Annotated in this window: 205 protein-coding genes, 2 tRNA genes, 1 other RNA gene and 2 pseudogenes (2 of these 210 only partly in view); 116 read left to right on the top strand and 94 right to left on the bottom strand. The window is 70.5% G+C overall.

The window, feature by feature from the left end:
* The 3 genes from pdxH to VIL67_RS13060 all read left to right on the top strand — a co-directional run.
* On the top strand, positions 1–75 hold the 3' portion of the coding sequence (gene pdxH, locus VIL67_RS13070; RefSeq protein ID WP_332049338.1) for a pyridoxamine 5'-phosphate oxidase. The gene continues 591 nt to the left of window position 1, outside the view; the window shows 75 of its 666 coding nt (coding positions 592–666); the start codon falls outside the window, past its left edge; it ends in the stop codon at positions 73–75.
* On the top strand, positions 72–1,577 hold the full coding sequence (locus VIL67_RS13065) for a bifunctional aminoglycoside phosphotransferase/ATP-binding protein (RefSeq protein WP_332049337.1): 1,506 nt from the start codon (positions 72–74) through the stop codon (positions 1,575–1,577). The genes pdxH and VIL67_RS13065 overlap by 4 nt, the downstream gene beginning before the upstream one ends.
* A gap of 77 nt (positions 1,578–1,654) precedes the next feature.
* Positions 1,655–3,301, top strand: a complete 1,647-nt coding sequence (locus VIL67_RS13060; protein ID WP_332049336.1) for a long-chain-fatty-acid--CoA ligase — start codon at positions 1,655–1,657, stop codon at positions 3,299–3,301.
* Between the two features lie 26 nt (positions 3,302–3,327).
* Here VIL67_RS13060 and VIL67_RS13055 read toward each other — a convergent pair whose 3' ends face one another.
* Positions 3,328–4,224 (bottom strand): MBL fold metallo-hydrolase, encoded by an 897-nt coding sequence (locus tag VIL67_RS13055; RefSeq protein ID WP_332049335.1) that lies wholly within the window; start codon positions 4,222–4,224, stop codon positions 3,328–3,330.
* Positions 4,221–4,628, bottom strand: coding sequence for a protein tyrosine phosphatase family protein (locus VIL67_RS13050; RefSeq protein ID WP_332049334.1), 408 nt, complete (start codon positions 4,626–4,628; stop codon positions 4,221–4,223). The genes VIL67_RS13055 and VIL67_RS13050 overlap by 4 nt, the downstream gene beginning before the upstream one ends.
* A 110-nt stretch (positions 4,629–4,738) precedes the next feature.
* On the opposite strand from VIL67_RS13050, the gene oppB reads away from it, so the two are divergent.
* Together oppB and VIL67_RS13040 are read left to right on the top strand one after the other, a co-directional pair.
* The gene (gene oppB / locus VIL67_RS13045; protein WP_332049333.1) at positions 4,739–5,662 is read left to right on the top strand and encodes an oligopeptide ABC transporter permease OppB; all 924 of its coding nucleotides are present in this window, start codon (positions 4,739–4,741) and stop codon (positions 5,660–5,662) included.
* Entirely contained in the window at positions 5,659–6,567 is a 909-nt protein-coding gene (locus tag VIL67_RS13040) for an ABC transporter permease (RefSeq protein WP_332049332.1), read from the top strand. Before oppB ends, VIL67_RS13040 begins: the two co-directional genes overlap by 4 nt.
* A gap of 34 nt (positions 6,568–6,601) precedes the next feature.
* On the opposite strand, the gene VIL67_RS13035 is transcribed toward VIL67_RS13040, so the two are convergent.
* The gene (locus VIL67_RS13035) at positions 6,602–7,141 is read right to left on the bottom strand and encodes a hypothetical protein (RefSeq protein WP_332049331.1); all 540 of its coding nucleotides are present in this window, start codon (positions 7,139–7,141) and stop codon (positions 6,602–6,604) included.
* A 266-nt stretch (positions 7,142–7,407) separates the two neighbouring features.
* Between VIL67_RS13035 and VIL67_RS13030 the strand changes: the two genes are divergently transcribed.
* The 4 genes from VIL67_RS13030 (at position 7,408) to VIL67_RS13015 (ending at position 16,626) form a co-directional block, all read left to right on the top strand.
* On the top strand, positions 7,408–10,443 hold the full coding sequence (locus tag VIL67_RS13030; RefSeq protein WP_332049330.1) for a TonB-dependent receptor domain-containing protein: 3,036 nt from the start codon (positions 7,408–7,410) through the stop codon (positions 10,441–10,443).
* A gap of 294 nt (positions 10,444–10,737) precedes the next feature.
* The gene (locus tag VIL67_RS13025; RefSeq protein ID WP_332049329.1) at positions 10,738–13,761 is read left to right on the top strand and encodes a TonB-dependent receptor plug domain-containing protein; all 3,024 of its coding nucleotides are present in this window, start codon (positions 10,738–10,740) and stop codon (positions 13,759–13,761) included.
* Between the two features lie 151 nt (positions 13,762–13,912).
* The gene (locus VIL67_RS13020; RefSeq protein WP_332049328.1) at positions 13,913–15,607 is read left to right on the top strand and encodes a tetratricopeptide repeat-containing sulfotransferase family protein; all 1,695 of its coding nucleotides are present in this window, start codon (positions 13,913–13,915) and stop codon (positions 15,605–15,607) included.
* On the top strand, positions 15,604–16,626 hold the full coding sequence (locus VIL67_RS13015; protein ID WP_332049327.1) for an aspartyl protease family protein: 1,023 nt from the start codon (positions 15,604–15,606) through the stop codon (positions 16,624–16,626). The genes VIL67_RS13020 and VIL67_RS13015 overlap by 4 nt, the downstream gene beginning before the upstream one ends.
* Here VIL67_RS13015 and sppA read toward each other — a convergent pair.
* From sppA to VIL67_RS12995, 4 genes are all read right to left on the bottom strand, one after another.
* Positions 16,623–18,395 carry a signal peptide peptidase SppA gene (sppA, locus tag VIL67_RS13010; protein WP_332049326.1) on the bottom strand — a complete coding sequence of 591 codons (1,773 nt, stop codon included), beginning with the start codon at positions 18,393–18,395 and terminating at the stop codon, positions 16,623–16,625. The genes VIL67_RS13015 and sppA overlap by 4 nt on opposite strands.
* A 162-nt stretch (positions 18,396–18,557) precedes the next feature.
* On the bottom strand, positions 18,558–19,016 hold the full coding sequence (locus tag VIL67_RS13005; protein ID WP_332049325.1) for a hypothetical protein: 459 nt from the start codon (positions 19,014–19,016) through the stop codon (positions 18,558–18,560).
* A 79-nt stretch (positions 19,017–19,095) separates the two neighbouring features.
* Positions 19,096–19,722 (bottom strand): hypothetical protein, encoded by a 627-nt coding sequence (locus VIL67_RS13000; protein WP_332049324.1) that lies wholly within the window; start codon positions 19,720–19,722, stop codon positions 19,096–19,098.
* Positions 19,723–20,109: 387 nt separating this feature from the next.
* A tRNA-Pro gene (locus VIL67_RS12995) sits at positions 20,110–20,186 on the bottom strand.
* 144 nt (positions 20,187–20,330) lie between these two features.
* Between VIL67_RS12995 and VIL67_RS12990 the strand changes: the two genes are divergently transcribed.
* Both VIL67_RS12990 and VIL67_RS12985 read left to right on the top strand, forming a co-directional pair.
* Positions 20,331–20,404, top strand: a tRNA-Gln gene (locus tag VIL67_RS12990).
* 208 nt (positions 20,405–20,612) lie between these two features.
* On the top strand, positions 20,613–21,071 hold the full coding sequence (locus tag VIL67_RS12985) for a helix-turn-helix domain-containing protein (RefSeq protein ID WP_332049323.1): 459 nt from the start codon (positions 20,613–20,615) through the stop codon (positions 21,069–21,071).
* 567 nt (positions 21,072–21,638) lie between these two features.
* Here the strand turns inward: VIL67_RS12985 and ahpF are convergent.
* The 4 genes from ahpF to VIL67_RS12965 form a co-directional block, all read right to left on the bottom strand.
* Complete coding sequence (gene ahpF / locus VIL67_RS12980) at positions 21,639–23,246, bottom strand: alkyl hydroperoxide reductase subunit F (protein WP_332049322.1); 1,608 nt, start codon at positions 23,244–23,246, stop codon at positions 21,639–21,641.
* 79 nt (positions 23,247–23,325) lie between these two features.
* On the bottom strand, positions 23,326–23,889 hold the full coding sequence (gene ahpC, locus VIL67_RS12975; RefSeq protein WP_332049321.1) for an alkyl hydroperoxide reductase subunit C: 564 nt from the start codon (positions 23,887–23,889) through the stop codon (positions 23,326–23,328).
* Between the two features lie 151 nt (positions 23,890–24,040).
* Entirely contained in the window at positions 24,041–24,586 is a 546-nt protein-coding gene (locus VIL67_RS12970; RefSeq protein ID WP_332049320.1) for a GNAT family N-acetyltransferase, read from the bottom strand.
* Complete coding sequence (locus tag VIL67_RS12965) at positions 24,583–26,682, bottom strand: S9 family peptidase (protein ID WP_332049319.1); 2,100 nt, start codon at positions 26,680–26,682, stop codon at positions 24,583–24,585. The genes VIL67_RS12970 and VIL67_RS12965 overlap by 4 nt, the downstream gene beginning before the upstream one ends.
* A gap of 195 nt (positions 26,683–26,877) precedes the next feature.
* On the opposite strand from VIL67_RS12965, the gene VIL67_RS12960 reads away from it, so the two are divergent.
* Positions 26,878–27,699 (top strand): trypsin-like serine peptidase, encoded by an 822-nt coding sequence (locus VIL67_RS12960; RefSeq protein ID WP_332049318.1) that lies wholly within the window; start codon positions 26,878–26,880, stop codon positions 27,697–27,699.
* 89 nt (positions 27,700–27,788) lie between these two features.
* Here VIL67_RS12960 and VIL67_RS12955 read toward each other — a convergent pair whose 3' ends face one another.
* Positions 27,789–28,238 (bottom strand): MaoC family dehydratase, encoded by a 450-nt coding sequence (locus VIL67_RS12955; RefSeq protein WP_332049317.1) that lies wholly within the window; start codon positions 28,236–28,238, stop codon positions 27,789–27,791.
* Positions 28,239–28,336: 98 nt separating this feature from the next.
* Here VIL67_RS12955 and VIL67_RS12950 point away from each other — a divergent pair, with 98 nt between their 5' ends.
* Positions 28,337–28,786, top strand: coding sequence for a GNAT family N-acetyltransferase (locus VIL67_RS12950; RefSeq protein WP_332049316.1), 450 nt, complete (start codon positions 28,337–28,339; stop codon positions 28,784–28,786).
* Positions 28,787–28,948: 162 nt separating this feature from the next.
* Here the strand turns inward: VIL67_RS12950 and VIL67_RS12945 are convergent, their stop codons facing one another.
* Complete coding sequence (locus VIL67_RS12945; RefSeq protein ID WP_332049315.1) at positions 28,949–30,487, bottom strand: acyl-CoA synthetase; 1,539 nt, start codon at positions 30,485–30,487, stop codon at positions 28,949–28,951.
* Between the two features lie 122 nt (positions 30,488–30,609).
* On the opposite strand from VIL67_RS12945, the gene VIL67_RS12940 reads away from it, so the two are divergent.
* The 5 genes from VIL67_RS12940 to VIL67_RS12920 all read left to right on the top strand — a co-directional run bounded on the left by VIL67_RS12940 (position 30,610) and on the right by VIL67_RS12920 (position 33,891).
* Positions 30,610–31,494, top strand: a complete 885-nt coding sequence (locus tag VIL67_RS12940; protein WP_332049314.1) for a crotonase/enoyl-CoA hydratase family protein — start codon at positions 30,610–30,612, stop codon at positions 31,492–31,494.
* 307 nt (positions 31,495–31,801) lie between these two features.
* Entirely contained in the window at positions 31,802–32,221 is a 420-nt protein-coding gene (locus tag VIL67_RS12935; RefSeq protein WP_332049313.1) for a Ros/MucR family transcriptional regulator, read from the top strand.
* Positions 32,222–32,417: 196 nt separating this feature from the next.
* Positions 32,418–32,903 carry a motility/cell cycle regulatory protein MopJ gene (gene mopJ, locus VIL67_RS12930; protein ID WP_332049312.1) on the top strand — a complete coding sequence of 162 codons (486 nt, stop codon included), beginning with the start codon at positions 32,418–32,420 and terminating at the stop codon, positions 32,901–32,903.
* Between the two features lie 102 nt (positions 32,904–33,005).
* Positions 33,006–33,365, top strand: coding sequence for an ArsR/SmtB family transcription factor (locus tag VIL67_RS12925; protein ID WP_332049311.1), 360 nt, complete (start codon positions 33,006–33,008; stop codon positions 33,363–33,365).
* Positions 33,358–33,891 (top strand): SRPBCC family protein, encoded by a 534-nt coding sequence (locus VIL67_RS12920; RefSeq protein ID WP_332049310.1) that lies wholly within the window; start codon positions 33,358–33,360, stop codon positions 33,889–33,891. Before VIL67_RS12925 ends, VIL67_RS12920 begins: the two co-directional genes overlap by 8 nt.
* 54 nt (positions 33,892–33,945) lie before the next feature.
* Here the strand turns inward: VIL67_RS12920 and VIL67_RS12915 are convergent, their stop codons facing one another.
* Entirely contained in the window at positions 33,946–34,371 is a 426-nt protein-coding gene (locus VIL67_RS12915; protein ID WP_332049309.1) for a SufE family protein, read from the bottom strand.
* 129 nt (positions 34,372–34,500) lie between these two features.
* On the opposite strand from VIL67_RS12915, the gene VIL67_RS12910 reads away from it, so the two are divergent.
* The 3 genes from VIL67_RS12910 (at position 34,501) to VIL67_RS12900 (ending at position 35,844) form a co-directional block, all read left to right on the top strand.
* A complete protein-coding gene (locus tag VIL67_RS12910; RefSeq protein WP_332049308.1) occupies positions 34,501–34,836 on the top strand; it encodes a hypothetical protein in 336 nt (111 codons plus the stop codon).
* Between the two features lie 62 nt (positions 34,837–34,898).
* The gene (locus VIL67_RS12905; protein WP_332049307.1) at positions 34,899–35,333 is read left to right on the top strand and encodes a DUF2147 domain-containing protein; all 435 of its coding nucleotides are present in this window, start codon (positions 34,899–34,901) and stop codon (positions 35,331–35,333) included.
* A 130-nt stretch (positions 35,334–35,463) separates the two neighbouring features.
* On the top strand, positions 35,464–35,844 hold the full coding sequence (locus tag VIL67_RS12900) for a glycine zipper 2TM domain-containing protein (protein WP_332049306.1): 381 nt from the start codon (positions 35,464–35,466) through the stop codon (positions 35,842–35,844).
* 55 nt (positions 35,845–35,899) lie between these two features.
* On the opposite strand, the gene VIL67_RS12895 is transcribed toward VIL67_RS12900, so the two are convergent.
* Entirely contained in the window at positions 35,900–36,670 is a 771-nt protein-coding gene (locus VIL67_RS12895) for a sensor histidine kinase (RefSeq protein ID WP_332049305.1), read from the bottom strand.
* 142 nt (positions 36,671–36,812) lie between these two features.
* Here VIL67_RS12895 and VIL67_RS12890 point away from each other — a divergent pair, with 142 nt between their 5' ends.
* On the top strand, positions 36,813–38,495 hold the full coding sequence (locus VIL67_RS12890; RefSeq protein ID WP_332049304.1) for a sensor histidine kinase: 1,683 nt from the start codon (positions 36,813–36,815) through the stop codon (positions 38,493–38,495).
* Here the strand turns inward: VIL67_RS12890 and VIL67_RS12885 are convergent.
* A complete protein-coding gene (locus VIL67_RS12885) occupies positions 38,434–39,342 on the bottom strand; it encodes a hypothetical protein (protein WP_332049303.1) in 909 nt (302 codons plus the stop codon). The genes VIL67_RS12890 and VIL67_RS12885 overlap by 62 nt on opposite strands.
* A 195-nt stretch (positions 39,343–39,537) precedes the next feature.
* On the opposite strand from VIL67_RS12885, the gene VIL67_RS12880 reads away from it, so the two are divergent.
* Both VIL67_RS12880 and VIL67_RS12875 read left to right on the top strand, forming a co-directional pair.
* Positions 39,538–39,870 (top strand): DUF1491 family protein, encoded by a 333-nt coding sequence (locus VIL67_RS12880; protein WP_332049302.1) that lies wholly within the window; start codon positions 39,538–39,540, stop codon positions 39,868–39,870.
* A 37-nt stretch (positions 39,871–39,907) separates the two neighbouring features.
* Positions 39,908–40,951, top strand: a complete 1,044-nt coding sequence (locus VIL67_RS12875) for an ATP-dependent DNA ligase (protein WP_332049301.1) — start codon at positions 39,908–39,910, stop codon at positions 40,949–40,951.
* Between the two features lie 118 nt (positions 40,952–41,069).
* Here VIL67_RS12875 and VIL67_RS12870 read toward each other — a convergent pair whose 3' ends face one another.
* Complete coding sequence (locus VIL67_RS12870) at positions 41,070–41,234, bottom strand: hypothetical protein (RefSeq protein WP_332049300.1); 165 nt, start codon at positions 41,232–41,234, stop codon at positions 41,070–41,072.
* A gap of 387 nt (positions 41,235–41,621) precedes the next feature.
* On the opposite strand from VIL67_RS12870, the gene VIL67_RS12865 reads away from it, so the two are divergent.
* Positions 41,622–43,223 carry a peptide chain release factor 3 gene (locus VIL67_RS12865; RefSeq protein WP_332049299.1) on the top strand — a complete coding sequence of 534 codons (1,602 nt, stop codon included), beginning with the start codon at positions 41,622–41,624 and terminating at the stop codon, positions 43,221–43,223.
* 317 nt (positions 43,224–43,540) lie between these two features.
* Here VIL67_RS12865 and VIL67_RS12860 read toward each other — a convergent pair whose 3' ends face one another.
* Positions 43,541–44,854 (bottom strand): MFS transporter, encoded by a 1,314-nt coding sequence (locus VIL67_RS12860; RefSeq protein ID WP_332049298.1) that lies wholly within the window; start codon positions 44,852–44,854, stop codon positions 43,541–43,543.
* A gap of 223 nt (positions 44,855–45,077) precedes the next feature.
* Between VIL67_RS12860 and VIL67_RS12855 the strand changes: the two genes are divergently transcribed.
* From VIL67_RS12855 to VIL67_RS12830, 6 genes are all read left to right on the top strand, one after another.
* Positions 45,078–45,248: a hypothetical protein gene (locus VIL67_RS12855; RefSeq protein ID WP_332049297.1), complete on the top strand. Its 171-nt coding sequence runs from the start codon at positions 45,078–45,080 to the stop codon at positions 45,246–45,248.
* Positions 45,249–45,327: 79 nt separating this feature from the next.
* Complete coding sequence (locus tag VIL67_RS12850) at positions 45,328–46,182, top strand: TolB family protein (RefSeq protein ID WP_332049296.1); 855 nt, start codon at positions 45,328–45,330, stop codon at positions 46,180–46,182.
* A 90-nt stretch (positions 46,183–46,272) separates the two neighbouring features.
* Entirely contained in the window at positions 46,273–46,887 is a 615-nt protein-coding gene (locus VIL67_RS12845; protein WP_332049295.1) for a hypothetical protein, read from the top strand.
* 405 nt (positions 46,888–47,292) lie between these two features.
* Complete coding sequence (locus VIL67_RS12840) at positions 47,293–48,675, top strand: hypothetical protein (protein ID WP_332049294.1); 1,383 nt, start codon at positions 47,293–47,295, stop codon at positions 48,673–48,675.
* 62 nt (positions 48,676–48,737) lie between these two features.
* Positions 48,738–49,076 (top strand): hypothetical protein, encoded by a 339-nt coding sequence (locus tag VIL67_RS12835; protein WP_332049293.1) that lies wholly within the window; start codon positions 48,738–48,740, stop codon positions 49,074–49,076.
* A 55-nt stretch (positions 49,077–49,131) separates the two neighbouring features.
* On the top strand, positions 49,132–49,812 hold the full coding sequence (locus VIL67_RS12830; protein WP_332049292.1) for an energy transducer TonB: 681 nt from the start codon (positions 49,132–49,134) through the stop codon (positions 49,810–49,812).
* Here the strand turns inward: VIL67_RS12830 and VIL67_RS12825 are convergent.
* The 4 genes from VIL67_RS12825 to VIL67_RS12810 all read right to left on the bottom strand — a co-directional run bounded on the left by VIL67_RS12825 (position 49,809) and on the right by VIL67_RS12810 (position 54,589).
* On the bottom strand, positions 49,809–50,567 hold the full coding sequence (locus VIL67_RS12825) for an ABC transporter permease (RefSeq protein ID WP_332049471.1): 759 nt from the start codon (positions 50,565–50,567) through the stop codon (positions 49,809–49,811). The genes VIL67_RS12830 and VIL67_RS12825 overlap by 4 nt on opposite strands.
* Before the next feature lie 5 nt (positions 50,568–50,572).
* Positions 50,573–51,313 carry an ABC transporter ATP-binding protein gene (locus tag VIL67_RS12820; protein ID WP_332049291.1) on the bottom strand — a complete coding sequence of 247 codons (741 nt, stop codon included), beginning with the start codon at positions 51,311–51,313 and terminating at the stop codon, positions 50,573–50,575.
* On the bottom strand, positions 51,310–52,314 hold the full coding sequence (locus tag VIL67_RS12815; protein WP_332049290.1) for an ABC transporter substrate-binding protein: 1,005 nt from the start codon (positions 52,312–52,314) through the stop codon (positions 51,310–51,312). The genes VIL67_RS12820 and VIL67_RS12815 overlap by 4 nt, the downstream gene beginning before the upstream one ends.
* A gap of 463 nt (positions 52,315–52,777) precedes the next feature.
* Positions 52,778–54,589: an ABC-F family ATP-binding cassette domain-containing protein gene (locus tag VIL67_RS12810; RefSeq protein ID WP_332049289.1), complete on the bottom strand. Its 1,812-nt coding sequence runs from the start codon at positions 54,587–54,589 to the stop codon at positions 52,778–52,780.
* Between the two features lie 84 nt (positions 54,590–54,673).
* Between VIL67_RS12810 and VIL67_RS12805 the strand changes: the two genes are divergently transcribed.
* From VIL67_RS12805 to VIL67_RS12740, 14 genes are all read left to right on the top strand, one after another.
* The gene (locus tag VIL67_RS12805; RefSeq protein WP_332049288.1) at positions 54,674–55,138 is read left to right on the top strand and encodes a YcgN family cysteine cluster protein; all 465 of its coding nucleotides are present in this window, start codon (positions 54,674–54,676) and stop codon (positions 55,136–55,138) included.
* 60 nt (positions 55,139–55,198) lie between these two features.
* Complete coding sequence (locus VIL67_RS12800; RefSeq protein WP_332049287.1) at positions 55,199–56,434, top strand: alpha/beta fold hydrolase; 1,236 nt, start codon at positions 55,199–55,201, stop codon at positions 56,432–56,434.
* Positions 56,435–56,542: 108 nt separating this feature from the next.
* Positions 56,543–57,502 (top strand): DnaJ C-terminal domain-containing protein, encoded by a 960-nt coding sequence (locus VIL67_RS12795; protein ID WP_332049470.1) that lies wholly within the window; start codon positions 56,543–56,545, stop codon positions 57,500–57,502.
* Positions 57,503–57,574: 72 nt separating this feature from the next.
* Positions 57,575–57,859: a PepSY domain-containing protein gene (locus VIL67_RS12790; RefSeq protein WP_332049286.1), complete on the top strand. Its 285-nt coding sequence runs from the start codon at positions 57,575–57,577 to the stop codon at positions 57,857–57,859.
* 31 nt (positions 57,860–57,890) lie between these two features.
* Positions 57,891–58,580, top strand: coding sequence for a response regulator transcription factor (locus VIL67_RS12785; protein ID WP_332049285.1), 690 nt, complete (start codon positions 57,891–57,893; stop codon positions 58,578–58,580).
* A gap of 16 nt (positions 58,581–58,596) precedes the next feature.
* The gene (locus tag VIL67_RS12780; protein WP_332049469.1) at positions 58,597–59,973 is read left to right on the top strand and encodes an ATP-binding protein; all 1,377 of its coding nucleotides are present in this window, start codon (positions 58,597–58,599) and stop codon (positions 59,971–59,973) included.
* A gap of 100 nt (positions 59,974–60,073) precedes the next feature.
* A complete protein-coding gene (locus VIL67_RS12775; RefSeq protein WP_332049284.1) occupies positions 60,074–61,447 on the top strand; it encodes a hypothetical protein in 1,374 nt (457 codons plus the stop codon).
* 44 nt (positions 61,448–61,491) lie between these two features.
* The gene (gene ccmI, locus VIL67_RS12770; protein WP_332049283.1) at positions 61,492–62,568 is read left to right on the top strand and encodes a c-type cytochrome biogenesis protein CcmI; all 1,077 of its coding nucleotides are present in this window, start codon (positions 61,492–61,494) and stop codon (positions 62,566–62,568) included.
* Positions 62,565–63,071 carry a cytochrome c maturation protein CcmE gene (gene ccmE / locus VIL67_RS12765; RefSeq protein ID WP_332049282.1) on the top strand — a complete coding sequence of 169 codons (507 nt, stop codon included), beginning with the start codon at positions 62,565–62,567 and terminating at the stop codon, positions 63,069–63,071. Before ccmI ends, ccmE begins: the two co-directional genes overlap by 4 nt.
* A complete protein-coding gene (locus VIL67_RS12760; RefSeq protein WP_332049281.1) occupies positions 63,068–65,041 on the top strand; it encodes a heme lyase CcmF/NrfE family subunit in 1,974 nt (657 codons plus the stop codon). The genes ccmE and VIL67_RS12760 overlap by 4 nt, the downstream gene beginning before the upstream one ends.
* Complete coding sequence (locus VIL67_RS12755; RefSeq protein ID WP_332049280.1) at positions 65,038–65,490, top strand: cytochrome c-type biogenesis protein; 453 nt, start codon at positions 65,038–65,040, stop codon at positions 65,488–65,490. Before VIL67_RS12760 ends, VIL67_RS12755 begins: the two co-directional genes overlap by 4 nt.
* 144 nt (positions 65,491–65,634) lie before the next feature.
* A complete protein-coding gene (locus VIL67_RS12750) occupies positions 65,635–67,194 on the top strand; it encodes a Do family serine endopeptidase (RefSeq protein ID WP_332049279.1) in 1,560 nt (519 codons plus the stop codon).
* Between the two features lie 28 nt (positions 67,195–67,222).
* Positions 67,223–67,894, top strand: coding sequence for a response regulator transcription factor (locus VIL67_RS12745; protein WP_332049278.1), 672 nt, complete (start codon positions 67,223–67,225; stop codon positions 67,892–67,894).
* 154 nt (positions 67,895–68,048) lie between these two features.
* Positions 68,049–69,449 (top strand): sensor histidine kinase, encoded by a 1,401-nt coding sequence (locus VIL67_RS12740; RefSeq protein ID WP_332049277.1) that lies wholly within the window; start codon positions 68,049–68,051, stop codon positions 69,447–69,449.
* On the opposite strand, the gene VIL67_RS12735 is transcribed toward VIL67_RS12740, so the two are convergent.
* Positions 69,446–69,898 (bottom strand): DoxX family protein, encoded by a 453-nt coding sequence (locus VIL67_RS12735; protein WP_332049276.1) that lies wholly within the window; start codon positions 69,896–69,898, stop codon positions 69,446–69,448. The two genes, VIL67_RS12740 and VIL67_RS12735, sit on opposite strands and share 4 nt — an antisense overlap.
* Positions 69,899–69,962: 64 nt before the next feature.
* Between VIL67_RS12735 and VIL67_RS12730 the strand changes: the two genes are divergently transcribed.
* Positions 69,963–72,848 (top strand): bifunctional [glutamine synthetase] adenylyltransferase/[glutamine synthetase]-adenylyl-L-tyrosine phosphorylase, encoded by a 2,886-nt coding sequence (locus tag VIL67_RS12730; RefSeq protein ID WP_332049275.1) that lies wholly within the window; start codon positions 69,963–69,965, stop codon positions 72,846–72,848.
* A 172-nt stretch (positions 72,849–73,020) separates the two neighbouring features.
* Here the strand turns inward: VIL67_RS12730 and VIL67_RS12725 are convergent.
* Positions 73,021–74,850, bottom strand: a pseudogene (locus VIL67_RS12725) (PAS domain-containing sensor histidine kinase); the annotation flags it as partial.
* 136 nt (positions 74,851–74,986) lie between these two features.
* A complete protein-coding gene (gene pepN / locus VIL67_RS12720) occupies positions 74,987–77,611 on the bottom strand; it encodes an aminopeptidase N (protein WP_332049273.1) in 2,625 nt (874 codons plus the stop codon).
* Between the two features lie 155 nt (positions 77,612–77,766).
* On the opposite strand from pepN, the gene VIL67_RS12715 reads away from it, so the two are divergent.
* The 3 genes from VIL67_RS12715 to VIL67_RS12705 all read left to right on the top strand — a co-directional run bounded on the left by VIL67_RS12715 (position 77,767) and on the right by VIL67_RS12705 (position 80,904).
* Positions 77,767–78,414: an OmpW/AlkL family protein gene (locus VIL67_RS12715; protein ID WP_332049272.1), complete on the top strand. Its 648-nt coding sequence runs from the start codon at positions 77,767–77,769 to the stop codon at positions 78,412–78,414.
* Positions 78,415–78,554: 140 nt separating this feature from the next.
* Positions 78,555–79,670 (top strand): acyl-CoA dehydrogenase family protein, encoded by a 1,116-nt coding sequence (locus VIL67_RS12710; protein WP_332049271.1) that lies wholly within the window; start codon positions 78,555–78,557, stop codon positions 79,668–79,670.
* Positions 79,671–79,683: 13 nt separating this feature from the next.
* A complete protein-coding gene (locus VIL67_RS12705; RefSeq protein WP_332049270.1) occupies positions 79,684–80,904 on the top strand; it encodes an acyl-CoA dehydrogenase family protein in 1,221 nt (406 codons plus the stop codon).
* Positions 80,905–80,908: 4 nt separating this feature from the next.
* Here VIL67_RS12705 and VIL67_RS12700 read toward each other — a convergent pair whose 3' ends face one another.
* Entirely contained in the window at positions 80,909–82,126 is a 1,218-nt protein-coding gene (locus VIL67_RS12700; RefSeq protein WP_332049269.1) for a glycosyltransferase, read from the bottom strand.
* 240 nt (positions 82,127–82,366) lie between these two features.
* Positions 82,367–83,956 (bottom strand): amidase, encoded by a 1,590-nt coding sequence (locus VIL67_RS12695; RefSeq protein ID WP_332049268.1) that lies wholly within the window; start codon positions 83,954–83,956, stop codon positions 82,367–82,369.
* 96 nt (positions 83,957–84,052) lie between these two features.
* Here VIL67_RS12695 and VIL67_RS12690 point away from each other — a divergent pair, with 96 nt between their 5' ends.
* The gene (locus VIL67_RS12690; protein ID WP_332049267.1) at positions 84,053–85,744 is read left to right on the top strand and encodes a sensor histidine kinase; all 1,692 of its coding nucleotides are present in this window, start codon (positions 84,053–84,055) and stop codon (positions 85,742–85,744) included.
* A gap of 41 nt (positions 85,745–85,785) precedes the next feature.
* Here the strand turns inward: VIL67_RS12690 and VIL67_RS12685 are convergent, their stop codons facing one another.
* On the bottom strand, positions 85,786–87,258 hold the full coding sequence (locus VIL67_RS12685) for a L,D-transpeptidase family protein (RefSeq protein WP_332049266.1): 1,473 nt from the start codon (positions 87,256–87,258) through the stop codon (positions 85,786–85,788).
* A 41-nt stretch (positions 87,259–87,299) separates the two neighbouring features.
* Positions 87,300–89,240: a S9 family peptidase gene (locus VIL67_RS12680; protein ID WP_332049265.1), complete on the bottom strand. Its 1,941-nt coding sequence runs from the start codon at positions 89,238–89,240 to the stop codon at positions 87,300–87,302.
* Positions 89,241–89,379: 139 nt separating this feature from the next.
* On the opposite strand from VIL67_RS12680, the gene VIL67_RS12675 reads away from it, so the two are divergent.
* Positions 89,380–91,719: a membrane-bound PQQ-dependent dehydrogenase, glucose/quinate/shikimate family gene (locus VIL67_RS12675; RefSeq protein WP_332049264.1), complete on the top strand. Its 2,340-nt coding sequence runs from the start codon at positions 89,380–89,382 to the stop codon at positions 91,717–91,719.
* Between the two features lie 56 nt (positions 91,720–91,775).
* Here the strand turns inward: VIL67_RS12675 and VIL67_RS12670 are convergent, their stop codons facing one another.
* The 4 genes from VIL67_RS12670 to VIL67_RS12655 all read right to left on the bottom strand — a co-directional run bounded on the left by VIL67_RS12670 (position 91,776) and on the right by VIL67_RS12655 (position 94,354).
* The gene (locus tag VIL67_RS12670) at positions 91,776–91,958 is read right to left on the bottom strand and encodes a CsbD family protein (RefSeq protein ID WP_332049263.1); all 183 of its coding nucleotides are present in this window, start codon (positions 91,956–91,958) and stop codon (positions 91,776–91,778) included.
* Between the two features lie 169 nt (positions 91,959–92,127).
* Complete coding sequence (locus VIL67_RS12665) at positions 92,128–93,159, bottom strand: glycine zipper 2TM domain-containing protein (RefSeq protein WP_332049262.1); 1,032 nt, start codon at positions 93,157–93,159, stop codon at positions 92,128–92,130.
* A gap of 302 nt (positions 93,160–93,461) precedes the next feature.
* Positions 93,462–93,656, bottom strand: coding sequence for a hypothetical protein (locus VIL67_RS12660; protein ID WP_332049261.1), 195 nt, complete (start codon positions 93,654–93,656; stop codon positions 93,462–93,464).
* A 113-nt stretch (positions 93,657–93,769) separates the two neighbouring features.
* Positions 93,770–94,354, bottom strand: coding sequence for a TetR/AcrR family transcriptional regulator (locus tag VIL67_RS12655; protein WP_332049260.1), 585 nt, complete (start codon positions 94,352–94,354; stop codon positions 93,770–93,772).
* Positions 94,355–94,450: 96 nt separating this feature from the next.
* Between VIL67_RS12655 and VIL67_RS12650 the strand changes: the two genes are divergently transcribed.
* From VIL67_RS12650 to VIL67_RS12610, 9 genes are all read left to right on the top strand, one after another.
* On the top strand, positions 94,451–94,789 hold the full coding sequence (locus VIL67_RS12650; RefSeq protein WP_332049259.1) for a DUF8200 family protein: 339 nt from the start codon (positions 94,451–94,453) through the stop codon (positions 94,787–94,789).
* A 280-nt stretch (positions 94,790–95,069) separates the two neighbouring features.
* Positions 95,070–96,737, top strand: a complete 1,668-nt coding sequence (gene ettA, locus VIL67_RS12645) for an energy-dependent translational throttle protein EttA (RefSeq protein WP_332049258.1) — start codon at positions 95,070–95,072, stop codon at positions 96,735–96,737.
* A gap of 120 nt (positions 96,738–96,857) precedes the next feature.
* Complete coding sequence (locus VIL67_RS12640; protein WP_332049257.1) at positions 96,858–98,348, top strand: calcium-binding protein; 1,491 nt, start codon at positions 96,858–96,860, stop codon at positions 98,346–98,348.
* Between the two features lie 40 nt (positions 98,349–98,388).
* Positions 98,389–99,360, top strand: a complete 972-nt coding sequence (locus VIL67_RS12635; RefSeq protein WP_332049256.1) for an ArsR/SmtB family transcription factor — start codon at positions 98,389–98,391, stop codon at positions 99,358–99,360.
* On the top strand, positions 99,357–100,277 hold the full coding sequence (gene metF, locus VIL67_RS12630) for a methylenetetrahydrofolate reductase [NAD(P)H] (protein ID WP_332049255.1): 921 nt from the start codon (positions 99,357–99,359) through the stop codon (positions 100,275–100,277). Before VIL67_RS12635 ends, metF begins: the two co-directional genes overlap by 4 nt.
* The gene (locus tag VIL67_RS12625; protein WP_332049254.1) at positions 100,274–101,338 is read left to right on the top strand and encodes a homocysteine S-methyltransferase family protein; all 1,065 of its coding nucleotides are present in this window, start codon (positions 100,274–100,276) and stop codon (positions 101,336–101,338) included. Before metF ends, VIL67_RS12625 begins: the two co-directional genes overlap by 4 nt.
* Positions 101,335–102,003, top strand: coding sequence for a gamma-glutamyl-gamma-aminobutyrate hydrolase family protein (locus VIL67_RS12620; RefSeq protein WP_332049253.1), 669 nt, complete (start codon positions 101,335–101,337; stop codon positions 102,001–102,003). Before VIL67_RS12625 ends, VIL67_RS12620 begins: the two co-directional genes overlap by 4 nt.
* A gap of 12 nt (positions 102,004–102,015) precedes the next feature.
* Positions 102,016–104,667: a methionine synthase gene (gene metH / locus VIL67_RS12615; protein ID WP_332049252.1), complete on the top strand. Its 2,652-nt coding sequence runs from the start codon at positions 102,016–102,018 to the stop codon at positions 104,665–104,667.
* Between the two features lie 155 nt (positions 104,668–104,822).
* A complete protein-coding gene (locus tag VIL67_RS12610) occupies positions 104,823–105,758 on the top strand; it encodes a cyclase family protein (protein ID WP_332049251.1) in 936 nt (311 codons plus the stop codon).
* Between the two features lie 390 nt (positions 105,759–106,148).
* Here the strand turns inward: VIL67_RS12610 and VIL67_RS12605 are convergent, their stop codons facing one another.
* Positions 106,149–106,745, bottom strand: a complete 597-nt coding sequence (locus VIL67_RS12605; protein ID WP_332049250.1) for a TetR/AcrR family transcriptional regulator — start codon at positions 106,743–106,745, stop codon at positions 106,149–106,151.
* A gap of 99 nt (positions 106,746–106,844) precedes the next feature.
* On the opposite strand from VIL67_RS12605, the gene VIL67_RS12600 reads away from it, so the two are divergent.
* The 4 genes from VIL67_RS12600 (at position 106,845) to katG (ending at position 113,386) form a co-directional block, all read left to right on the top strand.
* The gene (locus tag VIL67_RS12600; RefSeq protein WP_332049249.1) at positions 106,845–108,278 is read left to right on the top strand and encodes an efflux transporter outer membrane subunit; all 1,434 of its coding nucleotides are present in this window, start codon (positions 106,845–106,847) and stop codon (positions 108,276–108,278) included.
* Between the two features lie 33 nt (positions 108,279–108,311).
* On the top strand, positions 108,312–109,433 hold the full coding sequence (locus VIL67_RS12595; RefSeq protein ID WP_332049248.1) for an HlyD family secretion protein: 1,122 nt from the start codon (positions 108,312–108,314) through the stop codon (positions 109,431–109,433).
* Positions 109,434–109,443: 10 nt separating this feature from the next.
* Positions 109,444–110,997 (top strand): DHA2 family efflux MFS transporter permease subunit, encoded by a 1,554-nt coding sequence (locus tag VIL67_RS12590; RefSeq protein WP_332049247.1) that lies wholly within the window; start codon positions 109,444–109,446, stop codon positions 110,995–110,997.
* Between the two features lie 145 nt (positions 110,998–111,142).
* Positions 111,143–113,386, top strand: coding sequence for a catalase/peroxidase HPI (gene katG / locus VIL67_RS12585; protein ID WP_332049246.1), 2,244 nt, complete (start codon positions 111,143–111,145; stop codon positions 113,384–113,386).
* A 45-nt stretch (positions 113,387–113,431) separates the two neighbouring features.
* Here the strand turns inward: katG and VIL67_RS12580 are convergent, their stop codons facing one another.
* Positions 113,432–113,821 carry a VOC family protein gene (locus VIL67_RS12580; protein ID WP_332049245.1) on the bottom strand — a complete coding sequence of 130 codons (390 nt, stop codon included), beginning with the start codon at positions 113,819–113,821 and terminating at the stop codon, positions 113,432–113,434.
* Positions 113,822–113,833: 12 nt separating this feature from the next.
* Entirely contained in the window at positions 113,834–114,406 is a 573-nt protein-coding gene (locus VIL67_RS12575) for a TetR/AcrR family transcriptional regulator (protein WP_332049244.1), read from the bottom strand.
* A 136-nt stretch (positions 114,407–114,542) separates the two neighbouring features.
* On the opposite strand from VIL67_RS12575, the gene VIL67_RS12570 reads away from it, so the two are divergent.
* Both VIL67_RS12570 and VIL67_RS12565 read left to right on the top strand, forming a co-directional pair.
* Positions 114,543–116,003, top strand: coding sequence for an amidohydrolase (locus VIL67_RS12570; protein ID WP_332049243.1), 1,461 nt, complete (start codon positions 114,543–114,545; stop codon positions 116,001–116,003).
* Positions 116,004–116,445: 442 nt separating this feature from the next.
* Positions 116,446–117,057: a hemerythrin domain-containing protein gene (locus VIL67_RS12565; RefSeq protein WP_332049242.1), complete on the top strand. Its 612-nt coding sequence runs from the start codon at positions 116,446–116,448 to the stop codon at positions 117,055–117,057.
* A gap of 36 nt (positions 117,058–117,093) precedes the next feature.
* Here the strand turns inward: VIL67_RS12565 and VIL67_RS12560 are convergent, their stop codons facing one another.
* Together VIL67_RS12560 and VIL67_RS12555 are read right to left on the bottom strand one after the other, a co-directional pair.
* Positions 117,094–117,441 (bottom strand): DUF6152 family protein, encoded by a 348-nt coding sequence (locus tag VIL67_RS12560; RefSeq protein WP_332049241.1) that lies wholly within the window; start codon positions 117,439–117,441, stop codon positions 117,094–117,096.
* Positions 117,442–117,957: 516 nt separating this feature from the next.
* On the bottom strand, positions 117,958–118,515 hold the full coding sequence (locus VIL67_RS12555) for a porin family protein (protein ID WP_332049240.1): 558 nt from the start codon (positions 118,513–118,515) through the stop codon (positions 117,958–117,960).
* Between the two features lie 568 nt (positions 118,516–119,083).
* Here VIL67_RS12555 and VIL67_RS12550 point away from each other — a divergent pair.
* Both VIL67_RS12550 and VIL67_RS12545 read left to right on the top strand, forming a co-directional pair.
* On the top strand, positions 119,084–120,793 hold the full coding sequence (locus VIL67_RS12550) for a M10 family metallopeptidase (RefSeq protein WP_332049239.1): 1,710 nt from the start codon (positions 119,084–119,086) through the stop codon (positions 120,791–120,793).
* A 130-nt stretch (positions 120,794–120,923) separates the two neighbouring features.
* Positions 120,924–121,217, top strand: a complete 294-nt coding sequence (locus VIL67_RS12545) for a hypothetical protein (RefSeq protein WP_332049238.1) — start codon at positions 120,924–120,926, stop codon at positions 121,215–121,217.
* Here the strand turns inward: VIL67_RS12545 and VIL67_RS12540 are convergent.
* Complete coding sequence (locus VIL67_RS12540; protein ID WP_332049237.1) at positions 121,214–121,990, bottom strand: hypothetical protein; 777 nt, start codon at positions 121,988–121,990, stop codon at positions 121,214–121,216. The two genes, VIL67_RS12545 and VIL67_RS12540, sit on opposite strands and share 4 nt — an antisense overlap.
* 164 nt (positions 121,991–122,154) lie before the next feature.
* Here VIL67_RS12540 and VIL67_RS12535 point away from each other — a divergent pair, with 164 nt between their 5' ends.
* The 6 genes from VIL67_RS12535 to VIL67_RS12510 all read left to right on the top strand — a co-directional run bounded on the left by VIL67_RS12535 (position 122,155) and on the right by VIL67_RS12510 (position 125,970).
* Positions 122,155–122,916, top strand: coding sequence for a class I SAM-dependent methyltransferase (locus tag VIL67_RS12535; protein ID WP_332049236.1), 762 nt, complete (start codon positions 122,155–122,157; stop codon positions 122,914–122,916).
* A gap of 36 nt (positions 122,917–122,952) precedes the next feature.
* Positions 122,953–123,450 (top strand): MOSC domain-containing protein, encoded by a 498-nt coding sequence (locus tag VIL67_RS12530; RefSeq protein WP_332049235.1) that lies wholly within the window; start codon positions 122,953–122,955, stop codon positions 123,448–123,450.
* 78 nt (positions 123,451–123,528) lie between these two features.
* Positions 123,529–124,611: an NADH:flavin oxidoreductase gene (locus tag VIL67_RS12525; protein WP_332049234.1), complete on the top strand. Its 1,083-nt coding sequence runs from the start codon at positions 123,529–123,531 to the stop codon at positions 124,609–124,611.
* 309 nt (positions 124,612–124,920) lie between these two features.
* Positions 124,921–125,244, top strand: a complete 324-nt coding sequence (locus VIL67_RS12520; protein WP_332049233.1) for a UrcA family protein — start codon at positions 124,921–124,923, stop codon at positions 125,242–125,244.
* 174 nt (positions 125,245–125,418) lie between these two features.
* Positions 125,419–125,658, top strand: a complete 240-nt coding sequence (locus VIL67_RS12515) for a DUF3297 family protein (RefSeq protein WP_332049232.1) — start codon at positions 125,419–125,421, stop codon at positions 125,656–125,658.
* 102 nt (positions 125,659–125,760) lie between these two features.
* On the top strand, positions 125,761–125,970 hold the full coding sequence (locus tag VIL67_RS12510) for a hypothetical protein (protein ID WP_332049231.1): 210 nt from the start codon (positions 125,761–125,763) through the stop codon (positions 125,968–125,970).
* A 59-nt stretch (positions 125,971–126,029) separates the two neighbouring features.
* Here the strand turns inward: VIL67_RS12510 and VIL67_RS12505 are convergent, their stop codons facing one another.
* The 3 genes from VIL67_RS12505 to VIL67_RS12495 all read right to left on the bottom strand — a co-directional run bounded on the left by VIL67_RS12505 (position 126,030) and on the right by VIL67_RS12495 (position 128,165).
* Positions 126,030–126,854 carry a YsnF/AvaK domain-containing protein gene (locus tag VIL67_RS12505; protein WP_332049230.1) on the bottom strand — a complete coding sequence of 275 codons (825 nt, stop codon included), beginning with the start codon at positions 126,852–126,854 and terminating at the stop codon, positions 126,030–126,032.
* Positions 126,851–127,237, bottom strand: coding sequence for a YsnF/AvaK domain-containing protein (locus tag VIL67_RS12500; protein ID WP_332049229.1), 387 nt, complete (start codon positions 127,235–127,237; stop codon positions 126,851–126,853). The genes VIL67_RS12505 and VIL67_RS12500 overlap by 4 nt, the downstream gene beginning before the upstream one ends.
* A gap of 229 nt (positions 127,238–127,466) precedes the next feature.
* Complete coding sequence (locus VIL67_RS12495; RefSeq protein WP_332049228.1) at positions 127,467–128,165, bottom strand: pirin family protein; 699 nt, start codon at positions 128,163–128,165, stop codon at positions 127,467–127,469.
* Positions 128,166–128,354: 189 nt separating this feature from the next.
* On the opposite strand from VIL67_RS12495, the gene VIL67_RS12490 reads away from it, so the two are divergent.
* The 4 genes from VIL67_RS12490 (at position 128,355) to VIL67_RS12475 (ending at position 131,177) form a co-directional block, all read left to right on the top strand.
* A complete protein-coding gene (locus VIL67_RS12490; protein ID WP_332049227.1) occupies positions 128,355–128,975 on the top strand; it encodes a hypothetical protein in 621 nt (206 codons plus the stop codon).
* 104 nt (positions 128,976–129,079) lie between these two features.
* On the top strand, positions 129,080–129,724 hold the full coding sequence (locus VIL67_RS12485) for a beta/gamma crystallin-related protein (protein WP_332049226.1): 645 nt from the start codon (positions 129,080–129,082) through the stop codon (positions 129,722–129,724).
* 323 nt (positions 129,725–130,047) lie between these two features.
* Positions 130,048–130,887, top strand: coding sequence for a peptidylprolyl isomerase (locus tag VIL67_RS12480; protein ID WP_332049225.1), 840 nt, complete (start codon positions 130,048–130,050; stop codon positions 130,885–130,887).
* Positions 130,888–130,985: 98 nt separating this feature from the next.
* The gene (locus VIL67_RS12475; RefSeq protein ID WP_332049224.1) at positions 130,986–131,177 is read left to right on the top strand and encodes a hypothetical protein; all 192 of its coding nucleotides are present in this window, start codon (positions 130,986–130,988) and stop codon (positions 131,175–131,177) included.
* Here VIL67_RS12475 and VIL67_RS12470 read toward each other — a convergent pair.
* From VIL67_RS12470 to VIL67_RS12460, 3 genes are all read right to left on the bottom strand, one after another.
* Positions 131,174–131,458, bottom strand: coding sequence for a hypothetical protein (locus VIL67_RS12470; protein WP_332049223.1), 285 nt, complete (start codon positions 131,456–131,458; stop codon positions 131,174–131,176). The two genes, VIL67_RS12475 and VIL67_RS12470, sit on opposite strands and share 4 nt — an antisense overlap.
* 69 nt (positions 131,459–131,527) lie before the next feature.
* Positions 131,528–131,725: a hypothetical protein gene (locus VIL67_RS12465; protein ID WP_332049222.1), complete on the bottom strand. Its 198-nt coding sequence runs from the start codon at positions 131,723–131,725 to the stop codon at positions 131,528–131,530.
* 71 nt (positions 131,726–131,796) lie between these two features.
* A complete protein-coding gene (locus VIL67_RS12460) occupies positions 131,797–131,955 on the bottom strand; it encodes a hypothetical protein (RefSeq protein ID WP_332049221.1) in 159 nt (52 codons plus the stop codon).
* A 127-nt stretch (positions 131,956–132,082) separates the two neighbouring features.
* Here VIL67_RS12460 and VIL67_RS12455 point away from each other — a divergent pair, with 127 nt between their 5' ends.
* The 6 genes from VIL67_RS12455 (at position 132,083) to VIL67_RS12430 (ending at position 137,996) form a co-directional block, all read left to right on the top strand.
* Positions 132,083–132,793, top strand: coding sequence for a Crp/Fnr family transcriptional regulator (locus VIL67_RS12455; RefSeq protein WP_332049220.1), 711 nt, complete (start codon positions 132,083–132,085; stop codon positions 132,791–132,793).
* A 76-nt stretch (positions 132,794–132,869) separates the two neighbouring features.
* On the top strand, positions 132,870–133,412 hold the full coding sequence (locus VIL67_RS12450) for a hypothetical protein (RefSeq protein ID WP_332049219.1): 543 nt from the start codon (positions 132,870–132,872) through the stop codon (positions 133,410–133,412).
* A gap of 13 nt (positions 133,413–133,425) precedes the next feature.
* Positions 133,426–134,601 carry a zinc-dependent alcohol dehydrogenase gene (locus VIL67_RS12445; protein WP_332049218.1) on the top strand — a complete coding sequence of 392 codons (1,176 nt, stop codon included), beginning with the start codon at positions 133,426–133,428 and terminating at the stop codon, positions 134,599–134,601.
* Between the two features lie 77 nt (positions 134,602–134,678).
* The gene (locus tag VIL67_RS12440) at positions 134,679–135,953 is read left to right on the top strand and encodes a dicarboxylate/amino acid:cation symporter (protein ID WP_332049217.1); all 1,275 of its coding nucleotides are present in this window, start codon (positions 134,679–134,681) and stop codon (positions 135,951–135,953) included.
* Between the two features lie 60 nt (positions 135,954–136,013).
* A complete protein-coding gene (locus VIL67_RS12435; protein ID WP_332049216.1) occupies positions 136,014–136,793 on the top strand; it encodes an acyl-CoA thioesterase domain-containing protein in 780 nt (259 codons plus the stop codon).
* Between the two features lie 42 nt (positions 136,794–136,835).
* Positions 136,836–137,996 (top strand): pyridoxal phosphate-dependent aminotransferase, encoded by a 1,161-nt coding sequence (locus VIL67_RS12430; RefSeq protein WP_332049215.1) that lies wholly within the window; start codon positions 136,836–136,838, stop codon positions 137,994–137,996.
* Here VIL67_RS12430 and VIL67_RS12425 read toward each other — a convergent pair.
* The gene (locus VIL67_RS12425) at positions 137,981–138,256 is read right to left on the bottom strand and encodes a DUF1294 domain-containing protein (protein ID WP_332049214.1); all 276 of its coding nucleotides are present in this window, start codon (positions 138,254–138,256) and stop codon (positions 137,981–137,983) included. The genes VIL67_RS12430 and VIL67_RS12425 overlap by 16 nt on opposite strands.
* Before the next feature lie 124 nt (positions 138,257–138,380).
* On the opposite strand from VIL67_RS12425, the gene VIL67_RS12420 reads away from it, so the two are divergent.
* Positions 138,381–139,214, top strand: a complete 834-nt coding sequence (locus VIL67_RS12420; protein ID WP_332049213.1) for an MBL fold metallo-hydrolase — start codon at positions 138,381–138,383, stop codon at positions 139,212–139,214.
* 96 nt (positions 139,215–139,310) lie between these two features.
* On the opposite strand, the gene VIL67_RS12415 is transcribed toward VIL67_RS12420, so the two are convergent.
* Together VIL67_RS12415 and VIL67_RS12410 are read right to left on the bottom strand one after the other, a co-directional pair.
* On the bottom strand, positions 139,311–139,922 hold the full coding sequence (locus tag VIL67_RS12415) for a hypothetical protein (RefSeq protein ID WP_332049212.1): 612 nt from the start codon (positions 139,920–139,922) through the stop codon (positions 139,311–139,313).
* A 23-nt stretch (positions 139,923–139,945) separates the two neighbouring features.
* Complete coding sequence (locus VIL67_RS12410) at positions 139,946–143,608, bottom strand: hydantoinase B/oxoprolinase family protein (protein ID WP_332049211.1); 3,663 nt, start codon at positions 143,606–143,608, stop codon at positions 139,946–139,948.
* A gap of 62 nt (positions 143,609–143,670) precedes the next feature.
* Here VIL67_RS12410 and VIL67_RS12405 point away from each other — a divergent pair, with 62 nt between their 5' ends.
* From VIL67_RS12405 to VIL67_RS12370, 8 genes are all read left to right on the top strand, one after another.
* A complete protein-coding gene (locus tag VIL67_RS12405; RefSeq protein WP_332049210.1) occupies positions 143,671–144,366 on the top strand; it encodes a TerB family tellurite resistance protein in 696 nt (231 codons plus the stop codon).
* A gap of 101 nt (positions 144,367–144,467) precedes the next feature.
* Positions 144,468–144,758 carry a hypothetical protein gene (locus tag VIL67_RS12400; protein WP_332049209.1) on the top strand — a complete coding sequence of 97 codons (291 nt, stop codon included), beginning with the start codon at positions 144,468–144,470 and terminating at the stop codon, positions 144,756–144,758.
* A gap of 202 nt (positions 144,759–144,960) precedes the next feature.
* Positions 144,961–145,254 carry a putative quinol monooxygenase gene (locus tag VIL67_RS12395; RefSeq protein ID WP_332049208.1) on the top strand — a complete coding sequence of 98 codons (294 nt, stop codon included), beginning with the start codon at positions 144,961–144,963 and terminating at the stop codon, positions 145,252–145,254.
* 7 nt (positions 145,255–145,261) lie between these two features.
* The gene (locus tag VIL67_RS12390; protein WP_332049207.1) at positions 145,262–146,485 is read left to right on the top strand and encodes an acyl-CoA dehydrogenase family protein; all 1,224 of its coding nucleotides are present in this window, start codon (positions 145,262–145,264) and stop codon (positions 146,483–146,485) included.
* An 83-nt stretch (positions 146,486–146,568) separates the two neighbouring features.
* Positions 146,569–148,161, top strand: coding sequence for a M10 family metallopeptidase (locus VIL67_RS12385; protein ID WP_332049206.1), 1,593 nt, complete (start codon positions 146,569–146,571; stop codon positions 148,159–148,161).
* 70 nt (positions 148,162–148,231) lie between these two features.
* Positions 148,232–149,836, top strand: a complete 1,605-nt coding sequence (locus VIL67_RS12380; protein ID WP_332049205.1) for a M10 family metallopeptidase — start codon at positions 148,232–148,234, stop codon at positions 149,834–149,836.
* A 105-nt stretch (positions 149,837–149,941) separates the two neighbouring features.
* Positions 149,942–152,803, top strand: a complete 2,862-nt coding sequence (locus VIL67_RS12375) for a type I secretion C-terminal target domain-containing protein (RefSeq protein WP_332049204.1) — start codon at positions 149,942–149,944, stop codon at positions 152,801–152,803.
* 79 nt (positions 152,804–152,882) lie between these two features.
* The gene (locus VIL67_RS12370; protein WP_332049203.1) at positions 152,883–153,359 is read left to right on the top strand and encodes a hypothetical protein; all 477 of its coding nucleotides are present in this window, start codon (positions 152,883–152,885) and stop codon (positions 153,357–153,359) included.
* Between the two features lie 13 nt (positions 153,360–153,372).
* Here the strand turns inward: VIL67_RS12370 and VIL67_RS12365 are convergent, their stop codons facing one another.
* On the bottom strand, positions 153,373–154,650 hold the full coding sequence (locus VIL67_RS12365; RefSeq protein ID WP_332049202.1) for a cytochrome P450: 1,278 nt from the start codon (positions 154,648–154,650) through the stop codon (positions 153,373–153,375).
* Positions 154,651–154,784: 134 nt separating this feature from the next.
* On the opposite strand from VIL67_RS12365, the gene VIL67_RS12360 reads away from it, so the two are divergent.
* Positions 154,785–155,255 (top strand): GFA family protein, encoded by a 471-nt coding sequence (locus VIL67_RS12360; protein WP_332049201.1) that lies wholly within the window; start codon positions 154,785–154,787, stop codon positions 155,253–155,255.
* Between the two features lie 37 nt (positions 155,256–155,292).
* Here the strand turns inward: VIL67_RS12360 and VIL67_RS12355 are convergent, their stop codons facing one another.
* The 4 genes from VIL67_RS12355 to VIL67_RS12340 all read right to left on the bottom strand — a co-directional run bounded on the left by VIL67_RS12355 (position 155,293) and on the right by VIL67_RS12340 (position 158,026).
* The gene (locus tag VIL67_RS12355; RefSeq protein WP_332049200.1) at positions 155,293–156,204 is read right to left on the bottom strand and encodes an SMP-30/gluconolactonase/LRE family protein; all 912 of its coding nucleotides are present in this window, start codon (positions 156,202–156,204) and stop codon (positions 155,293–155,295) included.
* A 26-nt stretch (positions 156,205–156,230) separates the two neighbouring features.
* The gene (locus VIL67_RS12350; RefSeq protein ID WP_332049199.1) at positions 156,231–156,749 is read right to left on the bottom strand and encodes a dihydrofolate reductase; all 519 of its coding nucleotides are present in this window, start codon (positions 156,747–156,749) and stop codon (positions 156,231–156,233) included.
* A 96-nt stretch (positions 156,750–156,845) separates the two neighbouring features.
* Positions 156,846–157,181 carry a nucleoside triphosphate pyrophosphohydrolase family protein gene (locus VIL67_RS12345; RefSeq protein ID WP_332049198.1) on the bottom strand — a complete coding sequence of 112 codons (336 nt, stop codon included), beginning with the start codon at positions 157,179–157,181 and terminating at the stop codon, positions 156,846–156,848.
* Positions 157,181–158,026, bottom strand: a complete 846-nt coding sequence (locus tag VIL67_RS12340; RefSeq protein WP_332049197.1) for a thymidylate synthase — start codon at positions 158,024–158,026, stop codon at positions 157,181–157,183. The genes VIL67_RS12345 and VIL67_RS12340 overlap by 1 nt, the downstream gene beginning before the upstream one ends.
* A 182-nt stretch (positions 158,027–158,208) precedes the next feature.
* Here VIL67_RS12340 and VIL67_RS12335 point away from each other — a divergent pair, with 182 nt between their 5' ends.
* Positions 158,209–158,457, top strand: a complete 249-nt coding sequence (locus VIL67_RS12335; protein WP_332049196.1) for a hypothetical protein — start codon at positions 158,209–158,211, stop codon at positions 158,455–158,457.
* A gap of 78 nt (positions 158,458–158,535) precedes the next feature.
* Here the strand turns inward: VIL67_RS12335 and VIL67_RS12330 are convergent, their stop codons facing one another.
* On the bottom strand, positions 158,536–159,078 hold the full coding sequence (locus VIL67_RS12330; protein WP_332049195.1) for a DUF924 family protein: 543 nt from the start codon (positions 159,076–159,078) through the stop codon (positions 158,536–158,538).
* 133 nt (positions 159,079–159,211) lie between these two features.
* On the opposite strand from VIL67_RS12330, the gene VIL67_RS12325 reads away from it, so the two are divergent.
* Positions 159,212–160,144, top strand: coding sequence for an RcnB family protein (locus VIL67_RS12325; RefSeq protein WP_332049194.1), 933 nt, complete (start codon positions 159,212–159,214; stop codon positions 160,142–160,144).
* 19 nt (positions 160,145–160,163) lie between these two features.
* Here the strand turns inward: VIL67_RS12325 and VIL67_RS12320 are convergent, their stop codons facing one another.
* On the bottom strand, positions 160,164–160,634 hold the full coding sequence (locus tag VIL67_RS12320; protein WP_332049193.1) for a 5' nucleotidase, NT5C type: 471 nt from the start codon (positions 160,632–160,634) through the stop codon (positions 160,164–160,166).
* Between the two features lie 41 nt (positions 160,635–160,675).
* Positions 160,676–161,155 (bottom strand): Fur family transcriptional regulator, encoded by a 480-nt coding sequence (locus VIL67_RS12315; RefSeq protein ID WP_414696209.1) that lies wholly within the window; start codon positions 161,153–161,155, stop codon positions 160,676–160,678.
* A gap of 120 nt (positions 161,156–161,275) precedes the next feature.
* On the opposite strand from VIL67_RS12315, the gene VIL67_RS12310 reads away from it, so the two are divergent.
* Positions 161,276–163,333: a TonB-dependent receptor gene (locus VIL67_RS12310; protein WP_332049191.1), complete on the top strand. Its 2,058-nt coding sequence runs from the start codon at positions 161,276–161,278 to the stop codon at positions 163,331–163,333.
* Between the two features lie 62 nt (positions 163,334–163,395).
* On the opposite strand, the gene VIL67_RS12305 is transcribed toward VIL67_RS12310, so the two are convergent.
* The 3 genes from VIL67_RS12305 to VIL67_RS12295 all read right to left on the bottom strand — a co-directional run bounded on the left by VIL67_RS12305 (position 163,396) and on the right by VIL67_RS12295 (position 166,381).
* A complete protein-coding gene (locus VIL67_RS12305) occupies positions 163,396–164,478 on the bottom strand; it encodes a DUF4167 domain-containing protein (protein WP_332049190.1) in 1,083 nt (360 codons plus the stop codon).
* Positions 164,479–164,723: 245 nt separating this feature from the next.
* Entirely contained in the window at positions 164,724–165,593 is an 870-nt protein-coding gene (gene prmC / locus VIL67_RS12300) for a peptide chain release factor N(5)-glutamine methyltransferase (protein ID WP_332049189.1), read from the bottom strand.
* The gene (locus VIL67_RS12295; protein ID WP_332049188.1) at positions 165,584–166,381 is read right to left on the bottom strand and encodes an MOSC domain-containing protein; all 798 of its coding nucleotides are present in this window, start codon (positions 166,379–166,381) and stop codon (positions 165,584–165,586) included. The genes prmC and VIL67_RS12295 overlap by 10 nt, the downstream gene beginning before the upstream one ends.
* A gap of 98 nt (positions 166,382–166,479) precedes the next feature.
* On the opposite strand from VIL67_RS12295, the gene VIL67_RS12290 reads away from it, so the two are divergent.
* The gene (locus tag VIL67_RS12290; protein WP_332049187.1) at positions 166,480–167,733 is read left to right on the top strand and encodes a YihY/virulence factor BrkB family protein; all 1,254 of its coding nucleotides are present in this window, start codon (positions 166,480–166,482) and stop codon (positions 167,731–167,733) included.
* On the opposite strand, the gene prfA is transcribed toward VIL67_RS12290, so the two are convergent.
* Positions 167,730–168,803, bottom strand: coding sequence for a peptide chain release factor 1 (gene prfA, locus VIL67_RS12285; protein WP_332049186.1), 1,074 nt, complete (start codon positions 168,801–168,803; stop codon positions 167,730–167,732). The two genes, VIL67_RS12290 and prfA, sit on opposite strands and share 4 nt — an antisense overlap.
* A 128-nt stretch (positions 168,804–168,931) precedes the next feature.
* On the opposite strand from prfA, the gene VIL67_RS12280 reads away from it, so the two are divergent.
* Positions 168,932–169,237, top strand: a complete 306-nt coding sequence (locus VIL67_RS12280) for a hypothetical protein (protein ID WP_332049185.1) — start codon at positions 168,932–168,934, stop codon at positions 169,235–169,237.
* 68 nt (positions 169,238–169,305) lie between these two features.
* Here the strand turns inward: VIL67_RS12280 and VIL67_RS12275 are convergent, their stop codons facing one another.
* From VIL67_RS12275 to ptsP, 4 genes are all read right to left on the bottom strand, one after another.
* On the bottom strand, positions 169,306–169,602 hold the full coding sequence (locus VIL67_RS12275) for a hypothetical protein (protein ID WP_332049184.1): 297 nt from the start codon (positions 169,600–169,602) through the stop codon (positions 169,306–169,308).
* Positions 169,603–169,712: 110 nt separating this feature from the next.
* Positions 169,713–170,855, bottom strand: a complete 1,143-nt coding sequence (gene ispG / locus VIL67_RS12270) for a flavodoxin-dependent (E)-4-hydroxy-3-methylbut-2-enyl-diphosphate synthase (protein WP_332049183.1) — start codon at positions 170,853–170,855, stop codon at positions 169,713–169,715.
* A 51-nt stretch (positions 170,856–170,906) separates the two neighbouring features.
* Positions 170,907–171,899, bottom strand: a complete 993-nt coding sequence (locus tag VIL67_RS12265) for a helix-turn-helix domain-containing protein (RefSeq protein ID WP_332049182.1) — start codon at positions 171,897–171,899, stop codon at positions 170,907–170,909.
* A 150-nt stretch (positions 171,900–172,049) separates the two neighbouring features.
* Positions 172,050–174,314 carry a phosphoenolpyruvate--protein phosphotransferase gene (ptsP, locus tag VIL67_RS12260; protein ID WP_332049181.1) on the bottom strand — a complete coding sequence of 755 codons (2,265 nt, stop codon included), beginning with the start codon at positions 174,312–174,314 and terminating at the stop codon, positions 172,050–172,052.
* A gap of 230 nt (positions 174,315–174,544) precedes the next feature.
* On the opposite strand from ptsP, the gene VIL67_RS12255 reads away from it, so the two are divergent.
* On the top strand, positions 174,545–176,272 hold the full coding sequence (locus tag VIL67_RS12255; RefSeq protein ID WP_332049180.1) for an alpha/beta hydrolase: 1,728 nt from the start codon (positions 174,545–174,547) through the stop codon (positions 176,270–176,272).
* Between the two features lie 77 nt (positions 176,273–176,349).
* Positions 176,350–177,762: an MFS transporter gene (locus VIL67_RS12250; protein WP_332049179.1), complete on the top strand. Its 1,413-nt coding sequence runs from the start codon at positions 176,350–176,352 to the stop codon at positions 177,760–177,762.
* On the opposite strand, the gene VIL67_RS12245 is transcribed toward VIL67_RS12250, so the two are convergent.
* Entirely contained in the window at positions 177,731–178,294 is a 564-nt protein-coding gene (locus tag VIL67_RS12245) for a GNAT family N-acetyltransferase (RefSeq protein WP_332049178.1), read from the bottom strand. The genes VIL67_RS12250 and VIL67_RS12245 overlap by 32 nt on opposite strands.
* Positions 178,295–178,309: 15 nt before the next feature.
* The gene (locus tag VIL67_RS12240) at positions 178,310–179,560 is read right to left on the bottom strand and encodes an aspartate kinase (RefSeq protein WP_332049177.1); all 1,251 of its coding nucleotides are present in this window, start codon (positions 179,558–179,560) and stop codon (positions 178,310–178,312) included.
* 109 nt (positions 179,561–179,669) lie between these two features.
* On the opposite strand from VIL67_RS12240, the gene ubiG reads away from it, so the two are divergent.
* The 5 genes from ubiG to VIL67_RS12215 all read left to right on the top strand — a co-directional run bounded on the left by ubiG (position 179,670) and on the right by VIL67_RS12215 (position 184,397).
* Complete coding sequence (gene ubiG / locus VIL67_RS12235; RefSeq protein WP_332049176.1) at positions 179,670–180,428, top strand: bifunctional 2-polyprenyl-6-hydroxyphenol methylase/3-demethylubiquinol 3-O-methyltransferase UbiG; 759 nt, start codon at positions 179,670–179,672, stop codon at positions 180,426–180,428.
* Positions 180,429–180,467: 39 nt separating this feature from the next.
* Positions 180,468–181,271, top strand: a complete 804-nt coding sequence (locus VIL67_RS12230) for an FkbM family methyltransferase (RefSeq protein WP_332049175.1) — start codon at positions 180,468–180,470, stop codon at positions 181,269–181,271.
* On the top strand, positions 181,268–181,708 hold the full coding sequence (locus tag VIL67_RS12225; protein ID WP_332049174.1) for a thiol-disulfide oxidoreductase DCC family protein: 441 nt from the start codon (positions 181,268–181,270) through the stop codon (positions 181,706–181,708). The genes VIL67_RS12230 and VIL67_RS12225 overlap by 4 nt, the downstream gene beginning before the upstream one ends.
* Positions 181,705–183,372, top strand: coding sequence for a DUF4166 domain-containing protein (locus VIL67_RS12220; protein ID WP_332049173.1), 1,668 nt, complete (start codon positions 181,705–181,707; stop codon positions 183,370–183,372). Before VIL67_RS12225 ends, VIL67_RS12220 begins: the two co-directional genes overlap by 4 nt.
* A gap of 77 nt (positions 183,373–183,449) precedes the next feature.
* Positions 183,450–184,397, top strand: coding sequence for an alpha/beta fold hydrolase (locus VIL67_RS12215; RefSeq protein ID WP_332049172.1), 948 nt, complete (start codon positions 183,450–183,452; stop codon positions 184,395–184,397).
* A 3-nt stretch (positions 184,398–184,400) separates the two neighbouring features.
* Here VIL67_RS12215 and chrA read toward each other — a convergent pair whose 3' ends face one another.
* Entirely contained in the window at positions 184,401–185,624 is a 1,224-nt protein-coding gene (chrA, locus tag VIL67_RS12210) for a chromate efflux transporter (protein WP_332049171.1), read from the bottom strand.
* 139 nt (positions 185,625–185,763) lie between these two features.
* Between chrA and VIL67_RS12205 the strand changes: the two genes are divergently transcribed.
* Positions 185,764–186,849, top strand: coding sequence for a Zn-dependent alcohol dehydrogenase (locus tag VIL67_RS12205; protein ID WP_332049170.1), 1,086 nt, complete (start codon positions 185,764–185,766; stop codon positions 186,847–186,849).
* A gap of 242 nt (positions 186,850–187,091) precedes the next feature.
* Positions 187,092–190,442 carry a TonB-dependent receptor domain-containing protein gene (locus VIL67_RS12200; protein ID WP_332049169.1) on the top strand — a complete coding sequence of 1,117 codons (3,351 nt, stop codon included), beginning with the start codon at positions 187,092–187,094 and terminating at the stop codon, positions 190,440–190,442.
* A gap of 21 nt (positions 190,443–190,463) precedes the next feature.
* Here the strand turns inward: VIL67_RS12200 and VIL67_RS12195 are convergent, their stop codons facing one another.
* The 4 genes from VIL67_RS12195 to ctrA form a co-directional block, all read right to left on the bottom strand.
* A complete protein-coding gene (locus VIL67_RS12195) occupies positions 190,464–191,810 on the bottom strand; it encodes a M23 family metallopeptidase (protein ID WP_332049168.1) in 1,347 nt (448 codons plus the stop codon).
* A gap of 134 nt (positions 191,811–191,944) precedes the next feature.
* Positions 191,945–192,295: an arsenate reductase (glutaredoxin) gene (gene arsC / locus VIL67_RS12190; RefSeq protein WP_332049167.1), complete on the bottom strand. Its 351-nt coding sequence runs from the start codon at positions 192,293–192,295 to the stop codon at positions 191,945–191,947.
* Between the two features lie 31 nt (positions 192,296–192,326).
* Positions 192,327–194,750: a M20/M25/M40 family metallo-hydrolase gene (locus VIL67_RS12185; protein WP_332049166.1), complete on the bottom strand. Its 2,424-nt coding sequence runs from the start codon at positions 194,748–194,750 to the stop codon at positions 192,327–192,329.
* A 111-nt stretch (positions 194,751–194,861) separates the two neighbouring features.
* The gene (gene ctrA / locus VIL67_RS12180; protein WP_332049165.1) at positions 194,862–195,557 is read right to left on the bottom strand and encodes a response regulator transcription factor CtrA; all 696 of its coding nucleotides are present in this window, start codon (positions 195,555–195,557) and stop codon (positions 194,862–194,864) included.
* Between the two features lie 461 nt (positions 195,558–196,018).
* On the opposite strand from ctrA, the gene fliI reads away from it, so the two are divergent.
* Together fliI and VIL67_RS12170 are read left to right on the top strand one after the other, a co-directional pair.
* Entirely contained in the window at positions 196,019–197,350 is a 1,332-nt protein-coding gene (gene fliI / locus VIL67_RS12175) for a flagellar protein export ATPase FliI (RefSeq protein WP_332049164.1), read from the top strand.
* Positions 197,350–197,754, top strand: a complete 405-nt coding sequence (locus tag VIL67_RS12170) for a flagellar export protein FliJ (RefSeq protein WP_332049163.1) — start codon at positions 197,350–197,352, stop codon at positions 197,752–197,754. Before fliI ends, VIL67_RS12170 begins: the two co-directional genes overlap by 1 nt.
* Positions 197,755–197,758: 4 nt before the next feature.
* Here the strand turns inward: VIL67_RS12170 and VIL67_RS12165 are convergent, their stop codons facing one another.
* From VIL67_RS12165 to ssrA, 12 genes are all read right to left on the bottom strand, one after another.
* Positions 197,759–198,130: a DUF4282 domain-containing protein gene (locus VIL67_RS12165; protein ID WP_332049162.1), complete on the bottom strand. Its 372-nt coding sequence runs from the start codon at positions 198,128–198,130 to the stop codon at positions 197,759–197,761.
* Positions 198,131–198,245: 115 nt separating this feature from the next.
* Complete coding sequence (gene flhA / locus VIL67_RS12160; protein ID WP_332049161.1) at positions 198,246–200,339, bottom strand: flagellar biosynthesis protein FlhA; 2,094 nt, start codon at positions 200,337–200,339, stop codon at positions 198,246–198,248.
* A 59-nt stretch (positions 200,340–200,398) separates the two neighbouring features.
* Positions 200,399–201,766: a sigma-54-dependent transcriptional regulator FlbD gene (gene flbD / locus VIL67_RS12155; protein WP_332049160.1), complete on the bottom strand. Its 1,368-nt coding sequence runs from the start codon at positions 201,764–201,766 to the stop codon at positions 200,399–200,401.
* Positions 201,767–201,796: 30 nt separating this feature from the next.
* Positions 201,797–202,132, bottom strand: a complete 336-nt coding sequence (gene fliN / locus VIL67_RS12150) for a flagellar motor switch protein FliN (protein WP_332049159.1) — start codon at positions 202,130–202,132, stop codon at positions 201,797–201,799.
* Between the two features lie 16 nt (positions 202,133–202,148).
* The gene (locus VIL67_RS12145) at positions 202,149–202,787 is read right to left on the bottom strand and encodes a FliH/SctL family protein (protein ID WP_332049158.1); all 639 of its coding nucleotides are present in this window, start codon (positions 202,785–202,787) and stop codon (positions 202,149–202,151) included.
* Positions 202,787–203,809, bottom strand: a complete 1,023-nt coding sequence (fliG, locus tag VIL67_RS12140) for a flagellar motor switch protein FliG (RefSeq protein ID WP_332049157.1) — start codon at positions 203,807–203,809, stop codon at positions 202,787–202,789. Before fliG ends, VIL67_RS12145 begins: the two co-directional genes overlap by 1 nt.
* A complete protein-coding gene (gene fliF / locus VIL67_RS12135) occupies positions 203,809–205,446 on the bottom strand; it encodes a flagellar basal-body MS-ring/collar protein FliF (protein ID WP_332049156.1) in 1,638 nt (545 codons plus the stop codon). Before fliF ends, fliG begins: the two co-directional genes overlap by 1 nt.
* A 220-nt stretch (positions 205,447–205,666) precedes the next feature.
* Entirely contained in the window at positions 205,667–207,865 is a 2,199-nt protein-coding gene (locus VIL67_RS12130) for a serine hydrolase domain-containing protein (RefSeq protein WP_332049155.1), read from the bottom strand.
* Positions 207,866–207,944: 79 nt separating this feature from the next.
* Positions 207,945–208,721, bottom strand: a complete 777-nt coding sequence (locus VIL67_RS12125; protein WP_332049154.1) for a C13 family peptidase — start codon at positions 208,719–208,721, stop codon at positions 207,945–207,947.
* Positions 208,718–209,182: a PaaI family thioesterase gene (locus VIL67_RS12120; protein WP_332049153.1), complete on the bottom strand. Its 465-nt coding sequence runs from the start codon at positions 209,180–209,182 to the stop codon at positions 208,718–208,720. Before VIL67_RS12120 ends, VIL67_RS12125 begins: the two co-directional genes overlap by 4 nt.
* A gap of 7 nt (positions 209,183–209,189) precedes the next feature.
* Complete coding sequence (locus VIL67_RS12115; protein WP_332049152.1) at positions 209,190–209,690, bottom strand: SspB family protein; 501 nt, start codon at positions 209,688–209,690, stop codon at positions 209,190–209,192.
* Positions 209,691–209,862: 172 nt separating this feature from the next.
* Positions 209,863–210,226: a transfer-messenger RNA gene (gene ssrA, locus VIL67_RS12110) on the bottom strand.
* Between the two features lie 140 nt (positions 210,227–210,366).
* On the opposite strand from ssrA, the gene VIL67_RS12105 reads away from it, so the two are divergent.
* Positions 210,367–210,954: an inner membrane-spanning protein YciB gene (locus VIL67_RS12105; protein ID WP_332049151.1), complete on the top strand. Its 588-nt coding sequence runs from the start codon at positions 210,367–210,369 to the stop codon at positions 210,952–210,954.
* Here VIL67_RS12105 and VIL67_RS12100 read toward each other — a convergent pair.
* The 4 genes from VIL67_RS12100 to VIL67_RS12085 all read right to left on the bottom strand — a co-directional run bounded on the left by VIL67_RS12100 (position 210,905) and on the right by VIL67_RS12085 (position 213,266).
* Complete coding sequence (locus VIL67_RS12100) at positions 210,905–211,144, bottom strand: hypothetical protein (protein ID WP_332049150.1); 240 nt, start codon at positions 211,142–211,144, stop codon at positions 210,905–210,907. The two genes, VIL67_RS12105 and VIL67_RS12100, sit on opposite strands and share 50 nt — an antisense overlap.
* Entirely contained in the window at positions 211,141–212,022 is an 882-nt protein-coding gene (locus tag VIL67_RS12095) for a hypothetical protein (protein ID WP_332049149.1), read from the bottom strand. The genes VIL67_RS12100 and VIL67_RS12095 overlap by 4 nt, the downstream gene beginning before the upstream one ends.
* Positions 212,023–212,094: 72 nt before the next feature.
* Positions 212,095–212,643 (bottom strand): acetolactate synthase small subunit, encoded by a 549-nt coding sequence (gene ilvN, locus VIL67_RS12090; RefSeq protein WP_332049148.1) that lies wholly within the window; start codon positions 212,641–212,643, stop codon positions 212,095–212,097.
* 32 nt (positions 212,644–212,675) lie between these two features.
* Positions 212,676–213,266, bottom strand: coding sequence for a DUF4262 domain-containing protein (locus VIL67_RS12085; RefSeq protein ID WP_332049147.1), 591 nt, complete (start codon positions 213,264–213,266; stop codon positions 212,676–212,678).
* A 7-nt stretch (positions 213,267–213,273) separates the two neighbouring features.
* Here VIL67_RS12085 and VIL67_RS12080 point away from each other — a divergent pair, with 7 nt between their 5' ends.
* Both VIL67_RS12080 and VIL67_RS12075 read left to right on the top strand, forming a co-directional pair.
* The gene (locus VIL67_RS12080; protein ID WP_332049146.1) at positions 213,274–213,588 is read left to right on the top strand and encodes a DUF6665 family protein; all 315 of its coding nucleotides are present in this window, start codon (positions 213,274–213,276) and stop codon (positions 213,586–213,588) included.
* Between the two features lie 86 nt (positions 213,589–213,674).
* Positions 213,675–214,001 carry a DUF6665 family protein gene (locus tag VIL67_RS12075; RefSeq protein ID WP_332049145.1) on the top strand — a complete coding sequence of 109 codons (327 nt, stop codon included), beginning with the start codon at positions 213,675–213,677 and terminating at the stop codon, positions 213,999–214,001.
* Between the two features lies 1 nt (position 214,002).
* Here VIL67_RS12075 and VIL67_RS12070 read toward each other — a convergent pair whose 3' ends face one another.
* The gene (locus VIL67_RS12070; protein ID WP_332049144.1) at positions 214,003–214,623 is read right to left on the bottom strand and encodes a hypothetical protein; all 621 of its coding nucleotides are present in this window, start codon (positions 214,621–214,623) and stop codon (positions 214,003–214,005) included.
* Positions 214,624–214,753: 130 nt separating this feature from the next.
* Entirely contained in the window at positions 214,754–215,224 is a 471-nt protein-coding gene (gene ybaK / locus VIL67_RS12065) for a Cys-tRNA(Pro) deacylase (protein ID WP_332049143.1), read from the bottom strand.
* 121 nt (positions 215,225–215,345) lie between these two features.
* Here ybaK and VIL67_RS12060 point away from each other — a divergent pair, with 121 nt between their 5' ends.
* Entirely contained in the window at positions 215,346–216,587 is a 1,242-nt protein-coding gene (locus tag VIL67_RS12060) for a S41 family peptidase (RefSeq protein ID WP_332049142.1), read from the top strand.
* Between the two features lie 4 nt (positions 216,588–216,591).
* On the opposite strand, the gene VIL67_RS12055 is transcribed toward VIL67_RS12060, so the two are convergent.
* On the bottom strand, positions 216,592–218,382 hold the full coding sequence (locus VIL67_RS12055) for an acetolactate synthase 3 large subunit (RefSeq protein ID WP_332049141.1): 1,791 nt from the start codon (positions 218,380–218,382) through the stop codon (positions 216,592–216,594).
* A 173-nt stretch (positions 218,383–218,555) separates the two neighbouring features.
* Positions 218,556–219,488, bottom strand: coding sequence for a tRNA (adenosine(37)-N6)-dimethylallyltransferase MiaA (gene miaA / locus VIL67_RS12050; protein ID WP_332049140.1), 933 nt, complete (start codon positions 219,486–219,488; stop codon positions 218,556–218,558).
* 118 nt (positions 219,489–219,606) lie between these two features.
* Between miaA and serB the strand changes: the two are divergent.
* Both serB and VIL67_RS12040 read left to right on the top strand, forming a co-directional pair.
* Positions 219,607–220,374: pseudogene (serB, locus tag VIL67_RS12045) on the top strand (phosphoserine phosphatase SerB); the annotation flags it as partial.
* 4 nt (positions 220,375–220,378) lie between these two features.
* A complete protein-coding gene (locus VIL67_RS12040; RefSeq protein WP_332049139.1) occupies positions 220,379–221,044 on the top strand; it encodes an HAD family hydrolase in 666 nt (221 codons plus the stop codon).
* Here VIL67_RS12040 and VIL67_RS12035 read toward each other — a convergent pair.
* The 3 genes from VIL67_RS12035 to hflC form a co-directional block, all read right to left on the bottom strand.
* On the bottom strand, positions 221,041–221,379 hold the full coding sequence (locus tag VIL67_RS12035; RefSeq protein WP_332049138.1) for a UrcA family protein: 339 nt from the start codon (positions 221,377–221,379) through the stop codon (positions 221,041–221,043). The genes VIL67_RS12040 and VIL67_RS12035 overlap by 4 nt on opposite strands.
* A gap of 61 nt (positions 221,380–221,440) precedes the next feature.
* Positions 221,441–222,004, bottom strand: a complete 564-nt coding sequence (locus VIL67_RS12030) for a GNAT family N-acetyltransferase (protein ID WP_332049137.1) — start codon at positions 222,002–222,004, stop codon at positions 221,441–221,443.
* Positions 222,001–222,642 carry the 3' portion of a protease modulator HflC gene (gene hflC / locus VIL67_RS12025; RefSeq protein ID WP_332049136.1) on the bottom strand. 258 nt of this gene lie beyond the right edge of the window, so only the last 642 of its 900 coding nucleotides appear in the window; its start codon lies off the right edge, out of view — the gene reads right to left on this strand; it ends in the stop codon at positions 222,001–222,003. The genes VIL67_RS12030 and hflC overlap by 4 nt, the downstream gene beginning before the upstream one ends.

Genomic DNA, 222,642 nt, shown 5'->3' with positions numbered 1-222,642 from the left:
CCGTTCCGCCTGCACGAGCGGCTGGTCTTCGCCCGCGCCGGCGACGGCTGGACGACCCGCAGGCTCTATCCTTGAGCACGCCCGCCGCGCCCGGCGGCGCCGAGGCCGAGGCCGAGGTCACGGCCTGGCTCGCCGCCCGCACCCGCCCACCGATCGAGACCGCCATCTCGCGCGTCTTCCTGGGCGACGACGTGGCCTACAAGCTCAAGCGGCACGTTAGCCTGGGCTACGTGGAGTTCGGCACGCCCGAGCGCCGGCTGTGGGCGCTGGAGCGCGAGCTCAGCTTCAATCAGCGCACCTGCGACATCTACCGCCGGCTGATCCCCATCACCCGCGCCGCCGCCGGCGGGCTGGAATGGGAAGGGCCCGGCGAGGTGGTGGACTACGCGCTGGAGATGCGCCGGTTCGACGACCGGGCGGTGCTCGCCAGCGCACCCGAGGCGCTGGACGGCGACATGGCCGAGGCGCTCGGCCGCACCGTGGCGGGCTTCCACAAGTCTGCGCCCCTGAAGCCGCAGGGCGGGCTGACGGCGCTGGCCTTCACCATCGGCTCCAACGCCCAGTTGCTGCGCGAACTCGCGCCCGAGCTCGGCCGGGACCTCGTCGAAGACCTCGTCGCCCGCACCGAGGCCGAGCTGGAGCGCCAGGCCGCGCTGCTCGCGCACCGCAGCGCCGCCGGCTTCGCGCGGCAGTGCCACGGCGACCTGCACCTCGGAAACATCCTGGTGGAGCAGGGCCGGCCGGTGGTCTTCGACTGCATCGAGTTCAACGACCTCCTGTCCGATCTCGACGTGCAGTACGACCTGGCCTTCCTGCTGATGGACCTGGAGTTCCGCGGCCGCCGCGACGCCGCGGTGCGCGTCCTGTCGGCCTACCTCGACGAAGCCGCCCGCAGCTTCCCGCCGGAGCTCTGGGATGGGCTGGCCGCCCTGCCGCTGATGCTCTCGGTCCGCGCGGGCGTGCGCGCTCACGTCTCCGCCCACAGCGCCGACGTCGCCACGGCGCGCCGCTACGTGGAAGCCGGCGTCGCCCACCTCTCGCCCGCACCGCCGACGCTGGTGGCGGTCGGCGGGCTCTCAGGCTCGGGCAAGTCCACCTTCGCCCGAGCGGTCGCCCCGCACATCGGCGCCTCGCCCGGCGCGGTCGTCCTGCGCACCGACGAGATCCGCAAGCGGCTGCTCGGCGTGCCGCCGACCCACGCCCTCAGCCGCGACCACTACACCCCCAGCTCCCAGGGGCAGACCTACGACGCCATGATCCGCGACGCGCGCGCCCTGCTGGGCGCCGGGCGCGCCGTGGTGCTCGACGCCACCTTCCTGGACGCGGGCCTGCGCCGGCGTGTGGAGCAGCTGGCGCGGGACGCCGGCGTGGCGTTCGAGGGCGTCTGGCTGGACGCCCCGCCGGACGTGCTCGAGCGTCGGGTCGCCGGCCGAACGGGGGACGCATCGGACGCCGACCTTGCGGTTCTGCGTGGTCAGCTCGCCCGCCTGGGCGAGATCGCGGCCGACTGGCCGGCGGTGGATGTCTCTGGCCCGACGGAGGCGGCCGCGGCCGCCTGGCTGGCGCGGCGCGGCTGACGAGACCGTTTGCGTCCAAGCCCTTGGGGTTCTAGCGTAATCACAACTAAACAAGCGTCAGTTGGGAGGATGTGCGGATGTTGGGCCTGATGCAGGACTGGCCGCTCACGGTCGACAAGATCCTGGACCACGCCAAGGCCTGGCACGGCGAGACCGAGGTGGTCAGCCGCTCGGTGGAAGGCCCGATCGTCCGCACGACCTACGCGGCCATCCACGAGCGGGCCAAGCGGCTGTCCAACGCCCTGAAGGGCCTCGGCGTCCAGCCCGGCGACCGGGTGGCGACCCTGGCCTGGAACACCGGCCGCCACGTGGAGGCCTGGTACGGCATCATGGGCATCGGGGCGGTGTGCCACACGCTCAACCCGCGCCTGTTCGAGGACCAGCTCTGCTACATCATCAACCACGCCGAGGATAAGGTCCTCTTCACCGACCTCACCTTCGTGCCGGTGCTGCTGAAGAACCGCGAGCGCATGCCGACGGTGAAGCAGGTGGTGGTCATGACCGACCGCGAGGGCATGAAGGGCGTCGACTATCCGGGCGCCCTCTGCTTCGAGGACCTGGTGGAGCAGAACTCGCCGGACGTGGCCTGGGGCGGCTTCGACGAGAACACCGCCGCCGGCCTCTGCTACACCTCGGGAACGACGGGAAACCCGAAGGGCGTGCTCTACTCGCACCGCTCCAACTTCCTGCACACCCTGGTGACCATGGGCTCGGACGTGCTGGGGATCAGCGCGCGCGACGTGATCCTGCCCGTGGTGCCGATGTTCCACGCCAACGCCTGGGGCATCGCCTTCTCCGCGCCCGCCGTGGGCGCCAAGCTGGTCATGCCGGGCCAGAAGCTGGACGGCGCCTCGGTGCACGAGCTGATCGAGAGCGAGGGCGTCACCTTCTCCGCGGCCGTGCCCACCGTGTGGCAGATGCTGCTCACCCACCTGCGGGAAACCAAGGGCCGGCTCACCACCCTGAAGCGCGTGGTCATCGGCGGCTCGGCCGTCCCCGAGGCCATCGTCCGCGGCTTCCGCGACGAGTTCGGCGTCGACGTGACCCACGCCTGGGGCATGACCGAGACCTCGCCGCTCGGTACCCAGGCGACGCCGAACGCCCGCATCGACCGCCTGGACGCCGAAGAGCAGCTGCGCTTCAAGCTGAAGCAGGGCCGCGCGCCCCTCGGCATCGAGATGAAGCTGGTGGACGACGCCAACCAGCGGCTGCCGCACGACGGGTCCACCTTCGGCAAGCTGAAGGTGAAGGGGCCCTTCGTGGTGGGCGAGTACTTCAAGGGCGACGGCGGCGACATCCTGGACGAGGAAGGCTTCTTCGACACCGGCGACGTGGCCACGATCGACGCCGACGGCTTCATGCAGATCACCGACCGCGCCAAGGACGTGATCAAGTCCGGCGGCGAGTGGATCAGCTCGATCGAGATCGAGAACATCGCCGTCGGCCACCCGAAGGCCCTGCTCTGCGCCGTGATCGGCGCGGCGCACCCCAAGTGGGACGAGCGGCCGGTGCTGCTGGTGAAGCTCAAGGACGGGGAGACCGCCACCAAGGAGGAGTTCCTTGCTCACCTCGAGGGCAAGATCGCCAAGTGGTGGACGCCGGACGACGTGGTCTTCGTCGACGACATCCCGCTGGGCGCCACCGGCAAGATCGACAAGAAGCTGATCCGCCAGCGCATGGAAGGCTATGTCCTGCCGACCGCCAAGGAGAAGGCGACCGCCTAGGTCTCCCTCTCCCGCCGGGCAAGGCGCTAGCTCGCGAGCCGGTAGGTGCTGTCCGGCCCCGGCTCGCCGTCGCTGGCCAGCACGCCCTGCCGAACCAGGTGGATCATCGCCGCGAGCATGGAGCGCGCGGCGGCCGGGTGCAGCCGGGCGTCCACGTCGGCGTAGAGCCTGGGCACCAGGTCGCGGATTCGCGCAGGCCCCGACGCCAGGGCGCGGGTGATCTGGTCCATCCGCTCCTGCCGGTGCGCGAGGTAGGCGTCGATGAACGGCCGGACCGCGGTCACGGGGGCGCCGTGCGTCGGCCACAGGGTGGAGAACCCCCGCTCGCGGATCAGCCTGAGGCTCTCGAGATAGGCGCTCATGTCCCCGTCTGGCGGGGTGATCACCGTGGTCGACCAGCCCATGATGTGGTCGCCGCAGAACAGGGCGTTCTCTTCGGGCAGGGCGTAGCAGAGGTGGTTCGACGTGTGGCCGGGCGTGGGTATGGCCTCGAGCGTCCAGCCCGGCCCGCCGATCTGGCCGCCGCCGCAAAGGCTGACGTCTGGCGCGAAGCCCGCGTCGTGGCCGGCCTCCATCTTCACCTCGCCGTCGTCCTCGTCGGGCCCCGCCACGGCGCAGCCGTAGATCTTCGCCCCCGTCCTCTCCTGCAGCGGGCGGGCGAGGGGAGAGTGGTCCGAGTGATGGTGGGTGATGACGATGTGGGTCACCCGCTCCCCGGAGGTGGCGGCTAGGATCGCCTCCAGGTGCGCCGGGTCGTCCGGCCCCGGGTCGATCACCGCCACCTCGTCCTGGCCGACGATGTAGGTGCCGGTGCCCACGAAGGTGAACGGCCCCGGATTGTTGGCGATCACCCGTCGGATCAGCGGGCTGACGCGGTCGCAGCGGCCGTATTCGAACTGGATATCGCGGACGTAGGGGATCATCCCAGCACGCCGGAGAGGTCGTAGCCGGCCTCGCGCCCCAGCGCCTTCAACTCGTCGCGGCCGCGGGCGCCGGTGGTCGCCTCGCTGATCGCCCAGGTGACGATCGAGCGCGTGCCCGAGCGGCAGAAGGCCAGCACCGGCTTGTCCGCGTCCGCCAGCACACGCGCCGTGGTCTCCACCTGCTCGGGGGTCGGCGAGCCGCGCACGGGCAGGTGCAGGTAGGCCAGGCCCTCCGCCTGGGCCGCCGCCTCGATCTCGTGGCCGGACGGCTGGCCGGGCTCCTCGTTGTCGGGGCGGTTGTTGATGATGGTCCTGAAGCCGAGGCGCGCCGCCTCAGCCACGTCCTCGACGGTGATCTGCGGCGCCACGGAGAGATCTTCGGTGACGCGTCGGATGTCGGCCATGGCTCACGCTTCTTGGGGCTGCTGTGGGGTTCGTTGACATCATCGGGGGCCGGTGAAACTTTCGCAACGCCCGCCCTCGGAAGGCTCGTCGCGCAAGGCCCCATCACCAGATGCTCCGCTTCATTGGTCGGCGCCTGCTCGTGGCGATCCCGACCCTCTTCCTGGTGGTCACCGTCGCCTTCTTCATGATGCGGGCCGCGCCGGGCAGCCCCTTCGACAGCGACCGCAAGCTCTCGCCCGAGATCGAGGCCAACGTCCTGGCCAAGTTCGGCATGAACAAGCCGCTGCACGCGCAGTACGCCGATTACCTGGCGGGAGTCGCCCGCGGCGACCTGGGACCGTCGCTGAAATACCGTGACAAGTCGGTGCTCGACATCCTGAAGGAGAACTACAAGCCTTCCCTGAGGCTCGGCCTTTCCGCCATCCTGATCGCCGCGGTGCTGGGTGTCGGCCTGGGGGTGCTGGCGGCGCTGCGCCAGAATCGCGGCGTCGACTACGGCGTCATGACGGTGGCGATCCTTGGCGTCTGCGTCCCCACCTTCGTCACCGCCCCGCTGCTGGTGCTGCTGTTCGCCTCCACGCTTGGCTGGCTGCCGAGCGGCGGCTGGAACGACGGGGCCCTGATCAACATGGTCCTGCCGGTGGTGGTGCTGGCCCTGCCCCAGGTGGCGATCATCTCGCGCCTGACCCGTGCGGGCATGGTGGAGGTGCTGCACTCCAACTACATCCGCACCGCCCGGGCGAAGGGGCTGCCGGAAAGCCGGATCGTTTCGCGCCACGCGCTGCGCGCCGCCATCCTGCCGCTGGTCAGCTATCTTGGGCCGGCCTGCGCGGGCCTGATCACCGGCTCCCTGGTGGTGGAGAAGATCTTCAACCTGCCCGGGCTGGGGAAGTTCTTCGTGATGAGCGCCCTGCAGCGCGACTACACCGTGGTTATGGGCATGGTCATCTTCTACGCCGCCCTGATCCTGATCCTGAACCTGCTGGCGGACCTGCTCTACGCCGCCCTTGACCCGCGTGTGAGGCTGGCATGAGCTCGGTGCTGGTTCCGGGCTCCCGCAAGGGCGCCGAGACCATGGAGCGCGCCGCCGTCAGAGGCCGCAGCCTGTGGGACGATGCGCGGCGTCGGCTGCTCCGTAACCGCGCAGCCGTGGCCGGCATGGCGGTCCTGGGCCTGCTGGTGCTCGCCGCCCTCGTCGGGCCCTACCTCACGGCGTGGCCCTACGACCAGGTGAACAAAGACGACGTCTGGCTGCCGCCCCTGCAGGGCGGCCACCTGCTGGGCACGGACGCGCTCGGACGGGACCTGCTAGCCCGGCTGCTGATCGGGCTGCGGGTCTCCCTAGCCATCGGGCTGGTGGCCACCGCCGTCTCCCTGCTCATCGGGGTGGCCTGGGGCGCGGTGGCGGGCTTCGTGGGCGGCCGGCTGGACGAGACCATGATGCGGGTCGTCGACGTGCTCTACTCGCTGCCCTTCATCTTCTTCGTGATCCTGCTGATGGTCACGTTCGGCTCGAACATCATCCTGATCTTCGTGGCCATCGGGGCCGTGGAGTGGCTGACCATGAGCCGCATCGTGCGCGGCCAGACCCTGACCCTGAAGCACAAGGAGTTCGTGGAGGCGGCCCGCGCCGCCGGCCTCTCCCAGGGCGCAATCATCGCCCGCCACATCGTGCCCAACCTGCTGGGGCCGGTGGTGGTCTATGTGACGCTGACCATCCCCGCGGTGATCCTGGCCGAGAGCTTCCTGTCGTTCTTAGGGCTCGGCGTGCAGCCGCCGATGGCCTCGCTCGGCACCCTGATCGCCAACGGCGCGCAGGACATGGAGCTCGCGCCCTGGCTGCTGGTCTTCCCGTCCGTGGTGATGGTCGTCACCCTGATGAGCTTCAACTTCATCGGCGACGGCCTGCGCGACGCCATCGACCCCAAGGACCGGTAGAAACCAGCCGCTCCCGCGAGCGGGAGAGGGGCCGCTACTCCTGCCGCTTGGCGCGGAACGCCCGCTGGTTCTTCACGCTCATCAGGTAGCTGCCCAGCGACGCCCGCTTGATCCGCACCGGATCGCCCGGCTTGGGAGAGAACGGCACTTCGTTGGCGTCGATCTGCGCCCAGACGGCCCCGCCCTCCAGCTCCACCACCCACTTGCCGGCATTGTTCATCCGAGCCGCCACGACCTTGCCGGTCATGGTCTCCACGTCCTCGGCCTTCTCGCCACGCTCGAAGAGATTGAGGGAAGGCATGCTGAAGCCGAAGGCCTGGCGGCGGACTTCGCGGGCCTGCTCCCGATCAACCACCACCACATCGCCCTTGGCCTCGGCCGTCTCCAGCGCCTCGGCGGCGGCGTCGTAGCAGGCCAGGCGCTGGCCGCTGTCGGCCACCTTGCGGCAGTCGCTCAGCTTCTGGAGCGCGGTCGCCCGCTGAGCCTTGGTCTGGGCGGCGGCCGGCCCCGCGCCCGCGGCGAACGCCAGGAGAACGGCGGCGGCCATGGCGGTCCGCGTCGCGAGATTGGTCATGGCCTGCGCCCCTGTCTGCTCGAAGCCGCGCATTCAACCCGCGCCGGCCCCTGGCCGCAACCTCGCCTCGCATAGCGGGGGCCGCCGAACGCCGCTGCATGAGGCAAGGCGCCGCACGGGTGGCGAGGGCCGAAAGTGTGACGTCCATGTGACATACGCTGTTACGGCAGGCCGGGCGGGTGCTCCAGGATTTGACGCGAAGTCCGCCAGTTCTCCTTCGTCGCGCCGAACCTGATCCCAGGTCCGTTCAAGCGTAGGCGTACAAGATGAAAGTTCGGAGGCAGTATCTGCTGGCCTCGTCGATGTTGATCGGCGTTATGTCAGCTGCCGCAGCGGCTCCCGTTGCTGCCCAGGAAGTCGGTGTCGAGGAAATCGTCGTTACGGGATCGCGGATCGCCCGCCCGAATCTTGACGCGCCGACGCCCGTTTCCGTGATCGACACGCGCACCATCGAAGCCACCGGCGCGGTGAACACCGGCGACATCATCCGTCAGCTGCCGGCCGCGGGCGTGTCGTCCATCACGCCGACCAACTCGGGCTTCCAGACCGCCGCCAACGGCATCACCACCGTCGACCTGCGCAACCTCGGCGAGGACCGCACCCTGGTGCTGGTCAACGGCCGCCGCTTCGTCGCGGGCCTCGTCGGCACCCAGGTGGTGGACTTCAACACCATCCCGACCGAGCTGGTGGACCGCATCGACGTGGTCACCGGCGGCGCGTCGGCGACCTACGGCTCGGACGCGCTCGCGGGCGTGGTGAACATCATCACCAAGCGCAACATCGACGGCCTGATCGTCAGCGGCCAGTACGGCCTCTCCGAGCGCGGCGACGACGAGCGCATCAAGCTGTCGATCACCGGCGGCAAGGAATTCCACGACGGCAAGGGCTCGTTCCTGGCGTCGCTGGGCTACCAGGAGATCGGCTCGATCTGGGCCAAGGACCGGGCGGACCAGGGCCTCGCCTCCGACGCGGTGGACGACTACGACGGCGATCCGGCCAACTACCACCTGATCCACAGCCAGACGGCCGGCCTGTTCTCGTCCTACACCCCGGGCGGCGTGTTCGAGATCCCCCGCGGCGCGGGCGGCTCCAACCTGCTGCGCGTGGTGACCCCCACCGGCCTCGTCCCCTACTCGGGCGCGACCCACGGCTACAACCGCCAGGCCGCGCGCCTGCTGCAGGTGCCGCTGGAGCAGGCCAACTTCGCCGGCTACCTGAACTACGAGTTCAACCCCTCGGCCAAGTTCTTCGCCGAGCTGAACTATGTGAAGTCCAAGCTCACCTCGCAGATCGAGCCCACCCCGCTGGCGTCCGACCAGGTCTACGGCGACTTCGCCTCCTGCGCCGACGGGATCTGCGCCAACGGCATTCCGATCACCTCGGCGATCGTGCCGGAATCGGTGCGCGCCGCCGCTCGCGCCGCGGCGCCGGGCGTCTCCGACCAGAATCTGGTGGTCGGCTTCCGCCGCCGCCTGAACGAGGTCGGCTTCCGCGGCAACGACATCGACCGCGACACCTTCCGGGTGGTCACCGGCTTCACCGGCGACATCGGCGCGGGCCACTCCTACGAGCTCAGCATCAACTATGGCCGCACCGAGGACTCCCAGCAGTCGTCGGGCGACGTGGACGCGGCCCGGTTCCGCCAGGCGCTCGACGCCGTGGTGCTGAACGGCCAGATCGTCTGCCGCGACCCGGCCGCCCGCGCCGCCGGCTGCGTGCCCCTGAACCCGTTCGGGGAGGGCGCCATCTCGGCCCAGGCCGCTGACTACGTGCGCGTGCCCACCTCGCGCGACGCCTTCGTCGAGCAGCTGGTGGTGTCGGGCTTCCTTCGCGGCGAGCTGTTCGAGCTGCCGGCCGGCCCTGTCGGCTATGCGGCGGGCGCCGAGTACCGTCGCGAACGGTCGCATGACGTCCCCGACCTACTGACCCAGCTCGGCCAGACCTCGGGCAACGCCACGCCCGCCACCCGCGGCAAGTTCGACGTGGCCGAGGCCTACGGCGAGCTGCGCGTGCCGCTGCTGGCCGACCTGCCGTTCGTCCAGGCGCTCGACCTGAACCTGGCGGCCCGCTACTCGAACTACTCGACCGTCGGCGACACCTACTCCTACGCCGCCTCGCTCGAGTATCAGCCGGTCTCCTGGCTGAAGTTCCGGTCGCAGTACGCCAAGGCCACCCGCGCGCCGAACATCTCCGAGCTCTTCTCGCCGGCGTCGCAGGACTTCCCGGGCGTGAACGACCCCTGCGCCGGCGTCACCCGCACGGCCGGCGGCCAGGCGGCGTTCTTCAACACGCGCACCAACATCTCCGACCCCGGCGCGGTGCTGGCCAGCGGCGTGAACGCCTCGACCGTCGGCGGCGCGGTGGCCACGGCCTGCCTCGCCGACCCGGCGGTGGCGGCGCGCGTGGCGCGGGACGGCGGCTTCGCCCTGACCCAGACGGAGCAGCAGGGGGTCACCGGCTTCGACGGCGGCAACCCGAACCTGGATCCCGAGGAGAGCGATAGCTTCACCGTGGGCGTGCTGCTCAACCCCAGGGGGATGGGCCTGCTCGACAACTTCTCCCTGTCGGTCGACTACTACGTCATCAAGATCAAGGACCGGATCACCACGATCAGCGAGGACCGCCTGCTGACCGGCTGCTACGGCCCGATCGGCTTCAACGCCTCGAACCCGTTCTGCTCGGCCCTCGGCCGCTTCGGCTCGGGCCCGCAGGTGGGCGCCCTCGACTTCGTGAATCAGGTCTACGACAACTTCGCCGAGACCGACACGCGGGGCTGGGACGTCCAGGCCAGCTACCGTCAGAACCTCGACGAGCTCGGTTTCCTCGATCGCCTCTACGGCGGCGAAAAGGGCGTGCTCACGGCCAGTGTCGCGTACGGCAACCTCGAGAAGCTCACCACCACCCCCTACGAGGGCGCCGACCCTGCCGACCTGATCCGCGACGCCGGCACAGTGGGCTCGCCGACCAACGAGTGGACGCTGGGGCTGATCTACCAGCGCGGCCCGGTCCAGCTCGCCTGGACGGCGCAGTACATCGGCGACGTGGTCATCACCAAGGACGTGAACGACTTCTATTACAACGTCCCGCTGGAGGCGAAGACCTTCCACAACGCCCAGGTCCGCTGGGACGTGACCAAGACGGCCAACGTTTACTTCGGCGTCGACAACATCTTCGACGAATACCAGTTCGTCGGCGGGACCTCGGGCCTGGTGCCCGGCCAGACGACCGGCTGGACCACCTATCCCGACGTCTACGACGCCGTCGGCCGTCGCTACTACGCGGGCGTGCGCGTCCGATTCTAAGCGAGGCGCGGGGCGGCGGCTGCCGCCGCCCCGCGATCTGCGCAAGGGTCGTGCGGCCCGTTCCCGCTCATCCGGTTTTCAGAGGTCGAAAAATGCCCGCTTTGGGGCAGCTGCGACAATCTGTGACCAGAATGCGACAGGTCGGCGCCGACCTCTTCTTAGCTCCGTAATGTTCGTTGACCCCCGGTTGGATACGCTCGTAACTCCGCCGTAACCGGACGCGACTTCGTTTCCGGGACCGAACCTTGTTGGGGAGCGGGTCTGCTACTGGCGGACCGCTGGAGGATGTAGACCTTGAAAATCAGAACCGTGCGGGAGCGCCTGCTGGCGTCTTCCATGATCTGCGGTGCGGCCGTGCTCGGCCTCTCCGCCACCCAGGCGGCGGCTCAGGAGGGTGAAGTCTCCGAAATCGTCGTCACCGGCACCCGGATCCCGTCTCCGAACCTGGAGAGCGTCAGCCCGGTCACCGCGATCGGCTCGGCCGAGATCAAGGCCCAGGGCGTCACCCGGGTCGAAGACATGGTCAACAGCCTGCCGCAAGCCTTCGCGGCCCAGGGCGCGGCCCTCTCCAACGGCTCCACCGGCACCGCCACCGTCAACCTCCGTGGCCTGGGCGCCACCCGCACCATGGTGCTGGTCGACGGTCGCCGCCTGATGCCGGGCACCCCCAACACCACCGGCGGTTCGCTGGCCCCCGACCTGAACTTCATCCCGACCGCCATGGTGGAGCGGGTTGACGTGCTGACCGGCGGCGCCTCGGCCGTGTACGGCGCCGACGCCGTCGCCGGCGTCGTCAACTTCATCATGCAGAAGAACTTCGAGGGTGTGCGCATCGACACCCAGTACGGGTTCTACCAGCACAAGAACGACAACCCGGTGGCGGACGTGATCCGCGCCGCGGCCGGCAACGCCGCCAGCCCCGAGTTCTTCGCCCTCCCCGACGAGGACGTGATCGACGGCGAAAGCTCGGAAGTCACCCTGATCCTCGGCGTCAACGCGCCGGACGGCCGCGGCAACATCACCGCCTACGCCGGCTACCGCCACTTCGAGCCGATCCTGCAGGGCAACCGCGACTTCTCGTCGTGCACGCTCAACTCGGGCGACACCTTCTCGGCCGCCGGCTGCGGCGGCTCGGGCACGGCCTTCCCGGCCCGCTTCGGCAGCTTCGTGGTCGACATCACCGGCCCGGGCAACACCTTCCGCCCGCGCGTCGCCAGCCGCGACGTCTACAACTTCGGCCCGCTGAACTACTACCAGCGTCCCGACGACCGCTATGTCCTGGGCGCGTTCTCGCACTACCAGCTGACCGACTGGGCTGAAGCCTACGCCGACGTCATGTTCATGGACGACTCGTCCACGTACCAGATCGCGCCGGGCGGCATCTTCGCCGGCTCGTTCTCCGTGAACTGCGCCAACCCGTTCCTGTCGGCCCAGCAGGCGGCCCTGCTGACCGCCACGGCGGCCTCGGGCGGCGGCACCTGCGCCACCAACCCGGCGGGCACCTTCACCGGCACCATCGCGCGCCGGAACGTCGAAGGCGGCGGCCGTCAGGGCAACACCGAGCACATCCAGTACCGCTACGTCGTCGGCATCCGCGGCGACCTGAACGACAACTGGAACTACGACGCCTACCTGCAATACGGCCGGGTGAAGTTCACCCAGGTGCAGACCGGCTTCTTCCGGACCGGCGCCATCCAGAACGCCCTGAACGTCGTCAACGTGAACGGCACGCCGACCTGCGCCTCCGTGGTCGCCGGTACGGACACTGCCTGCGTGCCCTACAACATCTTCCAGCTCGGCGGCGTGACGCAGGAAGCGCTCGACTACCTGGAAACCCCGTCCACCCAGATGGGTAACCTGTACGAGCGCATCGCCAACATCTCGTTCGGCGGCAACCTGACCGACTACGGCCTGAAGAGCCCGTGGGCGGAAGACGGCGTCGGCGTCTCCTTCGGTGCGGAATACCGCCGCGAGACCCTCGACTTCGCCGCCGACTTCGTGTCGTCGTCGGGTTCGCTGAACGGCGCCGGCGGCGCCTCGCCGCCGGTCAACGGCAGCTTCGACGTCTACGACCTGTACGCCGAAGCCCGCGTCCCGCTGATGCAGGACATGCCGTTCGCCCGCTCGCTGACGTTCGAGACCGCCTACCGCTTCTCGGACTACTCCTCGATCGGCACCACCCACACCTACAAGTTCGCGGGTGACTGGGAGCCGATCGAAGACCTGCGCATCCGCGCCAGCTACCAGCGCGCGGTGCGTGCGCCGCACGTGCTCGAGCTGTTCAGCCCGCAGAACGTGATCCTCGACGGCACGCAGGACCCCTGCGCCGGCCTGACCGCCGGCGATCCGCTGGTGGCCCGCTGCGCCCAGGCCTTCGGCCTGACCACGGCCCAGGTCCTGGCGATCGAAGAGAACTCCGCCAACCAGTACAACGGCCTGACGGGCGGTAACCCGAACCTGGATCCGGAAAAGTCCGACACCTACTCGCTGGGCTTCGTGTACCAGCCGTCGTACCTGCCGGGCCTGAACCTGTCGGTCGACTGGTTCGACATCAAGGTGAAGGACTACATCAGCGGCATCGGCGCCGACCTGATCATCAACAACTGCATCGACACGCTGGATCCGTTCTACTGCGGCCTGGTCAACCGGGACGCGCAGGGCTCGCTCTACCTGTCGCCGCAGGGCTACATCGTCGACACCACCCTCAACACGGGTTCGCTGCGCACCAGCGGCGTCGACATCAACCTCGGCTACCGCACCGACCTCGACCGGTTCGGCCTGACCGACATGGGCGGCCTGTCGCTGTCCTTCGTCGGCACCTGGCTGGACAAGCTCGAGATCCAGTCGCTGCCGGACTCCGAGGCCTTCGACTGCACCGGGCTCTACGGCACGATCTGCTCGGTCTCGGGCGGCCTGTCCTCCCCGAACCCGGAATGGCGCCACAAGGCCCGCGTGACCTGGAACACTCCGTTCGCCTACGGCGACTGGATCAACAGCGTCGGCCTCTCGGTGCAATGGCGCCACTTCGACAGCGTCACGCTGGACGCCTATTCGGACCAGCCGGGCCTCAACAACCCGGACCTGCAGGCCGCGACGGATCGCAAGCTCGCCTCGCGCGACTACTTCGACCTGACGGCCACCTGGACCATGAAGGACACGGTCAACTTCCGCCTCGGCGTGAACAACGTGTTCGACAAGGATCCGCCGCTGAACGGTTCGTCGAACTGCCCGACCGGGCCCTGCAACGGCAACACCTGGCCGCAAGTGTACGACACCTTCGGCCGGTACATCTTCCTGGGCCTGACCGCCGACTTCTAGTCGACGGTCTCTTCCAGAGAGAACGATCTGGGGGCGGCGGAGCAATCCGCCGCCCCTTTTTCGCGCCTGTTGTTCGGCCCTGCGAAAGCCGGGCTGAACCGCGGCGCTGGCGCTGCTACGATGCGGTCCGGTTTTGCACGGGGTGGCGGCGTTGAGCGGCGGTTGGAAGGTAGGCCAGGTCCAGGTGAAGGTCGGCGGACTGGCCATGCCCAGGGTCGCCCCGTCCATGGCCGAGGCCGAGCGCGAGCGCGCTGATCTCGCGGCCATCCAGCAGGCTCTGCAGGGCCGCGACCTCGACCGCGCCGCCGAACTCGCTCAGGCCGCCCACAGCCGCGGCATGGAGCACCCCCTGGTGCTCAACCTCACCGCCCTGAAGCTCGAGAAGGAGGAGCGGTTCGGCGAAGCGCTGAAGGTCCTCCAGCGCGCCGTCGAGATCGCGCCCGCCGACTTCGCCGCCCGCAACGCCCTGGGCCTGTGCCTGCACCGGCTCGAGCGCCCCGCCGAGGCCCTCGAGCAGTTCGACAAGGTCCTGGAGGACCAACCCGACTTCGGCGGCGCGCACGCCTCCCGCGGCGCGGCGCTGGAATCCCTCGGCCGGCTGATCGAGGCGGAGGCCGCCTACCGCCGCGCGCTCGAGCTCCAGCCCGACAACCTCGGCGCCGTCGCCGGCCTCGCCAACCTCGCAAGCCGCCGGGGCGCCCATGCCGAGGCCCGCCCCCTGGCCGAGCGGGTGCTGGCCGCCGTCCCCGACTATCCCGACGCCGTGATGGCCCTGGCCGCCGCCGACCTGGCGGAGGGCGCGCACGCGCGCGCCGCCGCTCGCCTGGAGACGCTCGCCGCCGATCCCCGCGCCACCGCCGTCCAGCGCGCCCTGGCCAAGGGGCTGCTGGGCGACGTGCGCGACGCCCAGGGCCTGGTGGCCGACGCCTTCGCCGCCTACCAGGCCTGCAACAGCGACCTGGCGCGCGCCTACGCCCCACGCTTCGCCGGCGCCGACGCGCTGACGTTCGCCCGCGCCATGCTGCAGACGCTGGAGACCGCCGGCCCCGAGACCTGGCCTGCGCCGGCGCCCACCGCCTCGGCGGCGCGGCGCCATGTGTTCCTGCTGGGCTTCCCGCGCTCCGGGACCACGCTCCTGGAGCAGGTCCTGGCCAGCCATCCCGATGTCGAGGCGCTGGAAGAGCGCGAGACCCTCGCCGACGCGAGCCGCGCCTTCCTGGCCGAGCCGACCGGCGTGGCCCGCCTGGCGAGCGCCTCGGACGGCGAGCTGGACGACCTGCGCGCCGCCTATTGGTCGCGCGTCGCCGCCGAAGGCGCCCAGCCGGCGGGCAAGGTGTTCGTGGACAAGCATCCCCTGAACACCTTCCGCCTGCCGCTCATCGCCCGGCTGTTCCCGGACGCGGTGATCCTGCTCGCCCGGCGCGACCCGCGCGACGTGGTGCTGGCCGCCTGGCGGCGCCGCTTCGTGATGAGCGGCTCGGCCTACCAGCTGCTCACCCTGCCAGGGACCGCCGGCTACTACGATGCCGCCATGCGCATCGCCGAGCGCTTCGCCCCCAGCCTCGGCGAGCGGCTGCACGTGGTCCGCCACGAATCCCTCGTTGAGGACTTCGACAGCGTCGTGCCGCAGGTCTGCGCCGCCATCGGCCTGACCTTCACCCCGGCCATGCGCGCCTTTTCGGACCGCACCCGCGACCGTGGCATCGCCACCCCCACGGGCGCCCAGCTGGCCGGCGGCCTGTCGGCCGAGGGGCTCGGCGCCTGGCGGCGTTACGCCGAGCCGCTCGGTTCTGTCCTGCCCGTTCTCGCCCCGTGGGTCGAACGCTTCGGCTACGCGCCCGAATGAGCCCGCCCGCGCCGCCCGCGTGGACCCGCCGCGGCCTCGCCGCGGCCGTGGGCCCGGGATTGCTCGCGGCCTGCGCGTCGCTGCCGCGGGCCGAGCCGCCCGTCGTCTCCATCAACCTGCTCGACGCCGAGCCGCCGCCCGGGCCGCCGGACGCCACCCTCCTGGAGACCGCGTTCGACGAGGCGCGGCGCATGACGGTGCCGGTCTACATCGACCGCAAGGGCCCGTACGCCTTCGTGGTCGACACCGGGGCCAACCGGACCGTGGTCTCACGCGAGCTGGCCGGCGCCTGCAGCCTGCCCTCGGCCGGCCAGGCGGCGGTGCACGGCATCGCTGGCGTCGAGCCCGCCGACCTCGCCCGCGTGGGGCGGCTGCGCGTCGGCTCGGTGATGTCGGCCGGCCTGGACCTGCCGGTCCTGCCGCGCACCCGGCTGGGCGCCGATGGCCTGCTGGGCGTGGACGTGTTCAAGAACCGCCGGGTCCGGATGGACTTCGGCCAGAACCGCTTCGAGATCAGCCCATCCGGCAAGGGCGTGGAGATCGGCAAGCGCACCGACACCCGGATCCGCGACGTCGCCGGCCCGGTCACCGTGCCGGCCCAGCACCGCTTCGGCCAGCTGGTGATCCTCGACGCCGAGGTGGGCGGGGTGAAGGTCAGCGCCTTCATCGACTCCGGATCGCAGGTGACCGTCGGCAACCGCGCGCTCCGCGAGGCGGCCGTCCGCGCCCGCCCCGAGCTCGCCGTTCGCCTGGCGCCTGTGCCGCTGATCAGCGCCACCGGCCAGACGGCCCGCGGCGAGTTCGCGCCGCTCCCCGTGGTTCGCCTCGGCGGCCTGGCCATCCACCAGGTGATGGGGGTCTTCGCCGACCTGCACATCTTCGACCTGTGGCGGCTGGCCGACCGTCCGGCCCTGCTGGTGGGCGTGGACGTGCTGCGCCACTTCGACGACGTCACCCTCGACTTCGGCCGTAAGCAGGTGGTCTTCCGCCCCCGGCCGCCGACCCGCCGCCTGCGCTAGAAGCCCGGGGTCGGCGCCAGGACCATGGCGCCCTGCTCGCGCAGCCGCTGGGCGGCGATCTGGTCCATCACCCGCTCGGCGCGCGGATCGCCGAAGATCCACGCCGCCGCCGCCAGCGTCCGCACCGAGCTCGCCTGGACGCCCAGCAATCGCTCAAGCGCCTCGAACGGCGAGGCCATGGGCCCGACCCGCTTCAGCGTCGGTTCGCCCTCGATCTTCGCCAGACGCCGGGCCCGCTCCACCGCCTGGTAGAACCCGCCGAGCTCGTCCACCAGCCCCAGCTGTCGGGCCTGGGCGCCGGTCCACACGCGCCCGCGCGCGATCTCGCGCACCCGCTCGGGGGGCAGCTTCCGGCCGGCGGCCACGCGGGCGATGAAGTTGTCGTATATTCGGTCCATCCAGCCGGCGAAGGCGGCGCGTTCCTCGGGGGTGAAGTCGCGGCCCACGCCGAAGGCCCCGGCGTAGGGGCTGCCGACCTCCAGCTGGCGCACGTCCACGCCATAGCGGGCCAGCGCCTCGCCCACCGCGAACTTGCCGCCGAACACCCCGATGGAACCCGTGAGGGTGGAGGGCTGCGCGACGATCGACGAGGCCTCCGAGGCCACCCAGTAGCCGCCGGACGCCGCATAGGTGCCCATCGACACGACCACCGGCTTGCCGGCCGCCTTGGCCGCCCGGATCTGCGAGAGGATCTGCTCCGAGGCGGTGTCGGAGCCGCCGGGCGAGTTCACCCGGAAGACGATCGCCTTGACGTCCTTGGCCTTGATCGCCGCCTGGAAGGCCTCGGCCACATCGTCCGAATAGATCGCGCCCCCGCCGCTGAACGGATTGCCGCCGCCGGCTCGGCCGGTGACGATGGCGCCGTCCCCCTCGATCACGGCGATGGCGTCGGCCGCGCCGCGCCGGTCCCGCCGCCCATGGCCATAGTCGTCGAAGTCCACAAGCTCGGCGCCTTGGCCGGCGCGCTGCAGGAGCGCCTGCTGCGCCTCGCGCACCTGGCCCAGCCGGTCCACCAGGCGCAGACGCTGGGCGTCCTCGGCCAGGTAGGGCCCGGACTCGAGCGTCCGGCGCAGGGCGGCGGCCTCCTGCTTGCGGTCGGCCGCCGCGGCCACGATGCCGCTCTCGTACACCGAGGTCATCCACGACAGCTGCGCCTCGCGGTGCGCGGGCGTGTAGTCCTCATGGAGGAAGCCGTTGACCGCGTTCTTGTACTCCTGCCGCTGCTCGAAGTTGGGCGACACGCCGTAGCGGTCGAACAGCCGCTTCAGGAAGATGTCCTCGCTGGCCACGCCCGTTGCCTGGAACGAGGCGCCGGGCTGCATCCACAGCTCGCTGGCCGCCGCGCCCAGCATGTAGGTCGAGGTGATCACGCCCGAGGGGTAGAGCCCCTGGCTGTGGGCGATCACCGGCTTGCCCGAGGCGCGGAAGTGCTTCAGCGCCAGCCGGATCTCGTCGGCGGCCGCGGGCGCGATCCCGCCCTCGGGCAGGCGCACCAGCACGCCCTTCACCCGGTCGTCCTCGGCCGCCCGACGCAGCCCCTCGATCACCGACATCACCGACTGGGAACGCCGCCCGATACCGGCGAAGGGGTTCTGCGGGGTCTGGTCGGTCAGCGGGTCGCGCAGATCGAGCTCCAGCACCGTGCGCGACGGCACCGGGGCGGGGCCCGCGGCGCTGGCCGCCATGGCCACCAGCACGATGGGCACGCCGATGAGGAAGATCATCAGGCCCGCGAACACGCCGGCCGCCGTGATCAGGAACTGCTTCATGGACCGCGATTGAACCTCGGGACGCCGCCGCCGCCGGGGAGGGGCCGCCGCGACCGCCTGTGGCATGGAATCCGACCTGCGGGAAGGGCCGCGGAATCAGGCTCCCGACGCGATGCCCCGCGCGGCGATCGTTCATTCCCCAGCAGTGTCGCCAAGCCGAGCTCAGTAGCCCTCGAAGGTGTCTGCGCCGATGATCTCACAGATTTCGGCGACCGAGCGCGCCTTGCGGACCCGCTCCAGCAACGCGGCGAATTCAGCCTCGTCTCCACTGAACCCCGTGTAATCGCTTCGGAAGGTCTCCAGCGACTCCAGGGTTCGCTGCTGGACCTCGGCGAGCGTGAGCTTCGGTAGGGGTTCGAGCTCGTGCTCGATGCGCGATTGGGTGGGACCGAAACCCGGTAGCAGGGACAACAGCGACCCGGCTCTGCCGGTTCGGCGAGTGGAAAGAACACGCCAGCGCCGCCCGTCGGCGTCGATGAGCTCCATGCCCTGCTGCATGTTCTCGCGCAGGGTTCGCGGCCCGCACTTTGTCAGTCGGTCGAGATCCGGAAATCCCCAGTTCTCCCGGTCTGGGGTGAACCCCAAGACCGGGAACCGGAAGCCTGCCTCCTGCGTCTTCATCGGCATCCCCGCCCAAGAACGAACCGGCAACATAGCGGAGCGCGGGCCTTCAAGAAAGACAGCAGCGCTGTTCCGAGTTTCAACGTGCCTGGCGCGGCTCCGCACCGGCGAGATTCTCCCACGCATCCGCAACGTAGCCCGCCATCGCCGTTGGCACGGCTTTCTGCCAGTCCGTTGTCCCGTACCAGACGCGTCGCACGGGATCGTACCTCGGCTTGCCGTTCCAGCTGCCGGTCAGCCGACGATGTTGTTCCTTCGGCAACGTCTTCAGGAAGGCATAGTGGTTGCGGGGATCCTGCGCGGTTCGGCTCTTACCCTTTAGCGGGATGGTGTGGTGGATTTCCTCACCTTTGCCGGCGAGCCCAGCCTTCCGGATCTGCTTGGCGGCCGCGTTCGCCGTGACAGACCCGTCTTTAAGCACCCCGATCCCCTTCGATGCCGCTCGGACTCCGTTGACGAGGGCCCCTGATGGCAGCGCCTCACCGACTGCCATCGCGGCGTTGAAGGCTGCGCCGCCGTAATTTCGATCCTGGAGGTCGGCCGCCGCTTCCCAGGCCGGACCCACAACGGGAATGAACGATTGGGCTAGGCTCGGCCGCTGGATCCTAGGCCCGTTCTGGAATCGCCTCAGGCCCTGTTCCGCCATCTCCAGAGGTGATCGGAAGCCGCGATCTTCCGCTTGCCGTTGAGCTCTGATCTTCGCCATGTCCCTGTCGTACAGTTCGCCGGCAGGGTCCGGCACGCTCCGCGGCTCGCCGCGAGGCATCCTTGCCATCCTCGATCTCCATGGGATGAAGCGCCGCGCAAGCGGCTACCGCCGGGCGGCCACGCCGCCCAGGTTCCAGCATTCAGACTTCTGTCGGGTCTTGGCGCAGGCCTTGTCCGGTTTGGGTGGCGGCACGCTGATCCGAGGACGTCACAATTGCACATCGCTCGGATGGAGTCAAGAACAAACGGGGAACATAGGCGGCCGATCGGCCCTGCCGCGTCGCGCTCTAATCGCCCGCGCCGCGGACCACAGCGAGCCATACCTTTTGGCGGGGCGCGACTTACGCTTGAGAACGAGGGGGGGCCGCGCAGGCGCGGGAGAAGATGGTCGGAGTGGCAGGATTCGAACCTGCGACCCCCGCGTCCCGAACGCGGTGCTCTACCAGACTGAGCCACACTCCGACTTGGAGGCCGGCCTTATAGGGGAGTGTTCGGAGCCCCGCAAGCGGCTCGCAAAACGATCGCCAACGGGGCGTTGCATCGCGCAAGGTCCTGCGCTATCTCACCGCCTCTCGCGAGGGGGACACCCCTCTGCGCCGTTCCTGCTGGGGAATGGTGTAATGGTAACACTGCGGTTTTTGGTACCGTCATTCTAGGTTCGAGTCCTAGTTCCCCAGCCACTTCCTCCACTTCCTCCACTTCCTTCCTCGGAGCGGGCCCGGCGCCTGCGCACGCAAGGCGGACGCTTGCGCGGCCGGTCGCTCGATCGCGGCAGCCTAGGTAGTTTTACGTAATGGCGGAGCTTCGCCGCATGGGCGAAGCAGCGGCGTGGTGGCTTGGCCTTGGGGCCGGCCGCCGGTTCGCCAATCCCGAGCCCAAGGGGTCGCCATGTCCGTCGTCAATCTCCCGCCCCAAGCCGTCACGTCCCAGCGCGGTGCGGCCGGCTTCTCGGATCCCGAGGCCCACCCGGTGGACCGCCACGTCGGCCTGCGGGTGCGCCTGCGCCGCAAGGCGCTGGGGCTGAGCCAGGACAGGCTGGCGGAGGCGCTGGGCCTGACCTTCCAGCAGGTCCAGAAGTACGAGCGCGGCGCCAACCGGATCAGCGCATCGAAGCTGTGGGAGATCGCCCGCGTGCTGAAGACGCCGATCAGCTGGTTCTACGAGGGCCTGCCGGAAGAGGGCGTCGAGACGGCGCCCATGGCCAGCGCCGGCTTCCTGGTCAGCAACGACGGCCTCGAGCTGGCGCGCAGCTTTCCGCTGATCCGCGACGCCCGGACCCGCCGCCGCATCGTCGAGCTGGTTCGCACCCTGGCCGAGCCCGAGGTCGAGCTGCGCACCGTGGCCTGACCCCATTCTGGGTTCTTTAGGTAGTTTCCCGTAGTCGCCCCAGACGCGAAGCAGGCGCAGACTCATCCTATGACTTCCGGGATGCAGACCCTCGCCAGACCCGCCCCTGTGCCGTCGGCGCTCGCCTTGGCCGACGCCGCGTGGCGCGAGCGGCTGCGCACGCGGTTGGCCAGTATCGCCGCGGCCAGTCCGCAGGCGCCCGGCTCGCGCGGCTGAGGTTTCGCTCAGGACGATCGGTGCGATTCAGCCGGCAAGGCTTCGATCAGGACCGCGTTCACCTCCGCCCTCCGGCCTTGAGGGAAGGGTCCTTAAGTTCACGGTAGCCAGTTTGCTCCGGCGTCTGGGCGGCTCAAGGACGAGCGCGCAGCGCTCGCCGCCGCGCGGCGCGCCCGCAGGGCGCGTCCTTGACCCGCCCAGACGCCGGAGCTCCAATCTGCCGTGGACCTTAAGGGCGCGCAGCATCGGAGCGATGCTGTCGCTGGCGGCGAGCGGCCGTCCAACGAAAAGCCGCCGCAGGTCGCCCCGCGGCGGCTTCGTCGTCTGCCGCTGGCCCCAGGCCCGCCCGGCTCAGGCGGCGGCTTGCCCCAGGTCGGCGGGCTCAGTCCCCTCCGCCGGGTTGGGCTGGCGGATCAGGTAGTCGAAGGCCGACAGCGACGCCTTCGAGCCCTCGCCCATGGCGATGACAATCTGCTTGTACGGCGTCGTGGTGGCGTCGCCGGCGGCGAACACGCCGGGCACGCTGGTGGCGCCGCGGTAGTCGGTCTCGATCTCGCCGCGCGGGGTCAGGGCCACCGCGCCCTTCAGCCACTCGGTGTTGGGCACCAGGCCGATCTGCACGAACACGCCCTCCAGGTCGACGCGGTGCGTCTCGTCGGAGTTGCGGTCCCTGTAGGTCAGGCCGTTCACCTTCTCGCCGTCGCCGTGAACCTCGGTGGTCAAGGCCGAGGTGATCACCCGCACGTTGGGCAGGCTGGCGAGCTTGCGCTGCAGCACCGCGTCGGCGCGCAGCTGGCCGTCGAACTCGATCAGGGTCACGTGCGCCACGATGCCGGCCAGGTCGATGGCCGCCTCGACGCCGGAATTGCCGCCGCCGATCACCGCCACGCGCTTGCCCTTGAACAAGGGGCCGTCGCAGTGCGGGCAGTAGGCCACGCCCTTGTTGCGGTACTCGTCCTCGCCCGGGACACCCATCTGCCGCCAGCGGGCGCCGGTGGCCAGGATCACGGTCCGGGACTTCAGGCTTGCGCCGTTCTCCAGCTGCACCTCCACGAGCCCGCCGGGCGCCGACGCCGGGACCAGCTTGACGGCCCGCTGCAGGTTCATCACGTCGACGTCGTAGTCCTTGACGTGCTGCTCGAGGCCGGAGGCCAGCTTCGGCCCTTCGGTGTGCGGCACCGAGATGAAGTTCTCGATGGCCATGGTGTCCAGGACCTGGCCGCCGAAGCGCTCGGCCGCCAGACCCGTGCGGATGCCCTTGCGCGCGGCGTAGATGGCCGCCGCGGCGCCGGCCGGGCCGCCGCCCACCACCAGCACGTCGAAGGCGTCCTTGGCCTTGATCTTCTCGGCCGCCCGGGCCGCCGCGCCGGTGTCCAGCTTGGCCAGGATCTGGCCGATCTCCATGCGGCCCTGGGCGAAGGGCTCGCCGTTCAGCAGCACCGTCGGCACGGCCATGACCTTGCGGTCCTCGACCTCCTGCTGGAACAGCGCCCCGTCGATCGCCACGTGGCGGATGCGCGGGTTCAGCGTGCTCATGGTGTTCAGCGCCTGCACCACGTCGGGGCAGTTCTGGCACGAGAGCGAGAAATAGGTTTCGAACACGAAATCGCCGTCCAGCGCCTTCACGTGTTCGACGACGTCGGCCTCCACCTTGGGCGGGTGGCCGCCCACGTGCAGCAGGGCCAGCACGAGCGAGGTGAATTCATGGCCCAGCGGCAGGCCGGCGAATCGGACCGAGACCGCAGGGTCGTCCTTGCGGACGATGGCGAACGAGGGCCGGCGCGCATCATCGTCGGCGCGGCGCACGCTCACCTTGTCGGATTGGGCGGCGATGTCCTCCAGGAGCTCCATCAGCTCCCGGGACTTGGGCCCGTCGTCCAGCGACGCGGCCAGCTCGATCGGCTGGCGGAGGTTCTCGAGGTAGGCCTTCAACTGGGCCTTGAGCGAGGCGTCCAACATGCGGGGCTCCGGGGGAGGATTACGCTACAGGGTGGCCGGCGCCGCCGCGTCGGGCGGCGCCGGAACCGGTCGTGCAGGCTTAGATCTTGCCGACGAGGTCGAGCGAGGGGGCGAGGGTCTTCTCGCCTTCTTCCCACTTCGCCGGGCAGACTTCGCCCGGGTGGTTGCGCACGTACTGCGCGGCCTTGACCTTGCGGAGCAGCTCGGCGGCGTTGCGGCCGATGCCCTCGGCGGTGATCTCCATGAACTGGATCACGCCGTCCGGGTCGACCAGGAAGGTGCCGCGATCGGCCAGGCCCTGGCCCTCGCGCATCACTTCGAAGTTGGTGGTCACCACGCCGGAGGGATCGCCGATCATGGTGTACTTGATCTTGCCGATGGCCGGCGAGGTGTCGGCCCAGGCCTTGTGCGAGAAGTGCGTGTCGGTGGAGACCGAATAGATCTCGACGCCCAGCTTCTGGAACTCGGCGTAGTTGTCGGCCAGGTCTTCCAGCTCGGTCGGGCAGACGAAGGTGAAGTCCGCCGGATAGAAGAAGACCACCGACCACTTGCCCTTCAGGTCGGCGTCGCTGACGGAGAGGAACTTGCCTTCCTTGTAAGCCTGCGCCGTGAACGGCTTCACCGTGGTGTTGATCAGAGACATCGTGCACTCCCGATTGAGGTTCGCCCGATTTAGTCGCTCGGTCGTGATAAGCAAAATTGATTTTGCCATGACCAACCCATAGACGGGCTCTATAGGCTCGGCCGTAGTCTCGCACAGGCGGGCGGCGGGAGTCCCGGCCGGCGCCGCGGCGTCAGCCGCCGCCGAGCGCCAGGCCGGGGATGTCGGGCAGGGTGTCGGCGCCGCCGTTCAGCGGCTTCTGCATCATCACGATGTCCACCCAGCGGCCGTGCTTGAAGCCGACGTTGCGGACCACGCCCGCGTCGGCGAAGCCGAGCGCCCGGTGAAGGCCGATGGAGGCGGTGTTGCCGCTGTCGCCGATCACCGCCACCACCTGGCGCAGGCCCATGGCCGTGCAGTGGTCGAGCACCGCCGCCAGCGCTGCACGTCCGACGCCGCGGCCGATCGCGTCGGGCGCCACGTAGACGCTGTCCTCGACGGTGAACCGGTAGCCGGGGCGCGGGCGGAACGGGCCCGCATAGGCATAGCCCAGCACCCTCTTCCCCAGTTCCGCTACCAGGAACGGCAGGCCATAGCCTTGGATATCGCGCCGCTTGGCCTCCATCCAGGCGACGCCCGGCGGCTCCAGCTCGAAGGTGCCGAAGCCGGTCAGGACGTGATGATCGTAGATCGCCGCCAGGGCTTCGGCGTCGGCCTCGGTGGCGGCGCGGATGATCATGCCTTCGTCCAGCCCTCGTCGATCGCCCAGATCGCGAAAGCGTAGTCCAGGGCGATCTCCTTCAGGAAGTCGAACCTGCCCGAGGCGCCGCCGTGGCCCGCCTCCATGTTGATCTTGAGCAGGATCGGGGCGGCGCCGGTCTGGTTCTCGCGCAGCTTCGCCACCCACTTGGCCGGCTCCCAGTAGGTCACCCGCGGGTCCGAGAGGCCGCCGGTCGCCAGGATCGGCGGATAGGCCTTGGGCTCCACCCGGTCATAGGGGCTGTAGCCCGCGATCCGGTCGTAGGCCTCTGCATCCTCGATCGGGTTGCCCCACTCGGGCCACTCCGGCGGCGTCAGCGGCAGGCTGGTGTCGCTCATGGTGTTCAGCACGTCGACGAAGGGCACCGCGGCGATGATCGCGCCCCACAGGTCGGGCCGCAGGTTCGCCACCGCGCCCATCAGCATCCCGCCGGCCGAGCCTCCGTAGGCCGCGATCTTCCCCGTCGCGCCGTAGCCCTCGGCGATCAGGTGCTCGGCGCAGGCGATGAAGTCGGTGAAGGTGTTGGTCTTCTTCTCGCGCCGGCCGTCCAGGAACCAGCCCCAGCCCTTGTCCGAGCCGCCGCGGATATGCGCCGTAGCCCAGATCCACCCCCGGTCCACCAGGCTCAGGTTGCGGATCGAGAAGCTGGGCTCCATGGCGTGGCCGTAGGAGCCGTAGCCGTAAAGCAGCACCGGCGCCGAGCCGTCCAGCGGCGTGTCCTTCAGCATCAGGACCGTGACCGGCACCTGCTCCCCGTCGGGCGCGGGGGCGTAGAGCCGCCGGGCCACGTACTTCGACGCATCGTGGCCGGACGGGATCTCCTGGGTCTTGCGCAGCGTCCGCTCCCGCGTGGCCATGTCGTAGTCGAACCACTGCCTGGGCGTGGTCGGCGACTGGTAGACGAAGCGGGTCAGCGTGGTGTCGTACTCAAGGCCGCCCTCCAGGTTCAGGGCGTAGGCTTCTTCGTCGAAGGCCACCTCGTGCTCGTCCCCGGCGCGCGTGGTCACCACCAGCCGGTCCAGCGCGTTCACCCGCTCGGCCCGCACCAGATGCCCCGCGTAGGCCGCGAAGCCCGTGATGTACCGCCCGGGCTGGTGGGCGATCCAGTCGCGCCAGGTGGCCTTGGCGGGAACGCCGGCCACGGAGACGCAGAGCTTGAAGTCCACCGCGCCGTCAGCGTTGGTGCGGATCACCCAGCGGTCGGTCCAGTGGTCCAGGCTGTACTTGACGCCGACCTGCCGCGGCTCGGTGATCACCGGGCGGGCGGTGGGGTCGCTGGCCGGGATCATCAGGATCTCGGTGGTCTCCTGGTTTCCCACGTGGATCAGGATGAAGCTGTCGTCGCTCGCCGTCCCGACGCCCAGGAACATGCCCTCGTCGGCTTCTTCGTAGACCAGCACGTCCTCGCCGCCCCAATCCTTGCCGGGCCGGGCGGGGCGTCGGAAGACCTTGGACGGCCGGGCGTTCTCGTCGCGCCAGATCCAGAACAGCCACTGGCTGTCCGGCGAGAAGGCGAAGTCGCCATAGGCGCTCTCGATGGGCGTCCCGAGCGTCTCGCCGGTCGCCAGGTCCTTCACGTGGATCTGGAAGTATTCCGAGCCCTGCTCGTCCACGGCCCAGGCGTAGAGCGTGTGGTCCGGCGAGTGGCTGGCGGCGCCCACCTGGTAGTAGGCCTTGCCCTTGGCCTGGGCCTGCTCGTCCAGCAGGACCTCTTCCGGCCCGCCGCTCCGCGGCCGGCGGGCGTGCACCGGATGCTCCGCGCCCAGCTCGTAGCGGGCGTAGTATTCCCAGGGGCCGTCGGGCGCCGGGACCGAGCTGTCGTCCTCCTTGATCCGGCCCTTCATCTCGGCGAACAGCTCGGCCTGCAGCGCCTCGGTGCCGGCCAGCATGGCCTTGGTGTAGGCGTTCTCGGCCTCCAGGTGCTCGCGCACGTCGGCGCGCAGCGCCTTCGGGTCGCGCAGCACCTGCTGCCAGTTGTCGTCCTTCATCCAGGCGTAGTCGTCCGTGCGGACGCGGCCCAGCTGCTCGATACGGTGCGGCGCCTTGCGGGCCTTCGGCGGGGAGGGGAGGCTCATGGGCGCTAGATGCGCCGCCGCGCAGGGCGGCTCAAGCTTCACCGCAGCGTGACGCGCGTCACTAGGGCGCAACGCTGCCGTTCGTTCTCGTCTTGTTGCCGTCCGGCTTGTCTCATTAACTAAGCGTGCATCGAGATCGCGCACAAAGACGCGACGGGGCTATCGAGTTCAACGTTTACAAGTCGGGGATCCCCCATGCCTTTGGATCTCTCTGTCGAGCTGATCCACGCGACTGTTCAGCTGGAGCAACCGCTCGGCGACGGCACGCGCACGGTCGGCACCGGGTTCCTGATCTCGGAGCGCGCGCCCGACGGCCAGCCGCGCACCGTGCTGGTCACCGCCAACCACGTCTTCCAGAAGATGCCAAGCGGGAACGCCCGCATCGGCTACCGCATCGCCAACGCCGACGGCTCGTGGAGCTACTCGCCCCAGTCGCTGAAGATCCGCGACGCCCGGGGCCAGCCGCTGTGGACCGCCCACCCCAGCCGCGACGTGGCCGCCATCTCCATCACCGCCCCGCCCGAGTTCGCCAAGGCGGCGATCCCGGCCGACTACCTGGCGGCTGACGACACCTTCTCCAAGTTCCAGGTGGGCGCCGGCGACGAGATGATGGCGCTGGGCTTCCCGCGCGGCCTGGCGGCCAACCAGGCCGGCTTCCCGATCCTGCGCTCGGGCCGGGTGGCCTCCTTCCCGGTGGCCCCGGCCAAGATCTTCCCGACCTTCCTGCTCGACTTCTCGGTCTTCCCGGGCAACTCGGGCGGCCCGGTGTTCATGAGCGACAACTCGCGGCGGCGCGCGGGCGCCGACGGCGAGGCCAAGTTCATCGCCGGCCTGCTCACCCAGCAGGTCGAGCTGAACAACGAGCGCCTCGAGATCGGCATCGTCACTCACGCCAAGTACATCCGCGAGACCCTGGCCCTGGTCAGCAACCCGGCCGCGCCGGTGACCATGGCCGTCGGCGAACGCACCGCCGGCGCCCGCGCCGCCTCCGCGGAAGAGGCGGTCGCGCGCGACTGATCGGCGGACGCGCGTCCTCTAGCGCTGGGCAATAAAAAGGGCGGCCGCTGGGCCGCCCTTTCCATGTCTTTGCTGGGGCCCCGAAAGGGTCAGCCGCCGTAGACCACGCTGATCGTCTCGGCGATGCAGGCGGGCTTGTCCTCGCCTTCGATCTCGATCGTGCACTCGTTCTTGATCTGCATGCCGCCGGCCTTGGGCTCGGCGCCGATCAGCTTCTGGCGCAGGCGCACGCGCTTGCCGACGCGCACCATGTTGGTGAAGCGCACCTTGTCCGAGCCGTAGTTGATGCCGCGGGTCACGCCCTTGATCGGCAGCAGGCCGGCCGACAGGAACGGGATCAGCGACAGGGTCAGGTAGCCGTGGGCGATCGGGCCGCCGATCTCGCGGGTGGCGCGCTCCACGTCCACGTGGATCCACTGGTGGTCGCCGGTGGCCTCGGCGAACTGGTTCACCCGCTCCTGGGTGATCTGCACCCAGTCCGAGACGCCCACTTCCTGGCCGACCAGGCCGGGCAGGTCCTTGAATTCCACGGCGTTCATGTGCTCGCTCCCTCGAGATTTGGCTTGGGTCGCCTTCGTCCTAACATCTGTTGGGGTGCGGGCAAGCGCCCAGGGCGCAGCTCTGACGCGGGGGAAGCATGCGGATCCGGCCGGCCGGGATGGACGAGCTTCCGGCGCTGAGCGCGCTCGCCCTCCGGGCCAAGGCGTCCTGGGGCTATCCGCCCGCCTTCCTCGAGGCCTGCCGCGACGAGCTCACCCTGACGCCCGAGAAGGTCGCCGGCTGGGACATCTGGGTGGCCGAACTCGACGGCCGGCCGGCCGGCATGATCGCGCTGCGGATGGCCGGCCTGGACGCCGAGCTCGAGGACTTTTTCGTGGAGCCCGAGCTGCAGGCCCGCGGTGTCGGCTCCGCCCTGATGTCGACGTTCCTGGACGCCGCCCGCGCCCGCGGCGCCATCGCCGTCGCCCTGGACGCCGACCCTCACGCCGAGCCGATCTACGCCCGCTTCGGCTTCACCACCGTCGGGCGCAGCCCCTCCGGCTCCATCCCCGGCCGCTGGCTCCCCCGGATGCGCATGCGCCTCTGATCCCCTCTCCCGCCTGGCGGGAGAGGGCTAGGGTGAGGGCGGCTCATCGCGCGGCCATGCGCCGCCGTTGGACCCGTGCGCCCGGAGCCAACGCCTCACCACGTCAGACGATGGCGCCGCCCTCACCCCGACCCTCTCCCGCCCTGCGGGAGAGGGAGAGGCTCACACGATCCGCGAGCCTTCCTTGCCCCAGTACTGGTCGCGGATCAGGCGCTTGTAGAGCTTGCCCGTGGGGTGCCTGGGCAGCTCGGCCATGAAGTCCAGCACGCGCGGGGCTTTCACGTGGCTGAGGTTCTGGCGGGCGTAGGCCATCAGCTCGGCGCGCAGGTTCTCGCCGGCCTCGGCCCAGTCCATCGGCTGGATCACCGCCACCACCTTCTCGCCCATCTCCTCGTCCGGCGCGCCGACCACCGCGGCGTCCGCCACCTTGGGGTGGCCGATCAGCAGGTTCTCGATCTCCTGCGGATAGATGTTCACCCCGCCCGAGATGATCATGAAGCTCTTGCGGTCGGTGAGGTAGAGGTAGCCCTCCTCATCCATCCAGCCCACGTCGCCGAGCGTGGTCCAGCCGTACTTGTTGGTGCCCTCGGCCACCTTCTCAGGGGCGTTGTGGTAGCTGAGCGGCGGGCCGTTGGCGAAGTGCACCACGCCCTCGGTCCGCGGCGGCAGCGGCTCGCCGTCCTCGTCGCAGATTCGCAGCTCGCCCAGCACCGCGCGGCCCACCGAGCCCTTGTGGGTCAGCCACTCGTCCGACTTGATGAAGCAGAAGCCGTTCCCCTCGGTGCCGGCGTAGTACTCGTAGATCACCGGGCCCCACCAGGCGATCATCTGCTCCTTCACCGGCACGGGGCAGGGGGCGGCGGCATGCACCGCCGACTTCATCGAGCTCACGTCGTACTTCTTCCGCACCTCCTCCGGCAGCTTCAGCATCCGGACGAAGTGGGTGGGCACGAACTGGCCGACGTCGACCTTGTGCGCCTCGATCAGCGCCAGCGCCTGCTCGGGATCGAACTTCTCCATCACGATCACCGTGCCGCCCAGCTTCTGCACGCTCATGCACCATCGCAGCGGGGCGGCGTGATAGAGCGGCGCCGGCGAGATGTAGGTGCAGCCCGGCGTGAAGCCGAACAGCCCCTGGGCCATCATCACCAGCGCATTGGGCTCGTCGATCGCCGCCCCGGTCAGCGCCGGCTTGATGCCTTTCGGCCGGCCCGTCGTGCCCGACGAATAGAGCATGTCCGAGCCAGCCGTCTCGTCGGCGATCGGCGTGGTGGGGAAGGGCGCGCGCGCCGCCTCGAAGCTCTCGTACGGGGGCCGGGCCTCGCCGACCATGTAGAGCTTCACGCCGGGCAGCACCTTGGGCAGTTCGTCGATCACGGGGCCGACGCCGGCGGAGGTGATCAGCACCTGCGCCCCGCAGTCCCCGACGATGTACTCCACCTCGCCCGCCGTCAGCTTCGACGAGATGCAGGTGTAGTAGAGGCCGCTCCGCTGCGCCGCCCAGGCGATCTCGAAGTAGCGGGCGTTGTTGTCCATGAAGATGGCGATCACGTCGCCGGCCTTGAGCCCCAGCGAGCGGAACAGGTGCGCGCCTTGGTTCGAGCGCTCGTCCAGCTGGCGGTAGGTCACGGTCTCGCCAGAGCCCGCCATGATGTAGGCGGCCCGGTCGGGCTGGGTCTTGGCGTGGGTCGCCGGATGCATTGGTTTCACTCCCGCGCCGCCTGGCGACGGCGGCCGACTTATCTCTGTTGGCCGGCATTCGGACGGCTTGACCTACCGTCCGTCAACCCGTCCGAACTGGCTCCAAACAGGAGGAGCTTCCCATGTCCGCGCCGACTTTCGAGACCATCCAGTACGCCGTGGAGGACGGTGTCGCGACCGTCACCCTGAACCGGCCGGAGAAGCTCAACGCCTTCAACACCCAGATGATGAAGGACCTGATCAAGGTGTTCGACGTCACCGACGCTGACGACGCCGTGCGCGCCGTCATCGTCACCGGGGCGGGCCGCGCCTTCTGCGCCGGGGCGGACCTGTCCGCCGGCGCCCAGACCTTCGACTACGAGGCCCAGGGCGGCCAGGCCCTGGCCGAGCGCCAGCGCGACGGGGTGCAGCGCGACGGCGGAGGCCTGCTCACCCTGCGGATCTTCGACAGCCTCAAGCCGGTGATCAGCGCCTGCAACGGGGCCGCCGTCGGCGTGGGCGTCACCATGCAGCTGGCCATGGACATCCGGCTGGCCTCCACTGAGGCGCGCTATGGCCTGGTCTTCGCCCGCCGCGGCCTCAACCCGGAAGCCGCCTCGTCCTGGTTCCTGCCTAGGCTGGTGGGCGTCCAGACCGCGCTGGAGTGGTGCTACACCGGCCGCATATTCCCGGCGCAGGAGGCGCACGAGAAGGGCCTCGTCCGCTCGCTGCACGCCCCCGACGACCTGCTGCCCGCGGCCCGCGCCATCGCCCGCGAGATCGCCGACAACACCGCCCCGGTCTCGGTGGCCATCACCCGCCAGCTGATCTGGCGGATGGCGGGCGCCGGCCATCCCATGGAGGCCCACATGGCCGACAGCCGCGGCATCCAGGCCCGCGGCCGCTCGGGCGACGCGCGGGAAGGGGTCACCTCCTTCCTCGAGAAACGCCCGCCCAACTATCCGGACAAGGTCTCCTCCGACCTGCCCGACATCTGGCCCCACTGGCAGGCGCCGACCTTCCGATAGGAGTTCGGGCCGATGATGACCTTTGCTGCACTGCAGTTGAGCCGGGGCGGTCCGCGGATGAATTCACACCGGTGCGACTGATTCGCGACCGGCCCCCGATCATAGGTAGACGGGGCCGGTCTTACTCTCCCGGATTGCGAGCAGCAGAATGACCGCTGGGATTTATCTCAACTTCTGACCGCGTTCGCTCAAATTGAGTTCTTCTAACTTGCTTGTCCTGTGCGTGAGTTCCATATAAGGGCTGCGCTACTGATCTTATGGATCGCTTCGGCGCCGTTCATCGGCGCGCTTCTACGGAACGACAAGAATGGACGAGAAGTCGGAAGTCATCGAGATGACGGCGGATATCGTTTCCGCCTACGTCGGCAACAATAGCGTCGCCGCGGGCGACCTGCCGGCCCTGATCCAGAGCGTTCACCGCGCCCTGGCTGGCGTCTCGTCGGGCACGGAGACGGTGGAAGCCGCGCCGAAGGAGCCGGCCGTGCCGGTCCGCCGCTCGATCACCCCGGACTACCTCGTGTGCCTGGAGGACGGCCGCAAGTTCAAGTCGCTGAAGCGGCACCTGCGCACCAAGTACAACATGAGCCCCGAGGAATACCGCGCGAAGTGGAGCCTGCCGAAGGACTATCCGATGGTGGCCCCCAACTACGCCAAGGCGCGTTCGGACCTGGCCAAGCAGATGGGCCTGGGTCAGGGCGGCCGTCAGGCCCCGCGCAAGAAGCGCTAGGCTCGCGCGGGCCTGCCAGCCCGGACAAAAAACATCGTTGCACAGGGCGCCCGCCGGCTTCGGCGGGCGTTTCTGTTTTGCGCTCGCGTGACAGGCGAAATCTGCGGCTTCGCCATGATTTTGACTTGCCGCCGATTCGCGCATCAGGCGATAAGTGATTCGTCGCGATTCCAAGGGGTTGTTAAGGAATCTGAACATGGCGGCGCAGATCGGAGCCCCCGCAGCGGCGGCCCGGGCGCATGAGGAGCTGATACGCTACTGGGCCCAGCTTCGGCGGGGACAGAGCCTTCCTGGCCGCCACGACATCCACCCCGCCGGCTTCAAGCGCCTGCTGCCCACCGTCAGCCTGATCGACGTCCTGCACGATCCTCTGGACTACCGCATCCGCCTGGCCGGCACCGACCTCTACGGGGTGTATGGCCGCGAGATCACCGGCCGGATGATCTCCGAAGTCTATGCCTCCGGCGCCGCCGATTACTGGCGGACCGAGCTCGGCGAGGTGGTTCGCCAGCGCCGACCGGCCGTGGGCGTCCACAACCTCGCCTGGCGCGGCGCCTCCCACCTGTCGATCCTGTGGCTGCGCCTGCCGCTGGCCTCGAACGGCGCCGACGTGGACATGATCCTGGGCTACGACGCCGTGGTCGGCATGGCCCAGCTCTCTTCCGGCATCCGCGCCGCCTGAGCGCCTTCCTCTCTTCACCGTTGCGGCGGCGGCGGCGGGCGGCGGCGGCTTCGTTCAACCGGACGGTTGACAATGCCCCTGGCGCGGATAATCCTCAACCAGATGGTTGAACAAGACCCGGCCCGGCTCGACGCCATCTTCCACGCGCTCGGCGACGCGACCCGCCGCCAGATGCTCCACAGCCTGGCGGCCGGCGAGCGCAGCGTCGGCGAACTGGCCGCGCCCCATGCCATGTCGCTCGCCGCGGCCTCCAAGCACATCAAGGCCCTCGAGAGGGCCGGCCTGGTCCGGCGGGAGGTCCGCGGCCGCACCCATGTCTGCCGCCTCGAGGCCCGGCCGCTGGCCGGCGCCCACGGCTGGCTCGACTTCTACCGGCGGTTCTGGTCGAGCCGCCTCGACGTCCTGGAGGCCCTGCTTGTGGCCGAGGACGAAGCCCAGAAAGGGAGCCCCACAGATGACTGACTTCGGCTTTTCGCCCGGCCCGGGCGTGGTGCGCTTCGAGCGCCTGCTGCCTGGCCCGATCGAACGGGTCTGGGCCTATCTTACCGAGAGCGACAAGCGCGCCCGCTGGTTCGCCGGCGGCGAGTTGGAGCTGCGGCCGGGGGGCCACGCCGAAATCAACTTCCGCCATGCCCAGCTCTCCGACGTGGCCGATCCGGCCCCGGAGAAGTACGCCGAGATGAACGCCACGGGTTTCCAGTCCACCGGCACGATCCGCGAGGTGGATCCGCCGCGGCGCCTCAGCTTCGACTGGCACGAGACCCACGGGCCGGCGACCCTGGTCACCTTTGAGCTCAGCCAGGAAGGCGACAAGGTCCGCCTGGTCCTGATCCACTCCGACCTGCCCAGCCGAGAGTTGATGGTCGACGTCTCCGGCGGCTGGCACAGCCACCTGGCCCAGCTGGAGGACGAACTCGCCGGCCGCCCCCGCGGCCCCTTCTGGGCCCGCCACCAGGAGCTCGAGGGCGTGTACGAGAGCCGCCTCTGACCTTCCTTTCCCCTGAAGTGGGAGATGGGGGCCGCGCTCCAAGCCGAAGTTGGATCAGGCCGCTTTCGCCAGCTCCGCGTCCCGCCGGATCCGCGCCACCATTGAGGCCAGGCCGTTGGACCGCTGGGAGGAGAGCGCATTCGAAAGCCCCAGGCGATCGAAGGCGGCCTTGGTGTCGAAACCGAGGATCTCGTCCGGCGCGCGGCCGGAGAACAGTCGCAGCACCACGGCGATCAGCCCGCGCACGATGTGGGCGTCGGAGTCGCCGCGGAACCGCAGCGTGCCGTCGGCCTGGGGCTCGGTGACCAGCCACACCTGGCTCGCGCAGCCGCGCACCTTGTTGGCCTCGGACCGCTCCGCATCCGTCAGGGGGGCGAGCTCGCGCCCGAGCTCGATCACGTAGCGATAGCGCTCCTCCCAGTCGCCGAGCACCTCGAACTCGTCGGAAAGGTCGTTCAGGTACTGGTCAATGCTGGGCATGGCTGGCGCCACTTAGGCGCCGCCCCTGCGCTTGGCAACCGCCCGTCCCGCGCCGCGAGCTTGACGGCGAACAACGTCGAGCGGCCCGGCGTGGGGCACCGTGGCTCGATCACCCTCCGGAGTTCCCCCATGAAGACCCTCCTCGCCGCGGCCGCGGCCCTGGCCCTCGTCTCTGCCCCTGCCTTCGCCCAGGACGGGCACGCGCATCACCATACGACCAGCAAGGCGGCCGCGGACTCGGGTTTGGACATGTCGAAGATGACGCCCGAGCAGATGCGGAAGCACTGCGCCGATCTCGCCGACGGCAAGACCCAGGGCCAGCAGGCCCACCACCACCACCACCAGGCCGCCCCCGCCTCGGACGCGGCGCCCGCGGCCGCCAAGCCGGGCGAGGCCGAGATGAAGGCCATGCACGAGGCGTGCGCCGCCGCCATGAAGGCGACGAAGAAGACCACCGGCGACTGAGCCGCAGCACTCCCCCCGGACCGGTCCTTGACATGGCCGGCCCGGCGGGCTCGCAATCGCGCATGGACTCACGGACGGCCCTGCGCCCCCTGTTGCTGCTCGCCGCCCTCACGGGCCTGGTCTCCGCATCCTCGGCCGTGGCGGCCGAGCCCGGCGTCTTCGGCGTCTGGCGCAATCCCAAGGGCAGCGTGCACCTGGAGGTCCGGCCGTGCGGCGCGTCGGCCTGCGGCTACGTCATCTGGGCCTCGGACGCGGCGCAGGAGGACGCCCGCCGCGGCAGCGGCAAGCCGCTGGTCGGCCAGCAGCTGCTGCAGGACTTCCATCCGGACGGCGGCGGCTGGCGCGGCAAGGTCTACGTCCCCGACATGGACCGCACCTTCTCCGGCTCCGCCCGCCTGCTTGACCCCGGCCGCCTGGAAGCCCGCGGCTGCCTGCTCGGCCGGGTTCTCTGCAAGCGCCAGGTCTGGACACGCCTGGAAGGCGGCGCCGCCGACTAGCGCACCCGGCGAACCTGTCGCTCCGATGAACGGCGGGCTCCGATCGGGTTCAGGCGCGGGGGCCTAAACCTCTGTCCAACATCGCCGGAAAGCCCGGGTCCGGGCGCCGGCCAGGCAGAGGAGCTGATCCATGACCAAGACGATCACCAAGGCTGCGGTGGCCCTGACGGCGGCCGGCGCGCTGGCCCTTCCCGCCACCCAGGCGGCGGCGGGCACGTCCAAGACCGAGAGCGCCCTGATCGGCGCGGTGCTCGGCGGTGTGGCCGGGGCCGCGGTCGGCAACGGCAAGACCCAGTCCGTGGCCATCGGCGCCGCCGCCGGCGCGGCCCTGGGCTATGCGGCCGACAAGAGCAACGACCGCAAGACCTATCGCAGCAGCCGCTACTACCGCCAGGCGCAGCCCTACTACGGCCAGCGCTATCCGACCTACAGCCGCGGCTACTACGCCGCCCCGTCCAGCCGCTACGGCTACGCCTACGACCGCTACGGCAACGCCTACCGCCGCTACTAGGCTGGCCAAAGGGGGGAGGGCCCGGGCCCTCTCCCCGATGTCCCGTGGCCGGGCCTCACCCCGCCGGCAGCTGCACCCGGGCGGTCAGGCCCTGGCCCTTCGCGGAGATCAGCTTCAGCTTTCCGCCCATGGCCTGGCAGTTGAGGTCGCAGATGGCGAGGCCCAGGCCTGCCCCGTGGCCGCGCCGCGTCAGCGCGTTCTCGCCCTGCTCGAACGGCTTCACCAGCCTGGGCAGGTCGGCGGGGTCGACGCCTTCGCCGTCGTCCTCGATGACGATCTCCACGTTGGCTCCGTGGCGTTCGACCCGCACTCGCACCTCGCCGCCCTCGGGCGTGAAGGCCACGGCGTTCTGCAGCAGGTTGCCGACCACCGTGCGCAGGGCCTTGGGGTCGGCGTGGATCAGGATCTCCTCGGCCGTGCGGTCCACCACCAGGCGCACGTCGCGGGCGGCGAGATCCTCCTTCACCTGGCCGGTGACGTCTTCCAGCGCGCACTCCAGCGGCTCGGCGCGCGCGTTCAGCTCGGCGGCGCCGCTCTCCAGGCGAGCGATCTCCAGCACCTGGTTGACCAGCTTCAGCAGCTTGGTCCCGCTGCCGCGGATGATCTCGGCGTATTCGCGGTACTGGGGCGCGCCCATCGGCCCGTAGAGTTCCGACGCCAGGATCTCGGAGAAGCCGAGGATCGAGTTCAGCGGGGTGCGCAGCTCGTGGCTGACCATCCGCAGGAAGGACCGCTTCTGATCCTCGAACGCCTGGTCGCGGCGCGCCTGCTGCGCGCCCGGCGTGCGGTCGATCGGGGTGATCGCCTGGTAGGCCGGCTGGGGCATGTCTCGCCTTCGGAGGACGTTCTGTCCGGATGAGCCGCAAGCGTGGCCGATCGCGCTTACGATTTCGTTTCGCCCCGCGACGTCGCGCACAAGGCGAGCGGCCTTACGCGGACTCGCTTCGGCCGCTAGGTTGGGGCCGGACATGCCCTATCGGCGTTACAGCTCGCGCAAGACGCGCCGCCTCGCCGGCGGCTTCGCCCTGGCCTGGCACCTGGCCTGGGCCGGCGTCGTGCTGGCCGCCGCAGCCGTCCTGGCCGGCCTTGGCCGCCTGGGGCCGGGGGCCGAGTTCGCCGCCCTCTGCGTCGGGGCGGTGCCGGCCCTGGTGGGCGCGGGCCTGGCGCTTTCCGGCGCCAAGGGCGGCCGGGTGGTGGCCATCCTCGTCTGGACCCTGGCGGGGGCGGTCGCCTGCCAGATGACCGGCGGCCTGGCCGGCCCGCTCGCCGCCTGGTGCCTGGCGCCGCTCGCCGCCGCCGCCGCCTTCCGCCGGCCGACCCTGCTGTCGCTGGGCGCCGCCGGCGCGGTCGCCGCAGCCGCCCTGGCCGCCGTGGGGACCCTGCTCCTGCCGCTGCCGGCGCCGCCGCCCGCCCTCGAGCCCTGGCTTGGCCTGCTGTCCCTGGTCACGGTGGCCGTGGGCGCCGGCGCGGGCCTCGTCTCCCTGCAGGGCGTGGCCAGCCATGAGGCCGCCGTGCGCGACGACCTCGAGATGGGCCTGCGCGAGATCCTCGAGAACCAGCCGCAGCTGCTGATGCGCGTCTATCCCGGCGGCCGGGTGCTGGAGGCCTTCGGCCAGGCGCCCATCGGCCTGGAGCCGCGCGGCGTCGTCGGACGCAAGCTCGGCGACATGGTCGCCCCAGATCACCGCGCCGCCGTCGAGGAGGCCCTGCAACGCGCCGTGCAGGAGGGCTCCGCCGAAGTCGCGTTTGCGCCGATCCACGACCCGCAGGGCTGGTGCGAGCTGTCCCTGCGCCGCATGAGCTCCATCCGCCTGGTGGGCGCCCTGCGCGACGCCCGCGCCCAGCGGGCCCGCGAGACCGCCCTCGACCAGGCCCGCGCCTCGGCCGAGAGCCAGAACGCCGGCAAGAGCCGCTTCCTGGCCAACATGAGCCACGAGCTGCGCACGCCGCTCAACGCCATCATGGGCTTCTCCGACATCATGAAGCAGCGGCTGTTCGGCCCCATGCCGGACCGCTACGTGGAATACGCCGAGCTGGTGCACGAGAGCGGCGCCCACCTGCTGGAGCTGATCAACGACATCCTCGACATGTCGAAGATCGAGGCCGAGCGCTTCGAGCTGGCCCGCGAGGCCTTCGACGCCCGCGACGCCGTCACCTCGGTCCTGCGCTTGATGCGCGGCCAGGCCGACCGCGCCGGCGTCACCTTGCGCGGCGTCATCCCGGCCGAGCCGCTGGAGGCCGACGCCGACCGCCGGGCTCTGAAGCAGATCGCGCTGAACCTGGTCTCCAATGCGCTGAAGTTCACGCCTCAGGGCGGGGCGGTGACCGTCACCGTCCAGGGCGCCGGCGAGATGCTGGAGATCGTCGTCAGCGACACCGGCGTCGGCATCGCGCCCCAGGACCTGGAGCGGCTGGGCCGGCCCTTCGAACAGGCCGGCGACGCGGGTCAGAAGGCGGCGGGCGCCGGTCTCGGCCTTTCGCTGGTGCGCGCCTTCGCCCGCCTGCACGGCGGCGAGATGACCATCGAGAGCGTGCTGGGCGAGGGCACCACCGTGGCGGTCCGCATGCCGGTTCTGCTGCCGCCCGAGGTCAGCGCCCTTGGCTCGGCAGGCTCCGCAGCGCCACCTGCGCCGGCCGTGTCGGGGCGTTAGGCGGCTTCGCCTGCAGGAAGGCGCGGCCGGCGGCGAAGTCGCCCACCTCGATATAGGCCCGCCGCGAGCCGCCGCTGAACAGGAACTCGATGATCACTGCCTCGCGCGGATCCAGCGCGGCCAGGTGCTTGATCGCCTGCGCCGGGAAGCGGAAGGCCCAGCCTGACTTGGCGTCGACGGGCAGCAGGTCCTGGCCGGCCGGGCTGCGCGCCTCGGCCATCCAGCTCTTCTGGGCCGCGGCCGGCGGCACCCGCCTGGCCAGCGGCAAGGCCAGGGTCGGTCCGCCGAAGTAGCGGTCGAGGTAGGGGCCCCAGGTCCGGTAGGTGTCGCGCGCCACCAGCCGCGCCGCATAGGGCTCGGCCCCATCGGCGAACCGCGCCACCGCCATCAGCGCCGAGGCGTCGTCCGCCCCGGCCAATCCGAAGTCCAGCCGGTCGCGCCCGAAGCGGGCGTCCTGCACCAGGCGCCAGCGCACCTTGCGCGAGGCGAACCGGTCGGCCCGCCAGGTGGCGAAGTCCCCGGGGTAGGAGAGCCGGCTCATCCGCGCATAGCCGTCGAAAGCGTCGCGCACCCGCTGGGCCGACGTCGCCACCTCGGGCGAGCGGCAGTCGGCGCGCGCGGCGCGGGCGCGGGCGTTGTGCTCGGCGGTCTTCAGCACCTGCGGCGACACCCCGGCGCGCAGCGCCGAGCCCCGCGCCTGGGCGGCGCCGGCGGCGAGCGCCTGCGACACCTCGGGCGCGAACAGGCCGCAGCGGCCGTCCGCCGCCATCATGGCCGCACGCTCCGCGAACAGGTCCACCGGCTGGGCGCACGCCAGCCCCGGCGCCGCGAAGAAGCCCGCGGCCATCAACCCCATCCACCGAGACGCCGGCCGCGCTTTTCCGCGCGTGTCCGTCATGCGTCTTTCGTTGTTGTCTCGTCAGCCTTGCCGGCCGTTGACCAAGGTTTAGTCCCCACGCCTTGCGGTTGCGTTGAGGAACGTCCTTAAGCGACGCGGTTAACGGGGTGACACGCACGGGCGGCTCGCCCATGACTGGCCGCCATGCTGCTTTCCACCGACATCTGGGTCAGCGCCCTGATCCGCCGGGCCGAGCTCGGCGGGGCCTTCGCCGTGGTGGTCCGCAAGGGGGACGCCCGGGCCGGCGCGGTGCTGGTCAAGGTGCTGAACCGCTCGGACCGCACCGCCCGCCTCTACGCCGAGGCCACCCGCATGGACGGCGAGCGCGTCTGGATGCAGCCCCAGCCCTCCGACCAGGAGCCGGACCTCGACCGCTACATCGAACGCGCCGCCCGCATCGACCCCGACATCTGGGTGGTCGAGATCGAGGACCGCGACGGCCGCCACTTCCTCACCGAGCCCGTGGAAAAGGCGTGAGCGGAACACACCGCCCGGCGCGAAGTTAGCGCTGCCGATGCCCGCGCTCGCCGACCTGCCCGTGCCCCTCGACCTGGCCACCATGGAAGCCAAGCTGGTGGACGAGATCCCCCGCGAGGCGGGCTGGCGCTTCGAGCCCAAGTGGGACGGCTTCCGCTGCCTGGCGTTCCGCTCCGGCGACGAGGTGGAGCTGCACGCCAAGTCCGGCAAGCCTCTCGGCCGCTACTTCCCCGAGGTGCTGGACATGCTCCGCGCCCTGCCGGTGGACCGCTTCGTCATCGACGGCGAGCTGCTGATCGAGACCGGCGGGCGGCTGGACTTCGACGCCCTGCAGCTGCGCCTGCACCCCGCCGAGAGCCGCATTAAGAAGCTCGCCGCCCAGACGCCCGCCACCTACGTCCTCTTCGACTGCGTGGCCGACGACGCCGGCCGCAGCCTGGTGGGGGCGCCCTACGTCGAGCGCCGCGCCGCCCTGGAAGCCCTGTTCGCCCGCTTCGGCGCCCAGCCCCGGATGCGCCTGTCCCCCGGGACCACCGAGCCGGACCAGGCCTGCGACTGGCTGATGCAGGCCGGGGGCGGCCTCGACGGCGTGGTCGCCAAGCGCCTCGACGGTCCCTACGTGCCCGGCGAGCGCGCCATGCTGAAGATCAAGCGCATGCGCACCGCCGACTGCGTGGTCGGCGGCTTTCGCTACGCCCAGAACTCCAGGCAGGTCGGCTCCCTGCTGCTCGGCCTCTACGACGCCCAGGGCCGGCTGAACCACGTGGGCTTCACCTCCACCATCAGCAACGCCGAGCGCCCCGAGCTCACCCGCCGCCTCGAGGCCCTGGCGCCTGGCCCCGGCTTCACCGGCTCCGCGCCCGGCGGCCCCAGCCGCTGGTCCAACGAGCGCTCCACGGAATGGACCCCGCTGCGCCACGAGCTGGTGGTCGAGGTCCGCTACGACCACATGACCGGCGGCCGCTTCCGCCACGGGACCAAGCTCCTGCGCTGGCGCCCCGACAAGGCCCCATCCCAGTGCGGCTACGACCAGCTGGGCGCCCCCGGCGTCGCCGAACTCGACTTCCTGGGCGGCTATTGAACCACCGCTCACCCCGGCGAAAGCCGGGGCCCAAGCCGAGTCCCTGCAGAGGGCGCCGCCGCATGCAGCCCGCACCTCAGCTTGGGTCCCGGCTTTCGCCGGGATGAGCGGATGGGATTTACACCAACTGCAGCCGCGCGATCTCGTCCCACACGGCCCGCTTCTCCGCCTCCAGCTGCAGGAGCCGCCGGGCGTCGGGCGTGCGGCTGGCGCGCTCGGCGCGGATCTCGGCGTCCAACGCTCGGCGCTTGGATTGCAGGCGATAGATCTGGATGTGCGGCATGGCGATCCTCTGAGTGAGGGGTGCGCCCGACACCGGGATCCGTCATTGGGGGGAGAGGTGACGGACCCACACGGCATCGAGCGCACCCGATGCGGTCCGACATCACGATCGTGGGGGGAACGATCGCCAGAGGGGCCCGGCCCGCTTCCATAAGCTGGTGGCCCACCGTGGCGCTTTCAAGGCTGACGGGTCCACGAACCGCACGGACGCCGGCGAAGCCGGCTTTCCCCTCCCATCCGCTTGGCGCTGGAGCCGCCGGTCTGCGCGTTCGTGTGGTTCGTGTGGTTCCTGGACACCCAGCGGCTCTGCCGCGCCACCCCTCAGGACGGGACGTGCGACGCCCGCGCCGTTTGCGAAACCGCCCCCGACCCGCTACCTGCCGCCCCCATGAGCACCTCTCCCGCCGCGGAGGCCGCCCGCCGGCGCACCTTTGCGATCATCTCCCACCCCGACGCCGGCAAGACCACGCTCACCGAGAACCTGCTGCTGGCCGGCGGCGCCATCCGCGCGGCGGGCCAGGTCCGCGCCCGCGGCGAGAACCGCCGCACCCGGTCCGACTGGATGAAGATCGAGCGCGAGCGGGGGATCTCCGTCTCCGCCTCGGTGATGACGTTCGACCACCAGGGGAAGATGTTCAACCTGCTGGACACCCCCGGCCACGAGGACTTCTCGGAAGACACCTACCGCACGCTCACCGCAGCCGACGCCGCGGTCATGGTGCTGGACGCCGCCAAGGGCATCGAGCCGCAGACGCTCAAGCTGTTCGAGGTGTGCCGCCTGCGCGACATCCCCATCGTCACCTTCATCAACAAGATGGACCGCGAGGCCCAGGACCCCTTCGCCCTGCTGGACGAGATCGGCTCGAAGCTGGCCCTCGATCCCGCCCCGCTCTACTGGCCGGCGGGCTCCGGCGGCCGCTTCAAGGGGATGCTCGACCTCCGCCGCGAGCAGTTCATCCCCTTCGCCAAGAAGGGCGCCGACGGGGTCGACGAGGGCCACCCCGAGCCGGTCTCCCTGAAGGGCAACTCGCTGGCCGCCTACCTGGACGAGGCCGAGCAGGCCGAGGTGGAGGAGGGCGCCGAGCTGGTGCAGGGCGCCTCCAAGCCGTTCGACCCGCAGTCCTTCCTGGAAGGCCACATGACGCCGGTCTTCTTCGGCTCGGCGCTGCGCCACTTCGGCGTCGACCAGCTGCTGGAAGGCCTCGGCGACTACGCCCCGCCGCCCAAGGGCGTGCCCGCCACCAAGGGCGGCGACCCCTTCGAGGTCCAGCCCGGCGACAAGGAGGTCACTGGCTTCATCTTCAAGGTCCAGGCCAACATGGACCCCAACCACCGCGACCGCATCGCCTTCCTGCGCCTCACCTCGGGCCGCTTCAGCCGCGGCATGAAGCTGAAGGTCCAGAACACCGGCAAGCAGCTCAGCGTGAACGCGCCGGTGATGTTCTTCGCCTCCGACCGCGAACTGGCCGAGGAGGCCTTCGCCGGCGACGTCATCGGCATCCCCAACCACGGCGTCCTGCGGGTCGGCGACAGCCTGTCCGAGACCGGGACCCTGCGCTTCGCCGGCCTGCCCAACTTCGCCCCCGAAATCCTGCAGCGCGTGCGCGTCAAGGATCCGCTGAAGGCCAAGCACCTGGCCAAGGCGCTCACCGGGCTTGCGGAGGAGGGCGTCACCCAGCTCTTCCGCCCCAACATCGGGGCCGACTTCATCGTCGGCGCCGTGGGCCAGCTGCAGTTCGAGGTCATGGCCGACCGTTTGGCCAACGAGTACCAGCTGGAGGTGATCTTCGAGCCGAGCCCCTACGCCGAGGCCCGCTGGCTGGGCGCCGACCGCGCCGAGCTCGAGGACTTCGCCAATAAGCACAAGACCCAGATGGCCGCCGACATCGACGACCAGCCGGTCTTCCTCGCCAAGTCCGCCTGGGAGATCGGCTACGTGGCCGAGCGCTACCCGAAGGTCCGCTTCGAACGCTCCAAGGAGCGGGCCTAGCCAGCCTCTCCCTCTCCCGCTCGCGGGAGAGGGCAGGGTGAGGGCGGCGCCCAGCCCCGGATCTCCCCGCTGTTGGACCCGTGCGCACCGATCCACCGGGAGCTCCCGGGCGGCGCGCCTCCGCCGCCCTTACCCCAGCCCTCTCCCTCTCCCGCTCGCGGGAGAGGGTAGGGTGAGGGCGGCGCCGAGCCCCGGATCTCCCCGCTGTTGGACCCGTGCGCACGGATCCAACGGGAGCTCCCGGGCGGCGCGCGCCTCCGCCGCCCTCACCCCAGCCCTCTCCCACGCCGCTGGCGTGGGAGAGGGAGCATTCAGCCTTACCCCGCCCCCGCCCCCGCATACGCCGCCGACAGCTGCCGGTAAGCCCGGGACCGGAACGCCACCAGGGTCGCGACCACCCCCACCACCCCCGACAGCGTGAACACCAGGGCGATGCCGCGCTCCGGCCCACGGCCGAACCAGTCGCCGATGGCGTCGGCCCCGGCGCCGGTGGTCATCAGCGGGATGAACACGAACTGGGTCAGCGGCCCCATCAGGAAGGCGGTCAGCGGCGAGGCCGCCTGTTCCACCGACTGGGCGAACCCGAACACCCGACCCTGCCGCTCGAACGGCACGACCTTCTGCAGCGTCGTGTGCTCCGCCGCTTCCGCATAGGGCCCCAGCAGCATCCAGACGAAGCAGCCGGCGGCCAGCATCACCACCGACGACTGCAGGGTGAAGACGCAGCACGCCGCCCAGCTCACCAGGTTCACCAGCAGCAGGGTGCGCAGCGGGTTCTTCCCCAGTCCCGTGCGCGCGATCACCACCCCGCTCAGGATGAAGGCGGTGGAGATGAACCCCCACAAGAGCCCCCACTGCTGCACCTTCATCAGGGACAGGCCATAGGCGTCCATCAGGGCCATGAAGACGCCGCCCAGGAAGTTGTTGAAGGCGGCGAAGAGGATCAGCGCGAACAGGCCCGGCACGCCCGCGACCACCGCGATCGTGCCCTTGAGGTCCACGCGCTTGGGTTGGCGGACGCCGTCCTTGCCCGCCCCGCCTGGCGCGGGCTCCCCCACCTTCACGAACAGCAGGTGCAGGAAGGCCAGCGCCGTAAACCCGAGGGCGAAGCCAAGCGTCGCCCCCATCCCGCCCCAGGCCACCAGGAAGCCGCTGATCACCGAGGTGGTCAGGAAGCCCACGCCCGTGACCATCCCCACCAGCCCATTGGCCTTGTCCCGCCGATCTTCCGGGACGAGCAGGGTGACCAGCGTGGGCAGGGCGATGCTGCGCAGGTTGCCGGCGATCATCCCCAGCATGACCACCAGGATGAACAGCCACAGCCACGGCTGGGAAAGGTCGCGCAGCGCCGCCCCGGGCGTGAGCAGCACGATCGTCATCGACACCGCATAGAGGGCGAACGAGGCCGCGCTGGAGCCCAGCATCACGGTCTTCTTGCGGTGGTGGTCCACCAGGCTGCCGAACCAGATCGCCAGCCCCGCCGTCAGCACCAGGTAGACGCCCGAGATCATGCCGGTGGCGAACACCGAGCGGGTCTCCAGGTAGACCCAGAAGGTCAACGCGAACCACACGGTGAAGTTGGTGATGTTGGCGACCAGGTTGTTGGCCAGCAGCTGGTGGAACGGGCTCATCGCAGACGGGCTCTGACGCGCGGCCCCGCCGCGCCGGATCTCATCGCGCACCGGGTTAGCACCAAAGCGGCGCAAAATCCCGCGGCCGCCGCCGCTCCGGGGCTTCCGGCGGCTTCGAAGCCGCCGGTTCCATCTGGCAAAAGATAAATAGTCTCAATGGCCTGGCTTGCGGTTCAACCTCGGTTCGTCAATCTCTCTTCGGGGCCGGAGACGGACGCATTCTATGGAAACCGCAGCGGAGCTGAGAGCACGGGCCGATGCGCTGCGCCGCCTGGCCGTGCAGGTCAGCCTGCGGCCGGACAAGGCGCGCCTGATCGCCATGGCCGCCGAGCTGGAGGCGAGCGCCGAGCGCATGGCCATGCAGGAGCCCCGCACCTGGAAGCCGGGCGGCTGAGCTCAGGCGCCCGGCCCGCCGATCGGGGATGAGGGAACCGTAACTTGTCCCCGCCGGGCGTCGGCGGGTACTCGCGGGCATGTCTTCCACGCTCCTGCTGGCCCAGCTCGCCTCCGCCGCCGTCCTCATGGCGCCGGGTGAGATCTCCACCCCCCGCAACGACTACAACTACACCTCCACGCGTTCAGGCGACGTCGCGGTCTTCGCCCGTTCGGACGCAGACTTCGCCCGCGCGAAGATCCTGGTCCGCCGCGGCCAGGCGGCGCCGGAGCTGATCGGCTTTTCGGACCCGCGCCACAGCGACTCCGATCCGCAGTTGACGCCCGACGGGCGGACGCTCTGGTTCGTCTCCGACCGCCCGGCCCCGGGGGGCGGCCCCCGTCCGGGGCTCGACATCTGGCGCGCCGAGCGGAGCGCGGACGGCTGGGCTGCGCCCCAGCCCGTCGCCCGCGCCAACAGCCCCGGCGTGGAGCTCGGGCCGGAGGTCCACGCCGGCGTGCTGACCTTCAACTCGAGCCGCCGGGGTGGCCCGGGCGGCCTCGACATCTGGTCCATGCCGCTGGAGGGGGAGGCTGCGCCGACGCCGCTTCCCGCGCCGATCAACTCGCGCTTCAACGAGGGCGACTTCACCCTCAGCCCGGATGGCCGCGTGGCCCTGTTCTGGAGCGACCGGCCCGGCGGCGCCGGCGGCGGCGACATCTGGCTCAGCGTGCGGGCCGGCGAGGGGTGGGGCGATCCGGTGAACCTCGGCCCGGCCGTCAACGGCCCGGGTCTCGACTTCACCCCCTCGTTCAGCGCCGACGCCAAGACCCTCTACTTCGCCAGCATGCGCGGGGAGGGGCCGGCGGCGCTCGCCGACCTTTATTCGGTCAGGGTCGCCGACGTTCCCGCCCTGGCCGAGGCGCTGACCGACGGGATCCGCTCACGCAAGTAGGGCCCATTGGAAGCGCTCGCGCCAGCCTCGGCTCGGGAGGCGCAAAGCTGGCGCTTGACATCTGAGCATTCTTGTGTTCTCCTTTTGTTCATGTCGCCGCCCGATCCCGCAGAGCCGCTGAACGCCGCCGACACGCGGCAGGGGCGCATGCTGGCCGAGCTGGCCGCCATGGGGATGGAGCTCGCTCGCGACCTGCAGCAGCGCGCTCTGGCCGCGGAGACGACGGAGGAGGCGACGCGCCTCGCCCAGTCGTTCCACCAGATCTCCCCGGGGCTGCGGCAGACGCTCGCCCTGGACATGAAGCTGATCCGCTTCGCCCGTGACCTGTCCCGGGAGCGGGCCGCCGAGGCCGAGCAGAAGACGCGCCGCGAGGCCGACGCCCGGCGGGAGGCCGTCCGTTACCGCCAGGCCGAGATCGGGGCGCAGATCACCCCGCTCATCTGGCAGGAGGCCGACCGCGAGGAGGTGGAGCGCGACGCAGCCACCGAGGCGGCCGTCGAAGAGGCCGCCGAACAGCTGCAGGCCCGCTTCGACCGCTGGGTGGCCGACGCCGCCATCCGTCCCGACTTCCTCGAGGCCGATCTCGACGACCTGATCGTCGAAGCCGCCGCCGCCCTCGGCTGGGACACCGCCCGCGTCTGGGGCGATCCCGATCCCCCGGGGGAGGGCGCAGATCCCGAAGACCCGCCCTCGGACTCCGGCTGACCTCGCCATCCGCTCTTCCCGGCGAAAGCCGGGACCCAAGCTGACTAGGCCCGACGCGGCGGCCGATCGAACCCCCACGCGCACCAAGATCACGGCAGAACGCGAGCCTCCTGGCGGTCTCGCCGCCACAACCATGCCCGCTCGCACGCGGGACGCGTTGAGCGGAGAAGGCCGGCCTTCCCGTTAGATCCCAGAACACCGCCGTCCCATTCCAGGACAGGCGCGAACAGGCTTGCCCGGAACACATCAACAACACGCGCTTTTACTTGTGGATGGTAGGCTTTCGTTAACCATACTCAGCGCGTTAATGACTTGTTAAACCCTTCGGCTCCGGCTTTGCTCATGTCCTTCAGGGCAGGCGCTGCCCGTCTCATGGCGGGACGCCCCGCCGGCTGGAGGGACGCCATGTTCGAGCTGGGACGCGAGCTGAAGCGGCTGTTCGGGGCCGAGTCCGCGCACCTGCCGAAGGACGGCATCACCGGCGGCGACGCCGCCCTGCTCGAACTCCTCGACATGAAGCTGCTGCGCGACGAAGGCCGCTCGGCCGACGTGGCCGCCGGACGGGTGGGCGCCCGCGACGCCGCCCAGCGCCGGCTGGAAGCCGCCGTCGTCTGGCGCGAGGTGGCGCGTCGCTCCGGCGACTCCGCCGCCCTGCGCAAGGCGGCCGCCACCGCCGAGATGGCCGCCGACGCCTTCGACCAGAAGAAGAAGCCCGACGCCTGGGCGCGCGCCCGCGCCGAGCAGGGCTTTTGCGCCCTCACCGGGGCCGAGCTGTTCGGCGATCCCGGCCTCGACGCCGCCGCCGAGGTGGCGTTCCGGGAGGCTCGCGCTGCGGCGCGCGGCGGCCTCTCCGCGCCGCTGGCCGACATCGGCCTGGCGGCTGTCCAGGGCCGCCAGCTGCTGGCCATGGGCGACGCCTCTGATGCTCAGCGGGTGGCCGACCGGTTCGCCGCCCCGATCGCCGCGCTCGACGCCCTCACCCGCCGGGTGGTCGCCGCCCGGGGGCTCGCCGCCGAGGCGCGCCTGCTCCGCGCCGACCTGATGTGCGGCTTCGGCGTGCGCCTGAAGGACGAGGTGCTGCTGAAGGTGGCCGTCGACGACGCCGCCTGCGCGGCGCGCCGCCTCGACCCGGCCTACGAGCCCCTGACCTGGGCCCGCGCCGAAGCCCTCCGCGGCCAGGCGCTCACCCTGTGGGGCGAATGCCTGGGCGACCTCGACGCCATCTCGGCCGGCGCGACCGCCCTGGCGTCCGCCCTCGACGAGCTCTCGCGCGACCACAGCCCGCTCGACTGGGCCCGCGCCCAGCTGGCGCTCGCCCAGACCCTTCAGGCGCTCGGCGAGGCCTCGGCCGACGAGCGGGCCTTCGAGCAGGCGGTCACCTGCTACGACCGCGCCGCCCTCGTGCTGAAGGACGCCGTCACCCTGCCGCTGCGCGGCCAGGCCGCTGGCGCGCGCGCCGTCTGCCTGGCCCGCTCCGCCGAGCTCACCGGCGACCTGGCCGTCCTCGACGCCGCCGAAGCGGCCATGAAGATCGAACTCGCCGCCGCCCGGCCGGGCCGCGACCCGGTGGGCTGGGCGCTGGCGCAGCTCAACCTCGCCCGGCTCTACGAGGCGCGCCTCGACATCACCCGCCGCGACAGGGGCGAGCGGGCCGCCGCCGTCACCGCCCTGGACGCCGCGCTCGAGGTGTTCTCCGAGCACGGCCTGCGCTCGCTAGCCGTGGCCGCCCAGGAGGCCCTGGACCGGGTCCGCGCCGGCGGCTCGCGGGAGCCGCGCACCGCGGTCTGAGGCGCCTTCCCGCCGGCGCAATCACCTGCCAAGGTTGTGCTCCGCACCCGGAGGACCACCGAATGCGCAGACCTGCCCTGGCCACGCTCGCCGCCCTGGCCAGGCTGCCCACCCTGGAGACCCTGCGCGCCGTCTTCCCGCAGGACACCCAGGCCTCGGGGACCGTCCGCGTCCTGCTGGCCTGCCGGGTGCAGCAGGGCGGCTCGGTCTCCGACTGCCGGGTGGAGCGCGAGGAGCCGGCCGGCAAGGGCTACGGCGCCGCGGACCTGAAGGTGACCCCCGAGGTTCGCCTCGACACCTGGACCGTCGAGGGCTTCCCCACCGTCGGCGGGGTGGTGAAGATCCCCATCCGCTTCGAGCTCGGCGCCCCGGCCGCGCCGGCGCCCAAGCCCGCCGGATAACGCGGGCTTCTCAGCCTTGGCCGACCGGTGCAATCTGGCGGCGGGAGGATACGCCATGACCGTGAAGCTTCTCGTCGCCGTCGCCGGGGTGACCCTCGCCGCCGCGGGCGCCGCCGCGGCCCAGACGCCGGTCGCCAGCTGGGCGAAGACCCCCACCGCGCAGGACGTCGCCGCCGCCTATCCCGCCAAGGCGAAGGCCGCCGGGGTCGGCGGCCAGGTGATGCTCAGCTGCACGCTGAACCGCGCGCTCTCGCCACGCGACTGCGTCGTGACCCGCGAGCAGCCCTCGGGCTACGGCTTCGGCAACGCCGCGCGCCGCCTCGCCGAGGGCCTCGTGGCCGCCCCGGGCGGCGCCCTGTTGAAGGGCGTCGAGGTGGAGGTGCCGGTCGCCTTCCCCGCCGAGCTCGCCAGCGGCGCCGCACCCGTGGTCCGCAACCCCAGCTACGCCGCCATCCCCAGCGCCGCCGACTTCCAGGTGACCTTCCCGAAGACCGAGAACGGGGTGAACAGCGTCCGCGTCGCCCTGGTCTGCACGGCGGCCGCCGGCGGGGCGCTGGCGGACTGCGCCGTCGACCGCGAGGAGCCGGCGGGCATGGGCTACGGCCAGGCCGCCCTGGCGCTGGCGCCCAAGTTCCGGGTCGCGGCCTGGTCCAACGACGGCCAGCCCACCTGGGGCGCCAAGGTCCGCGTGCCGATCCGCTACGAGCTGAAGCCGGTCGACCAGGCCGCCCGCTAGCGGCCCCGCCACCATCGCAGGCCGGCCCGCTCCGCGGCCTCCAGCACCGCGTACAGCGCCGCTCCCATCAGGCCGAGGAGGACGAGGGCGGCGAACATGCGCGGCGTCTGCAGCTTGAAGCTCGCGTCCATGATCCGCCAGGCCAGTCCCTGGACCTTGCCGGACCCGGCCACGAACTCCGCCACCACCGCCCCCACGATGGCCAGGCCCGCGGCCACCTTGTGGCCCTGCAGCAGGTAGGGGACGGCCGAGGGGATCTGCAGCCGCGCCAGGCGCTGGAGCCGGCTCGCGCCATAGAGGTCGAAGAGGCGGGAGAGATCCGGGTCGGCCGACTTCAGCCCGGCGATCGCCCCCGAATAGATCGGGAAGAAGGCCACCACCACGGCCAGGGCGACCACCGCCCGCCCCGGATGGTCGGTTCCGGCCCAGATGTTGACGATGGGGGCGATGGCCACCACCGGCGTCACCTGCAGGATCACCGCCAGCGGCTGGACCGCACGTTCGAGCAGCCGGCTCAGCGCCACCGTCACGGCCAGCAGCTGCGCGAGCGCGCTGGCGATCAGCAGGGCCGCCAGGGCGTTCCAGAGCGTGTAGCCGGCGGCCTTCAGCAGGCTGCCCGTGTCGCCCGCCAGCGCCTTGGCCACCGCCGACGGGGGCGGCAGGAAGTAGCTCGGCACCGCCAGCACCCGGCAGGCGATCTCCCACGCCGCCAGCAGCAGGCCGATCAGCGCCAACGGGGCCAGGACGTCGGCCAGCCGCCTCACGCCGCCATCCCCTCGGCGAGCAGGCTGGAGACGGCCTCGGCCGTCTCGCGGAATGCCGCGGTCGTTCGGAAGCCGGGCGGCCGGGGCAGGGGGCCGGCCACGGCGGCCTCGCCCGCCGCGCGGCCGGGGCCGCGCGTCATCACCACCACGCGGCTGGCCATGTAGGCGGCCTCCTCCACGTTATGGGTGACGAAGACGATGGCCGGCTTGGACTGGGCCCACAGCGCCAGCACGTCGTCGGCGAGCGCCCGGCGGGTGATCTCGTCGAGGGCCGCGAACGGCTCGTCCAGCAGCAGCAGCCTTGGCTCGGTGACCAGAGCGCGGGCCAGCGACACCCGCATGGCCATGCCGCCCGACAGCTGCGCCGGCCGCGCGTCGGCAGCGCCGGCCAGGCCGACCCGCGCCAGCGCGGCCTCGGCTCGGGCGGCGGCCTCCGCCTTGCGGACACCCGCGAGCTCCAGGGGCAGGGCGGTGTTGGCCCGGGCGCTCAGCCAGGGCGCCAGGGTGGGAGCCTGGAACACCACCGCGGTCTCCCCACGCCCCGGCGCCCGCAACACCTCGCCCCGTGTGGGGCCCTCGAGGCCGGCGAGCAGCCGCAGCGCCGTTGACTTGCCGCAGCCCGACGGGCCGACCAGCGCCACGATCTCACCCTGGCCGACGGTCAGGTCGAACGGCCCCAAAGCACGTCCGCGCCCGGCGTACTCGACCTCCACCTTCCTGAGCGCGGCGACGCTCACTTGGGCAGGAACTGGAGGGTGTAGGCCCGCTTCGGGTCGAGGCTCTTCGGATAGACGCCCTGGCTGCTCGCCACATCGAAGAAGGCCTGCCAGCGCGCGTCGGTCATCGCCCCCGTGGGCAGGTTCTCGTCGCCCGCCACGATGCGATAGCTCTTCAGCTTGGCCCGCGCCTGGTCCAGCACGTCCTGGGTCATCTCGGGGTTGTCCTTGCGGATCAGGGCATCGGCGGCCGAGGCGTCGCCGTTGAGATAGTCGTTCCAGCCCTTGGCCGAGGCCTCTACGAAGGCGCGCACGGCGTCCGGGTTCTTGGCGATCAGGCTGTCGGGCGCCAGCACCATGGTGGCGTAGCCGGGGTAACCCTCGTCGGCGAGCAGGAAGACCTTCGGCTTCAGCCCGGCGGCCTTCTCGATGGTGTAGGGTTCGGAGGTGACGTAGCCCTGCTGGACCACGCGCTTGTCGGCCAGGAAGGGCGCCGAGTTGAAGGTGTACTTGCGCACCTGGTCGTCGGTGAACCCGTACTTCGCCTTCAGCCAGACCCAGAAGGCGGTCACCGAAGCGTCGGAGAGCAGGATCGGCCGCCCCTTCAGGTCGGCGATGGAGTTCACCGCCGGATCGGGGTGGGCGATCAGCACCTGCGGGTCCTTCTGCATGTAGGCCGCCACGGCCTTCACCGGCACGCCCTCCTGGGCGAGGTTCATTACGATGAAGCTGTTGGAGCCCATGCCCATCTCGACCGCGCCGGAGGCCAGCAGCTGAGGCACGTTCACCCCTGGCCCGCCCTGCACGATCTGCACGTCGAGACCGCGCCTGGCGTACTCGCCGGACGCCAGCGCCTGGTAGAAGCCGCCGTGCTCGGCCTGGGCGCGCCAATCCGTGGCGAAGCGGATCACCGTCCGCTGCGGCTGGCTCCCCCCCGTCGCGGCCGCGTCCTCCTTCTGGCCTGGCGAGCAGGCGGCGAGCAGCGCGGCGAAGGCGACGGCGAGCAGGCGCAGAGACTTCATGGCGATCCCCCGATCAGGCGAGGGAAACCTAGCGGATGGCGGCCCAAGGCCAAGCCCCAATAGCAAGAGGGCGGCGCTCCGGTTTCCCGGGGCGTCGCCCTCCTTTTCCAGATCCGTTGGGGGATCTGCGCCGTAAGGTCGTCGCGATGTCCGTTCGCGGGTCGCCCCGCTGGTTTCGATCGCTTCGTCGCCGGTTCCATCTGCGGGTCCCGGGTCGCCCCGGTTCCGTGCGTCTGGAAGAAGCTTCCTGCTCGTTTGAGCTTCCCGGTCGCCCGTTCCGCTCCGCGCCGCAGCTCCTCTCGACAACTTGACGGTGCGCCCGAACCGGCTATGAGGCAAGCGCTCCCGAGCGCCGCCTTGCGGGCCCGGCGTCACTCTGCTGTGAAGAAACTGTTAACAACCTGCGGGTCGGCGGCCGATCCGTGAGCGTCTTCAGCAGCTTCAAGATATCCACAGGAAACCGCTAGCGGCCGGCCTCCAGCGCCTCGCGCCGCTCCTCCAGCGTCAGCCACTCCTCCTCGGCCGCCGCCAGCTGGGCGCGCGCCGCGTCCAAGGCCCGCGAGTAGCGATCGTAGGCCGAGGGGTCCTTGGCGTAGAGGTCGGGGTCCGAGAGGCCCTTCTCCAGCACCCCGATCTTCTTCGGCAGGTCGTGGATCAGCGCGTCCAGCTCGGCCAGCCGGCGCTGCTCCTTGAACGACAGCTTGGCGGGCGCCGAGGCGCTCGCCGCCGGCTTCGGCTTGCTTGCAGCCCTGGCCGGCGCAGGCTCGTCCTGGCGTGCGAAGAAGCCGGGGTTCTGGGCGATGAAGTCCTGCCAGCCGCCCGGCGTCTCCACCGCCCGGCCCGTGCCGTCGAGGCCGATGGTCGAGGTCGCCAGCCGGTCGATGAAGTCGCGGTCGTGGCTGACCAGCACCAGGGTCCCCTCGTAGTCGGCCAGCAGGTCCTCCAGCAGGTCGAGGGTGTCCATGTCCAGGTCGTTGGTCGGTTCGTCCAGGACCAGCACGTTCGACGGCTGGGCCAGCGCCCGCGCCAGCAATAGTCGGTTCCGCTCGCCGCCGGACAGGCTGCGCACGGGCTGGCGAAGCTGCCCCTCACGGAACAGGAAGTCCTTGGCGTAGCCCGCGTAGTGCATGGGCCGGCCGCGGACCATCACCTGGTCGCCCCCGTTCGGCGTCAGCACGTCCTTCAGCGTCATCTCGGGCTTCAGCGCCGCCCGCGACTGGTCGATGTAGGCGACCTCCAGGTTGGTCCCGAGCTTCACCTCGCCGCTGTCGGGAGCCAGCTCGCCCAGCAGCAGCTTGACCAGCGTCGTCTTGCCCGCACCGTTGGGACCGACGATGGCCGCCCGGTCGCCGCGGATGATCCGCGTGGAGAACGGCTTCAGCACCACCCGCTCGCCGAACGCCTTGGAGATGCCCTTGGCCTCGGCCACCCGCTGGCCCGACACGCCGGCCGTGGCGAGCCCCATGTTCAGCTCGCCACGTTGATCCTTGAGCCACTGGCTCTTGGCCGCCCGCATGTCGTTGAGGCGTCGCAGCCGCCCTTCGTTGCGTGTGCGGCGGGCGGTCACCCCGCGCGCCAGCCAATGCATCTCCTTCTTGATCGTCACCTCGAGCCGGCGGGCCTCCTCGGCCTCCTGCGCCTCGATCTTCTCCGCCCAGCCGTCGAACCCCGCAAAGCCCTCGTCCAGCCGCCGCACCTGCCGGTGCTCCAGCCAGAAGCAGCGCTTGGTCGTCCGCTCCAGGAAGGCGCGGTCGTGGCTGATGATCAGCACGGCGGCCCGGCTGGCGGCCAGCTCCGCCTCCAGCGTCTCGATCGCCAGGATGTCCAGGTGGTTGGTGGGCTCGTCCAGCAACAGGACGTCGGCGTCCTCGGCGAAGGCCCGCGCCAGGGCGGCGCGCCGGATCTCGCCGCCCGACAGGCCCGTCGATGGCTTGGCAGGATCGAGGCCGAAGGTCTGCAGGGCGGCCTCGGCGCGGTGCGGCTCGGCGCCGCCGCCCGTAGCGTGGTCCAGCAGCGTGGCGCCTTCGATCTGCGGCTCCTGCGGCACGAAGGCGATGCGCGTGCCGGGCGTGATGGTCCGCTCGCCGCTGTCGGCGTCGATCTCGCCGGCGATGACCCTCAGCAGGGTCGACTTGCCCGCGCCATTGCGTCCCACGAGGCAGGCGCGGACGCGCGGCTCCAGGCCGATGTCGACGCCGTCGAACAGCATCACGGGGCCGTCGGCGAGCCGGACGTCCTTCAGGGCCAGGATGGGCGCTCTCATGGGGGCGCTCAAATAGAGGCTCGCCGCCCCGACGGGAAGCCGCGCGATCGGACGCGGGGGCTTGGGGCGCGGGCCGGAAGCGACTAGATGCGCCCGATGTCGCGTGAACCCTTCTGGCGCCGCAAGAGCCTCGAGCAGATGACCGTGGCGGAGTGGGAGAGCCTCTGCGACGGCTGCGGCCTGTGCTGCCTGGTGCGCTTCGAGGACGAGGACACCGGCGAGATCATCCCAACGCGGGTCCACTGCAAGCTGTTCGACGCGAACCGTTGCGCCTGCTCCGACTACCCCAACCGCCGCCGCCATGTGCCGGACTGCATCAAGCTTACGCCGCACAACATCGAGGCCCTGGAGTGGATGCCCAAGAGCTGCGCCTACCGCCGCATTCATGAGGGGCGCGACCTTGCCGACTGGCATCCGCTGATTACCGGGGACCCCGAAAGCGTGCACCGCGCCGGCGTGTCCGTCCGCGGCCAGACTGTCAGCGAGGCGGCCCTGGCGGACCCCGAGGACGCCCTAGACTTCGCCGCCCCGGACCTCCTGGAGGAACGCGGCCGCGACTAGGCCGGCCGGAACCTAAGCCGTTTCCGAAGGTTCCAGCCCCTTGGTGGTCGGAGACCCGGGATGATGCTGCTTTCGCTCTACCAGCGCGTCGCCGCGCTGCTTTCGCTTGCGATCCTCGCGATCGGAGCTGGGTTCATCTGGTCGTGGTTCCGGCTGCGCGACATCCTCGCGGACTATCCCGATCAACTGATGGACAGCCAGGACTGGCGGCTCTGGGCGGGGGGGCTGCTGATCGCGTGGGCGCTGCTCGGCCGCATCCCCGTCAGCCTGCTGCTCGGCGAGCCCGGCGACGACGGAGACCGACTGCGCCGCCTGCCCGGCGAAATGGTGGAGACCCAGGACGGGGCGCGGCTGCACGTGGAGCGCACTGGCCCCGTCGACGCCCCGGTGCTGATCTTCGTGCATGGCTGGGGCCTGGAGGCCGGGGTCTGGTGGGAGGCGCGGCAGATGCTCTCCGACCGCTATCAGGTGGTGACCTACGACCTGGCCGGCCTCGGCAAGTCCAAGCCCTATCGTGACCGCCGCTACAGCCTCGACCGGTTCGCCGACGACCTGATGACGCTGGTCTCTGAGGCATGTCCCCGCAAGGTGGTCCTCGTCGGCCATTCCATCGGCGGCATGACCGTGCAGACCTTTTGCCGCCGCTACCCGGAGACCCTGGGTCGGCAGGTTGTGGGCGTGGTTCTCGAAAACACCACTCACACGGATCCCCTGCTGACCACCGCGCTCGGTGAAGGGCTGCAGTCGCTGGAGCCGATCATCAAGCCGTTGACGAAGCTCGATATCCCGCTCCAGCCGCTCGCCTGGCTCATGAACTGGCAGAGTTATCTCTCCGGCGCGACGCACCTGGCGATGCGCTTCGGCGGCTTCGGAACCACGCCGACCAAGGCCCAGCTGGAGCAGGTGGCGCGGGCGGTCACTCGCAACGCCCCGGCTGTCCAGGCGCGGGGCAACCTGGCGATGATGGACTGGGACGTGACCGCCGACCTGCCGGAGATGCGCATCCCAGCGCTGGTGTTCCTCGGCGGCGCCGACCTGGTGACGGTCGCCCAGGCCGGCGAGACGATCGTGCGCCGCATGCCGCAGGCCCGGCCCGTGCACGTCAGGGACGCCGGCCACCTCGGCCCGCTCGAGCTGGCGCACGAGTACAACACCGCCATCGCCCGCTTCGCCGACGAAGTCTTCACCCGCGGCGCGCGCTCGGCGGACAGCGTGCAGGGGCGGGAGCCCTACAAGCCGCAAGCCGGCGAAAACGCCCTCAGCTTCCCCGCGGTGCCTGGCACATGGCCCGGCTGACGACCCACAGGTCTGTGATAATTTTATCACATCGTCCCTTGCGTGCATCCGGCGGCGGACCAATCTACAAGCCGGAGGTCTTGGGACATGTGGGCAGAGGCTGAGGATTTGGCGCGCGACCCCTATCAGGAACTGGGCGTCTCCCGCTCGGCGAGCGCGGACGAGATCCGCAAGGCGTTCCGCAAACTCGCCAAGGAAAACCATCCCGATACTAACCCGGGGAACAAGACGGCCGAGGAGCGCTTCAAGCGCGTCAGCGCCGCGTTCGACATCCTGGGCGACCCGGACAAAAAGAAGAAGTTCGACGCCGGCGAGATCGACGCCGACGGGCGCGAGACGGCGCGCGGCTTCGGCGGCCACAATCCGTGGGGCGGGAGCCCCGGCGGCGGCAACCCTTGGGCGGAGGGCGGCTTCCAGCGGCGCAGCGGTCCCTACCAGAGCGAGAGCTTCGAGGGCGTCGACCTGGGCGACATCCTGGGCGAGATGTTCGGCGGCGGCCGCGCCGGCCGGGGCGGCGCCGGCGGCGGCTTCGGGGGGTTCTCCCAGCGCGGCGCCGATGTGCGCGCCAAGCTGGAGGTCGACCTGCTGGACGCCATCCGGGGCGGCAAGCGGCGGATCGCCTTTTCCGATGGGCGCACCGTCGACGTGACCATCCCCAGGGGCGCCCAGGACGGCCAGACGCTCAGGCTGAAGGGGCAGGGGGCGCCGGGCCGCTCCGGCCATGGCGACGCCTTCATCGAGCTGAAGATCCTGCCGCACCCGGTGTTCCGCCGTGAGGGCGAGGTGCTGGTCGTGGACGTGCCGGTCACGGTCTACGACGCCGTTCTCGGCGGGAAGGTGGAGACCCCGACCCCCGACGGTCCGGTGTCGCTGACGGTGCCCAAGGGCGCAAACACCGGGTCGCGCCTGCGGCTGAAGGGCCGCGGGCTTGTCGACGCTCAGGGCCGCCGCGGCGACCTGTTCGCCCGGCTTGTGGTCACCCTGCCGGACACCGTCGACCCGGAGCTCGAGCAGATCGCCGAGAGCTGGCGGCAGAAGCGGCCCTACGCGCCCAAGCGCCGGACGTGACAGGGCGCCGCAGGCGGGACATAAACCCCCTATTCAGGCCCGGTTCAGTCGCGGCCGGATAGATCTAGGGCCATGAAACGCTTTCTCGTCATCGCCGCCCTGCTGGGAGCCGCCGCCGCGCCGCTGGCGTCGCAAGCCCAGCCCGTGCGCCTGCAGCAAGTGCAGGCCGGGCGCCCGGTGCCGCTGTCGCGCGTTCTGGACATGATCAGCCAGCAGATTCCGGGGCGGCACCTGAACACCACCATGGGCGACGCCGACGGCCGCCCGGCCTATTTCGTCCAGTGGCAGACGCCCGACGGCCGCGTCGTCGTCATCGTTGTGGACGCTCAGAGCGGCCGGATCATCGGGCGGCAGTAGCCCTCAGGGACTGAAGGAAGGGACGCGAAGCGTGCGCATCCTGCTAGTTGAAGACGACCCGGATCTGTCGCGCCAGCTGAAGCTGGCGCTGGCGGACGCCGGCTATGCGGTGGACCACGCTCCGGATGGCGAGGAAGCCCAGTTCCTGGGCGAGACCGAGCCCTACGACGCCATCATCCTCGATCTTGGCCTGCCCAAGGTCGACGGGGTGTCGGTGCTGGAGCGCTGGCGGCGCGAGAACATGGCCACGCCGGTGCTGATCCTCACCGCCCGGGGCGCCTGGAGCGAGAAGGTCGCCGGGTTCGACGCAGGCGCCGACGACTACCTGACCAAGCCCTTCCATACCGAGGAGCTGCTGGCCCGGCTGCGGGCTCTGCTGCGGCGCTCGGCGGGCCACGCGACGCCGAACCTGTCCTGCGGCGGCCTGCGTCTCGATCCGCGCGCGGCGCGCGCCAGCGTCAATGGCGAGCCCCTGCGCCTGACCTCGCTCGAGTATCGCCTGCTGCACTATCTGATGATGCACCAGGGCCGGGTTATCAGCCGAACGGAGCTGGTCGAGCACCTCTACGACCAGGATTTCGACCGCGACTCGAACACCATCGAAGTGTTCATCGGGCGGGTTCGCAAGAAGATCGGCGCCGACCGCATCGAAACCGTCCGCGGCCTCGGCTACCGGCTGACGTGCCCGCCGGAAGAGGTGGGCCAGGCCGCCACCACGTGACCCTCGCCCGGTGAAGATGCCCGGTGCGCTCGGCCGCCCGTCGCTGGCGCGGCGGCTGGTGCTGCTGGCCTTCGGTTGGAGCCTGGCCGCGCTGGTCATCTCCGCCGTGGTCCTCGCCCTGCTGTTCCGCCAAGCCGCGGAGCGTCGCGTGGACCAGACCCTCAGCGAACTCATCGACAACCTGCTGTCCAACTCCACCGTCGAGGCGGGCGAGGTCTTCGCGCCGGCGCTCACCGACGAGCGTGCATTGCGGGCCTACTCCGGCCGTTACTGGACCATCGCCGCGCCGACGCCAGAGGGGCGGGTGCGGCCGCTGGTGCGCTCCTACTCACTGTTCGATTCCGAGCTGCCCACGCCAGCGGACCTCGTGTCGAGGCTGAAGGCGAACCCCGCCGAGCCCATCGCTTACGACACGCGTGGGCCGCTCGAGGAGCCGATCCGGGCCCGCGCGCGGTACGCCGTCCTGCAGGGTGTGCCGGTGATCTTTCTGGCGGCCGAGGACCGCACCTCCATCGATCGCAGCGTGCTCAACTTCGCCGCCTGGACGGCCGGCGCCTTCGCCCTGTTGGGCGCCGGCCTGGTGGCCGCCATCATCATCCAGGTGCGCGTCGGCCTGCGCCCCGTCTTCGAGCTGCAGCACGAGGTGGCGGCGGTCCGCCGCGGCAAGGCCGAGCGGCTGCAGGGCGCCTATCCCTCCGAACTCGTTCCTCTGGCCGATGAGCTGAACGCGCTCCTGGCCCATAACCAGGAGGTCGTCGAGCGGCAGCGCACCCACGTCGGCAATCTGGCGCACGCCCTGAAGACGCCGATCTCCGTCATGCTGACCGAGGCCGGCCAGCGTCCGGGGCCGCTGGCGGAGGTGGTCAGCCGCCAGGCCGAGACCATGCGTCAGCAGGTGGACCACCACCTGCGGCGCGCTCGCGCCGCCGCCCGAACGCAGGGCCAGGGGGAGCGCACGCCCGTGGCCGAGGTGCTGGACGAGCTCTCCCGAACCCTGGAGCGGATCTTCCGCGAGAAGGGCGTCGCCATCGACTGGGACGCTCCGGACGAACTCATGTTCCTCGGCGAACGGCAGGACCTACTGGAGATCGCCGGCAACGCCATGGAGAACGCCTGCAAGTGGGGACGCAGCCGCGTGCGGGTGCGGGCGGCCGCCACCGGGGCCGAGCGTTTCCGCCTGACCGTGGAAGACGATGGCCCGGGCCTGCCGCCTGAGCGCCGCGCCGAGGTGGTGCGCCGCGGCGCCCGGCTGGACGAGAACGCCCCAGGCTCGGGGCTGGGGCTGTCGATCATCGATGAGCTCGGCCGCGCCTACGGCGGGACCTTGAAGCTGGGGGATTCGCCCATGGGCGGGCTGCGGGTCGAGATCGACCTCCCGCAGGCCGAGGCCTGACCGCCGGCCGTCGGTCAACGTCCCTAACTTCGGAAAACCTTAACCGGCTCAGCGGCATGGTCCGCGTGTGCGGGCGCATGTCCGCTCTGTGGAGCCGCGTATGGTCGCGCTGTCCGAGCGCAAGATCGCCCTCGTGAGGAGCCTCGTGGCCGCCGCCCCCGACAAGGTGGTGGGCGGGCTGCAGGCGGCGCTGGCCGATCACATGGGCGACTCTCCCCTGAGTGGAGTGCGGCGGCTGGTGGAGGCGGAGGCCGCCGAGCGGCGGCTGCGCAACATGGTCCTCATGCCCATCGTGCCGCTGTGCGTGGGCAACGGCGGCGACCGCCAGGGCCTGAACTTTCCGGCCATCACCCTGGGCTACCTCTGGAAGGGGCTGAAGGCGGTGGACCCCGACGGGGTGCGCGCCGCGTCCGCCGCTCTCTATGACTATCGCCCCGGCGAGAGCTCCACCGCGCCGTTCGATGAGCTTCTCCGGCGCGCCGCCGACGCAGTGCGGGGGGGCGAGCCGCGCGAGTTCTTCCTGGTCCGCACGTTGTGCGAACAGTCGCGCCCGGGCGCCGGGGCCGCCTTTCAGATGTGCCTGGACCTGGCCCCGGTGGTGCGCCGGGCCGCCTACCGCCTGGCCGAGTGGACAGCTCACTTCGGCGACGACACCACCGCCGGCGCACGCCTGGCCTATCGCGACGCCTGTGCGGTGGCCGACGACGCCGGCCCGACCTTCTTCGAGATGCTCGCGGCCCACCTGCCGCACCCGTGGATGGTGCTGCGGATCATCTCGGCGGTGATGGACAAGCCCAACGAACGCTATCTGTCGCAGAGCGAGCTCGGCGGGTTCGCCGAGCGGGTGATGGACGACATCGACGTCGCCCTGCGGGGCATCCAGCACATCAACGTGGATGGCGGCGAGGCCGCTGCGCGCGAGGCCGCCGCGCAGGTGGAGCGCGTCACCCTTCAGGTCGCCGAGATCGAGAGCTGCATCACCATTCAGCGCGACGCAGGCTGGGGACAGCGTCTTTTCAAACAGAAGAACGCGCTCGCCGCGGTGGTCGAAGGGCGAATCCGGGAGGCCGAGAAGTACGCCGCCCTCGCGCTTCCGATGCAGCCGGCGAGGCTGCGGCGCATCCGCCGGATGATCCCGCGCCACACGCTGCCGCCGGACCCCCGGTATGTGAGTCGCGCCCTCACCCTCTTCCACTTCGTGCGGGAGATCCGCTCGAGCGCCAACTACGGAGGCTTCGCCTCGGCGCGTAGCCGGATGCTCGAGAAGGTCGGCGACATGCTCGACCACTACGTCGAGGAGACCCTCGACCTGTTGAAGCACCGCGACTGCGAAAACGAGGAGATCGCCCGCCAGCACCTCGCGGTGGTCGTCGAGTTCAGCCGGCTGGTCCGCGACGACAAGGCCGCCGACCTCGTCCGCCGCCGCGCCGCCGCCGTCGACGCCTACCAGCCGCCGATGGCCGCAGGGGGCTGATCGCCCTCTCGCGCTGACCGACGCTTTCGGCTAAACGGCGCCCCATGATCGCGTTCTGGGCGGTCGCCGGCGTCCTGTCCGCCGCCGCGGCCGGCCTCATCCTCCTCCGCGCCGCGAAGGCCGCCTCGCAGGGTGAGGCGCCCGACCCGACCCCCATCCTCTACCGCCGGCAGCTCGCCGAGATCGACGACCTGGCTGAGCGCGGCCTGATCGCGGAGCCTGAGCGCCGCACGGCCCACGCCGAGGCTGCGCGGCGCCTGCTGTCCGCGGCCGAGCAGCCCGGTCAGGCCTGGCGCCCCGACGCGGGCTCCCGCACCGGCGTGCTGGTCGCCGCCGTTCTCGCGCCCGCCCTGGCGCTCGGCCTCTATCTCGGCCTCGGCTCCCCGGGCCTGCCGGACCAGCCCTTCGCCCAGCGCTTGGAGACTTGGCGAAAGAGCGAGCTCACCAGCCTGCAACCGGCCGAGATCGCCGCCGTGCTGAACCGGGTGGCCCGCGAGCGCCCGAACGACCCGGAGCTCTATCGCTTCCTGGCCATGGTGGAGTCGGCCGCCAACAACCCGCCCGCCGCCGTGCGCGCCCTGCGCCGCGCCACCGCCGTGGCGCCTGAACGCGCCGATCTCTGGGTGCTGCTGGGGGAGGCCTACGCCACCCAGGCCGGCGAGGTCGACGAGGACGCGGCCCGCGCCTTCGGCGAGGCGCTGAAGCGCGACCCGAGGCTGATCGAGCCGCGCTTCTACTTGGCTCGCCAGAAGATCCTCTCGGGCGACCGGCAGGGCGGGCTCGCCGAATGGCGCGGCCTGCTGGCCGAGGTCCCGGCCGGGGACCCACGCGCCGAGGTGCTGAAGCGGGCGATCGCCGAGGCCGAGGCGCTGCCGGCGCAGCCCTCCGTCGCCGGCGATCAGATGGCGGCCATCCAGGGGATGGTCCAGGGCTTGGCCGAACGGCTGAAGACCGCCCCCGACGATCCCGAGGGCTGGGTGCGCCTGGTCCGCGCCTACGCCGTGCTCGGCGAGGCCGCAAAGCGCGACGCCACGCTGTCGCAGGCCCGTGCGCGCTACGCGGACAATCCCCAAATCCTGAGTCAGCTCGCGCAGGCCGCGCGGGCGGAGCCGATGCGATGAGCCTGCTGCCGAAGTCCCCCAAGGCGCGCCGCCGCCTGACCCTGATCGCCGCCATCGCGCCCGTGCTGGCGCTGGCCGCCGGCCTGACCTTGTGGGGCCTGCGGGACTCCATCTCGTTCTTCTACACCCCCTCCCAGGCTGACGCGGCCAAGCCGCCGCCGGGGCGCTCGATCCAGCTCGGCGGCCTGGTGGCCGCGGGCTCGGTGGTGAAGCATGCCGACGGGCGCGTGGAGTTCACCGTCCAGGATCAGGCCGCGGTCGATCGCGTCGTCTTCCAGGGCGATCTGCCGGACCTGTTCCGCGAAGGCCAGGGTGTGGTCGCCGTGGGCGCCTTCCGTGAGGATGGCGTCTTCGAGGCGAAGCGTGTGCTCGCCAAGCATGACGAGCGCTACATGCCGCGCGAGGTCTCCAAGGCGCTGAAGGAGCAGGGCGAGTGGTACGGCGAGGGCGACAAGCCCATGCACGACCAGCCGCCGGTGGCGCCGCAGAGCCGCGCCCTATGATCGCAGAGGTCGGCGCGTTCGCGCTCATCCTGGCGCTCGCCGTCTCGGTCGCCCAGGCGGCCCTTTCGGCCGTCGCACGGGTCCGCCGCTCGCCGGTCCTGGCGGCGGCTGGAGAGGCCTCGGCCCTGGTCGCCTTCCTGGGCGTGCTGGTCGCCTTCGCGGCCCTGATGCACGCCTTCGTCACCTCGGACTTCTCGGTGGCCAACGTGGCCGCCAACTCGCATAGCGACAAGCCGCTGCTGTACCGGGTGGCGGGAACCTGGGGCAGCCACGAGGGCTCGATGCTGCTGTGGTGCCTGGCGCTCACCGGCTATGGGGCCGCCGCGGCCCTGGTGGGCCGCAGCCTGCCGGCCGGCCTGCGGGCGCTGACCATCTCGACGCAGGGCGTGCTGGGGGTGGTGTTCCTCGCCTACACCGTCTTCGCCTCCAACCCGTTGGCTCGCCTGAGCCCGGCCCCGGTGGAGGGTCGCTCGCTCAACCCGCTGCTGCAGGACCCGGCGCTCGCCTTCCACCCGCCGTTCCTCTACGCGGGCTACGTCGGCATGTCGGTGGTCTTCTCGCTGGGCATCGCCGCCCTGATCGAGGGGCGCGTGGACGCCGCCTGGGCGCGCTGGGTGCGGCCCTGGACGCTGGCCGCCTGGAGCATGCTGACGGTCGGCATCACCCTCGGCGCCTTTTGGGCCTACTACGAGCTCGGCTGGGGCGGCTGGTGGTTCTGGGACCCGGTGGAGAACGCCTCCTTCATGCCATGGCTGGTGGCCGCGGCCCTGCTGCACTCGGCCATTGTCACCGAGAAGCGCGGGGCGCTGCCCGGCTGGACGGTGTTCCTGGCCCTGGCCTCGTTCTCGTTCTCCATGCTGGGCGCCTTCCTGGTGCGCTCGGGCGTGCTGACCTCGGTGCACGCCTTCGCGGTCGACCCGACACGCGGCGTGCTGCTGCTGATGATCTTGGGGCTAAGCGCCGGCGCCGGCTTCGGGCTCTTCGCCTGGCGCGCCCCCAGCCTGGCGCAGGGCGGCGTGTTCGCCCCGATCAGCCGCGAGAGCGCCCTGGTGCTCAACAACATCCTGCTGGCGGCGGCGACCGCCACCGTCCTGCTGGGCACCCTGTTCCCGCTGATCCGCGAGGCGGCCACGGGCGAGGCGATCTCGGTGGGGCCGCCCTACTTCAACCTGACCTTCACCCCGCTGATGACCGCCTTGCTGATCCTGCTGCCGGCGGGGCCGCTGCTCGCCTGGAAGCGCGGCGACGCCCGCGGCGCGGTCCAGCGGCTATGGGCCGCCGCCCTGATCGCGGTGGCCGCCGGACTGCTCACCCTGTTCCTGGTCAGCCCCAAGCACGCCTGGGGTGTCGCCGGCGTGGCGCTCGGAGCCTGGCTGATCGTGGGCGCGCTCGCCGAGATCCTCGAGCGGGTCCGCGCGTTCCGGGCGCCCGCTGCCGAGAGCCTGCGTCGGCTGACCGGCCTGCCGCGGGGCGCCTGGGGCATGACGCTGGCGCACCTCGGCCTCGGCGTGTTCGTGCTGGGCGCCGTTTTCGAGACCAGCTGGAAGGTTGAGGCCGCCGAAACCCTCCCCCTGGGCGGCGCGCTCGACGCTGGCGCGTACCACGTGGTCCTGCAGGACATCCAGGCGGTGCAGGGCCCCAACTACGAGGCCGAACGGGCGCAGCTGGCGGTCACCCGCAACGGGCGGCCGATCTGCGCGCCATCGCCGGAGCGGCGCTTCTATCCGGCCGGCGGCCAGACCACCTCGGAAGTCGGCATCTGCTACCAGGGCATGAGCCACGTCTATGTGGTGCTGGGCGAGCGCCGGGCCGGACAGGACGGGCCGGTCTGGCTGGTCCGCGCCTACTGGAACCCCTGGGCCACCCTGATCTTCATCGGTCCCACCATCATGGCTCTGGGCGGCCTTGTCTCGCTGTCGGACCGTCGCCTTCGGCTGGGGATCGGCCGCCGCAAGGAGCAGCCTGCATGAGGCTTCGCGCCGCGCTCGCCCTTCTGGCCGCCGTCTTCTGCATGGCCGCCGCCTCCGACCCGGCCGAGCGGCTGCCGGATCCGGCGCAGGAGGCCCGCGCCCGCGAGATCTTCAAGGACGTGCGCTGCCTGGTCTGCCAGAACGAGTCGATCGACGACAGCGACGCCGAGCTCGCCCAGGACCTGCGCAAGCTGGTCCGCGAGCAGGTGGCCGCCGGCCGCAGCGAGAGCCAGATCAAGCAGTACCTGACCGACCGCTATGGCGAGTTCGTCCTGCTCACCCCCGCCTTCTCGGCGGGCAATCTGGCGCTCTGGCTGGTCCCGTTCCTGATCGTCCTGGCGGGGGCCGCCTTGCTGTTCGCCCGGCTCCGGAACCGAACGCCGGACGCGGAGCTTTCGGAGGACGAGGCGGAGCGGCTGCGCCGGTTGGCGGACGGCGAAACACACTGACACGATGACGCCAAATATCCGACGCGAAGCCGCGCGCAGGGTGACCTAAACGTAACTTGAGAGACGTTGCACTCTCGTGCATCGAACCTAGGTGTTTTCGGGTGGGGGCGGATCTCGCGGCCCCGCGCAGGGAATAGAAGGCTTATGACCTCGAAGAAGACCGGTTACCTCCTGGGCGCCGTGGCCGGCGCCGGCGTGATGGCGGCGGCGGTGGCGGGCGCAGGCATGCGCCTTCCGACCGCCCAGGCCGACGAGGCGCAGCTGATCCGCGCCTCCACGGCCCCGATCTTCGCGCCCCCGCCGGGCGCGCCCATGTCCTATGCCGACATCTTCGAGCGCGTGTCGCCGGCCGTGGTCTCGATCAACGTCACCAGCCGCGCGGACCCCAACCTGCTGCGCCGCGCCATTCCGGGCCTGCCGTTCCTGCTGCCGCAGCCCGATGGCGACGATGGGGACGATCCCACCGCCCCGCCGCAGGGTGGCCAGACCGAGCGCGGCCAGCCCCGGCTACCCAGCCAGCAGTCCTCCGGCTCCGGCTTCTTCATCTCCCGCGACGGCTACATCGTCACGAACAACCACGTGGTCGAGAACGCCGAGCGCATCACGGTCGTCATGAAGGACGAGACCGAGCTCGAGGCCGAGATCGTCGGCCGCGACGAAGGCACCGACTTGGCCGTGCTGAAGGTGAAGGGCCGCAGCGGGCCCTTCCCGTTCGTCGACTTCGAGGACTCCGCCAAGCCGCGGGTCGGCGACTGGGTCATCGCGGTGGGCAACCCCTTCGGCCTCGGAGGCACCGCCACGGCCGGCATCATCTCGGCCTACGGCCGTGACATCGGCGAGACCTTCGTCGACTACATCCAGATCGACGCCCCCATCAATCGGGGCAACTCGGGCGGCCCGACCTTCGACATCTACGGCCGCGTCATCGGCGTGAACACGGCGATCTTCTCGCCGTCCGGCGGCTCGGTGGGCATCGGCTTCGCCATCCCGGCCGACGTCGCCAAGACTGTCACCCAGCAACTGATCCGCGGCGGCCGGATCGAGCGCGGCTACATCGGCGCCTCCATCCAGAACTTCACCCGCGAGATGGCCGAAGCCCAGGGCATGGGCGACCAGCGCGGCGCGATCGTTGGTGACCTGGTCGCCGGCGGCCCGTCGCAGCGGGCTGGCCTGATGGTCGGCGACGTGGTGGTCTCGGTGAACGGCCAGCCGGTGAAGACCTCGTCCGAGCTGACCCGCCGCGTGGCCCAGGCCCGCCCGGGCGACGCCCTGCGGCTGGAGGTGATCCGCGACGGCCGCCGTCGCACGGTCGAGGTTCGCTCCGGCGTCCGTCCGTCGGAACGCGAGCTGGCGTCCAATGACAACACGCCAGGCGGCCGTGCGCCGGCCGCGCCCGCGGCTCCCTCGGCCCCGGTGATCGGCCTGTCGCTGGCCCCGCTGGACGACGCCTCGCGCCGCCAGCTCAGCGTGCCGGCCGACGTGCGTGGCGCTCTGGTGACCAGCGTCGACCAGGCCTCCGACGCGGCCGAGAAGGGCCTGCGCCGCGGGGACCTGATCACCCGCGCCGGCGACCGCCCGATCAACAGCGCCGCGGATCTGGCCGCCGTGGTGGAGGCCGCAAAGCGTTCCAACCGCACCAGCGTGCTGGTGGGCGTCTACCGCAACGGCCGCACCTCCTTCCTGCCGCTGAAGGTTTCAGGCTAGGGTCCGGTTCTCGCGGGGGCGGAGAATCATGCGGATCCTGATCGTCGAAGACGACCTCGAAGCGGCCGAAGCCATGGAGCGCGGCCTCAGCGAGGCTGGCTACAGTTGCGTCCGCGCGGCGGACGGCGAGGAGGGTCTCGCCGCCGCCCGCGACGGCGAATTCGACGTGATGATCGTCGACCGCATGATGCCGAGGATGGACGGCGTCACCCTGATCACCACCCTGCGGCGGGAGGGCGACCAGACCCCCGTCCTGTTCCTCTCGGCGCTCGGCGAGGTGGGCGACCGCGTGGCCGGGCTGCAGGCGGGGGGCGACGATTATCTGGTGAAGCCCTATGCCTTCGCCGAGCTGATCGCCCGGGTCGAGGCGCTGGCCCGCCGGCGCGAAACCGGGTCGGTGCAGACCCTGCTGCGCGTGGGCGAGCTGGAGATGGACCTCATCGCCCGCACGGTGCATCGCCAGGGCAAGGAGATCGACCTCCAGCCCCGCGAGTTCCAGCTCCTGGAATTCATGATGCGCCACGCCGGGCAGTCGGTGACCCGCACCATGCTCCTGGAGAAGGTCTGGGAATATCACTTCGACCCTCAGACCAACGTCATCGACGTGCACATCAGCCGCCTGCGTTCCAAGATCGACAAGGGCTTCGACCGGCCGATGCTGCAGACCGTCCGCGGGGCGGGTTACCGCCTGGATGCCTGATTTGCCTCCCACGCGCAGCGGGGGAGGGGGACCGCCCGCCGCAGAGCGGGTGGTGGAGGGGGCGAGCACGGGCTCCGCGCCTGCCGCCGCCCCTTCCACCATCGGCTCTTCGGCCGATGGTCCCCCTTCCCCGTAAACGGGGAAGGCTCGAGTCATGCGCCTGCCGCGCATCTTCCGGACCACGCCGTTCCGGCTGACGCTGCTGTTCCTGGCGCTGTTCGCCAGCGCCGCCTTCGCCTTCCTGGCCTACATCTATGTGGCGACGGCCGGCGAGGCCGCGCGCCGCACCGACCAGGAGATCACCCGCGAGATGCGCTCGCTGGTGGCCGCCTACGATCGGGCCGGCATCGCCGCCGTCAACCAGGCCACCATCGAGCGGGCCGCCGCCGAGCGGCCGTTCCTCTACCTCCTGATGACCCGCGACGGGAGGACCATCTCGGGCTCGATCGAGGAGAGCCCCGTGGAGGAGTTCGACGGCGACCCCACCTGGACCACCTTCCAGATCACCGATGAGGACGAACAGGGGCGGCTGGTCCGCAACCCGGCCCGCGGCCTGCAGCAGCGGCTCAGCGGGGGTGAGATCCTGTTCGTCGGCGCCGACGTGGGCGAGGACGAGGCCTATGTCCTGAAGATCATCAACGCGCTCTGGGGCGCCGGCGCCCTCGTGGTGATGCTGGGCCTGGCCGGCGGCGTGTTGGTCAGCCGGAACGTCAGCCGCAGCATGGCGGGACTGACCGAGGTGGTGGACGCGGTGCGCAACGGCGACCTCGCCGCCCGCGCGCGGGTCCGCGGCACCCGCGACGAGTTCGACGAACTGGCCATCGGCCTCAACGAGATGCTGGACCGGCTGGAACGCTCCATGGCCGGCCACAAGCACGCCGGCGACGCCATCGCCCACGACCTGCGCTCCCCGCTCACGCGCCTGCGCGCCCGCCTGGAGGCCGCCTACATCGATGTCGAGGCCGGCAAGGGCGACGCCGAGGAGGCGCTGGCGCAGGCGCTCACCGACACGGACGGCGTGCTGAAGACCTTCGGCGCCGTGCTCTCCATCGCGCGCCTGCAGGCCGCGGGCTCCGCCCCTGACCCGGTGCTTTTCGACCCGGCGGACCTCGCCGCAGACATCGCCGAGCTCTACGAGCCGCTGTGCGAGGACAAGGAGATCGACTTCGCCGCGGAGTTCGCCAAGGATCTGCAGGTGCGCGGAAACCGCGAATTCCTGGCCCAGGCCCTGGCCAACATCCTCGACAACGCCATCAAGTACACGCCGTCCGGCGGCGCCATCATGCTGCGCGTTCGCCGCCGCTCGTCGGGCGAGGTGGAGTTCTCGGTGACGGACACGGGACCCGGCGTGCCGGAGGCCGACCGCGAACGTGTGGTCCAGCGCTTCGTGCGCCTCGAGAACAGCCGCAACGAGCCGGGCGCCGGCCTCGGGCTCTCGCTCGTCGCCGCGGTGGCCGAGGCGCATGGCGGGCGGCTGGAGCTCGCTGAGGGCCCCGGGCAGGTGGGCGAGATGGGGCCTGGGTTGCGCGTCGCCCTGGTGCTGCCGAGAGCCTAGTCAGCCCGCGCCAGGCCGCCGCGCCGCGGCCGGAACAGCAGCCGGTCCGCAGAGAGGGCGCCGGCGCCGTGCGTGGCCAGGTAGAGCCCGATCAGCACCAGGCACATGGACGGGAACGCCGCCCGCCAGCCGCCGTGGTGGTCGACCATGACGATCGCGACAATGAAGTTCACCGCGCAGAGCAGGCCCGCCCAGCGTGTCAGCAGGCCCAGGACGAAGCAGACCCCCACCGCGAACTGGACCCACACGTCGAAGGGCGCGAGAAGGTGGGGCCACGGGAACCCGAACTTGTCCAGGAAGGTCGTGAACGCCTGCATGTGCTCCGCGCTCGTGATGTTGTCCCACACCCCGAACACCAGGAACGCGCCCACCCCGGCCCGCAGCGCCAGGAGGGCGGCGTCCGCCCCGCGCGCCAGCGGCCGCAGAGTGATCAGGTCCGCCGCCGTCATCCGCCACGTCTCCATCCCCGGCCATGCTCATAGTGCGCAGCTCGGCCTTGGAGCCGCCAGTTAAATGGCCGTAATCGCCGAACGCCTCGTGGCCTGCGGCCCGGTCCTGGACGCGCGCGCCACCGCGCGAGCCCGCGAGATCATCGAAGGCCGCTGGACCGCGCCCGCACTGGACCAGGCCTGGCCGGCGCTGGCCCCGGTGTTCGGCGCCTCCTCCTACCTGGCGAGCCTGGCCCGCCGCGATCCCGAGATGCTGGGCCGCATCCTGGAATCCGACGCCGAGAGTCGGCTCGCCGACGTGCTGGCCCGCACGGCCGCCGCGGCGGCGCTCCACGCCGAGGCCGCGGCCGTCGAGCTCCGCAAGCTGAAGGCCGAGCTGCACCTGTTGACGGCCCTTTGTGACCTGGGGGGCCTGTGGGAGCTGGACCAGGTGACCGGCGCGCTCACCCGGTTTGCGGACGCCGCTGTCGCCGCCGCCCTGGCCGTTGCGGCGCGCGGCGAAGTCGCCGCCGGCCGGCTGGCGCAGCTTGGGACCGGAGACGAGGGGCCTGTCCCCGGCTGGTTCTGCATCGCCATGGGCAAGCAGGGCGCCTACGAGCTGAACTATTCCAGCGATATCGACGTCTCGGTCTTCTTCGACCCTGACCGGCTGCCGGTCGGCGAGGGAGTCGAGCCTCAGGCCTTTGCGGTGCGCCTGACCCACCGCCTCTCCGAGCTGATGCAGGCCAAGACCGGCGACGGCTATGTCTTCCGCATGGACCTCCGGCTGCGCCCGGACCCGTCTTCGACGCCGCCCGCCGTGCCGATCCCCGCGGCGCTGGAGTACTACGAGACCGTGGGCCAGAACTGGGAGCGGGCCGCCTTCATCAAGGCGCGGCCCTGCGCCGGCGACGTGCCCGCCGCCCGCGCCTTCCTGGCCGAGCTGCAGCCCTTCGTGTGGCGCCGCAATCTCGACTTCGCGGCCATCGCCGACATCCATTCCATCAAGCGCCAGATCCACGCCCACAAGGTAGACGAGCGGGTCTCGGCCAAGGGCGTCGACCTCAAGCTCGGCCGGGGCGGGATCCGCGAGATCGAGTTCTACGTCCAGACCCAGCAGCTGATCCTCGGCGGCCGCAATCCCGAGCTGCGCAGCAACCGCACCCTCGATGCGCTGGCCGCGCTTCGGGACGCCGGCCACGTGGAGCCCGACGCCTGCGCCGAGCTCACCGCGGCCTATCGGCAGCTGCGGGCTGTGGAGCACCGCATCCAGATGCTGGAGGACGAGCAGACCCACCGCCTCCCGGAGAGCGACAACGAGCGCAAGCGCGTGGCCGCCCTGGCCGGCTACCCGGCGCTGCGCAGCTTCGACGCGGCCATCACGCGCACGCTCAAGACCGTGAACGGCCGCTACGCCGAGCTCTTCCCCGAGGAGGAGCCGTTGTCGTCGCGGTTCGGCAGCCTGGTCTTCACAGGTGTCGATGACGACCCCGAGACGCTCGCCACCCTTGCGCGAATGGGATTCTCCAGCCCGGCCCGGGTGTCGCAGACCATTCGCAGCTGGCACCACGGCCGGATCCCGGCGACCCGCACCGAGCGGGGCCGCGAGCTCTTCACCCGCCTCGCGCCGCGGCTGCTCGACGCCTTCCAGGCCACCGGCGCGCCGGATGTCGCCTTCAACCGCTTCGCCGACTTCTTCGCCCGACTGTCGTCCGGCGTGCAGCTGCAGTCCCTGTTCCTGGCCCAGCCGCGCCTCTTCGAGCTGGTGGTGCAGGTCATGGCCTTCGCCCCGCGGCTGGCCAGCACCCTGTCGCGGCGGCCGGCGGCCATCGACGCCATGCTGGACTCGGACTTCTTCGCCCCCATCGACATCTCGGAGGATCGGGCGGTGATGCAGGCCGCCGTCGCCCGGGCCGAGGGCTTCGAGGCGGCCATGGACGCCGTGCGGCGGGCGCACCGCGAGCAGGCCTTCCGGGTCGGCGTCCAGGTGATGAGCGGCGCCGCCACGGCCGAGGTGGCCGGCAAGGCCTTCGCCGATCTCGCCGACGTCTGCATCGAGGCTCTGGCGCCGGCGGCGCTCGGCGAGACCGAGCGGCTGGGCGGCGCCTTTGAGGGTGACGTGGCCGTCGTGGCGCTCGGCAAGTGCGGCTCGCGCGAGATGAGCGCGGGCTCCGACCTCGATCTCATGACCCTCTACCGCGCCGGCGATCCCGCGGCGATCTCCGCAACCAAGGGCTGGGACGCGTCCACCTTCTATGGCCGCTTCACCCAGCGGCTGATCGCGGCTCTGTCCAGCCAGACGGCGGAGGGCGGCCTCTATGAGGTGGACATGCAGTTGCGGCCGTCCGGCACCAAGGGGCCGGTGGCGGTGAGTTGCACCGCGTTCGACGCCTATTACCAGGGCGAGGCCGAGACGTGGGAGCTGCTGGCGCTCACCCGCGCCAGGGTCGTCTGGGCCACGTCCGAGGCCTTCGCCCGGCAGGCCTGCGAGGCCGTCGAGACGGCGCTCCGGCGCCCGCGTGACCGCCGCCGCACCGCCGCCGACGTCCGGGAGATGCGTGACCTCCTCGAGCGCGAGCGGCCGCCGAAGGGCGACTGGGACCTGAAGCTCACGCCGGGCGGCCTCGTGGACGTCGAGTTCGCCGCCCAGTTCCTCCAGCTCACCCACGCCGCGGAAGGGGGGCCGCTGAAGCCCAACACCGCCGAGGCGCTCGCAGCCTTTCGCGAGGCCCGGCTGGCGCCCGCGGGCCCCGTTGCGGCGTTGGAGGACGCCTGGCGCCTGCAGCAGAACCTGACCCAGATGCTGAAGGTGGCGCTGGAGGAAAACGGCGATCCTGCGCTTGAACCCAAGCCGTTCCAGGCCCTCCTCGCTCGGGCCGGGGAGGCGCGCACCCTGAAGACCCTCTTCGCCAAACTTTCGTCATCCCGCGTGGCGGCGCGGAAAGCCTACGACATCATCGTGCAACCCTGACGGCGGAGAAGGCGCCCAGGCGACGTCCGGACGGGAGCGAGCCTCACTTTGCATCCAGGACGGGGTGCTGTCGGGCGATGAACTGAAGCGCGGCGAGCACCGCCGCGGCGGTCATCACCGTCACCGGGGCAGAAGCCCGCCTGAGCCGTCCCCCAGCTGCGGAGCGGGCGCGTCAGGCCGCGGCGTGCGCCTTGGCGGTTTCGGCCGCGGTCTGCCGCACCGGCAGCAGGAAGCTGGCTTCGGTGCCCTGACCGGGTGCGCTCTGCAGGTCCAGCAGGCCGCCGTGCATCTCCACGAGGGCCTTGGTGAGGGCGAGGCCGAGGCCTGTGCCCTGCTGCGTCTTGGAGTGCTGGCTCTCAATCTGCTCGAACGGCCGGGCCAGCCGGGCCAGGTCGTCCCGGGCGATGCCGATGCCGGTGTCCTGCACGGCCACTCGCACCCGCTCGCCCAGGTGCTCGGCCCGCAGCTCGGCCCGGATGGTGATCCGCCCGCCTCGGGGCGTGAACTTGATGGCGTTGGACAGCAGGTTGAGCAGCACCTGCTTCACGGCGCGGTAGTCCGCCTCCACCTCGGGAAGGCTCGGGAACTCCACCTCGAGCTTCAGCCCGGCCGTCTCGGCGCGATTGCGCACCAGGCGCGCCGCGTCCTCGGCGACCTCCTCGAGCGACACGGGCTCGAAGCGCATGGTCATCTTGCCCGCCTCGATCTTCGACATGTCCAGGATGTCGTTGATCAGGGCCAGCAGGTGCTGACCGGAGTGCAGGATGTCGCGCGAGTACTCCTTGTAGCGACGGTCGCCCAGCGGGCCGTACATCTCGCCCAGCATGATCTCGGAGAAGCCGTTGATGGCGTTGAGCGGGGTCCTGAGCTCGTGGGACATGTTGGCCAGGAACTCGCTCTTGGCCTTGTTGGCGCTCTCGGCGCGGACCTTCTCAACCTCGTACTTGCGGGCCAGCTCCGACAGCTCCGACTGGCTGGCCTCGAGGTTGGCCACCGCCTTGCGCAGCGCCTCCTCGTTGCGCCGCCTGGCCTCCTCCTGCGCCTTCAGCGCGGTGATGTCGGCGGCGGTCACCACCAGTCCGCCCTCGGCCGTGGATCGCTCCGAGATCTGCACCCAGCGGCCGTCCACGAGCTCGGCTTCCCGGACCCCGCGCGCCCCGCCGGGCGCCGCGAAGTCCTGGCGGACCGCCAGCTGGGCGAACCGGTCCACCTGTTCGCGCTGCACGCCCGGCTTCAGCAGCTGCGGATCGAGCCGGAAGTAGTTGCGGTAGTTCTTGTTGCACATCAGGAGCCGGCCGTGCCGGTCCCACAGGACGAAGGCCTCCGAGACGCTCTCGATCGCATCGCGCAGGCGGCTCTCGGCGGTCTGAGCCCTAGCCTGGGCCAGCCGCTCTTCCGTGACGTCCAGGGCCACGCCGATGATGCGGGCGAAGCCGCCCTCCGGGGCGTCGCCGAAGCCTTGGCCGCGGGCGTCGATCCACACAGGGCGGCCGCCGATCGGGGAGGGGACCTGGAACGAGACGTCGAAGCCCCCGTAGACCGCGGCGTTGGCCAGCGCGTCGCGCAGTCCGTCGCGGTGCCCCGGCGCCACGCGGTCCAGAACCTGCTGGCCGTCCACCACGCCGCCGCGCCAGCCGAATAGGGCGCCGGTGACGTCGGACATGAAGATCCGGTCCGAGGTGAGGTCCCACTCCCAGATGCCGCAGCGTGCGGCTTCCACGGCCAGGCGGAAGCGATGCTCAGAGGTGGTATAGGCCGCGTGCGCCTCTTCCACCCGCCGCCACTCGAACAGCAGCAGCAGGCCGAGCGCGAACGCCGTGGCGAGGGGCGCGGCCAGCCAGACCATCTGCTCCTGGGCCGACTGCGGCCCGGCGTTGATCCGTCCCACAGCGACGGCCGTGTAGACCGCCAGCAGCAGCAGGGTGGCGAGGATCGCGATGCGCGCGAAGCTGTAGCTCGGCCGGCGGGGCTGCTCGGACGCGTCCTCGCCGCGCGCGTCCACAGGCGCTTCAGCCGCGTGCTTGCCTCCGCGCCTGGCCAACGCCTGCCGCTCCCCCCAGACCTAAGTCCTCGCTCAGCAGGCGAGTCTAGGGTGCGTCGGCCCGCTCGTCACCCGTTCGGAGCGCGGCGTTTGCGCCTCAGGCCTCCTCGCCCAGCGCCCGGCTGACCAGTTCGAACACATTCTTCGACAGGCCCTGGGTCTGCAGGATGCGCTGCAGCTCGGCCTTCATCAGGGCGCCCAGTCCGGGGGTGTAGCGCCGCCAGCCGCCCAAGGGGTCGACGAGCCTCGCGGCCGTCATCGGGTTGTAGCCGTCCACCGCGATGATCTGGTCGGCCAGGAACCGATAGCCGGCGCCGCTGGGGTCGTGGAACCGCGCAGGGTTGAAGTTGGCGAACGTCGAGACGAGCGCGCGCAGGCGGTTGGGGTTCTTGGCGTCGAAGGCAGGGTGGGCGGTCAGCCCCATGACCCGGCCCAGCACGCTGTCCGCCGGATCCCGCGCCTGAACGGCGAACCACTTGTCGATCACCAGCGGCTCCGCCTTCCAGCGCTCGTAGAAGTCCTCCAGCGCCGCCTCGTAGGCCTGCCCGCCGATCAGCATCAGGGCCGACAGGCCGCCGATGGCGTCGGTCATGTTGCGGGCGGCGCGATAGTGCCCGTCGGCGATGTCGGCGATGTCGGAGCGCGGGTTGGCGGCCATCAGATCCAGCGCCGCGTTGCGCAACGCCCGCCGCCCGGCCCCCGCTGCGTCTGGCGAGAACTCGCCCAGGTCCTGCAGGCCCGTGTGCAGATGCCGCAACTCCGTGGTCAGGTGCAGCGCCAGCCGCAGCCGCAGGGCGTCGCGCGCCTCGTGGATGGCGGCGGGGTCGGCGGGTTGCATGGCCAGGGCCAGGTCCGACTCGGACGGCAGCGCCAGCAGCAGGGCCTTGAACGCCGGGTCCGAAGCCTGGTCCGCCAGGGCGCGGCCGACGGCCTCCGCATAGCGCTCCTCGTTAACCTCGTCGGCGCGGCCGTCCGCGCGCGACAGGATCAGCCCGCGGGCCAGCTCCTGGCCGGCTTCCCAGCGGTTGAACAGGCCCGGGTCGGCCGCCAGCTGGACATAGCGGTCCTTCGGCGGCGCGTCGGTGGTCAGCACCACAGGCGCCGAAAAGCCACGCAGGGCCGAAACCACGGGACGGGACTCGACCCCCGTGAGGGTCACCGTGGCCTGCGCCTGGTCCAGGACCACCACCGTCTCGTCCACGGCGTGGCCGTCGCGCTCGAAGGCCAGGGTCCGGCCTTCGTGGTCGAGCAGGCCGATGGTGACCGGGATCGGCAGCGGGCGCTTTGTCGGCTGTCCCGGCGTCGGCGGGGTCTCCTGCGCCAGCTCCAGCGAGAGGGTGCGGGCCTGCTCGTCATAGCGGGTCTTCAGCGACACTCGCGGGGTGCCGGCCTGCTCGTACCAGGCGAAGAAGTCGCTGAGGTCTCGGTCCGAAGCCTCGGCGAAGCAGTCGATGAAGGCCTCGACCGTAGTCGCGTGGCCGTCCCACCGCTCGAAGTAGAGGTCCATGCCCTTCCGAAACGCCTCGGCCCCGATCAGGGTCTTCAGCATCCGGATCACCTCCGAGCCCTTCTCGTAGATGGTGGCCGTGTAGAAGTTGTCGATCTTCAGGTAGCTCGATGGCCGAACAGGGTGGGCGAGCGGCCCCTGGTCCTCAGCGAATTGGCGGGCGCGCAGCGCCTTAACGTCCTTGATCCGCTGCACGGCGTGGCCGCGCATGTCGCCCGAGAAGCTCTGGTCGCGGAAGACCGTGAGACCCTCCTTGAGGCAGAGCTGGAACCAGTCGCGGCAGGTGATCCGGTCGCCGGTCCAGTTGTGGAAGTACTCGTGCGCCACGACGCTTTCGATGCGCTCGAAGTCCATGTCGGTGGCGGTCGCGGGGTCGGCCAACAGGAGCGAGGAGTTGAAGATGTTCAGCCCCTTGTTCTCCATCGCCCCGAAGTTGAAGTCGCGGACGGCGACGATCATGAACAGGTCGAGGTCGTACTCGCGCCCGAACGCCTCCTCATCCCACTTCATCGACCGCTTCAGGGCGTCCATGGCGTAGGCGGCGCGCGGCGCCATGCCGGGGTCCACATAGATGCGCAGGTCGACCGTCCGGCCGCTCATGGTCACGAGCTTGTCTTCCAGGACGTCCAACTCGCCAGCGACGAGGGCGAAGAGGTAGCTCGGCTTCGGGAAGGGATCGTTCCAGACGGCAAAATGGCGGCCGCCCGGCAGATCGCCGGCCTCGACCAAGTTGCCATTCGACAGCAGGTGCTGGAACTTGCGGTCCGCCTCGATCCGCACCGTGAACCGGCTCAGCACGTCCGGCCGGTCGGGCCAGAAGGTGATGGTGCGGAAGCCCTCCGCCTCGCACTGGGTGCAGAACCGGCCGCCGGACATGTAGAGGCCGGACAGCGCCTTGTTGTTTTCCGGGTCGATCTCGACCTCGGTCTCCAGCACGAACTGGGCTGGCGCGTCCGGGATGGTCAGGAACTCGTCGTCGATCGTCCGCTCGGTGTCGGACAGCGTCCGTCCGTCGATCGCGACCGAGATCGGCTTGAGCCGCTCGCCGTTGAACCGCAGGGGCTCGGCATGCTCGCCGTTGCGTCGGACCTGAAGGCGCGCCTTCACGCGAGTGGTGTTGGGCTGCAGGTCGAAAGCCAGGTGGACCTCGTCCACGAGGTAGGCCGGCGGGGCGTAGTCGGACAGCCGGATCGGCTGCGGGGTTTCGGTGCGCATGCTACGGATTTAGACCGCCCGCGTCGCCCTCGCCACCCACAGACGCCGACTCTCTGCACGAGGAAGGATCGTCCAGCCTTGAGCAACATCAAGGCGACGCTTGCTTGAAGGGCGCATCTCCCGGGCGCGGCCATGCCGCCAAGCAGGGGATAGACATGAAAACCATCCAACTGGTCCTCGCCGCCGGCGCGGCGCTCGCCATGGCCGGCGCCGCCCAGGCTCAGGACTTCCAGCCGAAGGCCGCTGGGACCGTCATGCTGAACGTGCGCGTGACCGACGTGGCGCCGGACGCCGGGGACCCGATCACCACCCTCGCGGGCGCCGCCACGGGCCTGAAGGCCGACGTAGACGACAGCGTGATGCCGACCATCGGGCTCAGCTACTTCCTGACGGACAACATCGCCGTCGAGGTGATCGCCGGCTCCACCAAGCACACCGTGCGCGCCAAGGGCGCAGGCGCCGACATCAAGGTGAAGGAGACCTGGGTTCTGCCTCCGACGGTAGCGCTGCAGTACCACTTCGCTCCGGCCGCCAAGGTCAGCCCCTATGTGGGTGCGGGCGTGAACTACATGTTCTTCTACGCCGACAAGGACTTCAACGGCTTCGGACTCGACATCGACGACGGCTTCGGCGTCGCCCTGCAGGCTGGCGCCGACGTTGCGATCCAGGGTCCGTGGAGCGCCAATGTGGACGTGAAGAAGATCTTCTTCGAAACCGAAGCCAAGGACCGCTTCAACGGCGTGAAGTCCAAGGTCAGCCTCGACCCCTGGGTGGTCTCCGCCGGCGTGGGCTACAAGTTCTAGGGCGCCACGGCCGCCGGGATCGCGATGCGATCCCGGCAGGCCTCGGCCTTCCGCGAGGTCACACTTTTCAGCCTGCCGCTCGCGCGTAATGGTGGTGCGCGAGGAAACGAGAACGCCGGTCCACGGCGGGATGGCAGGGCATGAATTTCGACTTCTCCGACGATCAGAAGTTCCTGAAGTCCGAGGCGCGCAAGTTCCTCGACGCCAACAGCTCGCCCGCGCAGGTGCGCAAGGTGCTGGACGACGCGGCGCGCCCCTACGATGAAGCGCTTTGGAACGCCGTGGCCAAACAGGGCTGGCTGGGCGCCGCCATCCCGGAGGAGCACGGCGGCCTGGGCCTTGGCCACCTCGAGCTCTGCGTGATCGCCGAAGAGCTGGGCCGGGCGGTGGCGCCGATCCCCTTCGCCTCCACCGTCTACTTCCTCGGCGAGGCCGTCATGCTGGCGGGTGACGAGGCGCAGAAGGCCGAGATCCTGCCGAAGATCGCCGGCGGCGAGGTGATCGGCGCGCTCGCCACCTCGGAAGGCCCCGGCCCGGTCACGGCGGCTTCGCTGCAAGCCAGCGTGATCGGCGGCAAGCTCAGCGGGACCAAGCTGCCGGTCACAGACGGCGACATCGCCACCCTTGCGCTAGTGCTGGCGAAGGAGAACGGCCAGCCGGGCCTCTACCTGGTCGACCTCACCGGCGAGGGCGTGACGCGCGAGGCCGTCTCGACCATCGACCCGACGCGCGACGCCGCGCGCCTCACGTTCCAGGGCGCCCCCGCCCGCCGCCTGGGCGCTGCCGGCGAGGGCTTCGCCCTGCTCGAGCAGGTGATGGACCGGGCCGCCGTGCTGCTGGCCTTCGAGCAGACCGGCGGGGCCGACAAGTGCCTGGAGATGGCCAAGGCCTATGCGCTGGAGCGCTACGCCTTTGGACGGGTGATCGCCTCCTACCAGGCCATCAAACACAAGCTCGCCGACATGTACGTGAAGAACGAGCTGGCGCGCTCCAACGCCTACTATGGGGCCTGGGCGCTCAACACCAACGCTCCCGAGCTGCCGGTGGCCGCCAGCGCCGCCCGCATCGCCGCCTCAGAGGCCTACTGGTTCGCCGCCAAGGAGAACATCCAGACGCACGGCGGAATCGGCTTCACCTGGGAGGTGGACGCCCACCTCTACTATCGCCGGTCGCGGCAGCTGGGCCTCGTGGCGGGCGCGCCGCGGGTCTGGAAGGAACGGTTGGTCAGCCAGCTTGAGCGGCGCAACGCGGCCTGAGGGAGGACGGATCATGGACTTCAACGACACCCCCGAGGAAGCCGCCTACCGCGCCCAGGTGCGGGAATGGCTCGAGGCGAACGCCCCGAAGGAGCCCCTCGATCTCAGCGACATGGAGGGCGGCGGCTCGCTCGCCGCCTCGAAGGCCTGGCAGGCCAAGAAGGCCGCCGCCGGCTATGCGCAGATCACCTGGCCTAGGGAATGGGGCGGCCCGGGCGGCACGCCGATCCAGCAGGTGATCTTCAGCCAGGAAGAGGCGAAGTATCCGATCCCCCCGAACCCGTTCCAGATCGGGCTCGGCATGTGCGTCCCCACGGTCATGACCTTCGCCGATGAGGAGACCAAGAAGCGCTTCGTCGGTCCGGCCCTGCGCGGCGAGGAGATCTGGTGCCAGCTGTTCAGTGAGCCCTCCGGCGGCTCGGACGTGGCCGCCGCCCGCACCCGCGCAGTGCGGGACGGTGACGAATGGGTGATTTCCGGCCAAAAGGTGTGGACGACCGGGGCCCAGATCTCTGACTTCGGCATCGTCATCACCCGCACCAACCCGGATGCGCCCAAGCATAAGGGCATGACCATGTTCTGGGTGGACATGAAGGACCCCGGTATCGAGGTCCGGCCGATCCACCAGATGTCCGGCGGCTCGGGCTTCAACGAGGTGTTCTTCACCGACGTTCGGGTTAAGGACAGTCAGCGGCTGGGGGCCGTGGATGACGGCTGGCGCGTCAGCCTGGTCACCCTGATGAACGAACGCCTCGCCGTCGGCGGAGCGACCGGGGCCCAGTGGAACCAGTTCCTGGAGGCGGCTCGCAGCGTGCCGGGCATGAACGGGGCGCCCGCCCTCAAGGACCAGTCGGTGCGCGAGAAGCTGGCCGACTGGTACGTCCAGGCCGAGGGGCTGAAGCACACCCGCAACCGCACGATCACCGCCCTCTCGAAGGGGCAGACGCCCGGGCCGGAGAGCTCCATCGGCAAGGTGGTGAGCGCCATGCAGATGCAGGAGCTGGCGCACACCGCCATCGAGATGCTCGATCAGTACGGGATCATCAACGATCCCGAGCTGGCCCCGCTGCGGGGCGCCTTCCACGCCTCGTGGCTGACGGCGCCGGGCCTGCGGATCGCCGGCGGCACCGACGAGATCCTGAAGAACATCATCGCCGAGCGCGTGCTTGGGCTGCCCGGAGACATCCGGGTGGACAAGGACGTGCCCTTCAAGGACATGCCCACCGGGCGCTAGGTCGTCAGGCCGTCAGCGCCAGCGCCGGCTGCCGGAGGTTCTCGCCCAGCAGGCGCGTGTAGAGGCGGGTCAGGCCCTCGAAGGTGGTGTCCCAGCCGTGGCGCATCTCGACGCGGCGGCGGGCGGCGCGGGAGACGGCGTTCAGGTCGCGGGAGAACAGCGCCTCGATGGCTTCGGCGAGGCCCGCCGGCTCCACGTTGCGGGCCCGCTGGCCCACCGTCTCGTCGATGAGCTCGGACACGCCGCCCTTGCTGGGGCCGACAACGGGGACGCCCGCCGCCATCGCCTCCAGCACAACCAGGCCGAAGATCTCGTTCTCGTTGGCGTGCAGGCAGGCGTCGCACGAGGCGATCATGCCGGCGAGCTTCGCCGGGTCGCGTTCGTAATCGAGACAGATCACATGGGGCGAATAGCCCACGTCCTTGCCGGCCCCGATCAGCAGCAGCTTGTAGGGCGCGCCCAGGCGCTCCACGGCCGCCACCATGGAGTCGATGTTCTTCTCCCGCGCCGGCCGGCCCGCGAAGACCAGCAGCCGGGTGTCGCCTGGCAGGCCGAGCCGCTTCAGCAGCTTGCCGCGATCGCCGCGCGAGGGGTGGAAGAGCTCGGTGTCCACGCCCAACTGCTGGACGCTCATCCGCTCGACGCCGGCCTCCATCAGCCGGTTGGCCATGTGCTGGCTAGGCGCCACCACGTGGTCGAAGCGCTGGTAGGCCTGGGCCCAGAAGTTGAACGTCGGCGCCTCCGCCCACTCCCCGAAGTGCAGCGCCGCCAGGGTCGCGGCGTCCGTGTGGCAGAAGCCCACCACGGGAACGCCCAGCGCCTCGCCGGCCTCCAGCGCCGCATGGCCCGGGACGAACACGTCCCCCGCCTCGATGATGTCCGGCTGGAGCATCCGGATCACCGTCTCCCACTTGGTCAGGCTCGCCGGCATGCGGTAGCCGTCGCCGAACGGCAGGCGCGTGGCGGCGATGGTCACCAGGCCGTCGCTCTCGGCCCGCGTCCGCGCGCCCGGCACCACCAGGGTGTGCCGCATGTCGGGCCGCCGCTTCTCCAGCCAGGCGCGCTTCGCCAGGAGGTAGCGTTTCACCCCGCCCGACTTGGGCGCGTACATCATCGTGGTGTCGATGAGATGGAAGCCCGCGGCCTCGCCGGGGAGGGCCGGCGTTTCACCCGGCTCCAGTCGAATCGAGTTTTCAGGCTGAGGCGCGACAACGTCGAACATTCGGCGTGTCCTCTGTCTCTCGATGACGCTCGATGCTGATCCAACGACCGGGGCGGCGGATCGATCCCCACGCAGAAGTTCGGCGACCCTGCGCTTCCTCAGCCGCCGAGCCGGCGCTTTTGAGTTCTTGTCCAGCGTTCCTGCCCTTGGCCATTTGCGGTTTTGACGGACGCGAAGCGCGGACGCGTCACGCTGAAGCTCGGTTCACATTGGGGCGAAAACCGCCCGGCGCAAGGGCGCTCAGCGCGGATCGTAGGCCCGCGCCACCTCCGGCCGCGCCGCCACCGAGGGCAGGAACTGCGGCGGACGCCGCGCCTGGGTCTTAAGCTCGAAGGCGTGGCCCAGCGACAGCAGGCGCGCCTCCGACCAGGCGGGGCCCAGGAACGAGATCCCCACCGGCAGGCCCTGGACGTCGCCCATCGGCACGGTCAGGTGCGGGTAGCCCGACACCGCCGGCAGGGTGGAGGGGGAGCCGAAGAAGCGCGAGCCGTTCACCGGATCGACGATCGACGCCGGCCCGCCGCTCGGCGACACCAGGGCTACGACGTTCGCCCCCCGCATGAGCTTGTCGAGGGTGGCGGCCGCCAGCGTTTTGGCGTCCGCTCGCTTCTTGCGGTAGCCCGCGTCGGTGAGCGGCGGGGCCTTGGCGGACTGTTCGAAGATCTCCTGGCCGAACAGCGGGGTCTCCCGCCGATCGGCCGCGTTGAAGGCGATCAGCGCGTCCAGCGTACGGGTTTTCACCTGCGGCGGCGTGCTGGCGAGGTAGGCGTTCAGCGCCGCCTTGAACTCGGCCCGCAGGGTGTCGCCCTCGGCCGAGCCCACCTGCTCCAGCACCTCATTCTCCGGACCCTTGACGTCCACCAGGATGGCGCCGGCGTCGCGCATGGCCTGCAGCGCCTTGTCATAGACCTTATCGGTTTCCGGATGACGACCCGCCAGGTTGCGCAGGACGCCGATCCGCGCGCCGCGCAGGGCGTCGGGGTGCAACGCGGCCAGGTAGTCCGCGCGGTGGCGGTCGGCGTCGCGCGTGGCGGGGTCCTTGGGGTCCGTGCCGGCGATGACGCTCAGCACCGCGGCGGCGTCGGCCACCGTGCGCGTCATTGGGCCGGCGGTGTCCTGCTCCGGCGAGATGGGAACGATGAAGCTGCGCGACACCAGCCCCACCGTCGGCTTGAGGCCCACGACCCCATTCATCGCCGCCGGGCATGTCACCGAGCCGTCCGTCTCCGTGCCGACGGCGATCGCCGTGAGGCCCGCCGCCACCGCGGCGGCCGACCCCGACGACGAGCCGCACGCCGTGCGGTCGAGGCCGTAGGGGTTGCGCACCAGCCCGCCCATGGCGCTCCAGCCGCTGATCGAGCGGGTGGAGCGGAAGTTGGCCCACTCCGACAGATTGGTCTTGCCGAGGATCACCGCCCCGGCGTCGGTGAGCCGCTTGACGATCGGCGCGTCGCGCAGGGTGACGTTGTCCACCAGCGCCAGGGATCCCGCGGTGGTCGCCGTGCCGTCGGCGCTCTCGATGTTGTCCTTGATCAGCACCGGCACGCCGTGCAGCGGCCCGCGCTCGCGACCGGCGCGGCGCTCCTGGTCCAGGCGCCGGGCGTCGGCAAGCGCGCGAGGGTTGATGGTCAGCACGCTGTTCAGCTTCGGGCCCGCCTTGTCGATCTCGGCGATCCGATCGAGCGACAGCCGCGCCAGGGTCTCGGCGGTGATCGCGCCGCTTCGCATCGCTGCCTGCTGCTCCGCCGCCGACGAATAGGGCGTCAACGGCTGTGCGTGCGCGGCGCCGGCGAGCGCCGCGGCCCCGGCGAAGGTTGCGAACTTGAGCATGCGGTAAGCCCCCGGAACTGAGGCTGCCAACCTAGCGGGGCGGGTGGGGCGGGCGGAAGAGCCAACCGCGCCGGGGCGCGCCGGCTAGGCGCCTGCTTGCGCAGAGCGATCTCGGCGAAGCCGGAAAAGCTCGGCATCACTTACCACCTGGGTCACGCGGCGCTGAGCTACGAGCGGCTGCCGGCGCCGCTCAAGGCGCTGGTCGATCAGCTCTGGGCGGTGCACTCCAACTCTACGACGACGCCGCCGCCAAGCCGGAAGACCTGCCTACAGGATGCCCACGCGGCTGGCGCGGAGGCGGAAGGCCTCATATCTTCCCGCCCCTGCATCTCGGAGAGGCGTGTGGCGGAAGAGGAGGGGCGGGGAGACACCGTCCGCGGCATCTCGGCGGAGCTACGCCAGCTGTTCGAGCGTGCGCCGGGGCTCGCCGTCGTGCTGCGCGGGCCGGACCACGTGTTCGAGTACGCCAACCCGGGCTACCTGCAGCTGATGGGCTGGCGTGACTTGGAAGGCCTGCCCCTGCGCGAGGCGGTCCCCGAGCTGGCGGGCCAGGGGTTCCTGGAGCTGCTCGACGAGGTTTATCGCACAGGTCGTCCGTATGAGGGCCGCGCGATCCCTATCCTGCTGCCCTCCGCCCCCGGAGCTCCGCTGGAAGAGGGCTACTTCGACTTCGTCTACCAGCCGATCGTCGGCCCCTCCGGCGAGGTGGAGGGTATCTTCGCCCAAGGCTCCGACATCACCGAGCGCGTCCGGGCGCAGGAACGGCTCCGCGCCAGCGAGGCGAGGTTCGCCGACATCTTCACCCAGGCGACGGTCGGCATCGCCCAGACCGACCTGACCGGGCGCTTCGTCCTCGTGAACGACCGCCAGTGCGAAATCCTCGGCCGCACGCGGGAGGACCTGATGAGCCGCACCATGCAGGAGGTCACCCATCCGGATGACCTGCCCGGCAACAAGCTGCTCTTCCAGAAGCTGATCGAGACCGGCGAGCCCTTCGTCATTGAGAAGCGCTACGTCCAGCCTGACGGCCGGCACGTCTGGGTCAGCAACAACGTGGCCCTGCAGCGGGATGGGGAGGGGCGGCCCCAGTACGTCACGGCGGTGGTCGTGGACATCACCGAGGCGAAGCTGGCGGCGGCCCGGCAGAGGCTGCTCATCAACGAACTCAATCACCGCGTGAAGAACACCCTGGCCACGGTTCAGTCCCTGGCCGCCCAGACCCTGCGCACCGGAGATCCCAAGGCCAACCAGGCCGCCTTCGTGGAACGGCTGATGGCGCTTTCCCGCGCTCACGACGTTCTGACCCAGGAACAATGGTCCGGGGCGGACCTTGCCGCGGTGCTGGAAGCGGCGCTGAAGCCCTTCGGAGGCGAGCAACTGGAGCGGTTCAGGGTGTCAGGCCCGGCGGTGCGGCTGGCGCCGACCCAGGCCCTCGCGTTCTCGATGGCCTTCCACGAACTGGCCACCAATGCGGTGAAGTACGGCGCCCTCAGCGGCGCCGCCGGACTTGTGGCGATCACCTGGTCGGTCGAACCTGGCGGGGGCGCCGCGCCGGACAGGCTGCTGCTGACCTGGCGAGAGTCGGGCGGGCCGCCGGTTTCGCCACCCGCTCGGGAGGGTTTTGGCTCGCGCCTCCTGAAGGGGCTCGCCCAGGAGCTCGGCGGCTCGGTGCGATCCCTCTATGCGGCCGGCGGCGTGACCTGGACGATCGAGGGGCGGCCCTCGGCCACGGTCACGGACGGGCCGCCCGGGTCGATCGCTCCCGGCCTCGCGGGAGGCGCGGCCTAGCGGCGGTCGCCGCCGGGCGCAGAGCGTCGCACCCGGTCTCCTCAGCCGCCTCGCCGACCTGCCGGCGCCGCGGCGATCTGCTTCGCCATTTGTGCGTCCATCACCCGCAGCAGCTCGGCGTCCCAGCCGTAGACGTCGGGCCGGAAGGCGATGCGGCCATTCTCCGGGAAGGCCGTCAGGTACATCAGGCGCACCGGCACCTTCTTGGCCAGCTTGACGGTGGTCGTCTCGCCCGACGCGAGCACCTGGTCGAAGCGCTCGGCCGACCAGCCCTGCTCGCGCGAGATCAGCATCCGGGCGAAGGGCACCGCCTGCTCCAGCCGTACGCAGCCATGGCTCACTGCGCGACGGGCCTGGTTGAAGGCGGCCTTGGCGGGGGTGTCGTGCAGGTAGACGGCGTAGGGATTGTCGAAGTCGAACTTCACCAGGCCAAGAGCGCTCTCCGGTCCGGGCTGCTGGACCAGGCGACCTTCCTTCTGGACGAAGTTGTTGGCCGCAAAGTAGCCGGGATTGGCCGCTTCCTTGGGATAGAGCTCCTCCTGGGCGATGCCGTCCGGCACGTTCCAGGGCGGGTTGATGACGATGGAGTCCACGGCCGAGGCGAGGATCGGGGTCTCGTCCCCGGGCTTGCCTGACGCGGAGCGCATGGCGACTTTCACCTGCCCGTCCTCGATGTAGGTCATCACGCTGGCGGCGGTGTTGACGTCGATGCGGGTGGCGGGCTGGTCCCTCGGCAGCCAGCGCAGGCGCTCGAGGTTGGCGCGGATCTGGGCGGCGCGGGCCAGGGCGGGGACGTTCAGCTCGGCGTGGGTGGCCTTGTCGATCTGGCCAGTGGCCGGCAGGCCGTGGGCCGCCTGGAAGCGGCCGACAGCGGCGGCCAGGGCGGCGTCGTAGGTCCCGCTGGGCTGCACGTCCTTCAGCTCGGGATCTTCCGCGGCGAGGCGCTGGTGCAGGGCGGCGACGCCGGGGCCGGACGCGCCGGGCGCCAGGCGCTCGGGCACGGCGGGCCAGCCGCCGTCGGCGGCCAGCTGCAGGTAGCGCGCGTAGGCCGCCTGGAGCGTCTTGTACTGCGGGTTGGCGGGGGGCAGGGCGTCGAGCCACTCGCGCAGCTCGCCCTTCTGCAGGGCGGCCGCGAGGTCGGCCTCAGCGTCGTACTCAGCCGGGCGCAGGCCCCAGTCCTTGCGGAGCGCCGACTTTGGCACGCCAAGGCCGTGCTGCGCGCGGGCGTAGGCCACGAGGGCGGCGCGCAGCCGCTGGTCGCGAGCAGCACCCTCGGCGTCCTTCAGCTGGTCGGCGCCGAAGGCGTCCTTGGGAAAGCCGTGGGCGGGGGCGGCGGCGAGGACCTCGACGGCGTAATCCGCGTCGCGGGCGCTGATCTGGCCGTTCCCGCCGCCGCGGTCGCAGGCGGTGACCAGCAGGGCCGCGAAGGCCGAGAGGATCAGGGAAAGGAGGGGGACTCGCCGAAAGCCGGCGGCCGGGGAGGGCGGCCGCACGGCCGGGAACGCGATGCTCATACGGAAACGAACGCGGCCGTGCGGTTTTGGTGCCGCCTAAGTCATTGGACGCCGAGCACCTTTCTCAGGAACACCACCTCGGTGGCCCGCACGGCCTCCTGGTTGGCCTTCTTCTGGATGCCGTGGCCCTCGTCCTTGGCGACCACGTACCAGACCTCGGTGCCCTGCGCCCTGAGCTTGGCCACCATCTGTTCGGACTCGCTCTTGGGCACGCGCGGGTCGTTGGCGCCTTGGAAGACCATCATCGGCTTCTTCATGCGGTCGCTCATCCGGATCGGGGCGATGCGGTCGAAGACCTTGCGCATGGCCGGGACCCGTTCGTCGCCGTACTCGGCCCGGCGCAGGTCGCGCCGGTAGCCCTCGGTGTTCTGCAGGAAGGTGACCCAGTCGGAGATGCCGTAGAGGTCGATCGCCCCGGCGATCCGGTCGTTGTAGTGGCCGGCGACCGCCAGGACCATGTAGCCGCCGTAGGACTGGCCCACCACGGCCACCCGGCTCGCGTCGAGGTCGGGCTGCTTCGCCACCCAGTCCAGCAGCGCGCCGATGTCCTTGACCGAGTCCTCGCGCTTCTCGGCGTTGTCGAGGTTCAGGTAGGTCTTGCCGTAGCCGGACGAGCCGCGGACGTTGGGGATGATCACCGCCGCCCCCAGCTCCTTCACCCAGGACTGCCGCCGCGCGCTGAAATAGGGCTGCTCCTGGCCCTCCGGACCGCCGTGGATCTGGATGATCACCGGCAGCTTCCCGCTCTTGCCCTGCGGGCGATAGATGAAGGCCGGGATCGTCCGCTTGTCGAACGTCGGGTAGCGGAACAGCGTCGGCTCGACGAGGGTCTTGCGGTCGATGCCGCCGAGTTCGCTCTCCGTCCAGCGGGTGAGCTGGCCCGACGCCTGGTCCCAGGTCCAGACGTCGTCGGAGGCGGTGGAGGTGGACAGCGACAGGCCGAGCTGCCGGCCGTCCGGCGAGAATTTCATGCCGGTGAGCACGCCCATCGGCAGCTTCGGCCCCGGCAGCTCGCGGCCGGTGGCGATGTCGCGCAGGACCACCTTGTTGTAGCCCTCCTCGTTGACCGCATAGGCGAGGGTCCTGCCGTCGGCGGCCACGTCGAGGCGCTCGGCGCCCCACTTGGCGCCGGGCTCCAGGTCACGCACGGCGCCGGTGGCGAGGTCGAACACCACCGGGCGGGCGACCTCGGCGCCGTCGTCCGACAGCGCCACGACGGCGGCCCCGCCGAGCGCGAAGGCGGCGTCGGCGTAGCCGATGCGGCGGCCCGTCGGCCCCACCGGCGTCAGCTGGCCGCTGGCCACGTCCAGCATGAACAGCTCCACGTGGGACTGGGCGTTGTAGCGCTGGGCCAGGATGCGCCGGCCGTCCGGCGCGATGGCCAGCGGCGACATGGCGCCCTTGCCCTCGTGCACGACGCGCCGGCCGCCCGGGTTTGCGGGGTCGGCCAGCACGATGTCGTAGTTGGGATCGCCCGGGGTCACCTGGCTCCAGGCGACCAGCCGGCCGTCCTTGGAGAAGACGAAATTCTGGTTGCGGGTGTTGGGGGCGGTGAGCTGGACCTCGCCGCCGTCGAGGTCGCGGATATAGGCCTGGTAGTACTCGGCCCCGCCCACGTCGCGGGGATAGAGGTAGCGGGACGACCCCGGCAGCACCTTGGCTTCGTTGACCGGCTCTTCGAAGAAGGTGAGCTGGGTGCGCGCGCCACCCGGGCGGGCGACCCGGTGGATCTGGGTGGTGTTGCCGAAGCGCGTGGCGATCAGGATCGAGCCGTCCGGCAGCCAGTCCTCAAAGGCGGCGCCCCGGGCGTTGTAGTACGGCGCCAGCCGCGCCTGCAGGTCCGGCGGGGTCTGCGGCACGCCGTTGTAGACGATGTTCCCCACCTCGCGGACGGCCGGCGCGGACGCGGGCGCCTGGGCCGGCGCGGCGGTGGCGAGGGAAAGCGCCAGGGCGGACCCCAGCAGGACGGCGCGCGACAGCATCGGTGATGGCCCCCAGCAGAAAGGAGCCGCGACCGAAGCGCGGGCCGCGCCCGCCGTCAACGGACCACGGTTGAACGCCGGTTTGCGGCCGCGCGTGGAGCGTGCAGACTGCGCCGCAAAATACGAGGGGGGAGACGAGATGGCCGAGGAACGGACGCGCCGCGGCGCGGGCTGGTGGGCTGCGCTGATCGGCAGCCTGTTCGTGGCGGTGGTCGGCGCGGCGCTGAGCGCCGGGGGCGTGCAGCTCGTGATGCTGGGGGGCTCGCCCTACTATCTGCTGGCCGGGATCGGCGTGCTGGCGGCCGGCGTGCTGCTGGCCCTGCGCCGCGCCGTCGGCGGGGCGGTTTATGGGGCGGTGCTGCTGGCGACCCTGGGCTGGGCGCTGTGGGAGAGCGGCTTCGTCTTCTGGCCCCTGCTGCCCCGGCTGTTCGCCCCGGCGGTCCTCGGTGTGATCGTCCTGCTGGTTCTGCTGAGCTTCGCCCGCCATCGGCGGAAACTGCCCATGGGGCTGACCGCGGCTGGCGTCGTTCTGGCGCTGGGCGTGCTGGGCGCCTCGATCCCCGGCGCTTACAGCCAGGGTCAGGCGAGGGCGGCCGCGCCGGTCAGGGCCGCTGGGGCGGCCGCCGTTCCGGGTGACTGGCGCTACTACGGCCGCGACGCGGGCGGGCAGCGCTATGCGCCCGTGGGCCAGATCAACGCCGGCAACGTCGCCCGGCTGCAGGTGGCCTGGACCGTGCGGACCGGCGAGAAGGCCCGGCGCGGCTCGGAAGACCAGAACACCCCGGTGCAGGTGGGCGACACGGTCTACCTCTGCACCCCGACCAACGTGGTCATCGCCGTCGACGCCGACACCGGCGCGCAGAAGTGGCGGCACGATCCGAAGGTGCGCCCCGGCTTCTGGAACCGCTGCAGGGGCGTCGGCTACTACGAGACCGCGGCGGGCAAGGCCGCCCAGCCCGGAGCGGCCTTGCCCGCCTGCGCGCGCCGGATCATCTCCACCACGATCGACGCCCGGATGTTCGCCCTGGACGCGGCCACCGGCCAGCGCTGCGCCGGCTTCGGCCAGGACGGCGTGGTCGACCTGAAGCAGGGCATGGGGGAGGTGAAGCGCGGCTTTTACTTCCAGACTTCGACGCCAACGGTCGCGCGCGACCGGGTGATCATCGGCGGCTGGGTGATGGACAACCGCGAGCTGGGCGAGCCGTCGGGCGTCGTCCGCGCCTTCTCGGCCGAGACCGGCGAGTTGGTGTGGGCTTGGGACCTCGGCAACCCCGCGATCACCAAGCTGCCGCCGGAAGGGCAGACCTATACGCGCGGCACGCCCAACGTCTGGTCGACGCCCGCCTTCGACGAAGCGCTGGGGCTGGTCTACCTGCCCACCGGCAACGCCACGCCCGACTACTGGGGCTCGCACCGCTCCGCGGCGTCGGAGAAGTACGCCTCGTCGGTGGTGGCGGTGGACCTGGAGACCGGCCGCGACCGCTGGGCGTTCCAGACCGTCCATCACGACGTCTGGGACTACGACGTGCCGGCCCAGCCGATGCTGATCGACCTGCCGCAGGGCCCGGCGGTGGTGGTGCTCACCAAGCGCGGCCAGGTGTTCGTGCTCGACCGCCGTACCGGGGCGCCCCTCGTCCCGGTCACCGAGCGCCCGGTCCCGCAGGGCGCGCCGAAGGGCGAGTGGGTGTCCCCGACCCAGCCCTATTCCGCGATCCCGGCCGTCGGGACCGGGCGGCTGAAGGAGTCCATGATGTGGGGGGCGACCCCGCTCGACCAGCTCGCCTGCCGGATCAGCTTCAGGAAGCTACGCTACGATGGCGACTTCACGCCGCCGGGGCCGGAGGGCCGGCCCAGCCTGCAGCACCCCGGCAACGCCGGCGGGATGAACTGGGGTTCGGGCGCCTGGGATCCGCAGCGCGGCCTGCTGATCGTCCCCGACATCCGGATGCCGCAAAGCGTCTACCTGAAGCCGGTGAAGGGGAACACGGGCCTGCTCTCGCCCGAGCGGCCGCCGCAGAGCCGCAACGCGGTGCTCTACAAGGCCGAGAACGACCGGCTGATCGGGCCCCTGGTGATCCCCTGCCTGCAGCCGCCGAACGGGGTGCTGAACGCCATCGACCTGGTGAACAGGCAGATCGTCTGGCAGGTCCCCATGGGCAGCGCCGAGACCAGCGGACCCTTCGGTACGAAGTCCGGCCTGCCGATCCCGCTGGGCACCTTCGGCGTCGGGGGGCCGGTGGCCACCGCCGGCGGCGTCACCTTCCATGCCGCCACCACCGACCCCTACCTGCGCGCCTACGACACGGGCACCGGCAAGGTGCTCTGGCAGGCGAAGTTGCCGGTGGGCGCCGGGGGCACGCCCATGACCTATGTCTCGCCGAGGAGCGGGCGGCAGTATGTGGTGGTCTCGGCCGGCGGCGCGCGGACCAGTCGCGAGAAGGGCGACTACGTCGTGGCCTACGCCCTGCCGAGATCCTGACGCAGAAAGGGCCGCGCCTGGCGGCGCGGCCCTCGTCCGTCTGCGATGGGAACCGCTTAGTGCTTGAGCACGTCGCGGGCGGCTTCCTTCAGGTTGCCGACGCCCTTCTGGACCTTGCCGGCGGCCTGATCGGTGTGGCCTTCGGCTTCCAGGCGCTCGTCCCCGGTGATCTTGCCGGCGGCTTCCTTGATCTGGCCCTTGGCGTCCTTGCCGGCGCCCTTCATCTCGTCACGGTGCATGGGATGTTCCTTTCAGCGTGTCGCGTTGGCAGTCATAAGCGGAAGGAGAGGGGCCGGTTCCTAAGGCGGAGCTAGGGCGGCGTGCGGCCGCGCCCAACAAAGCAGCGCGCCACCCGCCGGATCGCGTCGCCCCCGCCTTGCGCGGGGACTTCGCTCGAAGCCCCAGCGGCTACCGTCCGTAGGGCCGGTTGCGCTCGCCGCGATCACCGCGCACGTCCTCGCGGATGTTGGCGCTCAGCGTGTCCAGCCTCGCATTGATGGTCGCCTGAGCGGCAGGGCCGAGGACGCCGCGGCGGTTCCTCAGCGAACGTTCCTCCCGCTCGATCGCGGCCAGGGTGCGCATCGCGTGCTGGCCTTCCGCGCGGCTCAGCCGGCCATTCTCGATGTTGCGGCTGATCCGCTGCGCCAGGTCGGCTTGGCGGTCGTCGATGCTTCGGCCGCCCTCGGCCGCATAGTCCGCGCGCTGTTGCTGCGCGTCCGTCGGGATCCAGCGTCCGCGGGTGTCGTAGTACCCTCGCGCTTCGCCGCGCACCCAGCGGCCGTTCGCATAGTAGCCAGGCTGAGGATCGGCGACCCAGACGCCGTTCGCGTCGCGCCGTCCGCTCGCCTGCCCCGACAGCCACTGTCCGTCGGCATTGTAGCGACCCGTCGAGGGGCCTTCGATCCAGCGGCCCGAGCGATCGTAGTGCCCGGGCGCCGCAGCGGCCACCCAGCGCCCGTCTTGCGTGTAGTAGCCGCTCGCCGAGGCCGGAACCCAGCGTCCGGCGCTGTCATAGTAGCCGGCGGCCGAAGCGTCGGAGGCGACCTGAACCCAGCGCCCGTCCCGGTCATAGTGGCCGCGGGGAGCGCCCTCGACCCAAGCGCCGTTGCGGTCGAAGTAGCCGGCGGCGTCGCTCGAGGCGACGGTGTTGGCGTGCCACAGGCCGTTGTTGTCGTAGTAGCCATAGGCCCGAGAGCAATCGGGCTTTCCCTTCGTCACCTGGTTTCCGAGCAGGGCGCCGGCGATGCCGCCGATGACCGCCCCCTCGGTGCGGTCGCCGCGGCCCGCGACGGCGCTGCCAGCCAATGCGCCCAGCCCCGCGCCCGCCACCGTTCCGGCGACGCGGCCGTTCTGGCGCTGTTCGCAGGTCTGCTGCGCGACGGCAAGGCTGGGGATCAGGGCCGCGGCGCAGACGCCGGCGACCAGGGTTTGAATTCTCATGAGATCGACTCCTGGGGATGAGGCGTACCCATCCCGACGCGTGGAGCCTACGCTGATGCAGAAAATAAGCCAGCTATATATAAATATAACGAAATGGAACCTAAGACGGGTCCAGTGTTGTGATCGCCGGAGGACCGCATCACGAAAGTGGACCGGAAGCGGAATTCCTCAGGATCTGTCGGCAGCATGTTTCACAAACTTCTTTGCGGGCTGATCGAGATCTGGAATCTGGCCACAAATACCTGAAGGGATCTAGCGCTCAACGATCGTACCCGCCGCCGGTGGGCCACGCCGGCTGGTCGTCAGATGTAGCGGAGCGGCCGGGCCATCCCCGCCTCCACGACCCCCTGAGACGCTTCCCAGGTGTGCACCTGCTGGCAGCTGGTGCAGCGGAACGAGCGTGTTCCCGTCATGGTCTCGATGATCACGCTCGCGGTGCGGTGTCCGGTGGGGACCAGGGTCAGCGAGGTGGGGCAGGTCGTCAGGATGCGCGGCATGTGAAGCTAAGCGTCGCCAAGCGCATTGGTTGCGTGCGCGGCGCGCAACGCCGCCCGCGGCGCCTGCACATCCGACGGGGACGCGCGGGCCGCAGCGGCCGAGGTGGACCGCCCTAGCCCTCGCTCCGGTCCAGCAGGGCGTGGAAGGCGGCGCGGGCGGAGCGGCGGGCGTCGGGGTCGCCCATCAGGCGCTTGGCCTCGGAATGGCCGAGCAGGTAGCTCTTCATCTGGAAGTAGGCGGCGGCGGCCTCGGCCTCGGCCATGGGCGGCTGGCGCATGGCCTGGAACTCCCGCATCAGCGTGCGTCGCCAGCGCTCCATCCCGCGCTGCAGGGCGTCGCGAAGCGGCCCCGGTTGGTCGTCCAGCTCCACCGACAGCGCCATGATCGGGCAGCCGTGGGCCGCGCACTCCGTCTCGGTCCAGTCCAGCCAGCGATCGAAGATCGCCTGCAGCCGCGGGCGGCCGTGCGGCAGGTCCTGGACGGGCCGCCAGACATACTCGGTGAACTGCTCCTGCGCGCGCTCGATCACCGCGAGCTGCATCGCTTCCTTCGACTCGAAGTGCTTGAAGAGCCCGCTCTTGGACAGGCCGACCGCCTCGGCCAGGTCGCCCAGGCTCGCGGCGATCAGGCCCCGCTGGGCCACCTGGCGCGTCGCCTCGTCGAGGATCCGCACGCGCGTCGCATCGCCCTTACGCACCGGCCAAGCCTCCCTGCTTGACAATAAGTGACCGATCGTGCTCTTTCGAGCTTAGCGACCGGTCGTGCTCTTTTCCCTATCGGAAGGATCACGAGAATGCAAAAGTTCAGTGTGTTGGGGGCGATCGCCGCGATGGCGACGATGGCCTCGGGGGCGGCCTACGCCCAGTCCGCCTCATCCGAAGCGCGCCTGACGAGCCCCGTTACGGCGCCGCAGGAAGCCGTCATCGCGGGCGTCGCCTGGCGCTGCGAGGGCGACGCGTGCCTGGGCGCCGGCCACAAGGCCAACGTCGATGGCCTGGTGCGCGAGTGCAAGAAGGTGGTGGCCGTGGTCGGCCCGGTGGCGAGCTACAAGAGCCGCGGCCGCGACCTCACCATCGGCCAGCTGCGCGCCTGCAACAAGGCGGCCGTGCAGATCCAGACTGCGCGGAACTGAGGCCCTGCTCCCCTCTCCCCGCCTGCGGGGAGAGGGTGGGGTGAGGGGCGGCTCGTGCGGCGGTGATCCGCCGATGCCGGCTCGAGGGCCCTCGGGCCCGTATCCGGCGCAGCAGAGAGGGCCAGCCGGCCCTCACCCTGCCCTCTCCCTCCCACTTCGTGTGGGGGAGAGGAGATCGGCCGCAGGCGCTCCGCCCGCCCCGCCGTTGCGCCGGCGCCGCCGCGCCGCTATCTGCTCGCGCGACTTCCCTTGAATTCGAACGAGCGAGCGCGGACGCCCAATGGCGCAGCAATACATTTTCCAGATGCAGGGCCTCACCAAGGCCTATCCCGGCGGCAAGAAGGTCTTCGAGAACATCTGGCTGTCCTTCTACTCGGACGCCAAGATCGGCGTGGTGGGGGTGAACGGCTCCGGTAAGTCGACCCTGCTGAAGATCATGGCCGGGATCGACAAGGAGTTCTCCGGCGAGGCCAAGGCCGCCGACGGCGTGAAGATGGGCTACCTGGAGCAGGAGCCCCACCTCGACGAGGCGCTGAACGTCCGCGGCAACGTCATCGCCTGGTGCGAAGAGAAGAAGATCTTCGACCGCTACAACGACATCGCGGCCAAGCTCGGCGAGGACTATTCCGACGAGCTGATGGAGGAGATGACCGCCCTCCAGGAGAAGATCGACGCCCACGACCTGTGGGACATCGACAGCAAGATCGACATGGCCATGGACGCCCTGCGCTGCCCGCCGGACGACTGGCCGGTGGACAAGCTTTCGGGGGGCGAGAAGCGCCGCGTGGCGCTGGCCCGCCTGCTGCTCAGCAAGCCCGACATGCTGCTGCTCGACGAGCCGACCAACCACCTCGACGCCGAAAGTGTCGCCTGGCTGCAGCACCACCTTGAGGCCTTCCCGGGCTGCGTGATCCTCGTCACCCACGACCGCTACTTCCTCGACCAGGTGACCAAGTGGACCCTGGAGCTCGACCGCGGCAAGGGCATCCCCTACGAGGGCAACTACTCCGGCTGGCTGGAGCAGAAGACCAAGCGCATCGTCCAGGAGCAGTCCGAGAGCGAGGCCCGCCAGCGCGCCATGACCCGCGAGCTGGAGTGGGTGCGCTCGGGCGCCAAGGCCCGGCAGGCCAAGTCCAAGGCCCGCCTGGCGCGCTACGAGGAGATGGTCCGCGAGCAGGAGAACGCCCGCCAGGCGCAGTCCTTCGCCGCCATCCAGATCCCGCCCGGCCCGCGCCTGGGCAATGTGGTGCTGGAGGCCGAGAACCTCTCCAAGGCCTATGGCGACAAGGTCCTGTTCAAGGACCTGTCCTTCAAGCTGCCGCCCAACGGCATCGTCGGCGTGATCGGCCCGAACGGCGCCGGGAAGTCGACCCTGTTCAAGATCATCACCGGCCAGGAGAAGCCCGACAGCGGGACCTTCCGCGTCGGGGAGACGGTGAAGCTGTCCTACGTGGACCAGAGCCGCGACGCCTTGGATCCCAGCAAGAACGTCTGGGAGGAGATCTCCGGCGGGCTCGACATCCTCACGGTCAACAAGCGCGACATCAACACCCGCTCCTACGTGGGCTCGTTCAACTTCCGCGGCGGCGACCAGCAGAAGAAGGTGGGCCTGCTGTCGGGCGGGGAGCGCAACCGCGTCCACCTGGCCAAGACCCTGACCACAGGCGGCAACCTGATCCTGCTCGACGAGCCGACCAACGACCTGGACATCGAGACCCTGCAGAACCTCGAGGAGGCGCTGGAAGAGTTCGCCGGCTGCGCCGTGGTCATCAGCCACGACCGCTGGTTCCTGGACCGGCTGGCCACCCACATCCTGGCCTTCGAGGGCGACAGCCACGTGGAATGGTTCGAGGGCAACTTCGAAGCCTACGAGGAGGACAAGAAGCGCCGCCTCGGCACCGAAAGCCTGATCCCCCACCGCATCAAGTTCCAGAAGTTCGCACGGTAGGCGGAGGAGTCGTCCTGCGGGGCGGCGGCCAGGTGGTGATGGCGAACGTGCAGCTGTCCACATTGACGGCGGGGTGGCTGTTCGGCGCCTAATCGGAGCTCCACGCGGGAGGAGCTCGCCATGGCCATCCTGGTCGCGACCCGGCAGGGCGACACCATCAGCGGCACGGCCGAGGCCGACAGCATCACCGGCAGCACCTCGCCGGACCTGATCTTCGGCGGCCAGGGCGGCGACACGATCTCGAGCGGCGGGCCGAACTTCGACATCGCCGGCCGCGACACCCTGCGGGGCGGCGGCGGGGACGATGTGATCCTGACCCGCGCCGTCGGCGCTCAGGCGTTCGGCGACAACGGCAGCGACACCCTCACCCACGGCGGCAGCGACGACTCCGCCCTGCTGGAGGGCGGGCCGGGGGACGACGTCGTCGACGGCGGCCTGGCCGAGACCGGCTGGGCGTTCGCGGGCTACCTGACCGCGGCCGCCGGGGTGCAGGTGAGCCTGGCGATCACGGGCCCCCAGGCGGTGGGGGGCGGCCACGGGGCCGACACCCTGCGCCGACTCAACGGCGTGGTGGGGTCCCCCTACGCCGACACCCTGACGGGCGGCGCCAGCGACAACATCCTCACCCGGGCGGTGGTGCTGATCGGCGGCGGCGGGGACGACCGGCTGACCACCGACAGCCGCGGCGGCACGCTGAGCGGCGGGGCCGGCGACGACCTGCTGGTGGGGGGCTCCGGCGGAGACCTGGTCTCCTACGGCCCGAGCTTCCAGCTCGCCTTGGTCGGCGCCCCTGCCGGGGGGGCGGCCGGGCCGGTGCGGGCCAGTCTGGCGGTGGGAGGACCGCAGACGGTGGGCGGCGGCGAGGGGGTGGACACCCTGATCGGGATCGAGGGTCTCGAGGGCAGCGCCTTCGCCGACTGGCTGACGGGCGATGACCGGTCCAACACCCTGCTGGGCGGGGCGGGGGACGACCTCGTGGAGGGCGCCGGCGGCGAGGACCTGGTGTTCGGCGACGACGGGGCGGACACGCTGGACGGCGGGGCGGGGGACGACAACCTGGGCGGCTGGAACGGCGACGATGTGCTGCGCGGCGGCGACGGCGCGGACTCGCTGGGCGGAGCGCAGGGCAACGACCTCCTGGACGGCGGGGCGGGGAATGACCTGCTCTACAGCGCGAACGGCGCCGACACGCTGGAGGGCGGCGCCGGGGACGACGAACTGCACGGCGTCACGGACGCCGACGTGCTGCAGGGCAACGGCGGGCGCGACCTGCTGTTCGGGGAGGACGGGGCCGATGTGGTCCGCGGAGGTCAGGGCGACGACAGCGTCGCCGGAGGCGCCGGCGCCGACTGGCTGGCGGGGGACCGCGGCGAGGACACACTGTCCGGCGGCCAGGGGGCCGACGTCTTCCACACCTTCGCCGGCGCGGAGGTCGATCGCGTGGTCGACTTCAACCCCGCCGAGGGCGACCGTGTGCAGCTGCTGGCCGGCGCGGCCTTCGGCGTCCAGCAGGTCGGCGGCGACGTCGTGGTCACCGCGGGCGACGCGCAGCTGATGCTCGCCGGTGTCCAGCTCTCCACCCTGCCGCCGGGGTGGATCTTCGGCGCTTGATGAGTTGACATAAACACATAAAGATATCTTTATATGGCCTATGAAGCTCTCGGCGGGCCAGGCTGTTGACGTGCTCCGCGCGGCGGGTGAGCCGACGCGCCTGCGCATCCTGGCGCTGCTCGCCCGCGAGGAGCTGGCGGTGCTCGAGCTTTGCCGCGTGCTGGACCAGAGCCAGCCGCGGGTCTCGCGGCACCTGAAGCTGCTGGCCGAGGCCGGCCTCGTCGAGCGGTTTCCCGACGGCGCCTGGGTGTTCTACCGGCTGACGGGCGGCGGGCAAGCCGGCGAGCTGGCGGCCGAGCTGCTGGGGCGCATCGATCCCGCGGACCCGGTGCTGGCGCGCGACGCCGAGCGGCTGTCGGCGGTGCGCGCGGAGCGGGCGGACGCGGCGTCGGAATACTTCGCCCGCAACGCCGCGCGCTGGGACGAAATCCGCTCGCTCTACGTCTCGGACACCGCCGTCGAGGCGGCGATCCTGTCGGCGGCGGGCGAGGGCCCTTTCCGGCGGCTCGTGGACCTCGGATCGGGCACCGGGCGCATGCTCACCCTGCTCGCCCCCCACGCGGAACAGGCGCTCGGCCTCGATCTTTCGCAGCAGATGCTGAACATCGCCCGCAACCATGTGGCCGAGGCGGGGCTCGACCGGTGCGAGCTGCGCCACGGGGACATCTTCGACACCCGCCTGCCGGACGCCAGCGCCGACCTGGTGGTGGTCCACCAGGTGCTGCATTACCTCGCCGACCCGGCCGCGGCGGTGCGGGAGGCCGCCCGCATCGTGGCCGACGGCGGCAAGCTGCTGATCGTCGATTTCGCGCCGCACAACCTGGAGTTCCTCCGCGAGCAGCATCAACACCGCAGGTTGGGATTCTCCGACGCCGAGATCGCCCGCTGGTGCGGCCAAGAGGGCCTCGCCCATGTTGACGTCGAAGCCCTCCCGCCCGCCCAGGCCGGCGGGCTGACCGTGAAGATCTGGGCCGCCATGCGCGCCCGCCAGCCTCAGAGGAACGCCGCATGACCGCGCTCGGACCCATCGCCCGCGCCGGCGTCGGCGGCCGCGCCCGCCCGAACGTCTCCTTCGAGTTCTCCCCGCCGAAGACGCCGGAAGCCGAGGAGAGCCTGTGGGAGGCGATCCGCCGGCTCGAGCCGCTGAACCCGTCGTTCGTCTCGGTCACGTACGGCGCTGGCGGCTCGACCCGCGACCGGACCCACCGCACCGTCCTGCGCATGCTGCAGGAGACGACCCTGAAGCCCGCGGCGCACCTGACTTGCGTCGAGGCCAGCCGGGCGGAGGTAGACGAGGTGATCCGCGACTACTGGGCCGCCGGCATCCGCCACATCGTCGCCCTGCGCGGCGATCCGCCCGGCCAGATCGGCGGGGCCTACACGCCGCGCGCCGACGGCTACCGCAACGCCACGGAGCTGACGGCGGGCATCCGCGCGATCGGCGACTTCGAGGTCAGCGTCGGCCTCTACCCGCAGGTGCATCCGGAGAGCAGCGGCATCGACCACGACATAGACGTGCTGAAGGCCAAGGTGGACGCCGGGGCGACGCGGGCGATCACCCAGTTCTTCTTCGATATCGACGGCTTCCTGAGGTTCATGGAGCGCGTCCGTAAGGCGGGCGTGAACATTCCCATCTCGCCCGGGATCATGCCCGTGACCAACTACAAGGGCATGAAGAAGATGGCCGGCCCGATCGGCATCGAGCTGCCGCAGTGGTTGGCGAACCTGTTCGAGGGGCTGGACAAGGACCCGGAGACCCGGCGTCTGATCGCCGCCTCCGTGGCGACGGAGATGTGCGCCAGGCTCGCCGAAGAAGGCTTTTCCGACTTCCACTTCTACACGCTCAACCGCGCCGAGCTGACCTACGCCATCTGCCGGGTCCTGGGCGTGCGCGAGACCGACCCCGAGCCGAAGGAGGCCGCGGCATGACCCGGCAGGAACGCATCGCCGCGCTGAAGGCGGCCGCCCGCGAGCGGGTGCTGATCCTCGACGGCTCCTGGGGCGTGATGATCCAGAAGCGCGGCCTGGACGAGGCGGACTACCGCGGCGACCGGTTCCGAGATGCGCCGGGCCAGTTGAAGGGCAACAACGACCTGCTCTGCATCACCCGGCCGGACATCATCGCCGACCTGCACGGCCAGTACTTCGCGGCCGGAGCCGACATCTCGGAGACCAACACCTTCTCGGCCACCTCCATCGGGCAGGCGGAATACGGGATGGAGGCCGCGGTTCGCGACATCAACCTGGAAGGGGCGAAGATCGCCCGCCGCGTGGCCGACGAGTGGACCGCGAAGGAGCCGCACAAGCCGCGGTTCGTGGCTGGCTCCATCGGCCCGCTGCCTGTGATGCTGTCGATGTCGTCCGACGTGAACGATCCCGGCGCCCGGAAGGTGACGTTCGAGCAGGTCCACGCCGCCTATTCCGAGCAGGTGCGGGCGCTGCATGAGGGCGGCGTCGACATGTTCCTCATCGAGACCATCACCGACACCCTGAACTGCAAGGCGGCGATCAAGGCCATCCTCGATCTCGAGGACGAGGGGCTGGAGCCGCTGCCGATCTGGATCTCGGGAACGATCACCGACCGCTCGGGGCGCACGCTCTCGGGCCAGACGGTGGAGGCCTTCTGGAACTCGGTGAAGCACGCGAAGCCGTTCGCGGTGGGGCTGAACTGCGCGCTCGGCGCCGAGCTGATGCGGCCGCACATCGCCGAGCTCGCACGGGTGGCCGACACCCTGGTTTCGGCCTATCCGAACGCCGGCCTGCCCAACGCCATGGGCGAGTACGACGAGACGCCGGACCAGACGGGCCACATGCTGCACGAGTGGGCCGAGCACGGCCTGGTCAACATCCTGGGCGGCTGCTGCGGGACGACGCCCGACCACATCCGCCACGTGGCCGACGAGGTGCGCGGCCTGAAGCCGCGGCAGGTTCCGGAGCGTCCGACGGCCATGCGGCTGGCGGGGCTGGAGCCCTTCGAGCTGGCGTCATGAGCCGACCGCCCCGGGTGGCGGTGCTGCTCGACGAGAACACCAGCTCGGGCGGGACGCGCTACGAGGCGGCCAAGGGCTATCTCGACGGGATCGTGCGGGTCGGCGGGGCGCCGTTCGGCGTGCCCTACGCCTCGGCGCTGGCCGGGCTGGTGGTCGACGAGTTCGACGCCCTGCTGACGGTGGGCGGGCGCTACGCCATGCCGGCGGAGTGGTACGTGGGCGAGCCGGCGCCGTCGCCGCCGTCCGACCGGCTGCCGGTGGAAGTGGCGCTGGTGGCGGGCTTCCTCGGTCGCGACAAGCCGGTGCTGGGCATCTGCGCCGGCATGCAGGTGCTGGCGGCTCTGAACGGGGCGCGGCTGACGGCGCAGGTTCCCGAGCACAACGAGCGGGGGCGGACGCATGAAGTGCGCACCGCGCCGGGATCGCAGCTGGCGGCGCTGCTGGGGGAGCGGCTGAGCGTCAACACCTTCCACAACGAGGCCATCGTGGATCCAGGCGCGACCCTGCCGGTGGCCTGGGCGGACGACGGGACGATCGAGGCGATCGAACTGCCGGGCCGGCGGTTCGCGATCGGCGTCCAGTGGCATCAGGAACTGCACGGCCCGGACCATCCGGGCGAGGCCCTCTTCCGCGGGCTCATCGACGCCTGCCGTACGGAAAGCTAAGACCCCCGACCCATGCGACCCATCTTCGTCAACGTCGGCGAGCGGACGAACGTCACCGGCTCCGCCAAATTCCGCAAGCTCGTGGCCGAGGGGAACTACCCCGAGGCGCTGAGCGTGGCGCGCCAGCAGGTGGAAGCCGGGGCGCAGGTGATCGACGTCAACATGGACGAGGGTCTGCTGGACTCGGTCGCGGCCATGCGGACGTTCCTGAACCTGATGGCCGCCGAGCCGGACATTGCCCGGGTGCCGGTGATGATCGACAGCTCGAAGTGGGAGGTGATCGAGGCGGGGCTGCAGTGCGTGCAGGGCAAGGCGATCGTCAATTCGATCAGCCTGAAGGAAGGTGAAGCCAAGTTCATCGAGCAGGCGAAGAAGTGCCTGCGCTACGGCGCCGCCGTCGTGGTGATGGCGTTCGACGAGGTGGGGCAGGCGGACACGCAGGACCGGAAGTTCGAGATCTGCCAGCGCGCCTATCGGATCCTGGTGGACCAGGTGGGCTTCCCGCCCGAGGACATCATCTTCGACCCGAACATCTTCGCCGTGGCGACTGGCATCGAGGAGCACGACAACTACGCCGTCGATTTCATCGAGGCCACGCGGCGGATCAAGGCCGAGCTGCCCCACGCGCGGGTCTCGGGCGGGGTCTCCAACGTCAGCTTCTCGTTCCGCGGCAACGAGCCCGTGCGCCGGGCGATTCACTCGGTGTTCCTCTACCACGCCATCGCGGCCGGCATGGACATGGGCATCGTCAACGCCGGCGACCTGCCGGTCTATGACGACATCGACGCCGAGCTGCGCGAGGCGGTGGAGGACGTGATTCTCAACCGCCCGCAGCGCCATCCGGAGATGTCCAACACCGAGCGGCTGGTCGAGCTCGCGCCCAAGTACAAGGGCCAGAAGGGCGAGGCCAAGGGACCCTCCCTGGCGTGGCGCGACGCGCCGGTGGCCGAGCGGCTGAAACACGCCCTGGTGCACGGGGTCACCGAGTTCATCGAGCAGGACACCGAGGAGGCCCGCCAGCAGGCCGAGCGGCCGCTGCACGTGATCGAAGGCCCCCTGATGGCCGGCATGGACGTGGTCGGCGACCTGTTCGGCTCGGGCAAGATGTTCCTGCCGCAGGTGGTGAAGTCGGCCCGGGTGATGAAGCAGGCGGTGGCCTACCTGATGCCGTTCATGGAGGCCGAGAAGGAGGGCAAGCCCCGCGAGAGCGCCGGGCGGATCCTGATGGCCACCGTGAAGGGCGACGTCCACGATATCGGCAAGAACATCGTGGGCGTGGTCCTGCAGTGCAACAACTACGAGGTCATCGACCTGGGCGTCATGGTCCCGGCGGACCGGATCCTCGACGAGGCCCAGAAGCACGACGTCCACATGATCGGCCTGTCGGGCCTGATCACGCCCTCCCTGGACGAGATGGTGTTCGTGGCGGGCGAGATGGAGCGCCGCGGCTTCACCGTGCCGCTGCTGATCGGCGGCGCCACCACCTCGAAGACCCACACCGCGGTGAAGATCGCGCCGCAGTACAAGGCCGGACCGACCACCTATGTGCTGGACGCCAGCCGGGCGGTGGGCGTGGTCTCCAACCTGCTGTCGCCCACCGAGCGCGACCGCTTCATCGCCGAGACCAAGGCGGACTATGTGAAAGTGCGCGAGCAGTATGCGCGCGGCCAGGGCTCCCGGGCGCGGGCGACGCTGGAGGAAGCGCGGGCCAATGCGTTCGCCCCCGACTGGAGCGCCTACGAGCCGCCGAAGCCTGAGTTCCTCGGCACCCGGGTGTTGGCGCCCTACGACCTGAACGAGCTTCGCCGGCACATCGACTGGACGCCGTTCTTCGCCAGCTGGGAGCTGGTGGGCCGCTATCCCCAGATCCTCGAGGACGACGTGGTCGGCAAGGCCGCCACCGACCTGTTCGAGGACGCCCAGCGGATGCTGGACCGGATCATCCAGGAGGGGCTGCTGGAGGCGCGCGGGGTGGTGGGCTTCTGGCCGGCCAACGCCGAGGGCGACGACGTGGTGCTCTACACCGACGACAGCCGCACGACGGAGCTCACCCGGCTCCACACCCTCCGCCAGCAGATGCTGAAGAGCGGCGACCAGCGCAACGTGGCCCTGGCCGACTTCGTGGCGCCGGTGGGGACGCGGCCAGACTACGTGGGCGGCTTCGCGGTGACGGCCGGCGTCGGCGAGCTGGAGCGGGCGGCGGAGTTCAAGGCGGCTGGCGACGACTATTCCGCGATCCTGTTCACGTCGCTGGCCGACCGCCTGGCCGAGGCCTTCGCCGAGGCCCTGCACAGGAAGGTGCGCACCGAGCTGTGGGGCTATGCCCCGGACGAGCCGTTCGACCTGGACGCCCTGATCGGCGAGCGGTACCGCGGCATCCGTCCTGCGCCGGGCTACCCCGCCCAGCCCGACCACACCGAGAAGGCGACGCTGTTCAAGCTGCTGGACGCCACGCCGCAGATCGGCCTGGAGCTGACCGAAAGCTTCGCCATGACCCCGCCGGCCGCGGTCTCCGGCCTCTATTTCGGCCACCCGGAGGCGCACTACTTCGGCGTCGGTCGCATCGAGCGCGACCAGGTGGAGGACTACGCCCGCCGCAAGGGCTGGGACGTGAAGACCGCCGAGCGCTGGCTCGCCCCCATCCTCAACTACGAGCCGGCCTGAGGACGCACGGCTCAGGCCTCGGCGATCGCGGGAGGAACTGGCTGTTCTGACGACTTCGGGAATAGTTCGGCCGTTGGCGCCAGATCCCCGAGCTTTCGAATGCGCTGAGGGCCGGGCCGTGACACCCTAGAACGACAAGGCCGAGGGAGAGAGAGATGCTTGGGAAGCTGATCGGAGGCGTGATCGCGGCCGTGTGCGCGGCTGGTGCGGCCCTGGCGCAGGACACCTGGTATCCATCGAAGTACGGCGCGGCCGACACCCTGGGCGCCGTGAACAACCTCTCGCCCGAGGCTGTGAAGCGGGCCGCGGGCCTAGTGAAGACCGGAAAGATCTATGCCCTGGGCATCCCCACCGGGCCCGACGCGCCGGTGTACGGCGAGCGCAAGTACACCGCCGAGGCGATCTGGAGTCCACCCGCCGGCCAGGCGCCGCTGGGCGAGAACAAGGTCACCGCGTTCGACGAGAAGGTCACCACCAGCATGGGCATCGGCACCCAGATGGACGGGCTGGCCCACCTGGGCATCGACCGCCGCCATTACAACGGCCTCAAGGCCGACGATCTGGCGAAGGAAGGCTTCAGGAAGCTGGACATCGCGGCCATCCCGCCGATCGTCACCCGTGGTGTGCTGCTCGACATGAGGAAGCACTTTGGCAAGCCGCTGGCAGCCGGTCACGCCTTCACGAAGGGGGACATCCAAGCGGTGCTGAAGGCTCAGAAGCTCACCGTCGGCAAAGGCGACGTGGTGCTGCTGCACACGGGCTGGATGGCGGACAAGCTCGCGAGCGACAGGAAGACGTTCCAGGACTCCGAGCCGGGCCTGGGCCTGGAGGCGGCCATCTGGCTGGCCGACCAGGGCGTCGTGGCCATCGGCGCCGACACCATCGCGCTGGAGGCCATACCGTTCGAGAACCCCAACCGCCCGTTTGTGGTCCATCAGACCCTGCTGGCGAAGAAGGGCGTGCACGTACTGGAGAACGTCAACGTCGGCCCCCTTGCCGCCGACGGAGTGACCGAGTTCCTGTTCGTGCTAGGCCAGCCGCGCTTCCAAGGCACGGTCCAGGTGGTGATCAACCCGGTCGCGATCCGCTAGCGGCACAAAAGCTCATCTGATCACCGCGGGCCCGCCCGCCGTCGGCCTTGTGATCTCAACAACGGCGCCGCTTTGCCGCCACCCGTCAGCTCACTGCGCTCCCGTGCGACCGTAGGTGTTGGCTTCGCGGGACCATGGAACCGCAAAGGTCCCTAGCCACCCACAGTTGACGTTCGGAGGTCCGCTTATCAGCAGTCGCGCGCAAGTCCGCTATCCGGCTCTGAGCCGATGACCGATTTCGACCGAAGCGGACACCACTCCTACGCCCCAGAGCGGACGCTCCGATGGCCGCCGGAGCTTACGGCCTTGCCGAACAGCGGCCCACCTGTTGTTCCGAGCTTCCGGGCCCGGAGCTCAGGGCGGTCGGCGTCGCTAGGCGGGAGCGAACTGTCAAGGCGCATAGGCCCGGAGGAAGGCATCCACGCCCGCAGACAGCGCCGCCTCCACGTCCGCACGATCCATGCGCGGCTCCCCATGCAGCCGCCGCTCCAACAGGTCGGATTCGATCAGAGCAAGGAAATGCGCCGCAGCGACGGCGCTGTCGGCTCGCCTGAGCCGGCCCGCGGCCATCTCGCGCTCCATGAGCATTGCCATCTGGCGGCGCTTGGGCAGGATGTACTGCGCGCGCAACTGAGCGCCGAGCGGTGAGCGTTCCGCTTCCGCGATCATCATCCGGTCGACGGCGATCACATCATCGCCCAGCCGCAGGCCCATGTACCCGCGAGCAAACGCTGTCAGCCGCTCGGGCAGATCGCCAGGACCCTCCAGCTGTTCGAAGGCGCGCTCCGCCTGATCCGCTACCGCATCGTCCAGGGCGGCGAAGAACAGTTCCTCCTTCGACTTGAAGTAGCTGTAGAGCGTCGCCTTCGAGCCGCCCAAGCGAGCCGAGATTTCCGACATGCTGGTCCGCTCGAACCCGTTCTCGCGGAACGCCGCCCACGCTGCCGAAACAATCGCTGAGCGACGCGCGTCCGTCTTCAGCCTCATGCGCTCCTCCGTTTTCTAGACTGTACAGTACAGGAATGGCTTGACGCCAGCCCCGGGTCGATTAAATAGACCGTACGGTTTGGTTATGAAGGCCCCCAGATGTCGCGTTCGATCTTTTCGGCGCCGCCGCGCGCCCTCGGCGCTCTCCTTCTGTCAACATCGGTGCTGACGGCCTGCGCCAGCGTGCCCGACCTTGGCGCACCGCCTCAGCCGAAGCCGGCGACAAGCTACCTGTCGGCTCAGATCCTCTCCGCCCCAGAGTCGGCTTGGCCGGAGGACACCTGGTGGCAGGCCTATGGCGATCCGCAGCTGACTCGACTGATCGTGGAGGCGCTCACCGGCTCGCCCGACCTTGCGGTGGCAGAGGCCCGGGTCCGGCAAGCTGAGGCGCTGGCGCAGCAGGCGGGCGCCGCGCTTGGGCCGCAGCTTCAGGCCGAGGCCTCGGTTGCGGCCGCCAAACAGAGCTACAACAACGGCGTGCCGGCCGATTTCGTGCCGCATGGGTGGAACGACAGCGGCCGCGTGGGGGCGAACCTCAGCTGGCAGCTGGACTTCTTCGGACGCAACCGCGCCTCGCTGGCGGCGGCGACCTCTCAGGCGCAGGCCGCGCGGGCCGAGGCGGCGGCGGCGCGGCTGACCCTGTCTACGGCCGTCGCAAGCGCCTATGCGGATCTCGCGCAGCTGCACGCGGACCGAGACGCCGCCGATCAGGCTGTACGGGTTCGTCGTCAGACCGAAGATCTTATCAGCCAGCGCCGCGCCCAGGGCCTCGAAAACCGGTCGGCCGAACAGAGGGCTCACGCCGCCCGGGCTGCCGCTGAGGCGGACCTCGCGGCTGTCGACGAAGCGCTGGGGCTGACCCGCAATCGCATCGCTGCGCTGACGGGCCAGGGTCCGGACCGTGGGATCGGGATCGACCGCCCGGCGCAAACCTCTGTGCGCGCCTTCGGCCTGCCTGCCAACCTGCAGGCCGACCTCGTGGGCCGCCGGCCTGACGTGACGGCGGCGCGCCTGAGAGCCGAAGCGGCCGCCAAGCGCATCAAGGTTGCGCGCGCCGATTTCTACCCGAACCTCAACCTGACAGCATTCCTGGGCGTGCAATCGCTCGGTCTCGATCTGCTCACCAAGAGCGGCTCCACGGTCGGCCAGGTCGGACCCGCGGTCAGCCTGCCGATCTTCGACTCCGGTCGGCTGCAGGGCGCCTTTCGCGGCGCACGGGCCGAGTACGACGAGGCGGTCGCGAGCTACGACCAGACCCTGGCGCGCGCCCTCAACGACGTCGCTGACGCGGCGGTCAGCGCGCGCGCTCTGGACGCTCGTCTCGCGAAGAGCCGAGAGGCGCTCGCCGCGTCCGTGGACGCCCACAAGCTGGCGCAGGATCGCTATCGCGGCGGCCTCGCCACCTACCTCGATGTGCTCAGTGCAGAAGACGCCCTGATCGCCAACCGGCGGACCGTGGCGGACCTCGAGGCCCGCGCCTTCAGCCTGGACGTCGAGCTCGTGCGCGCGCTGGGCGGCGGCTTCCACGCCTGACCTGCAGATTTTCCTCCCAAGGGACGTGAGACCATGAACAAGCCGATTTCGCAGGACGAACTGCAAGGCGCCGCTTCGACGGCGTCGCCGAGCACGAAGCCCGCCCGCACTGCGTCGCTGCGCAAGAAACTGTTCGCCGGACTGGCGGGCGCTGTCGTGCTGGTTGGCGGCGGCGCCTACGCCTACCAGACCGGAGTGGCCGCCAAGCAGGTGGAGACCGACAACGCCTACGTTGCGGCCGACGCGGCCCAGGTCACCGCGCTCGTGGGGGGACCCGTCGCGCAGGTGCGAGTTGTCGACACGCAGGCGGTGCGCAAGGGTGACGTGCTCGTGGTGCTGGACGCCACGAACGCTCACCTTGATCTGGCGGAAGCCGAGGCGGCGCTCGCGCAGACCGAGCGCAAGGTTCGGGGTTACGGCGCCAACGACCAGGCGCTCGGGGGCCAGGTGGCGGCGCGCAAGGCCGATGTGGCGCGCGCCGAAGCCGAGCTGGCTCGCGCGCGTCTCGAGCTCGACCGGCGGCAGGCGCTGGCGGGCTCCGGGGCAGTGGCCGGCGAAGAGCTGACGAGCGCGAAGACGGCGTTCAGCGCCGCCCAGGCCGCCCTGGCGCAGGCCCGGGCCAACGTGGCGGCGGCGGAGGGTTCGCGCGAGGCGAACGCCGTGCTGATTTCCGGGGTGTCGCTCGACGCCAATCCGGAAGTCGCCGCGGCTCGGGCCCGGGTCGAGCAGGCGCGGGTGAATCTCGAGCGCACAGTCATCCGGGCGCCCGTGGACGGGGTGGTCGCCCGACGCAGCGTGCAGGTTGGCCAGATGCTGCAGACCGGCGCGCCGCTGATGAGCGTCGTGCCGGTTCAGCAGGCTTATGTGAACGCAAACTTCAAGGAAGGCCAGCTGCGGCAGGTCCGCATCGGCCAGCCTGTCGAGCTGGAGAGCGATCTCTACGGCGACAAGGTCGTCTACCATGGCAAGGTCGTCGGCCTTGCCGGGGGGACAGGCTCGGCGTTCGCTGTGATCCCGGCCCAGAACGCCACCGGGAACTGGATCAAGGTGGTTCAGCGACTGCCGGTTCGCGTCGCGCTCGATCCCAAAGACCTTGCCGCTCATCCCCTGAAGGTCGGCCTCTCCATTAAGGCCACCATCCACATCCAGGACTAGGGTTCCCGCCATGACTGCCGTTGCAACGGCGGGCTCTGCGCCCGCCGATCGCACCCCCGCGACTGGAGGCGCCAGCCTTTGGGCGCTCGGGGCGCTCCTGGCCATCGCCAATTTCCTCGCGGTCCTGGACACCTCCATCGCCAACGTGTCCGTGCCGAACATCGCGGGCAGCCTTGGGGCCTCGACCAGTCAGGGCACCTGGGTGATCACCTCCTACGCCGTGGCGGAGGCCATCATGGTGCCGCTTACGGGCTGGCTCGCCATGCGCTTCGGCGGCCCGCGGGTTTTCGTCCTTTCCATCCTCGGCTTTGGGATTACCTCGGCGCTCTGCGGCCTTGCGCCGAACCTCGGTTCGCTGACCTTGTTCCGCGTCCTGCAGGGCTTCGCCGGCGGGCCTTTGATGCCCCTGTCACAGACCCTGCTGTTCCTGATTTTCCCGCCGAAACAGCGTCCAGCGGCCATGGGCCTCTGGGCCGTGACCACGCTGGTCGCGCCCATCCTGGGGCCAGTGCTCGGCGGCTACCTGTGCGACACCTTCGGCTGGCAGGCCATCTTCTGGGTGAACGTGCCGATCGCCTTTGCGGCGGCGGTTGTCCTATGGCGTGCGTTGAAGCCTTACGAAGAACGCGGCGTGGCGGCGAAGTTCGACGTCGTCGGCCTCGTCCTCCTGGTCGGCTGGGTGGGCGCACTTCAGCTGATGCTGGATCTCGGCAAGGAGCACGACTGGTTCGCCAATCCGATGATCGTCGGGCTCGCGGCTGTGGCGTTGGTCGGCTTCCTCGCCTTCCTCATCTGGGAGCTCACAGCGGAGAACCCAGTCGTGGATCTGAGGATCTTCCGCTACCGCGGATTCAGCGTGGCCATGGTGACGCTGGCCATCGCCTTCGGCGGCTTCTTCGCCACCAATGTCCTCACGCCGCTGTGGCTGCAAAACCAGATGGGCTACACGGCCACCTGGGCCGGTTATGTCACTGGTATGGTCGGGGTGCTGGCGGTCTTTGCGGCGCCGATCGCGTCCCAGCTTTCGGTCAAGGTGGACCCGCGCAAGCTGATCTTCGTCGGCGTCGCCGGCCTGGGCGTGATCACCCTGTTCCGGGGCCAGGCCACACCAGACATGACCTTCTGGCAGATCGCGATCTGGCTCTTGATCAGCGGAGCCTTCATGCCGCTGTTCTTCATGCCTTTGACCAACCTGGCGCTCGGTAGCGTTGAGCCCGAGGAGACGGCGAGCGCGTCCGGCCTGATGAACTTCATCCGGACCATGGCCGGCGCGGTGGCGGTGTCCCTCGTCAACACGACATGGGACGATGCGGCGACCCGCAACCAGGCTGAACTCGCCGGCGCGATGACGGACGCGCAGACGACGGTTGACGCGCTTTCCGCCCAGACCGGGGGGCAGGAGGGCGCCATCGCAACGCTGACTCAGATGGTTCACGGGCAGGCGGTGGCGATCGCCACCAACCAGGTCTTCCTGGCGGTGGCTTTCTTGTTCGTCGTGGCGGCGGCGCTGATCTGGCTGGCGCCCAGGCCGAAGCATGTGGCCGACACCTCCATGGCGCACTGAGCCGAACGCCGACGGCCGGCCACGCTCCATAGTCTCCCTCTATCTAATTTATCCCCAAAATCGATTTTACCTAAAGGGGCCGGGGGCGCACTGTGGGGACGGCGGCGCGGGGCGGCCCTTGCCGCGGGATGAAACGGAGGAAGAGATGGATCAGAAGGTCGACACCCCGCAGGGTTGCCCCATGGGCAAGCCGACGACTGTGCGGTCGCTCCTGGGCCGCACCAACCGCGACTGGTGGCCCGAGGCGCTTCCCCTCGACATCCTGAACCAGGGCGGCCTCTCGCCGGACCCGATGGGCGAAGACTTCGACTACGCCGAAGCCTTCAACGCCCTCGACTACGACGCGCTGAAGGCCGACCTGAAGGCGCTGATGACCGACAGCCAGCCGTGGTGGCCGGCCGACTACGGCCACTACGGCCCCTTCATGATCCGCATGGCCTGGCACGCGGCCGGCACGTACCGCACGGCCGACGGGCGCGGCGGGGCCAACAGCGGCCAGCAACGCTTCGCCCCGCTGAACAGCTGGCCGGACAACGGCAATCTGGACAAGGCGCGCCGCCTGCTGTGGCCGATCAAGCGCAAGTACGGGAAGAACATCAGCTGGGCGGACCTCTTCATCCTGGCCGGCAACGTCGCCATCGAATCCATGGGCGGGCCGGTGTTCGGCTTCGGCGGCGGCCGCAAGGACGTCTTCGAGCCCGAGCGGGACATCTACTGGGGCTCGGAGGAGCAGTTCGTCGGGCATCCCGACAACAAGACCCGCATCCTCCCCGAGGATCAGCTGGAGCTGGAGCACCCGCTGGCGGCGATCCAGATGGGCCTGATCTACGTCAATCCCGAGGGCCCGGGCGGGGTGCCGGACCCGATGCAGTCGGCGCGCGACATCAAGATCACCTTCGAGCGCATGGCGATGAACCATGAGGAGACCGTCGCGCTCACCGCCGGCGGCCACACCTTCGGCAAGGCCCACGGCGCCGGAGATCCCAGCCTGGTGGACGCGGCCCCGGAAGCCGCCGACATCTCGCTGCAGGGCTTGGGCTGGGCCAGCGCGCACGAAAGCGGCTTGGGCGAACACACCATCACCAGCGGCATCGAAGGCGCCTGGGTGAACACGCCAACGGAGTGGTCGGAGAACTATTTCCGCCTGCTGCTCGACTACGAATACGAGCTGGTCCGCAGCCCCGCCGGCGCCCAGCAATGGCAGCCGATCAACCAGAAGCCGGAGGACATGGCCCCGGCGGCGCACGATCCCACAAAGCGCGTGCCGACCATGATGACCACGGCCGACATGGCGCTGAAGGTCGATTCGGAATTCCGCGCGATCTCCGAGAAGTTCCGGAACGACCACGAGGCTTTCAAGGACGCCTTTGCCCGGGCCTGGTTCAAGCTCACCCACCGGGACATGGGCCCGAAGGTCCGCTACCTGGGACCGGAGGTTCCGGCCGAGGACCTGATCTGGCAGGACCCGGTGCCGGCGGGTTCCAAACCCTCCGACGCCGACGTCGCGGCGTTCAAGTCGAAGATCCTCGCGGCGGGCTTCAGCGTCGGCCAGCTGGTGAAGACCGCCTGGGCGTCGGCCTCGACCTACCGGCGCTCGGACCATCGCGGCGGCGCCAACGGCGCGCGGATCCGCTTCGAGCCCCAGAAGAGCTGGAAGGTGAACGAGCCGGAGGAACTGGGCCGCATCCTCGCCAAGCTCGATGAGCTGCGCGGATCGCTGTCCATGGCGGACGCCATCGTCCTGGCCGGCACGGCGGCGGTGGAAAAGGCGGCGCGTGACGCCGGCTTCGATGTGAGCGTGCCCTTCGTCGGCGGCCGTGGCGACGCCACGGAAGAGTGGACCGACGTCGAAAGCTTCGCGGTGCTGGAGCCGGTGGCCGACGGCTTCCGCAACTACCTGAAGACCAAGCACTCGGTGCGCACCGAGGAACTGCTGCTCGACCGCGCCTCGCTGCTCGGCCTGTCGGTCCCGGAGATGACGGTGCTGCTGGGCGGCCTGCGGGTGCTGGGCGCCAACTACCAGGACGCGCCCGAGGGCGTCTTCACGCAGCGCAAGGGTCAGCTGACCAACGACTTCTTCGTCAACCTGCTGGACAACGACACCTTCTGGAAGGTGATCGACACCAGCGCCGACGAGGAGTTCATCGGCTATGACCGCGGCGGCAGCCACGAGAAGTGGCGGGCGACCCGGACCGACCTGATCTTCGGGTCCAACAGCCAGCTGCGCGCCACGGCGGAGGTGTACGCCGAGCGCGGCAACGAGGAGAAGTTCGTCCGCGACTTCATCAAGGCCTGGACCAAGGTCATGAACGCCGACCGCTTCGACCTGCCGCAGAACCCGGACAGCGTCGAGCCGATCGGCATCGCCGAGCCCGCGGCCGCGCAGTAGCCGGCGGCGAGCCCGCCCGGCCTCGGAAGCACGGCGGCCGAGGCTCTAGGCCCAGGCGGCGGGCTGGAAGAGCTCGACCAGGTTGCCGGAGGGGTCCCGGGCGAGGATCTGGGCGCCGCCGGGGCCGGTGACGATGTCGTTGACGAATTCGACGCCGCGGGCGCGCAGGCGCTCGACCTCGGCGGCGAGGTCGTCGACCACCAGCTGAAACCGGTTCCAGCCGCCCGGCTCGGGCTGCCGGCCGTCGGGCATCGGACGGCCGGCGGAGCTGCCGCGGCCGCTGAGCAGCAGCCGGATCGGGCCGCGGGTCACCGCCGCGAAGGCCGGCGAGGAGGGGCCGAAGGGCTCGAAGCCCAGATGGCCGACGTACCAGTCCGCGGCCTGCGGCACGTCTGAGACCATGTAGCGGACGTTGACCTGGGCTTCCGTGGCCATGACGGATCTCCTTCAGGGGGCGAGGGTGCGGCGGAGCAGGGTGCAAAGGGCGGTGAGCACGGCCTCGCGCGGCTCGCCGGCGGCGACGGCGCGCGCCGCCTCGTCGATGGCGGCGAACAGCAGGCGGGCGGTGGGGTCGGGCTCGATCGGGCCGAAGGCGCCCGCCTCCTGGCCGGCGCGGATGACCGCCGAGAGCCGCAGGACGGCGTTGTCGGCGAGGGGCCGCCGGTCGGTGTAGTCGGAGTGGAAGAGGGCCTGACCGATACCCTGGCGGGCGGCGGCGAAGTCGATGAAGGCCGCGGCCAGCCAGTCCACGGTGGCCGGCCAGTCCACCGGCCCGTCCACCTCGGTCGGCAGCGGATAGAGGGTGTCGAACTCGGCCACCAGCCGCTCGCGAACGGTGTCGAGCAGGTCGTCCCAGCTCGGGAAGTAGAGGAAGAAGGTCCCCTTGGCGACGCCGGCCTCGCGGACCACGTCCTCGACCCGCACCTTGGGGCCATGCGCCTGCAGGAGCCGCTCCGCCGCCTCGACGATCTCCAGCCGGCGAGCCTCGGGGGCGAGGCGGCGCCTGGGGGGCTTGGGCATCACATGCACCTAAATGACCGTGGGTCATTAGTTACTGACCGGCGGTCAGTGTCAAGGGGAGGCGCGGCCTCGCCGCTTCCCGCGGCGGCGCGGGATCGGCTAGGCTGGCGAAAAGCGTATCGGTGAGGGCGTAGGCATGAGGCGATATCTGGCGGGCGTGGCGCTGGCGGCGGCGGCCGCGGCTGGGAGCGCGGGGGCCGCGGAGCTGTCGGCGCAGGAACGAGCGCAGATCACGGCGGCCGTGGACAAGGGGGCGCCCCGCATGGGCGAGGTGGCCCGGCAGATCTGGGGCTTCGCCGAGGTGGGCTACCAGGAGACCAAGAGCTCGGCGCTCTTGCAGTCCGAGCTGAAGAAGGCCGGCTTCAAGGTGGAGGCGGGGGTGGCCGGCATGCCCACCGCCTTCGTGGCGAGCTTCAAGACCGGAGAGGGGCCGGTGCTGGCCATCCTGGCCGAATTCGACGCCCTGCCGGGGCTGGCGCAGGCGGCGGAGCCGACGCGCAGGCCCGTCCCGGGGATCGCCGGCCACGCGTGCGGCCACCACATGTTCGGCGCCGCCTCGGTTCAGGCCGGGATCGCGCTCGCCCAGTGGATGAAGGCCCACGGCGTGAAGGGCGAGGTGCGGGTCTATGGGACTCCCGCCGAGGAGGGCGGCTCGGGCAAGGTCTACATGGTGCGCGCCGGCCTGTTCCAGGACGTGGACGCCACCCTGCACTGGCACCCCGGCGACGCCAACGACGCCTCGCAGACGGTCTCCCTGGCCAACGTCAGCGGCAAGTTCCGCTTCACCGGGGCCTCCGCCCACGCCTCCGGCGCGCCGTGGCGCGGCCGGTCCGCCCTGGACGCCGTCGAGGTGATGAACGTGGCGGTGAACATGCTGCGCGAGCACGTGCCCGACGGGACGCGCATCCACTATGTGATCAGCGACGGCGGCCAGGCGCCGAACGTCGTGCCGGAGAAGGCCGAGGTCTACTACTACGTCCGCCACGCCGACCCGCAGGTGGTGCGCGACGTGGTCGCCCGGGTGCAGAGGGCCGCCGAGGGGGCGGCGCTGGCCACCGAGACGAAGATGAGCTTCGAGCAGACCGGCGGCGTCTACAACATGCTGCCGAACGAGACCCTGGCGCGGGTGATGGACGGCAACCTGCGGCAGGTGGGCGGGGTGCGGTGGGACGCCCAGGAGCGCGCCTTCGCCGAGGCCATGGCCAAGCAGCTTCCGCCCTCCAAGGCGACGTTGGAGAGCGCCTCGGAGATCCAGCCGCTGCGGATCGGCGGCGACGGCGGCGGCTCGACGGATGTGGCGGACGTGAGCTGGGTGACGCCCACCGTCGGCATGCGCTCGGCGGTGTGGGTCCCAGGCACGCCGGGCCACAGCTGGCAGGCTGTGGCCGCCGGCGGGACCAGCATGGCGACCAAGGGCGGTGCGGTGGCCGCCAAGACCCTGGCGCTCACCGGCGCCCAGCTGTTCCGCGACCCGGCGTTGATCGCCCAAGCGAAGGCGGAGCTGGTCCGCAAGCGGGGCGAAGGGTTCGTCTACAAGGCCATGGTCGGCGACCGGCCGCCGCCGCTGGACTACCGCGGCAAGGCCGGCGGCGAGTAGCGGGAGCGCCTGCCCTCTCCCGCTTGCGGGAGAGGGTTGGGTGAGGGCGGCGCCGAGACGACCGTTCGCGACGGTGTTGGACCCGGAGCGAGCGGGTCCACCCGCAGCGCCACCCCCACCCGCCTGCGCCGCCCTCACCCCAGCCCTCTCCCACGCCTGCGGCGCGGGAGAGGGGAAAGACGGCGCCTTGCCCTCTCCCGCCTGCGGGAGAGGGTTGGGTGGGGGCGGCGCCGAGGCGCCGTTCGCGAGGGTGTTGGACCCGGAGCGAGCGGGGCCAACCGGAGCGCCCCCCCCAGCCGCCTGCGCCGCCCTCACCCCAGCCCTCTCCCACGCCGGCGGCGCGGGAGAGGGGGAACCGTCGGCGGTGGGCTTCGGTTAGCGGCGGTATGCCGGGCGGGATACAGAATGCCGGCCCGGGTCCTAGACCGACGGAGCGCCGAACATGTCCCTGATCGACAAGGCCCTTGGGGCCATCACCCCGCCCGAGAGCGACGAACAGCGAGCCGAGGCGACGCGCAAGGCGCGCGAGGCCTCCATGCCGGGCGACTGGCTGTCCATGGCGCTGGACCAGCACGACCAGATCCGCGCAGCGTTCGAGGCCTGCCGCATGGCCACCGACGGGCCGTCCCGCACGGCGGCGATGAAGCAGCTGGCCCTGGTGCTCAACGGCCACAGCTTGGCGGAGGAGGTCGTGCTCTACCCGGCGCTCGCCAAGGCGGGCGAAAAGCACCACACCACCCTGGCCTACACCGAGCAGACCACGGCCAAGATGCAGATGGCCGAGCTGGAACGAATCGACCCGGTCACCGACGCCGAAGGGTGGAAGGACAAGCTGGAGCACATCCGCGGCGCGGTGCTGCACCACATCTTCGAGGAAGAGGGGACCTGGTTCCTGAAGATCAAAGAAGAGTACGACAACCAGGCCTTCCTGACCCACCGCTTCCGCGAGGAGTACGAGCGCTACGCCAAGGGCGCCGAGGCCGAGACCCGGACGGCGGGAGAGCCGCGCAGCTTCCAGAGCGGCGTCAGCGAGGGACCTGCGCCGCTCCAGTAGGCGAACTCGGCGTCGGGGCCGGGGCCGTCGAGGCGGCTAGCGCAACTCGACGACCTTGCCCTGCACAGTCACGCGCTCGAGGCGCATCTCGGGCGTCCCGTCGCTGCGCGGATAGCCCTCCAGCGTGACCGGCTGCCCCGCGGCGAGCATCTCGCGGGTGAGGCCGCGAGCTTCCATGCGGGCCAGCGGCGCCAGAACCACGTTCCAGGTTCGGCCCTGCCAGGCCACCTTGGCGGTGGCGTGCGGGTTCTCCCAGGCGAGGCCAGTCAGCGGGGCGGTGACCTTCACCATCTTGTCGGCGTCGTAGGAACTCCAGCCGTGGTGAGCGAGAGCCGAGCCGCCGACGAGCGCGACGGCGGAGGCGAGGACGAAGGGGCGGATCATGACGAGCTCCGGGGTTGTCCTCACCAGAGCCTAGCACTTCGGAGGCGCGTTGCCTCTCACGCCTCGCTGGCGGGTGACCTATCCGGAATTCGGCAAGCGCGGGCGGCGGCGCAGCAGACGGCGCGGCTGGCCGCGCGGCGACGGGACCGGTCGCAGGCCGTGGTCCTGGCCTTGCGGCCGAAGCCGCCGAGAAGCGGGCGCGCCTCGACCTATACGCGCCAGGTGGGCGAGGCGATCTGTGCGCGGCTGATGCAGGGCGGGAGCGCCTGGCGGCGCCGCCGCCTATGGCTGCAGGTTCGAAGGCGACCGCTATCAGACGTGGTGCGGGACAGGCGCGGCAACCGGATCGGGTGAGTGCAGACCGCCTGTTCAGTTCCAGGCGCGCATGACGCCCCGGGCCGGAGCCCGGGGCGGGTGCGACAAGCGGCAAAGAGGGACGGAGCCGCCGGCGTACCGTATAGTCAAAATGGTCGAGCGGCCGGATGGTTCAAGCCCGTCCGGCGATTTCCCGCCCGTTCAGAACCGACGGACGAACGACACGCCCCAGACATCCACGTCCAGATCGTCGTTCCCCTCGTAGCGGGTGTACTCGGCCCGCAGGGCGTTGGCGCCGCCGAGGTGGAGCTCGGCGCCCGCGCCGGCGGCGAGCCACTCGTCCTTGTCGGAGAAGCGGGCGACGGTGGAGCCGATCCGGGCCTTGCCGTCGAACCTGGCGTGCACTGCGCCGCCACGGGCGAAGACATCGAGGCGCTCGCTCACCGGGTAGCGCGCCACGCCGAAGGCGCCGACGGCGTAGTCGAGCCCATAGGATCCACGCGCCCCTGCACCGGTGGAGAAGTGGCCATCGTCGACGCCGAGCGAGCCTTCGGCCTCGATGCCGAGGAAGCGGTTGAACTGGTAGCCGGCGCGCACGGCAAGCGCGCCTGTCCCGGCGTCGCGGGCGCCGCTGGGATCGAGGTGGCTGTAGCCGACCCCGGCGTAGACGCCGGTGCGTTCGAGATCCTGAGCGGCGGCGGCGGCGGGGACAGCCAGGGCGAGGGCGGCCCACACAGCCGCGGAGGTGAAGGTCTTCATGATGATGCTCTTTCGTTTCCTGTCATTCGGCCCGAAGCGGGGCCGGTGGGCCGCAGCCAACCGCCGCAGCCGGACTTGCAGGTGTGTGCGCCACGGCCACGCTTAAGAGGCGGCGGTGGAAAAGGCCTTGTTCCGGATCGTGAAAGGCGAGGAGCGGCGCGACCGCCCAAACGAAAGCGGCCCCGGCGGCCATCGAAGGCGCCAGGGCCGCACTCCCGTCGCGTCGGCCGGTGGGATGACGGGCCCGACGCGCGATCGGGGCGCATATGGGGGGCTGCGCGGCGGCCGCAAGCGGCGCCGTTAGCCCGCCGGGTGCGGCAGGTCGTCGGCCGGCGCGCGCCAAGCTTCTTTCGAACGTAACAGCAAGTCACAAAAATGTTTCATCCGGCGCCCGGTGACGGGACACGCGCCGCGTGTAGGCTCGGGCTCTGCTACTTTTCGGGACGGGGGAGGCAGGGGCTCCGCGAGGGCGGAGGCGTGCGCTCCCCTTGTTACCGGAAGGCGGCCGACGCGGCGGCGGCCTGGGGAGGCCGAAGCCTAACCAACATCTGACGGGGCGACACACAGCATGAGCGATATCCAGCCGTATAATCCGGAACTCTTCTCCGACTCCGACGACGCAACCCTGGATGGCCAGACGGGAACTTTCTACGGCAAGGAGATCTGGACGCCCGAGCACGCGGCCCAGTACCTGAACCGGTCAGGCACGGCCTGGGGCGTCACTGGCGTCGCGCGCGACGGCGATGCGAAGGAGATCACCTACGGGTTCTTCAACAATCAGGCCCAGCTCGAGACCAACGGCTACGTCTATGAGCTGAACGGCCAGTACTTCGGCCTGAACGAGTACTTCGGTTTCGGGGCGTTCAGCGAGGCGCAGCGCGCAGCGGCGCGGGAGGCGATCCAGTACTGGGACGACGTGGTGGCGATCTCGTTCAAGGAGACCGACGTCAACCAGGCTGACATCAACTTCGGCAATGTGATGAACCGGCCCGGAACGCAGGCCTATGCGCGGCTGCCGGCGGCGACGGTGAGTTCGAACGCCCACGTCAACGCCCAGGCCTACAATATCGTGGGCGACGTGTGGGTGACTGGCACGACCGCGTCCAACTTCCAGTTCGACGAGGGGCTCTACGGGCTCAACACCCTGGTCCACGAGTTCGGCCATTCGCTGGGCCTGTCGCACCCGGGGAACTACAACTTCGCCCCGGGGTTCGCGGTGACCTACGCCAACGGCGCCGAGTACGCCCAGGACATCCGCAACTACTCCATCATGTCGTACTGGAACCCGCGCGAAGTGGGCATCCAGGACCACGACTACCTCCGCGGGACGATCGCCTACGGGGCGACGCCCATGGTCCATGACATCCTGGCCATCCAGAAGATGTACGGCGCGGACATGACCACCCGCACCGGGGACACCACCTATGGCTTCAACTCGAACGCCGGGCGCGACGCGTTCGACTTCGTGAAGACCCCCGCGCCGGTGATGGCCATCTGGGATGCGGGCGGCAACGACACCCTCGACTGCTCGGGCTTCGCCACCAACCAGATCATCGACCTGCGCCCCGGCCACCTGTCGAGCATCGGCGGCGTCACCCTGGCCAATGCGCCCAGCCTGGAGCAGGTGAACGCCCAGCGCGCCCTCGACGGCTATCCGCCGCTCAGCCAGGCGGCCTATGACGCCCGCATGGCCAACCTGGCCGCCGACCCGAACGCCGGGCGTCTGGTGAACAACGTGGGCATCGCCTACGGCGCGACGATCGAGAACGCCGTGGGCGGCTCGGGGAACGACCTGATCCAGGGCAACGCCGCCAACAATCGGCTGCGGGGGAACGCGGGCGACGACGACCTCTACGGCGATGGCGGAACCGACGTCCTGGAGGGCGGGGCCGGCGCCGACACCCTCCGCGGCTCGGACGGCGTGGACGTGCTCATCGGCGGTGCCGGATCGGACCGGTTCGTGGCCGAGACCACCGCCACCCTGGTGCAGCTGAAGAAGGGCGAGGTCGGCCTGGACGTGATCGTCGACTTCAGCTCAGGCGACAAGCTCGACTTCAGCGGCCTGTCGGTGGACGCCAGCGACATCACGGTGCGGACCTTCGGCAACATCAACGCCGCGCAGAAGTCGCTCGGCTTCCAGCTCGCGGGGGACGTCACGGGCCTGAGCTCGGGACATGTGACGGTGGTTCTCGCCAACCTCGATGCGGACCCGGAGGCGGAGTTCGCCTTCGTGCTGATGAACATCAAGGGCGTCGGGGCGGGCGACTTCCTGTTCTAGGGCGGCGGGCGCCTGCGCGCCTTGCGCAGGCGCCGTTCGTCGCGGGGTGGACGCCGTTCGTCGAATGGCGGCGGGCAAACGTAACCGTGGGCGACTACGGTGACGCTTCGATACAGCCCGGAGACCCTGAATGACCCCGATGCTGCTTGCGCTCGCGCTGCTGGCCCAGGACCCGTCGGCGGCCGAGGCGACAAAGCCGGCGGTGGCCGCCCCGCCGGTGGCCGAGGCCGCCGCGGCGACGCCCACCAAGGCGAAGAAGGTCGGCAACGACGACGAGACGTTCTGCCGGAACGAGGCCCCGATGGGCACCCGCATCCCGAAGAAGCGCTGCTACAACAAGCAGGAGTTCAAGATGCGGCAGCTGGACGAGCGCAAGAACCTCGATCGCATCCAGGCCGACGCGCGCGCGCCGGTCATTCGCTAGTAGCGGCGCCAGGCCCAGGGCGGCGGGGCGGGGCGGTAGGCGTCCGGCTCCAGCGCCTCCTGCGCCTCGATCCAGGACCGCCGGCGCTCGGCCGCCTCAAAGGCCTGGCGCTGGGCCTCGTAGGCGGCCTGCTGGCGGCGCGCGTCCTCGGCGGCGCGGCGGTCTTCGGCCTCCTGGGCGACCCGGCGAGCCTCCAGCTCGGCGGCCTCGGCCTGGGCGCGGGCGGCCTGCAGCTCGGCGTCGGCGAGCGCCTTGCGGTGGCTCTCCTCGGCCTGGCGGCGGGCCTCGGCGGCCTGGGTCTCGCGGGCGATGTGCAGCCGCTGGGCGGCCTGGGCGCCGCAGGTCCTGAGGTCGGCGACCCCCTGCTCGGAGCCCGCAAGCGAGGCGCCCACCGGCTCGAGGCCGAGCCAGGCGATGTCGAGGACGGCCCCTTTGCGCAGGGCGGCTTCGGTCTCCGGGCTGAGGGCGATCTCGCCCACCGCCGGATCGGCGGTGCGGGTCATCAGGTTGGAGAACCGCTTCTGGTCGATGCGCAGGGCGAGGAAGGCCTGCTCAGGCAGGCTCTCCTTGGAAAAGCGCAGGGCGAGCCGTTCGCCGTCGGAGACCAGCTGCACCGGGGTGATCGCGCCGGAGCGGCCGGCGAGCTCGAGGTCCGTGCGGCAGGCCCCCTCGCCGGGGCTGATCAGCCAGGCGGCGGCGGGCAGGGCGGGGGCGGCGAGCGAAGGCGCCGCCAGGAGCGCCGCGACAGCCGATAGGGGGATGACCTTGATCAACGAAAGAACTCCTCGCTGACACGCCGAGCCACCATAGACGAGCCGCCCCCGCGCGCCGACGCTGCGAAGGGGCCGCGGGAAGCGACCAAGGGTCGCAAGGCGGATCGACAAGCCGGGCCGCGACGCGGCAGGGTCGGGTTCAACTGCAACAAGGGAGGCGTCCGATGAACGCGACGAGACGAGCTGCATCGATCCTGGCCGCGCTGGCGGTGACGGCGGCGGGCGGAGCGGCGGTGGCCGCCCAGGTCCCGGCGCATGTGGCTGCGGCCCTGGCGGACAAGGCCCGGCCCGAGGCCGACGTGAAGCGCGACGCGGCGCGCAAGCCGGGCGAGATGCTGGCCTTCGGCGAGGTGAAGCCGGGGCAGAAGGTGGTCGACCTGGTGATGGGCGGCGGCTACTTCACACGGCTGCTGTCGGCGGCGGTCGGGCCGAACGGTCGGGTCTACGCCTACCAGCCCACCGAGTTCGTGCAGTTCCAGGCGAGCTACGGCGAGAACCTGAAGAAGGTGGCGGCCGAGCGGGCCAATGTGACGCCGATCCAGGCGACCTTCGGCGAGATGGACCTGCCCGACGGGGTGGATCTGGTGTTCACCGTCCAGAATTACCACGACCTGCACCTGACCCCGTTCCCGAAGGACACGGCGCAGAAGGTCAACGCCGAGGTGTTCAAGTCGCTGAAGCCAGGCGGGGTCTACCTGATCGCCGACCACTCGGCGTCGGCCGGAGCGCCGCTGGACGTGGCCATGAGCCTGCACCGGATCGACCAGGCCATCGTGCGCCGGGAGGTGGAGGCCGCCGGCTTCCGCTACGAGGGCGAGATCCCGCTGCTGCGCGACGCCGCCGACGCGCGGACGGTGAACGTCTTCCAGCCGGCGATCCGCGGCAAGACCGACCAGTTCGTGATGAAGTTCCGCAAGCCGCGCTGAGGCGTTGAGATCTCCGCAGACCCCTGCGGAGGCCCCATGCTGTCACCCACCTCGCCGCTCGGCCGCCTGCTGGCAGGCCCACTCCGCACCGGCGAGGTGGTCTGGATCGGCGCGCGGCCCGGGCGGCGAGCGCCGATGACGCCGCTTGCCCGCGCGGTGCTGGAGCCGGGAAACGGGTTGGCTGGCGACCGCTATCACAGCCGCACGACGGGGACGCGGGCCGTGACCCTGATCGCCGCCGAGGACCTGGCGGCGATCGCCGGCTTCCTGGGCTTGGACGCCGTCGCGCCCGAGCGGCTGCGGCGCAACATCGTCACCCGCGGCGTCAACCTGCTGGCGCTGAAGGACCGGCGGTTCCGGGTCGGCGGGGTCGTGCTGCAATGGACGGGCGAGTGCCACCCCTGCTCACGTATGGAGGAGGAGCTGGGGCCGGGAGGCTACAATGCTGTGCGCGGCCACGGCGGGATCACCGCGGCGGTGCTGGAGGCCGGCGAGGCGGCGATGGGCGACGCCGTCGCGCGGCTGGAGGCCTAGTTCACGCGGCGGCGCCATTGCGGCGGCCGGGTCGGGGCTCTACGTCGGGAAGCCAGCCGCCAGGGGAGCGCCAGCCGCATGTCGTCCGTCCAAGACCTCTTCGAGCCGATCTCGTTCCAGCGCGGGCCGCAGTGGAAGAACCGCTTCATGCTGGCCCCGCTGACCAACCAGCAGAGCCATCCGAACGGCCTGCTGTCGGAGGACGAGTTCCGCTGGCTGACCATGCGGGCGCAGGGCGGGTTCGGACTGACGATGACCTGCGCGGCCCATGTGGCGGCCCAGGGGCAGGGCTTCCCAGGGCAGTTGGGGATCTTCGCGGACGACCACCTAGCGGGCCTGACCCGGCTGGCGGCCGAGATCCGACGCCATGGCAGCGTCTCTTCGGTGCAGCTGCACCATGCGGGCAACCGCAGCCCCAAGGACCTGGTGGGCGAGCCGCTCTGCCCCTCGGACGATCCCGAGACAGGGGCGCGGGCGTTCACCGGCGAGGAGGTGGAGGGGCTGGTGGAGTCCTTCGCCGCGGCGGCGGTGCGGGCCGAGCGCGCCGGCTTCGACGGGGTCGAGATCCACGGGGCCCACGGCTACGTCATCGCCCAGTTCCTCTCGCCGGAACTGAACCGCCGCGAGGACCGCTGGGGCGGCTCGGTGGAGAACCGGGCGCGGCTGCTGTTCGAGATCATCGACGCCATCCGCGCGCGCACGCGGGCGGACTTCCAGCTGGGGCTGCGGCTGTCGCCCGAGCGCTTCGGGCTGAAGCTGGCCGAGATCCGCGAGGTGACCCAGGAGGTCCTGCGGCAGGGCAAGATCGACTACCTGGACATGAGCCTCTGGGACGTGGCCAAGGAGCCGGTGGAAGAGGAGTTCAAAGGCCGCAAGCTCGCCAGCTACTTTAGCGAACTCGACCGCGGGCCGGTGAAGCTCGGCGCGGCCGGCAAGATCATGACGCCCGCCGAGGCCGCCGCCCTGCTGGCCGGCGGCTACGACTTCGCGGTGATCGGTCGGGCCGCCATCCTGCACCACGACTTCCCGGAAAAGGCCCGCGACGCGGCCTTCCAGCCGGTCGCCCGACCGGTGTCGCCGGCGCACCTCGAGGCCGAGGGCCTGTCGCCGGCCTTCGTCGACTACATGCGCAACTGGCCGGGGTTCGTGGAGGCGGCGTAGGCTGCACCGGCGCTCACGGGGCGGCTAGGGCGGGGCGAGCACCGCCGCAGCGCCCCGTTGGGCGTAGTGCGCGCGGGTCCAACGGGAGCGCGAGGGGGAAGGCCGGCGCCGCCCTCACCCTGGCCCTCTCCCGCAAGCGGGAGAGGGAAGCGGTGAAGATTAAGTGCTTGTAATATTCTGCATGAACTCTGCGTAATATTCTTAAATCTAAGTCATTACGCGCTATTCACGGGACTTACAGGAAGCGCGTCAGTATTCCTTCCTCACCGCCGGCGAGTAACCGCCGACGCCAAACCGGAGGGATTGAACATGACCCACTTCGCTTCCCGCATCGCCGGCGTCGCCACCCTGGCCCTCGCCGTCCTGCCGCTCGCCGCCATCTCCACCGCCGCCACCGCCGCCCCTGCGGCCGTCAAGGTGGCCGACATCGACCTCAACAGCCCGCACGGCAAGGCGGCCTTCGAGGCCCGCCTCGAACGCGCCGCGACCAACTTCTGCAGCGCCCAGCGCACGGGCGTCCGCCCCCTGGGCCGCGCGGCCAGCTGCCGCGAAGGCGTCCGGGAAGAGGTGGTGGCCAAGCTGCCGATGGTGCAGCAGGCCCAGCTCGCCCGAAGCACCTACGCGGCCCGCTAGCCGCCCACCGACGCCGAGCGGGGACTCTCCCCCCGGATCCTGGCCGGGCCCGCTCGCGCCAAGCCCCTCCCGATCCCAGCGGGAGGGGCTTTTTCGTGGGGGCAGGGCCCGCAGCCGCGGCGCGCGGTCGCCGACGGCTTGATCGCGCGCGCCGGCCATGCGAGGGGCGGGGGCATGAGCGACACCCCTCCCGACCGCCTCTCCACCGACCCGGAGAGCCCCTACTACGACGCCGAGATGCTCGCCCGGAACGTGGGCGTGCGCTTCAAGGGCGAGGACAAGACCAACGTCGACGAGTACTGCGTGTCGGAGGGCTGGGTGCGGCTGGCGGTCGGCAACTCCAAGGACCGGCGCGGAAAGCAGCTGACCATCAAGCTGAACGGGCCGGTGGAGCCCTACTTCCGCGAGAGCTAGCCGGTCTGCGGCGCCCTGCCGCACAACCTGCGACGGTGCGACACGACGCAACCCTTCCGAGAAGATGGGATAACCCCGTTCAGCTGGGCGGGAATAAAAGCCATGTTCGACCTGACCGTGACGGCCCGCCGGGGCCGCTGGGTCCTCACCGACGACGAAGAAGGCGAGCTGGGCGACTACGCCACGCAGGCCGAGGCCCTGGCGGCCGCCGGAGCCTTCGCCCAGGTGGACGCCGAGCCGCGCCACGTACTGATCCAGGAGAACGTCGGCGAGTGGGACGAGGCCGTCGTGGAGCCGCTGAGCTTCCACTGAGGCGGTCGCGGTAAAGCGACGGCGGTCCCCCTCCCCGAAGGGAGAGGGACGCCGGCAGCCTAGTAGCTGCGCGGGGTGGTGCGGTCGTCGGTGAGGCGGCTTTCGCCGGTGCGCCCGTCGTCGATGTCCACCTCGGTGTGGCGGACAGTGTCCTCGATGTCTTCGACGCGCTCGCCCACCTCCTTGCGAACCTGCAGCTCCTCGGTGATCACGGTCTCCTTGCCCACCACGGCTTCCTCACCGCGTTCGGAGACTTCGAAGCTGCGTTCCTCGAAGATGCCGTCGGCGGCGCCGGCGACACGCTCGTTGACCGGCCGGCGCTCGACCTCGACGTGTTCCTCGCGCAGGCGCACCTGCTCGTGCACGGGCGTCTCGCGGACGTAGGAGCGGACCCGGACGCCGCCGCGCTCGACCTCGCGCTTGCCGACGGCGAGCCGCTCCTCCGCGATCGGGATCACGCCCTCACGCTCGGCGCCCTGGACGCCGCCGGTCTCCATGGCGCCCGTCGCGCCGCCGGAGAAGGCCGACTGGCCGTTCCAGCCGCTGTCGCGCCACTGCTGCTGGCGCTGCTCGAAGTCGACGGCGCTGGAGCCCTCGAGGATTTCGCAGGCGCGGTCCACGCTGGTCTCGTCCACCTGCGCGCTCAGCAGGTAGCCGCCGCGGCTGATGCCCTCATGGTAGGCGTGCCGGTCCTCGTCCGGCATGAACATGTCCTTCAGCCCCGCCAAGAACCCGCGGTGCTCCCCGCCGCTGGACGACGAGCTCGCCTCGCTGTCCTGGCCGCTGATGGTGATGTCGCCACTGGCAAGGCCGCTGGCCACCAGCTGCTCGCGGGCCGCTTCGGCCTCGGCCCGGCTGTCGTAAAGGGCGGTGATCGTTCTCATCGATAGTCCTCGGGGTCTGGGGTTGACGTCCCAGGGACGTCCTGGCGGACGACCTCTGGCTCCAGGCGCCGGACGGTGACGGGCTGCTCCACGATGCGGGTCTCGGTGCGACGCGTCAGGCGGATCTCCTGCTGCAGCACCAGCCGCTTCTCGACCACGACGATTTCCTCGTAGATGGGGATGACGAGGGTGTCGCCTTCGGTGCGGACCTGCGGGACCTCGTCGACCTCACGGCCGATGTCGATCCGCTCGACCTGCACGTCCTCGCGAGCAAGCTCCTCGCGGACCCAGGTCTGCTCTTCGGCCACCCGGGTGCGGACGGTGACCCGTCCGGTTTCCACAACCCGCTTGTCGACGTGCAGCCGCTCGCGTGCGAGCGGCACGTTTGAGTCCGCTTTCGCTGTCACTGTTCGGTTCGCCTTTCTTGGGACGGCCAGCAAACCGAGTTCGTCAATTATTGTTCCAGGCGAGACAATGAATAGGCGATCAAGTATAAATGTACGCTACGGTCGCGCTAATACTGAACAGTGGCGCTTCAGATCTAACCTGAAGCTGCAAAGAAGAAGGGGCGCACCCGTGGGGTGCGCCCCTTCGCCGGTTGGCCGTGGCCGGTCAGGGGGCGTCGACGAGAACGACCTCGGCGTCCTCCAGGGCGGTGACCCGCAGCACCGCCTCGTCGCGGATCGCGGCGCCGTCGCGGGTGTCGAGGCGCACCCCGTTCACCTCCACCGCGCCGGCGGCCGGCACGAGATAGGCGTGGCGGCCGGGGCCGAGCGGGTACTCGGTCGTCTCGCCGGCCTTCAGCGTCGCGCCGGCGACCCGCGCATCCGTGCGGATCGGCAGGGCGTCGTCGTCGCCGGGCAGGCCCGAGGCCAGGGTGACGAACTTCCCGGCGCGCGCGCCCTTGGGGAAGGGCTTGGCGCCCCAGGTGGGCGCGCCGCCCCGGCTCTTGGGCTCGATCCAGATCTGGAAGATCCGGGTGGTTTCGGCCTCGAGGTTGTACTCGGCGTGGCGGATGCCCGAGCCTGCGCTCATCACCTGGACGTCGCCCGCCTCCGTGCGCCCCTGGTTGCCCAGGCTGTCCTGGTGCGTGATCGCCCCGTCCCGGACATAGGTGATGATCTCCATGTCGGCGTGCGGGTGGGGCGGGAAGCCGGAGCGCGGGGCGATCTCGTCGTCGTTCCAGACGCGCAGGGCGCCCCAGCCCATGTTCTTCGGGTCGTGGTAGCTCGCGAACGAGAAGTGGTGGCGGGCCTTCAGCCAGCCGTGGTCGGCGCCGCCGAGGCGGTCGAACGGTCTGCGTTCGATCATCGTCATCCCTCCGGGAGCGCCGCTCGGTTGATGTGGCGGCGCTCGTTTCGAGAGGGAAGATAGGTTTCCGGCGGGAGGGATAAAGCCAGGCCTTTGGAGAAGATTGTTTCCGGATTGGATAAGATACCGCCCGCTCAGAACCATTCACCTTCCGGCCACGTTTGCTGCGGCGTCAGCTGGAGGAACCCCATGCACAACACGATCAAGTCGCTCGCCATCGCGAGCCTGGCGCTGCCGTTCGCCGTCGCCTGCGCGAGCGATGGCAGCACCGGGCCGAGCGCGGCCGCCGGCACCGGCACCACGACGGCCGCTGCCCCCGCCTCGGGCTCGGGCGGTTCGACGACCACCGCCGGCGCGTCCACCGGCACGGGCGCGAACACCGGCGCCACCACGGGCACGAGCACGGCCACCCGCCCGTCCACCGGCGGCATCCCCTCGCTGGTGAACGTCAACCTGCAGGACGTGCTGAACGACCTGTCGGTGCGTCTGCAGATCGACCGGGCCAACGTTCCGATCAACATCCAGCTGCCGATCCAGCTGGCCGCCAACGTCTGCGGCGTCTCGGTGAACGTGCTGTCGGTGTCCACCGGCGGCCAAGCGCAATGCAAGGCCACGAGCGCGCCGCAGGAGCTGGCCCAGGTGGTGCAGCAGCAGATGGCGGCGGGCGGCTCGGTGGGCGGCGGCGCCCAGGGCGGCTCCACGGCGGCCACCGGCTCGGCGATGCCGGCGGCGGGCACCGCCACCAGCGGCGCCACCGGCACCTCGGCCAATTCCACGGGCACGACCGAAACCACCACCCAGAAGCGCTGAGGCGGCGGCGGGCAGGGCCGCCTGAACGGCGGCCCTGCTGCGCCTTCACATCCGGTTCAGCCAAGCTTGGCCATCAATGGCGCCAGGACCTGAGGAGCTGGACCATGAGCAAGACGACGACCCTGGTGCTGGCGGCCGTGGCCGCGGGCCTGCTGGCCGGCGCCGCCGAGGCGCAGCCGCGCGGCGGCCGCGGGCCGAGCGCCACCCTGTACGACCGCCCGGACTTCGGCGGCCGCAGCGTGACCCTCACCGGCCAGGTGGGAAATCTCTCTAACTATGGCTTCAACGACCGAGCGCATTCGCTGCGACTGGAAGGTCGCTGGCGGCTGTGCGAGCACGCCAACCTCGATGGGCGTTGCGTGGAGCTGACCGGCGACGTCCCGGAGCTCAACACCATGAACCTGGCCGAGCGGATCACCTCGCTGGAGCCGATCGGGCGCGGCGGCGGCGGCGGTCGGCCGGGCCGAGACGACGACGACCGGCCGGGCGGCGGCTGGGGCCCCGGCGGCGGGCGGCCCGACCGCAGCGGCGTGGAGGGCGCGCGGAACGTGTTCTTCCCGCGGCCGCAGGTGCGCGGCATGGACCTGGCGGCGGGGTCGAACGGCGCCAACGCCTTCTGCCGGCGTCAGGGGCTGGGCCCTGCGGCCCACTTCGACTCCAGCGAGCGGGCGCCGCGGGCGCTGGGGCCGGAGGGGCAGGTGACCGGGCCTTCGCCGGTGCTGCGCGACGTGCTCTGCCGAAAATGGTGAGGACGGGGGCGGCGGACGCGGAGTGGGCGTCCGCCAGCCGACCGCTGGGCGAAGCGCGGGGCCGACCCGTGCTTTCCCTCCGGCCTTCGCCGGCGCAGCGAACGGTCCTCCTCCTGAGCGGCCTCGGGAGGGAGGGGCGCTTCAATCCCATGGCGGCTAGTCTGCCTGCCGGATCAGCTTACTCAAGGACGAGCGCGCAGCGCTCGCCGCCGCGCGGCCGGCCTGCAAGGCCGGTCCTTGACCAAGCTGATCCGGCAGGCTCCGCTGCTGCCGTGGAATTGAAGCATTTCCACCTGTCGTGGACAGGCGGAGCGGGAGGGGCCGTGCTCGGGAGATCCTGTGTCATCGCCGTGGCGGTTCTTCTCTCCGGAGCCGCCCAGGCCCAGGCCCAGGCGCCCGCGCCTGCGCCCGCCGACTGGCGGCCGCTGGATCCGGACAACACCCTGGTGGTGGAGACCACCAAGGGCCGCATCGTCGTCGAGATGCGGCCGGAGTTCGCGCCGCTGGCCGTGGCGCGGGTGAAGCAGCTGGCCCGCGAGGGCGTCTATGACGGGCTGCTGTTCCATCGGGTGATCGAGGGCTTCGTCGACCAGACCGGTAACCCCAACAATCGCGACGGCGGGACCTCGCGCCATCCGGACCTGCCGCCGGAGTTCAGCTTCCGGCTGCCAGCCGAGGCGGGGGCGACTGTGGTCGCCCGGCGGTACGACGGGCAGGAGGGTTTCGTGGGCGCGACGCCGTTCGCGGCGGCCTCCGAGCGCGAGGCGGCGCGGGGGGCGGACGGGCGGCTGCGGGCCTGGGGCGCCTATTGCGCCGGCGTGGTCGGGATGGGGCGGCAGGCCGATCCGGGCACCGCGAACAGCGAGATCTTCTTCATGCGCGAGCCGGCGCGCCGGCTGGACCACGAGTACGCCGTCTGGGGCCGGGTGGTCTTTGGCCTGGAGGCGGTGCGCGCCATGGCCGTGGGGGAGCCGCCGGCCGAGCCCGACCGGATGCTGCGGGTGCGGGTCGCCGCGGACCTGCCGGCCGGTGAACGCCCGAAGCTCGAGGTGATGGACACCCGCGGGCCGGCCTTCGCCCGACGCGTGGCGGCGGCGCGCGCGGTGAAGGGGGCGGACTTCACTGTCTGCGACCTGGAGGTCCCCACGCGGCCGGCGCCCTGACCTGCGACAACTCGCCCCAGGGCGCGGCGGGTGCGCGTCCCCGTTGTGTTAACCGCCTTAGGCCTATTCCGGGGGTTGTAGCACCCGAGAGGCGTAGAGTGCAGAGTTTCGAAGTTATCGAGCAGTCGGGCGCGTGGGTCGTCCAGCAGCAGGGCGTGGAAGTGGCGCGTTTCGGCCAGCAGCAGCTGGCGCTGGACGAGGTGGCCCGGCGGTTGCGGAGCGCGCGGGTGGGCGACGGCGGCGCGGCCTTGTCGGTACGCTACGCGCCGCCGCTGCGGGCCGCCGGCTAGATCCGCATCTCGAAATAGACCGCGCCGCTGCCGGGGGTGTGGCCCAGCATGGTCAGCCGGTAGACCGTGCCGTTTTCCAGGGTCAGCTGACCCTCGCCTTCCCGGAAGGCTTCCTCGGCGATCTCCGGCGAGGCGGTGAGGGCGCCGCGCAGGCGCGCCGGGCCGAAGCGGAGCGAGCCGGGCTCGCCCTGGATCTGGTACTCGACCTGGCCCTTGAAGCCCCGGTAGCGGAGCTCCCCTTCGCCGGGGAAAACGGGAAGCTGCTTGCGGGCGTGCGCCATCGGCTCTCCTTTGAGGTGAGACAGGGAAACGCCTCAGCCGCAGGATCGATCCGGCGGAACCGCGTGAACCTAGGCGTCGCCGTGCGCGGCGGGCGCGCGGCGCAGCCGCACGACGCACATGGGACCGTCCCAGACCTCCACGGCCGGGTACTGCTTCAGCCGCTCGCGGGCGACCTCGCGCAGCCGTGTGCGGTCGGCCTCGCCGAGCTGCTCGGTGAAGCGGGTCTCGCCCGACTCGTCGAGCGCATAGAGCACGATGTGGCCCACGATCTCTCCCCGTCCGGGGGAGAGATAGGTGAGACCGCGAACGCCGTCTGCTCAACTTCCGACATAGGGCGTCAGGCCATTTCGTCCCGGGATTGTGGCGCGCGGCCGCTGCGCGCCTCGGCCGCGCAGCGGGTCAGCCGACGGGCGGATTCCTCGGCCGCCTCCGGGGTGAGGGAGACCGCCACCCCGTTCGGCCCCAGGACCACCACCTCGCCTTCCACAGCGCTCACGCCCATAGGTTCTGAATACGCTTCACTCACGTCAGCCACCGTCAGCGTCCTAAAGCGGCGGACAAACCTCCGACGCCGGCGGGACGTTCCCCCTGAAGCCAAGCCGGCCCTCGCGCGTTTGGCCGCCATGGCCTGGGACAACCACTTCCTAGACTCGCTGGCCCCGGAGCAGATCGAGCGGCTGCGGCCGCACCTGAGCGAGGTGGAGCTGGAACGGAACACCGTCCTGGACGAGGCCGGCGAGGTGATCTCCGACGTCTACCTGCCGGTGGACTGCATCCTGTCGATCGTCACGGTGATGCGCGACGGGGCCCAGGTGGAGAGCCGCACCATCGGCCGCGAGAGCGGGCACGGCCTGTTGCACGCCCTGGGCTCGCCGGTGTCGTTCGAGCGGATGGTCGTGCAGGTGAGCGGGCGGGCCTGGCGGCTGCCGCTGGAGCAGCTGCGCGAGGCGGCGATGGCGGACCGGGACCTGACCCGGTGCGTCGTCCACCACGCCCAGGCGACGATCCTGCAGGCGGCGCAGTCCACCGCCTGCAACAGCCTGCACCCGGCCGAGCAGCGCCTGGCCCGATGGCTGCTGCTGACCCAGGACCGCCTGGACTCACCGGTCCTGCCGCTGACCCAGGAGCACATGTCGATCATGCTGGGCGTGCAGCGGACGACCGTCACCGCCATCGCCTCCGAGCTGCAGGCCCGCGGACTGATCTCTTATGTGCGCGGCAAGGTGACGGTGGCCGACCGGCCGGGCCTCGAGCGCACGTCCTGCGAGTGCTACGCCGCCATCCGGCAGGGGACCGAAGCCATGCTGGGCCACCCGCGGCGACCCAAACCTTAAATTGTGAGGCCCCCGGAACATTCGGCGGCGGAAAGGCCTTCCCGGGCCGTCGGGGCTTAGACGGGAGCCTTTTCGCATGAGCGTAGCTGACACCTACAGCGCCAGAGGGACCGCGCCCGGATCGGGCTCCCCCGGCAACCACTCGCGGCTGGCCGAGCCCAGGAGCTTCGGCCTGCCGCCGCGGATGAACCTGCCCATCGGTCAGCACCGGGCGAGCCTGTTCGCCGACCGCGTGCGGGCCAAGCCGGCGGTCTTCCCGCAGCTGTCCTTCATGATCGGCCAGACGGCCGTGGGCCTGGGCATCTGGGGCACGCTGTTCCCCAATTCGGTGAAGCGGACGCTGGGCATCGACGCCTCGAAGGGGACGGTGGCCACGCTGTTCGGCGGCCGCGAGATGTGGAGCGGCGTGTCGCTGATGAGCGACCCGACCCGGTCCGAGGTGCTGTGGGCGCGGGTGGCGGGCGACATCTTCGACATCGCCGTCCTGTCGTCGCTGTCGAAGTCGGACAACCCCAAGAGCGGCAACGCCAAGGCGGCGCTGGGCCTCGTGCTGGCCGTGACCGCCCTCGACCTCGTCACCGCGGTGCGCATGAGCACCGTCAAGCGCACCTGCGACTGAGGAGCCGCGTCCCATGAAAGCGATCTGCTGGCAGGGCAAGAAGGACCTGCGCTGCGAGGAAGTCCCCGATCCGATCATCGAGGATCCGAAGGACGCCATCATCAAGATCAGCTCGACCTGCATCTGTGGCTCGGACCTGCACCTGATGAACGGCTTCGTGCCGACCATGTGCGTGGGCGACGTGCTGGGCCACGAGCCGATGGGCGAGGTGGTCGAGGTGGGTCCCGAGGCCCGCGCGCGCGGCCTGAGCGTGGGCGACCGGGTGGTGGTCCCGTTCCAGATCACCTGCGGCGAGTGCGAGCAGTGCCGGAAGGGCAACTTCTCGGTCTGCCAGGTGAGCAACCGCAACGCCGACCTGGCCAAGACCTTCTTCGGCGACACCACGGCAGGGCTGTTCGGCTATTCGCACATCACCGGCGGCTATGCCGGCGGCCAGGCCGAGTACCTGCGGGTGCCCTACGCGGCGACCACCTGCATCAAGGTGCCCAAGGCCGGCGAGGACGAGAAGTACCTGTTCCTGTCCGACATCCTGCCCACCGGCTGGCAGGCGATTGAACAGGTCGGCGTCGGCCCCGAGGACAGGGTGGCGATCTGGGGCCTGGGCCCCGTCGGCCAGATGGCGGTGCTGTCGGCGAAGGTGCTGGGCGCCAAGCGGATCATCGCCATCGACGACGTGCCCGAGCGGCTGGAGATGGCGGCCGGCCTGGGCGCCGAGCCGCTGAACCGCAAGGGGATCAACGTCATCCAGACGCTGAAGGAGATGACCGACGGCCACGGCCCCGACGTGGTGGTGGACGCTGTGGGCATCGAGGCGCACGGGCCGACCGCGGTGCTGGAGCTGATCGACAAGGTGCAGACCGCCTTCAAGCTCGAGACCGAGCGGCCGGTGGCGCTGCGCGAGGCGATCATGGCGTGCAAGGCGGCGGGCCGGGTGTCGGTGCCGGGCGTCTACGGGGGCATGAGCAACGCGATCCCCATGGGCGCCCTGATGAACAAGGGCCTGACGCTGCGCACCGGCCAGACCCACGTGCGCCGGTATGCCGACGACCTGCTGCGGCGGATCGACGAGGGCGAGATCGACCCCACCTTCGTGGTCACCCACGTGGCGCCGCTGGGCAAGGGCCCGGACCTCTACAAGATCTTCCGCGACAAGCAGGACCGCTGCATCAAGGTGGTGCTGAAGCCGTAGGCCGAAGCCCATCCCTCCCCTGAGCGGGAGGGATGGGCTAGGTTCGCCGCGCTTCGTCGCCGGGGGACCCTCGTCACATGCTGAAATCGCTGAGCGTCCGGGTGCTGATCGCGCTCGTGGCCGGGCTGGGGCTGGGCGCGGCGGCGGCGGCCTACGGCGGCGATGGCGTGCGCAGCGTGGTGACCGGCGTGGAGTCGGTGGGCACCCTCTGGCTGAACGGCCTGCGGATGACCGTGGTGCCGCTGCTGTTCTCGGTGCTGGTGGTGGGCATCGCGAGCGTCGCTGATGCGGCCGCCACCGGCCGGCTGGCGGTGAAGGCGCTGGCCTGGTTCCTGTTCTTCGTCCTGGTGGGCTGCGCCTGGACGATCGCCTTCGGCTACGGATTTTACGCCTTGTTCCCGGTGAGCGAGACCGGGGCGGCGGCGCTGAGCGCCAGCGCCCCGCCGCCGCCGCCCGAGGTGGCCGCCACGCCCAACTTCGGCGAGTTTGTAAAGTCGCTGGCCCCCACGAACCCGATCAAGGCCGCGGCGGAGGACTCCATCCTGCCGCTGGTGGTGTTCGCGGGCTTCTTCGCCTTCGCCGTGACCCGCCTGCCGGAGCGGCGCCGGATGGCGCTGACCGAGTTCTTCGACAGCATCTCGCAAGCCATGGTGGAGATCGTCCGCTGGGTGCTGTGGGCGGCCCCGATCGGGGTCTTCGCGCTGGGCCTGGGCGTGGGCCTGCGGGCGGGGGTCGGCGCCGCCGGCGTCATCGGCCACTACATCGTCGCCGTGGTGCTGGCCCAGGTGGGCATCACCCTGTTCGCCTACTTCGTGGCCGTGGTGGTGGCCCGGGTGCCGTTCTGGACCTATGCCCGGGCGCTCGCGCCGGTACAGGTGACGGCCTTCGCCACCCAGTCGTCCATCGCCTGCCTGCCGGCCATGATCGAGCAGAGCCGCGACGCCCTGAAGGTCCCGGACCGGGTGACCGGCCTGGTGCTGCCGCTGGCGGTGTCGGTGTTCAAGCTGACCAGCGCGGTGGCGAACCTCGGCGTGGCGATCTTCGTGGCCAATGTCTACGGCGTCGACCCGCAGCCGATGCAGTGGGCGGCGGCGGTGATCATCGCCGTGGCCATGAGCGTGGCCTCGGTGGGCCTGCCCGGCCAGGTGTCGTTCTTTATGAGCACCGGGCCCATCTGCCTGGCGCTGGGCCTGCCGCTGGAGCTGCTGCCGATCCTGATCGCCGTCGAGGTGATCCCGGACATCTTCCGCACGCTGGGCAACGTCACGGGCGACATGGCCGTGACCGCGATCCTGGCCACGGACCGCGAGGCCGGGGCCCCGGCGGACGAGGCGAAGCCGGCCCTGGGCTAGGCTGAGACGATCCCGCAGGGATTGCTCCGCGGCGCGAAGGTCCGGCATGGTCGCCGCCGCATGAGCAATGAACCTTTCTTTCGAATCGACGGGGAGCATTACCTCCCCACGCCCGCCTGCCGGGGACCCTGGGATCCCAACTCCCTGCACGGCCGGGTGATCATCGGCCTGCTGGGGCACGAGATCGAGCGGCTGCACGGCGACCCGGCCTTCATCCCCGCGCGGCTGACCGTGGACATGTACCGGCTGCCGGACATGTCGCCGGTGAGCGTGACCACCCGGGTGGTGCGCGAGGGGCGGCGGATCAAGGTGATCGACGCCGAGTTCATCTCGGGCGGCAAGAGCGCCGGGCGGGCCACCTGCCAGCTGCTCCGACGGACCGAGCCGACGCCGGGCACGGTCTGGAAGCCGGACAACTGGGATGCGCCGAGGCCGCCCGACATCCCGCCGCCGGAGGACCGCCGGGCCGGCATGGGCGGCATGTGGGCCATGCGGCCGATCACCGGCGCCTTCGGCACCGTCGGGCCGCGCCGCACCTGGATGAGCGAGGTCCGCGAGATGGTGGAGGGCCGGCCCTGGACGCCGTTCGGCCGCGTGGCGGTGGCGGCCGACTTCGCCAGCCCGTTCGCCAACGCCGGCGACAAGGGGCTGGAGTACATCAACTCCGACATCACGGTTTACCTGCACCGCGAGCCGGTGACCGAGTGGGTGGGCTTCGAGGTGATCAACCACGGCTCCGCCGACGGCGTGGCGATCGGCGAGTGCTTCCTCTACGACGAGCAGGGCCCGATCGGATCGGCGTCCTGCTGCGCGCTGGCCCAGGCGCGCAAGCTGGGGTGAAACCCTCTCCCTGCGGGAGAGGGGATGGGGTAGATCCGCCCCATGCATCCGCCCGTCGCGCGTCCTGAGGTCCAGGCTCTTCGCAGCTCTCAGATCCGGGCGGTGGCGAACGCCGCGCTGGGGCAGGCGGACGTGCTGCCCTTCTGGTTCGGCGAGGGGGACCTGCCCACGCCGGAGCCGATCCGGCGGGCGGCGGCGGAGGCCCTGCTGTCGGGCCGGACCTACTACACGCACAATCTCGGGCGGGCGGAGCTGCGGGACGCGCTGGCGGCCTACCTCAGCCGGCTGCACGGCCGCCCCATCGGCTCGGAGCGGCTGGCGATCACCTCCTCGGGGGTCAGCGCCCTGATGGTGGCCGCCCAGGCGGTGGTCTCGCCCGGCGACCGGGTGGTGGTCACCGGTCCCGTGTGGCCCAATGTGGCGGAGATCCCGCGCATCCTGTCGGCGCAGGTGGAGACGGTGGCCGTGGAGGCGAGCCAAGGCCGCTGGCGGCTCGACCTGGACCAGCTGATGAGCGCGCTGACGCCGGACACCCGGGCCCTGTTCCTGAACTCCCCGAACAACCCGACCGGCTGGACCCTGCCGGCGGAGGACCGGGGCACGATCCTGGCGCGCTGCCGCGAGCACGGCATCTGGCTGGTGTCCGACGACGTCTACGAGCGGCTGACTTTCGGCCGCGACCGGGCGCCCTCGTTCCTGGAGCTGGCGACGGACGAGGACCGGGTGATCAGCACCAACTCCTTTTCCAAGGCCTGGCGGATGACCGGCTGGCGGCTGGGATGGATGGTCATGCCGCCGGCCCTGGTGGACGCGGTGGGCGTGCTGCTGGAGTACAACACCTCCTGCGCGCCGGATTTCGTGCAGGCGGCGGCGGTGACGGCCCTCGAAAAAGGCGAGGCGCACGTGGCCGAGCTGCGCGACGAGCTCATCCGCGCCAAGGACCAGGTGCTGGAAGGCCTGCGGCGGATTCCCGGGGTCGACGCGCCCGAGCCGGACGGGGGGATGTACGCCTTCTTCCGCATCGCCGGCTGCACGGACTCCGTCCAGTTGGCCAAAGACCTGATCGCAGAGGCGAAGCTCGGCCTGGCGCCCGGCGTGGCGTTCGGCGACGAGGGCGAGGGCTGGCTGCGCTGGTGCTTTGCCGCGCGGCCGGAGAAGAACGCCGAGGGTCTGGCGCGGCTGGCCGCCTACATGAACCGGTAGACCGCGACGGCGCCGGCAGCCACGCACTGGCCCCAGACGATCAGGCGCAGCCAGCCGCCGAAAGGCTCCTTGCGGGTCTTGTGGCGGAACACCGGGCGAGCGAGCAGGGCGCCTGCCGACCCGCCGAGCGCGGCCACGGTCAGCAGGGTCCGCTCCGGGATGCGGCGGCGCTCCGTTACGGCGTAGTGCTTGTCCAGGCCGAAGGCGACGAAGGTCGCCACGTTGAGGGCGGCGAAATAGGCGACGGCGGCGGGCCACATGGCGGCGGTATAGCGCGCCGCTTAAGCTTCCGCTGCCATCGAGAGGCGCAGGTGGAACGCGCCCGCCAAATGACGCGCTCCGGAACGGCGCCGCTGGGCTGCGGTTACGCCGGCCGGAGGACGGATGCGGATCCATCACATCAACTGCGGGACGGATTGTCCCTTCGGCGGCGGCCTGTTCGACGGGCGAAGCGCCGGACCCTTAGGCCACCTGGTCTGCCACTGCCTGCTGATCGAGACGAACGAGGGCCTGGTGCTGGTGGACACCGGCTATGGCCTGAAGGACGTGCGCGACCCCTTCCCGAGGCTCAGCCGGCCGTTCGCGGCCATGCTCAACATCCGGCTGCGCGAGCAGGAGACGGCGATCCGCCAGGTGGAGGCGCTGGGCTATTCGCCGGCGGACGTGCGGCACATCGTGCTGACCCACCTGGACTTCGACCACGCCGGCGGGCTCGAGGACTTCCCGAACGCCACCATCCACGTGATGGCGGCGGAGCTGGAGGCCTTTCACCAGCGCACGGGCTTCGTGCCTCGAAACCGCTACCGCCCCATGCAGCTGGATGAGGTGCGCAACTGGCGGCGCTACGCGCCCGACGGCGAGGGCTGGTTCGGATTCCAGGCGGTGCGCCAGCTTGAGGGCCTGCCGCCGGAGATCCTGATGGTGCCGCTGAAGGGGCACACCTGGGGCCACGCCGGCATCGCCGTGGACACCGGCGACGGCTGGCTGCTGCACGCCGGCGACGCCTACTTCTACCGCGACGAGGTCCGTCGGCCGGACCGCAAGTGCACGCCAGGCCTCAGGCTCTACCAGAACATGATGGAGGTCGACCGGCGCTCCCGGCTGGAGAACCAGGCGCGCCTGCGCGAGCTGTCCCTGGACCAGGGGGCGGGCGTAAAGATGATCTGCGCCCACGACGTGGTGGAATACGAGGCCGCCCGCGCCGGGCGGCCTCTCTGAACACATCCGCTCATCCCGGCGAAAGCCGGGACCCATGCGGACTTCGGCTTGATCCGACCTCGGCTTGGGCCCCGGCTTCCGCCGGGGTGAGCGGAGCTATTTCGGAGCGTCCGCCGCGGCGCTGTCGGCTGCGGGCGCGGCGGCCTCGGGGGTCTCCTCCAGGGCGTTGACCTTGAAGGTCGCGCCCATGAGCTTGGCGCGTTGCTCGAGATTGCTGGCCACGCTTTCGCACTTGGCGGGAAGGGCCCAGCTCATCCACATCTGGGCGACCGTGGCCTTCTTGGTGTCGGGACCGTGGTTCCAGATGCCGCGGCCCTGGCGGACGGCGGCGGCGCCCTGCTGATTGATCGGGCGCAGGCTGGCCTTCTCGGCGGCGGTGAGCGCGGACTGGAACTCCACCAGCTTCTTGCGGCCGTAGGCCTGCTGGTCGGCGTAGACCTTCATGTCCTCGGCCAGGGTGCGACCCGGTGGACGGAAGGCGCCTTCGATGCGGCGGACTTCCGGGATGACCTCGTCGTGCAGGTCGAGGTAGCCGCGCAGGGCGCCGTAGCACCAGGCCACGAACGGGTAGTCCTCCTTGGGCGCGCCGGTGGGGTGGCCCGTCGGCGCGGCCTCGGCTGCGGCCGGCGCGGCGGGGGCGGTAGCCGCAGCGGCGGCCGACGAAGGGTCCTGCGCCAGGAGGGCGAGGGCGAGAGCGAACGCGGTCATACCGTCAGTCATCATCCTGAATTTCAGCGATTTTCGGGCGCCGCGCGACCGAACCCCCCGCCCCCCGCGGTCTCGATCTCGATGACGTCCCCTGGCTTCACTGTAACGGAGAAGCAGCCGGGAAGTTCTCTAGCCGCGCCCGTCGCCTCGATCAAACGCTGCCGCCCGGGCCGGGCGGGCGCCCCGCCGGCCAGGCCCTGGGGCGCGTGGTCTCGCCGGGAGGACAGCAGGGCGGCCTCCATGGGCGCCAGAAAACGGATGCGCCGGACGGCCCCGTCGCCCCCGCGCCGGGCGCCGTCGCCGCCCGAGCCGTGGCGGATCGCGAAACGCTCCACCCGCACCGGGAACCGCCGCTCGAGGATCTCGGGGTCGGTGAGCCGCGAGTTGGTCATGTGGGTGTGGACGGCGCTGGCCCCGTCGGCGTCTGCGGTGGCGCCCGCGCCGCCGCAGAGGGTCTCGTAGTACTGCCGCTGCTCGTCGCCGAAGGTGAAGTTGTTCATCGAGCCCTGGGCGTTGGCCATGATCCCCAGCGCGGCGTAGAGCGCGTCGACCACATGCTGGCTGGTCTCGACATTGCCGGCCACCACCGCGGCGGGTGGCCGGGGGCTCAGCATGGAGCCCTCGCGGGTGAGGATCTTCAGCGGTTCCAGGCAGCCGGCGTTCAGCGGGATGTCGTCGTCAACCAGGGTGCGGAACACATAGAGCGCCGCCGCGTCGACGATGGCCGAGGGGGCGTTGAAGTTCGAGGCGAGCTGGTCGGCGCTGGCGGTGAAGTCGAGCACCGCCTCGCCCGCGGCCGAGTCCACCGAGGTGCGCACCACGATCTCGCCGCCGCCGTCCATCGGCACGCGGGCTTCGCCGTCGGACAGCCGGCCGAGCGCCCGGCGCACCGCCTGGGCGGCGTTCTGCTGGACGAAGCCCATGTAGCGGGCCACCGCTTCGCCTCCGTGGGCGCGGATCATCTCGGCGACGGCTGCGCCGCCGGCCTGGCAGGCGGCGATCTGGGCCTTCAGGTCGGCGAGATTTCGTTCGGGCGCGCGGGCAGGGAAGGGACCGGCCGCCAGGGCCGCGCGCACCTCCGCCTCCAGGAAGCGGCCGTCGCGCATGATCGGCAGGGCGTCGAGCAGCACGCCCTCCTCGTCGATGGTCGTGGAGAACGGCGGCATGGAGCCCGGCTGCACCCCGCCCACGTCGGCGTGATGACCTCGGGCTGCGACGTAGAAGGTGGGCTGTTCGTCCTCCCGGGCCATGAACACGGGCATGACCACGGTGATGTCGGGCAAGTGGGTGCCGCCGGCGTAGGGGTTGTTCAGGGCGAAGGCGTCGCCGGGGCGCAGCTGCGGGTGGCGGTCGCGGACGGCGCGGACGCTGGCGCCCATGGAGCCCAGGTGGACGGGCATGTGCGGCGCGTTGGCCACCAGGCCGCCGTCCACGTCGAAGAGGGCGCAGGAGAAGTCGAGCCGCTCCTTGATGTTCACCGAATGCGCCGTCCGCTCGAGGGCCGCGCCCATGGCCTCGGCCACGCCCATGAAGCGCCGGTTGAACAGCTCGAGGGTGACCGGGTCGGGCTTGTCGAGGGCGATCTGCTGGCGGGCCGCAGCCGAGGTGCGGGTGAGGCGGATGAGGCCGTCGGTGTCGGCCGTGGCGCGCCAGCCCGGAAGGACCGCGATCTGGGTGTCCGGGCGGACCACCAGGGCCGGCCCGTCGATACTCGTGAGGGCCTCGGCGGGGATGACCGGGGCGTCGCGCCAGGCGCCGTGGGCGTACATCGACACCTTCTCCCCTTGCGGGAGAAGGTGGCCCGCGGAGCGGATCGGATGACGGGTCGCGCCGGACTCATCGGGCGCCGCCTCCGCCGTGAGAGTGGAGCGGGACCCCTCATCCGTCAGCCTGTGGCTAACACCTTCTCCGGCAAGGGTAGAAGGGGCGCTCACCGCCTCGGCTTCCACGGCGGCGATGAGGATGGTGCGGTCGGGCTCGACGAAGCCGAAGAGACGGTGGTGGGCCGCCTCGAACTGGGCCTTGGCGGCGGCCGGATCGTCGGCTTCGACGGGGAGCTCGGCGTCGGCGCCGTCGTAGCGCAGGCGAAGAGTGCGCCGGACGGCGCCGGCCTGGGCGCCCTGCTCGGCGAGGGCGGCGCGGGCGTCGGCTTCGACCTGATCCAGCAGGCCACGGGCTGCGGCGAGGCCGTCGTCGGAAAGCGGCTGCTCCAGACCGGCCTGGCGCAGGGCCGTGACCTCGGCCTCGCCGATGCCCCAAGCGGACAGCACCGAGCCGTAGCGGGGGCAGAGCACCTCGGTGACGCCGAGAGCTTCGGCGGTCTGGCAGGCCACCTGGCCGGCCGCGCCGCCGAACGCAGTGAGCGCGTGCTCCCGCGGATCGAAGCCGCGCTCGGTGGAGATCCGGCGCACCGCCTGGGCCATCTGCTCGACGGCCACGGCGACGAAGCCCTCGGCCGCCGCCTGGACGCTCTCGGCGCCCATGGCCCGGGCGAGCTCGGCGAGCCGGGCGCGGGCGGCGTCCGCATCGAGCGGGCGGTCGCCGGCCGGGCCGAAGACGCTGGGGAAGAACCGCGGGTCGAGCCGGCCCAGCACCAGGTTGGCGTCGGTGACGGCCGCCGGGCCGCCGCGGCCGTAGCAGGCGGGGCCGGGCACGGCGCCGGCGCTGGCGGGGCCGGCGCGCGCGCGCATGCCGTCGAAGGCCAGCACCGAGCCGCCGCCGGCCGCCACCGTCTCGACGTCCAGCATGGGCGTGCGCAGGCGGGCCCCGGCGACGCGGGCGGTGTCGCGGCGCTCCAGCCGGCCAGCGAAGCGACAGACGTCGGTGGAGGTGCCCCCCATGTCGAAGCCCAGCACCGCCTCGCGCCCGGCCTGGCGCGCCGTCCGCGCCACGCCGACCACCCCGCCCGCGGGGCCGGAGAGCACGGCGTCCCGACCGCGGAACGCCTCAGCCCGCACCAGCCCGCCGGCCGAGGTCATGAAGTAGAGCGGGGCGCCGGCCACCGCGTCCGCCACCTGGCGGACATAGGCCTGCAGGATGGGGGTCAGATAGGCGTCCGCGACGGTGGTCTCCGCTCGGGGCACGAACCGCGGCAGGGGAGAGACCTCGTGGCTGAGCGCGACGAAGGCGAAGCCCGCCTCGTGGGCGAGGGCGCCGGCGGCTCGCTCGTGCTCGGGGTTCAGATCGGCGTGCAGGAAGGCGATCGCGGCGGAGGTGTAGCCCTCCGCCACCGCGGCGCGCAGGCGCTCGGCGAGCGCCTCGCGGTCCAGCGGCGTGACGACGCCGCCATCGGCGGCAAGGCGTTCGCGCGCCTCGATGACGCCCGCATAGAGCGGCTCGGGCCCCCGGATCACCAGGGCGAACAGATCAGGGCGGGCCTGGTCGCCGATCACCAGAACGTCGGCGAAGCCTTCGGTGGTGACAAACAGGGTTCGGGCGCCGGCGCGTTCGAGCAGGGCGTTGGTAGCCACCGTGGTGCCCATCTTGATGGCCGCCACCCGGTCGGCCGGGAACGGGGCCCCGGGGGCGACGTCGAGGACGCGCCGCATGCCTTCCACAGCGGCGTCCGGGTAGGCGGGGGAGGCGGAGAGCAGCTTGGTCGAGGTCTCGAAGCCGTCGGAGGTGCGGCCGATCACGTCCGTGAAGGTGCCGCCGCGGTCGATCGAGAAACTCCACCGCCTGTCCAAAACTTCATTCTCCGAACGATTGTCACGGCGACGACATACTCTTAAGGCTTGGGCTTAACCCGATGAGCTTCTGGCGCAAAATCGCAGGGCTGGCGGTCCGCAACCTCGACGAGGCGGAATGCGCCGAATGCCCGCCCGGCCTGCCCGGCGAGGATCCCGCCTTCTCCACGGCGGTGACGGCGCTGGGCGCCAAGCTGGCCAAGGCCGACGGTGACGCCCACGCCGACGAGTTCGAGGCGTTCGCGCACGTCTTCCAGCCGGAGGACGGCAGCCAGGGCAATGTGCGGCGGCTCTACCAGCTGGCGCGCCAGACCACCCGCGGCTTCGAGAGCTACGCCCGGCGCCTGGCCAAGCGCTACCGGCATTGCCCGCAGATCCTGGAGGATGTGCTGGACGGCCTGTTCTATGTGGCGACGTCGGACGGCGCGGTCACCGCCGACGAGCTGGCCTACCTGGAACGGGTTTCGGAGCTGTTCGGCCAGAGCCCGCTGACCTTCCGCCGGATCAAGGCGACCCACCTGGGCGCCGAGCAGGGCGATCCCTATGCGGTGCTGGGCGTGGCGCACGACGCCAGCGACGCGGAGGTGCGCGCCGCCTGGAAGGCGGTGCTGTCCGAGGCCCACCCCGACCGGGCGCGTGGCCGTGGCCTGCCCAGCGAGTTCATCGAGGTGGCCGAGGCCAAGGCCGCGGCGATCAACGCGGCCTTCGACGCGATCATGCGCGAACGCCGCAGCTTCGCCTTCGAAGGCGCGGCGTAAAGCCCAAATCGGGTTGTTAACGCTCATAGATTATTGACGACGGGAACCGCGGGGCCGACATAATCGGTTTAAGCCCTCGCCCCGAGGGCACAGAGGAAGCCATGGTGAAAGCGTTCGCCGCCCGGCACGGATCCGCGCTCCGCAGTCTCGCGATGGTGGGCGGCACGCTCGCCACCGCCGCGGCGGTGGTCGTGGGCGCGGTGCTTGCGGTGTTCTTCGCCGCCACGGTGGCGGTGATCGCCATCATGGCTTCGGCGCTGCTGGCCTTCGCCGGCCTCGCCATGCGCGCGCGCCGCACCGCCCGGGCCAAGGCCCGCGCCGACGGCCTCATCGAAGCCCGCCACCTCGGCGGCCACCACTGGGTGGCCTACGGCTGGAACGAGCGTTCGTAGGCGCGGCCTCCACGCCGCTCATCCCGGCGAACGCCGGGACCCAAGCTGACTCACCATCCCATCAAAGAAGGCGCGGCCATCGCGGCGCGTCCGGTTGCGGCTTGGATCTGCCTTTCAAAGGAAAGTGGGGAGGCTAGATGAGCTTGCGGCATCTCCGGCCCGCCACTACCGTCTCGGTTCAAACAGATGTTGGGAGGACGGCATGACGGTTGGGGTGATCGCGACGCTGCGGATCCAGGAGGGCAAGGCCCAGGAGTTCGAGACCTTCTTCACCGAGCTGGCCCAGCAGGTGCGCGCCAACGAGCCGGGCAACATCGCCTACCAGCTCACCAAGAGCCGGACAGAGCCGAACACCTACAAGGTGCTGGAGCTCTACAAGGATCAGGACGCGCTCACCCACCACGGTGGAACCGATCACTTCAAGGCGGCCGGGCCGAAGTTCGCCGGGGTGCTCGGCGGCCGTCCGGAGATCGAATACCTCGACGGCGTGGGGTAGGGCGGCCATGGACCTCGACTTCACGCCTGAAGACCTCGCGTTCCGGGACGAGGTCCGCGCCTTCATCGCCGAGGCCTACGACGACGACATGCGGGCGCGCATGGCGCAGTCGAAGAACGGCCATATCGACAAGGCCGGCCAGGTCCGCTGGCTGAAGCGGCTGCACGAGAAGGGCTGGATCGCGCCCGACTGGCCGGTGGAGCACGGCGGCACGGGCTGGAGCCTGTCGCAGAAGTACATCTTCGAGATGGAGATGGCGCTGGCCGGCGCGCCCAACACCTCGAACATGGGACTGCGCATGTGCGCGCCGGTGATCATGGCCTTCGGCACGCCCGAGCAGAAGGCGCAGCACCTGCCGAAGATCCTGTCCACGGACGTGTGGTGGTGCCAGGGCTACTCCGAACCGGGGGCCGGATCGGACCTCGCCTCGCTGGCCCTGAAGGCCGAGCGGGACGGCGACCACTATATCCTGAACGGCTCGAAGACGTGGACGACGTACGCCCAGTGGGCCGACTGGATGTTCTGCCTGGTCCGGACCTCCAACGAGCCGATCCGGCAGAAGGGCATCTCCTTCCTGCTGCTCGACATGCGCACCCCCGGGATCCAGATCGTGCCGATCCCGACCCTCGACGGCCCGCCCGAGGGCGACCAGGAGATCAACCAGGTCTTCTTCGACAACGTCCGCGTGCCGGTGGCCAACCGGATCGGCGAGGAAGGCGAGGGCTGGACCTACGCCAAGTACCTGCTGCAGTTCGAGCGCGGCAACGCCTATGCGCCGGGCCTGTCGAACATGCTGAACAAGGTCAAGAAGATCGCCAGCCTGGAGCAGAACGGCCGAGGGCAGCGGATGATCGACGACCCCGACTTCCGGCGGAAGCTGGCCGAGGTCGAGATCAAGATGGGCGCGCTCAACGCCACCGAACTGCGGGTCTTCGCCGGCCGCGCCAACGGCGAGGCCATGGGGGCGGTGTCTTCCATGCTGAAGCTGGAGGGCAGCCAGATGCAGCAGGCGATGACCGAGCTGGCTCTGGAGGCGGCGGGGATCTACGCCCAGCCGTTCGTGCGCGACACCTGGGCCGAGCTGGAAGGGCGGACCAACACGCCGCGCGCGGGGCCGGACTATGCGGCCACGGTGGCCCCCATGTACTTCAATTACCGGAAGACCTCGATCTACGCCGGCTCCAACGAGATCCAGCACAACATCATGGCCAAGATGGTGCTGGGGCTCTGACCTGCAGCCTCAGGTAGCGCTCCGCCGCCGATGGTCGCAATGCGGGTGTAGCCGAGGCGAGATCGTCATCCCTGGGGAACGCCTTGCCGGTCTCGACACAGCAGATCATCGACGCGCTCTCGCACCCGCAGTCCTGGCCGGCGGGCGGGCTGACCTACAGCCTGCCTGGCGCGGGCGCGAGCTGGGGCGACTACGGCGCCGGAGACGAGCCCTCGAACCCCGACTACGGCGTGCTGAACCCCGTGCAGGTTTCGGCCTTCCGGGAGGCGATGGCGGCCTGGGACCAGCTGATCGTCCCGACCGTGACCGAGGTGGGCGACGCCGCGCCCGGCCAGATCCGCATCGCCTTCTCGGATCTGCAGGACCATCGCGCCAGCTCGCCCGACACCCATGGCTACACCTTCCTCGGCGCCGGCTCCGGCCGGGCTGGCGACATCTGGCTGGACGAGGCGCTGAAAGGCTCGAGGTTCACCCCGGGCACCGACGACGGCTGGACCCTGCTGCACGAGATCGGCCATGCGCTGGGATTGCGCCACCCGTTCGGCGACGCCGCCGCCCTGCCGGCCGAGTACGACAACCTGCGCTACACGGTCATGGCCTACGAGCCGCCAGTCGACGGCGTGCTGCTGACCGGCCGCACGAGCGCGCAGGGGGTCGGGCTGGACGCCAGCTATGTGCGGCCGAGCACGCCCATGCTGTTCGACGTGGTGGCCATCCAGGCGAAGTATGGCGCGGCCGAGGCGGCGGTCGGATCGTCTACCTACACCTTCGACGAGAGCCGGCCGATCCTGCAGACGATCTACGACACCGGCGGCGTGGACACCTTCGACTTGTCGGCGAACAGCCGTGGCTCGATCGTCGACCTGACGCCGGGCGAATTCTCGAGCATCGGCTATTGGTCGGGCTCGGCGCAGGCGGCCTACTGGGCGAGCGCTCTGGCGGCCCCTTGGTCGCTGGGCTGGCTGAACCAGCAGTTCGCCAAGGCCGAGGTCTACACCTGGAGCCGCAACGTGGCGACGGCCCCAGGCACGGTGATCGAGAACGTGATCGGCGCCGCCGGCGGCGACACCATCAACGGCAACGCGGCCGCCAACCAGGTCTTCGGCCGGGCCGGGGCGGACTCGATTTCCGGCGGGGACGGCGAGGACTATCTGCGCGGCGAAGACGGGAACGACACCGTGGCCGGTGGCGGCGCCTTCGATGACATCCACGGCAACCTCGGCGACGACGTGGCTTTCGGGGGCGAAGGCAACGACTGGGTGGTCGGCGGCAAGGATAACGACCGCCTGTCCGGCGAGGGCGGCGACGACATCGTCTACGGGAACCTCGGCGAGGACACCTGCGACGGCGGCGCGGGCGCGGACCTGGTCCGCGGCGGCCAGGCCAACGACGTGCTGTTCGGGCGTGACGGCGACGACTGGCTGTCGGGCGATCGAGGCGACGACACCATCGCCGGCGGCGGCGGCGCGGACATCTTCCACGGCTCGCAGGACGCCGGGATCGACCGTGTGCTGGACTTCAGCCTGTCCGAGGGCGACCGCGTGCAGCTCGACCCAGGCACGACCTACAGCCTCCGTCAGGCCGGCGCCGACACGATCATCGACATGGGCGGCGGCCACCAGATCGTGCTGGTCGGCGTGTCGCTGACCTCGCTGGGCGGCGCGTGGATTTTCTGACGCGGACGTTTTCGTCAGGAACCGGAAGGATTTCCCGCTAGACTGGCCGAAATTCACGGCGGGGGCCGTCATGCCAGTCACCAACCAGCAGATCATCGGCGCCCTGGCGGATTCCGCCAAGTGGCTGGGGTCGACAATCACCTACAGCATCCCGGGCTTCGGCAGCAGCTGGGCGGGCTACCCGGCCGGCGACGAGCAGGACAACGCCGGCTACGGCGTGCTGAGCAGCGCCCAGGCGATCTCCTTCCGGCAGGCGATCGTCGCCTGGGACCGGCTGATCGCTCCGAGCCTTGTGGAGACCAATGACCAGCAGAACCCCGGGGTCATCCGCGTGGCGTTCACCGACGTGGACGACTTCACCGACGGCGCAGTGGCCTATGCCTACATGCCGCCGGATTTCGGCGCGGGGCCGAGCTGGGCCGGCGACCTGTGGCTGGACGACAGCATCAAGACGCACGCCTTCCAGCCGACCGACGACGACTTCCACACCCTGATTCACGAGCTGGGTCACGCCCTTGGCCTCAAGCACCCGTTCGAAGGATCGGTCACCCTGCCGGCGGAGTACGACAACCAACGCTACACGATCATGTCCTACCACGACGCCGGAGACGCCGTCTGGAAGACGGTGCGCACGGCGGGCTCCGGCCTGGAGCAGAACGGCGCCCTGGTGATGCCGTCCACGCCGATGCTCTTCGACATCGTCGCCATCCAGTCGAAGTACGGCGCCGACGCCGCCGCCGCGGCCGGCGAGACGACCTACCGCTGGAACGAGGCGGCCCCGATCCTGGAAACGGTCTACGACACCGGCGGCTTGGACACCTTCGACCTCTCGGCGCACAGCCGCGCCTCGATCATCGACCTGACGCCCGGCGCGTTTTCGAGCATCGCCTATTGGTCGGCGCAGGCGCAGGCGCAGCACTGGGCCGGCGTTTACGGGGCGCAGAACCTGAGCTGGCTGACCCAGCAGTTCGACAAGGCCGACACCTACGTCTGGAGCCGCAACGTGGCGACGGCGAATGGCACGGTGATCGAGAACGTCATCGGGAGCGCGGGCGGGGACACCATCGGCGGCAACGCCGCCGCCAACAGCCTGTTCGGCCGACTGGGGAACGACTCCATTTCAGGCGGCGAGGGCCAGGACTATCTGCGCGGCGACGAGGGCGGCGACACCCTGGTCGGCGGAGCGGCTTTCGACGACATCAACGGCAACATGGGCGACGATCGGGCCTTTGGCGGCGAGGGCAACGACTGGGTGGTGGGCGGCCGCGACAACGACGAGCTCTTCGGCGAGGCCGGCGTCGACATCGTCTACGGCAACCTCGGCGACGACACCTGCGACGGTGGCGACGCGGCGGACACCGTGCGCGGCGGGCAGGGCGACGACGTGGTCCGCGGCGGCGCGGGCGACGACTGGCTGGCCGGGGATCGCGGCGACGACACGCTTTCGGGTGGTCTAGGCGCGGACATCTTCCACAGCCACGGGGACGCCGGCATGGACCGGATCTCCGACTTCAACCTCGCCGAGGGCGACCGCATCAACCTGCTCGCCGGTTCGACCTACGCCGTGGCCCAGTCGGGGGCCGACGTGGTGGTGAGCATCGCCGGCGGCGCGCAGGTGGTGCTGGCGGGGGTTCAGGTGTCCTCGCTGACCGGCGGCTGGCTTTTCGTCGGCTGACGGAGCTCGGCCCTAGGAACATTCGAAGATCCGGTCTGGTTTTCCGTGCGGCAGCGCAGCGCCGCATCCGCGGCGCACGGTCGTGCGCGCCCGGAGAACCGACGAATGCCCACGCCCGGCCAGGACGGCGAGCTCACCTACTTCACCAACGACGCGGCAGGGCGCCTCCAGGACCCCGCAACGGGCATCGACATGTCGGCCGACGGCCGATACGGCGTCTGGACCGCCGAAGTGAACGGTCTCCACACCGTGGTCCTCAAGGACCTGGTGCGCGGCTGGACGACGACCCTGTGGTCCGGCAACGGGCACACCTTCCACAGCGAGCTCTCCGCCAGCGGCCGCTACATGAGCTTCTTCAGCCACTCCACCGACTTGGGCGGCGGCCGCGAAACGGATGGCGAGGCTGACATCTACCTGCGTGATATCACCAACGGCAGCCTCCATCAGGTGAGCAACCTGCTCGCCTCCCCAGCCTACCTGGTGAGCGAAGCCGACGTGGCTGACAACGCGCGGACGGTTTTCAGCGCCAAGCTCGGCAGCTCATCGGCGGCCGACCAGGTCATCGTCATCGACCCCATCAGCCGCACCACCCTCTACACCTCGACGAACGCCACCGGCGGCGTCCCGAACGGCGCGTCCATACGCGCGCGAATCTCGGATGACGGCCGGTACGTGACCTTCGTCAGCTCCGCCAGCGACCTGGTCGGCGGGGACACCAACGGCGTGCGCGACGTCTTCCGCAAGGATTTGGCCACCGGGGAGTTGGCGCGCGTCTCGATGGGGCCAGGCGGCGCCGAGGCGAACGGCGCCAGCGAGTGGACCGACATCTCGGCGGACGGCCGCTACGTCGTGTTCTCTAGCGCGGCCAGCAACCTCGTCGCGGGCGACAGCAACGGCCGCGCGGACGTGTTCGTCAAGGACCTGCAGACAGGGCAACTCACCCTGGCCTCGCGCGACGGGGGCGGCTTCCAGTTCAGCGTCGACATGTGGCAGCCGAGCATCTCCGGGGACGGTCGCTTCGTGAGCTTCCAGGCAACTTCCGGCAGCAGTCTCTATGTGCGCGACCTGCAGACGGGTGAATTCTACACCTACGATCAGTACATGGGCCCGTTCTACGCCCACTTCGCCGGAAACCTGCTCACCTTCCGCGGCGATCCTGTCTCCGCTGACCTGCCGTACGGCGGCTATGCGGCGGACTTCGACCTGCGGGCGGATCCCGAGGCGAACGTAGAAACCTCCGACCCCACGTTCACTCTTCAGATCGGCAGCGAGAACGTGCTCGCAGTCGGTCGTTTCGCCCAGTCGATCACCGGCAACAATCTCGGCAACGTCCTGACCTCGAACGACTATGGCTCGACCCTGAACGGGGGCGCGGGGGCGGACACGCTGGTCGGCGGCCGCAGCCAGGACGTGCTCACCGGAGGCGCCGGCGCCGACGTGTTCAAGTTCAACGTGCTTCCTTGGGGCGCGGGTCGCGTTAGCGACTTCACGACTGGCGCGGATCGGCTGGACCTTTCGGCGATTTTCCAGGCCCACGGCTACTCCGGCTCCGATCCGGTTGCGGATGGCTGGGTCCGCTTCGAAGCGGACGGCGTCGGCGGCACGCGGGTGATGTTCGACGCCAATGGTCCTGCGAGCGGCGGGGACTATCCGTATCAGGTGACCACCCTCAGCGGGGTGGCGCACGAGGGCCTGACCTGGGCCACCGTCGGCGCCGGCCCGCCCTCGAGCGGGCCGCCACCCGCGCAGACGACGATCGCTTTTTCCACGCCGACACTGGCGCGCCCGGAGGGGCAGTCGGGGGGCGCCGCCTTCGACTTCATCGTCACCCGAACCGGGCCGACGAGCGGCACGTCGCAGGTGAACTGGACGGCGGCCGGCACGGGCGATGTTCGCGCTGACGTCTCCGATTTCGCCCACGGCGGCCAGGAGCCGCGCGGGACCCTGACGTTCGGCCCTGGGGAGACGGAAAAGGTGCTGACGGTGAACGTCTCGGGCGACACCGTCTTAGAGGGCGACGAGACCTTCACGGTCTCGTTGTCCGGGCCCACGGGCGCGATGCTCGGCGCCGCCGTCCGCGCCGTCGGGACGATCACCAATGACGATGCGCCGCCGCCGTCTACCGGCTCGGGGCAGATCTACACGTCGCCCGGCCCGGGCTCGACGCTGGCGGGCGGCAGCGGCGACGATACGCTGAACGCAAGCCAGGGGGCGGACGTGCTGACGGGCGCCGGCGGCGCCGACCGGTTCGTCTTCGCGAAGGAACCATGGGCGCCCGCGCGGATCACCGACTTCGCGCTCGGCACGGACAAGCTCGATCTCTCGGGAATGCTGCAGGCCTCGGGCTACAGCGGCTCGGATCCCATCGGCGACAAGCACCTCTGGATCATCGATGACGGCCAGAACGGCTCCAAGCTCCTCTGGGACCGCGATGCGGCGGGGCCGAGCCCGCAGTGGCCTAACTACTTCCTGCACCTGGAGAAGGTCCCCAGCGCGGGCCTCACCTGGACGCAGTTGAGCGCCAGCGGCGGCAACGGGGGCGGAGAGCCTCCGCCGCCGTCGGGTCAGCCTGGCGTGGTGCTGACCTCCAGCCGCTATGGGGACACCCTAACCGGGGGCGCTGGCGACGACACCCTGATCGCCAGCCAGACGCCGGACCGGCTGATCGGGGCGGGCGGGGCCGACCACTTCGTCTACGGCGACCTGCCGTGGAACGCGGGGCGCATCGCCGACTTCACCCCGGGAACGGATAAGCTCGACCTAAGAGGCATCTTCCAGGACGCAAGCTACACAGGCTCGAACCCGCTCGCAGACGGGACGCTCGCGTTCCGCTCCGACGGCGCCGGCTCGACACAGGTCTACTTCGACCGCGACGCGCCGAACACCGGGGACTGGCCGTTCCTAATCACCACGCTGGAGGGCGTGGCGCCGGGGCAAATCGGCCCCGACGACTGGCTGTTCCGCTAGCTTCGCCAGGATTGCGGCGAAGTAACTGGGGACGAGCCGCCCCGTCGCCTAAGACCACCTGGGCAGTGGGAGGCGGCGGATGTTCTTGGGTTTCGTTGGCGCGGCGGTCGTGGCGGCCGCGCCTTGCGCGCAGCCGGCGGCCAGGGCGCTGGACTTCTGGGTCGGCCGTTGGACGGTGACCGACGCGACGGGCGGCCAGAAGGTCGGCGACAGCGTGGTGGCGCCTGAGTGGGGCGGCTGCGCCATCCGCGAGCAGTTCACCGGTACGGACGGATTCACAGGCGGCAGCCTCAACGCCTTCGACGCGGAGCGTGGCCTCTGGCGGCAGTTTGGCGCGGGCTCGACGGGCGCAGTGCGACTGTTTGAAGGGTCGGTAGGCGCCGACGGCGCCTTGGACCTGCGCTCCGAGGGCAAGGCGCGAGATGGCTCCCCCATCCTCCTGCGCATGGTGCTGCGGAAGGAGGGTGAGAGCGTGCGGCAGACCTCGACGCTCAGCCGCGACGGCGGCGTGACCTGGCGTCCGCGTTACGACTTCCGGTACGCGCCCGCGGCGTAGGTGGTCGCCGGCCTCAGGTGCGGGTCGGGATCAGCACGGGCAGGTATTCATAGCCCTTCACAAAGGGGGAGGGGACGCGGCGCGGCGGGCCCGTGACCTCGATGCGTGGGAAGCGCTTGAGGATCTCCTCCCAGATGATCTTCAGTTGCAGCTCGGCGAGCCGGTTGCCGACGCAGCGGTGGATCCCGAAGCCGAACGACAGGTGCTGGCGAACCCGGGGCCGCTCGATCCAGTAGTCGTTCGGCCGTTCGATCACCGTCTCGTCGCGATTTCCCGAGACGTACCACATGGCCACCTTCTCGCCGGTGCGGATGGTCTTGCCGCCGAGCTCCACGTCCCGGGTCGCGGTGCGGCGCATGTAGGCGAGCGGGGTCTGCCAGCGGATCGTCTCGGACACCATGGCCGGAAGCAGGTCCGGGTTCTCGCGCAGCCGGCGGTCCTGGTCCGGGTTCTGGTGCAGGGCGAGCACCGAGCCCGTGACGGTGTTACGGGTGGTGTCGTTGCCGCCGACGATCAGCAGGATCAGGTTCCCCAGGTATTCCATGCGGTCCATGTTCCGCGTGGACTCTCCGTGGGCGAGCATGGAGATCAGGTCGGGCTTGGGCGGGGCGTTCACCCGCTCGTTCCACAGCCGCATGAAGTAGTCGACGCACTCGTAGAGTTCGGCGCGACGTTCCTGCTCGACCACCTCCGGATCGTCCGAGCTGAACAGGCCCGACTCCGGCCCGGCGGTGGCCACATCCGACCAGCGGGTCAGCTTGCGGCGGTCCTCCCACGGGAAGTCGAACAGGGTGGCGAGCGTCATGGTGGTGAGCTCGATCGAGACCTTGTCCACCCAGTCGAACTCCTCGCCGATCGGGCAGTCGTCCAGGATCGTCGCCGCCCGCTCGCGGATGATCGGCTCCAGACGGGCCAGGTTGGGTCCTGCGACGATGGGACTGACGGTCTTCCGCTGCACGTCGTGCTTGGGCGGGTCCATGGCGATGAACATCGGCAGGGTGAAGTCCTCGGCCGGATCCGGAAGGACGATGCTCGGTTCCGACGAGAAGGCCTCGTGGTCGGTGTCCACGGCCATGATGTCGTTGTAGCGCGTGACGGACCAATAGCCGCCCACGTCTTCCTCGGGTGAGACCGACCAGTGGACCGGATCCTCAGCGCGCAGCCGCTCGAAGTAGGGCCACATGGTGTCGGTGCGGAAGAGCTCGGAGTCCGCCGGATTGATCTCCTCCAGCGGCATTGCATAGGCGGCGTCGCGGGCCGCACGCTTAAGGTCGATGGCGGCGTCGTCCATGGCTGTCCTCCCCGGCGGTGCGTTGAGTGACCGCCGTTCACCCGAGCTTGCGCCCGAAGCCGGGCGAGGGGAAGGGGTGGACTTCCCTCCCGGCCATGGCCATGGTTCTGGAGCGAGAACAAAAAGGGATCGTCATGTCGGATCTGACGGGCGGTTGCGCCTGCGGAGCTGTGCGATACCGCCTGAAGAGCGCGCCGATGTTCGTCCATTGCTGCCACTGCAGCGGCTGCCAGCGGCAGGTGGGCAGCGCGTTCGCGATCAATGCCTTGATCGAGACAGATCGAATCGAGCTGCTGTCGGGCGAGCTGAAGCCGACGGGCATGCCCACCGACAGCGGCCGGCCGCACCTGGTCTACCGCTGCGGGGCCTGCGGCACGACGATCTGGTCGGACTACGGGGACCGAAAGGTGATGAGCTTCCTGCGCGCCACCACCCTGGACGACCGCGGCGCGCTTGCCCCCGACGTGCACATCTTCACCCGCTCGAAGCTGCCATGGGTCCGCCTGCCCGACGACGTCCGGGCCTTCGAGGTCTACTACGACATGGCCAAGGAATGGCCGCCAGAGAGCCTCGCCCGGCGCCGAGCCGTGCTGGGCGACGGCTGAGGCCCGCGTCCTTCCTTCCTCAAAGGGGAGGAGGCGATCAGCCGTTGAAGTTGAGCCTGAGGCCCGGGCGGGGCCAGCGGGCGCGGAACAGCTTGCCGGTGGACGAGGCGGTGATCCAGGCGGTCTGCATGTCGGGGCCGCCGAAGCAGATGTTAGTGCAGATCAGGTCCGGGAAGGCGAAGTGCTCGGTGGAGCCGTCCGGGTCGAAGGCGGTGATCCCGCCGTTGATGATGGTGGCGACGCAGACCTTGCCGGAGGCCTCCACGGCCAGGCTGTCGAGCAGCTGGTAGCCGGGCAGGTTGGCGACGATGCGGCCAGGCGCGAACCCCGGCGGCGGGGCGAGCACGCCGGGCTCGGCCACGTCGAAGGCCCACAGGCGGCCGAGCTGGGTGTCGGCGACATAGACGACGGTCTCGTCGGGGGAGAGGCCGACGCCGTTGGGGGAGATGATGTGGTCGCGCTGGCGGCTGATGTGCGAGCCGTCGGTGCGGGCGTAGTAGAGCGCCCCGAACTTGCGGCCGTCCGGCGTGGAGCAGCCGTGGTCGGTGAACCAGAACCCGCCCTGGCGGTCGAAGACCAGGTCGTTCGGGCCGATCAGCCGCTTGCCGTCGCAGCTGTCGTAGACCGTGCGCAGTTCGCCGGTGGTGAGGTCGTAGCGCTGGATCATCCCGCCGGCGTGCTCCGGCGGGGTGGGCCCTGGGATGGTCAGGCCGTCACGCTCGATCCAGACGAAGGATCCGCCGTTGTTGGTAATCCAGATGGCGCCGTCCGGGCCGATTGCGGCGCCGTTCGGGCCGCCGCCGGTCTCCACCACCGTCTCGCGTGAGCCGTCCGGCCGGATGCGGGTCAGCCGACGGCCCTGGATCTCCGTGAGGATGACCGAGCCGTCGGCCATGGCGATGGGGCCCTCGGGAAACTGCAGCCCCTCGGCGACCAGCTCGAACTCCATCTCGTCCTCCCTCTGCTTGCGGAGGACTATAGGCGCTCCAGCACTCGGAAGGTGAAGGAGAACTCGTCGGACTCTGACGCCGGGTGAGCCTCGCGCCGGACCTCGCGCCAACGGGCCTCGTCGATCGGCGGGAGGCGCACGTCGCCCTCCACCTCGGCCTCGACCTCGGTAAGGTACAGCCGCGCGGCGCGGGGCACGGCCAGGGCGAAGAGCGAGGCGCCGCCGATCACGCAGACCTCGCTGGCGCCGTCCTCCTCGGCCTGCTCGCGGGCGATCTGCACGGCTTCCGAGAAGTCCTCGCACACCACCGCGCCCTTGGCCTCGAAAGAGCCGTCCTTGGTGAGCACGATGTTGGTCCGGCCCACCAGCGGCTTCTTCGGCAGGCTTTCCCAGGTCTTGCGGCCCATGATCACCGGCTTGCCCATGGTGAGCGCGCGGAAGATGGCGAGGTCCGACTTCAGCCGCCAGGGCAGGCCGCCGTCCTTGCCGATGACGCCGTTCCGATCCCGCGCGATCGGGCCGGCGGTGAGGGTGATGCGGGACATAGGTTCGCTAAATATCGAACTCGCACGTCCCCCTCCACCGCTCATCCCGGCGAAAGCCGGGACCCAAGCGCTGCTGGGATGTGATGCGCGCGCGGGCTAGTCCAACGACTCAGCTTCGGCCCCGGCTTTCGCCGGGTGAGCGGGCTCGAGCCAGCTGAGCCACTTGCGCCGCACGGCTGCGTCGGGATCGATGCCGAAGCGGCGGCAGTAGAGCAGGAGGGTGCAGAGCACGTCGGCGGCCTCGTCGGCGCGCTGCTGCTCGCTCGCCTCGCCGCGGCCACGCGACGACAGCCGCAGGTGGACCTGGGCGAGTTCGCCGAGCTCCTCCTGAAGCTTCAGCAGGAACCAGTCGTCGTCGCGCGCGATGCCGTACTTGCCGGCGTAGATGTCCGAGATCTGCGCCGCGGCGTCGCTGATCTCGGCGAGCGTCATCAGACCGCGATCGGGGCGGCGATGGAGGGGTGGGCACGGTAGCCTTCGAGTTGGAAGTCCTCGTACTCGAAGGCGAAGAGGTCGTCCCGCTCAGCCAGGTGCATGATCGGCAGCGGCAGAGGCTCGCGGGAGAGCTGCAGGCGCGCCTGGTCCAGGTGGTTCAGGTAGAGGTGGGCATCGCCGAGCGTGTGCACGAACTCGCCGGGCTCGAGCCCCGTCACCTTGGCCACCATCAGGGTCAGAAGGGCGTAGGAGGCGATGTTGAACGGGACGCCGAGGAAGACGTCGGCCGAGCGCTGGTAGAGCTGGCAGCTCAGCTTTCCGTCCGCCACGAAGAACTGGAAGAGGCAGTGGCAGGGCGGCAGCGCCATGTCCTCCACCTCAGCCGGGTTCCAGGCCGAGACGATATGGCGGCGGCTGTTCGGGTTTGTCTTCAGGCCTTCGACCACGGCGGCGATCTGATCGATGACGCGGCCGTCGGGCGCGGACCACGAGCGCCACTGCTTGCCGTACACGGGTCCGAGCTCGCCGGTGGGGTCGGCCCACTCGTCCCAGATGGAGACGCCTCGCTCCTGCAGCCAGCGGACGTTGGTGTCGCCACGCAGGAACCACAGCAGCTCCAGGATGATCGACTTGCGGTGCAGCTTCTTGGTGGTGAGGAGGGGGAAGCCCTTGGACAGGTCGAACCGCATCTGACGTCCGAAGACGCCCAGCGTGCCGGTGCCGGTGCGGTCGCCGCGCTGCACGCCATTGGCCAGGATGTCGGCCAACAGGTCGAGGTACTGCCGCTCCGGGTGGTCGTCGGCGGCCTGGTAGCGGCTGGCGATGGAGACGTGGGCGTTCATGGCCGGGCTCTTCGGTCTTTCGAAGGTCGATGTTCGCCCCGATTCGGCCCGCCACGCGAATCGCCGTTCGTCGCGATGCACAGTCGATCCGTCGCACCCCACGCCGCGACACGAAACTTGGTGTTAAGCGCAGGCGTGTCCTAAAGCCGCGCTTCGTTCAACGAATTAGGTTCGTACAGAGAATGATCCTCCTTTCCGCCCTGGCCGCGCTGGCCATGGCCGCGGCGCCGCAGGCCGCGGTCGAGAAGACCGGCCCCGCCGCCACGGCCGCCACCCCCGCCCTGGACGCCAAGTCCGAGGTGAAGACCAAGAAGGTCTGCACAGAGTCCCCGCCGATCAGCGGCTCGCGGCTGGCCAAGCGCACCTGCCGCACGGTGAAGGTCGAGGAGAAGGCCCCGCCGGCGGCCGGCGTGAAGGCCGACCCGCAGTAAGCCGCGGCCGACACAGCCTTTCAGATCGGGCGGGAGCGGACGGCGACGTCCCTCCCGCCCTTTTCGTGTGCGACAGGCTCAGCCGGCGAAGCCGCCGTCGTCGAGGAAGGCCTGTTCCTCCGGCGTGGTGACGCGGCCGAGCGGCGGGTTGCGGTGCGGGAAACGGCCGAAGCGGGCGATGATGTCCCGGTGGATGCGCACCCATTTCAGGATTTCAGGGTCGCCGAGCTCGGCGGCGACGGCTAGGCCGAAGTCCTGGTCGGCGAGGTCCTCCGAGTGCTCGAACGGCAGGACGAAGAACTGGGCGAGCTCGGGGTCCACCTGTCGATGGAAGCCGGCCTCGCAGGCGGCGCGGGCGATCCCACGGGCCTTAGGGTCCGTGGCCCAGGCGTGAGCGGAGCCGCGGTAGAGGTTCCGCGGGAACTGGTCGAGCAGGATCAGCAGCGCGAGCGCGCCCTCGGGCATCGCCGCCCAGGCGTCGTACTCGCCGCGGGCCGCCCGGTGGTGCACCGGCTCGAACCTCAGCCGGATGGCCTCGTCGAAGGCGTGGTTCTTGGCGTACCACTTCTGGGGGCCGGCGTTGCGCCAGAAGCCGAGGATGTCGTTCGGGGTGGCCGCCACGGAGCCTCCAAGTCTGTCCGGCCCTGAGGTGGCGCATGCGGCTTCGCCGTTCAAGCCGGGTTCATGCGGCGGCGCCGATCCTGCAGCCTCGAAGGATGTCCCGGCCGCGCGCGGCCCTCGGGGGAAGACGACGATGAAGACCAAGGCTGTAGCGCTCAGCCTGCTGCTGCTGGCCGGGACCGCCGGGGCGGCGCTCTCGCAGGAGGCCGGGGATCGCGAGCCGCGCGGCCGGGTGGGGCCGAGCGACGGCGGGGCGCGAGCGGTGGGCCGCGGCGTCTATCAGCGTCCTGAGCGACCGCCGCCCGAGGCGCGACAGGCGCCGGAGGCGAGATCCGCCCCCGTGGCGCCCGGCGCGCGGGGGGCCGGGGCCGAGCGGCGGCGAGGGGGCGACGGCGAGCGTCGCGGCCGGGGCGAGCGTCCGCGCGAGGCGGACCTGCGGGTGCGTCCGGAAGGGCGCGGCGTATGGGTGGACCGCGAGGGGGATGCCGACAGCTCGGGCCTGACGGGGGCTGACCGCCAGGACCATGAGGATCGCACGGAAGCCCGCGACTGGCGCCGCTGGAACGAAGGCGACCGGGACTGGGACCGCGGCCGCGGCGATCGGCGCGACGGCGAGCGGCGCGACGGGGACCGCCGTGACGGGCATCGCCCCGACACGGACCGCCGCGATGGCGATCGACGCGATCGTGGCGGCGGCTGGGACCATCGGGACCGGGACCATCGTGACGCGGACCGACGCTGGGGTGGCGATCGCGATCGGCGCGGTCCGCCGGCGAACCACCCGCGCTGGGACCGGCGGCGCTACCCGCCCGTCTACACCAGCGGGCACCGCTATCGCGGCCATATCTGGCGGCGGCCGAGCGGCTTCTATGTCCATGCCTGGAGCCTGGGCGAGGTCCTGCCCCGGGGCTGGTACGACGAGCCCTACCGACTGATGGACTGGTGGAACTACGCCCTGCCCATGCCGCCGCCCGGCTACGACTGGGTGCGCGTCGGCTACGACGCGGTCCTCGTGGACCGCTGGAGCGGGCGGGTTCTGCAGGTGGTGCGGCTCGTCTTCTGGTGAAGTGGCGGAGAGAAGGGGCCTAGATGAACCCCTTCTCCTTCAGCTCGGCGATGGATTGCCGGGCGGTCTTGTGATGGATGAAGATCCCGCCCTCGTTCTCCCAGAGATGGCGGTGCTTGTCGCGGTCGTCGACCAGAACGTCCCCGGGGTGCCGGTGCTCGTGCTTGAGGGCGGCCGAGGTGGTGATCACCGGCACGCCCGGGAAGTGCTTCTCGGCCCAGCGCCGCTTCTGCGGCTCCGCCCAGTTCCCGCGCGGCAGGCCGGTGAGTATGATGGGGTCGCGGTGTTTCACCGCCTCGTAGAGCTCCCAGGCGTCGGGCAGCGGCTCGAGGTTCTCGAAGAAGCCCTCGGCGGTGGCGAGCTTCTGCCAGAAGCGGCCGATGCCGTGGCGCTTTTCGAAGGCGCGCGGATGCATGCCCAGGATGGCCTGCGCCCCCTTGTCGAAGTCGGCGAGCACGCCGTCGCAGTCGAGATAGATCTGTTTGCGCATGGGCAGAGGGAACGCCGGCCCGCGGATCGGGTTCGCGGGCGCTATTCCGGGCAGGCGGGGCAGCGCCCCCGGGCCTCGAGCGTGACGCTCCGCACGGCGTAGCCGGCCGCTTTCGCCGCGACCAGGGCCGGGGCCAGGTCGGGCTCGAACTCCTGGGCGGCGCCGCAGCAGTCGCAGATCAGGAAGGCCGCCATGTGCCCGTCGGCCTCCAGCCGGCAGGGGACATAAGCGTTGAGGCTTTCGATCCGATGGGCGAAGCCCAGACGCTCGAGGAACTCCAAGGCGCGGTAGACGGTGGGCGGCTTGGCGGGCTCGCCGGCCTCGCCATAGGCGGCGATCAGGTCATAGGCCTTGAGCGGGCCATCGGACTCCAGCAGCAGTTCCAGAACCCGGCGCCTCGGCGGCGTCAGTCGCTCCTGGGTGTCTGCGCAACGGCTTTCCGCGGCTCCCAAGGCGCGCTTCAGCGCCTGGCCCTTGAGGCCCGGATGGACGCCGTCCGCGTGGTGGCATGCTTCGCCCATAGGCATTCAGGTAACCCCGGCATGCCTGCGCCGCAACGGGCTTGACGACGCGTTATGTTATTTCATAACGGTGACGCTGCTGTTATTTCGTAACACCTAGTCCGCTTTCCGGAGGGGTTCATGTCGCGAGCCACCCTGCTTACCGCCGCCGCCATGACGGCGCTCTGCGCCTCCACCTCCGCGGGCGCTGACGCCGCCGAGAAGGACCTGTCCGAGGTGGTGGTCACCGCCGCCCCCTATCCCGTGTCTATCGGTTCGGCGACCACGAGCGTGAACATCCTGAAGCGCGAGGACCTGGACACCGCCCCCGTGGGCGGACTGGGCGACGTCCTGACCGGCGTTCCCGGTGTGCGCTCCACCTTCTTCGGTCCGGGCGCCAGCCGCCCGGTGATCCGCGGGCTCGCGGGCCCGCGCGTCCTGGTCCTGTCGAATGGCCTAGGGCAGGTGGACGCCAGCGCGCTGTCGCCCGACCACGCCGTGGCCACGGACCCGCAGGAGGCGGAGCGGATCGAGGTGCTGCGCGGTCCCTCCGCCCTGGCCTACGGCGGCTCGGCGATTGGGGGCGTCGTCAACGTGATCGACGACCGGATCGCCCGGGACGCGGTGGACGGGCTGAAGGGGCGAGTGCTTGCTTCGGGCTCGACGGTGGACGACGGCCGGATGGTCTCCGGTTCGTTGAAGGCCGGCGCAGGCGCCTTCGTCCTGAGCCTGGATGGCACCCGGCGCGAGACGGAGAACTACCAGGTCCCCACCTTCCCTGAATCCCGCCGCCAACTCGAAGCTGACGGCGAAGAATGGCCCGGCCCGAAGGACTCGGTGGTGGAGAACAGCGCCACGGAGCTCTCCTCCTACGGCGCCGGCCTGTCCTGGGTGGGCGAGCGAGGCTATCTCGGCTTCTCCGCCAAGCGGACCGAGACCACCTACGGCGTGCCGGGACACGAACACGAGCACGAGCACGAGCACGAACACGACCACGAACACGAGGGCGACGCGGGCGAGGCCGAAGCCGACGCCGGGGGGGTGGCCATCGAGCTTGAGCAGACCCGCTACGACCTGCGCGGCGAGCACGAGATCAACCTCGGCCCGTTCGAGAAGCTGCGCTTCGCCGGCGGCTACGCCGACTACACCCACGTAGAGCTGGAGGACGGCGCGCCCGCGACCCGCTTCTTCTCGGAAGGCTGGGAGGGCCGGCTGGAATTGGTGCAGCCGACGCGTGGCGGCTGGCAGGGAGCCGTGGGGTTCCAGGCTCTCTCACGTGACTTCGACGCCGAAGGCGAGGAGGCGCTGGTGCCAGCCACGACCACCAAGGAGTGGGGCGCCTTCGTGCTGCAGCGCTACGACCGGGATCTTTGGGGGGTGGAAGGCGGGCTGCGGGTCGATCAGAGGAAGTTGGACAGCCTGGCTGGCGAGCGGGACTTCACGAACATCTCGGGCTCCGTGGGCGCCTTCGTCCGGCCGGCAGACGCCTGGTTCCTGAGCCTGTCGGCGTCGCGCACCAGCCGCGCGCCGGCTCAGGAGGAGCTGTTTGCGCAAGGGCCTCACCCGGCCACCGGCGGCTATGAGATGGGCGACGCGACGCTCGACGCCGAAGTCTCATGGTCGCTGGACGGCACGATCCACTACGACAGCACCCGATGGACCGCCGACCTGCACCTGTTCGCGGTGCGCTATGAGGGCTTCATCGACCTGCGACCGACCGGAGAAGAGGACGAGGAGACCCACCTGCCGATCTTCCGCTACCAGCAGACGGACGCCGACTTCCACGGCTTCGAAGCGGAGGTGTCCTACCGGCTCTGGGAGGAGGGCGCGCGCAGCTTCCGGCTTGAAGGCTCGGCCGACTACGTCCGCGGGGACACCGACCTCGGCGCCCCGGCGCGCATCCCGCCGTGGTCGGCGGCGGCTCGCGGGGTGTTCGAAGGCGGCTGGTGGACGGGCCTGTTGGAGGTCCGCCGGGTAGCGAAGCAGGAGCGGGTGGCGGACTTCGAACTGCCCACTGACGGCTACACCCTGCTGAACGCGCAGCTGACCTTGCGCCCGCTCAAGGACGACGGGTTCAAGGTGTTCCTGGACGCCCGCAACCTCACGGATGAGCAGGCGCGCGAGCACGCCTCCTTCCTGAAGGACATCGCCCCGCTGCCTGGGCGGAACGTCAGGCTGGGCGTCGCCTACCGCTTCTGAGGCGATACGAAAAAAGCCCGCGGAGCGATCCGCGGGCTTTTCCTTGTCTGGGTTGAAGGGGCCTAAGCCTCTTCGGACTCGCTGCTGGTCGGCGCGCCGTCTCCGGCCTCGAAGCTGCGCGGCGCGCGGCGGCGGCGGGGCTTGCGAGCCGGCGTTTCGCCCTCGCCAGAGGCGTCCGGCCGGGGCTCGGCGCGGGCCTGCAGGAAGGCGGGCGCGTGGCTCTCGCCACCCTCGGCGTCGCGCAGAACAGGTGCGGGACGCTCGTCGGCGGCGAACGGCGCAGCCGCCTGCGGCTCGACCACCGCCAGCGGGTCGCGCTGGGCTTCGCCGCGATCGTCGCGATCCCGGCGCTCGTCACGGTCGCCGCGCGGCCGGTCGTCGCGAGGACGCTCGTCACGCGGACGCTCATCCCGGGAGCGCTCTTCACGGGGACGCTCGTCGCGCGGGCGATCGTCACGATCACGGCTGCGGCGCTCGTCGCGGTCGCGCCAGCGGTCGCGGCGGCCGCCCTCGCCACGATCGCGGTCACGGCCTTCGCCGTCGCGCGCCTCGCGGTTCTCTCCACGGTCCCGGGTGTCCCTGTCCCTGTCACGGTCGCGGCTGTCGCGGTCGTCCCGCCGGCCCTCGAACCGCTCACCGCGGTCGCGGTCACGGCCATCCCGGTCGCGCCCGTCCCGGCGGTCGTCACGGTTTCGGTCGCGGTCTCGGCCGTCGCGGTCACGACGTTCGCGAGCCTCCGCGTCCTGGGCGTCGCCGCCATTTTCGGCGGCGGCCTCGTCGGCCGCCTCGGCCTGAGCCTGGGCGCCTTCGTCCTCGAAGTCGATGTCGAAGCCCGAAGCGAACTGGTCACGCCCGAGGATCTCGCTGGCGGGCCGCTGCGGCTGCATGGCTCGCAGGAGGCGGAAATAGTGTTCAGCGTGCTGAAGGTAGTTCTCGGCGAGCACCCGGTCGCCGGCGGACGTCGCGTCCCGGGCAAGCTGCTGGTACTTTTCGAAGACGTGCTGCGCGTTGCCCCGCACCTTCACGCCGTCGGGGCCGTTCGAATCGAAGGCGCGATTGGCGTTCTGTTGCGGCTTCCCGCCCCCACCGCCGCCGCCGCCGCGATTGCGGCCGCGCTGGCGCTTCATACCCTTGAAATCTCTCATTATTTGATAACCGTTTGCTCTTCCCTGAGCGGCCCTGAGGCGGTCTCTGCGCTAGCCTTCAGCGGACGGGCGCGAGGCCCGGTTGGATTGTTGAAGACGCTTAGTTCCCCGTCTTCCGCCCGGAAGCTCTTCAGCGAGAGGCCTTTTTGAGAAGCGTCGCGCCTGCCGGAGGGTTCGCGTCCTCTTGTGAGGGCGCCTCTGCCTAGCCGGCTTTCATGGGTGGAGACGACATCTGATGTAGCGACTCAAGCGCCCGTTTCCAAGGGCTTTTTCGCACCTGCGACAACCCGGTGGCGGTCGGCCAGGTCCTTGAGGGTGCGGACGTCGGCCGCGCCCGCCGCTCCGAACAGCGCCTCGACCGGCTCCTTCTGGTCGTAGCCGATCTCGACGGCGAAGATCCCGCCGGGCTTCAGGACGCGGAGGATCTCGGGGGCGAGCTCACGGTAGGCGTCGAGCCCGTCCGGGCCGCCGTCGAGGGCCAGCCGCGGCTCCCAGTCGCGCACCTCGGGCTCAAGGGTCTCGATCACCTCGGCCGCGATGTAAGGGGGATTGGAGACCACAACGTCGAAGCTCTCGTCGCCCAGGCCGGCGGCCCAGTCGCCGCGCAGCAGGGCCACACGGCCGGCGAGGCCCAGGTGGGCGGCGTTGTCGCGCGCCACCGCCAGCGCCTCCTCCGAGACGTCGACCCCCAGGCCCTTGGCGGCGGGCCGCTCGGCGAGGATCGCGAGCAGGATGGCGCCAGATCCGACGCCCAGGTCGAGGATCGAGAAGCGCTGATGCTCTTCGGTCTGTTTCAGCACCAGGTCGACGATGGTCTCGGTGTCCGGCCGCGGCGTGAGCACGTGGCTGTTCACGTTGAGCATGATCTTCCAGAAGCCCTTGCGCCCCAGGATATGGCTCACCGGCTCGCGGCGAATGCGCCGGTCGAGGTAGTCGGACAGCCGTGCTTCCTGCTCGACGGAGAGCGCACGGTAGGGGTCCGTTACGATGTCTGTCCGGGTCGCGTCGGCGGCGGCTTCCACCAGCAGGCGGGCGTCGATGACCGGACCGGAAAGGCCGGCCGCCTCCAGGGTCTTTTTCGCGTGCGTCCAAGCCTGGACGAGGGTCAGGCCCATTCGGGCGTCTCCACCGGGGCGGCGTCCGGGGTGGTGACGGCGTCGCCGCGACTGATGCGGCCGCCGGCCGTGACCTTCAGGTAGATGCCGCAGAACATGTGGCCGTAGTTGTCGAAGAGCGCCTTGACGACGTCGAGGTCACGCTCGGCGGTGGTCGGGTGCACGTGGGTGGCGGCGCAACGGACGATCGGCTTGAAGACCTCGGCGCGCGCCCAGCCCAGCATCATCGGCCGGCCGGTCCACTCATTCTCCACCCACGGCTCCCAGCCCTCCACGTACAGGTTGGCGCGGAAGCGCAGCGGGTCGAGTTCGACGCCCATCTTCTGGGACAGGTCGCGGACGCTGGCGAGGTTGACCACCGAGACCTGTCCCTGCGGGTGATCAGTGAAGCGATGGGCCCCCGGAGCCGTGACCACCCTCAGCGGCCCGCGCAGGTCGTCGTCCGGCAACAGTTTCGACAGCCAGGCGGCGAAGGCCTGGCGGCCCGCCTCCTCGACCAAACGGCCGGAGAAGACCGGCATGCCCTCGGCCTGGGCGTGCAGCAGGCCGGTATCGTCCTCGTAGTGCGTCCGCGCCGCGGCCACGCGCGGGATCGACATCAGGACGGTGAACTTCTGCTTCGGGACGAAAGCCGGCGCGGCGGGATCGAAGCCGGAGGGGCCGTTCTCGACCGCCCAGAGTCGGTCGAACGGGAGGCCCTGGCCCGGCGCCACGTCCACGTGCGCCAGCTGCTCCGGCGTGAATCCCTTGATCGGGTGGCGGTAGAGGGCGGCGACATGTCCGGTCATGGACGCCTGTTGCCGGAACGATGGTGCGGCATCAAGGGGAACGACCGCCGCACCCCGGGGTTGAAAAAGCTCCGCTTGGACCAGGAGGACGCCCAGCGTTGGCGCGACGCGCGCGATCCGAGACCCCGCCCCGCAAAGGCGGCGGCCTGACCCGGCTGCTGCTGGGCGCCGCACCGTGGCTGGGGCTGGCGGCGATGACGGCCATGTGGGTGGACGCCAACCGGCGGCCGCCGCCGGGCCTGTCCAATCCCGAGATCGCCGCGCCCCAGCATTTCGAGGACATCGAGCCCGGGCGCGGCCGGTTGGCGGCCTGGCCGTACGAGATTCCCTGGAAGGGTTGGCGGGACATCGTCTGGCGTGTCTATCGCGAGAGCGGCAATGACCGCATCGCCTTTCTCGCCGGCGGCGTGACCTTCAACGTGCTGCTGGCGCTTGCGCCGGCCGTGGGCGTGTTCGTGTCGCTCTACGGCCTGATCTCGGACGTGGAGACGGTGAGCCGGCAACTCGACCAGCTCGCCGCCTTCGTGCCGCGCGACGTGCTCTCCATCGTGGGCGAACAGATGACCCGGCTTGCCACGCAGCGCCCGGCGGACCTGTCCATCGCCTTCGTGCTTTCTTTGCTCTTGTCGCTGTGGACCGCGAGCCTGGGCATCCGCGTGCTGGTGGACGCGCTGAACGTCACCTACGAGGAGAAGGAGCGCCGGCCTTATCTGCTGCGCATCGCGACCATATACGGCTTCACCTTCGCCGCCCTGCTGTTCATGGCGGCCGTCACCGCGGTGATGGTGGCGGCGCCCCTGGCGCTGGACGAGATCGGGGCGGGGGAGCTGCTGATCCCGCTGCGATGGCTCGCCCTCTACGGCCTCGTGGCGGGCGCCTTCGCCATCCTTTACCGCTACGGGCCGTCGCGCCGGCCCGCGCAGTGGCGATGGGTGGCGGTGGGCGCGATGTTCGCCGCAGCCGCCTGGATGGGCGGATCCCTGGGCTACAGCTGGTACGTCAACAACGTAGCCCGCTTCCAGGTCACCTACGGCTCCCTGGGCGCCATCGTGGGCTTCCTGGTGTGGATCTGGTTTTCCGTCATCGCCGTGCTTCTCGGCGCCGAGATCAACGCCGAGGTCGAGCACCAGACCGCACTCGACACGACCGTGGGCGAGGTCAAGCCCATGGGCAGCCGCGGGGCCGTGGTGGCCGACAGCGTCGGTCTGCGCTTCATCGGGGTCCGCAAGGGGGTCGGCATTCTGTGGGGCACCACCCGACGGCAGGTGAACAACCTGGTGCGGCGAGGCCCGCGTGAGCCTCCGCCGCCCTTGCCCAGCCTGCCTCCGCCGCCGCCGCGGCGACCCCGCTAGGCGAACTCGTCTTCGAGGGCGGCGAGACGGGCCGCCTGATCTTCGGCGATCAGCGGGTCGATCACGTCGTCGAGCGCCTCGCCCTCCATGATCTTGGGCAGGTTGTAGAGGGTCAGGTTGATGCGGTGATCCGTCACCCGCCCCTGAGGGTAATTGTAGGTGCGGATGCGCTCGGAGCGGTCGCCCGATCCCACCTGGCTCTTGCGGGCGTCCGCGCGGGCGGTGTCCAGGGCCTCGCGCTGCTGATCGTAGAGCTTGACCTTGAGGGCCTTCATGGCCCGCGCCCGGTTCTGGTGCTGCGACTTCTCGGAACTCGTGACCACGATGCCGGTCGGCAGGTGGGTGATGCGGACGGCGGAGTCGGTCTTGTTGACGTGCTGCCCGCCGGCTCCCGACGAGCGGTAGGTGTCGATGCGCAGGTCCTGGTCGCGGATCTCGATCTCCACGTCCTCTGGCTCGGGCAGGATGGCCACTGTGGCGGCCGAGGTGTGGATGCGGCCCTGGGCTTCGGTGGCCGGCACCCGCTGGACCCGGTGCACGCCGCTTTCGAACTTCAGCCGACCGAACACGCCGTCGCCGGTGATGGACGCGATGATCTCCTTGTAGCCGCCCATCTCACCTTCGGTGACGGAGTCGACCTCCACCCGCCAACCCCGGTTGGCGGCGTAGCGCTGGTACATGCGGAAGAGGTCGCCGGCGAACAGGGCGGCCTCGTCGCCGCCGGTGCCGGCTCGGACCTCCAGGATGGCCGAGGCGTTCTCGTCCTTGTCCTTGGGAGCCAGCAGCAGGGCGACCTCGTGTTCCAGCGCCGGCAACCGATCCTTCAGCGCCTCCAGCTCGTCCCGGGCCAGCGCCGCCATCTCGGGATCGCCGTCCGCCATGGCTTCAAGCTCGGGCAACTCTGCGCGGGCGCGTTCGAGGGCCGTCACGGCGTCGGCCACCGGCTTCAGCTCGGCGTGCTCCTTCGACAGCCGGACGATCTCGGCGCCGTCGGTCGCCGCGCCCATGCGCGCCTCGATCTCGCGAAAGCGGTCGAGCACCTGATCGAGCCTGGCCTGGGGAAGTCGCACGGGGGTCTTTGATCCGGGGCTTGCGGGGCCGCTTCTCTAGCGCCCCGCGGGCCTCATGCCAAACCGCGCGGGAACGCGGAACCCGCCTTCGGGGTTACGGCGAAGGTGACACCCATGGAGACACCCAAATGGCTACCGAACGTATGACGGAGCGCAGCGACGGCGTCATGAGCGAACGCGTCGTCGAGCGCGATGCCGGCGGCGGCACCACCTATGTGGAACGTCGCGGCTCGGGGATGGGCGGCGTGCTCATCGGCCTAGCCGTGCTCGCCCTGGTGGCGATCGTCGCCTTCTTCCTGCTGAGCCAGAGCCGCAATGACGCGATCCGCACCGATGCGGTGACCAGCGCCGCCTCGAGCGTCGCTGACAGCGCCTCGAACGCTGCGGGCGCGGTGGGCGACGCCGCCCAATCCGTGACGCCGGGCAATCAATAAGACGTCCTGAAAACGAAAAGGCCCGCCGCGGCGTCCGCGGCGGGCCTCTTCATGTCTGGCGTCGAGCCCTAGGCGCGGACGCCGGAGAGCGGCGCGTTGCCGAAGGCGCCCAGCTTCACGTTGCCGGTCATCTTGTCGCCGTCGACCTTGGCTTCGAACTCGAGGGTCATCGGCATCGGGCTCGTAATGTTCGAGCTCCAGGTGAGGGTGTCGCCGTTCACCTTGCCGGTGATCTCCTGCGAGCCCATGCGGCCTTCGGTCTTGCCAGTGAAGGTGTCGCCGCTGGTCGTGATGTTCGCGGTCACTTCCTGCGCGCCCATGGGCGTGTTGATGGTGATCTTCCAGTTGCCGTCAGCAGCGGACATGTCGTCCCTCCCAAGAAAGGTGCGCCAACTAACCGCAGGTAGAGCCCCGGCGCAAGGGTGACGCCGGCGTCAACTTTGAAGATTTTCCGGCGGCGCGGCGGGCCCGCGCCCTATTCCGCGGCGAGAGCTTCCGCCCGCTTGGCCGCGTCGATCTCGGCCGCCCGCGCCTCCACAAGCGCCACGATGTGGTCGACCATCCCCTCGTTGTCCATCTTGTGGTCCGGGCGCCCAGCCACATAGACCATGCCAGAGCCCTTGCCGCCGCCCGTGAAGCCGAGGTCGGTCATCAGGGCCTCGCCGGGGCCGTTCACGACACAGCCGATGATCGAGAGCGAGAGGGGCGTGGCGATGTGCGCCAGCCGCTGCTCGAGGGCCTCGACGGTTTTGATGACGTTGAAGCCCTGCCGCGCGCACGACGGGCAGGCGATGATGTTCACGCCCCGGTGCCGAAGGCCGAGGCTCTTGAGGATGTCGAAGCCGACCTTGACCTCCTCAACCGGATCGGCCGCCAGGCTGACCCGCAGAGTGTCGCCGATCCCGGCCCAGAGGAGGGAGCCGATGCCGATCGCCGACTTGACGGTGCCCGTCCGCAGGGCTCCCGCCTCGGTGACGCCCAGATGCAGCGGGCAGTCGATCACCTCGGCGAGCTGCTGGTAGGCCGCCACCGTCATGAAGGTGTCGGACGCCTTCACGCTAATCTTGAACTCGTGGAAGTCATTGTCCTGCAGGATGCGCGCGTGGTTGAGCGCGCTCTCGACCATCGCGTCGGGGCAGGGCTCGCCGTACTTCTCCAGAAGGTCGCGCTCCAGGCTGCCGGCGTTGACCCCGATGCGCATGGAGCAGCCGTTGTCCCGGGCCGCCTGGATCACCTCGCGCACCCGGTCGGGTGAGCCGATGTTGCCAGGATTGATGCGCAGGCAGGCGGCGCCCGCCTCGGCCGCCTCGACCCCGCGCCGGTAGTGGAAGTGGATGTCCGCCACGAGCGGGACCCGGGCGGCCTTGGCGATCGTCCGGAAGGCGGCGGTGGAGTCCTCGTCGGGGCAGGACACCCGCACGATGTCGGCGCCGGCTTCCTCCAGCTGGCGGATCTGGTCGATGGTGGCGGCCGCGTCGGCGGTCACCGTGTTGGTCATCGACTGGACGCTGATCGGCGCGTCACCGCCGACCTCGACGCTGCCCACGCGGATCTTGCGCGACGGCCGGCGCTGGATCTGGCGCCAGGGGCGAACGGCGGTGTGGTCCTGGGTGCTCATCGACGGTGAAAATAGGGGGTTTCCACCGCGAACCCAAGCGCGGCGGGAGGTTCAGCCCCCGAGCTTGCTGGCCGAGGAGAGGGCCGCGGGCAGGAAGCCGCGGGACTGGCCGGCGGCGAACACCTGGAAGGCGTAGGGATCGGAGACGTCCACCGTGAGGCCATCAACCGCCGGGATCCGGTAAGCCTCGCCCTTGCTGAGCTGGCGGGCGAAATAGACCGAGCCGTCGGCGCCACGGATGATCAAGGCGCCCGAGCGAAGCGCTTTAAGCGTCACCATGGACGGCTGGTTGGGCGCGGCGCCGTACACCTTGCCCTCAGGCTTGAAGACGGCCGGCAGCTGGGAGGTGTCCGGCGCCACGAAGTCGGCCGGGGTCACGCCGAGGATGGCGGGCGGGTCGAGGTTGCCGCGGCCGTCCGCGCCGGCTTTCGACAGGCCAGGGGTCTCGTAGAGGGCGGGCGTGGTGGACTCGACCGGGGCGGGCAGGGGGGCGCCGAGTATCGGCGTGAGGTCCTTCTGCGCCTTGAGCGCCTCGGCCACCACAGCCTCTGGCGCCAGCGGCGGCGGGGGGGCCGCGTCGATCATCGCCCGCTGGGCGATGTTCCACATGAAGATGGCGCCGACGATGACGCAGCCGCCGGCGATCAGCGCCGACAGGCGCGGGTCGCGATCATCGTGCACGCCGACGGGCGCGCGTAGCGGCTCATCGAGCACCGGCTCGTCCGCCTTGAAGCGGTAGGTGGCCTCTTCGGGGTCCAGGCCCAGGGCCGTGGCGTACGAGCGGATGTAGCCGATGGTGAACGGCCGAGAGGGCAGCTGATCCAGCCGAAGCTCCTCGATGGCGGCCAGATAGGCGCGGCGCACCCGGGTCCGCTCCGCCAGATCGTCGAGCGACAGCCCCCGGAATTCGCGCACCATGCGCAGCGCTTCGCCAATGTTCGCGCCGGAATGAAGCGTCGGAGCGTAGGTGTCGACAAGTCGAGGATCGCCGCCGGTGGCGGGCTCCAATTCGAAGTCGACGATCCGGCCAGTATCCAACGCCATGGCCCGCCCTAGCTGGGAGTGTTCGCCGCCGCGAGTTCCTCGCCGCGGAATGCGAGGCAAGGACTCACCGAAGTTCGGAAGATGAACTCCGGGTACCACGCGTGCGGGTGGCGCTCAATGCGGTGTTCGGTCACGTAGGTCCGGTTCTCCTCAGACCGCCAGGTAGATTTTGCGCGCGAGGGTTTCGATTTCGTTGCGCACGGAACCAGCTCCGCTTTTCAACAACGCAGAAACCCCGCGCCGCGCTGCCTCGCGGTCGCAGGAAAGCACCATTTGTTTCACCGGACCCACGCCCGCGGGGGGCATGGAGAGCCGCTCGAAGCCTAGCGCCACCAGGGCGAAGGCCTCCAGCGGACGACCGGCCATCTCGCCGCAGACGCTGACCGGGGTCCCGGTCTCGGCGCACGCGCGCTGGATTTGCTCCATGACGCGCAGGAAAGGCGGCGAAAGCGTGTCGAAGCGGTCGGCGACCCGCGGGTTCCCGCGGTCGGCGGCGAACATGTACTGCAGGAGATCGTTGGTGCCGACGCTGACGAAGTCGGTCATCGGCAGCAGGGCGTCCAGGTGCCAGATGACCGACGGCGCCTCGATCATCGCGCCCACGTCAAGCCGGGAGGGGCCGGGCCGGCCGCGACGGAGCGCCCAGGCGACCTCGGTGTCCACCAGCGCACGGGCGGCGCGGAACTCGTCGCAGCTGGCCACCAGAGGAAACATGATGCGCAGCGGCCGCCCGCGGGCGGCGGCGATCAGCGCCCGCAGCTGCAGGCGCAGCAGCGCCGGGCGATCCAGGCCCATGCGGATCGCGCGCCAGCCAAGCGCCGGGTTGTCCTCCCGCTCGGCCTCCAGATAGGGCAGCACCTTGTCGCCCCCGAGATCCAGGGTGCGGAAGGTCACCGGCCGGTCGCCGGCGGCGTCCATCACCCGCGAGTAGAGCGCCGCCTGGGCGTTGAAGCGCGGCATCTCCTCGGCGACCATGAACTGGAACTCGGTGCGGAACAGGCCGATGCCCTCGGCGCCGGTCTCCGCCAGGATGTCGAGGTCCACGTCCAGGCCCGCGTTCATCAGCAGCGTGACCTTGGCGCCGTCGCGGGTGAAGGCGGGGGTGTCGCGGAGCTTGGCGAACTCGGCCCGCTGCTGGCGGCGCACGTCCATCCGGGCCTGGATGGCCTTCACCACGTCGGGCCGGGGGCGCAGGTAGGCCTCGCCGGTCTCGGCGTCGACGATCACCGGGTCGCCTTCGTTGACCTTGTCGCGCAGTCCGTGCAGGCGGCCGACGCAGGGGATGTCGAGGGCGCGAGCGACGATGGCGGCATGGCTGGCGGTGGACCCTTCCTCCAGCAGCAGGCCGCGGAGCTTCTTGCGGTCGTACTCCAGGAGGTCGGCCGGGCCGAGATTCCGCGCGATTAGCACAGCGTTTTCAGGTAGTTCGCGAGCGACGTGGCCGTCGCCGGCCAGGTGGCGCAGCAGGCGGTCGTTGAGGTCCTCGAGGTCGTGCAGTCGCTCGCGCAGATAGGGGTCGCGGGCCTGGCCGAGGCGGGCGCGGTGCTCGGAGCGGACGCGCTCGACCGCCGCCTCGGCGGTGAGGCCGTTGCGGACGGCGTCCTCAAGGCTCCGGTTCCAGCCCCGGTCGTGGGCGAACATGCGGTAGGTCTCGAGCACCTCGTAGGAGGCCTCGACCAAGCCGTGCTGGCCCTCCAGCATGTCGTCGATCTGCGCCTGCAGCCCGGTGATCGCCGCCTTCAGGCGGGCCTCTTCGGCGACCACGTCGTCGGACAGCAGCTGCGAGGGCGCCACCGGCGGCTCGTGCAGAACCGCGACGCCGTAGGCCAGGCCGTCGGCGAACTTGGAGCCCTTGATCCGCTCGGGCCGGTGGGGCGCGATCTCGACGCCCTTGAGCTCTTCCTCAGCGATCAGCTCGCCGCCGGCCACCATCTCGGCCAGGACCATGGCGATGATCTGCAGGTCCTCGACCTCGTCCTCGGTGTAGACCCGCTCGGTGCGGTTCTGGACCACCAGCACGCCGATGGCGCGTCCGCCGCGCAGCAGGGGCACGCCCAGGAAGGCGTGGTACGGGTCTTCGCCGGTCTCGGGCCGGTAGGAGAAGGCCGGGTGCTCGGGGGCGTCGGCCAGGTTCAGCGGACGGCCGAGGCGCATGATCTCGCCCACCAGGCCCTCGCCCGGCTTCATGCGGGTGACGTGGACGGCGCCCGGGTCGAGGCCCTCGGTGGCGAACAGCTCGATCTCGCCGCCGGAGCGGCGCAGGTAAAGCGAGCAGACCTCGGCGACCATGGAGCGGGCGATGATCCGCACGACCATGTCCAGGCGCGCCTGCGCCGGGCCGCCGCCGGCGAGCGACTCCCTAATCTGCCGAAGCAGGCTGCGCTGACCGCGTATGGCCACCCCTGGAATCGCCATTGTGCGGCGCTCGTCCTCCCTGTCCCTGACGTGGCGTCCCCTAACAGCTTTACGTGTCCGGACGGAGACGGAAAGAGGGAGGTTGCGTCGATTGTGCGCTCGGACCGCCGTCGCCCTCCCGAGGACCCGCAGGGACGATGATCCAAGGGGGCGGCCCCGAGGAACTTTGACACCCGGCGGCGCGCGCCCCATCGTCCACCTAACGAACATCGTCTCGGGGGGAGGCGCAGATGCTGCGAACGTGGGGCTGGTTCCTGCTTGGCCTGGTGCTGATCGTGGGCGGAAGCCTGCTGGCCAGCCGAGTGCAGACGAGCGGCGGGGTCAGGGTCGAGGACGTGCGGTTCGCCGGCGACGGCGGCCTCACCCAGAGCGGCCTGCTCTATGTGCCGGCCGGGGCAACAGCGCGGGATCCCGCGCCGGCGGTGCTGGCCAGCCACGGCTACATCAACACCCGGGAGATGCAGAGCCCGTTCGCCATCGAGCTGGCGCGACGCGGCTTCGTGGTGCTCGCCATGGACATGACCGGCCACGGCTACTCGGAGGGCGCGGTCGGGCAGAACGACTTCGGCGGCCCGGCCGCCCTGCGCTACCTGCAGTCGCTGCCCTTCGTGGACCGCGCCAACATCGGGCTCGAGGGCCACTCCATGGGCGGCGGGCCGATCCTGGCGGCCGCGGTGGCGCAGCCGGACGGCTACCGCTCGATCGTGCTGGAGGGCTCGACGCCGGGGCTGCTGCGGGCCAAGGCGCCGGAGAACCCGCGCAACCTCGCGCTCGTGTTCGGCCAGTTCGACGAGTTCGCCCAGCTGATGTGGCAGGTGCCGAAGGGCTCCGAGGTGGCGCGCTCGCCGCGGCTGATGAAGCTCTTCGGCTCGCCGGCGCCCGTCGTGGAGGGCCGCGTCTATGGCTCGGTGGCCGACGGCACCGCGCGCGTGCTCTACAACCCGCCGGTCACCCATCCCTGGGAGCACTTCTCCAAGGGCGGCGTGGAGCCGGCGGTGGCTTGGTTCCAGCAGACCCTGGACGGGGAGGCCAGCGGACCGCCGGCCGGCGAGCAGATCTGGCTCTGGAAGGAGATCGGCACGGGCGTCGCCTTCGTGGGCTTCGCCTACCTGCTGCTGGGGACGTTCGAGATCCTGCTGCGGACGCCGCTGTTCGCCCGGCTCGCGACGCCTGGCCAGGCGGCGGCCGAGCGGCGGGACGGGCGCTGGTGGCTGTCCTTCGCGCTGACAGCCCTGATCCCCGCGGCGACCTTCTATCCGGCCATGAAGGTCGGGCAGGTGTTCTTCCCGATGCGGCTGTTCCCGCAGTGGATCCAGAACCAGCTGCTGGTCTGGGCGCTGGTCAACGCGCTGATCATGCTGGGCGTCGCGGCCCTGCGGAAGCGGCGGCCGGTGTTCACGACCCGCTGGCTGGCGTCGGCGGCCCTGGCGCTGGCGACGGTGGCGGTGGGGTATCTGTCGCTGGTCGTGGTCGATGCGGCGTTCAAGACGGACTACCGGTTCTGGGTTCTGGGCCTGAAGCCTCTGGCCGGTTCGGACTGGGCGATGCTGGTCCCCTACGTGGTCCTCTGGAGCCTGTTCTTCCTGGTGGCGATCCGGGCGCTGGTGAGCGACCTGGCGATCCGCGGCGACGGCTTCCTGGCCCAGGTGGTCACGGGCAAGGTCGCCATGAGCCTAGGCTTCGTGCTTCTGGTCGCCATCCAGTACGTCAGCCTGTTCGCGACCGGCGTGCTGGCCACACCGACGGAACCGCTGAACACCATCGTCGCCATCCAGTTCATCCCGCTGCTGGCGCTGGTGGGGGCGATCGGGATGTGGACCTGGCGCCGGACCGGCTCTTACGCGCCGGGCGCGCTGATCTGCGCCCTGGTGATCGGCTGGTACATCACCGGCTCGACGGCGGTGCACTGGACGCCGGACTTCCAGCCCCCGCCGCCGGGCGCGAGCCGCGCCCGCTAGGCGCGCTGCGGCTGGATTTCGTGGGCTGAGCGTTGCAAAAGCCGCTCCCCGCCGCGTGGGCGGTCGAGGAGGACGAGGTGGCGGCGCGTCGAGGCCTGGAGCCGGAGAAGAGCTGGGGCGACCTGCTGGCCGAGGGCCGGCTGCCGCGGTTCGCCCTGATCTGCCTGGGCGTCTGGCTGAACGCCGCCGACGGCCTGGTCACCGCCACCATCATGCCCAGCGTGGGCGCCGAGCTCGGCGGCTACGCCTATTTCGCCTGGGCGACCGCCGGCTTCCTGGTCGGCGCGATCCTGGCCGGCGCCAGCTCCGGGCGGCTTTCGGAGCTGTTCGGCCTGCGGCTGGCCACGGCCCTGGCCGGGGTGGTGATGACCGCAGGCTGCGTGATGAGCGCGCTCGCGCCGAGTGTGGAGGTCTTCCTCTGGGGACGGCTGGTGCAGGGGCTGGGCAGCGGCTGGATCTCCGGCTTCGCCATGGTGGCTATCGCCCTGCTGTTCCCGGAGCGGCACCTGGCGCGCGTGTTCGCCTCGGTCTCGGGCGTGTGGGGCATCGCCACAGTGCTCGGCCCGGCGCTGGGCGGCCTGCTGCTGGAGACCGGCGACTGGCGCAACGTCTTCTGGGTCTTCGCCGTGCAGGCGGCGGCGTTCAGCCTGGTGGCGCCGTTCCTGATCGGCGGCGGCGCGAAGGGGCAGGGGGGCCCAGGCATCCCCTGGCTGCAGCTTGGGGTGCTCGGCTTGGGCGTAAGCGCAATCGCGGTCGCGGACCTGCTGCCGAACACGGCCTTGTCCCTGGCGGTCATCGGGCTGGGGCTCGCGGTCCTTGGACTGGTCTTCTGGATCGATCACCGATCGCGGGTGAGGCTCCTGCCGCACCGGGCCGGCGACTGGCGCACGGTGGTGGGCTCGGGTTACGCGGCGATGTTCTGGCTGACCGCCGCCTCCATGGGCTTCGCCATCTACGGCCCGCCGATCCTGCAGGCGCTGCGGGGGATGTCGCCGCTTTGGGCGGGCTATGTGATCGGCGCGGAGTCACTGGCGTGGACGGCCACGGCGCTGGCGGTGGCGCATGTCAGCGGGGCCTGGGACGCTCGCTGGATCCGCATCGGGGCGCTTTGCCTGGTGGCGAGCCTGGTCATCCTCGCCTGGGCCATGGCCGACCAGCCGCTCGCGTGGGTGCTGGTCGGCGGCTCGCTGATGGGCGCGGCCTTCGGCCTGTCTTGGAGCTTCATGGGCCGGCGGGTGATGGCGGCGCTCAGCGAGGAGGACCGGGCGATCGGTTCGTCCGCGATCACCGCTGTGCGCCAGACGGGTGCGGCGGCGGGGGCGGCGATCTCCGGCGCCGCGGCCAACCTGGCGGGCTTCCACCACGGGCTCAGCGTGCCGAGCGCGACGGCGGCCTCTGTCTGGGTGTTCCTGGCGGTCGTTCCCCTGGCGCTGATCGGCGCCTGGGCAGCCTTTCGGCTCACCGGGGAGGCGTCAGCCGCTTCGCCATGAAGATGTCGGGCCGGCCGGCGCCGTTCGCGTCCGGGATCAGCCCGACGACCTCGTAGCCGAGCTTCTGGTAGAAGCTGAGGGCGTGGCCGCGCGCCGTGGATTGGATGCCGCCGATCTTGCGCGCGACGTCCGGGAACAGGTCGCGCCCGAAGAGGCTGGTGCCGCCGTAGTCGTCATCTGCGCCGAGGTAGAGGGTCAGGACGCCGGCCGCCGCGGCGCGCGCCTCCAAGGCCAGGGTCAGCGCGGTCCCGACGCCGCCGCGCTGCCGCCTAGGGTCCACCACCAGCGGGTGAAGCTCCCAGGCGTGGTCGTAGGTCCGGATCAGGCCGATCCAGCCGAGCACCGCCTCGCCGTCCAGTGCGGCGATCGCCTCGCGGTCCTCGTCATCGATGAAGGCCGCGACCTCGGCCTCGGCCTCGCCAGGGTCGTTGTAGGCCGCCGGCATGTGCGCGAGCGCCTCGCGCAGGATGCGGGCCGCTTCCGCCCGTTGCCCGGAGCTCAGTTCAGATAAGGGGACGAAGCGGAGCGTCATGCCCCACCCGTCCGCCTAGAGTTGGTCCAGCCCGTAGGCCGCGTGCAGGGCGCGAACCGCCAGCTCGGTGTAGGCGGCGTCGATCAGGACGCTGATCTTGATCTCGGAGGTGGAGATCACCTGGATGTTCACGCCCTTGTCGGCGAGCGCCTTGAACATCGACTTGGCGACGCCCGCATGGCTGCGCATGCCCACCCCGATCACCGAGACCTTGGCCACGTCCTCGTTCACCGCCACGTCGTCGAAGCCGATCTTCGGCTGGGCGGCGCGGACGATCTCGACCGCGCGCGCGGCGTCGCGCTTGCCGACCGTGAACTCCATGTTGGCCGTGTCCTGGGTGCGGGCATGGCTCTGGACGATCATGTCCACGTTGACGTTGGCGTCGGCCAGCGCGCCGAAGATCTCGGACGACACGCCCGGATGGTCCGGCAGGCCGAAGAGGCTGATCTTCGCCTCGTCGCGGCTGTAGGCGACGCCGCTCACGATCCGCTTTTCCACGATCTCCTCCTCGTCGCAGACGATGGTGCCCTGTCCGGGGGCTTCGCCCGGCTCGACGAAACTCGAAAGCACCCGCACCGGCACGTTGTGCGCCATGGCGAGTTCGACGCTGCGGGTCTGCAGCACCTTGGCGCCGAGCGAGGCCATCTCGAGCATCTCCTCGTAGGAGATCTTGCCGAGCTTGCGGGCCTTGGACTCGATGCGCGGGTCGGTGGTGTAGACGCCGTCCACGTCGGTGTAGATGTCGCAGCGCTCGGCCTTGAGGGCGGCGGCGATGGCCACGGCGCTGGTGTCGGAGCCGCCGCGGCCGAGGGTGGCGATGCGGCCGTCGCGGGTCACGCCCTGGAAGCCGGCGATCACCGCCACCTGGCCGTCGTCCAGGGCGGCGGCGAGCTTCTCAGGCGGGATGTCGTCGATCCGCGAGCGGCCGTGGGCGTCGTCGGCGATGATCGGGATCTGCCAGCCGAGCCAGCTCTTGGCCATCACCCCCATGTTGCGCAGCGTCATGGCCAGCAGCCCCGCGGTGACCTGTTCGCCCGAGGCGACCACCACGTCGTATTCGTCATCGGAGGAGGGCAGGTTGCCGGTCGCGGCTCCCGCGCCGTCGGTCCAGGCCACCAGCTCGTTGGTCTTGCCGGCCATGGCGGAGACCACCACGGCCACCTTGTGGCCGGCCTCCACCTCGGCGTTCACCAGCCGGGCCACGCGACGGATGCGCTCGAGGTCCGCCACCGACGTGCCGCCGAATTTCATCACCAGCCGCGACACGGTCTGCGGACCCCCCTAGGAAAAGCGCCGGCCCTTCTAGCGACGGGATTTCCGCTCCGCAACGGGCACAATCGCTTCATCCCGACGCCCCGCGGGGCTATGGAGAGGCATGGCTTCCCCCGCATCCGCCCGTTCGAGCATCGATCCTGCCGAGGTCGAGCGGTTCTCGCGCATCGCCGCCGAATGGTGGGACCCCCGGGGCAAGTTCGCGCCCCTGCACAAGTTCAATCCCGTCCGGCTGGCCTTCATCCGGGACCAGGCGCTCTATCGCTTCCAGCGGGACGGGGCGCAGCGCCGGCCGTTCGAGGGGCTGCGGCTGCTGGACATCGGCTGCGGCGGCGGCCTGCTCTCCGAGCCCATGACCCGGCTGGGCTTCGAAGTCACCGGGGTCGACGCTTCGGAGCGCAACATCGGCACGGCCAGCGCCCATGCCGCCGAGCAGGGGCTGTCGATCGACTACCGCTGCTCCACGGCCGAAGCCCTGCTGGAGGCGGGCGAGCCGCCGTTCGACGTGATCCTCAACATGGAGGTGATCGAGCACGTGGCCGATCCGGGCGACTACCTGCGCAGCTGCGCGCGCCTGCTGAAGCCCGGCGGCCTGATGATCGTCGCCACCCTGAACCGGACAGCGAAGGCGCTGGCCCTGGCGGTGATCGGCGCCGAATATGTGCTGCGCTGGCTGCCCGCCGGCACCCACGACTGGCGCAAGTTCCTGAAGCCGGATGAGATCCGCGGCTTCCTCGACGGCGAGCCGGTTATCGTCGACGGCCCGTACGGCGTCTCGTTCAACCCGATCAGCGGCCGGTGGTCGCAATCCACGGACTATGACGTGAACTACATGATGACGGTGGTGCGCGAGCCCGCTTAAGAAGGCCTCGGGCGCGGGGGCGCTCGAAGAGGGGATCGGATGGCTTCGTTCCGCGTGCTGGCTCACGCCTTCCGCGCCTGGCGGCGGAACGTCAGGTGGGCGAAGCACGAGCCCGAGACGCCCTACCTGGCCGACCTGCTGGCCGGCGCGCCCACCTGCCTGCACGTGGGCGCCAGCGACGGACGCCACACCTATGTGATGACCCAGGTGGCGCCGAAGGCCCGCATCCATGCGTTCGAGCCCAGCGCCTTCACCTTCCAGGTGCTGAAGACCTGCCTTGCCTGGCACGGCATCGCCCGGCAAGTGACGCCGGTCCACGCCGCCGTCGCCGACCAGCCCGGCGAACTCCTGCTGGTGACGCCGAAGAAGATGTCCGGCCGCATGGGCCGGGCCTACGCCTTCGTGGCCGAGCAGGCGCCCGACGGCGCGGCGCGGCCGGACCTGCAGGATCGTGGCGCGGACCTGCAGCCGACGCCGGTGGTGACGCTGGACGGCTATTGCGCCGAGCACGCCGTCGCGGCCGTGGACTTCATCCGCATGGACATCGAGGGCGCCGAGCAGCGGGCGCTGGCCGGAGCGCGCGCCATCCTCGAGCGTGACCGCCCGCACGTGCTGATCGAGATCCACCCGACCATGCTGCAGGCCCGCTTCGGCGGCTCGGCCGAGGCGGTGGTCGGCCTGTTCCGCGACCTGGGCTACCGGATGTTCGCGCTCAACGGCGACCGGCTGGAGGAGCGCACGGACGTCGTCCCCGACCTCCCCTGGAAGGACTACTTCTTCATCCACCCGAGCCGTGCGGCCCTGCTGCCGGACGGGGTGTTCAAGGCGCGGATGGCGGCGTGAACCCGGCGGCGCCCGACGTGCTCGACGGGCTCTGGGTGTTCGACGGCGTCTGCAACTTCTGCTCGGGGTCGGTGCAGCTGGCGCTGCGTCTCGACCGTCGCGGCGAGCTCCGGTTCACGCCGCTGCAGTCGCCGTTCGGCCGGGCCATCGCCGAACGTTACGGCCTGGACCTGGAGAACCCCGACAGCTTCCTGTTCTTCGATCGCGGACAGCCGCTGGACGCCTCCGACGCGGTGCTGGCGCTGGCGCGCCGCCTGGGGCCGCCGTGGAGTTGGGCGGGGCTGCTGCGCGCGATCCCGAAGCCGGCGCGCGACGCCGCCTACGGCCTGCTGGCGCGCAACCGGTACCGGCTGATGGGCAAGAAGGCCGGCTGCATGGTCCCCTCGCCGCAGGTGCGGGCGCGCTTCCTGCTCGAGCCGCCGCCGGGCTGGGCATGACCCGCCGCATCGTGCTGGTGGGCGCCACCGGCGCCTTCGGCGAACGGCTAGCGCGGCGGCTCGCCGCCTGGCCCGATGTGGAGCTGGTGCTGGCCGCCCGCGGGCGTGCGGCCCTGGAGCGGCTGCAGGCGGACATCGGCGCGGCGGCGATCGCGGTGTTCGACCGGGCGGCGCCGGACGGGCTGGCGGCGCTGCGCCCCTGGGCGGTGGTCGACGCGGCGGGCCCCTTCCAGGCCAGCGACCTGGCCCTGGCGCGCGCCGCCATCGCGGCCGGCGCCCACTACGTGGACATCGCCGACGGCCGGGACTTCGTCGCCGCCCTGCCGGCCGCGCTCGACGCGGAGGCTGCGGCCGCCGGCGTGCTGGCGGTGACGGGCGCGAGCTCCACCCCGGCGCTGTCCAACGCCGCGCTGGACACCCTCACCGCCGGCTGGCGGGCGGTGGACCGGGTGATCGTCGCCATCTCCCCGGGCGCGCGGGCGCCGCGTGGGCTGTCGGTCGTGCAGGCCATCCTCTCCTACGTGGGCCAGCCGGTACGGGTGTTCCGCGGGGCTCGCTGGACCACACAGCCGGGGTGGAGCGGCCCGCAGCGCGTGGCCTTCCCGCGCCTCGGCGACCGCTGGGCCTCGCTCTGCGAGACGCCGGACCTGGACATCATCCCGCAGCGGGCGGGCGTACGCCGCGAGGCGCTGTTCCTGGCGGGGCTGGAGCTCGCGCCGCTGCATCTGGGGCTGTGGCTGCTGAGCTGGCCCGTGCGGCTGGGGCTCGTGCGCGACCTGCGGCCGCTCGCGCCTTGGCTGCGGCGCTCGGCGGGCCTGGCGGAGCGGTTCGGCTCGGATCGCGGGGGCATGGTGGTGCTGGCGGACGGTGTCGGAGCCGACGGGGAGCCTCGCGCGGCGCGCTGGTGGCTGGCCGCCGACGCGAACGCCGGGCCGACCACACCGGTGGCGGCGGCCGCGGCGGTGCTGCGGGGCCTCAAGGACGGGCGGATCACGGCGCGCGGCGCGCGCGCCTGCGTGGGCCTCGTCTCGCTGGACGAGATCGTCGGCGAGCTTCGCGACCTGCCGATCCGCACGGGGCAGGAGAGCTGGGGGCCTGCCGAGGGGCTGTTCCCGCGCGTGCTGGGCGAGGCCTTCCACCGGCTGCCGCCGAGCGTGCGCGACGCCCATGCGGCCGGCGGAGGCGTGTTCGCAGGCCGCGGCCGGGCGCGGGGGTCTCGCCGCCTGCTCCCCACCCTCGTGCGTCGCGCGTTGGGGCTGCCGCAGCCCGGCGCCTACCCGGCCATCGAGGTGCGCATCACGGCGAGCGATGCGGGCGAGACCTGGCGGCGGCGCTTCGGGCGGGGAGGGTTCGCCTCGCACCTGGCGGCGGGGGGCGGCCTCGGCCGGTTCGAGGAACGCTTCCGTCCGCTCACCTTCCGCTTCGAGCCCGAGACCGTCAGCCAGGGCTTCCGCTGGCGGTTCGTGGGCTGGCGGCTTGGGCCGCTGTCCCTGCCGCGCGGACTTGCGCCGGAGATCCGGGCGCGGGCGTTCGAGGCGGATTGCGGCTACCGGTTCCGGGTGCTGACCGCCCATCCCCTGGCGGGCGTCCTCTTCGCCTACGCCGGCCGGTTGAGGCGGCGCCGTGACCCGCCGGACGCACCGGCCGAGGAACACGACAGCTGAGCTCCTGCGCCAGCAACCCGGCCTTGAAACGTGCGTTTGCGAACCCAGGTGACGATTATGATTTGAGGAGAGTGCGAGTGCCGCGGAAACGGCCGAAGGGTGTGCTCGCCATGGGCTGGGCCTGCATCGAATGCGCCGCGACGGGGCGCACCGAGCACGCGCCAACGTCGGCCGATTATCCGGACAGCGTGATCCGGCGCACCAGCTTCTATGCAGGCGGGGGTCACGGCTGGAAGATCTCCGCCCTCGAGACGCCCCGAGAAAGCCCCGCGCCCTGGAAGATCGTGGTGATCACCGGGGCGCCCTCCTGGGCCGAGTACTGGGCCGAGACCATGGCCGAGCTGCCGCAGGACCGGGAGATGGTGGTCGTGGACCGGCCGGGCTATGCGGCGTCGGAGCCGGCGCATGCGGTCACCGACATCCGCACCCAGGCCGAGGCGCTGGCGCCGCTGCTGCGGACCGCGCCGGGCCAGAAGCTCCTGCTGGTCGGCCAGAGCTACGGCGCGGCCATCGCCACCCTGATGGCCGACAACAACCCGGGCCGGGTGGACGGGCTGGTGCTGCTGTCCGGCTTCTTCGGCGAGACCGGGCCCACGGCCCGCTGGCTGCTCGACACCGGGGCCAAGGCCCTGAAGGTGATCCCGAAGGACCTGCGCCATGCGGTCATGGAGGCCTCCGGCCAGCGGCCGCAGCTGGTGCACGCCAAGCGGGCGCTCGAGCGGCTGAAGATCCCGGTGCACATGATCCACGGCGACAAGGACGACTTCGCGCCCATCGAGGTGGCCGAGCGGCTGGCGCGCGAGGTGAAGACGCGGCGGCCGATCAACTTCGTGCGGACCCCCGGCGCCAACCACTTCCTGAACGACGGGCCGGCCGAGCAGCTGGTTGCGGCGCTGGAGTCCTGCATTCCGCAGAAGAAGACCTGGACGTTCCGCCTGCCGAAGCTGCCGCAGCTGCGGATGCCGCGGCCGCAGGGCGGCTTTGGCCTGCCGCAGGCGGCGCCCGCCCGGCAGCAGGTGGCCTAGGGCTCAGGCGGTCCACAGGCCGGTGGCGGCGGCGAAGCCCAGCACCACCACCCAGGGCGGGACCCGGGCGACGGCCAGGAAGACGAAGGCGGCCGCCAGCAGCGCCCAGTCGCTCCAGCGCACGATGGCATGGGTCAGGGCCGGATCCCACAGGGCGGCGGCCAACAGGCCGACGACCACGGCGTTGACGCCGGCGAGCGCCCCTCGCGCGCCGGGCAGCCGGCGCAGGTCTTGCCAGAACGGCAGGACGCCCGGGACCAGCAGCAGGCTCGGCAGGAAGATGGCGACGAGGGCCACGAGCCCGCCCACCCAGCCGCCGGCCGCCACGTGCTGGGCCGCGCCCACGAAGCCGGCGAAGCTGAACAGCGGCCCCGGGACCGCCTGCGCCGCGCCGTAGCCGGCCAGGAAGGTGTCGGCGTCGAGCCAGCCGCGGCCGACGATCTCGCTTTCGAGCAGGGGCAGGACCACGTGGCCGCCGCCGAACACCAGGGCGCCGGTGCGGTAGAAGACGCTGGCCAGGCCGAGCGTCGGGCTCTGCAGCACCTGAGCCAGGAAGGGCAGGGCGGCGAGCAAGAATGCGAACAGGGCGATCGCCGCGGCCCCGCGGCGCAGGCCCCGCGCGTCGCTGGGCCTCGCCTCGAGTGGCTCGGCGGGCGGCAGGTCGCGCAGGAAGGCCGCGCCGAAGGCGGCGCCGGCGGCCAGGGCGCAGATCTGGGCCACCGGCCCGCCGCTCATCACCAGGCCAGCGGCGGCGCCGAGCGCCATCCCGGCGCGCACCGGGCCCACGGCCAGGGTGCGGGCCATGGCCACGAGCGCCTGCAGCACCACGGCGGCGGCGGCGATCTTCAGACCGTGCAGCCAGCCCTGCCCCCAGGCGTGGCCGAGCGTCGGGGCGAGCCAGGCGAAGAGGATCATCGCCGCGCCGGCCGGCAGGGTGAAGCCCAGCCAGGCGGCCAGCATGCCCGGCAGGCCGGCCCGGCGCAGGCCGATCGCCATGCCGAGCTGGCTGGACGCCGGCCCCGGCAGGAAGTGGCAGAGCGCCAGCAGGTCGGCGAACGCCGCCTCGGACAGCCAGCCGCGCTGTTCGACGAACTCGCGCCGGAAGTAGCCGATGTGGGCGACCGGCCCGCCGAAGGCGGTGAGGCCCTGGCGAAGAAAGGCGAGGAACACCTCCAGCGCCGCCGCCGGCTGCGGCTGGGTCTCGTCGATCAGGTCGCGGGCGGCCATCGAGCGCCTGTCATGGGGGGGCGCGCCGCCGCTGTCGAGGCGTTTTCCGAAAACTCCTTGGCCCGCGCATCTGAACGACGATAAGGCTTGAACGAACCGGCCGCGACGAGGGCGGCCGCCATTCAAGGGGAGATCCGCCATGAAGGCCGCCGTGCTGCGCGAAGTGGGCAAGCCGCTCTCGATCGAGGACGTGCAGATCAACAAGCCGGGTCCGCACGAGGTGCTGATCCGCACCGTGGCGGCGGGCGTCTGCCACTCTGACCTGCACTTCGTGGAGGGGTCCTATCCCCACCCGCTGCCGGCGGTGCTGGGCCACGAGAGCGCCGGCGTCGTCGAGGCGGTGGGGTCCGAGGTGCGCACGGTGAAGCCGGGCGACCACGTGATCACCTGCCTGTCGGCCTTCTGCGGCCACTGCGAGCACTGCGTGACCGGCCACCTGAGCCTGTGCGTGTCGCCCGACACCAAGCGCGGGCCCGACGAGGAGCCGCGCCTGGCCTCCCCGAAGGGGCCGATGATGCAGTACCTGAACCTGTCCTCCTTCGCCGAGCAGATGCTGATCCACGAGCACGCCTGCGTGGCCATCCGGCCGGACATGCCCCTGGACCGCGCCGCCCTGATCGGCTGCTCGGTGATGACCGGCGTGGGCGCGGTGATGCACACCTCCAACGTCCGGCCGGGCGACACCGTGGCGGTGATCGGCTGCGGCGGCGTCGGGCTGTCGGCGATCAACGGCGCCGCGATCGCCGGGGCCGGGCGGATCATCGCCATCGACATCGTGCCGGGTAAGGAGAACTACGCCCGGGCCTTCGGGGCCACCGACTTCGTCAACGCCTCGGAAGTGGATCCGGTGAAGGCGGTCATCGAGATGACCAAGGGAGGCGTGCAGCACAGCTTTGAGGCGCTAGGCCTCGCCAAGACCGCCGAGCAGTCGTTCAACATGCTGCGCCGCGGCGGCACCGCCAACATCATCGGCATGATCCCGGTGGGACAGACCATCAACCTGATGGGCGCCGCCTTCCTGGGCGAGAAGCGGATCCAGGGCTCGCTGATGGGCTCCAACCGCTTCCCGGTGGATATGCCGCGGCTGTGCGACATGTACATGGCCGGCAAGCTGAAGCTGGACGACATGATCTCGCGCCGGCTGCGGCTCGACCAGGTCAACGAGGCCTTTGACGAGATGAAGCGCGGCGAGATCGCCCGCTCGGTCATCGTCTTCGACGCCTGATCCACACTGCATCTTCGAATCGGGAACGCCCGGCGCCTGCGCCGGGCGTTCTTGTTTGCGGGCTCCGAAGACGGGGTACGACTGCGGCGAGGCGGCGACCGCACACTGATCAACGATCACCCTGAAGAACCGTGATATTTCGGCTTTGCAGTAACCGTCATTCGTGACCAAAAATGGCGTCCTGAGCGCTCCAGACATGCGCCGCAACCCAGATGGCGCAGCGGGGCGGGGGAGGGCGATCCATGTCGAACAAGCAGTATCTTTGCGCGACCACCGCGGCCGCGATCCTGGCGCTGGCCTGCGGGAGCGCGCAGGCGCAGGGCCGCGGCGAGGCGGCGTCCCGGGCGACGGACGTGGAGGAGGTGGTGGTCACCGGCTCGTTTATCGCGGGCACGCCGGAGGACTCGTCCATTCCGGTGGAGGCGGTCACCCTCGAGGAACTCCGCCAGCAGGGCACGCCGTCCAACCTCGACCTGGTGAGAACCATGAGCGAGGTGGGCAGCGTCGCCGGCGAGTCGAACCGCAGCAACCTCTTCGCGGTCGGCGCCGCCTCGATCAACCTGCGCGGCGTGGGCTCGAACCGCACGGTGGTGCTGTTCAACGGCCGGCGGCTGCCGGACCAGTATTCGTTCTCGGTCGGCCGCTTCAACAACATCAACATCGTCCCGAACGCCGCCATCGGGCGGATCGAGACGCTGAAGGACGGCGGGGCGACCACCTACGGCGCCGACGCGGTGGGCGGGGTGGTGAACTACATCACCCGCCGGAACCTCGACGGGGTGGAGGTCAACGCCAACTACCGTTTCATCAAGGACTCCAAGGGCGACTACGACGCGGACGTCAGCTGGGGGAAGGTCGGCGACAGCTGGAACGCCATGGCCATCGTGGGCTACCAGCGTCGCAACGAGCTGGACACGGCCGACCGCGACTTCGCCCTGCAGGACTATCTGCTGAACCCCACCGGCTGGAGTTCGTACGGCGCGCCGGGCGCCTACACCTTCCAGCGAGCGGGCCAGACCGCGGTGATCACGCCGGGCGCCACCGCGACCAGCGGCAACCGGTTCGCCGGCGACTACCAGATCGGCGCAAGCGGCCTGGTGCGCGATCCGGCCTGCGCGGCCCTGGGCGGCTTCGCCGGCTTCAGCTCGGCCTCAGCGCCGATCTGCTACTACCAGACCTCGCAGACCAGCAACCTGATCGAGGAACAGGAGACCTGGCAGGCCTACGCCGAGATCAATTACGAGTTCGAGCGCGGCATCCGCCTGCACCTCGAAGGCCTGTTCTACGACCTGAACGTGCCGCACATCCCGCTGGACGCCTTCACGAGCGTCCCGCAGGTCTTCCCGATCGGCAACGCCACGACGGGCGCCACCCAGAACATCGGCGGCTCGGCCTATGGCGTCGCGGGCTCCAACCCGGCGGTGCGCCAGTTCTTGTCGACCCTGCGCAACTCGGACGGAACGCTCGCCTTCGGGGACCCGGGCACGCCGGGGACCCAGGCCTTCCAGACCGTGAACGGGGGCCGCGTGGGCCTGACGAGCGGCTTCTGGCGGCCGTTCGGGGCCGCCGGGACGCCCGCGCCCGAGCTGGAGGAGCAGCAGAACCAAAACCGCATCTACCGCTTCACCGCGGAGGTGTCGGGCGACCTGCCGCAGGTTTGGGGGACGAAGCTGCGCTGGTCGGTGGCCGGAACCTTCAACCTTTCGAACTACGAGATCAAATTCAACGACATCCTCGTGGACCGGCTGCAGGCGGCGTTGAACGGGTTCGGCGGGCCGGGCTGCACCGGAACCACGCCCGGCGCGAACGGCTGCTACTATTTCAACCCGTTCTCCTCGGCGATGGCGGCGAACCAGGTGACCGGGTCCACGAACCCGCTGTTCGTGGGCACGGGCAGCTTCACCGGCTACCTGCCCGGCGCCGGGCTGCAGAACAATCCGGAGGTGGTGCGTTGGCTCTATGCGCCGCTCTACCTGAAACGTCGGGGCGAGTATTCGATCTACGACGTGCTGGTCTCCGGCGAGACCGGCCTGCGGCTGTGGGCTGAAGACGAAATCGCCGTCGCGGTGGGCTCCCAGTACCGCTATTTCCGGGAAGAGGCCGACCTGTCGTCGCTGATCGAGCGGTCGATCAACCCCTGCGCAACGCCGGGCGTGCAGGTGTGCGCCACGCGATCGGGCCCTGGCGTCTTCAGCCGTGGCTCGGGGGTCACCGGCTTCACCGACGACCAGGACCGGCGGTTCCCGGTGGCCTCGGCCTTCGCCGAGATCCAGGCGCCCGTCTTCGACAACCTGATCGTCAACCTCTCCGGCCGGTACGAGAAGTTCTTTTCCGACCGCGGCGCGCGCAACAACGACGTCTTCGTGCCCCAGGCCTCCACCAAGTGGCAGGTGACGGACTGGCTGGCCCTGCGTGGCACCGTGAGCAAGTCGTTCAGCAACATCGACCCGCCGGGGAACCGCCCTGCGATCATCACCACCGGGGCCGCCCCGGCCGAGTTCGGCGGAACTTCAGTGCTGTTCGTCAGCAACAACTACGCAAACTTCGACGTGAAGCCCGAGAAGGGGATCAACTACAACGTCGGCGCCATCCTGCAGGTCGGCGACCTCCGGGCCAACATCGACTACTACTACATCAAGGTGGACGACCTGCTGCGGGAGCAGACCACGGGCAACATCATTCCGGGCCTGGTGCAGGCGGGCCAGACCGGCATCACCGCCCTGATCAATTGCTCCAGCCCGCTGCTGTCCGAGACCCAGGACGCGCTGGGCGGGCGGCCCTTCGTGCAGCTCAACGGGCCGTGCGTGCAGGGGCAGTCGCGGATCAACAGCCCGGCCGGCGGGGGCGGCCTGGTCGGCGGCAACGTCAACTTCTTCGGCGCGTCCAACGGGCTGCGCTACCTGGTGAACTCCGGCTACCTGCAGACGGACGGCATCGACCTGACGGTGAGCTACCGGCTGCAGGACGTGCTCGGGGGCGACATCACGCTGACGGCGGACTGGTCGCACGTGCTGAGCTACGAGCAGTCCGCCTTCGTCGTGGGCGGCGTCGAAGTGGCGCCCGGCTTCGATGGCGTGGGACAGCTGAACGACAGCCCCGGCCGGACCTTCAACCCGCGGATCGCGAAGGACCGGGGGTCCTTCACGTTCAACTTCCGACGCGGCCGGCATAACCTGAACTGGCAGACGCGCTTCACCTCCTCGCTGATCAACGACGACCTCGGCGACTACCAGGAGCTGGCGCAGTACAACGCCAACATCGCCAACAGCGCGGGCGTGCTGCCCAGCGGCGCGGCCTGCGCCGACAACAACCCAAGCACGCCGCCGGTCCCGGCAGGCGCGGGCACTGGCGTCTACGGTCCGTTCTGCGCCGGCCAGAACTACACCATCGGCACCGGCCGCAAGGTGCCGTGGGCCTGGACGACCGACGTCAGCTATCAAGTGGACCTGCCCTGGGAGACGGTGGTCACCTTCACCGTCCAGAACCTGTTCGACGAGGAGCCCGGCTTCTCGCGCACCCTGCTCGGCTACGAGGCGGGGCTGAACAGCCCGGTGGGCCGCTCCCTTCGGGTCGGTGTGCGGAAGCGGTTCTAGCGACGGGGGCCGCCGCGCCGGCTAGGGCGTCAGGCGGCCCTGGGCGGCGGAGGCGTCGGCCAGCTGGCGCGTCTCCGGGCCGCGGGCCAGCAGCCCGTCGATGCGGGCCTTGTTGGCGCGGAAGCGGGCGAGCTCGGCGCCGGCAAGGACCGTGCCCTGGGGAACCTTGGCGCCCACGGGGTTCACGCGGCGGCCGTTCAGCCACACCTCATAGTGCAGGTGCGGCCCGGTGGAGAGACCGGTCGTGCCCACGTAAGCGACCACCTGGCCCTGGCGCACGCGCGCGCCCGGCCGCACGCCCTTGGCGTAGCGCGACAGGTGGGCGTAGCCGGTGGACCAGCCGCCGTTGTGGCTGATCTGCAGCCAGTTGCCGTAGCCGCCCCAGCGGCTGGCCTTGGTGACGACGCCATCGCCCGCCGCCAGGATGGGCGTGCCGCTCCCGGCGCCGAAGTCGACGCCCTGGTGGGCGCGGGCGTAGCCCAGGACCGGGTGGCGGCGCATGCCGAAGCTGGAGGTCATCCGCGCGCCGTCCACCGGCGTGCGCAGCAGGAAGCCTTTGATGTTCTTGCCGCTCTCGTCGAAGTACTGGACGTCCCCGTCGCTGCGCTCGAAGCGGTAGAAGCGCACGCCTTTCAGCTCGGCGTACTCCAGCTCGCCGGTCTGGATGGTGCGGCCGCTTTCGGTGACCTGGCGGCCGAAGACCAGCTTGAACTCGTCGCCCGCCTTGATGTCGCGCTGGAAGTCCAGCTTGTGGGCGAACAGCTTGACCACCTGGGCCGTGATGGCGGGCGTCGCCCCCAGCTTTGCAGCGCTCTCGTAGAGCGAGCCGTGGATCTCGCCGTCGGCCACCGTGGTCTCGTCGCGGATCTTTTCGTCCAGCTCGCGAAGGCGCAGGGCGCCGTCGAAGGTCCGCGAAAGGGTGAGCGTGCTGGCCGGGCCTGTGCGCATCGAAAGGCCGATCAGCCGGGCCGGGCCGCGGTCGGCTCGGGGCTTGGCGACGGCCGCATCGAAGGCGAGGCCGGCGCGGATGCGGGTGGTGTCCATCACCTGGCCAAGCGCCTCGACGGCGCGATGGGCCTCGTCCGGCGCCACGCCGGCGCGCGCCATGGCGCCTTCCAGGGTCTCGCCGGAACGGATGCGCACCTCGACGCTCTCCGGACGGTCGTAGCCCGGCTGCGCCTCGGCGCCGGTGAAGGCGGCGTGCTGCAGGGCGGCGACGGCCGTGGGGCTGAGCGGGGGCGGGGCGGCGGGTGTCGACGGTCCGTCCATGACCTTCCAGGCCACGAACAGGGCCAGGACCGTCGCGGTGCCGGCCGCAACCTGCGGCGCAACGCGGAATGACGACTGTCGCGGGTCGAACTCGTGCATCACGCCCCCGTACTAGGCGATGGACGGTTAAGGCATCGCCACGGCTAAGCCGATTTCTTGCGCCGCCCCCAGCAGGCGACGGGAAGATGACCGAAAGCAGCGCCCGCTGCGCCCGGTCGTTTTGTCACGGTCGGTCAGATCAAGCCCAGAACGAGTTCCGCAGGCCGGCACAGGGCCGCGCCCTTGGGAGTGACCACGATAGGGCGATTCACCAGGACGGGATCGAGGATCATCGCCGCGATCAGGGCGTCGTCCGAGGCGGCGGGGTCGGTGAGGCCGAGCTCGTCGGCCTTGGTGCCCTTCACGCGCAGGATCTCATGGGCGGAGGCGTCCATCTTCTGAAGCAAGGCCTGCAACTGGTCCCGGGTCCAGCCCGCCTTGAGGTACTCGACCACGGTAGGCTCGATCCCCTTCTCGCGCAGCAGGGCCAGCGTGTTGCGCGAGGTCCCGCAGGCGGGGTTGTGGTAGATCACGACGTCGCTCATGGGGCTCACCCCTTAACCAAAGCCGCGGCGATCACCAAGCCAGCCGGCGCGTGCCGGTGACGATGGTGGTGTCGGAGGTGTCGAAGGGCATCTGAGTGGCGGGGCGCGGCGGCAAGGGGGCGATGCCCGCCGGCCAGCTGTCCAGGCCGATGGAGTAGCGCAGGTCCACGCCGCCGGATGCCGAGGGGGCGAGCCGCAGCTTCAGCCCCTGGGGCGCCCCCTCCCAGCTGATCCGGGACCACTGTCCGGCGGGCAGGGTGACGGTCTGCGGCAGGCTGCCGACCTGGGTGAGCTGCACGTCGGCCTTCGGGCGCACGCGCAGCACGAAGGTGCGAGCGCCTGGCGGCGGGATAAAGCTCAGCAGGGCGGCGCCGTCGGCTTGGCGGGCGACCGCAACCTCGGGCGGCGCGATGGCTGCGGCGCGGTCCGGCGCGGCGTCATGAGGGTCGCGGAACAGCCAGTGGCGGCGGCTGGCGATCGGGCCGCCGCCGGCCAGCGCCTGTTCCACCCAGGGCGTGCGGTCCAGGAAGGCCACCCGCCACCCGCGGCCGGCGTCCTGGTCGAGGTGGTAGTAGACCTGGGTCGCCTGGGGGTGGCGCTCGGTCCAGGGCGTGTTCAGGCGCACGGCGACGAGCAGGACGAGCCCGAGCCCCATGGCCAGGGGGCCGACCAGCCGGGCGGGCGGCGCGCCCTCGACCGACTGGCCCAGCGGCCAGACCAGGATGGCGGCGAGCCAGACGGGGATCGCCAGCAGCTCGGGCATGTCGAGGCCGAGGAACAGGATGTGGGCCGTGCCGGCGATCCAGGCGAGGCCCAGCGCCGCCAGCAGCGCCAGAAGCGCGTAGGCCGCCAGGCCCCGCCGCACCGCCATGGCGGTGGCGGCCGCGCCCAAGCCGGCCAGGAGCAGCGGCCAGGCCAAGGCGTAGGCCGTGGCGGGGGCGAGGGCCTGCGCCAGGACCGCGGCGGCGAGGCTTGCGGCCAGCACGCCGCTCCAGGCCGCCGGACGGCTGACGGGCCGCCCGTAGCTGATGGCGGCGGCCAGGGCCGCGGCGAGCCCAAGAGCCAGGCCCGCGAGATCGAAGCCGCCGAATAGAGAGCTGCCGACGCCGGCGGCCAGGGGGATCAGCGCGATATTCCGCCGGCCGCGCGCCAGCTCGCAGGCCGACCACAACAGAAAGCCGAGGGCGAGCAGGACAGCCGCCGCTTCCCAGCGGCTGACCTGAGCCAGCAGGATCCGCTGCTCCATGAAGCCGAAGCCGGCGCCCGTGGCGCGCCTGGCGAAATGCAGCACCGCGGCCGCGCCGAGAACGGTCGAGAGCGTGGCCCCGGCGCCGCGGGCGACGTCAACCAGCGAGAAGGGCTCAAGCCGCCTCGCCCGCACGAAGCCGAGCGCGATCAGCGCTGCGGCCGTGGCGAGCACCAGCCAGCCGCCCCAGGTGGGGTAGGCCACGATGATGTCGCCAAACAGCTGGCTGTAGACCGCACTGGGCGCGGGGGCGGGAAGGGCGGGATCGAAGGCCGCGGCCCGGCTGGTGGCGAGCACCTGATCGCCGAGGTCCTGCAGCGTGCCGCGGTCCATGTTCGCCGCGGTCGCGGTGGGCGAGTGGTAGTCGAACTGCCGGCCGACGAAGGCGTAATTCAGGCCGGGAACCTTGGCCGCGTTTGAGATGGTCAGGTCCGTGTCGTTCGGCATCAGCTCGTACACGAAGACCGACAGCGACGAGGACGAGGGGCGCTGCGCCGTCCGCTGCAGCAGGCGTATGAGCTCGCCGTTGTCGCGGCTGGTCTGGAACATCTGCACGCGGCCGGCCATGCCGCGGCTTTCCATGTTGAGGAGGAGGCCAATACGGCGGGCCTGCGGATCGCGGGCGAAGAAGGCGCGCGCGCCCAGCAGGCCGCTTTCCTCGCCATCGGTGAACACCACCATGACGTCGCGCACCGGCTGGCCCGCGCTGCGGATGGCGCGGACGATCTCCAGTGCGGCGGCGACGCCCGCGGCGTCGTCCGCGGCGCCTGGGGAGTCGGGCGTGCTGTCATAGTGGGCCATCAGCGCCACGGCCGGCAGGCTGCGGTCGCGGCCCGGCAAGACGCCAATGATGTTCTCGACGGTCCCTCCGACGATCGACGGGGGATACGCCGACGGCGTTTCGGTCCCTGGGCTCCCGCCGGCCGACGGCGGGGGCGGGCGGACGTAGAGCGCGTCATCACGCCGGACCTGGGGCGACAGGCCAAGGCCCGCCATGCGCCCGACGAGGTGGTCGCGGACCCGCGTGTTGGCCGGGCTGCCCATGGGGTGCGGCTCGCGGGCGATCGCCGTCACGTCGGCCATGGCGCGGTGGGCGGAGAAGTCTACGGCGGCGGCGGTCGCGGGCTTCGGCTCGGGCGGGCGTTCGTTCAACCAGGCCAGCAGCGCTGCGGCGATGAGCGCGGAGAGCAGCGCCAGAACCCGTCCCATGCCGTCCTCCCAGGCGGTCGTTGAGGTGACGCTAGCGGTGGGCGGCGCAAATGAAAACGCCCGCCGGCGGACCGGCGGGCGTCCCCGCTCTCCTCGATGATCGGGCCGCCTTTACGCGGCGGCCACGGCCTCCTGCGGGTCGCGCAGCACGTAGCCACGGCCCCAGACGGTCTCGATGTGGTGCTTGCCGTCGGCGGCGGCCGCCAGCTTCTTGCGCAGCTTGCAGATGAAGACGTCGATGATCTTCAGCTCGGGCTCGTCCATGCCGCCGTAAAGGTGGTTCAGGAACATCTCCTTGGTCAGGGTCGTGCCCTTGCGCAGGGAGAGAAGCTCCAGCATCTGGTATTCCTTGCCCGTCAGGTGGACGCGGATGCCGTTCACTTCCACGGTCTTGGCGTCCAGGTTGACGGTGATGTCGCCGGTCTTGATCACCGACTGGGCGTGGCCCTTGGAGCGGCGGACCACGGCGTGGATGCGGGCGACCAACTCGTCCTTGTGGAACGGCTTGGTCATGTAGTCGTCGGCGCCGCCGGAGAAGGTCTTCACCTTCGTGTCGATCTCGGCCGTGCCCGACAGGATCATGATCGGCGTGTTGATCTTGCCGACGCGCAGCGTGCGCAGCACGTCCATTCCGCTCATGTCGGGCAGATTCAGGTCGAGCAGGATCAGGTCGTAGTCGTAGATCTTCCCCAGATCGACGCCTTCCTCACCTAGGTCGGTCGTATAGACGTTGAACCCTTCCGACTTCAGCATCAATTCGATGCTTTGCGCGGTGGCGCTGTCGTCCTCGATCAACAGTACGCGCATTCTGCTCTCCTACTGCGTCCCCGCTCAGCCCTCGGATTCACTGAATCCGCCCCGAACCTCGCCGTTAAACCTGCCAGCGAGTTAATTTAAGACTGGTTAATGGATTGCTGTCCGTCTGAGTTGAATCGTTAATCTGATTTGAGATTCCGCGACAAGCGGCGCTGTCCGGACCACGGGTCGCAGGCCGGTTGAATCTTTTGTGAGTGGACACCGACCCGAAGGGCTGGGCTCCCCGATACTGCTTCGAAAGCTTAGCCATGGAAGCAAACGGGTCCTCTCGCCTGAGATCCATGCGCGGCAACGGCGCGGCGCGCTGCTGCCCGCCGCCCTGACGCGCGCCGCCGGCCCGCGGCGCTAGGTCGCCACCCCCTTAGGGGGTGAGCTTTGGCCGGTGGGCAAAATCTTCACGGCCTCTTAACAGCGAAGCACCGACCCTCGGGCCCTCAAGTCGAGGGTGTTGCGTGCAGAGCCTGGTGGCCGCGGTCGAGCGGCTGGATCCCCTGACCGTCTCCGGCCGCGTGGCCGCTGTGAACGGCCTGCTTATCGAGGCGCGCGGCGGCCTTTCGCGGCTGGCGGTCGGCGCCCGCGCCGAGATCGTGCGCCACGGCGAGACGCCGCTGTCCGCCGAGGTGGTGGGCTTTCGCGAGACCCGCGCCCTGCTGATGCCTTTCGGCCCCGTAGAGGGCGTGGCGCCCGGCGCGGAGATCCGCATCGAGCCGCAGGGCTCGGCGGTGCGGCCGACCAAGTCGTGGCTCGGGCGGATCGTGGACGCCTTCGGCGAGCCGATCGACGGCCTGGGGCCGTTGCCTCAGGGCCTGGCCCCCTATCCGCTGAAGGCCCCGCCGCCGCCGGCCCACGCCCGCGCCCGGGTCGGCGAGCGGCTGGACCTGGGCGTCCGCTCGATGAACGTCTTCACCACCTGCTGCCGGGGCCAGCGCCTGGGCGTGTTCGCCGGCTCCGGCGTGGGCAAGTCGGTGCTGCTGTCGATGCTGGCCAAGAACGCCGACTGCGACGCCGTCGTGGTCGGGCTGATCGGCGAGCGGGGCCGCGAGGTGCGCGAGTTCATCGAGGAGACCCTGGGCGAGGAGGGCCTGCGCCGGGCGGTGGTGGTCGTCGCCACGTCCGACGAGCCCGCGCTGAAGCGCAGGCAGGCGGCCTACATGACGCTGGCGATCTCGGAGTTCTTCCGCGACCAGGGCCTGGAGGTCCTGTGCCTGATGGACTCCGTCACCCGCTTCGCCATGGCCCAGCGTGAGATCGGCCTGGCCGCCGGCGAGCCGCCGACCACCAAGGGCTACACCCCCACCTGCTTCACCGAGCTGCCCAAGCTGCTGGAGCGCGCCGGGCCGGGGCCGATCCGGCCGGACGGAACCCAGGCGGGGCCGATCACCGGCCTCTTCACCGTGCTGGTGGACGGGGACGACCACAACGAGCCGATCGCCGACGCCGTGCGGGGCATCCTGGACGGGCACATCGTCATGGAGCGCGCCATCGCCGAGCGGGGCCGCTTCCCGGCGATCAATGTGCTGAAGTCGATCAGCCGGACGATGCCCGGGTGCCAGCATCCGCACGAGCGGGAGATCGTCACGGCGGCGCGGCGCTCGCTGTCGGCCTACTCCAACATGGAGGAGCTGATCCGCATCGGGGCCTATCGGCAGGGGGCGGACCCCGACGTCGACAGGGCGATCCAGCTCAACCCGTCGCTCGAAGCCTTTCTGTCCCAGTCGCCCGACGAGGCGACGAGCCTGGAGTCGTCGTTCGCGGCGCTCTCGCAGATCCTGAGTGAAGCCTGATGAGCAACTGGGCCCAATCCCTCATCAAGTTGTCCGGCTTCGAGGTCGAGACCCTGCAGAAGCGGCTGGCCGAGATCGGCGACCGCAAGCGGGCGCACGAGATGCAGTACGCCATGCTGGTGGCGCAGGGGGAGGCCGAGATCGCCCAGTGCCACCCCTCGACGGCCGGCGACCTGCACCGGTTCCTCGAGGCGCTGAAGGTGCGCAAGGGCCACGTCCTGGCGCAGATCGAGATCGTCACCGCCGAAGAGGCCGGCGCTCGCGACGCGCTCGCCCAGGCGTTCGAAGAGCAGAAGAAGTACGAGCACATCGCCGAGCAGATGCGCCTGGGGGCGCTGAAGAAGCAGGCGAAGTTCGAGGCGGCCCAAATGGACGAGCTGGGCCTGCGCAAGGCGGCCGGCTAGAGCCTCAGGGCCGCGGTTGGCCCATGCGGGCGCGCTCGGCTTCCACGTCCTGGCGAAGAACGCTCAGGTCCTCGCTGATCTTGAAGATCGCCACGTAGAACTCGCAGAACGAGCGCCAGAGCAGGGCGAGCGCGCCGATCACCAGCAGGCCGCCGACCAGCACCGGGATCGCGAGCAGGACGCCGAAGATGCTGTTCTCGCGGATCGCCACCCCGACCGCCGCGCCGATCGAGCCGAAGGCGCCCAGCGCGATTACGCCGAGGCCCGCCCAGTAGATCAGGTGGATGACCTGGTTGGTCATCAGCTTCTCGAAGGTGAGCAGGTCCCAAAGGACGGCTGCTCCGGTGCCCTGAGGTCTGTTGAGAGGTCGCCGCATCCTGATCCCAAGACTCACCGGAGCCTTTTCGCGCTCCTTGCTTGCCGAACCGCTACCAGCCGCGAGCGACGGTCGCAACGCCGGAGCGTCGGGGCCGGGCGCGACGCTTGGTCCGTCAGATCGTGCCGACCGTCTTGAGCCGGGCGCGGGGGTGGATCTCGTTCTGGCTCATCACCGGCGTCTGGCCGCGGAAGCGCTCGATGATCGAGCGGACATAGGGCCGGATCGTCGGGCTGGTCAGCAGCACCGGGCTCTCGCCGGACAGCGCCGCCCGTTCGAAGGTGTCGCGCACGCCGCGGATGAAGTCCTGGAGCCGCGAGGGGGGCAGCGCCAGCTGCTTCTCCTCGCCCTGGCCCACCAGGGCGTCGGCGAAGGCGTATTCCCACTCGGGGCTGAGGGTGACGATCGGCAGCGAGCCGTCGTCGCCGCGATAGGCGAAGCAGATCTGGCGCGCCAGCCGCGAGCGCACCTGCTCCACCAGGTTGGTCACTGAGGCCGTGTGCGGCGCGGCCTCGCCGATGCCCTCCAGGATGGAGGGAAGGTCCCGGATCGAGATGCGCTCGCGCAACAGGGCCTGCAGGACACGCTGGACAGTGGTGGCGGTGACCACCGAGGGGATCAGGTCGTCGGCCAGCTTCTTCTGCTCGGCCGGGAGTTCCTTGATGAGCTTCTGCACCTCCGCATAGGAGAGCAGGTCCGGCATGTTCTCCTTGAGGATCTCGGTCAGGTGCGTGGTGAGCACCGTGGCCGGGTCCACGATGGTGTAGCCGCGGAAGGTCGCTTCCTCCCGCAGGCTTTCGTCGATCCAGGTGGCCGGCAGGCCGAACGCGGGCTCGCGCATGTGCTCGCCGGGCAGTTCCACCTGGCCGCCCCGCGGATCCATGGCCATCAGCTGGCCCAGGCGGACCTCGCCCTGACCGGCCTCCATCTCCTTGATCCGGATGCAGTAGCCCTGGGAAGGCAGGCGCATGTTGTCGAGGATCCGCACGCTGGGCATCACGAACCCGAAGTCGGCCGCGAGCGTGCGCCGGAGCGCCTTGATCTGGTCGGTCAGCCGCCGGCCCTCGAGGTCGTTGATCAGGCCGAGGAGGGCGTAGCCGAGCTCGATCTTGATTTCGTCGATGGCCAGGGTCTGGCCGATCGGCTCCTCCTGCTCTTCCGCCGGAGCCTGGGAGATCTCCACCGGCGGCGGCTCTGCGGCCTTCTGCGATCGTCGCCAGGCCAGAGCGCCGGTGCTGATCGAGATGAGGGCGAAGGGGATGATCGGCATGCCCGGGATCAGGGCGATCACGCCGGAGGAGGCGGCCACCATGCCCAGGCTGATCGGGTTCATGGCCAGCTGCGCCACCAGGGCCTTGTCGGCGGCCCCCTCGACGCCGGCCTTGGACACCAGGAAGCCCGCGGCCACCGAGATGATCAGCGCCGGGATCTGGGAGACCAGGCCGTCGCCGATGGTCATGATGGTGTAGGTCGAAAAGGCCTCGCCGATCGGCACCTTGTGCTGGACCACTCCGATCAGAATGCCGCCGATGATGTTGATGGCGACGATCACCAGGCCGGCGATGGCGTCGCCCTTCACGAACTTCGAGGCGCCGTCCATGGCCCCGAAGAAGGTGCTCTCCTGCTCCAGTTCGCGGCGCCGCTTGCGGGCCTCGGCCTCGTCGATCAGGCCCGCCGACAGGTCGGCATCGATCGCCATCTGCTTGCCGGGCATGGAGTCGAGGGTGAAGCGGGCCGCCACTTCGGCGATCCGGCCCGAACCCTTGGTGATGACGACGAAGTTCACCAGCACCAGGATGGCGAAGACGATCACCCCAATGACGAAGTTGCCCGCCATCATCAGGTTGCCGAACGCCTGGATGATCTGGCCCGCCCCGTGCGCCCCCTCGTGTCCGTGGCCGAGGATCAGGCGGGTGGAGGCGATGTTCAGGCCTAGCCGGTAGAGCGTCGTCACCAGCAGGACGGTGGGGAAGGCGGTGAAGTCCAGCGGGCGCTTCATCATCAGCGCCGTCATTAGGATCAGCACCGAGCTGGCGATCGAGATCGCCAGGAAGGCGTCCAGCAGGAAGGCCGGGACGGGCAGGATCAGGATGACGATGACGGCGGCGACGCCGAGCGCCAGCGCCACCTCGCCGCGCGCGACCCAGCCCCACACGTCGCGGGGCGTGATCCGCTGTCCGGCCAGTCCTGTGGTTCCCGTGTCCGCCATGGTTCAACCGCCTGGCCCCGCGGAAGCGGGGCGCTGCGGAGTCCTCTGCCGCGATTCCGCTATGCCGCGCTCGCGCCCATCTGGGGCGCAGGTACGGGCACGCCGGCCTCGGTGTACTCCTTCAGCTTGTTGCGCAGGGTGCGGATGGAGATGCCGAGGATGTTGGCGGCATGCGTCCGATTGCCCAGGCAATGCTCCAGCGTGTCGATGATCAGCCGCTGCTCCATTTCGGCCACGGTCTGACCGACGAAAGCGCGGCTGGCGGTCTCGGCGGCCACCGAGGCGGCCTGGGCGGCGCGCACGCCGGGATCGGACGCCGACAGCGGCTGGCCGTCGGGCAGGCGGATCGCCAGCTCGTCGATTTCCGGCCCGGAGGACAGGAGCACCGCGCGGTGCATGGCGTTCTCCAGCTCGCGCACGTTGCCGGGCCAGCGATGCAGGGTCAGCCGCCGGCGGGCCTCGGCCGACAGCGGGCGGTCCGGGACGCCGTTGGCGGCGCTGTATTTCTTGATGAAGTGCTCGGCGAGCGCGATCACATCGGCCGGGCGATCCCGAAGCGACGGGATCTTCAGGTTCACGACGTTCAGGCGATACAGCAGGTCCTCGCGGAACGTGCCTTCCTTCACCGCCTGAGCCAGGTCGCGGTTCGAGGTCGCGAGAATGCGGATGTCGACCTTCACCGGCTTGGCGCCGCCCACCCGATCGATCTCGCGCTCCTGGATGGCGCGCAGCAGCTTGGCCTGCAGGCGGGCGTCCATCTCGGAGATTTCGTCCAGCAGCAGGGTGCCGCCGTTGGCCTCCTCGAACTTGCCGATCCGGCGGGCCACCGCGCCCGTGAAGGCCCCTTTCTCGTGGCCGAACAGCTCGCTTTCCAGGAGGTTTTCCGGGATCGCCGCGCAGTTCACCGAGATGAACGGCTTCTGCGCCCGGCGCGACTTCTGGTGCACGTAGCGGGCGATCACCTCCTTACCGACCCCGCTTTCGCCGGTGATCAGGATCGAGGCGTCCGAGCCGGAGACCTGGTCGGCCAGCGCGAGCACGGCGCGCATGGCCGGGTCGTTGACCACCATCGGGCGGTTGTCGTCCGACACGGCTGCGAGAACCGCAGCGATCAGCTCGGCGTCCGGCGGCAGCGGGATGAACTCCTTGGCGCCGGCCTTGATCGCGGCGGCCGCGCCGACGGCGTCGGCGCCGATGCCGCAGGCCACCACCGGCACCCGGATCCGCTCGGCCTCGTTCGCCGCGATCAGGGCGGCGATATCGAGTTCGTAGTCCACCATGAGGAGGTCGGCGCCCTGGCCGGCCCGCAAGGCGTGCGTGGCCTGGGTGATGCTCTCCACATGGCTGACCTTGGCGCCCGCGCTCATCGCCATTTTGACGGCGGTGGAGAGCTGTCCGTTCAGTCTGCCAACGACCAGAAGCCGCATGGTTGGTCTCCTTCAGTCGACGCGTGGCCGTCAGGCCGCGGCGTCGCCGTCCTTGATGATTTCGGTCATGGTCACGCCCAGGCGCTCGTCGACGATGACGACCTCGCCCCGCGCCACCAGGCGGTTGTTCACATAGATGTCGATGGCTTCGCCGACCTTGCGGTCGAGCTCGAGCACCGAGCCCTGGTTCAGTTCGAGCAACTGGGCCACCGAGAGGCTGGCGCGGCCGAGCACAGCGGAGATGCTCACCGGCACGTCGAACACGGGCGCCAGGTCGGTGGCGGTCTTCTCCTCGCCGGAGAAGGTCTCCGCCAGGGGCCCTTCGCCGGGGGCGAATTCGTCGAGCTTCAGGTCGTTCTCGGACATGGCTTCGCTTCGCGTCTCAGGTTCCGGGGATCAGGGGCTCGGCGTGCAGGCCCTCGGCGGCGAGCGCCGCCTCGAGGGCCGCCGACACCCGTTCGGCGGCCGCCTGCGGGTCGAAGGCGGCTGCGCCGTCGCCGAAGTCGAGGGTGAAGGCGTAAGGCGCGAGTGAGCCGTCGGTGCGGACGGTCAGCGCCCCCACGAAGCCGGTGGCCGCGACCGTGTTGCCGACCTTCTCCTGCACGTAGTCGGCCAGGCCCGGCGCCACCGAGATCACCAGCCGCGGCGCCGCCTCGAGCTCGCGCGCTAGCGACTCCAAGGCCGCCTGCAGCGGCGCCTCGGGGAAGCGCGTCAGGGCCGCGTCGGCGATCGCCCGGCCGCAGGCGAGAGCCAGCTGCGCCGAGCCGAGCCGATGTTCGTGGGCCACCTGGGCGAGGGTCGGCAGCGCCTGCCGGCAGGCGGCGGCGACCTCAGCCATGGCCCGCGCCTGGGCGGCGTTGACGCTTTGCAGGCCCGCGCGTTCCCCTTGGGCGTAGGCGTCCGCGCGGATTTGCTCGACCTCTTCCGGCGTGAAGTGCGTCTTCGGCCGCGGGGCCTGGAAAGCGACCCCGCCGGCGGAGTCGAACTCCGTGTCGAAGGCGAATTTCTGCAGACCGGTCATCAGTACACCAGCTCGTCTTCGCCGCCGGAGCCGGCCAGCATGATCTCGCCCTTGGCGGCCAGGTCCTTGGCGACCTGCACCATGGCCATCTGGGCCTGGTCCACGTCGCGCAGGCGGACGGGGCCCATGGTTTCCATGTCCTCGCGCATGATCTTGGCGGCGCGCTCGGACATGTTGGAGAAGAACATCTCGCGCAGGGTGTCCGAGGCGCCCTTGAGGGCCAGGCCCAGCTGGTCCTTGTCGACGGCCCGCAGCAGGGTCTGGACGCCGCCGGGATCGAGCTTCGACAGGTCCTCGAAGACGAACATCAGGGCGCGGATCCGCTCGGCGGACTCGCGGTTGCGCTCTTCCAGGGCGGTGATGAAGCGGGCCTCGGTCTGGCGGTCGAAGGCGTTGAAGATGTCGGCCATCATCTCGTGGCTGTCGCGCTTCGAGGTGCGGGCCAGGTTCGACATGAACTCGGTGCGGAGCGTCTGCTCGATCTTGTCGAGAATCTCGCGCTGCACCGGCTCCATGCGGAGCATCCGCTGCACGCACTCCAGGGCGAAGTCCTCGGGCAGGGCGGCCAGCACCCGGGCGGCGTGGTCCGACTTGATCTTCGACAGCACCACCGCGACGGTCTGCGGGTATTCGTTCTTCAGGTAGTTGGCCAGGACGCTCTCGTTCACGTTACCCAGCTTGTCCCACATGGTCCGACCCGCGGGGCCGCGGATCTCCTCCATGAGGGCGTCGACCTTGTCTGGCGGCATGATCGAGGCGAGCAGCTTCTGGGTCTGTTCGAAAGAGCCCATCAGGGAGCCCGCGCCGGTGACCCCGGATACGAACTCGACCAGCAGGTCCTCGACGGCCTGGGACGAGACGCTGCCCAGGCCGGCCATCGCCTGGGAGATCTCCTTGATCTCGTCCTCGTCGAGCTGCTTCCAGACGTGGGCGTGCTCCTCGCCGAGGGCGAGCAGGACCACCGCGGCCTTCTCAGGCCCCGACAGGCTGCTGGCGGTCTCGATGGCTTTACCCTTAGCCATTACGCGCTCTCGTGCAGCCAGCCGCGGAGGATCGAGACCGACTCCTCAGGGTGCTTTTCGACGAATTCCGAGACGCGCTTGATGGAGCTCGCCTTCACCTGGCCTTCGATCCGGGCCATGTCGATCTTCTGGTCGAGCTCGCCGGGCGGCGGCAGCATCATCATCTGACCGTCGGCCCCGATCTGCATCGCCTGCCCGTCGGCGGTGGTGGTGATCTGGGTGACGTTCGGCCCCGTGAGCGCCGGCATGCGGCCGCCGGCCGAGCCGCCGCCGATCGCGCCGCGCATCAGGGGCCGCACGATGAACATCATCATCAGCAGGGCGACGATCGCCAGGACGCCGAGTTCCGCGCCACGCATGATGTCGTTCTTGTCGAAGCCCATCAGCGGGTTGGCGGACTCGACGCCCGACGGGTTCTCGTCGGCAGGGAACCGGACGTTGATGACGCTGACCTGGTCGCCGCGCTCCTGGTTGAAGCCGACCGCCGTGCGCACCAGCTGCTCGATGCGCTGCATCTCCTCGGCGGTACGCGGCGTGTAGGCGCCGGGGCGGCCGTTCTGGCCCGCAGCCGTGGCGCCGTCGACCGCTACGGCCACGGACAGGCGCTTCACCTGGCCGGGCTCCTGCACCTCGGTGCGCACGGTCTTGGAGATCTCGTAGTTGGTGGTCGATTCCTGGCGGCCGCTGGCCGAGGAGTTCATGCCCGAGCCGTTGGCGCCCGCGCCCGGGATGTTGGCCGCCGCGGAGACCTCGCCGTTTGTCTCCGGCTCGTTCTCGCGGGCGTTCTCGTCGGTGGTCGATTCCGAACGGATCACCTGACCGTCGGGGTCGAAGGTCTCCTGCTGGACGGTCACTCGCGCCAGCTCCAGGTCGGCGGTGACGTTGACGCGCGCCTTGCCGGCGCCGACGACGCCCTCCACCAGCTGCTTCACCTGCTTGGCGATGCGCTGTTCGACCTCGGTCTTGCGTCCGTCGGCCTCCGCGGCCATGCCGGTGTCACCGCCGGACAGGGTCTTGGCGTGCTGGTCGACCACGGTCACGCGGTCGGGCTTCAGGTTCGGCACCGCCCCCGCCACCAGATTCTGGATCGCCCGGACCTGCTCGGCGCTCGGCTCGCGGCCGCCGACGGCGATGTTCACGGCCGCCGACGGCTGTTCAGCCTCGTCCTCGAACAGCTGGCGCTTGGGCAGCACGAGATGCACGCGGGCGGAGGTGATGCCGTCGAGGCTGCGGATGGTGCGGGCGAGTTCGCCTTCGAGCGCCCGCTGGCGGTTCAGCTGCTGAACGAAGTCGGTCTGGCCGAGCGCATTGGCTTCGTCGAAGATCTCGTAACCCACCGAGCCCGCCGTCGGGAGGCCCTTCGACGACAGCATCAGGCGGGTGGAGGCGACTTCGTCGCGCGGAACGAGGATGGTCGAGCCGTCGCCCTTGACCTCGTACTTGACGCCGGCCTGGTCCAGGGCGGCGGTGATCGAGCCGGCTTCCTTGAGGTCCAGGTTCGAATAGAGCAGGGCCTTGGGCTCGCCCAGGTTCATCATCACGGCCACGAGCACCGCGGCCACGCCGGCCCCGATGCCGAGGATCGCGGCAAGCCTGCCGATCCCGAATCGCTGAAGCGCCGCCAGCACCTGGTTCAAGCGCGTCCTTCCCCCAACTCACACGAGGCGCGCAAATCAGCCCCGCCCGCCAGTAGGCAAGAATTACCGGGGCCTTGGTAAACGGGGCTTTAAGATTGGGGGCTCGGGGCTGCCGCGGCGCGGCCTGCGGCGACTTGTCCAGCTGCTTGATCTTGCAAAGGAAAACGCCCGCCGCCGGGGTCGGCGACGGGCGCTTCGCAGGCTAAGGGGTTAACCTTTCTCAGCCGCTCCAGGGGCTCAGCGCGCCCCACAGGCCGAGCACCACGGAGAAGGCGGAATAGATCAGCACCGTGATGGTGAAGAGCAGCTTCCGCAGCGGCGTCCACGAGTCCACGCGCCGCCCGCCGCGCCAGATCGCCGGCACCGCGACGAGCGTGGCCAGGGTCAGGGCGGCGGCCACCAGGGCGCAGGCCGAGGCGGTGATCATCAGCGCGCCAGGCCAGCGGTAGATGATCTGGGAGATGTCCGCCGTCTTGGTCGCCCAGACGCCCAGGAGCGCGAGCGACACCAGCCAAAGCCCCGCCTGGATGTTCTGCACGAGCGCGGCGCGGCTCTGCACGGCGTTCTCCCGGAACTCCCGCCGGTTGCGCAGGAAGATGCCCACGAGGGTGGCCACGGCCGCCGCCGCCGTGAGGCCGGCCAGCAGCGCCAGGAGGCCCGGCTGACGCCAGAACGGCGCCCGTTCCATGCGCACCCCGCCGAAGCTGGGGATGTAGGAGACCGCCTTGCCGTCCCGCATGTTGAAGGCCAGCCGCTGGTCGCCGTCAGTGGCCACGAAGCGGCCGGCCGACAGCGGACCCTCCGGGACCCAAGTGCGGACGCCAGCCTCGCCGCTGGTGGTCAGCCGCCCCTCGGGGGTGACGCCGACTTTCACGCCGGAGATCAGCGCGCCGACGAAGCCTTCCAGCCCCCCGTAGGCCCGGCGGGTGCCGAGGTAGTAGCCGGTGAAGGCGCCCGCATCGCGCGCCAGCTCGGGCGAGCCGGCCCGCGGGAAGGTGTGCGGCGCGGCGTAGAACTCCCGCACCACCCGGTCTGGGAAACGCCCCGCCAACTGGGCGCCGGTCTCGGTGTTGGTGGAGATGAAAATCCCCAGGTTCAGCGCCGGGATGGTCACCAGGTTCGAGTGGAAGAAGATGGTGTCGCCGCCGTGGCCGAAGCCGCGGTAGCCGCCCGGCAGGTCATAGATCATGAAGCCGTGGGCCCAGCCGTTGATCCCCTGGGCGGTCGGCCGCAGCGGGGTGCGGAAGGCCTTCGCCGCGCGCGGGCCGTAGATCGAGACGCCGTTCAGCTGGCCGCCGTTCAGCAGGGTGATCATGTAGCGGGCCATGTCGCCCGCCGTGGAGGACACCGAGCCGGCCGGCGCGATCTGGCCGATGTACTCGAAGCCGCGCCGCTCGAAACCGCCGTTCACCCAGCGGTATCCGTCTGAGACGTCGGCGGCCAGGGCTGCCGGCATCGGCTCGGGCAAGCCGCGCTTCAGCGGGCGGGGCTCGCGGAAGGTGGTGCGGTTCATGCCAAGCGGCGTGAAAATCTCGTCCTCCACCAGCCGCTCGAAGGGCTTGCCGGTGACATAGGACACCGCCTGGCCGGCCAGGGCCGCGCCATAGTTGGAGTAGCTGGAGACCACGCCGGGGGCGAACACCCGGCCCGGTCGCTCCTGGCGCAGGTAGAGGTCGAGCGGCCGCACGCGATCGGCGTCGTTCTCGAACAGGTGGCCCAGGGCCCGGTCCTCGAAGCCTGGCGAATGGTCCATGAGGTTCCAGACCGCCACGTCGCGCTGGTAGCCGTCGTCGCGCACCCGCACCTTCTCGGGGAGGTAGAGGTTCACCGGGGCGTCCAGGCGCACCCGGCCGGCCTCGACTTCCTTCATCAGGGCGATCCAGGTGAAGGTCTTGGAGATCGAGCCGACCCGGAAGAGCGTGCGGTCGGGATCCACCGGCTTGCGCGGCGCCAGGTCCGCGAAGCCATAGCCCTTCTTGAGCACCACCTGGCCGTTCTGCACCACGCTGACGGTCACGCCGGCGATGTGCTCGCGGGCCATGGCGTCCTTCACCATGCCGTCGACGAAGGCCTCGAGCTCGGCCGCCGGCAGCGGCTGGCCGGCCGAAAGCCGGGCGCCGGCGACGTTGGTAGGCTGGCCGGCGAGCACCGGCACGGCGCCCGCCACGGCGGGCCCCGTCGGCAGGCCGGCGGCCGGCGCGGCCGCGGCGTTCGCGCTCGCCGCTGCGGCCGGGCGGGGCGCAGCCTTGGCGGCGGGCCTCGGCCGGGGCGGGCGGATCTTGGTGTAGGGCACCGGCGCGTCGGGCAGGTCGACCGCCGGTGCGGCCGGCGCGCTCGGCGGATCCTGGGCGGTCGCGGCCGAGGCGGCAAGGAGCATCGCCACGCTGGCGACGGCGGCTTGGACGATGGACCGCTTCAAGGGCAACGCCTCGGCTATGTCGTGGGACTCCCCCTTGGTGTAGGGCGCAAAGTGAGTCCCTCAAAGCCGCGGAAACAGGTCAGTTTCGTCGCACCAACTCGGCGCCGAAGGGGTAGAGCGGAAGCAGCGGCCGCAGCTGCGGCCCGATGTAGAGCTGCGGCTCGGAGGGGGGCTTCATGCCCTCCTTCACCTCGCGTTCGGCCACGCAGGCCTGCACCTTCCGCCCGAGGGCGGCGAACTCGGCGGCGCGGGGGGCCGATTGCAGGAAGCAGTCGTCGAAATAAGGATAGCGGTCGGTCTCGCCGCAGCCGAAGGAGCTGCGGTCGCGCCGGGCCGCGGTCAGGATCATCCGGTTCGGGGCTGCGAGGGCGGGGACGAAGACGCCCGAGAAGCAGGCCGAGATCACCACCACGGTGGGCCGCTGGCCGCAGGCGCGATCGACCATCTGGCCAAGGACGCCGGGCGCCAGCACCTGCTGGTCGACCAGCACGCCTTGCGGCGAACCGTGGGAGGTCAGGTAGACGAGGCAGCCGCCGCCGGCGCGCTCGGCGACCTCCGCAAGGCCCGCGTAGATGCCGTCGAGCTGCGACTTGCCCGGCCGGGTGTCGGCGTAGCGCTCCGGGCGCACCGAGAACTGGCGCAGGTTCTCGGGCCGGAAGCCCAGCCGTCCGAGCGTCTGGGCGACGTCGCGGCGGGCGTTGTCGAAGGCTTCGGTCGGGCCGCCGTTGTGGGCGTGCCAGTCGCCGGCCACCACCACGGCGGCCCAGTCGGAGAAGGGGCCGGCGGTGGCTGGCGCGGCCTGAGAGAGCCACAGGGCTCCCAGAAGCGCGACCAGCCGGGCCAGCCCGCGGGTCATTTCTTGTAGTTGGCGAACGGGGTGGGGATCGCCGTGCCCGTGGCCTTGGCCAGGAGCCGGCCCTCGGGATCGTACAACTCGCCCTCGGTGAAGGCGACTTGGCGGCCCCACTTCACCACCTTGCCCACGCCGCGGATCTTCCCGGGCAGGCCGGGGCGGAAGAAGCTGGTCTTCATCTCCAGGGTCGGCGCGACGGCGGTCATGCCCGAGGCGACCATGCAGGCGACGCTCATGCACTCGTCCAGCATGGCGCAGAGATAGCCGCCCTGGATCTGCTTCATGGGGTTGAGCAGCAGTTCCGCCTTGGCGTCGAACTCCACCTCCACCGACTTGTCGGCCTGGCTCACCGCCACCATCCGGAAGCCCAGCGTCTGGGACCCTGTGGGCTGGTTCTTGGTGCGCAGGAAACGCTGCAGGATCGCGTCGTCGGTCAGCGGCTCGGGCGCCGTGGTCTCGCTCATCCTGAGGTCACTTCTTCCGGAACTGGTCGAGGGAGACGACCTTGGGCCCGCCTTCCGCCGGTCCTTCGGGCGGGGTCTCGACCGGGGCAGGGGCGGGCGCGACAGCGAGCGGCTTGGCCTCGGCCGGGGCCGCCGGCGGCGCCTCGAACTGCAGCAGGAACTGCACCGAGGGGTCGTAGAAGCGGGTGACCGCGGCGTAGGGGATCGACAGCCGCTTGGGCTGGCCGCCGAACTGCAGCGTGACCGAGAAGAAGGTCTCGCCGGGGGCGAGGTCCCAGTACTGGTGCTGCAGGACGATGGTCATCTCGTCCGGGTACTTGCCGAGCAGGTCAGGCGGGCCGGAGACGCCCGCCGCATCGGTCTTGAAGGTGATGTAGAAATGGTGCGAGCCGGGCAGCCCCTCGGGCGAGGCCGCCCGGCGCAGCGCGGCCTTGACCACGCCGCGGAGCGCGTCCTGGGCCAAGGCTTCATAGTGCATCAGGTCCTGGGCCGGCGGGTCCTGGGCCATGGGGGCTCCGAAACTTTACGCAGGTGCGAAAGGTAGCGTCTGGGCCGTTTCGCGCAAGGCGCGCAAGCCCCTGGAACGCCACACCATTGCGGAAAAAGGGAAGGTGGAGGGATTGTGTCGCCAGGCTCCCCGGTCCCCGACTTGGGAATGAGAGGCGCCTCTTCAGAGGGAAGGTGAGGGGCTTCTGTTGCCAGGCGCCCCTCGGGCCCCGCCTAAGGATCTGAACCCCTAGGGCTTAGGTCGGATGTTCACCGGACCGCATTACGCGGCCAGGCGGACTTCCTCAGCGAAGTTATCGTTCGCATTTAGTTTAAAGACCCGAAGCGGTGGGTCAGGCCGGGAGAAAGCAACACCTTTACACGTCTGTCGATGCTGATCGGCCCCGCAGCGATCCGGCGATAACCCGGAAGGTTTTTGGTGGAGCCGCCGGGAATCGCACCCGGGTCCAGTCCGCTTATTACGTGCGCGTTTATCCCCATAGTCGGGCGAACCCGACGCCTTGGAATATAGGCGACCGATCCGGCGATTTGAAGGGTGTCGCGCCGTTTCGCCGTTCGCGAAGCGCGGATGGCGGAGGCGTTTTCGTGAGCCGCCGTGCAGGCTTCGCCAGCGGATTGGGCTCCGGAGAGGCCGCGCCCCTACGCTGCACGCATCGGATTTCACAGGAGTTTTCCCGATGCGCAACCTCCTCTACGCCGCCCGCCCGCTGGCCAACGACCTGGCCTCGAGCGTCTTCTTCGCCGTCCTGCTGGTCGCCGGCGCCTCGCCCGCCGCGGCCACCGTGTGCGCCGTCGCGTTCGGCGTGCTGCACGTCGGCGTCATGCTGGTGATGCGCCGCCCGGTCGCTCCGCTGCAGTGGGCGAGCCTTGGCCTTGTGCTGGTTTTCGGCGCCGCCAGCTTCTTCACCCAAGACGTCCGCTTCCTGATGGCCAAGCCCAGCCTGATCTACCTGGCGCTCGCGGCGGTGATGCTGAAGCGCGGCTGGATGCTCCGCTACCTGCCGCCGGTCGCGGCCGGCCACGGTGAGGGGCTGATGATCGCCTTCGGCTATGTCTGGGCCGGGCTGATGGCGCTCACCGCCGCGGCAAACCTGGTGGTGGCGATCTGGTTCGCCGAGCACTGGCCGCTCTACAAGGCGGTGTTCCCGATCAGCTCCAAGCTGGCGCTCTTCGCCGTGCAGTACCTGACGATCCGCGCCGTCGTGAAACCGAAGGTCATGGCGCAGCTGGCGGCGCAGGCGGCGCAGGCGGCGCAGGCGGCCTAGGCGCCTCGTCCACCTCGCCGATGTCGACCAGCCCCTTCCAGCCGTCCTTGGTCTTTCGCCAGACGGTCACGTAGTTCCCGGTCAAGGTGCGCGAGCCGTCGAGCCAGGTGCGGGTCCAGTCGCCGACGGTGACGGCCATGTCGCCCGAGGCGGCGCCCCAGGCGCGGGTGGGGACCCACTCGATCCTCACGGCGCCGTCTCGCCAACGTCCGGCGCGGGCTCGAAGGCGGGCGCCTGCGGCCGGGCGTTCGGATCGGGCTTCAGCCGGCCGCCGTCACGGATCAGGGCCTCGTACATCCGCCGGGCGGACGAGAAATCCGCGCCGCGCGGGAAGATGACGTCGAAGCGCGGCTCGTGCCCGAGGGCGGCGCGCAGGACGGGCTCCAGGGCGTCGGCCGCCTGGCCGATCTCGGCGGCGTCGCAGGCGCGGCGCAGGTGCACCGAGCGGCCCGGGACCACCAGGGTGAGGTCGTAGGAGGTGCCTTCGACGCACACCGCCTCCGAGGCGCCTTCCTCCTGGACCCGCACCTCGCGCGGCGAGGCCCACATGGCGTGGCTGCGCAGCGCCAGGAAGCCGGCGGCGGACCCGTCCGGCAGTTCGCGGTCGAAGCCCACCCGCCGGATGATTCCGGCCTCGCAGCAGGCGAGGCCCGCACGGGCCTGCACGAAGCTCTCGCCGTCGCGGCGCACGGTCACCCGCACCACGCTCTGGCGGACGCTCTGCGAGGGCCGCACCCAAACCTCGAGGATCATCTCGTTCCCGCGCAGCACCTGCCACTGCAGCGGCGGCAGGCCCCAAAGGCGGTAGGTGGAGGCGTCGACGCCGTTGTCGATGGCGACAGTGCGTTCGCTGCGGCCGAGCCGCCGTCCGCCCAGGGGATCGGCCGCCTCGGGAGGCTTGGGCCACTTCTCGGTCCACCAGCTGTTCGGGTCGGGCGGCGGGAAGGGCCAGATCTCCGCCTCGGAGGCGGGCAGGTTGGCGGGCGGCGGGGCGACAGGGACCTGGCCCTGCGGTGTCCGCCGCGGGAACGGCAGCGGCAGCAGCTGGGCGCTTGCCGGCGCGGCCATGGCGGCGATCAGGAGGGCTGTGAGGGCGACGCGGACCACGCCGTCAAAACGCGCGCGCCCGGCTGAGTTTCCTCAGAAGGCCTCGGCGCCCCGCTGGATGGACAGCACGCCGGTGCGCGAGACCTCCACCAGGCCCAGCGGCCGCATCAGGTCGACGAAGCTGTCGATCTTGGAGGGCGCGCCGGTCACCTCGAAGACGAAGCTCTCGTGGGTGGTGTCGATCACCCGGGCCCGGAAGATGTCGGAGACGCGCAGGGCCTCGACCCGCTCGGGCCCGACGCCGCGAACCTTCACCAGGGCGAGCTCCCGTTCCAGGCCATTGGGGTCGCGGGTGATGTCCTGCACATGGCGGGTCGACACCATCTTCTGCAGCTGGGCCTCGATCTGGGCCAGCACGTGGGGGGTGCCGCGGGTGACGATGGTAACCCGCGAGGTGTGCGCCTTGCGGTCGGTCTCGGCGACCGTGAGGCTCTCGATATTGTAGCCGCGCGCCGCGAACAGCCCGACCAGCCGGTGCAGCACGCCCGGCTCGTTGTCCACGAGGACGGCGAAGGTCGCCAGGCTCTCCGGCTCCTCGTCATGGGCGAGGTCGTAGACGGACGCGGGCTGGACGTCGGACATGGGCGGGCTCCCCGGCAGGTGTCGAGGACGTGTCACACCGCGGCGGGCAGGTAAAGCGCCGGCTGCAGGTGACGAAGGCGCTCGTCGTAGGCAGGCTCCCAGGGGAAGGCGCCGGCTGCGTCAGGCAACACGAGCTGCAACGCCTGGAGATCCTCCCGGCGTGTCTTCTTGCCTCGATACCAGCGCGCAAGAGCGAACCAGTTGTCGGTGTCATCGATGCGGCTCGGGTGGACGCGCCGCCAGACGGAAAGGAAGCCTTCGAAGCCCTCCCAGGCCTGGCCATCCCGCAGCGTGAGCTCGCCTGATTTGAGATCGGAATAGGCGGACCAGAGCAACGACGCCGCCGCTTCCACAGTCACATCGAAGACGATCACTTCAGGAGCTTGAACACTCTCCCAGAAGCCGACCGTGTACGCCCAGTTCGGTTCTGGGCTCTCATATTCGCCGACCGCGACGGATCGGAAACCGTGCCGACGCACAAGGCGCGGTGTCTGCCACTTCAACCAAGCCGCCTGCAGATCCGCAATCATCGCGACGCCTCCGGAACAATAGGCGAACATCAACATGTCGGGAACGTCAAGGCAAACAGCGTCGCTTGTCAGCGCCTGCAGGCGCTCCAACATGGGGCCGATGTCGTCCCTCCGCATGCCCCAGAGCCTGAGCAGCCGCCTCGGCGTCGAGACCGGCGAGACGGTGCTGCGCTATGAACTGCTCGAGGAGCAGGCCTCTTCGCTCGGCCGCTCGGGCCGGAAGATGGAGGCGGCGCTGGCGGCGCTCCGCGAGCATCCGGGCGGCGAAGGGCGCGCCCATGCGCTCAAGGCGGCGGCCGACGCGGTGTGGAGCTTCTTCGTCCAGCGCGAGGTGATGGGCCTGCGCGACCGCGCCGCGATCGTCCGGCAGTTCGACATCCCCCGTGAAGTGCTGAACCGCGTCGGCGCGCGCTGAGAGGCCGCCCGCTCAAATCCTCGCGAGGGGCGTCGCGGAACGCGTAACGGTGGTATCCTGGCCGGACCGTCCACAGGGGTAAGGCCATGTCCCCACTTCGGATGCCGCGGAACGTCAATGAGCCCCAGCACGTGGACTCCGGCGACGCCCTCCTCAAGTTCCAGCTGCTGGAAGGGCTCGATGGCTCGGTGAGCCGATGCGAGCGCGACCTGCAAGCCGCGCTCGCCGCCCTGGAACGTCACCGCTCCCACGACACGCCGGACGAGCGCGCTCGGCTCCTCGACGAGGCCGCCGACGCCACCTGGCGGCTGATCGTCCAGCACGAGGCGTGCGACGTCTGCGACCACGACGAGCTTATCCAGCGCTACCACATCCCGCCCGACGTCATGGCGCGGGTCGGCGCCCGCCACTAGCTCAGGCGTACTCCCGCACGCCTTGCCCGGCCGGCGCGTGCGCCGGCTCCAGCCACCACAGGCAGTCCCTGGCGGCGCCCGGCAGGTCGTCGGCGTGGATCATCAGCCGGCCGTCGGTGACCGGCTTCGGCGGCAGGCCGGAAACGGTGGCGGCTCGCTCGTGGCCGAGGCGCCGGCCGCGAAAGGCCCAGGACTCGAAGCGCATGGCCACGCCCGTCCCCTGGCCGTTCGGCAGCGGCAGCATCAGGCTCTCGGCCACCCAGCAGACGTTGGCCTCGTCCATCAGGTCGGGCCCGGTCCCCGTCAGCCGCACCTCGCCCGTGTCGAAGGCGCCCAGCAGCAGGGGCGCGTGCGCCCAGTAGGCATACTTGTCCGGGTTGTCCGGCATGCCGGGGACGGCGGTGTCCACCGCAGCCAGGGTCACCATGCGTCTGGAGGTGTGTCCGCCTTCCACCGGACCATAGTCCTGCATGAACCAGAGCCGCGAGAGGCCTGACCCATTGTGGGTCCAGGCTTCGAGTTCGCTACGGTCGCGGCGGTAGGCCATGCGGCCGCGGTCGCCGAACGGATGCTCCAGGAACTCGTAGCCGTTCCGGAAATAGCAGTAGCTGCCGGTGGTCATGTGTCTGCGCCCCCTCTTCAAGAGCCGCCGAGGCCTCAGATACGCGAGGGGATCCCGACCGCTTGCCTGAAGCCCTCCCCAGGGCTTCGCGCGATCATGATTAGGGTGCGGCGCACCGGGCGCCTGTGACTCAGGTCACCGGCGCCACCTGCGCGCCGGCGAGGCGCACGAGGTCGGCGGGCGCCAGCCTGACCTGCAGGCCGCGCTGGCCGCCGTTCACATAGGCCTGGGGCAGGGCGGCGGCCGGGGCGTCCACGATCGTCGGCACGGCGCGCTTCTGGCCGAAGGGGCTCACTCCGCCGACGCGGTAGCCGGTCAGCCGTTCGGCGTCGGCGGGCTTCATCATCTCGGCGGACTTTCCGCCAAGCGCGGCGGCCAGCTTCTTCATCGAGACTTCGCGATCTGAGGCAAGGACCACACAGGCCGGCCGCCCGTCGACCTTGACCATCAACGTCTTCAGCACCTCGCCCGGCGGGGCGCCCAGCGCGTCGGCCGCCTGCAGGCCCACGCGTTCCGCCTTGGGATCGTAGTCGTAGGTGGCGAGCTCATAGGCCACGCCGGCGCGGTCCAGGGCGAGGGTGGCGGGGGTGGTCCGAGACACGTGGAAGCCGAGTCGGTGGGAGATCGCGCGAGGTTACGGCCTCCGGGCGCGGCGGAAAATCGGTCCGCCTGCATCCAAACGAGCGCCGCCATGACACTATGTGGGAAACTGTGGGGGTTCCATGCGCCAGTTTCCCGGTCTGCTGCTCGCGGCAGCGCTCGCCTTCGCGCCCGGCGAGGTGACCGCTGCGGGCCGCTACGACGCCCTGTTCGAGGCGGTCTGGTCGACGGTGAACGAGAACTTCTATGACCCGTCCATGCGCGGCGTGGACTGGGCCGAGACCGGCCGCCGCTATCGCGCCCGCCTGGCAGGCGTGCAGGACGACGCGGCCTTCCAGCAGCTGATCAAGCAGATGCTCGCGGAGCTGCGGGTGTCGCACCTCTACCTCTCGGCCCCCGCCAAATCGCCGGGCCGCCGGATCGGGCTCGGGGCCCGGTTCGAACCGGTGGAGGGGCGGCAGACGGTGGTGGAGGTGGCGCCGCTGTCGGACGCGCGGCGGCAGGGCCTCAGGGTCGGCGACCAGCTGGTGGGCGAGCCGGCGGCGCTGGCCGGGCCGCCGGGCACGCGGGCTGACGTCCAGGTGATCGGCTGCGACGGCAAGCGGCGCAGGCTCTCGGTCCGGCGCGAGGCGGCGTTCTGGCCGCCCGCCCACCCGGGCTGGACCTGGTCGCAGCTGTCGCCGGAGCCTGGCGTGAGCCTCGGGTACATCCGGATCGACCGGTTCGACGACGGCGCGGCCGAACTGGCGGACCAGGCGATGGCCGAGCTCGGCAAGACGCGGGGCCTCATCATCGACCTGCGCAACTCGAGCGGCGGCAACATCTCGGCCCTGCGCCTGGCGAGCTATTTCGGCAAGCCGGGGCCGGCCGTGGCCCTTTACACGCGCCAATCCCTGAAGGGGATCGGCCGCGCTCCAACCTTAAGAGACATCGAGGCGGGTCCGAAGGTGGTCGGCGCCTACACGACCGCGGCGGTGTTCAAGGCGGTGAGCGACAACGGCGGAGCCGCGGTGTTCCACACGGAGGCCGTCCCGGGCGTGACCTATTCGGGCAAGGTGGTGGTGCTGATCGGGCCGGAGACGGGCAGCGCCGCCGAGGGGTTCGGCTGGGCCATGCGCTGGACCGGCCGGGCGACCTTCATGGGCCGCCGCACGGCCGCGGCCCTGCTCAGCGGCGAGAGCTTCCCGCTCGAGGGCGGCTGGACCCTGACCGTGCCGGTGCACGGCCTCTGGGGGCCGAAGGGCGAGGACCTGGGCGACAAGGCCGTCGAGCCGGACGTGGCGGCCGCACCGTCCCGCGCGGCCCTGTGCGAGGGCCGCGACGCCGAGCTGGAGGCCGCGCAGGATCTCCTGACGCGGCCCTGAGCCCTCAGACCAGCCGCTTGCCGGCGTCGTCGATGATCGAGCCGAGGTCGCGCGCTTCCTCGGCCATGATCATCTCGTTGTGCGCCTTGCCGGACGGGATCATCGGGAAGCAGTTCTCTTCCTTGGTCACCCGGCAGTCGAAGATCACCGGCTTGTCGCTGGAGATCATCTTCAGGATGGCGTCGTCCAGCTCGTCCGGCCGCTCGGCGCGGATGCCCACGCAGCCGTAGGCCTCCGCCAGCTTCACGAAGTCGGGCAGGGAGGCCGAGTAGGAATGCGAATAGCGCTCCCCGTGCAGCAGCTGCTGCCACTGGCGGACCATGCCCATCCATTCGTTGTTCAGGATGAAGATCTTGATCGGCAGGCTGTACTGCACGGCCGTGGACATCTCCTGCATGGTCATCTGGACACTGGCGTCGCCGGCGATGTCGATAACCAGGCTGTCGGGGTGGGCCATCTGAACGCCCACGGCGGCCGGCAGGCCGTAGCCCATGGTGCCCAGGCCGCCGGAGGTCATCCAGCGGTTCGGCTCGTCGAAGTGGTAGAACTGCGCCGCCCACATCTGGTGCTGGCCGACCTCGGTGGTGACGTAGACGTCGCGGTCCTTGGTCAGCTCATAGAGCCGCTGGATGGCGTACTGCGGCTTGATCAGCTTGTCGTCCTGCCGGAAGCGGAAGCAGTCGCGGGCGCGCCACGCCTCCACCTGCCGCCACCACTCGCCCATGGCAGCCGGGTCCATCTTCAGCTTGCGTTGCTTCCAGACGGCGATCAGGTCCTCCAGCACAGAGGCGGCGTCGCCGACGATGCCCACGTCGGCGCGCACGTTCTTGCCGATCGAGCTGGCGTCGATGTCGATGTGGATCTTCCGCGAGGTGGGCGCGAAGGCGTCGAGGCGCCCGGTCACCCGGTCGTCGAAGCGCGCGCCGATGGCCACCATCACGTCGCAGTCGTGCATGGCGTTGTTGGCCTCGAAGGAGCCATGCATGCCGACCATGCCCAGCCACTTGCGGTCCGAAGCCGGGAAGGCGCCCAGCCCCATCAGGGTGGAGGTCACCGGCGCGCCGGTCAGCTCGGCCAGTTCGCGCAGGAGCTCGGACGCCCGCGGACCGGCGTTGATGACGCCGCCGCCGGTGTAGAGGATCGGCCGCCGGGCGTTGGCCAGCATGGCGGCCGCCTCGGCGATGCGGGACGGATCGCCCTTCACGCGGGGCGAATAGTTGTGGCTGTGCTTCACCTCGTTCGGGCCCTGGTAGGCGCCTTTCGAGAACTGCACGTCCTTCGGGATGTCGATGACCACCGGGCCAGGCCGGCCGGAGGTGGCGATGTGGAAGGCCTCGTGGATGATCCGCGGCAGGTCGGCCACGTCCTTCACCAGGTAGTTGTGCTTGGTGCAGGGGCGCGTGATCCCGATGGTGTCGCATTCCTGGAAGGCGTCGGTGCCGATCAGGTGGGTGGCCACCTGGCCGGTGATGACGACCATCGGGATGGAGTCCATCAGGGCGTCGACGATGCCGGTGACCGCGTTCGTGGCGCCCGGGCCGGAGGTGACGAGGACGACGCCGGGTTTCCCGGTGGAGCGGGCATAGCCCTCGGCGGCGTGGGTCGCGCCCTGTTCGTGACGGACCAGGACGTGGGTCAGGCGGGGCTCGTTGAACAGCGCGTCGTAGATCGGCAGCACCGCGCCGCCGGGGTAGCCGAACAGCACCTCCACGCCCTGGTCCACGAGGGCGCGCACGACGATCTCGGCGCCGGAGATGGTGTCCTGCTGGGCTTCGATGGTCTGGTGGGCGGTCATGGCGGAAAGCCTTCGGGGCGTAGGGGCAATAAAAAAGGCCCTCAAGGGGGCCTGGTTGAGTGCGACCGATCGGTCCTGACGTGTCGTCAGTCCGTTACCGGTCGCCTTACGAGTACGAGAATGGTGCGCACGTGCGTTCTTCCAAACTGCTTGTTCACGGCTTTCGCATGCTCCTAAAGGGCCGTCAAGCGGGGCTCTAGCGCAATAAACTGCCTCCACTGTTCGTCGGCGTGCAGCGCCGTGACGCGCGGCCAGCCGGCCATCTGGCCGCGCATCCAGGTGGTCTGGCGCTTCGCATAGCGGCGGGTCTCCATCTGGGCGCGCGCGACCGCCTCCGCCAGGGGGATTTCGCCGCGGACGTGGGCGGCGAACTCCCGCACGCCCACCGCCTTCATGGCCGGCAGGTCGGAATCCAGGTCGCGGGCGAGCAGGGCGGCCACCTCGTCCACGGCGCCCTGCGCCACCATCGCCTCCAGGCGGGCGTCGCAGCGGGCGTAGAGCGCCTCCCGTGGCGGCTCGAGCGCCACCGCCGTCCAGGCGCCGTCGGGCAGCGCGGGCTGCCCCGTGCGCTGCCAATCGCTGAGCGGCGCGCCCGTGGCGGCATAGACCTCCCAGGCCCGGCACAGACGCTGGCGGTCGCCCGGTGCGATGCGGGCGGCGGCGGCGGGATCGTGGACGCCCAGGCGGCCGCGGAAGGCGCTTTCGCCCATGAGGTCATAGTCGGCCGCGGCCTGGGCGCGGACTTCGGGACCGACCTGCGGGATCTCGGCCAGGCCTTCGGTAAGCGCCTTGAAGTAGAGCCCCGTCCCGCCGACCACGACGACGCTCCGCCCGCGGCCGCGGATCTGGTCCAGCACCGCCGTGGCCGCCCGCAGCCAGCGACCCACGGACCAGCCATCAGCCGCATCCACCGTGCCGAACAGGTGGTGCGGCGCGCGCGCCTCCTCCTCGCGGGATGGCCGCGCGCTCAGCACCCGCAGGTCGCGATAGATCTGCATGGAGTCGGCGTTGACGATCTCGGCGCCGGTGGCCTCGGCCAGGCGCAGGGCCAGCGCCGACTTGCCGCTTGCCGTGGGCCCGGCGATCAGCCAGATGCGGGGCTCCATGCAGATCGCCTTCACCTACGTCGTCCCGCCCAGCTCGGCGGCCCACCTGCCCAATCTGAAAGCGCTGGCGAAGGCAAGCGTCATCGACAACCGGTTCCTGGCCGACAGCGACACCTTCGCCGAGGACTTCATCCTCGAGGTCGCCGACCCTGAGGCCTTCCGTGCGGAGCTCGCCGAGGACCTGGCGGGCGTGCCGGTGGACTGGTGCGTGCAGCCCGCCCTTGGCCGCAAGAAGCGCCTGCTGGTGGCCGACATGGACTCCACCATCATCAACGTCGAATGCCTGGACGAGCTCGCCGACTACGCGGGCAAGAAGGCCGAGATCGCCGAGATTACCGAGCGGGCCATGCGAGGCGAGCTCGAGTTCGAGGGCGCGTTGCGCGAGCGGGTGGGCAAGCTGAAGGGGCTGTCCACGGCCGCCCTGCAGCAGGCCTATGACGAACGGGTCAGGCTCAATCCGGGGGCGCGGACTTTGGTCAGGACCATGGCGGCGAACGGCGCCCGCTGCGTCCTCGTCTCGGGCGGCTTCACCTTCTTCACGGCGCGGGTGGCGCAGGCGGCCGGCTTCCAGGCCGATCGCGCCAACACCCTGGGCGAGGCGGGCGGCGCCCTGGACGGCACGGTGGGCGAGCCGATCCTCGGCCGCGAAGCCAAGCTCGCCGCGCTGAACGAGGAGGCGGCGGCCCTGGGGCTCACCGCCGCCGACGCGGTGGCCATCGGCGACGGCGCCAACGACCTGGCCATGATCAAGGCTGCCGGCCTGGGCGTCGCCTACCGCGCCAAGCCGGTGGTGGCCGCCGAGGCCCGGGCCAAGGTGGACCATGCCGACCTCACCGCCGTGCTCTACTTCCAGGGCTACGCCGCCGACCAGTTCGTGAGGGACTGAGGCGATGAGCCTGCCGCGCCCGGTGAAGGCCGTCGTCTTCGACATGGACGGGCTGCTGGTGGACACCGAGGCCGTCTACTGCGAGGCCCTGACGCTCACCGCCGCCGAGATGGGGTTCGAGCTGCCGACCGAGGTGCTGCACCGGATGATCGGCCACGCCTGGGCGGGCAGCGCCGTGGTGCTGCGCGAGCACTTCGGCCAGGATTTCGACACCGACGCCCTGCGCGAGCAATCGACCCGCAAGTTCTACGAGATCGCTGAGGCCGAGGTGGCGCTGAAGGCCGGCGTCACGGAGATCCTCGACGAGCTGGACCGGCTGGGCCTTCCGCGGGCGATCGCCACCTCCTCGCGCCGCCACGACGTGGAGCACCACATGAGCGCCCACGGCCTGCTGGACCGCTTCCACGCGGTCCTTGCGAACGGCGACTATCCGAAGCCGAAGCCCGATCCGTCGCCCTACCTCACCGCGGCTGCGGCGCTCGGCGTGGCGCCGGAGGACTGCCTCGCGCTGGAGGACAGCCACAACGGGGTCCGGGCGGCCGCCGGGGCGGGGATGATGACCATCATGGTCCCCGACCTGCTGCATCCCACCGAGGAGATGCACGCGCTCTGCGTCCGTATCGCTCGCGACCTGCACGAGGTGCGCGAGCTGCTGCAGGCCGCCGGCTAGCGGATCAGCTCGGCCAGGCCGCCGCGGGCCACCAGCTGGGCGTAGGTCCGGGAGACCTGGCGGGCGTCGAGGTCATGCACGGCCTTCTCGACGACCCGCCGCCGGCAGCGGCGGGCGTGGCCCGAGGCGCGGGGCCAGAGCGGGCTCTCGATGTGCTGGCACATCTCCCGGGCGGAGACCGCGATGCGCCTGAGCAGGACCTGGGCGCCCTCTTCCGTTCGGAGGTCCAGGTCGGCGTGCCAGATGCGGGCGGTCACCGGCCGCAGGGGCTCGCTGGCCGCCGCGGCGGGGGCGGCGACCAGGAGCGCGAGGCCGAGAAGGCAGGGGCGCAGCATGGAGGTTCTCCCAGATTACATCCGTAACCTGAGGGTGAGACTACGCCTGTAATCCGCTGGGTCAAGTGTCGCGGAGCGCGATCCAGTAACGGCGTCCGGCGTCACCAGGGACCCACGGGTGAGGGACGGTGTCGCGCAGCACGCCGCCATTCTTCTCGATGACGCGGATCGAGGCGGGGTTGTTTTCGTTCACGGTGAGCATCACCCGCTCCAGCGGCAGGTTCGCGCGAGCCCAGTCCAGGCCGCCGGCCAGCATGGCGCTGGCCAGGCCGCGGCCGCGGGCCGAGGGCCGCACGGCGTAGCCGATGTGGCCGCCCCAGGCCTCCAGCATCGGGTTCAGCCGGTGACGCACGCCCACGGAGCCCAGGAAGGCGTCGCCGTCCACGCACCAGAGCTGGGATTCGGGCACGCGGTCGCCGAGGCTGCCGTCCGGCAGGACGATGGTCGTCGGCGGGTTCAGCTGCTGGCGGACGAAGGCTTCCGGCTCGGCCGCGATGGCGGCGATGGTGTCCGCCGTCTCCGGGCGCAGGTTGTCGCGGCTGTAGCCCTCGCGCATGGCCTCGACGAACGAGGCCATGTAGCGCAGGTCCGGCCGGACGAGGCTGGCGGGAACCGGGCGGCTCACCGCCGGCCGCCGGACGGCCCCTGCTCGAAGTAGCGGAAGAAGGCGCTGTCCGGCGAGAGCACCATGGTGGTGTCGCCCTGGCCGAGGCTCGCCTCGTAGGCCTGCATGGAGCGGTAGAAGGCCGCGAAGCTGGGGTCCTTGCCAAAGGCCTGGGCGAGGATCCGCGTGCGCTGGGCGTCGCCCTCGCCGCGGGTGGTCTCGCCGAGCTCCTGGGCCTGGGCGAGCGTGATGGTCACCTCGCGGTCGGCGGCGGCCATCAGCTCGCGCTTCTGCTGCTCGCCCACGGCGCGGATCCGGGCGGCTTCCTGCTGCCGGTCGGTCTGCATGCGCCGGTAGACGTACTCCTCGTTGGCCTGCGGGAAGTCGGCCCGCCGGATCCGGACGTCGATCACCTCGATGCCGAAGCGCGAGGCCTGCGACCGCTGGGCGACGTCGCGGCGGGTCAGCTGCATCAACTGGCCACGACGGCCAGCGATGATGTCCTGCTGGGTCGCCGAGCCCAGGACCTGGCGCAGCGAGGAGTTCACCAGCCGCTCGATCCGGTCCTCTGCGGTCCGTTCGTCACGCAGGGTCCGGTAGAAGCTCAGCGGATCGGAGATGCGGTAACGCACGAAGGCGTCGACCACGAGCCGCTGCCG

The sequence above is a fragment of the Phenylobacterium sp. genome, assembly GCF_036563385.1.
Taxonomy (GTDB): Bacteria; Pseudomonadota; Alphaproteobacteria; order Caulobacterales; family Caulobacteraceae; genus Phenylobacterium.
The sequence above is the reverse complement of the archived record's forward strand: the minus strand, read 5'-3'. Positions and strand labels throughout refer to the sequence as shown.

Excerpts from the sequence above, each read along its gene's own strand:
- VIL67_RS12745 (WP_332049278.1), top strand. The coding sequence starts at position 67,223 with ATGCGGATCCTGATCGTCGAAGACGACCTCGAAGCGGCCGAAGCCATG.
- VIL67_RS12485 (WP_332049226.1), top strand. The coding sequence starts at position 129,080 with ATGAGCAAGACGACGACCCTGGTGCTGGCGGCCGTGGCCGCGGGCCTG.
- pepN (WP_332049273.1), bottom strand. The coding sequence starts at position 77,611 with ATGCGCACCGAAACCCCGCAGCCGATCCGGCTGTCCGACTACGCCCCG.
- VIL67_RS12575 (WP_332049244.1), bottom strand. The coding sequence starts at position 114,406 with ATGCCCAAGCCCCCCAGGCGCCGCCTCGCCCCCGAGGCTCGCCGGCTG.
- ispG (WP_332049183.1), bottom strand. The coding sequence starts at position 170,855 with ATGAGCACCCAGGACCACACCGCCGTTCGCCCCTGGCGCCAGATCCAG.
- VIL67_RS12505 (WP_332049230.1), bottom strand. The coding sequence starts at position 126,854 with ATGAGAACGATCACCGCCCTTTACGACAGCCGGGCCGAGGCCGAAGCG.
- VIL67_RS12755 (WP_332049280.1), top strand. The coding sequence starts at position 65,038 with ATGAGGCTTCGCGCCGCGCTCGCCCTTCTGGCCGCCGTCTTCTGCATG.
- VIL67_RS12760 (WP_332049281.1), top strand. The coding sequence starts at position 63,068 with ATGATCGCAGAGGTCGGCGCGTTCGCGCTCATCCTGGCGCTCGCCGTC.
- VIL67_RS12455 (WP_332049220.1), top strand. The coding sequence starts at position 132,083 with ATGGCCTGGGACAACCACTTCCTAGACTCGCTGGCCCCGGAGCAGATC.
- ptsP (WP_332049181.1), bottom strand. The coding sequence starts at position 174,314 with ATGGCGATTCCAGGGGTGGCCATACGCGGTCAGCGCAGCCTGCTTCGG.
- VIL67_RS12670 (WP_332049263.1), bottom strand. The coding sequence starts at position 91,958 with ATGCACCGTGACGAGATGAAGGGCGCCGGCAAGGACGCCAAGGGCCAG.
- VIL67_RS12910 (WP_332049308.1), top strand. The coding sequence starts at position 34,501 with ATGAAGACCCTCCTCGCCGCGGCCGCGGCCCTGGCCCTCGTCTCTGCC.
- VIL67_RS12985 (WP_332049323.1), top strand. The coding sequence starts at position 20,613 with ATGTCCGTCGTCAATCTCCCGCCCCAAGCCGTCACGTCCCAGCGCGGT.
- ahpC (WP_332049321.1), bottom strand. The coding sequence starts at position 23,889 with ATGTCTCTGATCAACACCACGGTGAAGCCGTTCACGGCGCAGGCTTAC.
- VIL67_RS12095 (WP_332049149.1), bottom strand. The coding sequence starts at position 212,022 with ATGGCCGCGCCGGCAAGCGCCCAGCTGCTGCCGCTGCCGTTCCCGCGG.
- VIL67_RS13035 (WP_332049331.1), bottom strand. The coding sequence starts at position 7,141 with ATGACCAATCTCGCGACGCGGACCGCCATGGCCGCCGCCGTTCTCCTG.
- VIL67_RS12705 (WP_332049270.1), top strand. The coding sequence starts at position 79,684 with ATGGACTTCAACGACACCCCCGAGGAAGCCGCCTACCGCGCCCAGGTG.
- VIL67_RS12055 (WP_332049141.1), bottom strand. The coding sequence starts at position 218,382 with ATGACCGCCCACCAGACCATCGAAGCCCAGCAGGACACCATCTCCGGC.
- VIL67_RS12185 (WP_332049166.1), bottom strand. The coding sequence starts at position 194,750 with ATGGGACGGGTTCTGGCGCTGCTCTCCGCGCTCATCGCCGCAGCGCTG.
- VIL67_RS12415 (WP_332049212.1), bottom strand. The coding sequence starts at position 139,922 with ATGACCGCGTTCGCTCTCGCCCTCGCCCTCCTGGCGCAGGACCCTTCG.
- VIL67_RS12895 (WP_332049305.1), bottom strand. The coding sequence starts at position 36,670 with ATGCCCCAGCCGGCCTACCAGGCGATCACCCCGATCGACCGCACGCCG.
- VIL67_RS12370 (WP_332049203.1), top strand. The coding sequence starts at position 152,883 with ATGTTCTTGGGTTTCGTTGGCGCGGCGGTCGTGGCGGCCGCGCCTTGC.
- VIL67_RS12860 (WP_332049298.1), bottom strand. The coding sequence starts at position 44,854 with ATGAGCCCGTTCCACCAGCTGCTGGCCAACAACCTGGTCGCCAACATC.
- VIL67_RS12365 (WP_332049202.1), bottom strand. The coding sequence starts at position 154,650 with ATGGACGACGCCGCCATCGACCTTAAGCGTGCGGCCCGCGACGCCGCC.
- fliG (WP_332049157.1), bottom strand. The coding sequence starts at position 203,809 with ATGGCTAAGGGTAAAGCCATCGAGACCGCCAGCAGCCTGTCGGGGCCT.
- VIL67_RS12200 (WP_332049169.1), top strand. The coding sequence starts at position 187,092 with ATGTCGAACAAGCAGTATCTTTGCGCGACCACCGCGGCCGCGATCCTG.
- VIL67_RS12545 (WP_332049238.1), top strand. The coding sequence starts at position 120,924 with ATGACCCCGATGCTGCTTGCGCTCGCGCTGCTGGCCCAGGACCCGTCG.
- VIL67_RS13005 (WP_332049325.1), bottom strand. The coding sequence starts at position 19,016 with ATGAAGACGCAGGAGGCAGGCTTCCGGTTCCCGGTCTTGGGGTTCACC.
- VIL67_RS12550 (WP_332049239.1), top strand. The coding sequence starts at position 119,084 with ATGAGCGATATCCAGCCGTATAATCCGGAACTCTTCTCCGACTCCGAC.
- VIL67_RS12355 (WP_332049200.1), bottom strand. The coding sequence starts at position 156,204 with ATGGAGTTCGAGCTGGTCGCCGAGGGGCTGCAGTTTCCCGAGGGCCCC.
- VIL67_RS12495 (WP_332049228.1), bottom strand. The coding sequence starts at position 128,165 with ATGATCGAACGCAGACCGTTCGACCGCCTCGGCGGCGCCGACCACGGC.
- VIL67_RS12855 (WP_332049297.1), top strand. The coding sequence starts at position 45,078 with ATGGAAACCGCAGCGGAGCTGAGAGCACGGGCCGATGCGCTGCGCCGC.
- VIL67_RS12120 (WP_332049153.1), bottom strand. The coding sequence starts at position 209,182 with ATGAGCGAGACCACGGCGCCCGAGCCGCTGACCGACGACGCGATCCTG.
- VIL67_RS12325 (WP_332049194.1), top strand. The coding sequence starts at position 159,212 with ATGAAGACCAAGGCTGTAGCGCTCAGCCTGCTGCTGCTGGCCGGGACC.
- VIL67_RS12165 (WP_332049162.1), bottom strand. The coding sequence starts at position 198,130 with ATGCGGCGACCTCTCAACAGACCTCAGGGCACCGGAGCAGCCGTCCTT.
- chrA (WP_332049171.1), bottom strand. The coding sequence starts at position 185,624 with ATGGCCGCCCGCGACCTGATCGACGAGACCCAGCCGCAGCCGGCGGCG.
- VIL67_RS12345 (WP_332049198.1), bottom strand. The coding sequence starts at position 157,181 with ATGACGCTCGCCGAGATCAGCGACGCCGCGGCGCAGATCTCGGACATC.
- VIL67_RS12685 (WP_332049266.1), bottom strand. The coding sequence starts at position 87,258 with ATGAGCATCGCGTTCCCGGCCGTGCGGCCGCCCTCCCCGGCCGCCGGC.
- ilvN (WP_332049148.1), bottom strand. The coding sequence starts at position 212,643 with ATGTCCGACGTCCAGCCCGCGTCCGTCTACGACCTCGCCCATGACGAG.
- VIL67_RS12945 (WP_332049315.1), bottom strand. The coding sequence starts at position 30,487 with ATGCATCCGGCGACCCACGCCAAGACCCAGCCCGACCGGGCCGCCTAC.
- VIL67_RS13050 (WP_332049334.1), bottom strand. The coding sequence starts at position 4,628 with ATGGCCGACATCCGACGCGTCACCGAAGATCTCTCCGTGGCGCCGCAG.
- VIL67_RS12525 (WP_332049234.1), top strand. The coding sequence starts at position 123,529 with ATGTCGTCCGTCCAAGACCTCTTCGAGCCGATCTCGTTCCAGCGCGGG.
- VIL67_RS13015 (WP_332049327.1), top strand. The coding sequence starts at position 15,604 with ATGAGCCCGCCCGCGCCGCCCGCGTGGACCCGCCGCGGCCTCGCCGCG.
- VIL67_RS12230 (WP_332049175.1), top strand. The coding sequence starts at position 180,468 with ATGGCTTCGTTCCGCGTGCTGGCTCACGCCTTCCGCGCCTGGCGGCGG.
- VIL67_RS12955 (WP_332049317.1), bottom strand. The coding sequence starts at position 28,238 with ATGAACGCCGTGGAATTCAAGGACCTGCCCGGCCTGGTCGGCCAGGAA.
- VIL67_RS12925 (WP_332049311.1), top strand. The coding sequence starts at position 33,006 with ATGGTTGAACAAGACCCGGCCCGGCTCGACGCCATCTTCCACGCGCTC.
- fliN (WP_332049159.1), bottom strand. The coding sequence starts at position 202,132 with ATGTCCGAGAACGACCTGAAGCTCGACGAATTCGCCCCCGGCGAAGGG.
- VIL67_RS12710 (WP_332049271.1), top strand. The coding sequence starts at position 78,555 with ATGAATTTCGACTTCTCCGACGATCAGAAGTTCCTGAAGTCCGAGGCG.
- VIL67_RS12890 (WP_332049304.1), top strand. The coding sequence starts at position 36,813 with ATGCCCTATCGGCGTTACAGCTCGCGCAAGACGCGCCGCCTCGCCGGC.
- VIL67_RS12680 (WP_332049265.1), bottom strand. The coding sequence starts at position 89,240 with ATGCTGTCGCGCGCCGTCCTGCTGGGGTCCGCCCTGGCGCTTTCCCTC.
- VIL67_RS12220 (WP_332049173.1), top strand. The coding sequence starts at position 181,705 with ATGACCCGCCGCATCGTGCTGGTGGGCGCCACCGGCGCCTTCGGCGAA.
- VIL67_RS12435 (WP_332049216.1), top strand. The coding sequence starts at position 136,014 with ATGAGCAATGAACCTTTCTTTCGAATCGACGGGGAGCATTACCTCCCC.
- VIL67_RS12915 (WP_332049309.1), bottom strand. The coding sequence starts at position 34,371 with ATGCCCAGCATTGACCAGTACCTGAACGACCTTTCCGACGAGTTCGAG.
- VIL67_RS12885 (WP_332049303.1), bottom strand. The coding sequence starts at position 39,342 with ATGGCCGCGGGCTTCTTCGCGGCGCCGGGGCTGGCGTGCGCCCAGCCG.
- VIL67_RS12660 (WP_332049261.1), bottom strand. The coding sequence starts at position 93,656 with ATGCCGCGCATCCTGACGACCTGCCCCACCTCGCTGACCCTGGTCCCC.
- VIL67_RS12590 (WP_332049247.1), top strand. The coding sequence starts at position 109,444 with ATGACTGCCGTTGCAACGGCGGGCTCTGCGCCCGCCGATCGCACCCCC.
- VIL67_RS12275 (WP_332049184.1), bottom strand. The coding sequence starts at position 169,602 with ATGTCCGCTGCTGACGGCAACTGGAAGATCACCATCAACACGCCCATG.
- VIL67_RS12900 (WP_332049306.1), top strand. The coding sequence starts at position 35,464 with ATGACCAAGACGATCACCAAGGCTGCGGTGGCCCTGACGGCGGCCGGC.
- VIL67_RS12815 (WP_332049290.1), bottom strand. The coding sequence starts at position 52,314 with ATGAAGTCTCTGCGCCTGCTCGCCGTCGCCTTCGCCGCGCTGCTCGCC.
- VIL67_RS12340 (WP_332049197.1), bottom strand. The coding sequence starts at position 158,026 with ATGAACGCCCACGTCTCCATCGCCAGCCGCTACCAGGCCGCCGACGAC.
- VIL67_RS12865 (WP_332049299.1), top strand. The coding sequence starts at position 41,622 with ATGAGCACCTCTCCCGCCGCGGAGGCCGCCCGCCGGCGCACCTTTGCG.
- VIL67_RS12470 (WP_332049223.1), bottom strand. The coding sequence starts at position 131,458 with ATGGCGCACGCCCGCAAGCAGCTTCCCGTTTTCCCCGGCGAAGGGGAG.
- VIL67_RS12695 (WP_332049268.1), bottom strand. The coding sequence starts at position 83,956 with ATGCTCAAGTTCGCAACCTTCGCCGGGGCCGCGGCGCTCGCCGGCGCC.
- VIL67_RS12450 (WP_332049219.1), top strand. The coding sequence starts at position 132,870 with ATGAGCGTAGCTGACACCTACAGCGCCAGAGGGACCGCGCCCGGATCG.
- VIL67_RS12040 (WP_332049139.1), top strand. The coding sequence starts at position 220,379 with ATGAGCCTGCCGCGCCCGGTGAAGGCCGTCGTCTTCGACATGGACGGG.
- VIL67_RS12295 (WP_332049188.1), bottom strand. The coding sequence starts at position 166,381 with ATGACCGGACATGTCGCCGCCCTCTACCGCCACCCGATCAAGGGATTC.
- VIL67_RS12360 (WP_332049201.1), top strand. The coding sequence starts at position 154,785 with ATGTCGGATCTGACGGGCGGTTGCGCCTGCGGAGCTGTGCGATACCGC.
- VIL67_RS12105 (WP_332049151.1), top strand. The coding sequence starts at position 210,367 with ATGCGCAACCTCCTCTACGCCGCCCGCCCGCTGGCCAACGACCTGGCC.
- VIL67_RS12835 (WP_332049293.1), top strand. The coding sequence starts at position 48,738 with ATGCGCAGACCTGCCCTGGCCACGCTCGCCGCCCTGGCCAGGCTGCCC.
- VIL67_RS12395 (WP_332049208.1), top strand. The coding sequence starts at position 144,961 with ATGACGGTTGGGGTGATCGCGACGCTGCGGATCCAGGAGGGCAAGGCC.
- VIL67_RS12635 (WP_332049256.1), top strand. The coding sequence starts at position 98,389 with ATGAAGCTCTCGGCGGGCCAGGCTGTTGACGTGCTCCGCGCGGCGGGT.
- VIL67_RS12115 (WP_332049152.1), bottom strand. The coding sequence starts at position 209,690 with ATGGCCCAGGACCCGCCGGCCCAGGACCTGATGCACTATGAAGCCTTG.
- VIL67_RS12790 (WP_332049286.1), top strand. The coding sequence starts at position 57,575 with ATGAAACGCTTTCTCGTCATCGCCGCCCTGCTGGGAGCCGCCGCCGCG.
- VIL67_RS12080 (WP_332049146.1), top strand. The coding sequence starts at position 213,274 with ATGTCGTCCCTCCGCATGCCCCAGAGCCTGAGCAGCCGCCTCGGCGTC.
- VIL67_RS12060 (WP_332049142.1), top strand. The coding sequence starts at position 215,346 with ATGCGCCAGTTTCCCGGTCTGCTGCTCGCGGCAGCGCTCGCCTTCGCG.
- VIL67_RS12735 (WP_332049276.1), bottom strand. The coding sequence starts at position 69,898 with ATGACGGCGGCGGACCTGATCACTCTGCGGCCGCTGGCGCGCGGGGCG.
- VIL67_RS12610 (WP_332049251.1), top strand. The coding sequence starts at position 104,823 with ATGCTTGGGAAGCTGATCGGAGGCGTGATCGCGGCCGTGTGCGCGGCT.
- ctrA (WP_332049165.1), bottom strand. The coding sequence starts at position 195,557 with ATGCGCGTACTGTTGATCGAGGACGACAGCGCCACCGCGCAAAGCATC.
- VIL67_RS12430 (WP_332049215.1), top strand. The coding sequence starts at position 136,836 with ATGCATCCGCCCGTCGCGCGTCCTGAGGTCCAGGCTCTTCGCAGCTCT.
- VIL67_RS12420 (WP_332049213.1), top strand. The coding sequence starts at position 138,381 with ATGCGGATCCATCACATCAACTGCGGGACGGATTGTCCCTTCGGCGGC.
- arsC (WP_332049167.1), bottom strand. The coding sequence starts at position 192,295 with ATGAGCGACGTCGTGATCTACCACAACCCCGCCTGCGGGACCTCGCGC.
- VIL67_RS12510 (WP_332049231.1), top strand. The coding sequence starts at position 125,761 with ATGTTCGACCTGACCGTGACGGCCCGCCGGGGCCGCTGGGTCCTCACC.
- VIL67_RS12560 (WP_332049241.1), bottom strand. The coding sequence starts at position 117,441 with ATGATCCGCCCCTTCGTCCTCGCCTCCGCCGTCGCGCTCGTCGGCGGC.
- VIL67_RS12750 (WP_332049279.1), top strand. The coding sequence starts at position 65,635 with ATGACCTCGAAGAAGACCGGTTACCTCCTGGGCGCCGTGGCCGGCGCC.
- VIL67_RS12580 (WP_332049245.1), bottom strand. The coding sequence starts at position 113,821 with ATGGCCACGGAAGCCCAGGTCAACGTCCGCTACATGGTCTCAGACGTG.
- VIL67_RS12315 (WP_414696209.1), bottom strand. The coding sequence starts at position 161,155 with ATGGGCGAAGCATGCCACCACGCGGACGGCGTCCATCCGGGCCTCAAG.
- VIL67_RS12935 (WP_332049313.1), top strand. The coding sequence starts at position 31,802 with ATGGACGAGAAGTCGGAAGTCATCGAGATGACGGCGGATATCGTTTCC.
- VIL67_RS13040 (WP_332049332.1), top strand. The coding sequence starts at position 5,659 with ATGAGCTCGGTGCTGGTTCCGGGCTCCCGCAAGGGCGCCGAGACCATG.
- VIL67_RS12715 (WP_332049272.1), top strand. The coding sequence starts at position 77,767 with ATGAAAACCATCCAACTGGTCCTCGCCGCCGGCGCGGCGCTCGCCATG.
- VIL67_RS12950 (WP_332049316.1), top strand. The coding sequence starts at position 28,337 with ATGCGGATCCGGCCGGCCGGGATGGACGAGCTTCCGGCGCTGAGCGCG.
- ubiG (WP_332049176.1), top strand. The coding sequence starts at position 179,670 with ATGGCTTCCCCCGCATCCGCCCGTTCGAGCATCGATCCTGCCGAGGTC.
- VIL67_RS12640 (WP_332049257.1), top strand. The coding sequence starts at position 96,858 with ATGGCCATCCTGGTCGCGACCCGGCAGGGCGACACCATCAGCGGCACG.
- VIL67_RS12850 (WP_332049296.1), top strand. The coding sequence starts at position 45,328 with ATGTCTTCCACGCTCCTGCTGGCCCAGCTCGCCTCCGCCGCCGTCCTC.
- katG (WP_332049246.1), top strand. The coding sequence starts at position 111,143 with ATGGATCAGAAGGTCGACACCCCGCAGGGTTGCCCCATGGGCAAGCCG.
- VIL67_RS12730 (WP_332049275.1), top strand. The coding sequence starts at position 69,963 with ATGGCCGTAATCGCCGAACGCCTCGTGGCCTGCGGCCCGGTCCTGGAC.
- mopJ (WP_332049312.1), top strand. The coding sequence starts at position 32,418 with ATGGCGGCGCAGATCGGAGCCCCCGCAGCGGCGGCCCGGGCGCATGAG.
- VIL67_RS12905 (WP_332049307.1), top strand. The coding sequence starts at position 34,899 with ATGGACTCACGGACGGCCCTGCGCCCCCTGTTGCTGCTCGCCGCCCTC.
- VIL67_RS12320 (WP_332049193.1), bottom strand. The coding sequence starts at position 160,634 with ATGCGCAAACAGATCTATCTCGACTGCGACGGCGTGCTCGCCGACTTC.
- VIL67_RS12830 (WP_332049292.1), top strand. The coding sequence starts at position 49,132 with ATGACCGTGAAGCTTCTCGTCGCCGTCGCCGGGGTGACCCTCGCCGCC.
- VIL67_RS12075 (WP_332049145.1), top strand. The coding sequence starts at position 213,675 with ATGTCCCCACTTCGGATGCCGCGGAACGTCAATGAGCCCCAGCACGTG.
- VIL67_RS12390 (WP_332049207.1), top strand. The coding sequence starts at position 145,262 with ATGGACCTCGACTTCACGCCTGAAGACCTCGCGTTCCGGGACGAGGTC.
- VIL67_RS12205 (WP_332049170.1), top strand. The coding sequence starts at position 185,764 with ATGAAGGCCGCCGTGCTGCGCGAAGTGGGCAAGCCGCTCTCGATCGAG.
- VIL67_RS12265 (WP_332049182.1), bottom strand. The coding sequence starts at position 171,899 with ATGGCGTTGGATACTGGCCGGATCGTCGACTTCGAATTGGAGCCCGCC.
- VIL67_RS12405 (WP_332049210.1), top strand. The coding sequence starts at position 143,671 with ATGAGCTTCTGGCGCAAAATCGCAGGGCTGGCGGTCCGCAACCTCGAC.
- ccmI (WP_332049283.1), top strand. The coding sequence starts at position 61,492 with ATGATCGCGTTCTGGGCGGTCGCCGGCGTCCTGTCCGCCGCCGCGGCC.
- VIL67_RS12805 (WP_332049288.1), top strand. The coding sequence starts at position 54,674 with ATGTCGCGTGAACCCTTCTGGCGCCGCAAGAGCCTCGAGCAGATGACC.
- VIL67_RS12305 (WP_332049190.1), bottom strand. The coding sequence starts at position 164,478 with ATGAGAGATTTCAAGGGTATGAAGCGCCAGCGCGGCCGCAATCGCGGC.
- VIL67_RS12940 (WP_332049314.1), top strand. The coding sequence starts at position 30,610 with ATGTCCGCGCCGACTTTCGAGACCATCCAGTACGCCGTGGAGGACGGT.
- oppB (WP_332049333.1), top strand. The coding sequence starts at position 4,739 with ATGCTCCGCTTCATTGGTCGGCGCCTGCTCGTGGCGATCCCGACCCTC.
- VIL67_RS12245 (WP_332049178.1), bottom strand. The coding sequence starts at position 178,294 with ATGACGCTCCGCTTCGTCCCCTTATCTGAACTGAGCTCCGGGCAACGG.
- ettA (WP_332049258.1), top strand. The coding sequence starts at position 95,070 with ATGGCGCAGCAATACATTTTCCAGATGCAGGGCCTCACCAAGGCCTAT.
- VIL67_RS12875 (WP_332049301.1), top strand. The coding sequence starts at position 39,908 with ATGCCCGCGCTCGCCGACCTGCCCGTGCCCCTCGACCTGGCCACCATG.
- VIL67_RS12445 (WP_332049218.1), top strand. The coding sequence starts at position 133,426 with ATGAAAGCGATCTGCTGGCAGGGCAAGAAGGACCTGCGCTGCGAGGAA.
- VIL67_RS12625 (WP_332049254.1), top strand. The coding sequence starts at position 100,274 with ATGACCCGGCAGGAACGCATCGCCGCGCTGAAGGCGGCCGCCCGCGAG.
- VIL67_RS12845 (WP_332049295.1), top strand. The coding sequence starts at position 46,273 with ATGTCGCCGCCCGATCCCGCAGAGCCGCTGAACGCCGCCGACACGCGG.
- VIL67_RS12440 (WP_332049217.1), top strand. The coding sequence starts at position 134,679 with ATGCTGAAATCGCTGAGCGTCCGGGTGCTGATCGCGCTCGTGGCCGGG.
- VIL67_RS12085 (WP_332049147.1), bottom strand. The coding sequence starts at position 213,266 with ATGTTGGAGCGCCTGCAGGCGCTGACAAGCGACGCTGTTTGCCTTGAC.
- flhA (WP_332049161.1), bottom strand. The coding sequence starts at position 200,339 with ATGGCGGACACGGGAACCACAGGACTGGCCGGACAGCGGATCACGCCC.
- VIL67_RS12870 (WP_332049300.1), bottom strand. The coding sequence starts at position 41,234 with ATGCCGCACATCCAGATCTATCGCCTGCAATCCAAGCGCCGAGCGTTG.
- VIL67_RS12425 (WP_332049214.1), bottom strand. The coding sequence starts at position 138,256 with ATGTGGCCCGCCGCCGTCGCCTATTTCGCCGCCCTCAACGTGGCGACC.
- VIL67_RS12530 (WP_332049235.1), top strand. The coding sequence starts at position 122,953 with ATGCTGTCACCCACCTCGCCGCTCGGCCGCCTGCTGGCAGGCCCACTC.
- VIL67_RS12970 (WP_332049320.1), bottom strand. The coding sequence starts at position 24,586 with ATGATCATCCGCGCCGCCACCGAGGCCGACGCCGAAGCCCTGGCGGCG.
- VIL67_RS12840 (WP_332049294.1), top strand. The coding sequence starts at position 47,293 with ATGTTCGAGCTGGGACGCGAGCTGAAGCGGCTGTTCGGGGCCGAGTCC.
- sppA (WP_332049326.1), bottom strand. The coding sequence starts at position 18,395 with ATGAAGCAGTTCCTGATCACGGCGGCCGGCGTGTTCGCGGGCCTGATG.
- VIL67_RS12070 (WP_332049144.1), bottom strand. The coding sequence starts at position 214,623 with ATGACCACCGGCAGCTACTGCTATTTCCGGAACGGCTACGAGTTCCTG.
- VIL67_RS12605 (WP_332049250.1), bottom strand. The coding sequence starts at position 106,745 with ATGAGGCTGAAGACGGACGCGCGTCGCTCAGCGATTGTTTCGGCAGCG.
- VIL67_RS12595 (WP_332049248.1), top strand. The coding sequence starts at position 108,312 with ATGAACAAGCCGATTTCGCAGGACGAACTGCAAGGCGCCGCTTCGACG.
- VIL67_RS13000 (WP_332049324.1), bottom strand. The coding sequence starts at position 19,722 with ATGGCGAAGATCAGAGCTCAACGGCAAGCGGAAGATCGCGGCTTCCGA.
- VIL67_RS12920 (WP_332049310.1), top strand. The coding sequence starts at position 33,358 with ATGACTGACTTCGGCTTTTCGCCCGGCCCGGGCGTGGTGCGCTTCGAG.
- VIL67_RS12035 (WP_332049138.1), bottom strand. The coding sequence starts at position 221,379 with ATGCTGCGCCCCTGCCTTCTCGGCCTCGCGCTCCTGGTCGCCGCCCCC.
- VIL67_RS12600 (WP_332049249.1), top strand. The coding sequence starts at position 106,845 with ATGTCGCGTTCGATCTTTTCGGCGCCGCCGCGCGCCCTCGGCGCTCTC.
- VIL67_RS12775 (WP_332049284.1), top strand. The coding sequence starts at position 60,074 with ATGGTCGCGCTGTCCGAGCGCAAGATCGCCCTCGTGAGGAGCCTCGTG.
- VIL67_RS12570 (WP_332049243.1), top strand. The coding sequence starts at position 114,543 with ATGAGGCGATATCTGGCGGGCGTGGCGCTGGCGGCGGCGGCCGCGGCT.
- VIL67_RS12960 (WP_332049318.1), top strand. The coding sequence starts at position 26,878 with ATGCCTTTGGATCTCTCTGTCGAGCTGATCCACGCGACTGTTCAGCTG.
- VIL67_RS12375 (WP_332049204.1), top strand. The coding sequence starts at position 149,942 with ATGCCCACGCCCGGCCAGGACGGCGAGCTCACCTACTTCACCAACGAC.
- metH (WP_332049252.1), top strand. The coding sequence starts at position 102,016 with ATGCGACCCATCTTCGTCAACGTCGGCGAGCGGACGAACGTCACCGGC.
- VIL67_RS12350 (WP_332049199.1), bottom strand. The coding sequence starts at position 156,749 with ATGTCCCGCATCACCCTCACCGCCGGCCCGATCGCGCGGGATCGGAAC.
- VIL67_RS12965 (WP_332049319.1), bottom strand. The coding sequence starts at position 26,682 with ATGAGCCTCCCCTCCCCGCCGAAGGCCCGCAAGGCGCCGCACCGTATC.
- metF (WP_332049255.1), top strand. The coding sequence starts at position 99,357 with ATGACCGCGCTCGGACCCATCGCCCGCGCCGGCGTCGGCGGCCGCGCC.
- VIL67_RS12800 (WP_332049287.1), top strand. The coding sequence starts at position 55,199 with ATGATGCTGCTTTCGCTCTACCAGCGCGTCGCCGCGCTGCTTTCGCTT.
- miaA (WP_332049140.1), bottom strand. The coding sequence starts at position 219,488 with ATGGAGCCCCGCATCTGGCTGATCGCCGGGCCCACGGCAAGCGGCAAG.
- flbD (WP_332049160.1), bottom strand. The coding sequence starts at position 201,766 with ATGCGGCTTCTGGTCGTTGGCAGACTGAACGGACAGCTCTCCACCGCC.
- VIL67_RS12170 (WP_332049163.1), top strand. The coding sequence starts at position 197,350 with ATGAGCAACTGGGCCCAATCCCTCATCAAGTTGTCCGGCTTCGAGGTC.
- VIL67_RS12675 (WP_332049264.1), top strand. The coding sequence starts at position 89,380 with ATGGCCGAGGAACGGACGCGCCGCGGCGCGGGCTGGTGGGCTGCGCTG.
- VIL67_RS12400 (WP_332049209.1), top strand. The coding sequence starts at position 144,468 with ATGGTGAAAGCGTTCGCCGCCCGGCACGGATCCGCGCTCCGCAGTCTC.
- VIL67_RS12650 (WP_332049259.1), top strand. The coding sequence starts at position 94,451 with ATGCAAAAGTTCAGTGTGTTGGGGGCGATCGCCGCGATGGCGACGATG.
- VIL67_RS12880 (WP_332049302.1), top strand. The coding sequence starts at position 39,538 with ATGCTGCTTTCCACCGACATCTGGGTCAGCGCCCTGATCCGCCGGGCC.
- VIL67_RS13060 (WP_332049336.1), top strand. The coding sequence starts at position 1,655 with ATGTTGGGCCTGATGCAGGACTGGCCGCTCACGGTCGACAAGATCCTG.
- ahpF (WP_332049322.1), bottom strand. The coding sequence starts at position 23,246 with ATGTTGGACGCCTCGCTCAAGGCCCAGTTGAAGGCCTACCTCGAGAAC.
- VIL67_RS12490 (WP_332049227.1), top strand. The coding sequence starts at position 128,355 with ATGCACAACACGATCAAGTCGCTCGCCATCGCGAGCCTGGCGCTGCCG.
- VIL67_RS12700 (WP_332049269.1), bottom strand. The coding sequence starts at position 82,126 with ATGTTCGACGTTGTCGCGCCTCAGCCTGAAAACTCGATTCGACTGGAG.
- VIL67_RS12310 (WP_332049191.1), top strand. The coding sequence starts at position 161,276 with ATGTCGCGAGCCACCCTGCTTACCGCCGCCGCCATGACGGCGCTCTGC.
- VIL67_RS13055 (WP_332049335.1), bottom strand. The coding sequence starts at position 4,224 with ATGATCCCCTACGTCCGCGATATCCAGTTCGAATACGGCCGCTGCGAC.
- VIL67_RS12665 (WP_332049262.1), bottom strand. The coding sequence starts at position 93,159 with ATGAGAATTCAAACCCTGGTCGCCGGCGTCTGCGCCGCGGCCCTGATC.
- VIL67_RS12515 (WP_332049232.1), top strand. The coding sequence starts at position 125,419 with ATGAGCGACACCCCTCCCGACCGCCTCTCCACCGACCCGGAGAGCCCC.
- VIL67_RS12335 (WP_332049196.1), top strand. The coding sequence starts at position 158,209 with ATGATCCTCCTTTCCGCCCTGGCCGCGCTGGCCATGGCCGCGGCGCCG.
- VIL67_RS12555 (WP_332049240.1), bottom strand. The coding sequence starts at position 118,515 with ATGAAGACCTTCACCTCCGCGGCTGTGTGGGCCGCCCTCGCCCTGGCT.
- VIL67_RS12780 (WP_332049469.1), top strand. The coding sequence starts at position 58,597 with ATGCCCGGTGCGCTCGGCCGCCCGTCGCTGGCGCGGCGGCTGGTGCTG.
- VIL67_RS12195 (WP_332049168.1), bottom strand. The coding sequence starts at position 191,810 with ATGCACGAGTTCGACCCGCGACAGTCGTCATTCCGCGTTGCGCCGCAG.
- VIL67_RS12145 (WP_332049158.1), bottom strand. The coding sequence starts at position 202,787 with ATGACCGGTCTGCAGAAATTCGCCTTCGACACGGAGTTCGACTCCGCC.
- VIL67_RS12280 (WP_332049185.1), top strand. The coding sequence starts at position 168,932 with ATGGCTACCGAACGTATGACGGAGCGCAGCGACGGCGTCATGAGCGAA.
- VIL67_RS12125 (WP_332049154.1), bottom strand. The coding sequence starts at position 208,721 with ATGACCCGCGGGCTGGCCCGGCTGGTCGCGCTTCTGGGAGCCCTGTGG.
- VIL67_RS12565 (WP_332049242.1), top strand. The coding sequence starts at position 116,446 with ATGTCCCTGATCGACAAGGCCCTTGGGGCCATCACCCCGCCCGAGAGC.
- prmC (WP_332049189.1), bottom strand. The coding sequence starts at position 165,593 with ATGGGCCTGACCCTCGTCCAGGCTTGGACGCACGCGAAAAAGACCCTG.
- VIL67_RS12255 (WP_332049180.1), top strand. The coding sequence starts at position 174,545 with ATGCTGCGAACGTGGGGCTGGTTCCTGCTTGGCCTGGTGCTGATCGTG.
- VIL67_RS12520 (WP_332049233.1), top strand. The coding sequence starts at position 124,921 with ATGACCCACTTCGCTTCCCGCATCGCCGGCGTCGCCACCCTGGCCCTC.
- VIL67_RS12535 (WP_332049236.1), top strand. The coding sequence starts at position 122,155 with ATGAACGCGACGAGACGAGCTGCATCGATCCTGGCCGCGCTGGCGGTG.
- VIL67_RS12740 (WP_332049277.1), top strand. The coding sequence starts at position 68,049 with ATGCGCCTGCCGCGCATCTTCCGGACCACGCCGTTCCGGCTGACGCTG.
- VIL67_RS12620 (WP_332049253.1), top strand. The coding sequence starts at position 101,335 with ATGAGCCGACCGCCCCGGGTGGCGGTGCTGCTCGACGAGAACACCAGC.
- VIL67_RS12380 (WP_332049205.1), top strand. The coding sequence starts at position 148,232 with ATGCCAGTCACCAACCAGCAGATCATCGGCGCCCTGGCGGATTCCGCC.
- ccmE (WP_332049282.1), top strand. The coding sequence starts at position 62,565 with ATGAGCCTGCTGCCGAAGTCCCCCAAGGCGCGCCGCCGCCTGACCCTG.
- VIL67_RS13030 (WP_332049330.1), top strand. The coding sequence starts at position 7,408 with ATGAAAGTTCGGAGGCAGTATCTGCTGGCCTCGTCGATGTTGATCGGC.